This window comes from Paenibacillus sp. TAB_01 (assembly GCF_043945595.1).
Lineage (GTDB): Bacteria > Bacillota > Bacilli > Paenibacillales > NBRC-103111 > Paenibacillus_S.
In genome coordinates, this window is record NZ_JBIFNP010000001.1 from 5,625,328 (window position 1) to 5,856,013 (window position 230,686).

Consider the following 230,686-nt stretch of genomic DNA (forward strand, 5'->3'; position numbering starts at 1 on the left):
TCGTCCGCCATATAATCGTCGGAATCGATACATACGTTCAGCTCCGTATCGATCAGCTCGTACGCCGTGTTGTGGGCACCGTGCATGCCCTGATTCTCCTGGTAATGGTACCGGATCGGCACCGCTCCCTCGTCCATCCAGCTCTGAACCAGCCGGTCCGTCCCGTCCGTGGAGCCGTCATCGACGATCAGCCATACGAAGTCGCTTGAGGTCTGTCTTTTGAGACTCTCATAGCATTGCCGCAAAATATAAGCCCGATTGTACGTCGGGGTAAATACGGTTAGTGTGTACTTCATTTCCGCCCTCCGCTTGATTAAGCTTAAGCCTGCTTCTTCCTATAAAGCCCGTTGTCCAAATAATAGTCCGCCAGCCATTGGGTCATCGTGCCGGTATCATAGCCGCGGGCGCGCAGCAGCTCCGCCGTATCGCGCCGCTCGGGCGAGGCGCCGGCAATCGTGCGGGCCCAGCTTTCGGCCGATTCCTTCAGGCTGATAAAGCGCACCCGGCCCGTTACATCGGATTCCTGCGTGATCGCATCCGATACGAGGCAGTTCAAGCCGGCCGCCTGGGCTTCGACCAGTACGACGGGCAGACCCTCGAACAGAGATGGAAAGACGAACAAGTCCATCGCCTGCATCAGCTCCGGGACATCTTCGCGGACGCCCAGGAAGCGGATGCTGCCGGACAGCCCCAATCGGGCGGCCTTGCGCTCCATCTCGGGGCGCAGCTGTCCGTCTCCGGCGAGCACCAGCAGCGTATCCGGGCGCAGCTCCTGAACCGCCTTGAATACATCCAGGAGAAAATCATGGTTCTTCTGTTTATTGAACCTGCCGATATGACCGATCACCAGCCTGTCCCCGGCTCCCAATTCCTCTCTCAGCCGGCTGCGGACATCGGGATCGTATTGGAACTGCTCGACATGGACCGCGTTGTTCAGTACCGTCACCTGCTGTGAGGCAGCGAGCTGCTTGCCGAACAGCCATTGTCCCGCATGGTAGGAGCAGGCAAAATACCGGTTCGGATTGTCCTTCATTGCCATTCGCGCGTACAGGCGGAACGGAAGCTTCAAGTCGATGCCCAGATCGCTTAGATGGCTGTGGGCAATGCGGCACGGAACGCCGGCCCGCTTTGCCGCCCGCAGCACAAAGCTGCTGTTCTCGTTAATATGGGAATGAACAACCTTGTACTCGTTATGCTCGGCGAAGAAGGCATCCAGCTTCTTGAAATACAAGCGGTAATTGCCGGGGCGGATCTGCGGCATCCGGTAAATACGGCCGCCCAGACTTTGGATCTCCGCATCGTAGTGTCCTTCTTCCTCCCGGTGTACGATGAAATCAAATTGAATCCGGCTGCGGTCGATCTGCCTGTAATAATTCATCAGCATCGTTTCCAATCCGCCCCGGTTCATGATAGTAACGACCTGAAGCACCCGAATCGTATCCACAATGTTCCCCCCTATTTCACGGTCCTTCTAAGCCAATCGATCGCAAGCAGCATACAGTAAAAGCCGAGAGCCCATCGGAATCTGGCGCACCCGTAAAATAACCTCCAGATGACCGAGCAGGAGGCGCTCTCAAACTGCTTGAACGATTGCCGGATTCTGCCGTCATTCAGTATGCCCCGCAGCCTTCGAAGCTTGGTTAGCGCAGGAGCCTTGTTCCCTGCACTGATTGTGTTCAGGCCCAGTCCCAAAGTGTTCAGGCAGATGCGGTTGTTCAAAGCCTGGCGGAACTCGGGCGGCAGCCGCTTTTCTTCCACAAAGCGCTCGATGAAGCCGTACAGCTCAAACCATTTATCCTTCAGGTCCGGTTTATAGCCCGAAGTGACGGAACCCGAATTCACCCGCCAGTAGTGGTAGTAAGGCTTATTCAGGAACACGAACTTGCGGGCGTGGTATACGGCATGAATATTAAATAAGGAATCCTCATTCGTCCCGACGACATGAAGATCGATGAACTCGACCTGATGGTCGCGAATCAGCGAAGTCTTGTACAGCTTGGACCAGACGGTTCCCCATGCGTCTAAGTACTCGGGACTTGCGATTTCGTCCTGCAGGGGGCCGACCAGACGCCTTAGCAGCTTGGCCTGCACCTCCTCGTTCTCATAGCTGACCTTCTCGGGAAGAGGAAACCGTTTCTCCTTCCCGTGGGTGCCGAATTCGCGGATATACGTGCACATGACAATATCCGCCCTTTCGGCAAGGGCGGTATGGTACAGCTCCGCATACATTTCGCGCTCCGTCCAGTCGTCCGGGTCGACGAAGCCGATATAATCGGCCGTCGCCGAGCGGATGCCCCGGTTGCGGGCTGCGGATACGCCCCCGTTCGGCTGATGGATCGCGACAATCCGCTTATCCTTCGCCGCATAACGGTCGAGCAGCTCGCCCGACCCGTCGGTGGAGCCGTCATTGACTGCAATGATCTCAAGCTCCTCCAGCGTCTGCGACGTCAGGCTGTCCAGGCACCGCTCCAAATACGGCGCGACGTTATATATAGGCACGACGATACTTACTTTCGGCTTCATCCTGACCCTCCAATAAGTAATCCGAATAAATCCCGGTCAGCTCGGCGCCGACGCGCTCCAGCGAATAAAGCCCGGCCCGGCGGCTGTTCTCCCGCCCCATCGCTTGACACAGCATCGGCGAACGGTACAGGGCCAGCAGACGTTCGGCAAATAGTCCGACGTCTTGATCCTGTACCACATAGCCGTTGACCTGATCCTCAATCAGCTCGCTGTGTCCGCGATTTCCGGTAGCGACAACCGGCAGGCCGCTCGCCATCGCTTCCATGATGTTGACGGGAAGCCCTTCGCGCAGGCTGGAGGCCACCGCCATATCGCAAATCGGCAGAAGCGAGGCGATATCGGAGCGGTAACCGAGAAAATCGACCCGATGCCCGACGCCGAGGCTCGCGGCAAGCTCACGGCAGCTTTGCTGCAGCGGCCCCTCGCCCGCCAGGAGCAGCCTGGCGTGAGGCGCCTCGTCCTTGATGCGCGCAAGAGCGCGGATCAGCAGCTGCTGGTTTTTGTTGCCGTTAAATTCCGCTGCATAAAACATTAAAAAATCATCCGGCGGGTAGCCCAGATGATCGCGTCTCTCGTATTTTTCCGCTGCGCTCAGCGGTTTGAAACGTTGCGTATCTACACCGACGCCATGAACCCTCTCGACCCGTCCGGCCTTAAAGCGGCGGTCCAAGGCAAGCTTGTAATCTTCCTCATTAATCGTAATGAGGCAGTCGGTAATGCGGGACAGCAGCTTTTCTATCGGGTAATACACCATCCAGTTCAACAGGGACGCGCCCTTGCAGAAATGGAAGCCATGCGCCGTATAGATCACCTTCGTCCCCTGCTTGCGGGCTTTTCGGGCCGCCAGACGGGCCAGCACGCCGCCCATCGGGGTATGACAGTGGATGATGTCATACCGGTTCTGTGCGATGACCTTCTTGAGCTCACGGTAAGCTTGAAAATTCATCCTTCGGAAGGGAGAGCGCTGGATCGGCAGCGTGTGCCGCCAGTTCCGTATGCGCAAGCTCCAGCGAGCCGTTCGCCGCGACGTGAACCTCCCAGCCCTGCTCCTGAAACCACTGCATATAAGGCAGATGAAAAGCTTTAAAATGGACATCCATCGTCGCGCAAAGCAGCACCTTCTTCGTCATCTTCCCGCTCCTATTTAATCAGTTCCTTCTCCATCAGCTTGGAAAGGTAGCTTAGCAGGCCGTAGCGCAAATCTTCCCGCTGCAGCGCATATTCGATCGTCGTCTGAATAAAGCCCATTTTCTCCCCGACATCGTAGCGGGTGCCTTCGAAATCGTAAGCATACACGGCTTCATGGCGGTTCAGCTCCTCAATACCGTCCGTCAGCTGAATTTCCCCGCCGGCTCCCGGCTTCTGCTGCCCCAGAATTTCAAAGATCCTCGGTGTGAGAATGTAGCGTCCCAGAATCGCCAGATTGGACGGCGCTTCCTCCTTCTTGGGCTTCTCGATGAGATGATTGACGCTGTACAGCCGCTCGTTCATCCCGATGCCGTCCACAATGCCGTATCTGGACACCTCATCGTCCGAGACGTGCTGCACGCCGATCACCGACGCCTTGTAGCGCTCGAACTGCTCAATCATCTGCCGGAGGCACGGCTTCTCCGCACGGACGATATCGTCTCCAAGCAGGACGGCAAACGGCTCGTCGCCGATAAAGTTGCGCGCGCACCAAATGGCATGCCCCAGCCCTTTGGGCTCCTTTTGCCGGATATAATGAATGTCCACCATATTGGAGGACTTCTGCACTTCATTCAGCAGATCGAATTTCTGCTTCTCCAGCAGGTTCTGCTCCAGCTCGAAGGAGCTGTCGAAATGATCCTCGATCGCCCGTTTCCCTTTGCCGGTCACTATAATAATATCCTCGATGCCGGATTCGATCGCTTCCTCCACGATATACTGAATCGTCGGCTTATCGACGATCGGCAGCATCTCTTTGGGCATAGCTTTCGTTGCGGGAAGAAACCGGGTGCCGAGACCCGCCGCAGGGATAATCGCTTTTCTTACTTTCATTGTAGGTTCGCTCCTTTATTTAGCCGATTGAAATCAGTTTCTTGGACATCGGGATGACGTTGCTGTTCGCCAGATTCAACAGCTGCTCGCGCAGGCTCGCCCGATCCAGCGTCGTATAGACGGAGATGATGTTGACGATCTCCTCTACATATAAATCGGCCGTCTTGCCGATATAAATTTTCGGATATACCTGCCGCTCGTCGATTTCATTGGCCTTCAGCAGCTCCTCAAACAGCTTTTCGCCGGGACGCATGCCGGTAAATTCGATGCCGATGTCATCGACGGAATGCCCCGACAGCTTGATCAGGTTCCGGGCCAAATCGACGATTTTGACCGGGTCGCCCATATCGAGCACGAAGATCTCGCCGCCTTTGGCCAGAGCGCCCGCTTGAATAACCAGCCGGGACGCTTCCGGAATCGTCATAAAGTACCGAATCATCTCCGGATGGGTGACGGATACCGGGCCGCCCCGCTCAATCTGCTGCTTGAACCGCGGAATGACGCTGCCCCGGCTGCCCAGCACATTGCCGAACCGGACGGCGACGAACTTCGTCTCGCTGTGCCGGTTCGATATCCTGAATCACCATCTCGGCCAACCGTTTGGTCGCTCCCATAACGCTGGTCGGGTTCACGGCTTTGTCCGTCGATATCATCACGAACGTATCGACCCCGGATTTGCTGGCGGCTCTGGCCGCATTCATCGTTCCGATGACGTTATTTCTTACCGCTTCCTCCGGATTTCTTTCCATTAACGGGACATGCTTGTGTGCTGCCGCATGATACACGACCGCCGGACGGTGACGGTTCATCACCGCAATCATTTTGGCGCTGTCCTGGATATCGGCAATCTCCGTTATGAACTCGATGGAAGTATGGCCGTATGTATCCCGCAGCTCCATCTCGATGGAATAGATGCTGTTCTCTCCATGTCCGAGCAGGATCAGCTTCTGCGGATTGAATTTCGCCACCTGACGGCAAATTTCCGAACCGATCGAACCGCCCGCCCCTGTCACCAGCACGACTTTATGCGATATGTATTCCGAAATGGTGTCGATGTCGAGTTCGACCGGCTCTCTGCCCAGCAAATCCTCTACCTGCACATCGCGGAATTGATTGACCGACAGCTTGCCTGTCATCAGATCCTCCAGCTTCGGCAGTATTTTGGTCTTCACCTTCGTTTGGGCGCAGGCCTGAAAAATCGTATTCAGTTCCTTCTTACCCAGAGACGGGATCGCAATAACGATGTAGTCGATCTGATACGTCTCGACGGCCCATTCCAGCCTGTCGACGCCGCCCAGCACGGGCAGCCCGAGAATATCCAGCTTTTGCTTCTTCACATTGTCGTCGATAAACGCCACCGGAATAAGATCGGCGTCGTTGTTTTTCACCAGCTGCCTGACGACCATTGTTCCGGCCGAGCCCGCGCCGATAATCAAGGTCCGCTTTTTATGATCGGCCTTCTTGATATAAGTATCCCTTAGCAGCCTCCAGCAGAAGCGCGAGCCTCCGATCAGCAGCATATGGAGCATCCAGGTCACGGCAAGAAGCCGGAAGTAAATGTCCTGGACGATGATCTCCTGGATAACGGCGGCCGTAATAATGGAAAACGTCACGGCTTTAAAAATAAACAAAAGCTCCCCGATACTCGCATACTCCCATGCCTTCCGATACAGCTTGTAAATCATCGAAAAAATATGATGGCTCAGCAGCAGGGTGATCGAGCTGACGACCAGCGGGTACGTAATCACGTGCAGATCGGCGCTTAGTAAAAACCGGCTGAAAAAGATCGACGTCAGCACGATGCAGGAATCGGCCATCATTAATATGGATAACCTTTGGCGATAAGACAAATGAGTTCACCTCTCCATAAAGTTCTTAAGTATAAGGCCTTAAGACAAGACCCTATAATTAAACCCTTTATTTTGTTGAGGGCATCTAACCCTTCCTCACACCACACCATTGACGACTGGCATCTAAGGTTTATTTCAACCCACAGCATGGCCGAGTGCCTCCGTTGATAACGGCCAGGAGACATCACCGGAATATTCCAAATAAGAAATATTCTTTATTAAGAACATTTATTTCAAAAAAAATTTGCATTGAATATCGAAATGCTGAGAAGAGTAAAATTCGCCAGGAACATACTTCCCAGTACTTAGAGTGAAATCACAGGGGTGAAATATGGGAAAAAAGTGCGAATGATGAAGATTCATTTCTCAGATTGTTCTTTATAAAGAACATTATTTGAAAAAAAATAAGCAACTGCCTCACGCTTATAGTTTCCATTGTAGTTCTTTATAAAGAATGTGTCAATACTTTCTACCTATATTTTCTTATCCGTCGGAGTGACCGGGGTGCCTTCTATAGAGATCCGATAAAATCGTGTCCGGTGCGGGCGCTGCCGTTCCGCTTCCTCCCTCCCGGCTTTCAGGAGCTGCCCGACGAAACGTTGCGGCGCGAGACGGCCTTGAACCGTTTCAGCACTTTACCCGCCAGCTGTTCCGCAATTCCGAGCAAATACTTGAATTCATTCGTTTTATAAAATAAGGCGGCATACACGGCATTCGGAACGACGAAACAGATCAGGCATTTCAGCAAAAAGTCCGTTACCGTACCGGACGGCAATAATCGGCACAGAGTGCCTGCCGCTCCGCAGGCAACCGCTCCGACCGCTGCGTAGTACGCATAGCGGGCATAGTAATGCAGCAGAGGCCGCTGGAACACTTTCTTATACACCAGATAAGGCGTCGTCCAGAAAGGCATGGCTACAGCGCTGACGAGCGTGCCGAGAAACACGCCGACGATGCCGATCTTTTCGGACCAGGATCAGGGAAACCGCCAGATTGATGACGGCCTGCGCCAGCGGCACATAGCGGTCCTCATGAAAAATGCCGGCCGTTGTCTTCACCGTACTGATGGAATTGCGCATGCCCCGTTCATAGAAGCTGACCATCAGCACGATCAGCACGGCCTGCCCCATCAGAAACTGCTTGCCGATCCACAGCGTAATAAACGGCTCAATAAGCCAATACATCGCGATAGCGCAGAACGAATACAGCCAGAAATTAAGCAGCATAGTGACTTTATAGACGCTGTAAATTTTCTCCTTGCTCTCCTTGGCTACCAGGTTCCCCACGCTATGATACATATTGTTAAACACTTGATTTATACAATTGCGGCAAATTTCAATCAGCATGTTATAGTTCGAGTACAGGCCGACCGCCGCGATGCTGACATATGTGGAAATAATAATATTATCCGTGCCGAAAACGAGATAAGTCCCCACATTCTGCAGAATAATAGCCTTCACATTCTTGATGATATTACCCTTGGTTGCGGCGTCCAGCACCGCGGTGACCTTCTCTTTCAGGAAAGGATACCGTTTGTCGACAATCCGGGCCAGAATGATACTATTCGTTACCGTGATCACACAGTCGATAATCAGGTACAGTATATAATTTTGGGTCGCATATAAAATGGCTATTTTCAAGCACATCGACAAAATGGACGACACGGAATAGACCGCCGTAATGATGTAACCCTTCTGATTGACGTTCAGAAACGAATTTTTGTATTGAAAAAAATAAGGCGTCACCGTGTTCAGCAAAAATACGAGATAAATCAGATGAATATGCTCCACATTCGCGTCTTTGACGAAATGATCCAGAAAGGGCATGACGCTCAGCCCGAAACCCAGCACAATGAAAGCTATGATCCGATAAGCTTTTTTATACAGCTTCATCAGCATGATTATTTTTTCTTTATCGTTCTCGGCCACCGGCTTGTAGAGATTGTAAATAATGCTGGAGCCAATTCCCGCCTCGGCCAGGGACAGCATCGCCAGGATGTTGGTGAACAGCCCGTTGACCCCCAAATATTCGATGCCGAGCGTTTGGATAAACACCGTTCGCGAGAAGAAGCTGAGCAGCGTGATGATCAGCTGGTTTCCTAATCCTGCCGTGATGTTAATGATGGCGTTTTTTGTTCTCATGGCTGGTTTCCTTTAGGCAATATGTTTTATCGAATCCGTTTTGCGCTCCATCCTCCGGATGCAGCGAATGGAGAAGCCCTGCGTAAACGGCATGATATTGAACAGCATCGAATAAACGCCGATATCTTTCGTATCCCCCTGCGAGAAGTCGACCGCTCCGTTTCTGCGCGTCACTTTCATTAAATAGCCGATCGCCTTCCGGGCGCCTTCCTGACATTCCTCGGATATGCCGCGGATGCGGGAGGCATTCCATAAGAACCAGCCGAGCATTGCCGTAGCGGAAGAATCGGCTCTCGCCTCGTTCCGGGTTACTACCCAGTTCCATTGGCCGCCGCTTTGCTGGCACCGAAGGAGAGCTGCGGCAAACTTTTGTACCATCGTCTCCAGCACCGGCTTGTATTTATGCGTATCCGGCAGTTCATTCCAGGCGTCAATCAGGCCGATGGCGAACCAGCCGAGCCCTCTGCCCCAGCCGTACAGACCGAGCGGCGCTTTATTGTCCACCTTATACACATGGCACGGCAGGTAATGAGACTCCAGCATACCGTACTGTTCGAATTGTTTGATCTGTTTTACCGCCAGGCTGACGCATTCCTCCACCTGATACCGAAGACCATAGGCTACCAAGAAAGGACAGATGAAACCGATCGTATCCACATACCGGTAGCTTTTCATAAACTTCCTGTATTCCACCGTTCCATCCGTACCGATATGGGATTGGATCATTTCCCACGTTTCATCCAAAGCCGGCTTGTAACGATTCGTATCAATAAAATCGAATTGCATCAAGGCGTACGCAAGAATCCCCGCATCGACATGCTCCGGCTTCGTTCTCCAATGACCGCCGGCATCCAGCTTCCGGTCAAGATACTTCAGCACTTGTTCCCTGACCTCGGGAGAGGCTCCGTTTCTCGTACATTCCGACAGCCCGAGCAGCAGGGACGCCTCCTGCCATTGCTGGATGGCCGCCTTCGTATAGTTGCCGCGCAGCATGTCGATCACAACGAGACGGGTATTGTCCGTCACCTTCATTTGGGGCGTACGCTGAAGCCACCGGAGGCCTCTGTCCGTTATAGCTTGATTCCATACCGCCTCCTTGTCATACCGGCCTATGCGTATACGCTGCAGCCAGTCGATACCGACAGGCAGGGCATCGATCAGCAGCACCGCGGCGGCGAGCAGAATCAAACCGTAGGCAATTATCGCTAGAATCATATCAGCTGCTCCTTCAATAAGTCGTTTTATTCCACATAACCGACAGAGCTTCCCAGCTCTTCAGACATTCGCGTGCATTTCTCGGAGGAAATCTGTCCGCCAATGGTTCAGCTTCGGTCATACACAGGCGCATGCTGCATCCTCATCCTGTGCTTCTGGATATATTCATCCGTCCTGGCAATAATTCTCGCCGGATTCCCGCCGACGACACAGCCTTCGGGCACCGATTTCGTCACAACGCTTCCGGCGGCAACGATTGCATTTTTCCCTATTCGGACTCCGGGCATAATTAAGGCTCGTGCACCGATAAACACGTTGTCTTCAATCACGATTTTGGCGATCTTCGTATAGTTTAAGTAGCGTTTGGTGCTTGCGTCATGCGCTAACAAATACGCCTGCGGCGCAAAGGTGACGTTATTGCCGATTTCAATTAACCAGCAATGGGCATAGTCAATCGTGCTTCCTCCAAGTCCATGGCAGTTTTCTCCTACCTTCATGCCCCTTCGCAGGCAAGCCTCAGTCGTCAGATCTTCCAGCGATTTTCTTCCGAAACGGATTTTCAATGAGTTAACGATACGATTGAACATACCCTTATCCCCTTTTCACGGTTAAACTGTTTGCACCAGCCGGTAAAACTTCTCTATCTCCTTTTCTCCGTCCAACGGTTCTTTCCTTAAATTATCGGTAAATTTGCGTCGAGTCTGCTCCTCGTTAATCAGTCTCTCCAGATGAGCCGCCACCGACTCGGCGTTCATCCCCGCTATCAATCCGGTTTGCTCGTGCTCGATATGATTGCCCGCCGTGTCAAAATTGGTTATGACGATCGGTTTACCGAGTATCTTGGCTTCCTCTATGGAGATGGAACGGCCTTCATATCTTGAGGTTTGTATAAAAATATCCGATTCCCGGATATAGGGATACGGATTTTCTTTCAATCCGAGCAGCGTCACCTTGTCCTCTAATCCTTTTTGCTTGATTCCCTGCTCCAAGGGTTCCTTGTAGTTCCCCTCGCCAATCAGATACCACTTGACCGGGTACCCTTTATTGACCAAAATTTCGACGGCGTCCAATGTAATTTCAAGGCCTTTCACCTCGGCGAGACGGCCGACGGAAATGATCGAGACGGACGAATCGCGCTCCTCTCGCATGAAATCGGCGGGCTCCAGAGACATTTTTCTAATTACACCGGCCGAGATGATATTATGGATGCATTTCATTTTGCCGTCCAATTGCGGGAACATCGACTTTAAAATTTGAACCAGCGGATCGGAAACCGTAACGATATAATCCAATCCCCCAAAATATTTTTGCTCCATGTCCGGGTCGATCCCTAATTTGTTGTAATCGGTATGAATCCATCCGATTTTTCTTTTGGCTTTGACATTATCTACGCAAAAATAAACCGGGTTCTTCTCCTGAAAGCCTATGGCGGCATCATATTCACGGTTCAATCGGACGACAGCCCGGGAAATATATTTCCACACCTTTTGTTCGATGAGCGCGATGTTGTTCTCCGTCTTCATCATCAGCCCTAGCATAAGCCGATACCAGGCCAGGCGGAAGCTCCCCTGCCCCAGCAGCCCCCTCAGCGCCTGCTTGATCGGCATGTCGAAATATTTGTAATTGGGCGGCTCGGGCAGCAGATGCACTTGCTCCGGCAGCTTGTTCAGGAACAGCCCCTCGTGCTTGAACAGAAACAAGTCCACTTCATAGCGGTCGTAGTCGATCGTCTCCAGCAGCGAAATTAACGATTTCTCCGCGCCCCCGCAGGTTAGCCTATTCATAACGAACAGCAGCTTTGTTTTCAAACCGGATCACCTATCTTAAACAGACTGTACAGCTTGACAATTTCCGCTTCGGTGCCCAATTTCAATTGGGCCAGGTTGGAGGCAAGCTTCATCCGCAGGCCCCTGTCCCGAATCAGCTTTTCCATCCCGTCCGCTACGGCATCGGCATTCATCTCCACGATCACCCCGTCGGTACCGTCGCGAATCTGATCCTTCGCCGTGCTGAAGTTGGTCACCAGGATCGGCTTGTTCAAAATTTTGGCTTCATCGATCGCAATGGATTTCCCTTCGAACTTGGAGGGCTGGGCGTAAATATCGGCCTGCTTGATGTAAGGATAAGGGTTGGCCTTCAGGCCCAACAGCCGGAAATGCTTCTCCACTCCATATTCGCGAATCAGCCCCTCCAGCTTCTCCCGCTCCTCGCCTTCGCCAATGACGTGCCATTTGACGGGGTAGCCTCTGTCCACCAGCTTCCTGCACGCCTCAACCGCCATCTCAAAGCCTTTCTGATGATGCAGCCTGCCGATGGAAAGAATCGTTATTTGATCTTCCTGCTTATCGTAAACGTCCTGCTTTTCCTGCTCGGCCATTTGATGAATCATCGCCGGCGAGACGATGTTATAGATGACTTCCACCTTATCCTGCTGGTCCGGGAAGCGGTTCTTGAGAATAACCGCGCATTCCTCCGAAACGGTTACGATATGATCCAGCTGCCTGAAATAACCGATGTCCATAGTCGGATCCATTCCCAGCTTGTCGTAGTCGATATGAACCCAGCCTATTTTCTTCGCCGCTTCTACTTTGTCTACACAGAAATAAGTTGAAGTCTTCTCCAAAAACCCTACAGACACATCGTATTTGTGGGGAATATGCTCCAATGCCTTGGCCAAATACACCCAGTTATACTGCTCCGTTGTGATGTTGTTCTTCGAAAGCTTGTTTTTTATCGTAAACAGGAGCCGATTGTAAGCTAACGAAATTTTGCCCCGTCTTATCAGCCTGGGAATGGACTGCCAGAAGGGAAGCGCAAATAAATGGTACGATTCCGGCAGAGGAAGAAGCCTCACCTGTTTGGGGAGAAATTCCATAAATAACCCTTCATGGTTCAGTAAAAACAGATCCACGTTATACTGCTCATAATCCATATGGGACAGCAGGTTGATCAAGCTTTTCTCTCCGCCTCCGGCCGTCAGGCCGGGCATAACGAACAATACGTTTTTTTTCATAATGTACCTCAGCTTCAAAGATTCAACGTACGGCAAAGGGACGGGATCTGCGGTTACGCTCTGACTAAGGTCTTCAGAAGGTCTACGGCCTTATAGGACAGCTGCTTGATCTGCGGGATCGATTCCTGAAGCTTGCTTCTTATCGCACTCTCTTCGGCCAGCATTTCGTCGAATTTCATCTTCAACTTGCGGCTGTCCGATATTTCTTTAATGCTGAGCACGAGCTTCTCTTCTCCGAAAAGATCTTTGGCGATCCCCTTCGATTTCACGCTGTAGCCGAGCACCATGGTCGGCACATGATTCGAATAAGCGGCGATGGTGGCGTGCGTTCGGGCACCGATAAAAAATCGCATGCGCGAGATATAGCCTTTGTACTGGATGGCATTCAAATCGTTGGGCAGCAGCAGCACCCGGCCCGTGTGCCTGAACTCTTCGTAATAGGTGCGAAGCACCTCGTAATCGTCGTTGTCCGCCTGAATGACATGGGGAGTGAGCGCAATGGTCATATCCGTCGTCTTGACAATGTGCCGGATCAGCGCGCTGACCGCTTCGCGTGACGCCTGATTTCGTTTCCAGACCAGCGGGCTGAAGTTTAACCCGACCGTGTTGCCCTGCTGCCAGCCTGCAGGAAGCTCCAGCTCCTCCTTCTCCATCGTAAAAGCGGAATCGGCGCACAGCTCCACATTCCTCAAGCCTTTTTCCCGCAGCATGTCATAGGTCAAGGTCTCCCGGGCAAGAATCAAGTCGTACCCCTTCAAGTCCTCCAGCTTCGCGTCGGACATATCCTCCGGTCCGATGGAGCAGCCCCACAATACCAGCTTTTTCCCCTTCGCCTTCACTCTCCGGTTAATCTCATACCATCCCGGCTGCTCGCCATAGCAGTAGTTGTCCCCTCCGATCGACAAGCAGACATCCATTTCCCCGATCCGCTTGATGACATTGTTTTCAATCCTGCCCAAGGCGTAGGAGTCCGTTTTGAACAATTTATACTGGGCGGCCGACAGTGCCCACTCCAGGGAGAACTTCTTGATGGAACGAGGCGCTCCATCGTAAATCCCGTCGAGCTGGGTGATAATCGTATCCGTTTCGGGCTTCTGGGAAGCGAGATAAACCTGGGCCCCGTCGATTCTCTCTTTAATGAGATTCGTGGACGAACGGACAATCGCTTCGCATCCCCTGTTCAAGCTTCCCCCATGGGAAAACATCATAATTTTCATAAATCGGACCCCTCCGGTTGTTTTATTTCGATAACGGCTGTAGGATGCTGCGCAGTACAGGCCGAAGACAAATCGGCTGCGGATCAAATCCGTCACCAGCTTCTCGTATCTTCCGACCGACGCATATTGTTCCCTGTAGTAAACTTGCAGCGCCTCCCTGACTGCTGAATGGCGTACCATTTTCTTGACGTAGCGGTACCTTCTTCTGAAGCTGATCTCGCTCGACGGCATCAAATAAATGTAAATGTAAGACATAACATTGCGGATCAGCCTGAGCGATTTATAATCATCGATCTGCTTGCGGCCGACCTTCCCGGCAAACGTGTCAGGCAGCTTGGATTGATACACTTCAAGCGCCCGTTTAAAATAGTCCTTCTCCATAATATTGCGGGTTGCGCTGCCCATCGTTTCTTTATAATGGTAGCCCGAATAATCGGTATATAAGGCCGTACGCGCTCTGCTGAAAAAGTGGAGGTTAAACAGCTCATCCTCTCCCAGAGCAACCCCGTAAGGGAACTGAATCCGGTTCTCTCGAACCGTTCGATGCCTGTAAAGCTTATTCCATACGGCGTTTAAATTTTCCGATTGGAGGAAATAGAGCAGAATTTGCCGCTCAATGTACGCCCGGTCCAGCGTCTCGCCCACCGGAAAAGGATATCGCGTTTCGAACCTCCGGCCGTCCATCTCGCTCTCGAAGCCCGAGATAACCACATCGCTGTCGTGCCGTTTCGCTGCGCGGTACAAGACCTCATACATGTCCCGCTCGATATAATCATCGGCATCGACAAACCCGATATATTCGCCTGCGGCTTCGCTAAGCCCGGCATTCCGGGCAGCGCTCACGCCCTGATTGACCTGCCGGATCAGCCTGATTCTGGAATCGTTCCGCTGATACGACTCGATGCATGAAGCGCTGCCGTCCTTGGAGCCGTCATCCACGAAGATAAATTCGCATTCCTGCAAGGTCTGGCTTAGCAGCGATTCAATGCATGGCGCAAGGTATGCAGCTGCATTGTAGACCGGTACAATCACACTGACTTTGATGCCCACGTCTTTCTCACCCCTCCACCAGCCGTTCCAGCTTGCGCAGTTCATGCGCGTTGCCGAAATCTTTGCCTTCTATATTGTCCGACAATGCTTTCCTCATTTCGTGATTCCGGTACAGCATTTCGATGCCTTCGGCTATCCCTTCGGCGCTCAGCCCGCAGGTAACGCCGTCGATTCCGTCATCGACCTGGCTGGCGGATGTCGGATACCGGGTAATAAGGATCGGCTTGCCCAATATTTTCGCTTCCGTCACGGTCACTGCCTTGCCTTCGTATCTTGAAGGCTGCACATACAAGTCACAGGCTTTGATATAGGGATAAGGGTTCGTCTTTTTCCCGAGAAGCAGGAAGCTGTCCTCCAGCCGGTGCTCCGCTATCAGCGCCCTCAGCTCCGGCTCGAAGCCCCCGTAGCCTACGATGCGCCATTTGATATGCGTCAGCCCTTTATCATGCAAAATTTTCAACGCCCTGACGGCCATATCAAAGCCTTTGACATAGGAGAGTCTGCCTACGGAAACGATATTGAATGCATTCCCGTACGTGTCGGCCCCCGGCAGCTCTTCTTCAGCCATTTTCTTAATAAAAGCGGGAGAAGTAATGTTCTCGAACAGCATAATATGGCCGTTCAACGAAGGATACTTCTTAACGAACGCCCGGGTCACCTCCTCCGAGACAGAAGCGATGGAATCGAATCTGCTCCAAACGGCCAAGTCGAGCTGCGAATCGATCTCAAGCTCGCTGAAATCCGTATGGATCCAGGCTACTTTTCTGCGAGCGGACACCTTCTTGGCAATGATGTCGTGCGGCCAGGCGTAGCTGATCACCAGATCGTAGCTTTTGGGCAGACGGGGCAGGAAATAACTGCAGTATTTTAAAGCCAGCTGCATCTGTACGTAGCCCGAGCCTTCCTTGAAGCGGCGCTTTCTCGCCGTCCGCCCTGCAAGCCATTTGCATGCCACCCGAATCGCGGCCGCGGCATAGTGTCCTTCCTTTAGGCACTGGACAATCGATTTTCGGAACACCGTATAGGCAGCCAGCTGCGGCAGCACATTCACCTGAGGAGGGATGAGAGGAAAGAAGTCTCCCGTATGATGAAAGACGAACAGGTCCACGTTGTACTTATCGTAGTCCAAGCTTTCAAGCATATTGATCAGGCTTCTTTCAATGCCGCCGATTTCCATATCATAGGTTGAGATCAGAATGTTTTTTTTCATAGCCTACAGCTCCCCCGAAAACGGTACTTAATTATTGAGCGGCCGATGCAGTCTCGTAATGGATAAACTGCTTCTCCCGCTTGTTCAGAAATAACGTTCCGGGAGGCACGACTCCCTTCACGACGCTTCCCGCCGCTATGACGGCATGGTCTCCAATAACCGTATCGCGCAAAATCACGACATTCGAGCCGATCCACACATGCTTGCCGATTAGCACCTCACCCTTGAGAAGATGGTCGCTTCCGGAGCTTTTGTAATTATGATCGTGATCGTTAATGCTGACGTTCGGAGCGATCTTGGTGTATTCCCCGATCGTGATTTTGCTGACACAGTTAATATTGCAGTTGTCGTTAATAAACACCTTGTCGCCCAGATGCAGCTCCCCGGATAGATCGATGCGGAGACTGGCGTTTTTCCGTATGTAGACGAATTTCCCAATGTACACCTTGGCCCGCTTGCTGAACACCTCGATCCGGCTGTTAGCCTGGAGCAGGTAGACCGTCGCCTTTATATTTCGGAAATAAACAGCCTTGTAGAACAGCCCCCGGGCCGCGCCGATGCCATGTCCCCAATACATGATCAGCGTAAAATACAGTCCTCGGCTGCGGCATTCCATCGCCAGGGCAGCGGCAATTTTCTTCATGAGAGTTATCATTCGGTTCTCTCCTACAGCTTTTTTCTCCATAGAATACCCTTAAAATATTCGCTATAAAGAACATTGAGGCATGGAGTATTCACAGCAATCGCACGAACGTGACAATGCGATTAATTTCATAGTAATTCTTTATAACGAACATGTCAACGCTAAAATCGTACTTAAAAAAGAACATTTACCCGACAACCCTCGCAGACTGCGGCGTCTCTGCTCCGGCTGTACCTTCTTTCCCTGCCTGTGTGATGCCGGCCAGCCTTCCCTGCTCCAAAGTAATTACCTGATCCGCATTCCGAATGGTCGACGGCCTGTGGGCGATAATAATCAAGGTCATATGCCCTTTCAAGCGGTCCAGCGCTTCCTGGATCTTGGCCTCGTTCTCCATATCGAGCGCGCTTGTCGCCTCGTCCAGCACAAGAATGGACGGCTTTCGAAGTATGGCTCTTGCCAGGACAAGCCGCTGCCGTTCTCCTCCGGACAGCCGGATGCCCCTGTCGCCGATCATCGTATCCAGCCCCTGCGGCAGTCTGGCGACGAATTCCCCCGCTGCGGCGAAGTGCAACGCTTCGTAAAGCTCTTCCTCCGTGGCATGAGGCTCCATCATCAGCAGATTATCGCGAATGGTGCCGTTAAACAGTAACGGGTCCTGCGGCACATACCCGATGGACCTGCGCAGGGATAACAGATTGCGGCCTGTCAACGGTTGGCCGTCGATCATAACCTGCCCGCTCTCTGGCTGCAGGAGTCCCATCAAAATATCGACCAGCGTGCTTTTGCCCGCTCCGGACGGACCGACAATCGCGGTCATCTCCTTCGGACGGATATGCAGCTGGATACCGCGCAGCGCATAGGCGCCCGCGCTTCCTTCGTAGCGGAAGCTCAGGTTGCGGCATTCGATGCCGCTTGCAATCTGCAGCGGCTTCACGTCATGCTCCGCTGCTCCTCCGCCCGAAATTTCCGTGGCGTCGAAGCATTCCTTCTGCAGCTCCCTTAATGCCGTAAAGGCCGGAACCGCAGCGGCGATCTGCTGCAAATTGGCTTGAATGCCGATAAACCTCGGCCACAGCCTGGAAAAGATTAAGACGATCAGCAGCACCTGCTCGCCTTGCATGCGGAAGGACACGACGGAGAAGTAAATAAAGCAGCCTATAATGACCGATGCGGCCAGCTTATAGCACAGCTGCGAATTCATTCGGATACGGGTATGCTCAAGCCGCTCCCCGCCGATCCGCTCGGACCAATCCTCCAGCCAGCGGATGCGCGAGGCCTCCAGCATATTGCTTTTAATATCCTTGATTCCGTTCAGCTGATCCGTTATGCCTCCCATGTAGCTTCTCGCCAGCTCGGAGGTCTGGCTTCCCGCCGCCTTTGACTTCCGGATAAAATGACGGGAGAAAAAGGAGATGACGATGCCGCAGCACAGCACAAATAAGGTGAGCTTGGCGGACAGCCACAAGGCAATTCCCACCTGAATCAGCGTGAACACCAGTGAGGCCATAAACTGCAGAAACAGGTAGGTCGCCGTTCATCACACGGGCCAGTTCTTCCGTTAAAGCGGTGATCAGATCGGACTTTCTTTTCCGGATAAAAAACTGCCAGTTAGCCTGCAGCATAGCCCGGTACGTCTCCAGACGCATATAGTTAATGAAGCCGGTGTGGATCCGCGTGTCGCGAATCGTTAAGTTTCGCTGCAGCAGGCTCTGGCCGAAATTCAGCAGCAAGTACGCGCCCAGAAGGATGAGCAGCGCCTGCGGCACAGGCATGGCCTTCAATGCATCGAGCAAGGGGAGCCTAGAGAGAATGCCTGCATTCATATTCCATATGCCGCTAATACTGAGCAGCGGAACAATCAGGAACAGTCCCAGACCGTCAAGGAAGCTGATCAGCACCATCCCCAACAGATTGACATACAGAATTTTACCGGCGTAAGCATGCATTTGACGGGTAAAGTACAGGATATGCTTCATGGGGTCCCGCCTTCCGTCAGCGTAAGCTTTTTGGTTTTCCTCCAGGCCCACAGAAAAGGACGCAGGGGAAAATAAAGGAAATGCAGTCTTATGGGCAGCCTTAAGGTCATGGCGTCCTCCGGATAAGGATAGAGGAAATTCAGAATAAACAGCAGCTTATGCTGCAAGGACATGAGCGAGAACAAATGCCTCTTGTGATACCTAGCAACCGCCTCCGGCACCGGATCGGTATGCAGGTTCACCATCTGCCGGATATAAAATAAGGCTTCCTTCGCCAGACGTCTGCCCCGCTTCATCGCGATCAGAGCATGCATCTCGGCCTTAACCGGCGTACCCAGAAGCTCCGAGGCCAGTACGAGCGCCTGCGATGCGGTGTGAAGATGCTGATGCTGTTTAAGCAGAGGCAGCAGCTTCCTCAGATCCGGCTCCTGTCTGACAATCCGATCGATGTCCGTCAGCCAGCGCAGCCGCGACCAGCCGTGGCGCGCGCCATGGGAGATGAGGAACAAGAACAAGTCTTCCCTCCCCAGGTAAAAGACCGGATGATGGCTAATGACGCTTGATCTTCTCCGTTCCCACAGCTGCTCGAAGCTGGGCTCCTTCGCAGGCCCGGGACCTAATCTCCAATGGATTTCGATCTTGATGCCTTTGTGCGGATGGAAGAACGTCACATGGTGATGTCTCCACTTCCAGTCGTTCAGCACGGTTTGAATGTACTCATCCTTCACGTAGCCAAGCTTCGCCAGCAAAGATTCGGCTTTCTCCAGATCCTGCATCGGCACCAGCATATCCAGATCTGCGGAGGTTCGCATCGAAATGTCGCCGTATAGGTCGGAAGCAAGGATCGGACCCTTTAACACCAGCGTGCGGATACTCAGCTCAGAGAGCACCTTGCAGAGAAAATCCATCTCGGCCGACAGGCGGAGCATGCGAAGCGTATTCTTCTGATATTCCTTCTGGAGTGTTCGGATAACTAGCGGAGGAATCCAAGCAGCATGATATTTTTGAAGATTCGTGTATAAGGCGGGGAAAACTCGATGATGTGCCGCAAGCTTCAGGAACAGGCTCCAATCGATGTCGTCTGTCCGGTCTTTGTACTCAAGCCCCCCCTCTCCTGATTGTCCAGCTTTAACAGCGAGAGCAATAAAGTCAACTCGTCGGTCCACGGCAGCACATCCGGCTGCAATTCGGCATCCAATATACTCATGTTCACTGTCCTTCATTCCTGATAAATTTCGCAAATTTACCGACCACGGTAAAATCCTCCATGCCCTCATATCCCGTGATATAATAAGGACCGCTTCGCAGCCAGGCATGAGCGGCCATATGTCCTAATTCATTTCTGGCTGTGCCCAGATAAATCGTGCTTTCGATCCCGCGCCTGTTCAGCATTTTCGAGGCTGCTATCGCCCGGACAAGACATTTGCTTTCCCAGAACGTATGCCCGCTGACAACTTGGATCGCTTCATGCACCCGTGCCAGCTCGGCTTTGTTCCCCTCCGGCAAAGCATGGGAGGTTTCCTCCATCCGGGCGCCAAGCGACGGCGCAATCCTTGCGAACGGCAAAGAAATCAAACAGCGGGCCAAGCCCAAATACAGAAAAGCTTCTATGAATAAAAGGATTGTTTTCTTATTTAGTGTGAACAGCTTTCTAAGCTTATTTAGAATCGCCATGGTCTTCCCCGGATTCGATAAGCCCTTCTTGAAGGAGCATTTCAGCGAATGAAATAACGTGCTGCTCGCATTCGCTCCGGTTCACCTCATATTCCGCCGTCAAGGTATCGACAACCTCGCCAAGGAGAGCCGGCTGCGCCAATAGCCCCCATATCCTTCCGCCGATTTCACCCAGGTTATAATATTTGCCGCTCTCAATGCTCAGCATAACCTTCTCTCCACCCATATCGCTTACAATGTTCCCTTTCACTTGAACGACACGCTTGGCAAGCGACAAGCCCTCGATTTTAAGCATGAACTATTCCTCCCCATTCAAGGTATGTAATATGGCAGAAACCAATTGCGGCGCCGTGAAGCCTGAGCTGGGCCGGCGGAGCCGGAACAAACCGATGTGCCGAAGCATGTGGGCGGAGGTCTGAAAGTGCCATTCGGTCAGCCCCAGGCCCGGAAGAAAGAAGTTGCGGTACGTATGATAGTACAGGGTATGGAACCGTTCAAGCTTTTCAATCCGCTGCAGCTTGATCTCTTGCGCATCGGACTTTATCAGTTCGAAGACACCGGCCAAAGGCAGTGTCTCTTCGTAATACTGCGAGACAACGGGGACGCAGTACTTGTCGGCCCTTCCATTAACAGACCGGTAAGGCGCCGTCTCTCTGCCGAAATGGTGCAGGCTTTCCTGCCAAAGCTTTTGCTGCGGATAGGATGGAGTCACATACGGCTCAAGCTGCGGTGTAAAGGATACCGCAATCACATCGTCGCTCAGCAGCCGGTAGCCTTCATTCATGAATGCCGTCGCCAGCGTGGACTTTCCGGCGCCCGAATCGCCGATAATCGCGTAGGCCTTTCCGTTTATGGCGAGTGCGCTGCCATGGAGCGGAAAGATGCTTCTCTGCATCAATAACGCTCCCATACACGTGCCGAGCAGGAGCAGCCTGACCTCATCCGGATCCGCTTCCGCCGTGGGGAAGAAGGTAATGCGATTGCCCTCGCGTATGGCAAACAGGCCGACTCTCGGAATTTGAAACAGGACGAGCCCGTTTTGAACGACAAAGGCATTCGGCTTATCCGCCAATTGATGGTACAGGTCTGTCAAATTCTCCAATGCGACATGAACGTCTATGGCTTCGGAGGATCCGGTCCATACGGGCAGCTCGGGGAATTCCCACTCGCTGGAAATCGTTAAGCCGAAGGCTTTATACTTCAGCTTACTTGTTATATTCAACATTGTCCCACTCCAATAGTTCCATGGTTATGGTTATGCTAAAGCCCTTATCCTTACGTTCAGGTATAAGGGCTTTAACATATTAACCTCGATTTACGGCAATCTACGAGATTCCCTATGTACAAAATCAAAGTAGATTGAAATTTCTTAACTCCATGTCAATTCTGGAAATGGGGTGCCCGCTTCATAGGCATGGTCAAGATGCTGCTTGATTGCGGTTTGACCCATTGTCATTTTAACATCGAGGACTTCCAGAACAGGTTTTTGCCATTCTTTTTTCTGTACCATATTTAGTCACCTCCCTTCAGGTAAAGTTTTTTATAAACCGGTAAAGAATCAGGCTTCGCATCAGGATTCGGTACTCCGGATCCGTTGCCAGCTCCGGGCGGCCCCCGGCCTTGGCCTTGGTTAAAGCGCTGTGAATGACTTGGCCGTTCAAATACTGCATAGCTCTTGGATCAGCGCTCAGCTGCTGCAGCTCAGCGATAAATTCCTTCCAATAGGGGAGCATTCGATGGACCCAATCCGCCCCCTGAACTCCGCGGACCCGTTGATTCAGCCTGACGCTATCCGGCAGCAGATGCTCCGTTCCCCGGCGAACCAGGAGGCGGTCCACTCCGTCGCGGACATACTGCTCTTCCGGAACCGATAAGCAGAAGCGAATGACGCGGATATCGTTGGTAGGATCTCGCTGCGCCAAAGAATACCTTAAGGACAGCTTGGCGGACATAATATTCGTCGTATTCCAATGGGATACATCCCCGAAATGCCGTTGTCTATGCTTGTAAGCATCCGTTGTCGAGAACCAGCCCGACTGATCCATACCCGACTGCTTCAGCCTGCCGTACACCCCGGTTCTTCCCGCAAAATCCGGATTAATCAGCTTTGGAAACTGATAATCGCTATCGGACGAAAAGAAGCGGTTCATCAGCGGGAAGGCTACTTTGGCTATGTAAGGCAGCCTGCGCAGCCTCGCGCCTCCGACCTTTTGGCTGTATTGATTAAGCTCATGGTAGAGGGTCACCCAGCGCAGCCGCTTCAGCAGCCTTGCGTAATGATCCAGCGCGGACCCCCACGAGATGCCGAAATTGCCGCGTGCGCCGCTGAGCAAAATACCGACTCCTTCCTCACGCGCTCTCTCGAACATGCCTTTGATCCAGAAGGAGTTTTCAAAAAACTTATAAGGCATTTCCAGCGCATCCAGGAACTCTCCGATTTCCGTAAACGAGTTCTTCCCTTGGAAGTCCAGGTAATGATCTTGAATGCCTCCTACATGCCGTACCGTGGATTGAATGTAAGGTCTTTCATCCGGCAGCATATACTTGGGCGTGTAATCTTTAAAATCCGCCGGAGGGATATAGCTAAATGTAGATAACGGCTTGCCGGCTGCACTTAACGCTTCGGCAGCGAAGCTGACAACCGAACCGGAGTCCAGACCGCCGCTCAAGTGCGCGCCCACGCCGCGGAAGGTCCCGCAGCCTAGATTGCACCGATTGGCGGAACACCTCTTGAAACGCCTCCTTGTATTCCTCATCAGAACGCAATTTCAATGTTTCACCGGCCGTTACATTGCAGTACCTTTCCACCTTAACAGCCTGATCGGTGACCAAGATACAATGGGAAGGCGGCAGCTGCTCAATACCGAGAAACGGACTGAGGGAAGCATCGACCGAATCGATGACACCGCTCACAGCCAAGTATTGCGCAAGCCATTGCTCGTTCAGCTCCCGTCTGGCATACGGCAGGGTAAGCAGCGGCTCCATCACGGTGCAGAAGGCCAAGCTCTCGCGGCTGCGCATATAGTAAAGTGTGCGGCTGCCGGAGAAATCGCGGGCTCCGAAGAGCCTCCGCTTACTCTCATCCCAGATCATAAAAGCAAAATCGCCTACCAGATGCTGAAGCGAATCGCTCCCCCACTTGTCATAAGCCAGCAGGATCAGCTCACTGTCCGTCATCCCGGCTCTCCGGTCGTATTCCACCTGAAGCCCTTCAAACAATTCCCGGCGGTTGTCGATGATCGCATCGGCCGTGATCGCTAACCGCCTCACCGAATCGTAAAAGGGGAGGCGTTCCTCTCTCGATTCCGGCGTCACATACTGGGCGAGGCAGCCGAAGAATACGTTGGCTTGATGCCAAACCGCAGCCGCATCGGCCGGATACTTGCTTAACCCTGACATCAATACATATCCGTGCTCCATATTGACAGGCTCTTGATCGAAATTGTAGATTCCAGTAATGGCGCTCATGATTTCCTCCACATGCAGCAGGATAAGATGTCAGGAATAATATCGTTCTTTAAAAAGAACGTTCACTTTGCAAGTATCCTATATCCACACTAAAATGATTATTTTCATTGCCGTAAGTGTTATCTATAAAGCCCTTGAATTGTTCTTTATTAAGAACATTCTCAGAATAGCATCTTCCTGTACGACTGTCAACTACTTCCTTTGCCTTTTTCCTCCGCCCTTGCCCAATGCCTGCACGTCCCCGGCCCGCCGTTCATTTCCAGGCTAATGCAGGGTCGTGACCAGCCGCTCGGCCTGGCCGAAGGGCGTCTCTACCGTCTCATATATATTGAGCGTGTCCGAGAATTCGAACAGGATGGAGTCGAGATTAATCGTCTGCGAGCCGGATACCAGCTTGTTTTCATCCGTGAACGAAAGCGCCTTGGAGCCTATAATCCGCCCCTGATTGTCGACCAGCTCCACTTTCATCTTAGGAAAAATTTGGTCCACAACCGCATCGTCCTGCAGCTTGATATCCAGATCGAGCTTCAGCTTGTAGGAATAAGGAAGCGCCTCCTTCGGCGATCCCATATAGACCTCAACCTTCCAGCTGTTAAATTTCACATTGAACGGATAAAAGCTGAGCGTCCCGTCCTCCGGCGATTTGGACTCGACCTTCGTCTTCAGCCTGGCGATCGGGAGACTGTAGGGAGCGACGGTCGTACCGTCCAGCAGATCCATCGTCAAATTATCGCCCTTCTCGTTATTCGGCAGCACGAAAGTATAGTAGACGATATAGCTGATGTTCGGAATCAGCATGTCGACTACCTTGCTCTGCCTTTCGCCTAGATACCGGCTTCCGTCCGCACCGGTCAGCTGGGCTTGAAAAGCAGGCAGCGCGATAGGGCTGTCGCTGCGGTTCTGCAAGCGGAATTTGGCTACGGCGGCCTTGAAGCCTCCGCCTGCCCCCTCATGCATTTGCAGCGATACCAGAGATACGCCGACCTGGGAAGGAATGACCTTGTTCAGCGGATCGAACTCGATCACCTTATTCCAGGCATAGGGCTGAACAGGCGTCGAAGTCTGCAGCCGGCCGCTTTCCGCCGGAAGTGTGATCGACAGCTGACCGATGGAGAAATCGATCTTGGTCTGCTCATCCAGCGTAAAGCTTTCCGGCGTCAGCACAGTCAGGCTTTTCAGCCCGTCCTTACGGCCGGCAGGAATCGCATAATGAATATACCGCTGCTCGCCGGGCTCAAGAACGATAGGGTCCTTTTCGAGCCGCTGCGCGCTGAATACTCTTGTATCCGATTTAGCGTTGATCCGGAAATCGGGAATCTTTTTTTTCTGATCGGTCTTGTTCACGGCCAGCAGCTCCAGAATCGTAGTTATCCCCTGAGGCGTATTCTGCTCATTGAAGCTGACCGGCTTATACTCGATCGATGTGGACAGCACGGAAACGGTGAACGGCTCTCCCCACGGCTTTATCGCCTGCGGATCTGTAATAGACGCCGTTTCCCCTTTCCATTCTATGGAGGCCACAGGGACCGACAGAATCGTTTTTTCCGTTTTCGGCGACGCATACTCGTCTACGTCAACCCAGGTCAGCTCCGCTATCGAGAACGGATCCTGACGGTCCACGGCAATCATATAGCTCAGCTCCACCGTTTCCTTCGGCTGAACGGCTACCGGATTGCTTTTGCTTGAAATCAGGTTATATTCAATGCCGCCGTCGGTCTTCGCCCGAACCTCGTAATCCGGCACACGGGTGAGACGCGGTCCGTCGTTATAATAGCGGATGACTGCGGCGATTCGCGTTCCCTCGGAGACCGGTTCGTTCAGAATGCTCTTGACCGACACCTTCACCGCATTCGTTAACGCATAGTCATCGGTTGCCGACGTCGCTTCGTTTGCGGCAGCCCGGAAAAAAGTCGACGGGATGCACAGGGAGACGATAAGGATGAGAATAACCATCGTTTTCTTCCATTTGATTCGCAATTGGGTTCACTCCATTTTTATTTTTGCTCTTCCACGGCCGAAGGGTCCACCTTTTCCTTGTCCTTCAAATCATTCGGGTTCGTGACTACCTGCTCTCCTTCTTTGACGCCGGAGAGAACCTCCTGCAGCGGCTCATTGACTCTGCCGAGCTGCACCTTACGCTTCTCTACCCGATCCCCCGCAAGCACGAAGACGAAGGAATCGTCGCCTTCCTTGACGATACTGTAGGTCGGAATGGTCACCACGATCTGCTCCTGCTCATCCGTCAGCTGGATGGCGGCTTTCATGCCAGGCTTCAGCAGCATGTCCTTGTTCGCGACCTCCAGATTGAGTTCGTATGCCTTCGCGTCCGGATCAATAACTTTGGAAAGGAAGCTGACCTTCCCTTTTCCCTTCTGTGCCGGCTCCCCGGCTATGTAATAGGAAAGCTCCGTTTTGTTCGCTACATACTTGGTTTCATCGCCCGACAAGAACGCTTTGATCTTGATCGGGTCCACCTTCTGAATAACGCCGAGCTTCGCCCCGGCCTGCATCGTCATTCCGGCCTCCAGAGGCAGCTCTGTCAAAATGCCGCTGACCGGCGCCTTGACCTCCAGATAGGTCATGGACTGCTCGAACTGGAGGAGCGATATCTGCGCATCCTTCAGCTGCGTTTCAAGCTCCGATATGGAATCGTCCGGCGCGACGATCATATTTTTCTTCTGCTTCAGCTGCTCCAGATCAAACTTGGCGTTTCTCAGCTGCACCTCAGCCTGGTATACCTGCGCTTTATTCGCCAGGCCGACCTCGTAATCGTTCTTGGTTTTATTGTAGCTTTTGGTCATATCGACCAAGCTCTGCTCCAGCTTTTGAATCGAAAGATCCAAATTCCGCTTCTGATTCTCCAGATCTTTTCTTGCCCGCTCCTTTGCCTTGCCGATAGCCGCCTGGGCCGTTTCCACCGCCAAATTCGCCTTATCCCGCTGGAACTTGGCCTCCGTGGAGTTCAGTCTGACAAGCACCTCGCCCTCCTGCACCATATCGCCGCGCGCCTTCAGAATGCTCTCGATATCGCCCCCGGCCTTGGCCACCACGTCGAACTGAACCGATGATTGGACGTCCCCTGCATGCTCGACCGGATCCCCGATCTTTTGCTTGACCGCCTTGATGACCTTCACGCTTTTGACCGTCTGCTCCACGCCTGCTCCCGTCTTATTCGAGCTGATCGGAATCGCGTCGGAGCAGCCCGCTATCAGGGTAAAGCTGACGGCCAGCATACATATCAGTCTTGCCTTGCGGCGGAGGGGCTTTAATCGTTTTCTTCTCATTCGCTATAAACCTTCTCTCCTTACAGCTTTGTGGTATTATCAAAATCCAATATGACGCTTATTTACAAATAGGCTTCCACATCCTGATGGTTGATCTTATTGAGCACTACGCCCATCAGCTTCGCTTTGGCCAGTACCAGGTCTTCCTTCACCTTTTTCGCTACAATTCGTTTCAACGTGCCGTACTCGACCACCAGCAGCACGCCGTCGCATTGAGCCGCCACGATCTTGCCGTCCGTCAGCGTCAGTACCGGAGGCGTATCGATGAAGATCATGTCAAAGCTCTGCCGAAGCTGGTCCAGCAGCGTATTCATTTGCCGGGAAGCCAGCAGCTCCGTCGGGTTCGGGGGAACCGGCCCTGACATCAGAAGCGATAAATTATCGATGTAAGAAACCCTTATGGCCTCATTCATCGTACTTTGTCCTGTCAGGTACGTGGAAAGGCCTCTGTTATTCTCCCCGCCAAAGGATAAATGGATGGACGGCTTCCGTAAATCCGCATCGATCAGCAGCACCCTTTTACCGATCTGCGCATAGGCCGTTGCCAAATTGAGAGCCGTCGTCGTTTTGCCCTCCCCCCGTCTGGCTGAGGTAATCGCAATGGTCCGGGTATTCTCGCCGTTCACGGAGGATTCAATATTGAACCGTAAGGAACGGTAAGCTTCCGAAGCGGAGGAGCTTGAGCTGACCTGCATAATAATTGCGCTATTCGCGGACGGTTTTGGCATAAGCGGCTTCACCTGCCTTTCTCCGGGCTGTATTCCGTTGTTCCTTTCTCAGCTCGCCGGCCTTGATTCGGGGAACCGCCGCCAGTGTCGCGGTTCCGAATATTTGCCGGATATCCGATTCCTTCTTCAGCGTATCGTCCATCGCATCCAGCAGAAGGACGGCGCCTATGGCGACAACCAGCGAGCCGATAAAGCTGAGAACGATATACTGGTTCGATTTCTTGTTAATCGGCACCGGATTGTCCTGCACCTTGGCTCTGTTCAGGATCGTTACATTATCGACCTTCATAATCTTGGGAATTTCCGTCTGAAACACATCGGACACGGCATTCGCAATTTTGACGGCTTTATCGTAGGAGTAATGGGTAGCGACGATTGTCATTACCTGCGTCTCGTGGAGATCGGACACGTTGGTCATGGCGATAAGCTGCTCCGCGGACAAATTCAAATCGGGGTAGCGCTGTACGACCTTATCCATAATCGCCGGCGTTTTGATGATTTCTTTGTACGTGTTGATGAGCGCAATGTTGACGCCGATGGCCCCGTAGTCAATCTGTTCCTTGCCCATAAAATCTTTCTCGCCCGTTTTATTGACGATCAGCTTGGTCGAAGCGGTATAGATGGGCTGGTAGTTCAGGGAGCTGTATACAGCCGTAAGCATCGTGCACAAGACAACCACGGTGACAATAAGCCATAGCCGTTTTTTTATAAGGTACAAATACTCTTTCAGGTTAATTTCCATACTTCCCTCCATACACTGTTCTCCGGGCGGAAATCGCTCGGCTTCGATTCGCTGCCGCCTCAAAATGATACTATCTGTATCATTTGTTACTCTTACTTTATGACACTTTTTGTATCATGTCAACAGACTTTTTCGTTATTTTGTTCCATTTTGTATCAAGAAAAATGCGTCAGCGTTCGCTTATCTTTCACCTTTTTCGCATCGGAAACATAGGATACAAGAGACAATCCTTCAACTATATGGAAAGGGGTTGACGCAAGATGGCAGCTGATACGAACAGCCGGCAAGCCTACATCGTTTATTACGAGGATTGAACCGGCGGGGAACAGGTAACGATAATCAACACAACCGTACCGGACAACGTCACCAACTTGACGGCGGCCGATGTGCGCGCAACGTCCGTGACCTTATCCTGGTCGCCCAGTCCTTCTCCCGATGTGACCGGGTACGAGGCTGCTGAATGGGACCGATGCTGTCGGAACTACCTCGGGAACAACGTATCAAGTTACCGGCTTGGCGGGAGAAACCACGAATACGTTTACGGTCAAGGCGAAAAACGCGGCAGGCAACGTCTCCAGCGGTTCGGCTCTGACCGTTACAACGCCCAAGCCTTCCTATGCATTGTCCATGAATGGGACAAGCGACTATTTCTTTACCCCGACCCTCACCTTCGATACGGTCGTGATGGATTTTGCCGCGGAGCCCAAGGCCGGAGCCTACTCTTCCTACTTGGATGCTTCAAGAGGCATTGCCAATAGCGCTTTCCTGCACACCAGTTCAGGCAGCGATCTTCTTCAAGCCGCTTGGAAAACGCTGCTCGTGAACGGCACGGATCAAACCGCGGCCCTTAAGGCCGGTTCATCCGCCGTTATTCCGGCGAACCAGCGGGTTACCGTTCAACTGCAGCTTCCCTCCACCGGCAAGTCTGCCGTTTATATTTTTGCTAACCAGCTGGGACAGACGCCGATGAAAGGAACGCTATATGCCCTGACGTTTACTCTGAACGGGAAGGCGGTTGCTGCATATGACTTCACTCAACCGTCCCCGGGTACGGCGATCCCCGACCGGAGCGGAAACAATCAAACGGCCACTTTAAAAGGCGGTACATGGATCGCTTAGCAAGCAGAATGACAGCGGGAGGTGGAAAGGTATGGAAGGAAAAATCAAGAAGCTGAAAAATGAAGCGGATGAATATATGTATCCGGTCACGGTGGCTGATGCGGTCTTTACCGACCCGGAGCAGACCTTAACGGCCAAGCTTGCAGATATGGAGAAACGACTGGGGGGCTCCCCCATATCCTACGCGATTGAATTGGAGCGATGGGGTATTCGTAATGACGGAACCAATGCAGAGCAGACTACCCAAGGCATTAACAATGCGTTGGCATGGGCCAAGTCCCAAGGCTATAACCATGTGCTGCTAGGCAGCGGTACGTACAGTGTGAGGCTCGATACGAACGATGCCGCCATTCATATGCTGAGCGGCATGCACTTTGAAATGAAAAACGACTGCGTGCTGCAGCTGCAAGGAAACTCGTCGCCTAACTACCGCGTCATCGAGATTAAGCAAATCGAGCATGCCAAGGTTTCCGGCGGCCGTATTATCGGAGATAAAGCTTCGCATCAGTATGAAATGTATGTAAAATTCGTCAGAGGCGGAGTAAATGCGGACGGGACGCTGAACGACAATCCCAATTTTATCCGCAGTGAAGTGATCGACCGGTATAAGGCTCCGGGACTATTAAACAACTTCCGGCTCTGGTCGATTCCCGGCGTCAAGAATACTGTATACAGCTTTTACCAGTACAAGGATACCGTATCGAAAGAAACGTTCGTCAATTTCCGCAACAATGGCGGCTTTGCCCCTGTGACCTCGTCGGGACGCGGCTGGTTCGATACGATAGACAAGGCGAATAAAATGATTTTCACCATCGACATCTCCTCTTCCCCCTTGACCGACGCTCAAATCGCCCAAATAAATGCCAAGGTCGATAACGCTTACTATACGCACGAGAGCGGGCTCGGCATCGGGATTCTCAGCTCCAACTATATCGAAATCGACGGCATGGAAATCAGCGACTGCACCGGCGACGGCATTCTTACGGGCATCGGGGTTTATTACGACGATGCGTCCAAATATACGCAGCAAGAGATGGGGCAGCATATTTACATTCACGGCTGCGATATTCATCACTGCCGAAGGCAGGGGATGTCCCTGTGCGGTCCGAACGACGTCTATGTCTTTAACAATACGATTCATCATATCGGCTTCGCCTCAGATAACGTTACGACCGACTTCAAGAACGGGACGGCTCCCATGTTCGGGATTGACATTGAATCGATGGTCAGCGAAAGCAACATTCCCTACAAAAGCAACTATTTGAATCAAGACGGTCTCGAGACGAATTACCGCATCTACATCTACAACAACTACATCCATCACAACGCCAAAGGACATTTCGTCAATGCGGACGGAACGCACATTACGCTGCAGAACAATACGTTCGAGGGCAGTAATGTCGGCGGGATCAGCTCTTATCCTAACCAATGGTTCGTAAAATATTTGAATAACACCTTTATCCAATGCCAGCTGGTCGTTGCGGGCAACAATGTGGTCAATGGCGCCGTCGCCAACAAAGCCAATATCAACGTCAATAACGCGCAGGGCGCATTGATCGAGAACTGTCAGATTAAGGACGGATTATTTTACGGCTCCAGCATTTACGGTTATTTCGGCAGCCCCGCTTCCGTCGATGTCGCAACCGGTACTTTCACTTATACTGCGGCGCATGGGATGGGCAACGGGGCTCAGATCAGCTTCGAGCAGTGGTTCGGTAAAGTACCGACGGGCATTAGCGTCGATAAGCTTTATTACACGGTCAACGTCACGCCGAACAGCTTCCAGGTATCCGAGACAAAAGGCGGCGTTCCTGTCGTCATCACCGATGCCGGCGTTTCCGGATTCAGCATCAGCCGATACAATTATGGCCGCTGCTACATTTCCAACATTGTCGTGGAGAAGGATTGGAAGGACGGCAATACCTTTGACGACACAACAGGCTTCAGTCTTCTTACCGCAGGCGGGGTGATCAAAAACGTCATCGTCAAAAATAGCACCCTGTCGATCAAACCGCCCGCGTCGTATGTGGGGAGACCCAATACCGCGGAAGGAATTACGCTGATTGAAGGAACGGCCAATTTCGAAGGGAGCCAGATCAGCAGCTTGAAGGTGATCCGTATCAAAGGCCGGGCGATGGGCGGGGATGTGAACCTAGGCTCGAATAACGCGTATTCGAGAGTAAACGTGGACGGCGCCTTCTTCCAAGGCGTCCAGGTCAACTTCGGAGCCGCTTATCTCAGCAACGGCACCTTCCTCAACTCGACGGTCTACAAGGCGGAGAGCCCTACGCTCTCCACCATTGCCAACAGCTATTTGGAGAACAGCACCATAAGCCTTCATTGGCTCACCTATGACAAATCGATGACGATTGCCCGTTGCTTATTCAACAATGTCACGCTGGACGTCAGCTCAGCTGTTCAGATGATTGAAAACATCGATCTGAACACGCGGCTGACGGACAACCGGATGAGCGCTCCTCCCACAAACGGGAAATACGCACTAGGCCAAATCATCTATAATGCCGCTCCGGCCCCCGGGGGCTATGTGGGCTGGATCTGCACGACGCCAGGCTATGCAAGCAATCAAGTCTGGGCTGCCGGCAAAAGCTACAGCTCAGGCAGCCGGATCTCGGCCAACGGCCACGTTTATGAAGCCGTAACGAGCGGCACGTCAGGCACCGTCTCGCCTGCTTTCCCGACAGCCGCGGGAGCTTCCGTTACGGATAACAATATCACCTGGAAGGAGCTGGGACTTCAGTCCGTATTTAAGGCTTTCGGACCTATTAGCTCCTGATCCGTCACTGCAGGCCGCCATCTGACTGGCGGCCTGCTTTTTTTTATGGGAATTCAGTGATCTCTTACAGCAATAATTTGAATTTGCCGTTCTCAAATGATGGAAATTGATGTATGATTCTTTATAACGAACTGCGTCTTCATGACTAGTCAGCATGCCTCGATTTTAGTTGGAAAGGAGGTCATGGTACTTTGTTACGAGTTAAAAGGCTAGTCTTTCTTACCCTGCTGCTTAGTTCAATCATGCTGCCCACGACGGCATTTGCCTCATCAGGCAGCCACTCCTCGTCGAACAGCAGCGTCAGCCAATTGTTAAGCCAGCTGTTTTCTTTCCTCTCAAGCTACCAGTCACATCAGAACAATAAGGATCCATGGAAGAATCAACACGATTTCGAGGACTGGTACAACAAACATAAGAACGATTGCCCTCCAGTAGAATCGAAGGATATTTGGAGAGACTGGTTCTGCAAGTAACTTCATGCAAAAAGACCGGCCCAAAGACGGGCCCGCTGGAAAAATGTATTTTTGCGCGTACGGAGCCTGCTTACGATCGCTGTCGTTCCCGGATTTCTTGGGTTTCCATGCGAGCGCTTACGTTTCTGCTGAACGAATCTGCGCGCTTCGTTCCTTTTTCAGCGGCAGCCTTGGACGAGAAAATAAGTCCAAGGCTGCCGCTGTTTTTTTGAGCTCACAATCCAGCAAGTAAATAGGTGTATTCCTAGCGCTGAATAGGCTAAACGGTTTTGTTCTCCTCCTCTGAAACGAGAACTTCCCTTGCTGCTTCAATGAAGGATGACATGATTGGTGAAAGCCACTTGTCCTTATGCCATACCATATGCGTATACACGTGCAAATCCGGAACTTGCCATGGCAGCACAACGAGTTCGCCCCGTCCAACTTCGGCTTCCGCCACTATTTCAGGAAGAAAGGCAATCCCGATTCCCGAAATGGCACATTGTTTAATGGCTTCTGCACTTTGAAACTCCAAATACGTAATACTATCGATTCCCTCTTTCTCAAATGGCCGGTCAAACATGGTTCGATAAGGGCAGCCTTTTTCATTAGTCAGGAACACTTCACCGTGGAAATCTTCCAGCCGGAGTACAGTTCGTTTGGCGAGCGGATGGTCTGGAGCGGCGAAGAAACGGAAGGTTTCTTCCAGCATCGGCTCCACTGCAAGCCCTGTTGAGCGAAGGGGTTCGTCCAGTATAAAGACGACGTCCGCGGTTCCCTCAAAAAGCGCTTGCTTAAGCTGCTGATTGGAAACGGAGCGGAAGATGAGACGAACTCCCGGATGCTGCGAACGAAATCGTTGAAAGAGCGCCGGAAGCCGGTAGGCGCAAACCACCTCGTTGGCACTTATCGTTAGGGTGCCGCTTAAAACTTCATTGTCATGAACGACGCTGCGGGCTTCGTCCAATTTGTCCAGGACGCCCTGGACATAAGTTAAAAATCGTTTACCCGCCGTTGTGAGCACGAGCTGCTTGCCCAAGCGGTCAAAGAGACGAACACCAAGCTCCTCCTCCAATGCTTTTATTTGCATCGTGACATTAGAGGGGACGTAGTTCAGCACTTCCGCAGCCCGGCTGAAATTTAAAGTCGATGCAACCATGCGGAACGTATTCAGCTGACGCAATTCCATCGTACTGTCTCCCTTTCATATTCAAAATTATTGAATACTATTTTGAATTTCATTCACTTTTATTGAGAGTACCATGGACCTATACTTAGTACAAGAAATACATTCTCAATATGTGTTTCATTTTGAAGGGAGCGGTAATACCATGGATTATGAGATTTTTGATTTGGGTGACGTAACCCTGCAATCGGGAGTGACGTTACCGAACGCTTTTCTTGCTTATAAGACTTATGGAACGTTGAATGAAAAGAAAGATAATGTCATCGTCTACCCAACGGCTCTTGGCGACCAGCACGTTCAGAATGAATGGCTGATTGGAAACGGCATGGCGCTGGATCCGCAGAAATACTTCATTATCGTTCCAAATCTGCTGGGCAACGGATTATCTTCGTCTCCGAGCAACACGCCTCCCCCATTCGACCGGGCACATTTTCCGCAGGTAACCATCTATGACAACGTTAAATTACAGCATCGGCTGGTGACCGAAAAATTCGGCATTCAAAAAATCGCGCTCGCAGTCGGATGGTTCATGGGAGGCATTCAAGCGTTTCAATGGGGGGCAAGCTATCCCGACATGGTGGAACGAATTGCCCCTTTCGCCGGATTGGCCAAGACATGGCCCCACACGTTTGTGGTCATGGACGGCATGAAGGCTTCGCTCATGGCTGCAGTTGGCTTCGATTCAAGTAAGCTAGACCAGCTGACTTCTGAAAACATGCGCGCCGTTGGCCGTGTCTATGCTGGATGGGGCTTATCGCAGGCGTTTTACAGGGAGGAACTATATCGTGAGATGGGATACGACTCGTTGGCAGATTTTGTGGCCGGTGTCTGGGAAGATAGCTTTATGAAAATGGATCCGCACAATGTCCTGGCTATGTTATGGACAGGTCAATTTGCAGATATTAGCGCAGACCCCGCCTATAACGGAGATTTTGATAAGGCGCTCCAAAGCATTAAAGCGCATGCCTGCATCATGCCAGGGAGCACGGATCTTTTCTGCAATGCAGAGGATAACGAATACGAGGCTAAGCTTATGCCTAATGCCGTTGTACATCCTATCGAGTCGATCTGGGGCCATATTGCCGGTCGCGGAATCAACCGTACCGACAATCAATTTATTGACGACAGCCTGAAACGCTTATTAGCGCTTAGTACAAATGGATAGGCTATCATTCCACGGAACGAAGTACCTGATGACGGCGGCTATATTCAGTTAGCAGTTGATTAACCAATGAGCTTCCGCTGACTGATCGTATTAAGAGGCCACCAGCACTTACTGGTCGACCTCCTCTAACAAACGAACCTGCACTTTGCATCGTGTACTTCCTGTAATAAGTGAAATCAACTTTGGGCATACAGCTTGCCTGTCCATTACGATTTAAGGAATATATTTTTTGAAGCCTTTGGCCACCTGGCGGAAGCCCAGCTTTTCGAAAAAACGATGCGCCTCCGTCCGGTGCAGGCTGCTCATAATTAGGATTTCCGTGCATTGCGCTTCGCGGCAGCGCTCCTCAATATGCACGAGCAGTTCCCGGCCGACTCCGCCCGCCTGAGCCTGCGGATCGACTATCACATTCTCGATGACGGCAAAGGGCCTCCAGCCGTACATCGGATCGAGGCACAGATGCAGCAGGGCCGTACCCAGCACGCGATTCTCTCTTTCGCTTACGAAAATAAAATTGTTCGCATCCCGGCGAATCTGTTCGATTCGTTCCTCCACCACTTGAATCCGGTCGTCATCCGGCATTAACAGACGGTACAGCGCCTCCAGCGCATCTCTATCCCTTGCCTCCGCCTCGCGTATCATAAAATGCCTCCCTAAAGTTATGCTTGTGCCAAATGCCCGTGCATTCCGGCAGCTCATTCGCAGACTCCGACGCTACCCGATCCGCCAGTGCATCCCCGAAGAAAAACCGCGTGAGCCGCTCGGCTTCACCGGCCGATTCAAACCTGAAATCCGTACGAAGCCATTGATGCTCCAGACCGTAATGCTCCTGCAGCACCCGATAATAGGATTGTAAAAACTGAGGAGCCGCCGGCGTCTCCGCCCCCGTTCCAAGCGTCTCCACAATAATGACCGTGCCTCCCGGCCGAAGCACACGGCCCATTTCGTCCCAAGCCCATTCTAGCTGCCGACGCCATGCCTTGGTATTGGAGCTGGCCAGGTAGCACAGCGTCCACCCCGCCACGATCACATCCGCCGATTGGTCGGCGACGGCGAGCGCTCTGTGATCCGATACGACGGTTCGCCAATTCGTGCAGCCTAACGCTTTCAGCTTGCTCTCCGCTACGTCCAGCATAGCTCTGGAGGCATCGACAGCCACAACAGACCCCGCAAGCGGAGCCAGCATGCAGGATAATCGCCCAGTCCCCGCCCCCAGATCGAGTACATCCAAACCTTCAAAAGCTCTGATCCCCTGCAGCGCCCTGGCAAGATTCCCCTCCATATCCTCGCGTGAAATCAGAAGCTCATACGCCGACGCCTCATTGGCGTAAATCTGTTCATGATCCGGCATCCCAAATCCCCCTTAATTAAATATATACTGGCCGCGCCGCTGTCAAGCTTCCGGGCATCCTTCGGCCGTCGTATTCATCATAAGCCTTGACGCTGCGTCAAGCTCAATAGGGAAATAAGGCCGGTGAATCCGGCAAAATAAACAGCCCCCGCCGCAGCCATACCCAACGGGAGACAGTCACTTCGTTTATAGAGTATGCTTCGGACGCAGACCCATGCAGGATGAGGCAATGGCGTGCAGTCGGAAACTCAGGTACCCTGACCGACCGCCGGAGCTTTATGACCGCACTGCTGTGGGTCCGGGCGGCGGAAAGCGGCCCTAAGTCTACTCGGAGCCCCCAATTCATCGCTGGGGCTCTTGACGGTGCTGTCACAGGATCCGTGCGGCAGGTGGCGCGGCCTGGACGGTGCTTCTTGTCAGCCCGCGGGGATCAGCTGGCGGAGCTGCTCATTTATCGGCAGTCTGCCGGATGCCGCACCGACCGGGCCGAAGCGCGGGATCAGCTCCTGCGCCTTACAAGGCTCCGGCCGTTCCAGCCATCCTGCCAGATGACCGAGGATGCCGATCAGCCGCTCCGGCGCAACACCCGCTTGGCGAAGCGCCGCGAGCGTTAACGCGTTGTCGCGTTTGGATAAGCGCCGTCCGCTCGAATCAACGAGCAGCGGCAGATGGGCGAAGTCCGGCGCCCGAAGCCCCAGCGCCTCGTACAGCGCCAGCTGTCTGGGCGTGGAGTCCAGCAGATCGGCGCCGCGCAGCACGTCGGTGATCCCCATCGCGGCATCGTCCACGGTCACGGCCAGCTGGTAGCTGAACATGCCGTCAGCCCGCTTGACGACAAAGTCGCCGAGCGCGTCTCCGGCATAGGATTGCGGTCCGGCCAGCCCGTCCCGGAACGGCAGCGCGTGCGGAGGCATCCTAAACCGCAGGGCGGGCATTTTGCCCGCGGCCCGCTCCTGCCGCTCTTCTGCCGAGAGCGACCGGCAAAAGCCGGGATAGGCCGCGCCCTCAGAAACAAGACCGTGCGGGGCGGTGCCGACCGACTTCAGCTCGCTCCGGCTGCAGTAGCACGGATACAGCCGCCCCGCCTGCTCGAGCCGGCTGATCGCTTCCTCGTACAGCGCTTCCCTGCGGCTCTGCTCGTACGGGCCATAGGCGCCGCCGGCGCGCGGTCACTTCATCCCAGTCGATACCCAGCCACAGCAGGTCTTCCTGCAGCTGTTCGGCAAAGGCTTCACGGGATCGGCTTTTATCGATATCTTCTATTCGCAAAACAAACTCGCCCCCTGCTTGGCGCATCTGCAGCCATGAGGCGAGAGCGGTAAAAGCATTTCCTATATGCAGCAGCCCCGATGGGGTCGGTGCAAAACGTCCTCGGCGGGTCATACTCTCACGCTCCTTAAAGAATACAAAAAAGAGCAGCTACATTACTCTGCTCGATGCTTCTCCAGGTTTTGTACAATGAGTGCGATAATCTTCCTTCCCTCGCAAGGGAAAACAGAATGGCGGAGCCGACGGGATTCGAACCCGCGGTCTCCTGCGTGACAGGCAGGCATGTTAGGCCACTACACCACGGCTCCACAGCTGAAAAAGACTTATCTTCCGTCAATATAGACGGCTGAGACATAAATTCATGCTACCATGAACGGATGCTTGCTGACAAGTTTTACAATTCCAGAATAAGGAATAAAACATCCTACTCATTCTCCTTCGCCAACGGCAAACAACGACCCCATCCGCCAAGCTGCAGATGGGGCCGTTGAAATCAGAGTCGCTGCCAGCCTGCTGCAGGCTCAGCCCTGATCCTATTCTGTCAGTCTTTCGAATTTGGCATCGTATAAGCGAAACATCGTCTTATACCCTGATTCGTCGATCTTGATGCCGACATCCAACCGCGCGGTTATTTGCAGCGGCCCTTGGGTATAACGGAGCTTCACGTCCTTAGGCACATAGACGATCATAATCTTGTTCCAGTACGTTTCATCACCGTTATCGAACGGACACTCCGCCCCCGGCTGCGGAATCAGCAGAAACCAGTGCTTGTCGAAGGACAGCACTTCGCCCATAAACCCCTTGATTTGCACAGTCTTCCCGTTCAAATCCCAGAACTTTTCGGACGGCGTGGACTGCTTGTCGTCGTCAAAAAACTCAGACCACAGCAGCTCGTTCGACGCTCTGTGAACTGCAGCGGGAGGGACCGGCTGGCGCCGCTCCTCCTGCGCCTGCTGCACGCTCCAGCGCGGTCGGCTGCGCTCCTTCCGCTGGCGCCGCTCCTCCTGCGCCTGCTGCACGCTCCGGTGCGGACGGCTGCGCTCCTTCCGCTGGCGCCGCTCCTCCTGCGCCTGCTGCACGCTCCGGTGCGGACGGCTGCGCTCCCTCCGCTGGCGCCGCTCCTCCTGCGCCTGCTGCACGTTCCGGCGCAGACGGCTGCGCTCCTTCCGCTGGCGCTGCCCCTCCCGCGCCTGCTGCACGCTCCGGTGCGGACGGCTGCGTTCCCTCCGCTGGCGCTGCCCCTCCTGCGCCTGCTGCACCCTCCGGTGCGGACGGCTGCGCTCCTTCCGCTGGCGCCGCTCCTCCTGCGCCTGCTGCACGCTCCGGTGCGGACGGCTGCGCAGTCTCCGCTGGCGCTGCTCCTCCTGCGCCTGTAGCACGCTCCGGCTCAGACGGCTGCGCTCCCTCCGCTGGCACCGCTCCCCCTGCGCCTGCAGCTCGCTCCGGCGCGGACGGCGGCAGCCCACCCGCTGCGGCTGCCTGCTGAGCAGCCCCGGGGCCTGCCGCTGCCGCCGAGTCCACGGCCGCAGCGGTTTCGGCGGCGGCAAAAGAGGCAGCCGGGGCAGATGCGCCCGTCCTCTGCCCGCAGCCGGCCGCAAGCGCAAGCGCCGCCAGCAAGGCCGCAGCGAGGGCCGCGGCCCGCTTTCTTTTCAACCATCGCTTGATCCTTCTCATTCGCGGAGCCTCCTCCTTTAAGATCTGAACAGCTGCAGCGGGTCGACGCGGTATACCTGCATTGCCGGACCCGCGGACGCCAGAAGTCCGACGGCCAGCGCGCCTGCTACAAGCCAGACCTCATCTGCAGTAAACTGCCAGGCATTCACCTGGATGCCCGCGAAATCAAACAGCGCGTCACGTCCGGCGAAGCTGCCGAGATGTCCGGCCAACAGTCCGGCCAGGCAGCCGAGCAGCGTCAGCAGCATCCCTTCGCCGATTAGCGACAACCAGACGAAGCTTTTGCTTTTTCCGATCAGCCTAAGTAAACCTACGTCCTTTTTACGTTCATGAACCGCCGCCGTAAGGGAAAGCAGCAGGGATACGGCCGCCAGCACAATGCACAGCACGGTGACAAGCTGCACGGCCTGCGCTCCTTTATCCACCAAATTGACGACATCCGCTACCGCTTTGCTTGTATAGATAGCCTGCACTTGCTCCAGCTTGTCGAATTTATTTTTCAATGCTTGGGCGCCAAGCAGCGTTCTCGGCTTAACCAGAATGGCGGTCACATCCTTATGCTCCCCCTGCTGGCTGGCATGGACAGCCCATGCATAGTCTAAGGTCGTAAACACCGCCCGGTCATCAGGCGTATGAAGCACCGGAAGAATGCCCACTACTTTATAGGCAAAAGACTGATGGGCCTCATGCTCTGCATGGGCAGCTTCATTTTCATGCTCCGTCTCCTCCTCGGCTTCCTCCGATTCTCCCTCGTGTACAAGCCCGTGGCCGCCATGGAATGTGTCCCCGACATGAATGCCCATCGTTTTGGCAATGTGCGAGCCGACAACCGCTTCCCCTGTCTTGGCATATACCGTCCCCGCCTCAAGCCGTCGATCCCCGTACCGGACGAGAAAATATTTGGCATCGATACCGACAATCGGATAGCCGTTGTAATTGTCTCCTGTCGTCATCGCAAAGGCCGCCTCGGTCTGATCGTCCTTTTGAATCTGCGTGAAAACGTCGTACGGCACATTCCCTGTCGGCGTCCCGACATGGTAGTACGTATTGAGCGCGAGCTGAGAAGAGCTTCCCTTGGCTCCAACCGTCAGCTCAAAGGAACCGTATCCTTTCTCCGCCCCCTGCTCCACTCCCTGACTGCATAGGATCAGGAACACGAGCAGCGCAACCGTCATGGCTACCGAGAATAACGTCAGCAGCGACAACGTTTTCCTGTGCAGCATATTACGCCACAACAACCGGGGAAGACTCACCCGCTTCACCCCCTGTTCCTGCTTTAGACGCTGAAAGCGGTCCGTCATCACCGATGTCTTTTTGCAGCAGACCGTTTATTTCGCTCATCTCTGCCTTCATTGGAAACAAATCCGCCAAGTGCAAATCGTGCGTTACGGTCAGCAGGGTCCGCCCCTCTTCCTCGCACAGGGACAGCAGAAGCCGCATGACGGAACCGGCCGCTTCCCAATCGAGACTTCCCGTCGGCTCGTCGGCCAATACCAGCGGCGGGCGGTGAATGAGCGCCCGGATGATCGCTATGCGCTGCTGCTGGCCTCTGGACAGCTGTGCGGGCAGATGGTGCTGCCGATCCTGCAGTCCGACCCGCTCGAACCAGGCTTGCAGCTCGCTGTCCCTCTCCTTCCGGCTCCAGCTTCTTGGCAGGACGAGCTCAACGTTTTGCCTGGCGGTCAGCGAAGCGATAAGATGAAAATCTTGAAAAATATACCCGACCTGCTCCGCGCGAAACCGGTCTCTCTGCGCTTCCGTAAAGCTGTGCAGCGGCTGTCCGCTGACGTGAATCTCGCCGCTGTCCGCCGCAATCACGCCCCCCAGCAGATGCAGCAGCGTGCTTTTTCCGCTCCCGCTCGGGCCGATCAGCGCTATTCTCTGGCCCCGGCCGGCAGACCAGCCGGCTATGTGCAGAATAGGCAGCCGGGAGGCTCCCATACGAAACGATTTGTGCACATTACGAATTTGGATCATGTCCGCTTCCCCTCTCTCTTCACAGGCAGACTGCCCATATACAGCTGCGGCTCCTCCCTCGTAAAATAACCCCACAAAGTGGGGCTTATGCTTCGGAGTGGACTCAGGTACTTTGCGGGGACCCCGAAAACATATAGATTCTATCATGTTAACAAAAAGACAGGGGACCGCACTCCCCTGCCTCTTGTTCATGCCGCTCCTGCTTATTTCAAGCTGATCCGTTCGGACAAGGCATCCCACGGCAGTTCTTTACCCGTCAACTGCTGAAAAGCATCCAGGGACAGCCACAGGCTGCCGTTGTCCATGTTGGCTGTAAAGCTGCCCGGCGCTCCGTTCCACGTTGTTTTCGCCGTTTCTACGTTCACACCGACCTGATTGCCGTCCTTGGACAGCACTACGGATTTGGAAGCCTCGTCCCAGGCGACATCCACGCCAAGCGATGCGGACAGCAGTCTGGCCGGATACAGCGTGGCGCCTTCGCGCGTCACTTTAAACTTCGGATACACGTATTGGGCCTGCAGCTCCGCCGTCGTTCCTTCCAGGTCCACATTAGCTACCTTGGCGATGGCTCTTGCAATATCGGTATTGTCGATTTGGCCCTTCACCATATCGGCAATCGGTCCGTAGGCCCACACGCCGACATCAACGGCAGAGTGGCCGTGTCCTGTAAAGCCGACCATCATCCGCTTGGCTATCACTGCATTGTAAGCACCTTCCTGCGTATAGGAGGTACCGTCTCCCTGCATGATATAGCTTGCTTCTTCGTCCGTCAGATCATTGAAGCCTGTGTTGTCGAACACCAGCTGCTTGATCTCCTCCCCGCTTTTCGCTGCTTTCAGCTTCGCCGCAAACAGCTCGGACGATTGCCTTTCTTGATCCCAGGCATCTACATTGATTTCATAGACGCCGTCGCGGGAGAGCGACAAGCCGCCTGTTTCATGGTCAGCTGTCACAACGACCGACGTGTTGCCGTCTTTCTTCGCAAAATCCATCGCTACCTTCACCGCAGCATCGAAATCAAGCGCTTCCTGCACAAGCGCGGGGAAGTCGTTCGAATGCCCGGCATGGTCGATCCGGCCGCCTTCGATCATCATCGTAAAGCCATTCGGATTTTGCGACAGCAGCTCGATTGCCTTTTGCGACATATCGGCCAAGCTTGGCACTGTCTCATCACGGTCCAGTACATAATCGACATGGGAGCTGTTGAACAGACCGAGCGCCTTGCCGTCGTTCGTGCCTAATGATTCCAAGCCCTGCTTATCGTAAACGACCTTGTAGCCCTTCGCTTCAAAATCCGGAATAATCGTTTTATCCGTCCGCTTGCCCTTCTCTTCCTTGCTCAGGAAAAACTGCTTTCCGCCACCGAACAGCACGTCCACCGACTGGTCGTTCAAATATTGCGAAGCAATGGCAGCCTCATTGTCCCGGTTGCGGACGTGCGAAGCATAGACCGCCGGAGTCGCATGGGTAATTCTCGCTGTGGTCACAAGCCCGGTCGATTTCCCTACCTTCTCGGAAGCCTCAATAACGGAGGCGAAAGGCTTGGATACGTCTTCATTCGAGACGCTGATGCCTGCGTTGTAGGTTTTGTGGCCCGTGGCAAAAGCGGTTCCCGCCGACGCCGAATCGGTTACTTCGCCCGATACCATGACGCCGCCGTCCTCACCGCGGTCGGCATAGGTGGTTGCCTGACCTACATAGTAGGCATCCAGCTCCAAATGGTTCTTGTTCAGAAAATGTCGCGAGTAATCCCGCGCAGCGGATACTTGGGCAGGTCCCATCCCGTCACCGATCAGGACGATGACATTTTTCGATTGAGCCTGCGGAGCTGCAACAGCCGCCGCTGGAGATGAGGATGCTGACGGCGCCTCAGCCGCCGCAGCGGATAATGCCGGCAGCAGGCTGAGCGCCATGCCGGATACCAAAATTTGTTTGAACACTTTTTTCAAGACAATTCCTCCCCGGTTATTATCCAAGCCTAGGCTGTTCGTATAAGCACATCCCCAGTATAGGAAGGAAACATTAACCGAATTGGGACAAATTGTTTTCTTTTCATTAATTTTGGTTTAATTTGTAAGCGGATTGTAAAACCGGACAGCAGACTCGCAGATGTTCGATTTTTGTCATATGTCCATTTTATAATGGTGGTATGCTTTATCCGTACGGAAATCGCCCGTTTGGCGCATCTCCGATTTGCCTTGAGCTTAAGAAAGAAGGAGCTGGCCGCTGATTTTATGAAGCCCACGTTCAAACCGCAGGATTACACCGTTCTCGTCGCCGACGATGATCCCTATATTACCGAGCTGATCCGTCTTTACTTATCCGGCCAAGGCTACCAGGCTGCCTGCTGCGCCGACGGCAGTCAGGTGCTTTCCATGATACGCCGCACGCAGGCGCACCTGCTGATTCTGGATATTATGCTCCCCGGCCTGGACGGCTGGGAAGTATGCCGTATTCTGCGGGAATCAAGCGATATGCCGATCTTGATGCTGACCGCCAAAGGAGAAAGCGAAGATAAAGCCCAAGGCTTTGGGCTGGGGGCGGACGACTACATGGTGAAGCCGTTCGATCCGAACGAGCTGGTGATGCGGGTCGGCTCGCTGCTGCGCCGCTCCTATGCCTATACCATGACCCGCCGCCAGATGGCCCCTCCTTCCGCGATGCAGTTCGGGGACTTGAGTATCGATACCGCAGCTCACGCCGTTACAATCGACAACGAATATATCGAGCTTACACCGCGGGAGTACAAGCTTTTGCTGACCTTCGCTCAGCATCCGAATCAAGTGCTGGCCCGCCAGCAGCTGCTGGACCGGGTATGGGGCGAGGATTACTTTGGGGACGACCGCGTCGTGGATGTAACCGTCAAGCGGCTCCGCCGCAAGCTCGGCGAGGAATCCGAGGGCTGGAGCCTCGAAACCGCACGCGGTATCGGTTATAAATTTATGGCAGGAGGCGCCTCACGATGACCCGCTCTCTATTTCGCAAGCTGCTGATCAGCTACCTGTCCGTGCTGCTGATCGGTCTTGCGCTGCTTGCTCTTCTCATCGATGTAACGCTTCAGCATGTTCTGTTTGCTCAGAAGGAAGCAATGCTGAACCGGCAAGCGGACGAAATCATCGCAAGAATGCAGCCCGCGAACGGGGACAGCTCGCTTCAGGAAACGTTCGATACGATTGAATCCGAGTACAAGCGCACCACCAATACGAAAATGGACCTGCTTCTGCGGGAAGACGGATCAGCGCTTATGAAGAAAAATAAAGGCGCCGCCGTCAAGCGCCTGCTTCGTAAAAGCGAGCTGAAGGATCCTGCACTGCTCGAGAAAGTGTTCTCAGGAGAGCGAATCCAGGCGACAGGACCGTTCAAAAAAACGGACGATCAGGTGCTTCTGTCCGTCGGCGTGCCGATTATGGACGACAAGGGCGTGGCCGGCGCCCTGTTTCTGCATATGCCTGTCCAGGAGTTTCAGCTGAAGGAGCTCTCACGGCTCATTCTGCTCGTCGCCGTCCTTATTGCCGTCCCCGCCTCCTGCGTGCTGTACTTGATTTCCCGGAAAATATCGCTGCCGCTGATGCGGATGAATCAGGCGGCAGCCCGGATCGGTCAAGGCGACTTCTCCGAGCGGATTCCCGTTCATGGAGTCGATGAGGTGGGGCAGCTGTCCGCCACATTTAACCGGATGGCGGAACAGCTGGAATCGCTTGAGTCGATGCGCAAGGAGCTGATCGGCCATGTCTCCCATGAGCTGCGGACGCCGCTGACCTCCGTCCGCGGCTTTGTCCAGGCTATACTGGAAGGGATGGTTCCTGCCGGCCAGCAGCGCAAATATATGGAATTTATGTATCAGGAGCTGAGCCGGCTCAGCAGCCTGCTGAACACGATGCTGGACTTATCGGCGATCGAGTCGGGGCGTGTCAGCCTGCAGCTGCGCAAAATACGCTGGCCGGTTCTGGTCGACACCGTCTGCGAGGGCTTCCGCCTGCGGGCGGAAGAGAAAGGCATCGAGCTCCACGTATCCGAGCCTGACGATCAGCGGCTTACCGTCTACGGCGATTCCGAGCGGCTGAAGCAGGTGCTGTTCAACCTGCTGGACAATGCCGTCCGCCACACCCCGGCGGGCGGACAGGTGAAGGTGCAATCGCACCGGGAGGGCGATTGCGTGGTGGTGCGCGTCGCCGACACCGGCGCGGGGATCGATCCTGCCCAGCTCCCCTATATTTGGGAGCGGTTCTATACGGGAGAGGCGTCGCGTCTCTCCCGCCGGGAGCGAAGCGGCTTGGGGCTGACGATCGCCAAGCAGCTGGTCGAGCGGATGGGCGGCACGATTGAGGCGGCCTCCGAGCCCGGCCGGGGACCGTATTTGCAGTGCGTCTGCCCGAAGGCTGAAGCTGCGAGCTAAGGCTGTCGGCTCCGCAGAGATAATTCGTACGCGGACAACCTCCTGCTTTAATGCTAAGCAGCGGAGGCAAGCTCATTCTAGCCTGGATTAACATTATAAATAGTTAGCATTATTTAAGATTAGCTTCTTACAGAGGGCGCTTGCGTACTCCGCAGGACCCACGTCTGCACAAATGCAGACACACACAAAATCCGATCCTTGGCCGCAGCCTCGGATCGGATTTTCATGGTGTGTACCTATGCGTTTCATTCAACGGCAACCGAGCTACTTGGCAGCCTTCTTCTGTGCCCGCCACTGCTCCAGCGTCAGCCCGGCCGCTTTCGCCTGGGCAGCCGCCTCTTCATGGTGCGCTTTGCGCTGAGCTTTCAGCTGCTCTACCGTGATGCCCTGCTTCGCTGCTTCTTGCGCCAGCTTGGCCTCACGCTCGGCCTTTTGCTTCGCTTTCTGCTCGGCTTTGGCCTGATGCTCAGCCTTCTTCTGTGCCTTCTGCTCCAGCTTCGCCTGATGCTCGGCCTTCTTCTGTGCCTGCCACTGCTCCAGCGTCAGCCCGGCCGCTTTCGCCTGGGCAGCCGCCTCTTCATGATGCGCTTTGCGCTGCGCCTTCAACTGCTCTACCGTAATGCCCTGCTTCGCTGCTTCTTGCGCCAGCTTCGCCTCACGCTCGGCCTTTTGCTTCGCTTTCTGCTCGGCTTTGGCCTGATGCTCAGCCTTCTTCTGTGCCTTCTGCTCCAGCTTCGCCTGATGCTCGGCCTTCTTCTGTGCCTGCCACTGCTCCAGCGTCAACCCGGCCGCTTTCGCTTGGGCAGCCGCATCCTCATGCTTCGCTTTACGCTGCGCCTTCAGCTGCTCTATCGTGATGCCCTGCTTCGCTGCTTCTTGCGCCAGCTTGGCCTCGCTCTCGGCTTTGCGCTGCGCCTTCAGCTGTTCTACTGTAATCCCCTGCTCTTTTGCTTTCGCTTCAATTGCCGCTTTCTTGGCCGCCTGCTGGTTCAGCAGCTGCTGAACCGTCAAGCCCAGAGCCGCCGCTTTCTGCTCCAGCTTCGTGAGGTGCTTGTTCTGCTGCGCCCCGCTCGGAGCGGAAGTCGCATCCGCTGCAAAGGCTGCCCCGGCCGCTCCGAGAATCAACATGGCGCCTGCCGTGCCGCCGATGAACGTTTTTTTCCAATTCCATGACCGCATACAATCTGCCTCCATTTCCAGTCCATAATTTTAAGCTCACTGCATCTTGAACTTTACGCTTCGAATATGTCAGCGGTATGTCAAAGCCAGGCGCTTCGGCAGCCTGGCCTCAAACAGACCGGTTCCATGCCTATCTGCTTGGAAGGGGCCTCTGCTTTCCGGCAGGTTTCGTCAGGCGGACCCTATTTTCAGCTCACCATCAAGCGGCCCCCGCAGCGATTGCCGGAAATTTCGCCAAATTTCTCAACGCTTCCAAAGCGTGGTATCATAGATCAGGATGGATGCATGATTTTAATCTTTTTATTTATTGGAGAGAACGGAGATTTATTTCATGATGAGAACAAAGCTTCGACTGAAATGGACTGTACCCGCCATCGTCCTGCTGCTTATTGCTTATTTGGCGTTCGATTATTGGGTTCCGGGCAACTCACCCCGGTTTAGTAACCAGGTAGCTGTGCTGGAATATCACCACATCGATCCCGAAGCCTCGGATTATACAATCACGCCGGATGCCTTCAAATCGCATATCGATGCGCTTCAAACGAACGGGTATCATATCATTTCCATGAAGCAGTTCATCGATTTCATGGATGGCCGGGGCACGGTGCCTCCGGGCGCAGTGCTGCTGACGTTCGACGACGGCTACGAATCCTTTTACCAGTATGCTTATCCGATTCTGAAGGAGCGGGGATTGACCGCAACCAACTTTCTTATTGTCAGTGCGGTAGGTACCCGAACCGAGGATGGGACCGCGTTTATGAGCTGGGACCAAATCGAGCAGATGAAAGCGGACGGCTTCGGCTTTTATTCTCATACCTATAACTCGCATGATTTTGTGCCCGGTGCAGACGGCAAGTCCGTCAATTCCTTGACGAATCCCATCTTTCTGCCAAGCTTGAACCGGATGGAAACCGCGCAGGAATATGCCCAGCGGGTGAGAGCGGATCTGACGCAGGCCGAGCAGGTGCTGGCTGAAAAGCTGGGCACCCAGGATAAGCTGCTGTGTCTGCCGCATGGCCGGTACGATCAGACGACGCTTACCCAGAGCGAGCAGGCGGGGATCCAGTATATTTTCACCGGGGTAGACGGTCTGAACCTGCCGGGCAGCAAGCTGATCAACCGGATTAACGGCGGGGCCGCCAAAGTGACCGCAGACAAGCTGCTCGACAAGCTGACCGATGAAACCCGGCTGCTGGGGAAATTAAAGATCGCGTTAAAAAACTATGTGACCAGCATGCGCATGGACGAATAAGCCTTAAATCCAACATAGGTAAAGAACGAAATCCCGGTTCCTATAATAGGCCGGGATTTTGTTTGTCAGACCAGCTCTGCACGGCTATAAAGCCGGAACGTCTGACGGTGTACCTTGTCTGTGAAAGCTCCATCAGGCTTCGTAATGACATCATAAGGGAGCTGACCGCTCGTTGTATGAATCTGACAAAAGGGACGACGAGCGGGCATGCCCCTTTTCAGACAGGATGCACCGATGAACCGCTGCATGTAAGCCTCACATCATGGCCATATTGCCGCCGTTGTAACCGGTCTGAAAAGGATTGTTTTGCTGCGGCTGCTCACGGTTCGGCTGATCCTGCTGGGGTGTTCCGCCGTTGTCCATCTTGCTCGTCCCCTGAAAGACGCCGCCCTCGTCAATAATAAGCGACTGTGCCGTCGTGTTGCCGTACAGCTTCCCCGTCGCCCGGATGGTCAGCTTGCCTTTGCACAGCACATTGCCGTGCACCGTACCCGCGAGGATAACGTTTCTTGCGATGACGTTCGATTTCACCACCCCGTTCTCGCCGATCGTCACATCCCCCGCGCAATCGACATCGCCGGTAATCTGACCCTCAATCCGTATGCTGGCCTCGGATTTGATTCGTCCCTCGAACAAGGTTCCCTCCCCGATCAGCGTATCGGTAGCGTAGCTGCCGCTCTTGCTCTTCTTAAACATCATGTCGCCCTCTTTCTCGTTAAGGTAAGTATGGCTTCGGATCGCTGCTGACGCCATTTTTCAGCACTTCGTAATGCAGATGATACCCTGTGCTCCGGCCGGTCGAGCCGACAAGCCCGATGACCTGCCCTTTTTGGACATGTTCGCCCTTCTGCACGTTGATTTTATTCAGATGCATGTACCACGTTTGCAGCCCTTTGGAGTGCGTCACGATGATATTGTTGCCGTGGGAATCGTCGCTTCCGGTGGATGCTACCACTCCGTCCGCCGTCACATGCACCGGCGAATTGGCCGGAGAAGCGATATCATATCCGCTGTGAAACGACGGCCGCGACGTAAACGGATCCTGCCGCAGTCCGAACCCGGAAGTGATCGTTCTGCTGTCGACCGGCCAAATATTCGGCGTTACCTTCAGCTTCTCCTGAGCCTCCAGCGCCTTCTCCTTCGTATCCGCTATGCTGTCCTTCAGCTCGTCCACCGACTTGTCCATGTCGCTGAGCTGCGACTTGGTCTGCTCTGCGAGCGTCAGCACCTCCGCATCCGTAGCCGGCGTGCTGCTGCCTCCCATCGCTGCTGAAGCCGGCGGTGCATCGGCTGAGGATATGCTCACCTGACCGGAGCCGGTCAGACTCCTCACCTCGTCCTCCTGCTGGCGGATGGCGTCGATCTTCTGCTTCATCTCCGCCGTCTGCTGGGAGAGGCGGATCACTTCGCTTTGCAGCTGCTCGATCGTCTGGTTCTTTTCCTGAACGGTGCTGCTGAACTCGGCATCCTTGCTGACGATCCGCTTCTCCAGCTCGTTCGCCACCGTTGCATTCTTCGCATGGCTCGCATACATGACCAGGGTAACCGCCATTAAGGTCATAAGTCCCGCACCGGCAATGTAAGGAATAAGCTTGGGTACCTCAAAACGGCGGACGGCGCTGTTAGCATCGGGAATTATGACAAAAGTATAACGCTTACTGCCCATTTTAAGCTTCATGTCTGCTCCTTCGGATTGGCACAAATTAACATTATTCGATGGAATACGATAATATTCGTCGCATTCTTTCGAAAAACCTTCCAAACTTTGCTTGTTTATTGGAAAATAGTTCTAAAGTACGAAGGGATTTTGTTCCATTTGCTCGAATTTTAGTACTAAATATTTATATGGATATGTCTGGAGGGAATTTATACATGAAGTTAGCAGGAATCGATATAGGCAACGACAGCATCAAAGTCGTGCTCGACGGTATTCGCGATCCTTTAATGATTCCGAATGTCGTCGCCCACGGTTACGACCGTCACATTCTCCAGGAGGAGGACTCCCCGTTAAAAGCATTGGATGTAGTCGTACACAGCCCCCGGCTGTCCCGAAACAACCAGCGGTATTTCGTCGGACTGCTCGCTATGGAGAACGAGGACAGCGTAGAGCTGGAAGAAACCGATAACAAGGCGGTATCCGACCAATCGCTGGTCGTTGCCTTGACCGCCCTCGCCTATGCGGCTGTCGCCAGCCAGTCGCTGTCGCACACCGGCTATAACAATACCGAGGAAATTGAGTATGTGATCGGGACCGGGCTGCCTGTGCGCACGTATTCGTACTATCATCAGCTGTTCGACGGACCGGCTGGTCGGCGAGCATGAAGTGACGTTCCTGTCTACGCCGCAGCTGAAAAACCGGAAAATCAAGGTGTCGATCCGCCGGGCGATCGTCAGCATTGAAGGCGCCGCCGCCTTGTTCCATATGGCTACGCACGAAAATCTGCAGGTCAAGGATGAGGAGCTGTACCACGGCTGCATCGGCATCTGCGAGATGGGCGCGCTGACAACCGACTTTCCGGTCGTCAATAAAATGAGCATCGACAACCAGTTCAGCACCGGTGAGCAGATCGGCCTCGCCACCTATCTGGACAGCATCATCCGGGGCGTCGAGGATCAGCTCGGTTACCGCTTCCCGAGCCGTGCGAAGCTCGTGCAGCGGATCAAGCGGGGGGATTATACCATTCGCCGGATCGGTGAAGGCCAATCGAGCATGAAGCCGATCGTCGATATGTATTTCAGCCGGGCGGCCAGCAAGATCGTCGACCTGATCAAGAAGAGGTGGAAAAAGCACCCTGACATTCAATGCTTCTATGTGATCGGCGGCGGCGCCGCAGCGCTTCGTCCTTATATCCTGGAAGCCGCAGGTTCCCGATGAAGCTCCGCTTCATGGACGAGAGCGAGCTTTTGAATGTGCAGGGGTACTTGAAGCTGGCCAAAAGCAAAGTGAACCAGAACGCGTTCGTCTAGCAAAATGCATCCGCGCCGGCCTCCAGCCAACCGAGCGGCCGCCGGAACGCCAATTTCACGATATTAGACAAAAGACTGTTTTCCCGGCGGAAAACAGTCTTCGTTCATCTATATTGGATTTGACCGCCGTCGCCGCCAAATCCTGGGGATATAAACCCGTTACAGCCCGGACAGCAGGTCCTTGAAATCGCTTAGGTGCCGCAGCGGCATGTTGTCCTTCCGAAGCCGCTCGGGCAGCGACTCCCACAGCTCCAGCAGCATCGGCTGCTCTAAGCCCAAGGAATCCATCCGGTCTTTGTTCCGGCTGAACACTTCATAGGGCGTGCCTTCCAGCACGCAGGCCCCGCCTGTCCAGCACCAGCAGCCAGTCCGCCCATGCATAAGCCAAATTCATGTCATGCGTAGCCATCACCACCGTCATGCCGCCCTCATGAATGCGGTTGCAGCTCCTCGACGAGCTGCTGCTCGGACGAACGGTCGAGATAAGCGGTCGGCTCGTCGAGCATCAGCAGCTCCGGCTCCAGCACCAGCACGCCGGCCAGTGCCACCCGCTTCTTCTGCCCAAGGCTCAGGTGATGCATCGGCTTGTCCGCCAACGGCGCGAGCCGCATCGAGGCGAGAATGCGGTCGGCTCGCCTGCGAATTTCCGCTTCGCCGATCCCCGCATTCCGGAGCCCGTATGAAATATCTTCATAGGGGGTACTTAGAATCAGCTGCTGTTCCGGGTCCTGGAACACCAGCCCGATCCGCTGTCTCAGCTGCCGCAGCTCGGCATGGCGGTAGACGATCGGCTCCCCCTGCCACAGGATGCTGCCGGAAGCGGGACGATGGATGCCGACCGCATGCAGAAAGAAGGTAGACTTCCCTGAGCCGTTATGACCGCAGATGGCGACCTTTTTGCCTGCAGGAATCTGCAGCTCCAGATCCTTCAGTGCCGGAGACTCCGTCCCCGGATAGCGGTAGCTGACCCCTTCAGCTTTCAATATCGGATTCACGCTCCGTCCCCCCATCGCAACCATAATTCGATCAGTACAAGCAGCGCCCCGGTCAGCACGCACTCCCATTTGTAGCGCTGCGGCATACCGGCAGACACGTAAGGCGCCATCCGGATATCGCCGGTGAAGCCTCTGGCTATCAGTCCGCAGGACAGCTCCCTATACCGCTGCATCGTCTTGCCGAATAACCGGACGACTAGCACGGATGTATCGTGCAGCCGGCCCTGAAAACCGGATTGGCCGCCACGGGCTTTTTGCGCCGTATACATCTGCTGGGCGGTTTCCGTCAGCACGAACAGGAAACGGTACATGATCAGCATCAGCTCCAGCACCAGAGGCGGCATGCGTAATTTGCGCATCACCTGAAACAGCTCGGACATCGGCGTGGTCAGCATGACGAAGGTCAGACAGGATAAGCAGCCGATAATTCGCGTGAACAGCCCCGCCGCCCTTTCCACACCTAGTCCTGATACATATACCGTGGTGTGAGCCAGTGTAAATAAGGGGAGGTTCCCCAGCGCAGAGGCGGCGGTGGCGGCTTTCACCATCAGAGCGCCGTCTGCGGAATGAAGCTCCAATACGATGGGCGGCAGACTTGCGGCATAGAACAAACAGGGTGCCCCGATGAGCAGGCCGTAATATTTCAGCGGCACACCGGCATAGACTACCGTCCACAGCAGCATTGCTGCGCCGATTGCAAGCTGTACGGCCGGATGCGCCAAATACGAGAGCAGAAAAAGAACGGCTGCGAATCCGCATTTCCCCAATGGGGATACGGAGCGCAGCTTGTTTTGGTACGAAAACGTATCGATCAGTTTAATCATTGCGGCTTCGATTTGGACGATTTGCCTTTGAACCATCCGATAGCATAGCCGATTACGCCCGCGCCGATAGCGGCCTGCAGCGCGAACAGCATGCTTTCCGTTTCGGCCGGCGGCTCTAATAGCGGGGCAAACCAAGGCTTGTAGCTCGGATGAAGCTCGGCGATGACCTGCTCTGCGGCGTCGTCCGCTCCCCCGAAATCCCCGTTCACGAGCAGTAACGGCAGCACGGCCAGTAAAATGACACCGGCCAGCATCAGCGTGTTTTTGCTGCGGCTTGTCATGATTGCTTCGCTCCTTTCATTTTGCGCTGCAGCACCGACAGCTCTTCCGTGCTGTACGACTGCATCCAATTCCAGATCAATACCGTGAGCAGCCCTTCGCTGATAGCCAGCGGAACTTGAGTGACGGCAAAAATGCTGCCGAACTTCACGAAGGAAGCCAGAATGCCGCCCTGCTCCGCCGGGAACGCGAGCGCCAGCTGCAGCGAAGTGACGACATAGGTCGATAAGTCGGCCAGGGCCGCCGCCGTAAAGATCGCCCATTTTTGCTTGCCGGTCGAACGCATCAGCCCTTTATACACCCAGTAGCCTACAATCGGTCCGGCTATGGCCATCGAAAAGGCGTTGGCCCCCAAAGTGGTCAAACCGCCGTGAGCCAGCAGCAGCGCTTGAAACAAAAGTACAATGGAGCCTAGCACGCTCATCGGCAGAGGGCCGAACATGACGGCCCCAAGCCCCGTACCCGTCGGATGGGAGCTGCTTCCTGTTACGGACGGAATTTTCAAGGCGGACAGAACGAACGTAAACGCCCCCGCCAGACCAAGCATAATTTTCAGCTCGGGCGTCTCCTTTGTAATCTTCTTCAAAGCCCGGAGTCCGACAATAAAGAACGGGATAAACACAACCCACCAGAACACCGCCCAGCCGACAGGAAGGAACCCTTCCATAATATGCATGGCATACGCGGACTCCGGTTCATTCACAGAAAAATAAACGATAAAGCCCAAAACCAAAAGCAGTGTACTAACCCATTTCTTCGCTTTCAATTACCTAACCTCCCGTTTCTTGAAATAAGATGAAGCTTACGACCGCGAAACGTCAAAAAAACCAATCCTCATTCAAGGATTGGCTTTAAGCGTACGTATCAATAGACGACCAAGGGGAAGGATTCCCTGCCGTTATTATGTCCCGTACACCTCTCCTCTCCGCGAAGGTCTGTGGTGCGTCGAATAAGGTAGGTCTCCTGGCTCTCGGATCCATGCGCTCTTTCGTCTTCCCCGATGCTCTTGCCTATCGAGTGACATGAATGAAAGATAACTCCCCGAATACAGTGGCGGGACCGCTCGGGACTTGCACCCGATTCCCTGTTACCCCTCGCCTGCGCGAGGGCACCCCGTTCGATTGCGTATATAGTTGTCATCCTCCGTATGGGCTCGTCAGCCCCTACTTAGATGCTATTCGGTATTGTACAGCCTTATGCCCGCGATGTAAAGACTCTCAGTCCGGATCATGCGAATGCGAATGATCGTGCGGATGCGAGTGCCCTTGGCGGCCATCCTTCCCTTCCTCATCCAAATAAGTGACGGAAAGCTCTGCGTATAACACGCCTTTCTGCACCTGGATCTGCTGCTTCAGCTCCCTCAGCTTCGATAAGCTTCCGCGTACGACGATAATTTCGAGACACTGCTCATGATTCAAATGCACGTGCATGGTGGAAATCACATGGTGGTGGTATTGATGCTGCAGCTCCATCAGCGTCAGCGGCAGCTCGCTTACATGGTGGTCATAGACCATGACGATGGTACCGGCCACCAGCTGATCGGCATTCAGCTGTCTTGGCTCCAGCAGCACCCTCCGCACAAGATCCCGGATCGCCTCCGAACGGTTGGTATACCCTTGCTCGGATATATATTGATCGAACTGATTGACTAGCTCCTCCGGCATCGATACGCCGAATCGGGTTAATATGTCTTTTTCCAAACCGATCACCTCAAAATTGTACATGCTTTGCCTTATTGTAGCATATTTCGGGGACCGAATAACACAACGGGCCTTTGAAGGCATAAAAGGGTTTAAATGGGAAGGGTCTGCATAGAGAACGGCGTAACAGGCCATATTATACTTTAAAACATGGATAAAACTGGTGCCCAATGGAACCTATAGAATACATTACTTCCAAGCTTAACGGACCGTTCCGATTTGGTCGTACAGCTGCTCGAAACCGGCGGTGTCCGGTGGCAGATCGTCTATTTTCACGGGGCGGTCCATATGGAAATGCTTCAAACCCACGTGTTCAAGCCCTTATGCGGGCTGTCCCTGGAGGGGGCGGGCGAACAGGCCGTCCACAGCCTTTACAGAGATCATTCTTTTTTTACGACGCCGTACCAGATGACAACGAACCCGGATAAAGCCGTGCTGCACCTGCTTCTTGGAGAGGTCATCCTGCTGTCCGACTACAGCGAGCATATCGTGATGTTCCCGTTCGGACAGCCGGCCAAGCGTCCGGTGGATACGGCCAAAAACGAGCGGAATATCCGCGGGCCGAAGGAATCGTTCGTCGAGGATTTGGAGACGAACCTATCGTTGATCCGGCAGCGGATCAAATCCCCCCTGCTCAAGGTCGAAGCTTTTACTTTGGGCGAGCTGACACAGACCGGCGTCTTGATGCTGTATATGGAAGGAATTTGCGAAGATTCCCTTGCCGACAATATCCGCGGACGCATCTCTCAGCTGAAGCCGCAGCAGGTGCTCGGCAGCAGCTTCATAGAGGAGTGTCTCGACGACCATTTATATTCGCCGTTCCCGCAGATGATCAATACGGAACGGCCCGATGTCGCCGTCTCTTCCCTGCTGGAAGGCCGCGTGCTTATCTTGACCGAGGGGACGCCCAACCAAATTATTGCGCCGGTTAATTTCTTCTCATTCATGCAGTCGGCGGAGGATTATTACCAGCGCTCCTTCTTTTCCAGCTGGATTCGCTGGGTACGCTATTTGTTCTATTTCGTCACGTTGGTTCTTCCTTCAGCCTATGTGGCAATTACAACGTTTCATCCTGAAATGATCCCGATCAATCTGCTCATTACGATTGCGTCCAGCCGGGATATCGTGCCGTTTCCGGCTGTGCTGGAGGCGCTCATGATGGAGGTCACTTTCGAGGTGCTCAGGGAGGCGGGGCAGCGGATTCCATCCGCGCTGGGACAGACGATATCGATCGTCGGAGCCCTTGTTGTCGGGGAAGCGGCCGTGCAAGCGGGTATCGTGTCGGCGCCAATGGTCATTATCGTAGCTTTGACCGGCATCTCCTCCTTCATCATTCCACACTTTGCCTTAAGCCTGGCCGTCCGGTTCCTGCGGTTTACGCTGTTGTTTATGGCCGCAGTCTTCGGCTTGCTTGGGGTGCTGGTCGGAATGCTGATCGTCTACATTCATATGCTGTCTCTGGATTCGTTCGGCAAGCCTTATTTGTCTCCGCTCGTGCCGTTAAAGCCCAAGCTGCTCGGAGATGTGCTGGCCCGAATTCCTTGGCCCAAGCTTAGACCCGGCAATCGGACTTAGCAAGGGGCGCAATGCGGATAAGCAAGGAATCCAATGCCGAAGGTGGTCTCTAATCGATGCGGTTACGTCTCGCGAAACCAATCCTGCGCTTCCTGTGCTGTCTTATCGCTTTCATGCCTTTGGCAGGCTGCTGGTCCAAAGAGGAGTTAAACGACCGCGCTTTCGTGACGCTCATGACGGTGAACCGGACGAAGGAGGGGCTTACGGAGCTGTCGCTCGGATTTTTTCTGCCGAACCGGATGACTTCGGGACAAGGACAGACTGTAAGCAGAGAAAAGCCGTTTTCCATGGTAAACCGGACGGGCCGGGACTTGGCGGAAGCTTTTCATAGCATTCAAAAGGATCTTTCCCGCAAAGTCACATGGGGTGCCCTCAAGGTGATCATCATCGGCGAATCGTATGCCCGCAGCGGGATCCAGCCGCTGCTGGATTTTATGCTCCGCGTGACCGATATCCGGATGAACACGTTAATGTACCAAATTGAGGGAAAGGCGCTGGCCGTAGGCTCATTGACTCCGATCTTCGAGCGCTTTCCTTCGGAAATTATCCGCGAGTACTCCCATATGGACCTGCTGCCGGGCACGACGATCAAAGACCTGATGTATGCCTGCTACAATCATGGAGATGCCTTTCTACCCCAGCTGTTCTTGGCCCCTCCCCAAAAATCGGGCGATAAACAGGAGACGGGAAGGTGGCTCGGCACCAAGGGAAGCGTCCTGATGAAGGACAGCAAGCAGACAGCGGAATTCAGCCCTGCACAGACACGCGGCATCCAATGGGTGACCAACAAGGTGAAAAATATGAGCCTTACTTTCAATGCGCCGCAGAACAGCAAGCCGATCAGCATCCGAATCGCACGTTCGAAGAGCCGCATGTTTGTGGAATCCGCCAACGATCGTATCCTTGTGCACCTGCACGTTGCGACAGCGGGAGACTTGCTCTCTATCGAAACCTCATCGGACTTATCGGATGTGCAGGTCATCCGCGGGCTGGAGCAAGCGGCTGCGAACCAGATCAAAAAAGATATCCAGGACGTGCTGAAGCAAACGGTCAGCCAGCAGGCCGATCTGTTTCATGTAAGCGATCAAATCGAATGGATGTATCCGAAGCTGTGGAATCGAATGCAGGAGCATTGGAGGAGTTATTACGCCGAGCATACCGAGTTCCAGGTGGAGGTCGAAATGAAGCTGCAGCGATTCGGAGCGCTCAAGCAGTCCATCGTTGAAAAGGAGTAGAAGGCATGGTAATAACGATTGCGCTCGCCTTCGCGTGCATGTTTTTATACCAGCTTCATCTATACAAGCGGTTCAAAACGACAGGCAAGAGCAGGCGGATCATCCTTGTTCTCTACGGCTTCTCTCTGATCTACTGTATTTCCGTTTACTACAGCGCATCCTGGGTCAATCCGAATCCCGTTATTCTCGCCTTGTTCAAGCCTGTACAAGATTGGATTTTATTCAAACAATAAGGAGGGTGAGAACGTTGGGGAAGGCTACGAGCTTTCAGCTCTGGTTCGTTTTTTTCGTCTTTTGCTTCGCTACGACGATTGCTTTTTTAATAGGCGATTTAGGGCGCAGCGCCCAGTATGACGGCTGGCTGGCTATCGTGCTCGGCGCCTTGTTCGGAACAAGCCTCACCGCTTTCCTAGTCGGCTTCGCCCGCAAAAGACCGCAGGAGTATTTAGGCATTTATGGGAACCGGATTATCGGAAAATATCCGCATCTGGCGATCATGCTGTTGTTTTCGCTGTTTAACCTTCATCTCACGTCTTATATTATCCGGGAGTTTGTGGACTTTTTCTCCCAGACATATTTGCGGGATACCCCGAATTGGGCCATCAGTCTGCTGTTCACGTTCGCCCTGTTCACTCTGGTGCAGACGGGGTGTACGGGCATCTTCCGTTTTGCCCAAAGCTTCTCCCTATTTGTCGGGCTGATGTTTCTCGTAAAACCTTTGTTTTTTCTGGATACAATCGATCCCCATATGCTCAAAGCTTTTCTGACGCTTCACGACGCCAGGACGGTATGGGACAGCACTTACCGGATCATCCCCTGGTATGGGGAAATAGCGATGATTGCCTTCTTTCTGCCGGAATTGGAAAAGCCTCTGCAGTCGATTAAATGGCTGTGGGTGGCTGTCGGGTCCGGAACCTATATTCTTATCAGCGAATATGTTCTGATGCTTGGCTTTTTCGGGCCGGAGCTATCCGGCGTTCTGTCCTATCCCGCCCTGGAGCTGGCGCGGTTCATCAGTATCGGCGACTTTCTGCAAAATCTGGATCCGTTCATCGTGTCCGTCTGGATCTTATCGCTGTTTATCAAGCTGTCCATTATTTTCTATACGGGCATCCTGACTTTCTCTCAAGCCTTCGCCGTCTCCAGCCCCAAGCTGATTTCTTTACCGTTGACCGCTCTGGTGGCAGCGTACTCCTTAGCAATTGCGCACAATCCCGTGGAGCTCGCCTCCTTCTTCAACCAGTCCTGGGCCTCGTTCGCCTGGTTTATTGAATGTCTGCCCGTAGTGTACGTTATCGTCGATTACATTAAGCTGAGGCGCTCGAAGCATGCGACGGCTGCACCCGGTTCCTAAGGAACCCTGCTCCAAAGGTATGGCATGATTTGGGCGGTATCGACATACATTGGTTGCAAAAGTCCCCAAAAGGAGGATGAAGCATGCCGATGCCGCTCGATCAGTCCATATCTGTTTATGAGGAGCATTTATTCTGGATTGAAATTTTGGGCGATCATGCCCATTTCCTGTTCGATAACCTCTCGCCGTCGGAGACGCCATGGATCCGGCAGGCCGGCGAATATATCCGCGCTTTTCGTCAAGCCAGACAGGATCTGGAGCAGCTGCCTCCCGACACGCCTGTCATCTCGGAGGCCATGAAGCGTTTTAGCGCCGCGGTTTATCCTACGGCACTCGGTTATTTTCAGCTCGAAGGGACGGTGCAGAGCCGTCGCTTGCTCAATCAAATCAACGTTAATTTAACGCCTACTTATTTCAACGGTACCTTGAACGAAAATCAGGAATATTTGCGTCTGCTCGGCTACTATATCCGGGGACAAGCGGCTCCCGAGCTGCCATTGGTCGGCCTGCTCTCCTTATGGCTGGAGGACCAGCTGGGGCACGCGGTGCTGCTTCGCAACGTGCTCGATCCGGTGGAAGCGGGTTTGTCGGAAAAATCCGCGGAATACGCCCGCGCCTTTGAAGCTCACATGATCAAAAATCAGGCGATCCAGCGCTATCTCCGTTTTATTCAGCCCGGCTTTCCGGCGCAGCAGCAGTTCGCCACGGAAGTATTCGTCACAGTTGAAGGATTTTACCGGTTCGTCCAAACGGTCATTGCCCGCTACCGGCATGCCCAGGTTATCACTCGTACGACGCTGCGGTTTCTGGAGCACCATCTGCCGGAAACGTGTTACTTTCTGCGCAAGCTCGCCTACTACAAGCCGGATCTGGAGTGGGAAGGCAGCTGTCCGTTGACCAAACCGTCGTTTCCGCTAAACGAAGGGGGCCTTCTTCCCCATTCGCCGGGCTAAGCCGGCTTGTTCTGCTTCTCCGAAGCCGCCGCTCCCATGTCCTGAGAGGAAGCCGGGACGGCTTCCGCGGCGGACGGCAACAAATAAAAGGCGACGCCGCCCTCTTCGTTGCAGACCTCAATACCCGCTTGATGGTAAGCCATAATCTGCTGCACGATCGCAAGGCCGAGGCCGAACTGGCCCTTCTCTCCCGTCTGAAACTGCTCGAACAAGCGCCGCTGCAGCGAGTCTTCCACGGACGGTCCGTCATTCCATATCCGAAGAGCCTTTTGCCCGGACTCCCCCCTGCTCACGGCAGTGATGGCAATCCGGCCGCGGGCATAGCGCATCTGATTGTCGAGAATGTTTTCGATGGCTACGCCCCACTGCTTCGGCTCCCCCGTAATCTCCCAATGCTCCGGCAGCTCCACCCGCCAATCCAGCTCAGGGCGCTGATAACGGAGCCGCTCCACACAATCCTTCAGCACTTCCGTCAGCTTGAACGCCTCAAAGGGCTTGTTCCGCGTAGACAAGTAGCTCAGCTTGTTCAAGTACAGCAGGTCGCGGATTCGCTTCTCCAGCCGCTCCGACTCCTGCAGAATCGTTTCAAGGCTCGCCTGCAGCGTCTTCTTCGGAAAGACACCGTCCAGAATGGATTGGGCATAGCTGCGGATCACCATCACCGGCGTTTTCAGCTCATGCGAAATATTTTGCAGAAAATATTGCTGCGCTTTATCCTGACGGACCAGCCTCTTGCGCATCCCTTCGAAGGCGAGCCCGAGCCGCCCCATCTCATCCTTGCGGTCCAGCTTGAAGGGCTCATGCCAATCCCGCTCCGCTATACGTCCCGCCTGGCGTTCCATCTGAACGAGAGGCCGCGATAAATACCGCGCGAACCACAGGCAGGGAAGCCAGCTGAGTACGACGAGCAGCACCATCAGCAGCATCAGCCGCCAAAACATCGTCAATACAAGATCGTTGCGGTAATTCCCCCAGGCGTAAGACACCACATAACCGGATTTCCCCTCGGACAAGTCTTTGCGGATGACATAAAACATCGTCTTGTTACCGATATCCAGCGAATATTTTTGAATGGCCGCCTGCTGCTTGCCCGCCTCATCCTCAATAGCTTGAGCGAAAGGCGACGGAAGCGTTTGGGCCAGCTCGGATGTAACCGCAACGCTGCCGGCAGTCTTATCGAAAAGCATGATATGGTTGACTCCGGGGCCATCGCTGGGCAGTACTCCGGCTTTCGATACCTTCAGCATAATCTGGGGCTTCAGCACGCTGACGGCGTCTTCGCTCCCCTGCACCGGCTCCTGCACCGGGATACTCCCGTCGCCAATCCGGATCACTTTGCCGAACGGGACGGCCGGCATGGCCGGTGCGGTGAAGATGCCTTGCGCGGGAGCGGTCACTCGCGAAGCCTGAATCGTCTCCAGGGCGGTCACCGAATTTTGCGAATCCAGAATAATATCGTAAATTTGCTCGGTAAAAAATCCTTTTAGCGTCCAGGGGAGCAGCACCGCCAGCATCATAAAGATACATAGCGTAATCACGGCAAACACTCCCCACACCTTCAGCGCAATCGGCCAATGCTTGATCATGTCAGTTCACCAGCCTGTAGCCATAGCCATAGACCGTTTCCAGTCTCAGCTCCGGCATTTTTTTACGCAGCCTTCTTACGAGATCGTCCACCACCCGGTCCGTCCCGAAGTAATCGTCGCCCCATACCCGGCGCAGCACCTGCTCGCGCTCCAGCAGCTGCCCCGAATGCGCCGCAAAATAAGCCAGCAGATCGAATTCCTTGCTCGTCAGATCAACCGGCTGATCCTGGCCGTCTCTCACCCTTCTGCCCTGCTCTTCAATCGTATAGGGCGATACGTGGATCGCCGCCCTGCCCGGTCCTTTGGCGTCTTCGCTGCCGCGCCCGTAAACCCGCTCCAGCAGCTTGCGCGTCCGGATCACGAGCTCCCTCGGCAGAAAGGGCTTCGCCAAATAATCGTCGCTGCCGAGCTCCAGCCCTACGATCCGGTCAATATCGGCATCTCTCGCCGAGATGAAAATAACGGGCAGATCCGCGTTCTCCGATTTGATCTCCCGGATCAGCTGATAACCGTCGACACCCGGCAGCATAATATCGAGAATCCACAGGTGAGGCGGCGACTTCACCGCTTCGCGCGCCTGCGCCCCGTCCGTAAACGAGGTGAGGTGCCAGCCCTCCTGCGCCAAGTAAGTGCTCAGCACCTGATTGAGGTTCATTTCATCTTCCACCAAATAAATCGAATACATGTTTCTCCTCTTTTCCTCAGAGAATAACCAAAATCACCTGACAGGAAGCATAGAAGGGCAAAGCTCCATTCTACGGAAAAAAGGACGCGACATTTCGTCACGTCCGCCCCCTCGGCGATAATGCTGCTTTCCTTTATTCGCCTGTTTCCTCTGCTTTTGTGCTGGAAAGCTCGGAAATTTTTTTCATTTCCTCCGTCTGCCCTTTGTACTGCTCAAGCAGCTGCGGCAGCAGCGTCTTCACTTGATCCGCGTCGTCCGCTTCCAGCGCATTCGCCAAATCGTTTTGCAGCTTCAGCTGCGCCTGGAACGTCTCCATATCTTTCTTTATTATATCATCCGCCGCGGCGCTGGTTTTAGGTAAAATAATCCGCTTCATCGGCTTGCCTTCTTCGATTTGCACAGCTTCGCCGGCGCTAATCGTCTCCGCTTTCAGCGCAGGTACGGCATCTGCTGCCGTCACTTTGTTGATAAACAAGACCGACTCGCTTTTATCGGACGGCTGATCCTCGCCTCCAACGGCCGATGCCTTCTTCAGCGTTAACGTTTGAGGAAGGCTCTGCTGCACCTGCTTGCGCTCGTTCATCGCCTCTGTCCATTCCGCTTCGCTTTCCGGCGCGTAGGTTTTCACCAGCATCTTCAAATACTGCTGCTCATGTGCAGGACTGCTCAGTAAGCCCATAGCAGGGGCAATCCGGACAACATTCAGCTTTGTTGCTGTCAAGGCCGGTGCCGTAACCGCGGACGCGGTACTCGGTTCCGTGCCGCCCGTCTGCCCGTCCGGCGTTTGAGCGAAGGCCGAGCCTCCGGAGCCCAGGGCCAGAGTTAACATCAGTGCCGCCATCGTCGTTTTTTTCCAAGTATTCTTCATACGTATCGCACTCCTTCGATTGTTTGATAGCTAAGGGGCTTATCCCCTGCATCTATAAGCTAACAAAACAATTCGGGAGCAATATCACAACATTGTGGGAAATTATGGGCCGGGGCAGACAAACCTCTGCTCAGAAGCCCTATGAGCGGGTAAGCGGGGTCATGCCTGCTGCGAGGAGACTTCCTTCTTGAAGAGGGGAAGCATGACCAGCACCCCAACGATAAACAGGACGGCGGCCGCTTCGTACATCGCCACAATATGGAACAGGCTTTTCAGCCAGCCGGCGATACTCATCGTTATAACCATCGCTCCCATAAACAGCGGATTTAAGATGCCGTTCACACGGCCGACGTAGGATTCCTCCGTCGTCTGAAGAATCATGGTGTTGATCCCGATCTGGATGGCCGGAAGCACAAGTCCACCGAGGAACTGGGCGGCCAGCGTCAGCCACAGCGACGTAGACAAGCCCGTAATGATCATGCTCAAGGCGCTGACGACCATACCGACAGCCAGCAGCGACTGCGGAGCGAACTTCTTGGAGATTCCCATCGTCAGCCCGCCCCCTACAATCATGGCAACGCCGTTAGCCGTCATCAGCCATTGGATGTTTTCTTTCGGGAGTCCGAGCCGTTCGGTCACCAGAAAGACCCCGAGCGGCTGTATTAAGCCAAGCGCAAAGCCCGCCGCCAGAAAACAACCGCCCAGCGTAGTGAGCGATTTGCTGGACCATACATAGCGAAAGCCGGCTGCCATCTCCTCGCGCAGCGTGGTCGGCTTCTTCTCTTCCTCCGCAGCCCGGTCCGGCGGCAGAAACATCAGTACGCACGCCGACAGCAAAAAGGCGACGCCCATGATGCCGATTGCAACCTGAATTCCGTAATGCTGGTAAACGAAGGTGCCCAGAATCGGTCCCAGCACCATAAACAGCGCAAACATCGTCTGGTAGATCGACATGCCTGCCTGCATCAGCTCGCCCGGCACATGAATTTTGAACAGACGCATGCCCGACGGCTGGGAGAATTGCGACAAAATCGCCGATACCAGCGTGGCGAAGAACACCGCCTTCCAGGTTGCGAACATAAGCGCAAACATAACGGCAAAGACCGAAACCGCGCTCAGCACGTCGCACCAGACCATGGTCCGCTTCGGCCGCCACCGGTCGGCAAACGTGCCGCCGATAAATGAAAAAATAAAAATCGGCGCAAATTCCGCGACGGAAATCATCGATACCGCAAACGGATCTCCGCCCGTTTGATCCATCACAAATAAGAGCACGGCAAAATTTCGCACCCAAATGCCGATCTGCAGAAACAATCCCGACAGCAGGATGGATTGAACGAAACGGTTGCGGAATAAACCGCCCATTCCGTTAGAAGCTGAAGTCATAAGTTATAACCAACCTTTCTCTTGTAAAACTTAAAGCGTTTACTATATAAATGCTTGAGCTTGTTGAGGAACCCCTAATTTATGCGGTACTTCGGTGAGGTATCCTCCTCCAGCCGCTGTGGAAATCCATGAACTAGATAGAATTAACGGTATGTTCACGGATTTCAAAGGAGGACGTAGACTCTTCCGGAGAAAACCACATCTGCGCTTGTGTTCATTTTCACTTCGTCCGGGTTACTCGATAGTCTGAAGCGTTCACTATATAAACGCTCGTATCTTTAATAATGTTGCCCATTCCGGGATTTTACAAAAGAAACATTGGTTATAAATAAAGATTCTTGCCTGACCGGGTAAGCTTCAGCAAGAGTCTTCTTCGCTAATTATGTATTTGAAGCCGAAAAAGGTCCGTCCGGCCGCTGTATGCGGAACGGTCTTGATCGGTGCGGCCAGGCGGCCCGTACCCAAGGCAAAAAGGCGGCATTTTGCCTGCCGCCCTTCATGGATGCCGCTTCGGATCGGCCGTCTTTTAAACATGGGCACGACCCAAAGCACTGAACCTGGTTATATATTTGCAGCTGCTCCGCAGAACCAGCTATCTGCTGTCCAGATGGATAATTTTATTTAATTTCTCAGCTCTACAGCAGCTCAGCTCCATCAGGCTTGTCCCTCTTAAACGCGCCCGTCCGGTTTGACCGTACCGCTTGCATTGCCGTACTGCTCGAGCGACTTCCAGGCATCCGCCTCGTCGTCGAACGTGCGGGAGCCGCTCTGCCCGCCTTCTCCTGCACCGTATGACGTCACAGCTTGCTCCTCCGTCAAGGGAGCATCTATCGCTTCCGAAGCGTGCTCGACGCAGCACTTAGCTGCCGGGAGCGCCTGAAGCCGCTCGAACGGTATGGACTCGCCGCACACTTCGCATAGGCCGTAGCTTCCGTCCGCCAGCCGGCCCAAAGCCGCTTCCACCTCCGCAAGCTGCTGGCTCATCAGGTCATCAATCGCGAGATCCCGCTCGCGCTCAAAGGTCTCGGTTCCCAAATCGCCGGGATGATTATCGTAGGAGGAAAGCTCGCCGGTTGAGCCGGTTTCCGATTCCGCGAGTTCCGCTCCAGGAGCCCTGCTTTCAAAGTGGCTGTTCAGCTCTCGCTGTTCTTCGTGCAGCTTATCGGACAATTCTTGAAGCTGATCTTCGGTTAGCTGTGCCATCGTTTATTCTCTCCTTTCAAGCTATGAAGCGAAAGATAGGTTTGTTTACCCCTCGCTGCCGCCGATGACACAAATCTTAAAGCAAATAAGAGAAGTTCCATTTTCAATAACTAGCGCGCATCTTTGCATGAATTTTAGCAGGAATTGGAATATACTAGTACAATCCGAAGCGGAGTTCGTCCTACAAGCTTTAAAACAGGAGGGTAACTAAAATGGACTTGATCAAAAAAATAACAGACAGCGATTTCCTGGGCGGCGCCCCTGAATTTTTAAATAAGGTATCTCGTTATGGCTCGAGAGGCGTCGTAATTGATGAAACATTTAACACTGCCATGATGTACATGTCTAAATTGGATCTCTACAAGCTGCCTGGCGGAGGGGTAGAAAAGGGAGAACGGGCCTGTGACGCCTTTTTACGTGAAATCAAGGAAGAGACCGGCTATGGTGCGGAAATTATTTATGAGCTGGGATATATTGAGGAGCACAAAAAAAGGAATAATTTTCTGCAATACTCCTACTGTTACACCGCCAAAGCACATAATAGCCCCGGGAATACTATGTTTAGCGAAAGCGAAATGAAGCTTGGCATGCAGGTTAAATGGATGACACTGGACCAAGCATTGGAAATAATGCGTTATTCAGCTTTGCATTGTGATGATTATTCAACTAAATTTATGATTTCACGAGACCAAGCTATACTTGAACAAGCGGTTCAGCTCTTTTCTGAAAATAAACCGGCGATGCGCTTCGCTCCTTAACCGGCAAGATAGCATGTATTGGCCTTCGACAAAATAAAATAACCAGCCGCCGGTTCCTATCCGGCAGCTGGTTATTTAAACTTTTTCTTGAATAATTAAGAACTAACAGGAAGATGGACAGGCACGCCCGCCGAAGCCGAACGGAGCGCCGCAACGGCGACTGCCTGCGTTTTTACTGCGTCCTCGTAGGAAGATTTAATCCCGGACGTATCGCCGGTCCGTAACCGCCGTCAGAAAAGCCTCGTGCTCGCGAACATACGGGTTCGCCGTATTTTTATACTCCATGACAGTCGACGGCGCCAAGTCCCTTAAGCATTCATTCGTCAGCTCCAAGGTTCCCCCGTCGGTATAAATATGTAATCCGATCTTGCCTTGACTATGCGGCGGGAGAATGCACGTGTTAGAGATCGTGGCCACCGCCCCGCTCGCCAGCTTGAATGTAACCGTTCCTACGTCCGGAATGCCGACGCCTTCATGGTCTTCATGCATTACCCGGTTGGCATAGGCTGCGTAAACCTCCTCTACTTCGCCCATCGTGTACCTCAGCAGGTCGACGATATGAGAGGTCTGCTCGATAAACTGCCCGCCGGAGCCGTCCTGCTTGCGCCACCAGGAAACAAGCGGCATGCCTCCCATCCAATAGCCCAGACCCATGCCGATTTTCCGCTGCTTCAGCAGCTCCAGCGCCCTTTGCGTCGAGTCCATGTAGCGGAAATGGTAGCCGACTGAGGTGATCAACCGTTTGGCCTGGATCTCCTTCAGCAGCTTCACCGGCTGTTCCATATCGAGCCCAATGGGCTTTTCCACGAGAAAAGGAATATTGCGCGCGATCAGCGCCTCCTCGATTTCCCCATGCGCCATAGGCGGCACGCAGATATATACGGCATCCAAAGCCTCCGCATCCAGCATTGTGGCAGCGCTGTCATATCCCTTCGCCCCATTCCATTCGGCTGCGGCGCGCTCGGCCTTATCCAGGCTCGTCGCACAAAAAGCGCGAACCTGGACTCCTTCCATCTTGGCCAGCAAATTGCAATGAAATTTGGTGAATCCCCCTGTACCGACAAAACCGACCTTCAATGTCATAGCAGCCCGCTCTCCCCTGCGATTCATTTAATTGGTTTCGACATATAAGCGTGCGTCCGCCGTCCAGACTTCACCCGAACCAAGCAGCCTGAAGCCGGTCTTCTCCCCCGGCAAATCGACATTCGGCGCATTGTTCGCCCAAGTCTGCGGCTCCGGACAAATAAACCCGCTCTGTCCGTCATCGTTCCAAATCGTCCAATGGCCGTACTGAGGGTCTACCTCATACACCAGACGAATGCCTTGACGCGTATCCTCCAGAACGGTGCCGTAAAATTCACGGCCCCGATACTCCATCGGCCTGCCGGTAAAATGTTTCGCATACCGCGCTCCCGTCGGCCGGATGCCCTCATGGCGCAGCGCTTCATCCTCCGCGCTCAGCGGATGCAGCGTACCGTCCGCTACGAAGGCCGGAGTAAGCCCCCATGCTTCGCCTACAGCTACGGTCAAGCGGTAATCCTCTTCCCTGCCTTCGGCATGAAACGGCACGCGAAGCGCCGTATGGAAGCCTACGCCAAGCGGCATCGGCTCCTGGCTGCGGTTCGTGATCCGAACCTGCTGCTGCAGCCCGTCCCCGGACAGCGTGTAGGTAAGCTCGTAGGTGAATTCATGGGGGAAATAAGAGTACATTTCGCCTTCCCTGCCCATATCCATCACCAGCACAGCCTGTGCCGCCCCGTTCTCCAAAACACCGGAGGACTCGACGCGCCAAGGTCTTTTGTGCAGAATGCCGTGCATAAAATCTTTGCCGTCCGAGCTGTTCAAAGGCAGCGTGTAGGTACGGTACGGAGTTGTAAACTTCCCGTCAATGATCCGGTTCGGCGGAAATAAAGGCGGGATGCCGTAGCGTTGGGCAGAAGCCCGCAATACCTCTTCGCTTGGAGCCGTGCGCAGGAAGCTCAAGCTCTCGCCGGGACGGCTCAGTTCGGCCACATGGCTGCCGACGCCGGGTACAATCACGGCGCGGTAACCGCCCGAAAGCAGCTCCAGCGCAGGCTCGTCAAGAAAGGTTATGGCATTTACTGACGAAGAATGGTTAGACATGACGATGACGACCCTCCAATTCAGGATATAATGCTTCCATTATTATCCGATAAAACAGGCGAAGAAGCAAAAGCCTATCGCAAGAAAATGGGGACGCCGATGGAAAATGGCCTGCCGGCGAGGTGCGATGCGGTAAAGACATCTGGACCGGCGGCCTGATCCGTCAGGCCGATGGGGTGGTGAGCAGAGCCCGCCGCTTCCGTCTGGCTGCCGGTCGATGAAACGCGCGCACAGGCGGGCGCCGCAGGAGGGAGCACACCGAAATCGAAGCGGCAAAAAGCAAGAAGGATGCCGGTGAAACAAACCGGCATCCAATTATGATAAAGCTATGTTGGCTTAAAGCTGAAGGAACGTGCTCCTTCACAGCATGCAATAAGCGGATCTGCACCAGGCATTCCCTTCCAACCGCATCAAGGAAGCAAACAGGAGCACGGGCTTTTTGCTCTTACAGCCAAGTTGTTTTCTCGGCGTAATTCGTTCTCGCCGCAGCTTGCGCAGGAGCCGCATCATCGGGATAACCGATGAACAGCGTCCCTACCACCTGCTTGCCCTCCGGCGAGCCGATAAAACGGTGCATCCGCTCGTCATGAACGAGACCGATGCCTCGCGTCCTCCATACGAAGCCGAGTCCCAGCTCCTCCGCGGCCAGCCACATGGAGTGGATGGCGCAAGCTGTCGCGTACTCGTTGTCCTTTGACGAAGCCGCATCCCCGGCAATCAGATCCGAGGTGACTACGATGACAAGCGGCGTCGCCGTCAGCACCTTCAGCGATTCCTGCACGAGGTTGGGCTTGGTCGGAAACCGCTCCTCCAAATATTCCCGTGCCAGCGTCTCGTAACGCTGCTTCGCTTCGCCGCGGATCACATAAAAATGCCACGGCTCGCGGAGCCGGTCATTGGGGGCCAAGGTCGCTGCGGCCAGCAGCGCCTCGATTTTATGCGTCTCCACCTCGACAGGCTTGACGCTGCGAACCGCCCTGCGGCGCTTTAAAGCATCCAATATGGAAAAAGATGTAGTAGTCATCGTTCAGACTCCTTTCAATTGTAACGACGTCTCTCCGCGCTTCCGCCGCCATTCCGAGCAAAACCGGACCCAACGCTCCGCCAGGGCCGGTGCCGAAGCGAAGTGAAGATGGGTATAGCCGGCGACGAGCGTTCCGTCAGGACCGAGATATCCTTCCGGCTTCGTTCCTCTCATACCTTTGGTGATGTAAGCCGGAACGATAGCCGCTCCCTCGTCCGGGTGGAAGGTCGAATAATGAAATTCATGGCCTTTGGCCTGGTCGCCTGCGCCCAGCAGGAAGCTGCCCTCAGCCCCGGTCACCTCGCGGTAGCCGAGCGCAGCCAGCTTCTTCTGCATGCGGACGACGCCCGGAATGAGACCGAGCATCGGATAGGACTGCCCGTCCGTATCCTCAATCGCCTCGGTCAAATACATAAAGCCGCCGCATTCCGCCAAAGTCGGCAGCCCCTGCTCGATGGCTTCGCGAATCGACTGCTTGACAGCCGTATCCGCGGCAAGCGTCGCGGCGAATTCCTCCGGGAACCCACCGCCGATGTACAAGCCGTCTACGCCTTCCGGCAGTCTCTCGCCCGCCAGCGGGGAAAAGAACACGCAGTCGGCTCCGTAGGCTTCCAAAAGCTCGAAGTTTTCCTGGTAGTAGAAATTGAACGCCGCATCCTTCGCGACGGCAATCTTCACCCGATCCTGCGGCGCAACGGGACGCCGGTCGAAAATCGAACCTTTCGGCGGTACCGCAGCACCGCCGAGTTCGTGCCCTTGTGCCGCTGTTACAGCGGCGGCTCCTGCGGGTTCAGCGGATGCAGCAGAGCTTGCTGCAGCTGCTGAAGCGGATTGAAGCGCCTGGCGCCCGGTATCTCCATCGGCCAACGCAGAGGATACCGCAGCACCGCTGGCGGCATGATCCGCCGCTGCGGCCGCTCCGTCAGCCGCGCCGCCTGACGCTTCCGCCCTGCAGGCTGCCAGCGTCCAGATCCGCTCCAGATCGACCGTCGCGGCAATCCGTTCCGCCAGCCGGTCGAAAAACGGCTGCAGCTCGCCCCGCTCCACGGAAGGCACGAGCCCCAAGTGCCGCTCCGGCACCGCAAGGTCGTCCTCGCGCTTCAGGTAGCCGAGAACAGGAATGCCGCATTCCTGCTCGATAGCTTGGCGCACCAGCTTGTAGTGGCCGTCGCTGCCTACCCGGTTCGCGATCACGCCGACGATGTTCACCCGGGGCTCCAGGCACTGGAACCCCTTGACAATCGCTGCGGCGCTGCGCGCCATGCTCTGGCAGTTCACCACCAGCAGCACCGGAGCTCCCAGCAGCATGCTGATTTCGGCGGTGCTGCCCTCGTTGGTGAGCGGGTTTTTACCGTCGTAGAAGCCCATGACGCCTTCGATGACGGAGATGTCCGCCCCGCGGCTGGCGCGGGCATAAATGTCGCGGACGGTCGCATGGGACAGCATGTAGCTGTCCAGGTTGCGGGACACGCGTCCGGTGACCGCGGTATGATAAGCCGGATCGATATAATCCGGCCCGCACTTGAAGCCCTGCACCTCGTGCCCGAGCCGCCTCAAGGCGGCCATCAGGCCGATGGTGAGCGTGGTCTTGCCGACGCCGCTGCCGGTGCCGGCGACGACGATGGCCCGGGCCCCGGCTGCGCTGGCGTTAACGTCCATGGGCGTTAACCTCCGCGGCCCCGGCCGCCGCTTCCCCCGCGCCGCCCGCTTCGGAGGCGGCGGCGTGCGGGATAACGGCAACGGAAATCGTGACGTTGCCGGATTTTTTCTTCACCAGCGCGAGCTCGGCAGCGCCGCTGTACAGCTTGGCGGCCGGCTCGCTGACGCCGTAAGCGCCGGTGAATTTGAACACGGTGTCCGACGGCGCTTCGACGCCCACCGTGTTCAGCTGCTCGGGCGTGTAGGTAACGAACGCCCAGCCGTGCTTCTCGACGACGGCCAGCAGCCCGGCCTCGTCCTTTTTCAAATCAATAGTGCAGACCGCCTTGACGCTGCGCATCGAGAACTGCAGCTCATCGAGCGTCTCGGCAATGACGGCCTCGATCTCCTCCGCGGACGTCCCGCGGTTGCAGCCGATGCCGAGCGCCAGCACCTTCGGCCGGTACAACACACCGTTCGCCAGCAGACGCGCTTCCTCGTCCGCTCCCAGGTTGCGGTGCGTCACGACCAGCGCCGCCTGCGGCGCCGGCTCTGCCGCCAAAGCATCCGCGGCAGACGTATACGTGACAATGTTCGGCGGCAGCGGCGTCTCGTGCAGCCACCAGCCGGGCTCCCCCGACTCTTGCACGACAGCGATCCGCTCCTCGTTCACGACGGACGCGCTGACCGGCGTCAGCTTCTCCGCCGATTCCCACGTCCAGCCGAAGCGGCGGCCGAACAGATCGACGGCGATCGTCTTCTGCACGTCCGATGCCGTCGTGATAACCGGCTTCGCGCCAAGCGCGGCAGCCACCTCCCGTGTCAGCTCGTTCGCGCCGCCCAGATGTCCGGACAAGACGCTGATGACATGCTCGCCCTTATCGTCGATGACGACGATGCCGGGGTCTTTTTTCTTATCCTCCAGTAAAGGAGCGATCATGCGAATGACCGCGCCGAGCGAAATAATAATAATAAGTCCTTTGTAGGCGGGAAACAACGCCGGGAACAGCAGGCGCACGCTGCCGTCAAACAGCTGAATGCCCCTGGCTTCCTCATCGCCCCGCTCAAACTTCGACATATAATACAAATCCGAGTGGGAAAAGGAGCTTTGCAGCCGGCGTGCCAGCTCCACGCCATGCTTGGTGATGGCGACGATCGCGTAGTCGCCTGTGATGTTTACCCCAGGCACTTCGCCTTCCTGCAGTGCAATTCTTGGGCTCTCGCTCATGCTACGACTTCACCCCTCTGCGGAAACGGTGGGTGAACTCCTTATCGTACAGCTTCGAGCGGTATTCCTCGTTCTCGTGAATGCGCGGGTCCAGCGCCCATCCGGCCAGAATCATCGCGTGGGAACGGATGCCGTTAGCCCGCATATCCTGCTCCAGATTGGCGATCGTCGTGCGCACGATCAGCTGATCCGGCCAAGTGGCGCGCTGTACTACGGCAACCGGTGTGTCTTCGCTCCAGCCGGCGTCCGTCAGCTCTTGCACCACCTTCTTCGTTAAGGTAGCGCTCAGGAACAAAGCGATCGTACAGTGATGCGCCGCCAAATCCTTCAGCTTCTCCAGCTCGGGGACCGGCGTCCGGCCTTCGGCCCGCGTCAGAATGACCGTCTGCGTCAGCTCGGGGATCGTTAATTCGGCCCCGACCGCCGCAGCGGAGGCGAACACGGAGCTGACGCCGGGAATGATCTCGACGCCGATGCCTTCTTTTTTCAGCAGAGCGATCTGCTCCATCGTCGCCCCGAACATCGCCGGATCGCCGGTATGTACCCGCACCACCAGCTTCCCCTGCTTCACCCGCTCAACCATGAGCGCGACCATTTCTTCGAGCGCCATGCCGGCGCTTTTCATAATTTCCGCTTCCGGCTTCGCCTTGGCGATCAGCTCGTCGTTCACGAGCGAGTCGGTATACATCACGACATCCGCTTCCTGCAGCAGACGGAGACCTTTGACGGTAATCAGGTCGGGGTCGCCGGGCCCTGCACCGATTATGTAAATTTTATCCATTATTTTCTCACCACCATCAATGTTAAGTATTCAAGCTCACGCCCCTGCAGCTCGCGGATATCCCGCCAAATCATTTCTTCGGCCGAGGTTACCTTCGTCAGCACCGACGCTTTGTCCACCAGCCCCAAATCGCCTAAAACATGCAGCATCAGGTCGATCACCTTCGCCACCTTGATAAAAACGACGCAGTCGTGCGATTCGATCGCCTGCCGCATCGTGTCGTAATCATCCGTCGCAGGCACAATCGCAATCTGCTCGTCGCCGTCCGCAAGCGGGATCCCTAAGCGGGATGCCGACGCATTTACCGAAGAAATGCCTGGAATCGAAACCTGATGCACCTCCGGGTGGTGCTCCTTCATCAGCCGCATCAAATGAATATACGTGCTGTAAATCATCGGATCACCCTCGGTGACGAAGGCTACGTCTTTGCCCTGCTCCAAGTGCTCCCATACCGACTGCACCGTCTTGTTCCACTGCAGCTCCAGCGCTTCGCGGTCTCGGGTCATCGGGAAGGTCAGGCCCAGCATCACCTTCTCCTCCGTATTCACGTACAGCTCGGTGATCGCGAGCGCGTAGCTCTTAGCCCCCATCTTCTTGCGCGGATAGGCAATAACCGGCGATTCCTTCAGAAGGCGAAACGCCTTCACCGTAATCAGCTCCGGATCGCCCGGCCCGACGCCCAATCCATACAGCGTGCCTAACTTGCCTGTTCCCTGCTCACTCACCTTGGTTCCACCTCTCCTATCCGGGGTTACTCGTTCTTCGTGCCTTGTCCAGGCTCCGCAGCCGCCGTCTTATGCTTAGCGGTAATAATATAAATCGGGTTCAGCCCCTCGAATCTCGTCAAGTCCAGAATCGGCTTGCTCCGCGAAATTTGCGTCAGCGTAATGCTCGTCTCCATACCTTCCTCCGCGAACGCCTTGTTCGCTTCGTACAGGTTCTCAATCGTCGCCGCATTGAGCACGATCCGCCCACCGGGACGCAGCCGCGTGCAGCATACGTGCAGCAGCTCCTTCATTTCCCCGCCGCTGCCGCCGATAAAGACCGCATCGGGGTCAGGGAACTGCTCCAGCCCTTGCGGCGCCCGCCCCTGAACAGCTGTCAGATCGGTGCGGAACCGGTGCATATTCTCAATACAATTGTGCAGGTCGCCCTCGTTCTTCTCGATCGCGTACACTTCGCCGTACCTTGCGATACGCGCCGCTTCAATGGCAACGGAGCCGGTGCATGTGCCGATATCCCACACGATGCTGTCCTCCTGAAGCCCCAGCTGCCCCAGGCTGAGCACCCGGATCTCCTTCTTCGTAATCAGCCCTTTGTCCGGCTTGCGCTGCGCGAAGGCTTCGTCTTCGATGCCGAGCGCCCATGCCCTGCGCGTCCCGGCGGGAGCTGTCAGGACGACGACATTTAACGGGGAAAAAGCCCCCTCGTCCAGCTCGCTCAGCCGTTCCAGCTCATACCAGCCGGTGCGCTCTTCCGCACCGTCCAGATTTTCGGCGACAAACGCCCGGTACTCGGTCATGCCGAAGGAAAGCAAATACCGCGCGATCGCTCCCGGATGGTTGCGTTCGTCGGTCAACAGCGCCACCTTGCGCTTGCCGTCGATCCGCTGGGCCAAGCCCTTCAGGCTGCGTCCGTGTACGCTTGTGACATAGGCATCCTGCCAGCTTTCGCCCATACGCGCAAAGGCCAGCTGCACCGAGCTCATGCTCGGATATATATCCACGTCCAGCTTGGACGCCAAATAACCGCCGATGCCGTAGAACAACGGGTCGCCTGAGGCGAGGATAACGATGCTCCGCCCCTGCTCCCGCTCGGTCCGCAATCCGCTCACCAGCTCGGCCAAGCCGCCTTTAATGACACGCTTCTCCCCCCGGTATTCCGGGAAAAAAGCCAGCTGCCGTTCTCCCCCGGCCAGGATATCGCTCTGCGCGATCCATTCGAGATACATGGGCAGCAGACCGGCTGCGCCGTTGTCCCCGATGCCGATGACCTTTGGTTTGTTATGCTGTTGTTGTAAGCCCGTTGTATGATTCAACGCTCTTTTCTCCTCCCCGCAAACCCACACACCTAGCGTTACCTGTCCCAGCGCGCCGCATGGCCGAGCAGGCTGCCTTTCATCGAGATAATGACCGTCTCTATATCGATCCCGCCTTTGACTTCCTTCAATCCCTGCTCGCAGCAGTAACCGCATAGCAGCTCGAAAAAGCCGCCGTAGCCCCATTCCAGCATCCAATCGCCGACAAGCGCCGCCGTATTGGCCCCCAGCACGGCCTCCGTCTGCTCCTCCGTCGCTCCCGCTTCCCGCGCCACCTGGGCCAGGAAGTTGAAATCGACGGGGGCGCTTTTCGAATGCACCATCATCACCCCTTGGGCAACCTTAGAGAATTTGCCCATCATCCCGACCAGCGTTACCTTAGCGATCCCCTGGTTCTTACACTGCTGCAGCGCAAAGCCGATGAAGTCGCCCATCTCGACAAAAGCTTCCTCCGGCAAATCCGGGTACATGTCGATCCCGTATTTCTCCGTCCGTCCGCCGGTGGATAGGACGATATGCTTGCAGCCGCATTTGACCGCGACACGAATCGCCTGGGCTACGCTCGCTTTATAGGCTGCCGTCGAGAACGGCACGACAATGCCCCGCGTCCCGAGAATGGAAATCCCGCCGAGAATGCCAAGCCGTCCGTTCAGCGTCTTCTTGGCTATCTCTTCGCCGTCCGGCACGCTGACGACCACCTTCACTCCCCGGTGCTCCAGCTCAAACTGGTTCAGCACGGACGCGACCGCCTCGCGCAGCATTTTCCGGGGAACCGGATTGATAGCCGCTTCCCCTACAGGAACAGGCAAGCCCGGCTTCGTGACCCGACCGACGCCAATGCCGCCGTCGAGCTCGAACCCGGACTCCTCTCTCCACGTGACCGCGGAAATAATCCTCGCGCCATGCGTCGCGTCCGGATCGTCTCCGCCGTCTTTAATAATTTCCGCCTCCGCCCGCTCCGCCGTAAATTCACAACGGACAATCTCGAACGTCACGTCCTGCCCAATCGGCAGACGAATCGTCGACTCGGTCTGCTTCTCCTGCAATATCAAAGCGGTCAAGGCTGCTTTCGCGGCTGCTGTGGCGCAGGAGCCGGTCGTATAGCCGTGCCGCAGCGGCTTCGTCTCTTTCGTATCGCTGCCGTTGTTCGCTGCCATAACGCCTGTTACCCTAACCGTTCCGCCATCAGTGAAATCGCGTTGACCGACGCCACCGCTACCGGGCTGCCGCCCTTACGGCCGATATTCGTAATGAAAGGAATGTCCAGCTTCGCCAGTTCCTCTTTCGACTCGGCTGCGGATACGAAGCCTACCGGCACGCCGATCACCAGGCCCGGCTTCGCTTCTCCCGCCTTCACCAGGCGGATCAGCTCCAGCAGAGCGGTCGGCGCATTGCCGATCGCGTAGATGCCTCCGTCGGCTTCGCGGATCGCTTTGCGGATCGAGATGATCGCGCGCGTCGTATTCAGGCGCTTCGCTTCCGCCATCACGTCCGGATCGGAGATGTACACGTGCACGTCGCTGCCGAATTTGGCGAGACGCGGCTTGCTGATGCCGACCTGTACCATCTGTACGTCGGCTACGATTTTTTTGCCTGCGCGGATGGCCTCGATCCCTGAGCGGATCGCGTCGGGATGGAACACGAGGCTGCGCCCCAAGTCAAAATCCGCGGAAGCGTGAATGACCCGCTGTACCACCGGATACTGCTCTGCTGTGAAAGGGTGCTCGCCCAGCTCCTCCGTAATCATGCGGAAGCTTTCTTCCTCAATTTCTTGCGGCTGTACCGTCAACGGTTTAAACTCCGTACCGAAATCCATATCGATCTACGCCTCCTGCAGCAACTCGTTTAGTTTAGTGAGCACATCGTCAAAATGGCCAAAGGACGTGCCGTAATCTACCGCCGGACGCCCGATAACAATCGTCTCAATGCCCATTTCCAGTGCGGATTCAAGCTTTTCGTCCACGGCTCCGACTTTGCCGCTTTCCTTGGTGATCATCAGCGTCACCTGATAGTGTGCGTACAACGCCTTATTTAGTTCCTTGCTGAAAGGCCCCTGCATCGCGATAATATTTTTCTGCTCTACGCCTAGCTCCGCGCATTTCTCCATATTATCCAGGCGCGGAAGCATCCGGGCGACCAAGGTCGTGCCGGGAAGCCCCAGCAGCCGCTTGGCAAAAATATGGAGCGTTTTGCTGCCGGTCGTCAGCATGACGACGCCGCCCTTGGCCGCCGCCAGCTCTGCGGCCTGCTCGTAATCGTCCGCGAACGTGATGAGCGGATGGTTCTCAATGCTGATCCGGTCCCGTTCATACCGGATATAAGGCACCTCTGAGGCCTGGGCCGCCGCAATGGCATTCTTCGAAGCTTCCTCGGCAAAAGGATGCGTCGCATCCACCAAAGCGCGGATTCCCTTCTCGCGGATTAAAGCGCTCAGCGCCTCGGCCGTCAGCCTGCCCTTCATAACGGGCAGCCCGGCTTCTTCCATGAACCGGGCGGCGCTGTCGGTCACGACAGTAGTCAGCAGCGGGTAACCCGCCTGCTGTATTTGCAGCGCGAGCTCCCGGGCGTCGCTCGTTCCAGCCATCACCAGTATCATTTTGTTTGCCCCTCTCTAGCTTAAGATGGTGCGCCAGCTGCTGCTTTATCGTTGGCGTCAAGCGGTCTTTCCGCTTGAGCCTGCTTATGCTCGCTGGATGCAGCCCTGAGCGTGAGGATGCTCAGGGTTGCTTTTTCTCATGTGCGTGATCATGCTGCACTTGTCCGCTCACGCCTACCAGATTGCGGTCGCCCTCATGCTCGTGATCATGATCGTGATCGTGGTCATGTCCATGCGCATGCTCGTGATGGTGCTTATGGTCGTGGTCATGTCCGTGCGTATGCTCGTGATGGTGCTCATGGTCGTGGTCATGTCCGTGCACATGCTCGTGATGGTGCTCATGGTCGTGGTCATGTCCGTGCACATGCTCGTGATGATGCTCATGATCGTGGTCATGTCCGTGCACATGCTCGTGATGATGCTCATGATCGTGGTCATGACTGTGTTCGTGATCATGGTCATGTCCGTGATGATGGTGGTCGTCGTCATGATGATGGTGGTGATCAATATGCTCCATTGCCGCAATCCGGTATTGGCACATGTCGCAGTTCATGCGAACCTCACCTTCAAGCGCCTCAACCGCCCGCTCCTGCAAAATGGTCTTCAGCTTCGGATGAAAGCCGAAATAATCGGCCAGCGCAAATTCATGTTCCGGATATGTTTCGCGGTACTGCTCCAGCATCTGCTCCATCCGTTTGATCAGCACGCCGGTGAACAGAAAGTAAGGAAGGATAATGACTTTGCGGGCGCCAAGCATCAAACAGCGCGCGACGCCTTCTTCCATTAGCGGAGCGGTGACCCCGATAAAAGCCGTCTCGACCCATTTCACCTTGAGCTTCTCCCAGAATAAGCGGGAAATTTTGAACAAATCGCTGTTCGCATCCGCGTCGCTGCTGCCGCGTCCGACAACCAGCACCGCCGTGTGCTCCAAGTCCGTGTGCTCGCCCAGCGTCAGCTCGGCTAAAGCTCCCGCGGATTCGAGCCGGGAGCTCAAAATATCCAGCACCTGCTGGTGGACCCCGATCGGGCGCCCGTAAGTAAATTTCACATCAGGGTAACGAAGCTTCGCTTCATCAATGGCTGCCGGAATATGAATTTTGGCATGACCCGCAGCAAATAAAGTAATTGGCACAACGGCTACGTGCGTGGCCCCTTGACGAACGCAATTCGCGATCCCTTGTGCTATGGACGGCGCTTCAAACTCCAAAAAACATGTCTCCACCAAAGGACCTTCAAGTCCTTCCGCAACGGAGCGGACAAATGCCCTGATCTCCTCGTTCCCCTCGGCATCCTTGCTTCCATGGCCAACAAATAAAACCGCCTTCATCTATGTACCTCCCATGTTTAGTCTTGCCTTCGTCCGTTCTCTCCGCTTAATCTCCGCAAACGGCATTTTCTATTGTAAAAACAGGGAGCTCTTGATGTTGGTACCCCTCAATTTGCTTGACCCGTTTAAAAAATTTATGGAATCGCTCATTCGGATGCCCTTCTGCGACATAGCGCTGCACAATCCGCTCGATCGTATTGACGATCGCTTCCGGCTCGATCCCCTCCGCTACCGGCTGCGCCGGATGGGCATTGCGTCCCACCGTCTTGCCTCCAAGAAACAGATCGAACTTGCCTTTGCGGTACACGATGCCGATATCTTCATTCACTGCGCCGTAGCAAGCCATACCGCAGCCGTTCAAGCCGATGCGCAGCTCCTTCGGCACGCGCAAGCCGCCCAGGCGCTCCTGAATCTCCTCCGCGTAAGGGATCGCGTCGCCTTTCTCGGCGTTGCAGAAGTCGCACGCCTTCAGCTGCGCCACATCGCCGATCGGCGCAAGCAGGAAGCCTTCCGCCCGAAGTCTGGACGTGACGGCCTCGGGATTGTCGGTCGGGATGCGCACAATCATCTGATGATGAGGCGTGTATTCCATCGTGCCCTTTTCACCGACCACATCGGCCAGGGTCAGCATCTGCTTCGCCGTAAACTTCTTCTCGACGACGCCCGGACTGACCGCTAGCTCAAAAATCGACTGCTGGCGGAACAAGCCCGCGCCCGCAAGACCTTGCGCCGGGGGAGTCTCTACGCCCTTGGCCCTGTCGGCCAGCTGCAGCGCCTCCAGCGCCAGCATCAGAGACGCGGCCGGGCTGGCGGGGCTGCGCTCCTGAACCGCCACCGCTGCGCTGCTCTCTGCCACCGCTGTCAGCACGCCCACGCTCACACTACGTGCTGCTCCGTCCGCCGCAGGCCCTGCCGGGCCACGCTCGGAACTCGCTGCCAGCACTCCGCCCACGCTCACACTACGTGCTGCTCCGTCCGCCGCAGGCCCTGCCGGGCCACGCTCGGAACTCGCTGCCAGCACTCCGCCTACGCTCGCACTACGCGCTGCTCCGTCCGCTGCAGGCCCTGCCGGGCCATGCTCGGCACTCGCTGCCGGCACTCCGCCCACGCTCGCACTACGCGCTGCTCCGTCCGCTGCAGGCCCTGCCGGGCCATGCTCGGCACTCGCTGCCGGCACTCCGCCTACGCTCGCACCACGCGCTGCTCCGTCCGCCGCACTGCCCGACGGCCCTCGCTCCGCTCCCGTGGGCAGTACTCCGCCGCCGGGCGCCTGCGCTCCGCTTCCTGCCGCCGCGTTTCCGCCTGCGAGCCGGCTGTCTCCTGCTTCACGCATCTCCGCCTCCGACCATTCATCGTCGTCCGGCTCCTCCCAGGCCCAGTCCTCGTCGCCCTGATCCTGCAGCAGGCCGTCCGTTTGCCTCAATGCCCACGGCTCGGCAGCCTCCTGAAGCCGCTGATGCGGACGAAGCGGCTGTACGTCCGCTCCGAGCGTGTACTTGCGCTGGTAACCGCGCGGCGTAATCATCAGGCCGTCGTATACGGTCGTCGACGAATTACCGATAATGACGGTCGTCAGCATGCCGATGTCATGATCCAGCATATCCCGCAGATTCGTCAGCACCACATGCTGACGGTCGCGATAGGCGCTTTTGACAATACCGACCGGCGTGTCTGGCGAGCGGTATTTCAGCAGAATGCGCTGGGTTTCCACGATTTGCCGCGTGCGTCTCCCGCTGCGCGGGTTATACAGCGCAATAACGAAATCCGCCATGCCGGCAGCCTCCACCCGTTTGGCGATCAGCTCCCAAGGGGTCAAATGATCGCTCAGGCTGATCGTGCACGCATCATGCATGACAGGAGCCCCAAGCAGGGAAGCCGAGGAATTGATCGCCGAAATTCCGGGGATAATCTCCACCTCAACGCCATGCTGGCGGCTCCAGCCTTTTTCCATCAGCACTTCATAGACCAGTCCGGCCATGCCGTAGACTCCGGCGTCGCCGCTCGAAATAACCGCTACCTTCTTCCCGGCTTCCGCCTGACGGACGGCTTCCTGCGCTCTGCTGACTTCCTCCGTCATTCCCGTACGCACGACGGACTGGTCCGACAGCAGTCCCCGGATCAGATCCACGTAGGTATTGTAGCCGATGATGACTTCGCTTTCCTGAATCGCTTCGCGCGCCCGCTTGGTAATATGCTCAAAGCTGCCGGGTCCGAAGCCGATAATTAACAATTTGCCTGCCATCACGCCGGGCCTCCCCATCTACATTGTATTGTCCTCATATTAAGGACTATGATAAAAGTCGAAGTCTAGTCCATTCGAAGCACAACTAAAAAAAGCATTCCCAACACATGCGCAATGTGTTAGAAATGCTTCTGTAATCATTATCCGTCTCCGGCGGCCGCTCGCAGTACAACCGTACCGTCCGCCCCTTTGATAAGCCGATCTCTAACACCTCCCTAAATCCTCGTAGGTCAACAGTGTTCTGAAGCTAGGCAGGTCTCCTGACTTGGAGCATTCTTACCGATGCCTTCCCGGGCTTTAGATCTGAAGCCCAGTGGCGTTTACATCTCGGAAAGACTGCCGATAATCGTATCGGCGCTCCTTACAGTGGCGGGTCCGCGCCGGATTTGCACCGGCTTCCCTTTTAAACCGAACGGGATTGCATCCCGCTCAGCACCTATTTCAATGATATGCAGTTGTTTAAACTTCATCATATCACTGGGAGTCAAGATTTGTCCAGACAAGGGGGTATCCGCAGGGGCAATTAAGGAGTTTGCGAACACCGGGCATCCCGTTTTTTTATGTCCAGGCTGAAGAAGGCTCCTGCAACATTCCATAATTCTTTCTGAGTTTCTGGCGTCGTCGGTAAAAAGGCTCCCGGATTCGGCACAGCAGACGCTGCTTCAAACGATTCCAGCGGGATCCGAAGCTGCTCCAAAATGACTTTGATATCAATTGTCTTGGTTTGCCCCTGCATACTTATTGACCACACTCCATCCAATTCACTTTACATCGCGTGTGCTTGTATAACTTCAGTATACCGGAAGCTGTCAAAAAATAATGTCACTTGCTGGAGGCCTCCGCTTCAGGATCCTCAGTATTTTTGTCGAAACGGAAACTATAAATAAATCTTTATGAAGATAGTCATGTTCCGCTAAGACCGCAGTCATAGTCCGTTATTCATCCGCTGCATCCGTCCTCACCCTCGGGCCCGGCATAAGCCGATTTTCGAATAGCAGCCACGAAAAAAAAGCCGCCCGCACCTTATGGCGCAGCAGCTTGGTTGACTTTATATATGTACCAATAGAATAGGTTAGGCGGTCGGCGGTGTGAAGACACGCTGCGCGAATTCCGCATCCAGCATGTAGAAAGCGTTGCTGTCCCTGTCAATGCGCTTCAGCTTCTGAATGATGCTGTCAAACATCGCTTCTTCTTCCACCTGCTCATCGATAAACCATTTGAGAAACTGCATCGTAGCATGCTCACGCTCGTTCAGCGCCAGATCGGATAAATGATAAATCCGCTTCGTAACGATTTGCTCATGCTCATAGCCATGCTCATACACCTGGAGCACAGAATGATAATCGTTGTTCGGGTTGTCCATCCCGGCAATGGTCGCACGCCGTCCGCGGTCATTCAAATATTTATACATTTTCATCGCATGGAACCGTTCTTCTTCGGCTTGAACGATAAAGAAATTGGCAAAACCATCCAAACTTTCACCGGAGCAATAGGCAGCCATCGCCAAGTATACCTGCGAGGAATAAAACTCAAAGTTCATCTGTTCGTTCAATGCCTGGAACAGCTCATCTGACATCAAGTGGGTATCCACCTTCCTATGGGTCTATTGTAGTTATTTCGCTCTCATTCCCGAAATATACAATAAAACCAATACTATTGCAACGAACAGCGCAGGAGAGAGGATCCATAAAAAAGTCATCAAGAATCGCTCCTTTCCGCGGGAAGCTACCCGATTCTGCTTTTCAGTTCTTTATAGAGCTTTTTCGCCGAAGGGGCGCAAATCAGCTGCTCCGACTTGCCGAACAATACCATGCAGCCTTTCGAACAGGCCTTACAGCTGCCGAGACAATCGCGTTTCTTGTGCTTGATATCCGGAAACTTGCTCTTCATGGCTTTGTAAACGGATTTGGAGCCTTGCTTCAGGTTTTTACAGCAGTACTTAATTTTCATATGGCTCAGCACTCCCTGTCGTCGTCGCTCGGTAAGAACCTATCTCAAATGATAATGGTTCTCATTATCATTGTCAATACAGGAATAAGCATCCGACAAGCCCCAAAGCCGCAAAAAATAAAGCTGCTGTTTCCTTTTTTTCCTTTTTAGATGACTAGCTGGCCGTTTCCTTGACCAAATCATGGGCATGCGGCCTGGCGTCCGAGCACGTTATGCCGTTATGGAGCGCATCCATAAACCGCCTGTACATGTAGTCCCCTACGATCTGCGTCAATCCCTCCTGCAGCTTGATCCGCGGCCGCCATCCGAATTGCTCCTCCGCCTTCTTGTTCGATACGCAGAGGTGAACGAAATCCTCCGGACGCGCAGGCATAAATTTCGGAACCGCTTTTTGATCGAGCATTTCATTCAGCATGTCGACGAGATCGACGATCCGGATCGATTTCCCGCTACCTATATTATAGGTTTCTCCTCCATCCAAGCTTAAGGCTTGAATATTGGCGGCTGCCACGTCCGTCACGTAGACGAAGTCCCTGGTCTGCAGCCCCTTGCCGTACAAAACCGGACGTTCGCCGTTCACATAGGCATCCACCGTATCGTAAATTACCTCGCCCGAGCCTCCAGGCTTCTGCCGCAAACCATACACATTCGTATACCTCAACAAGGAATAACGGAGACCGTACAGCGCCCCGTATTGTTTGATATATTCTTCCGCCGACAGCTTCGCTCTTCCGCTGGCCGTCAGCGGAGTGCAGCGGAACGTTTCGTCCACGGGCAGCAGCTCCGTTGCGCCGTATACATCGGCGGAGGAACCGTATACAAACTTGCGGACGGGAAATTCCCGGCACATGTCCAATAAATGGATCAAACCGCGCAAATTAGGGTTCAGTCCCTTATACAGCAGCGACTCGTCTACATCGGTCTGCTCCGCCAAATGGATGCAGTAATCCGGCGCTTCCTCTTCGAATATATCGCGAAGCTCCCTGCTCTCCAGATCCGTTTTGTATATTTTGCATCGCGGATTTGTTAAAGCTTCCCCCTCCGAATCCAAACGGTCGACAATCACAACCTCCAGACCTACCTTTAAAGCGTATTCCGCCGTGTGCGAGCCTATAAAACCGGCGCCGCCGGTAAGCAGCACTTTCATGTTTCTTCCTCCCTGCGGGTTATGGAAGAGATCGGCCCTTCCATTTATTTTTGATACATAACGTATCTCTGAATTGATATAAAAAAGCACTATTCGCACCAATCCAAATAGCGCCGCGGCAGTACGCTTCTTGTCAAAACGCTTATGATGCCGTGACTGCCATGCCGGCTCGGCTTCCTTACGTGGGGGGAAGCTGCTTGCTGCTGTCCGGGCCCTCCATCACATAATCCACGCTTACGGAAAAATACTGGGCGAGCTTTTTCAATGTATCGTATGTAGGCTGTCTGCGATCGTTTTCATAATGGGACAATGCTGCGCGGGTCACACCGATAATCCTGGCCAGTTCTCCTTGCGTTAATTGCCTCTCTCCCCTCAACTGGGAAATACGTTTTCCTAGTTTCATGACGCCGTATCTTTCCTTTCCCGCAAGTTTCTATCTCATACCGATGGCACGCCGTAAATTGGGGCGGGTTCTATGAAGCTGTCAAAGGCTCTTAAACCTGATTATACATGTTTTCCACTTTCGATACAATTCGTATCTAACAGTTTGTCAAATTAATTATTCTGAATGTTTACAGTCCGGCTTCCAAAAAAAATCCCACAGCATAAAGGCTGCGGAATTTTCCTCTTGCGTATGTGTAGCTCGCAAGCTTGCCTATGTATGTATTATTTCTTGGAGTCCCCGTCATCTGGCGACTGAGGATCTTTATAGGAAGAAGGCGGGGATTGAAGAGTAAACGTTTTCTCATCAAGGTTCAACTGTTTCATAATGCGATAAATGTCCATGGAAATGACCTTCCGGTTCGAGTAGCTGCTACTCATTTCGTAACTCTCTCCCTTTGTCTCATTGTTATTTCCGTTGCTTCCACCGGCTGTTTATAGTATCACTCTATGATACATTTTGTATCCTGTCAAACAGTAAAAACGTCAACAAAACGGGAATTTTGTATATCCATGTCGAAATTCATCTAAAAAATACTTTAGTATTTGCGGTTTTGTGAGATACTTCACATTTTTTAGTAAAAGGGCTCTTCATTAGATTTGAAATGATTGTCTGGGGAGCGAGCGGTTCCTGTAAGCGCGGGAATGAAAGGATATGTAGCTTGCAATAGCTCTTGAAATACTTGTGGCCGCCGTCTCCAGCATAGCGTTTACCGCGGCGTACATCCGGATCTGTTCCTGCTCGTCCAGACTGTACTCCATTCGATATTCGTAGGGAGAGAGCTCATTTAGGCGCTTGATGCCGCCTCCCATGATAGAGAAGGAGGTTCCTTCCAGCATAATCCGACAGCCGTAGATCAGTTTGCCTTCATCCGGAAGGAGCAGAGGGGTTGTAAAAAGGATAGTGTCGTTCCGAATATCCGTTATGGTGACAAGGGCGTACTTGTCCGTCGGAACAGGCTTGCGGTCCGCATGAAGAACGGACAATCTGCATTCGATGGAGGCCAGCCGCATCCGCAGCTGCGATTGCCTGACCGTGTTTAACAATTCATTCATCTCGCATCTTCCCAATCCTCGTTTTTTTAGGTAAAATAAACTCATGATACATTATGTAATACATTTCACACTTTTGAGCTTTACCTCAAAACATACGAATTCCCTTAAAAATCAACGTTTTTCGGCAATAAAACCTAAATAAGTCAGATTCATAGCATAAACATACGATACATTATGTATCAATGTCAAGGGCATGATGTACCTATTTATGGTCCTTTTTCATCATCAAAGATTGCATAATTGGAGGTTAATAAGATATGAAGTACGGGGAAAGGATAGCGGCGCTTCGTGAAAAACATTCCCTGACGCAGGAGGGGCTTTCGACCAAGCTGGGGATTACCCGGGCCTCACTATCGCATTACGAGAATAACCGGAGAGAGCCGGACTATGAAACGATAGTCAGTATCGCCAATTTGTTTAACGTGTCCATCGACTACCTGATCGGCAGAACCGAGTGACCCGCACGGCGAGCTGGACGAGGATGTCCGCGAATTTGTGGATGCTTTGGAGCTTTCCGACGAGCATATTCTGGAAAAGTTTTCTCTTACCGTTGACGGGATGAGGCTGACCCCGGAAGAAGCCAAGCGCTTTATTAATTTTGTAAGAGCGGAGCGTTCAAATAATAAATAACTACCGGTTTATCTTGCCGCGCCGCGCTGCACGTTACTCGATATTAGGGTAAACCGTCGACTGCCAGCCCGTCGTCCAAGCGATGATCCGGGCTGTTTGGTTTTCATAACTCCCATGAATCATTGCGGTAATTGTCCCGATGAACAGCAAAAAGCACTCTCCAGTTTCCGTCCTGCGCGGCGAATACTACAGCGAGTGCATCAGCTTTATATATCGTATCGGTTTCAAACGGCATGTCCTTTCTAAAAAACGTATTCCTCCAGTCCGCATCAGAATGCAAATCAGGATAAGCCGGCGCCCATAATCAGACCTCATGGCCTGCAAATGAACGTCATCTCTAGCCCGCCATCTTCTTCTGAGAAGACACTTCCGCAGCTCTCTACTGCTTCGTCTGCGCCATCATCTCACAGACATGCTTGCAGGAGCAAAGCGCCTTCTGAACGGAACACCAGGATCTCTTGGCATAATAAATAGGAAGCTCCTGTTCCTTAGCCTGCTGTTTTATCACTTTGGTCAGGTTATGGTTAATGTAATCCGTAAGCACGAGTACAGCATCGACCTTCTCGGGAATTCCTTTCCGTACCATCTGGCACTTGCGGCCCGACATATGCATTACCTCGTCAAAACCGATATGAGCAAGCTGCTCCGGCATGTTTCCCAAATGATCCGCTCCAACCACTAATATAGACGCCATCTGCAGTCCTCCCTTTGGATATATTGATAATTATTCTCATTCACTTGATATCCTAATGATAATGGTTCTCATTATCATTGTCAACCTGCCCGTATATGAAAAAAGAGAGGGCGCATTTTCAAGACGTTCTCTCTCCGGCCGTCCGGTAGATCATATTATTCCGATGGTTTAACTATGTTTTGATTATAGTATCAAGTTTCTGAAGTGACCGTCAACGGTCTTTTTACAGATTTACGCCTGTTTTCTACCGGATTCCAAGCCGGTTCCTTCCCATCCTCCGGGCTCGTTGACACCCTAATGCCATTCGTATAAAATGAGCACGAATCGCCGGACCATTCTCTCTGTAAAGGAGCAACTGCCATGAATTCTGTTATTGAACTGCTGCAAAGCCACCGTTCTATCCGCAAATTCAAGCCTGTTCCGCTGACCAGCGAACAAACCGAAGCGATCATCGTCTCCGCTCAGATGGCATCTACTTCCAGCAATGTGCAGGCGTTCAGCATTGTGGGCGTAACCGATCCGCAAACCAAGCACACGCTGGCCGGACTGGCCGGAAATCAGGCTTATGTCGAGCAGTGCGGCCTGTTCCTGGTGTTTTGTGCGGATTTGCACCGCATTCAAGCTGCAGTCGAAATGCAGCAGCAGCCCTTTCATCAAAATACCGAAAGCCTGCTCGTCGCCACGATCGATGCGGCTCTCGCAGCCCAGAACGCGGCAATCGCTGCCGAATCGATGGAACTCGGCATCTGCTACATCGGAGGCATCCGCAACAACCCGGAGGAGGTAAGCCAAGCGCTGAACCTTCCGCAGCTCGTCTACCCCGTGTTCGGCATGTGCGTCGGCGTTCCCGATCAGGAGCCGTCGCTGCGCCCGCGCTTTGCACAGCAGGCCGTCTACCACGAGAACGCATACGACAGCAGCAAAACCCGCTCGTCCATTGACGCCTACGACGAAGTAACCAGCGAATACTACAAGCAGCGGAGCCAAGGGAAGATCAATACGACCTGGTCGCAGGGTATCGCGGACAAATACCGCCAGCCGGTCCGGGCGCATATCCGCCCCTTCCTCGAAGCGCGGGGATTCCGTCTGGAATAAACCGCGGCGCTGCCGTCTGACCGAAGCGCCGGTTCGCCGCTTGGCCGACGATGCTTAGCTTCAAATTCCGGCACTGCGCAAAGTGCTGTCATTCTGTCCGCCCCCACGGCGGCGCATCCCTGGCATGGACCAAGCCCAAGCCGCCGCGGAATGGCGGAGTGCAGGAGTGAAGCGGCGCCGGTTTTATGTGACGGCGGAATGGTTCAGCCAGCACTTCTTTTCGCAACCCAAAACCCGCCTGCGCATAGTGGCATAGGCGGGTTCTTTTTCACGCGGCTTTAGGACAAAAATACGATGGTCTGCTCCGACCATTCGGTTTGCTTGTAAGCGTCGCCGATGCCGATTTCCGCAGCTAGCCGCTTGGATACCCGCTTCAGCTTGAGCTTGGCATCAAACGGGCCTGTAAACGGCGAAGGCGTGATCCGGATCGCTTTATCGCTCACCCAATGCGGGATGATCCGATGCTCAGGGTTCCCCGTGATGAGCTCCGAGTTTTTGAAGCCCTTGCGGTACCATGGATGCTCCTCTTCCTTGCCGACTCCAGGCCGATTGAGGCATACGTACAAGGAGATGTCGTCGCAAAGCTGCAGCAGCTGAAAATGACTGCGCAGCGCCTGCTCATCCAAGGAATTGCGTTCGCTCTTGATTCTGGCCTGACGCTCCAGCTCGTGCTGGTAAAACTGCTTGCATTCCGGCAGCTCGCTTGTTTGGAAAATGGAAAAGGAAGCATAGTGCAGACTGCACAGCAGCGCCGCATATGGATTGCCAAGCTCCACCTCATCAATGCCCTGCTTGTATAAGGTCAGCTTGGGCAGCAGCGGATAATCCATAAACGAGAACGGAGCATGATCCCGGTCATTCCATACAGGCGTATCGTCCAGGCGAATCCAGCTCCGGTCATGCTCGTATACCCCTGTAAGCACATCCTGGACGTAGTTGGTATCGACAAAGCAGTTCTCGGTAAAATGCGAAGCCGCATCACCCGACAAACGGGCATGGTCATGCTGGCCAACCATGACAAACTGATCCTCCGTTTCACGAACAATCATCCGAATCCCTCCTTTTCCCCCTCTTTACCCTTATTGTACAGCGCGATAATCAAAAGGCAATAAACCAAGGATAATTATGGTAAAATATTCAAAATAAAGCCATGGTCAGGAGGCTTCCGACTCATGAAAAAGCCGATGATCCTCTTGTTCATTGCGTTATTGTGCCTGTTGAACGGCTGCACCGCTTCCTATCGGGTCGCGGATCTCCTCAGCCGTCGATTCACCTCAGGGGAATGAGGCATTGCAGGAACTCCTCCGTCAGGCCAAGACGAAATTAGGCGTGTCCAGAGGCTTCGAACGCTTCGATGCCGGAGAGTCCAGTTACATTTATATCGCCGGCGGCATGCAAAGCAGCAGCGGATACAGCGTACAGCTCAAGTCCTTACGGGAACAACGGGACGCTGTCCTCCTACGGGTGCGGGTAAATCCGCCGCCGCCTCGGGCCAATACGCAGCCTGCTCAGAACAACCCGGGCATGCTGCTGCAAATGAACAAGACCTCCAAGCAGGTACGTGTGCAATGGACGCCGTAATCCGGCGCAGGAGGCGGGACGCTCAGCGGGTTGCTCGGCGGGTTGCTCGGCGGGTTGCTTTATCAACAAGCTCGGGCTGCCTCAAGGCAGCCCGAGCTTGTTGAACCATTATTCATACCTCGATTTTGAGCGCGCTTCAGCACAATATTCCTTCAGCAGCGGATCAGGAGGAAAGCTCCTTCACCTTCGACTTCATTGAAGCGACAACCGTTCGCTTGCAGTGGACGGCCAGCAGCAGCACCTCCCACTGCTGACTGCGGGTCTGCTCTCGAAAACGGGGCTCTTCCTTAAGAAGAGTCTTTACGGCCGACCAGGCAACCGGAGCCAGCCGCTCGCAGGGAACCGCAAGCCACGGCGCCGGGCGCTTCGCCTCACGCCACCGGCGCAGCCACGACCGGATATCGGCCTTGGGTCCGCTGTCGTCGATCAGGCATGGCGCGGAAAGCTTTTTCGTATGCTCACGAAGATATTGATAGCGGTCATTGCCGAGCAGGATGGTATAAGTGCCGTCTTTGCGGTTTTTGCGCACCACCAGCAGGTGCATACAGTCCCACACCAGCCTGCGAAGCTTACGGAGCTGCGCCGTCATTCGGGTAGCTGCATCCGGCTTCAGCTTGTTTAGAGGTATATACTGGACGGTAAATCGCATATACATCCCTCCTCCTGTTGAAGCCCGTCGAAATGAAGCCTTATGCCGTGCGGGGAACTGCTCCCCTGGGTCTTTCGCCTCATCCCTTCGAACGGACTTCTAGGATATATATGTCTGAATTGCATTGTCCTAGTCTCATCAGGTCTTCTTGCTCTATCTACGAGTCAAAATGATATCTGCGCATCGCCAGCCGCCCAAGCAGCGTAACCAAGCCGTACAGCACGATCGACAGCAGCGCCAGGATCACGATGCTCGTCATAACCATATGCATTTGGAATACTTGGCCTCCGTAAATAATCAGGAAGCCCAGCCCCGCTTTGGAGGACAAAAACTCGCCCATAATAACGCCTACCAAAGTCAAGCCCACATTCACCTTCAACGTCGCGATTATATTCGGAATGCTGGCCGGCAGCAGCACCATGCGAAGCATCTGCCAGCGTGTCGCGCCGAACGATTCCATCAGCTTCTGCTTCGTTTTGCCGATTTCTTTAAAGCCGGACTCGATCATCATAATGGTCACGATCAGGGAAATGGCTATCGCCATACCGTAAATCGAGTAGCGGTCGCCGAGCCAAATATAGAAGATCGGCCCCAGAGCTACCTTGGGCAGCGCATTCAGCACAACCATATAAGGATCGAGCACCTTGGAGACGAAGCCGGACCACCAGAAGGCGACCGCAACCAGCGTCCCGAGCAGCATCGAAACGACAATGCCGATGATCGTTTCCTGCGCCGTAACCCAAGTATGGTGCATCAGCTGGCCTTGACTCATCAGTTCCTTGAACGAGGCGGCGATCTGGGAAGGCTTGCTGGTCAGCATCGAGTCGACCCATTTCAAGTCTGCCGCCAGCTCCCACAACCCGAGCAGCGCGAGCAGGATGAGCAGCTGCATGCCGCGGATCGTATAGCGGTGACGCTTCTGCCTGCGCAGATAGGCCTTATAGGCTTCCGTCGGGCCGGAGGCCTGCCCTTCTGGAACGGCTCCCTGCGGAGCGGAGACGGTCACCGTACGCCGCTCGGCGTTCAAGCCCGCCGGATTTTGTTGTCGTGTTGATTCATGTACCTGTACGGACGACATGCCCCTGCAGCTCCTTCCAAATGGTATTAAAGTACGTATGATACCGGCCTGCTTCGCGCTTCTGCCAAGGCGTCAAATCCGGGCCTTCCTCAAATTCGATCCGGTGCACCGCCGAGATGGTGCTCGGCCGCTTCGACATGACCAGCACGCGGTCCGCCATACAGATCGCTTCCGAGATGTCATGCGTGACGAGGATGGCTGTTTTGCCTTGATCCTTTATAATTGAGGCGATCTCGTCCGCCAGAGCCAGCCGCGTCTGGTAATCGAGCGCCGAGAAAGGCTCATCAAGCAGCAAAATGTCGGGCTCGGTCACGAGCGTCCGGATCAGCGCCACTCGCTGGCGCATGCCGCCGGACAGCTGGGCCGGGCTGTGGTGGGCGAAGCCGCCCAGCCCATAGCGCTCCAGCAGCTCCAGCGCCTTGCGCTCGGCGGCCCGTTTATCCATGCGGCGGATTTCGGCGCCGACCATCAGGTTGCTCAGTACATTCCGCCACTCGAGCAGGTGGTCGTGCTGGAGCATATAACCGACCTTGCGGGAAGTTCCGGCGACCTCCTGCCCGTCGATGCGCATCTTGCCGCCCGTCGGCTTGATCATGCCGGAGATCAGCGACAGCAGCGTGCTTTTGCCGCAGCCGCTCGGCCCCACAATGCTTATAAATTCGCCTGCTTCGATGCGGATGTCGATGTCTCTCAGCGCTTCCGTCTCCTGCTTCATCGTAAAGTACCGAAGCGATACTTGATCCAGTTCAATCTGCGCCATACTTATTTCACCGCTTTCTTCGCAAAGGTCATGTCAACGACATCCTCCATTTTCACTTTCTGCTCTTCCTTCAAGACCCCGTTCTCAATCAGCACATGCTGCAGCGTATCGAATTGTACAGCCGTCAGCTCCGGATTGGCATTCCACGTCCCCTGCTTTTTGTACCGGTCGACGGACTGAATAATGATGTCCTTGGGCGTCCCTTCAAAGTAAGGAGCCAGCGCCGCTGCGATCTCGTCCTTCGAGGCCGTATCAAGCCATTTGGTCGCTTTGACCAAAGCGTCGGAAAACTTTTGCACCGTTTCGGCGTTGTTCTTCAAATAATCCTCCGTCGCCACATACGACGTTTCCGGGAACTGGCCGAAGCCGTCTCCCATCGAGGCTACGTAATAGGCTTTGCCTTCCTTCTCCAATGTAGATGCAATCGGCTCGAACACCTGGATGAAGTCCCCTTTGCCGCTTGTAAAAGCGCCCGCCATTGCAGTGGAAGCGATATTCGTGACGATATCGGCATTAGCTACTTTTTCCTGAAGCAGCTTGGAGTTCAACACCATCTGCGGCGCGCTGCCGGGTCTCCAGCCGATGACGCTTTTTCCGGCAAGATCGCTCCATTTGAACGTATCCATTTTATTTCTCGACAGCAGGAAGGAACCGTCCTTGAACGTCAGCTGATGGAAGATCTTAAGCTTCTTATCGCCCTTTTGGTTGAAAATGTAGATGGCCGTCTCCGGTCCGACCAGCGAGATATCCGCCACCCCGGCCAGCAGCGCCGCAGCGCCTTTATCCGAGCCCTGCGCCGTGTTCATATCGATGTTGATGCCCGCTTCCTTGAAGAACCCCTTCTCCATCGCGATATAATGCGGAGCGTAAAAGATCGAGCGGATGACCTCGGAGAACCGCACGGTTTTCAATTCCGGAGGCTTCTCCGCCGGTTTCGTCTCCGCGGCGGGCGCTGCGGGAGCAGATGCCGGAGCGGCCTCCTTTCCACAGCCGACCACTGCGCCAAGCAGCATCAGAGCGCTTAATAACAATCCTGCACGTTTGTTCTTCTTCATCGTTTGGTCCCCTCCCATTGTTTATGAAACGATTATTATGTATGAACGGCGCGCGTACGGCCTGCAACCAAGTATTGTTCAGCCATACTCTTGCCATATTCAACCATCTGCGGATTGCCTACGCTTTGCAGCGGGACGGCCGTAATCCGTTCCCTCAGCAGGAAGAGCTCCACGCCGGGCAGCATCCATTCCAGCGCATAAGCGAGCGGAAGCCCGTTCTCCAATATTTCTAGCGAGTGCGAATTGCCGACGATAAAGTTGAGTCCGGCACGCTTCGCATACTGCACCAGCTCGCTGTACTCCCGGACGCGGCTGATGCTCACAATAATCGTATCCGTCTCCGGATACATCGCCAGCGCCTGCTGCAAATGCGGCACCGTAAAGCCCGAGTGAGGGAAGAAATGCAGGACGTGCCGGACCGGAGAATCCAACTCCCCGCTTAAAACGTGAACGGGGTTCATCAGATTGGCTTCCTGCAGCTCCGTTTCTCCGCGAATGCGGCGCTCCGCCTCAAGCACCTGCTCATCCAGACCTCGTCCCATCCAACGGTCAATTCTCTGAACTATATCGCGAACCGTGCGGACTTCCTCCAGCGCAACCCCCTGGTGCAGCACATTGCCTTGAATGCCTCCGAAGCAGATGTCCGTCTTCAGCTTGCGGTGTCCGTGCAGGAACGTCACTCCCGGATGCAAGCCGTGAAAAGCCTCGTGCAGCTCAATCAGCGCCAGATCGTACAGCGGCAGGTAGTGGGCGAACGGAACCCCGCCGGAGCTTGCCGCATCAGCGACAGGATGGTGAACCACGATCAAGTCCAGATTCATGCCCGAAGCGAGCTCAATTACGGATTCGGTCAGCGTCATCCCTACGCCAATGCGCCGCACAGGCTTCTGCTTATCTCCGAAAATAAGTCCCGGGATTTCGATCACGCTTTTGCCCGGAATATTGGACGTCTTCGTCACGACATACGGATTCGTGCCTGCCGTCACTTCGTTCCAATCCATCACCACCCTTCCGCCCGTGATGGCGTTCAAAGCCGATAAAACGGAATCTACGTTATACTGCGGATGTGTAATGATCATGCTCAGCTGCCCCTTCCATCGTCTGTTAGCCTTTTTGGGAATAAAAAAACCGCCATCATGAGCATACGTCAGCCTAAAATAGAATAAACAGGCTGTACTATGTCACAATAAGCGGTCGTAAGGCTCTCCTCTTCCTTGTGGGGTAGAACGGAGTTCCTCATTACCTGCTATGTTGAAGTGGATCTCATAAGAATATTGGAATAACGTCGAATCTACAGGGAGAAAGGACTCAAAGCCATTCCATTCAAATGAGATTAACATAACATGCAACTAACACTTTTAAAGTAATAACAAAATTAAATGTAACTTACTTGTTAGTTAATATAACATATGAGACAGACATTGGCAAGGGCCCTGGACAAAATTTCTATCTCGCTTCCTTGTCCGCTTCCTCCAAAGGATGCTCCAGCACGATAATCGTAGCCGAATATTCGGCAACCGGATCGTAATCCTTGAGCACGGTCAGCACCTGCAGACCGAGCGTTTCCTCCAGCTTGCGCTTCAGCATTTTTTTATTCGCTTCCATGACGGCGACGTCGACCGAGGCCGTAAGCGCCCGGTGCGTTTCATCCAATATTTTCAATGCCGGGATCCGCTTGTGGGTAGCGAAAATAAACACTTTGTCCCCCGAGATTTCAAGCCGCTGCGACCGGATGCCGATGCCAAAAATCTCCTGATTGATCGAATTATAAATTTTGATAATTTCCTGCTTCAACGAGCCTATCGACATCTTGGCCTTCATTGAAATCCCCCGCTTCGCCCGAAATATAGAAGGTTCCGTTTCTCCCTCTATCTTAACACAAATGTGAGGAATGCTGACAAAATTATCGAAACTTTCGTTGAGCTTAGTCCAAGCCTTTACTACCGTTTCTGACACGGAGCGCCAGTCCCAGTTTTCGATGCGGAGCACGCATTTTCAATGCTAAGCTAAGGACTATTACTGTACCAGCAGCCTTTGAACCGGTCTGAACACCGCTTCAGTCAGCTGGGTCAGGTTCGGAAAGGCCAGATGAAGCGCCAGAATAACGCCCAGGATCAGTCCTGATATTAAAAAGCCCGAGAACACGGCAAGCTCCTTCCATCTTCTCTGGCGAACCAATGCCGGCGTCTCTATAAAAATAATGAGCAGCGCCGCTGCAATAATGAGGATCAACAAAGACTCCAGCTCCTTTTTCCATCGCTTGTCTCATACAGACCCGGCGTTTCCCTGCCGTACTGCCTGTACGACAAAGCAGGCCCGACACAAGCTGCTTGAAGCTTGATCCTGCCTTCACGATCTGCCTCGCGGGAAAGCCGATTTCGATTGTGCAGCCGCTTCAAGTATCGGTTAGGTGCTGTCCAAACCGGAGCATCTGCTCTAAGAAGGCGGCTGCAAGGGAAGCTTTCTGTATGTTCTGTTTATGAATTCCCAGTATTGGATAAATTATGCGTCACCAGCACGGCCGCGCCAATGAATAAAAGGACAGCCGCTCCCCAAGCCGTATATTGAACGGGCACATCCCCCCGATTGGCGGCGCCAATCGCTATCAGCGCCCATACGGCAACAAGTACATACGCCGGATCGCGGAAACGGACGCCGGCCGCTGCAGTCACCAAAAACGTGAACACGAGGAGCAGCATCGTCCAGGCCGTCTCGGATAATCCGAACGTATGCCATTTTACTGCGTATAAAGCAACGGCAATGTTGACAATGGCAGCTACCGCAACCCATCCCAAATAGATGCTGAACGGCAGCTGTATCCACCAGCGAATCAAAGGATCCGGCGAGCGGCCCCGCCTGCGGGTATGCAGGTAGACGAGCAGAAGCGACAGAAGCAAGCCGAGCATGGCGTAGACAGAGGATACGATATAGATGTACTACCACAGTAAAATCCAGCTGATGTTAAAAAAACAGGAGACCAGAAACCAGGGCCCCATCCCCCGGACGAATTCTTGGTCTCTGACCCGCGGTATGAACTGAACGACGACAAAGCCGATCAGGAGCGGGTGGATCAGCCCCCAGATCGAAAAGGCACACGGCGCCGGCGTGATACCGACCGGAAACATCGCCGAAATTTCTCCGACTGTCTTCCCATTGATCGGATGGATCACTGCCAAGGCGTTGACGAGCAGAACGGCGGCTAAACCGAAGACATAAAACCAGCGCAGCAGTATGCTGTGCATGAAAATCCCTCCTCCTGGTATAAAACGTTCCGGAACTCACCGATCCAAGCTTCACTCCCTGTTAGGGTATAACTATATTCGTCAAGAGCGATCCGTTAGAAGCGGATGCAATACCCCCGAATCCCGTAAGCTGAAACGAGAACGTTCTTGCGTTTGTTTCCCGGGCTCCCTATGCGCACTTTATACGACAAAGTTCTACATTTTTTCCATTGATCTTTTGTTACTTCCTTTATACAATTTAATCACAGAAAGCTGCTTGGAATTAAAATGCAGCTTATTTTACAGCTTGGCACCTCGCCTGTGAGATTTAGCGTTCATTCCAGCCGATTGACGACTTTCATCCCCTTAGGAGATTCGTATTGTGAGACACCACTTGACTCGCCCCCAGCTTCTTGCATTCCTGATACTGGTTCTGATGCTCCCCGTCGTCTTGCTCGGCTGCGGCAGTGAAGCCCGGCACGTCCAGGAAAAAACGGTCCGGGTCGGTTTTATGCCGGGTCCTTACAGCGACCTATTCAAACGAGGTATCCAGCCGATTCTGGAGAAGCAGGGCTATCATGTGCTGACGGTTGAGTTTACCCACTCGACGGAGCCCAACGAAGCGCTTATTCAAGGAGCTATAGACGCCAATGTATTTCAGCATAAAGATTACCTCACTTCCTACAACGAACAAAATCAGACGGAGCTGAGCGAGCTGTGTACCGTACCGACAGCGCCACTTGGCATCTATTCCGGAAAACATACAAGTATCGGCGCCTTGTCCGATGGAGCAAGCATCGCCATTCCGAACGATCCGGCCAATCTGGGCCGTGCTCTTGTTCTGCTGCAGCAAGCGGGCATCCTGACGCTTGACGAAAAGATCGATCCGCTTACCGCCACGGAAAAAGATATTGCCGCCAATCCGAAACAGGTTCGCCTTCTCGCAATGAATGCGGCTCAGCTGCCTTCCGCCCTGTCTGACAAGGACTTCGCCGTCATTCCCGGCACCCAGGCTCTGGCAGCCGGGATGCGCTTATCCCAATCGGTGCTCCTGGAGCGGCCGCCCCGAGCGTATCAGCTAATCGCTGCGGTTAAGACTGCGGATGCCGGCAAGCCATTTGCCACAGATCTCGCTTCCGCTTACCGCTCCGAGACGTTCAGAAAGTTCATCGAAACCGATGAGCTGGCCAAAGGCTTCTCTCTGCCGGATGAAGAAAGCTACGCCGGTTTGAATCCAAGCGGAGGCTGACAACGCCTCGGCCTTCCCGTTCGTCAACCAAAAAAACCTTCCCGCAACTATACCAAATGGTACTGCGGGAAGGTTTTTCCGTTTAAGTCACGACGATGATTTGGCGGGCGAACGCTCCTTTGCGCACGACGCATCGGTCGGCGATCCGAAAGCCGGCCTGTTCGAGATGCGGATCGACAGCCTCCGTCGTCACGATCACGGCACGCGATGCGAGTCTGCGCGCGGACGCCAGCATAGCGAGCTGCTCCTGCGGCGGCAGCTTGGAGCACAGATTATACGGCATATCCAGGATTGCCGTATCGTAGCTGCCCTCCAGCTCGCGAATATCTCCGATGGCAACTACATCGGGGAAGCCGAAATGAGCGAGATTCGCTCTCGCTCCGCGAACCGCTAGGGGATTGATATCGAAGCCGACGATATCCACGCCCATGGAGAGCGCCTCAACCAGCACCGTGCCGATGCCGCAGCACGGGTCAATGGCGCGGACGCCGGCCGGCTCCGGCACGGCGATGTTGGCGACCGCCCGCGCGACGCGTGTGCTTAGCGCGGTGGAGTAATGCTGCGGCTTCTTCTGGTGCCGCAGCCAGACCGGCTCGGGGATGCTGCACGCCCCGAGCACCCACCTGCCGTTCGCGCGCGCGGCGCCGAACAGCAGGCCCGGCCGGCGCATCTCGGCTGTGCCGCGGATGTGCCGGCCGAGCTCGCGCTCGATGGCTCGCGCCCCGTCATAGTCGACCTGGCCGTCCGTGTCGACGTATACCACCTTGAAGGTCGTGCCTTCCTTCAAGGTCAGCGATGCAGCCTGCCGTGCCAGCTCCGGCAGGCTCGCTCCCTCCAGCAGCACATCCAGCCGCTGCTTAATAAAAGGACTGCGCGACGGCTCAATCCGCCGCGCGCTTTCTATGCAGCGGCTCTGCGGCTCGAAGCCGAACAGCATCCGCAGCTCCAGCTGCGCGAGCGGCAGCTCGTCCTCATGGCATGTATAGGTATAAATATATGTAGAAGCTTCATAACCGGAATCAGGGTACAAGCTCATTCTTCGTTCTCCCGTTCTTTGTACATTTGTTCTGTTATGTTTTGTACTGCTGCACTTGGTAAATTGTGGCCCTCGGTACTGCTGCTTTTATTGCTGCTGTTATCGGTACCTTTGTTATTAACTTAACTCTGCTGCTCTGGATACTTCTGTTCTCGGTACTACCTCGCGCGGTGCACACCATCCATGCCACAAACCGCACGGAACAAAGCTTCTCACACCCTGCCCGGCTTTGTCAAACCGCTTTATCAAACAACTCCGTCAAGCTTCGGCGGGTGCGGCCCAGTTCGCCTGCATTCCCAGTGCGCATAGCCGCAAGGGTCGATTGACCGCCCTGCAGAACCTACAGATATGCTCTTCCGGCTGAGTCATAGCAGTCGCACGTTTTAGCATCGTATAACGGTCTGCTGCCAGTCAAAAAAAAATTGGCGGCAAGCTGGACGCCCGCCGCCTGGAACAGACGACGAACCGTCCGTCCCGCTCATACCTATTAAACCCGAAACTTGGCCAGCAGCAGCCGCAGCTCCTCCGCCATCGTACTGAGCATTGCTGCGGCGGACACCATCTCCTCCATGCTGGCATACTGTTCCTCCGTATGCGCAGAAACTTCTTGTGTACTCGAAGCGGCCCTGCCTGCGATATACCGGATGGAGCCGATCGACTCCACCGCCGCCTGCGATTGGCGGGCAATGCTTGTCGAGCGCCCATGCACCTGCTCCACCGCAGCAGCCACATCATCCGCAGCCTCGCGGATGCGTTCGAAGGCGTCTCCGGCCTCGCGGACGACGGCCATACCGATGCCGACCTCCCGGGAGCCGTCCTCCGTTGATTGCGCAACCTCCGCCGTCTCCGCGCGGATTCCGCCGATCAGATCGGCCGCCTGCTCTGCCGCCGCTGCCGTCTGCAGCGACAGTCTGCGCACCTCTTCCGCAACGACGGCGAAGCCTTTGCCCGCCGTTCCTGCCCTTGCCGCTTCAATCGAAGCGTTCAGCGCAAGCATATTCGTCTGCCGCGCGATTCCCGCGATGACGTCTACAAGCTGAACAACCTCTGCGGAGCAGGTCCCGAGACGCGCCACGGCAAGAGCCAGCTCATTTACCGTCCGCTCGATCGCGCTCATCTGCTTCATCGCCCCGCGTACCGCTTCCTGCCCTGCTTCCGCACTCCGCAGCGTACTGAGCGAACGCTGGCTTGCCGCCCGGGCTACCTGAGCAATATCTTCTACCGCGGCGGATACCTCTTCGATCAAGGCTGCCCCCGCCTGCACTTGCTGCGCCTGCTCCTCCGCACCGGCCGAAATCTCCTGCACTTGAACCGTCACCTGTTCCAAAGAAACGCTCAGCTGCGCCGTATTCGCGCTCAGTCCTTCCGCAGCGGCCGCCACCTGCTCCGTACTGTGTCCCAGCTGCGCCGCCATTGCACGCAAATTATGCTTCATTCCGTTGAAGGCCGATCCCAGCTCTCCGAGCTCGTCACGATTGCGCAGCCCGATGTCCGCGACGGTCAGATCGCAGGCGGCGATCCGCTCCGCGGCTTGAACCATCATCCGTATGGGCCTGACGACTGCTCTCGACAGCAATGCCCCGATAGCTAGAGCAATCAGCAGCGATGCGGCGCTGACGACAGCAAGCGTCCGGATCGTCGCTGCCACGAGCCCGTTGTTGGCCATCGTCTTGGAAGTCATGATGTCCTGCTCCTGCGCTTCGATAGCCGAAGCCGTCTGCCTCAGCTTGTCGCTTAGCGGCGCGGCCCAGAGCAGCGCCTCCGATTTCGCCAAGCTTTCTTCATCGCGATGGATGTAATCCGCGACCTTGGTCACCAACCGCGCAAACGTCTCATTCGATTCCCGCATTGCCTGGGCTCCATTCTGCTCCTCCTCCGTCTGCGCCAGCTGCAGCATGCGGTCAATCGAGGCCGTCAATTCCGCATTGACGGACTTCAGCAGCTGCTCCTTTTCCGGGCTCGGCTCAACGATATAATTGAACAACAGCCCGTTCTGCCGCTCCGTTCCGGCCCGGATTTCCTTGGCCAGCTGAACCGCCGCAACGTTTTCCTGCAGCAGGGAAGCATTGGAGCCGTCCACCTGCTTCAAATAGATATAGGACAAGCCGCTCGCAGCCGCTGCCAGCAAAGAAATCAGCGCGAAGGCCCCTATCATTTTACGGCGCAATGAAAAATTCAAGCTTGTATCCTCCTTGTGTGAATCCGCTTCCAATCATTTGAGAAAAAGAAGCTGCCAATGGATTGAAGCCATCGGCAGCCTGGGTTTACATTATTTTTTCGCCAAATATTTACGAATATCGAACGCAACCGCCGCTACAATAATCAAGCCTTTGATGATCAGCTGCCAGTACGGGCTGACGCCGATAAAGGTCAATCCATAGTTGATGACGCCGAAAATCAATACGCCGACAAGCACACCAGGTACGGTACCGATCCCTCCGGCTGTCGAAACGCCGCCGACCACGCAGGCCGCGATAGCATCAAGCTCGTACATGTTGCCGTAGTTGTTCGTCGCGCCGCCGGTTCTCGCCGCTTCCAGCACGCCGCCCAGGCCGTACAAAGCGCCGGCAAACGCGTAAATTTTCAACAGGTTCCGTCTTACGTTAATCCCCGAAACCGTAGCCGCCTGAATGTTGCCTCCGATGGCGTACATGTTTTTGCCAAGCCGGGTTTTGTTAAAGACGACCCAGACAATCAAGGCGACGATAATGGCTATAATGACGATATAAGGTATCGAGTAACTGCCCCCCGATCCGATAAACCCGGTGCCGAGCTTCGTGAAATCCGGTCTCAAGCCGGCAATCGGCTGCGATTCGTTCGGCTTCATATCGAAGTAAATCGAATTGGCGCCGTATACGATAACCATCGTACCGAGCGTCGCGATAAACGGCGGAACGCTGAGCCGCGAAACGATCCAGCCGTTCAGCAGACCGACAACCAGCCCCGCCAAAATCCCGATAACGATAGGCGCCCACAGCGGCAGGTTCGGCAAATCCGGGAAGAAGCGCCGCGGATAGTCCATAATTTGCAGCATCGATGCGGATAAAACGGCCGTTAAGCCTACGACGCGTCCTGCGGACAAGTCCGTTCCGCCTGTAATCAGGATGAAAGCCATGCCCAGCGCGATAATCGCCCGCGTCGAGTTTTGCAGTAAAATATCTCTAAGAATATCTATCGATAAAAACCGCGGATCGGAAATCGCAATCCCGATAACCAGAACAATAAGCACGATGTAGATGGCGTTCTGGGTCAAAAAGCTGCTCATTTTTTTGGTGTTCATTGTGTAAAAAGCCTCCCTCGCAAGCTCGTTGCTTCATTGCTTAAAGCGTCTCTTATAAACTGAATGATGGTTAAATCATATATTTGGTAGCCAGCCGCATGATCTCTTCCTCTGTCGCATCCTTGCCTTCGACAATGCCGGAAACTCTGCCCTCGCACATCACCATAATGCGGTCGGACATACCCAACAGCTCAGGCATTTCCGACGAGATCATAATGATGCTCTTGCCCTGCTTGGCCAAATCGGCGATGATCGAGTAAATTTCGAACTTGGCGCCGACGTCGATCCCGCGCGTCGGTTCGTCGAGCAGCAAAATATCGGGCTCGGTCAGCAGCCACCGGGCGAGCAGCACCTTCTGCTGGTTCCCCCCGGACAGGTTCTTGATCTGCTCCTTTACCGTCGGAGTTTTAACCCTCAGCTGCTCGACGCTCCGTTTCGCCTCTTCCTTGATCTTGCCCTCATCCAGCAGGAGAAACGAATTCGTATACCGGTCCAGGTTGGCAATAGCCGCATTCTCCTGGATCGACAGTACAGGGAAAATTCCCGTGACACGCCGTTCCTCGGTCAGCAGCGCCAGCTTATGCTTCTTCGCTTCCTGCGGCGATTTGAAGCGCACCGGCTTGCCGTTCAGCGTAATGGCGCCTTCCGAAATCGCCCGCAGCCCGAACAGCGCTTCGATTAATTCCGTCCGCTGTGCTCCGACGAGACCTCCAAGCCCGAGCACTTCACCCCTTCGCAGCTCGAAGGAAACGTTCTGGAACGACTTGGCGATTGGAGAAGTTAAATTTTCGACCTTCATCAAAACGCTTCCCGGCACATTCGTCCGCTCCGGGAACCGCTGGCTCAAATCCCGGCCGACCATACGGGTGATGATCAGATCCGTGGTCAGCTCGGATGCGGGCCAGGTACCGATCAGCCGGCCGTCGCGCATAATCGTCACATCGTCGGAAATGCGGAGAATTTCCTCCATTTTGTGCGAGATGTAAATGATTGCGACGCCTTGTTTTTTTAGCCGCTCGATAATTTTGAACAGCGCCTCGACTTCGTTGCCTGTCAGCGAGGAGGTCGGCTCATCCATGATGATGACCTTCGAATTGAACGATACCGCCTTCGCAATTTCAAGCGATTGCAGCTTGGACACGGACATGCTGCCTGCCAGCGCGGCCGGATCGATATCCATCTCCAGATCCTTGAACAGCTTCTCGGTATCTCTGTACATTTTCCCGTGATCCACTAATTGAAACGGTCCGAAGCCTTTGACGGGAAAACGCCCCAGCCATATGTTCTCCATCACATTGCGCTGCGGAATCGGGTGCAGCTCCTGGTGAATCATCGATACCCCTTGGTCGAGCGCCTGCTTGGAGTTATTCATTTCCACTTTGCTGCCGTTAAGAAGGATTTCGCCGCCATCGGGCTTATATATTCCGAAAAGACACTTCATCAGCGTCGATTTTCCAGCGCCATTCTCTCCCATCAGAGCATGAACCGTACCCGGACGCACTTTGAGCGTAACGTTATCAAGCGCCTTCACACCGGGAAACTCCTTGGAGATACTATTCATTTCAAGTAAGTATTGAGTTTGAGTCATGGTAACGCCCCCTGCGTATGTTGATGTATACGCCTCTTTCCCATTCGGAAAATATTGCGATGCCTTGCTTTTTTCTTGAATTCATTCACATTCATTCTTAGATCCATTCATTCGCGAATATCTTGATTCCCTCGTTCGGAATTACCTTAGATCTTTAAGCTTTAACGATGTTGATGGTTTACACGGTTTAGATCGTTCTTTGGTATTGTTGGTATTGATATGGTTTTGTTGGTCTGTTGTTTTTAAAGGTTTTGACGGTTTCAAAGGCAGGGCGGAAGAGAGGGAGGGAACAACCACCTCCCCCTCTTCGCCATCCTTCTACTTTTTCCCCGGGATAAAGTCAGGTGTGAGTCCGGAGCGAAGCGAGCGGATCATTCCGGAGAAGCGTCAGCGTTCGCCTTTGTCCCCGGATTTCTACCGTTTCAGCCGATCCTTTAGGAAATCCGGGGACAATAGCGATCGGAGGAACGATCCGCTCGCGCAGCTCACCAACTCAATGCCTGCTCTTTTTCCTCTTACTTCGCATCGTTCAAATTATCTTTGGTGATTTTTTTGTAAGGAACCCATACATATTTGCCGTCTGTGATGTCATAACCAATGTTGTCTTTGGAAGGCGTTTGTCCTTGAGCCAATACGTTAGCCAGGTTAAAGGTCGCTTTCCCTTGGTTTTTCGCATCGTTCAGTACGGTACCGAGCATTGTGCCTTCTTCCATCGCTTTCACAGCCGGTGCCGTTGCGTCAACGCCTACTACCGGCATATATTTGTTGTCTTTGAAATAGCCTTTGGCTTTCAAAGCTTCGATTGCGCCCAGCGCCATGTCGTCGTTGTTCGCGAAGACCGCTTCGATTTTGTCGCCATGGGAAGCCAGGAACGCCGCCATTTTCTCTTGACCTTTAACACGGTCCCACATCGCTGTATCTTCAGCCAGCTTCTCTACTTTGATGCCGGCGTCTTCCACCGCTTTGATAGAGAACTTGGTGCGCAGCTCCGCGTCCTGGTGACCCGGCTCGCCTTTCAGCATGACGTACTGCAGCGTGCCGTCTTTGTTTTTATCCGCTTCCGGATGGGATTTGAAGTAATCCACGATCAGCTGGCCTTCCATCGTACCGGATTGCTCCGCTTTTGCGCCGACATAGTATACTTTATCCCATTTCTTCATGTCCGCTTCCATCGGCTCGCGGTTAAAGAAAACAACTGGCGTGTTAGCCGCCTTCGCTTTGTCGATAATGACGCCGGCTCCCGTACGGTCGACCGGGTTGATCGCAAGCGCATTCACTTTCTTCGTAATGAACAAGTCTACTTTATCGTTTTGCGTAGGCTGAGAGTTTTGAGAGTCTACAATATCCGTCTGCGCTTTGCCTTCGGCATTCGCGGAAATCGCGTTGCGTACGCCTGTCATGAATGTATCGTCAAATTTGTAGATCGCTACGCCGATCGTAGGCTTTTTCGCTGCGCTTCCCGCATCGGTTTTAGTCCCGCCGCTTGGTGCCGCAGAATTGCCGCCTGCGCCGCAGCCCGCTGCTACGGTAGTAATCAACGCCGCTGTCAAAAGAGTAAAAACAACCTTTTTCATATAATGACCTCCGTTTAATTCTTTATTTCATTCGCTTGCCACAAACCAATTATGCTCTATCCTTTGTTAAAAACCCATGCAAAATACTCATGTTTTCTATAAAAATTCTACTGTGTTTTTCTGAAGATCGTCATATAACCCCCCCACAAAGTGGGGCTTTTGCTTCGAAGCGGATTCAGGTACTTTGCGGAGACCCCGAAAACATATAGATTCTATCATGCGAAAAAAGCCCTCCGGAAACGTCTCCCGAAGAGCTGATTTATGGGATATTCTGTTATTTTACAAAAGGAAACAGCAGCTTCTGATTGTCTGACCAGAACATATTCTCCTGATCGATGACCTTCGTGCCCGTATCGACGAACTTCGGAATTTTCTTGCCCTGAATCGCCTCGACGGCATATTTGACGCCCAAATACCCCATGCTGAATGGGTTCTGGATAATGGTCGCCTGAATAACGCCCTCCTGGAGAAATTCAATATCCTCCGGCGTATTGTCGAAGGTGACGACTTGAACCTTGCCCGACAGCCCCATGCTCTCCACCTCATCGGCTACACCGATGGAAGCGATAGCATGCAGCGCGACAATGCCGTCCACATGCTTATCGTTCAGCAAATTCCGGGTTTGCTCGCGGCACAGCTTCAGGTCGGAGTAGCAGTATTCCTTGCTGACCACCTGCACCTGAGGATAACGGGCCAGCTCGTCCAGCAGCCCCTGCTCCCGTTCATCCGCATTTTTGGCGCCTTCCCCGAAATTCATCAGAGCAATGCGGCTCGTCACGCTGACCAGCTCGACGAGCTTACTGCCGGCCTTTCTTCCGGCCTCGTAATTATTAATGCCGATAAAACCGAGCACCTTGGGCGAATCGACCTCGGAATCGATCGTAATGACGGGAATCCGCTGCGAGACGGCCCGCTCGGTAATATCCTTCAACCCTGTATAATCGTTGGCCGCCAGCACCAGAGCATCCGTACCGCCGGCAATCGCCTCCTTGACGAGCCCGATCTGGCCCTGGATGTCCTTCTCATCCTCCGGAACCGGACACATTCAGGTTGACGTTAAATTCTTTGGCCGCCGCTTCGGCCCCCATACGCACCGTTCTCCAATAGTCTCCCTGCTTCATCTTCACGATGAGCGAAACGTTTTTTTTCGGCGCAGGCGCCCCCCCGCTCATCTCGGCAACCGGCGAGCACGCGGCAAGACAGCAGAGGCAGACCAGCAGCGCGGCGGCCCATAAGCTGCGGCTTCGCCTGCTGCCTGCGGATGCGGATATCCATTTTATTATCACAGCGGCTCCACCTCGGCTTCCTCCTTCAGGACCGGTATCCATACCTTCACCGAAGTCCCTTCCTCCAGCTGGCTTTCGATTTGCAGGCCATAAGCGTCTCCGAAGGTCAGACGGATGCGCTCATGAACATTTTTGACACCTACCCCAGAGCCTTCATCCGACTTGGCCTCTCCCGATAAAATGTCGTCCAGCTTATCCGGAGGAATGCCCAGACCGTTATCCTTCACTTCGAGCAGCACCTTTCCGTCGGCAATCCCCGCCGAAATCTCGATCCGCCCCTCATCGGCCATCATCTCGATGCCGTGGTAGATGGCATTTTCGACCAAAGGCTGCAGGATCAGCTTTAACGTTTGGCAGGAGAGCACTTCCTCCTCCGCGGAAATGGCGTATTCAAACTTGTTTTTATAGCGGATGTTCTGGATGATCAAATAGTTGCGGACATGCTCCAGCTCCTCCCGAACGGTAATGATCCGCTTGCCGCGGCTCAAGCTGATCCGGAAAAACTTCGACAAGGAAGTAATCATGGTGATCACATCCTCGCTCTTGCCGCTGCCGGCCATCCGTACGACGGAATTGAGCGTATTGTACAAAAAGTGCGGATTGATCTGCGCCTGGAGCACCTCCAGCTCGCTCTCCCGCTTCGCCTCCTGCTCCAAAATAATCTGATCCCGCAGCTCGCGGATGTTCGCGACCATCAGATTGAACCGCCGGGACAGCCGGCCGACCTCATCCTCGCCCCGGACGGGAATATGAATGTCGAAATCCCCCTGCTCCACCTTGCGCATCGACTTGTCCAGCCGCTTGATCGGCTGCGATATTTTGGCGGACATAAAGCCTGCGATCAGCAGCACCAATACCAGCACTGCAAGCAGCAGCCAGGAGATGAACCCTCCAATCTCTTTCTTGGTCGTCACAATCTCATCCATATAGGAGACGCCGATAATTTTCCAGCCGATATTGTTGACGGTTTTAATAGTAATCAGCCGCTTCATGCCGTCCGTTTCATCGACATAGCTGCCGAACGTATACTTGAGCGCCTTCTCGACATTCTCGTACTTCAATCCGGCATAAATGAGCTGCTGCTGAGGATGGTATATGATATTGCCCGCCGACTCGTCCAAAATATAGACGTAGCCTTTTTGCCCGAGATTGACTTTGCGGAACAGCTCGTCAAGCGTCTTGAAATTAATGTCGACCATCAGTACGGCATCGGCCGGTTTGCCGCCGCGGTTCAAGGTGATGCCCTTGCTCATCGACACGACCCATTTGTACTGCCCCTTGTACAGGTTCTGGATATGAGGGAGGGAGAAGGACAGATGGTTCGGGCTCTCGATTGCGGAGCGGAACCAGCTTTGATCGGTCAGCTTCGTGTTCTTCCGCAGCTCCGCCTGCGGCAGACCGGTAATCAGCTCGCCGCCGCTTGTAAACAGGGCCATGGAAACGAGATCCTCGCGCGAATTCAGAATCGTTTCGAGCTGCTCCATCAGCCTTTCGTTCGGAATCGTCCCGCTCTCCTGAATCTTGCGGTCGACAAGGCCGAACACCTCGTCCATGCCTTTCAAATACGTGTCGAGGTTGTAGCTGACCTGTTCGACAATTTGCTCGTTGCTCAGAAAAGTATTCTGCTCCGCCGTCTGCGAAAATTTATTGTACAAAATGACGCTGACAATCAGCATGACCGAGATCGTGATGAGCGTGAAAGAAATCGTAATAATAAACTGGATGCTCTTCACTTTCCATGTGTCGATGATGCCGTAAAACCACCGCCTCAGCGATTTGATCATGTATCCGCCCCCATCTACGCTTCGGCCGAGCTGCTGCGGTATTCCTTCGGCGACATGCCGACATGCTTTTTGAAGGAAAAGCTGAAGTAATTCGGCTCCGCATAGCCAACCTTCTCGGCGATTTCAAACGCTTTCAGATCCGTCGTCCGCAGCAGCTCCTTCGCCGCTTCCATCCGGATCTGCATCAGATAGGCGCCGAACGTCATTTTCGTCTCTTTCTTGAAAATACCGCTGAAATACCCTGTGCTGATATGCAGATGAGCGCACACCTTGTTGATGGAGATGTCGCTTTCGTGATAATGCTCCTGCGTGTAATCCTTGGCCTTGTCGACAAGGGTCCGGTACGAATACTGCCGCTCGCTGGAGATGCTGTTCATCAGGCGTGTACACAGCCCTCCAATCCAGTTCTTCGCCTCCTGCAGGTTCGTAAATTTAAGAAGCTCTGCAAAAGGATTGAAATTCGTTCCGAGAATCGGGTCCAAATCCGTGCTCGAATCCTTCGCAGCCCGAAGAATCGCCGTCACAATCTCAAGCAAATATACCTGATAATCCTGGAAGCTGACCGGAATGTCGGCAATGCCCTGGAACAAGTCGTCGACAATCTCCTTGATCTCCTGCGGTGTGCCTACTTTCATGCAGCGGATCAGCGCGCGCTCCTTCATTTCATCGAAGCGGAGCTTCTCGACCGGACGCTGCTCCACATCCTCGATGCAGATGACCCGGTTGTTGCCGAGAATAAGCCGGTAATCAAGTGCCAATACGGCATCCTTGTAGGAATAGCTGATATCGGTAATCCGGTTAGTGATGACGCCGACGCCGATCGAAATCGTCAGCTTCAAATATTTTTCCACGCTTTGGCGTATTTCCTCCAGAACGGCAAGCGTTTTTTTACGAACCGTTTCGCGATCCTTCTCCTCTGCGACGGTCAGCAGCACCAGCTGATCGTTGTGTAAAAAGACGATGCCGTGACGGTGCTTTTCGACTATTTCCTCGGAAATATTCAGAACGGCGAACAGCTTAAGCTCGTTATCCTTGGAGTATTTTAGCGATTGGAGGGCCTTGGCCTGCCGTTGCTCTTCCGATTCGTCATCCTGCTCGTCAGGATTATCCATGCTTAGTACGGAAACGACAAAGCCCTGGCCCTGCAGGTTTACGTTGTAATTCAGCGCTTTCTCCTCCACCTCCGCCAGCGACTGCTTGCGGTTGATCAGTGAAGCGAGAAACACCTCGCGCAGCACCGGCAGACTTTGCCGGTAATGCTCCTGGAGCGTCTGCACATTCTCCCTGCGGGCTACCTCTTCGTCGATCAGCAGCCGGATCTTCTCGAGCGCAGCCATCAGCTCCTGTGCGGAAAAAGGCTTCAGCACATATTCGTCGATATGCAGCTTAACGGCTTTTTGCGCATATTCGAACTCGTCGAACCCGGTTAAAATAATAATTTTGGTCGTCGGGAACTTCTCGCGTATCCATTCCGACAGCTGCATCCCGTCCATAAAGGGCATCTTAATATCTGTGACTACCACATCGGGAACAACCCGCTCGATCAGCTCCATCGCTTCCTTGCCGTTCTCCGCCTTATCCGCCATCTCGAAGCCGCAGGCGGTCCAGTCGATTTCTTGGATAATGCTTTCTCTTACATCTTCCTCGTCTTCCACCAATATGAGCTTGTACACGTGCAGTGTCCCTCCTGGCCTGCCGGCGCGAATCATAGTGATATTAATTTAGCAGAATGGCAATCGGGATGTAAACCGTTCCATCCGGTGTATTGTTTGCGTTCGGCCGCTTTCCCATGCAGCGGCAAAAGCTCTGCCGCCTTCGCCTCGCGGCGTGAAGGGATTTTCGACAAACCGGTTCTCAGCCCGAACAAAGCTGATATAATAGCCATAATAATCAACGACAAGCGCCATGGAACGATCGGCCCTTGGGTTCGATTCAATAGGAGGGGAGCACACCATGAGCACAAAGCTTCTACAGGCACTAGACACCGCATTAGCGAACTGGAACGCCATGTCGAAATCGGATGAAGAGGAAGCCGAATCGACAGCGGACGCTTTTCAGGCGTCCTTTTACCGGTTTATCGATGAGCTGCGCGTATGGGTGAACGAGCTGGAGGAACGGCCCGAATCGTTGGAAGCCCTGCTAGAGCTGCCGGTGATCGAAGAGATTGTCGACCGGCTTCCCGGTTCGCTGTACTTGAATTTCGAGACGGAAGCGGAGCTGATTCTCGACAACCAGCTGCGGACGGAGGACGACAAATACGATTGAATTTTCACAAAAAAGACGTTCGGCTCGGTTTCGGGCCCAACGTCTCTGCAGCATCAGCTATCCCCCTGTGCAAGGCTGAATGCCGGGAGTGAAACGGCACTCTCCCTCAAGCCGGATCGCTGCACAAGGGGAGGCACTTTTCCGCGGGAAAGCGGGAGAGACAGCCACTGTTTAATGTCCCTTATCATTGGGGGCAAAGCCATTGCCTACGTTAAATGTGTTTTCCCGCCACACTCACCCGTTCCAAAGGAATATCTTGCGAGGAGGCCGCTGAAATAACCCTGCAAAGTGGGGCTTAAGCTTCGAGGCGAACTCAGGTACTTTGCGGGGACCCCGAAAATTTATAATTAGGTTGAAAAAGTCATCACTGCGAGTCCGGAACATTCTTCGGATCGCTGTTGTCCCTGTATTTCTTTGATTATATACCGCTTATAGCGGTTAAAATCCAGGGACAAAGGCGAACGCTTTCGCTTCTACAGTACGATTCCGTACTCTACGCTTGTTTTTTCAGCGGCCTCTCTTGCGAGCCGGTTTATTTTTTCTTCTGCTTCAGCTTCTCCGCCTGCTTCATGGCGGCGTCCACCGCCTTCTGTCCCTTCTCGATGTCCTTGAACATCTTCTGGATATCCTTGTTCTCCAGCATGAACTTGAACGCTTCCTTCCATTTCATTAAGCCTCATCCCTTCCGGTTTCCTCCGTATAGCATATGGACGAAACGGCCGCCAGGCTTTCAGCAGCAGCCCGAAAGGGCGAAGCTTGGTCCTCATTGTCAGCATTGACAAACAAATCGCCGCTTCTCCTCTTGATATTCGAGGAAAAGCGGCGATCGTGCGGACAGGGCCGCTGTTTACAGCTTCACCGTCACCTTGCGTTCCTTGAGCTTGGCCCAGGTTCCCACCGGCTTGACGGTATATTTCACGCCCGGCGTCAATTTACCGCCGTTTTGCAGCTCAAACGTACCCGTCGCTCCTTTGCGGGAAAGCACCTTGTACTGCGCGGTCAGCGAGGTCCCGTCCGGGGCGGTAAGCTGAATGCTCCGCGAAGCGAACAGCTCGTCCTGCGGATCCTTATCCAGCGTGACCTCCAGCGTAGAATCGTTCACCGCCTTAACGGATTTGATGCGCAGCGGCTTGATTTTGGCGGCCGTGAACGTCGGGGCTTGAATCGCCGCCCAATCCGACGTCACCGTATAGTTGACGCCGCGCTTCAGCTCCTGCCCTTCGGGCAGCCGGTATTTCGGCGCTTGTCTGCCGTCCGTTGCCTGCGTGTAAGGAACGTAGACGGCCCGGATCGGCTGTCCCTTCTCGGGAGTGATCGTGACATAGTCGTCCCGCAGCGAGGAAATAATTTGATAAGGCTTGCCCTGATAGCGGTTCTGCTCATCCAGCGTAAAAGCCAGCTCGCCCTGCCGTTCGATGTCGGCCTGAACGATATTCGCATAGTCCGTCACGCCATCCTCCAGACTCGATTCCAGCTCGATCGTATCGGCCGAAACCTGCCTCGCGGAACGAAGCGGAAGCTTGTTCCCGTTCCCCGTGAACGACACAGGGCTTCCGTTTTTATAGCTCAGCGTATAGCTTGTACCCGCCGTCTGAACGGTGGTCGGGACGATGTAGGTCGCCGCCGCGCCCGTCTTAAGCTGCGGAATATTGCGGATAGCCAGCCCGCCGTTGAAAACAAAATTCGCTTTCGCGCGGTCCAGCTGCACATCCTCTGACGGCAGCGGCGAGGAAAAAGTCACCTGAAGCGTAATCGGGTTCAGCGCTTCGACCCGCGTAACGGCCGCGCCGCTCTGCGGCTCCGAGTTCGCCTGGACGGCGGCAGGCTCCAGCTGGCTTGTTAACATCATCAAACAAAGAACTCCAATCAGACTCCATACAGATAAACGGACTGCTTTCATTTCTTCTAAAATCTCCTTTTTCGTATGCTTCTGTCTGTATCAGACAGATCAGGCTCTGCCTTAATAATTTTTCGTTTGGAGCTGGTCCAAACTCTTGAATTCATACCCCTTGGCCTTGGCGCCGGCAATAATTTTGCCCAGCGCGTCGGCGTTATCCTTGGACACCGAATGCAGCAGAATGACGGCTCCCGGATGGAGCTGGCTCATGACACTGTCATACGCATATCCGGCTCCGCGCTGCGCCTTCGTGTCCCAGTCCCGGTAGGCCACGGACCAGAAAACGCTGGTGTAGCCCAGCTGTCTGCTCTCCGCCAGGATCCGCTCGTTGAAGATGCCTCTTGGTGGGCGCAGGTAGCGCATCTCCTTCTGGCTCGTCAGCGCGCTGACCTCCGTCTTGACCTTATCCAGCTCCTCCTTCAGGCGGGCGTTGGAGATTTGGCTCATATCCGGGTGGCTCCAGGAATGGTTGCCGACCAAATGACCCTCGTTGACCATTCTTTTCACCAGCTCAGGCTGGTCACTTCACATAGTGACCGGTAATAAAAAAGATGGCCGGAACGTTCGCTTCCTTCAAAACGTCAAGAATTTGGGGCGTATACCCGTTTTCATAACCGTTATCGAAGGTGAGGTACAGCTCTTTCTTCGTTACATCGCCGAGAAAAATCGCCTCGTTCTTTTGAAGCATGGCTTTGAAGCCTTCCTCGTCGATATTGGCAAGCTTCTCGTTCTTGCTCTTCCTGAACCCGAAATGATAAGGGTCCTGTGCACCGGAGGCCTGCGACGGAACAGGCATCCACACAGCCAACAAGACCAGCGCAGCCAGCAAAGCAGCCGCTCGCTTCATGTAAGTTCCCTCCAAGTCTCAAGATGTCAGATCAGGGATAATATGCCCCAATCGCCAAACGTTATGTTCGCTCTGTCATTTTTTTAACATGATAGAATTATAACTTTTCGGGGGGCCCCGCAAAGTACCTGAGTCCGCTTCGAAGCCTAAGCCCCACTTTGTGGGGTTATTTTAAAAGCAAAATAAATCGCCCCAATCGCAAAAATGGATTACTTCCCGGACCCGGGTCTGTTGTATACTGAATGTTAATTCTAAGAAAAAAATTTTCTTCATTCGTGAGACCTAGACCGACCTGATGAGGAGCAGATACCTATGAACCGATCCCTGCCTACCGGAGGCCTGGCCCAGTTAAGATCCGCTTATCCCGGCTTATCGCCCAAATTTCAGGGGATTGCCGATCATATTCTTCAAAACCCGCAGGATGTCGTCCATTTATCGATCAGCGAGCTGGCCGAGGTGACGCACTGTGCGGAAGCGACAATTTTCCGGCTGTGCCGCCAGCTTGGCTATAAAGGCTACCAGGATTTGAAAATCGCGCTGGCAAGCGATATCGTCAAACAGCCGATGCAGAACATTCACGAGGAAGTGCAGCCGGGAGACGAAATGATAACGGTTGCCCAAAAGGTGTTCAACGCCAACATGCTCGGTATCACCGATACGCTGCAGGTGCTGGAAGAACGGTCGCTGTCGGAGGCTGTTAAACTGCTGGACGAGGCGAAAAGAGTGCTGTTCTACGCCGTCGGAGGGTCCGCCCCGATCGCCGACGACGCTTATCACAAATTTATTCGCGCCGGGCTGAACTGTATCTCGCAAACGGATACACACCTGCAGGTCATGACTGCCGCGCTGCTGGACAGCGAGTGCGTCGTTGTCGGCATCTCTCATTCCGGCAGCAACAAAGATATTTTGGAAGCGTTCCATATCGCCAAAGCAGCCGGCGCAAAGACGATTGCCGTGACGAGCTACAATAAGTCCCCTCTCGCCCAGCTGGCCAACGTCAAGCTGTACACTTCGACGCGGGAAACCTCCTTCCGTACCGAGGCCATTTCAGCCCGCATCGCCCAGCTGTGCATCATGGATGCGCTGTATGTCGGCTTGTCGCTGCTGCGGCAGCAGCAAACACTCGACAACCTGCAAAAAATCCGCGAGGTCATTTCCGAGAAGCGGATATAGGGTTTCTCAACCGTCAAAGACGGCCGATGGTGCAATCGGCCGTCTTCTTTTTGCTTCAATAAAAATATTTTTCACCATTACTTCTTGTTAAGAAAAAAATTTTCTTTTATAATTTGATAGCAACCGGAACATATCGCCATCTATTCATGCACAGGCCATGCATTTTGCTTTAGACCCGGAAGCTGCCCGCAACGACGCTTTGCCCCGGTTCGCTGCAGCACCGGTGCGGAGCATACGCTTATGCGCGTGGAATATTTTTGGGGATGACTCTGCAACCTAACGGAATAGCAAGCCCCAAGGTGTGACTGCGTGCAGCTTGAAGGCGATTTATACATCGGAGAGTGAACATCATGTTGATACTTATCGTTGTAGCCGCTATTGCGGCTTTGTTATTGCTCATTACATGGGTAAAGCTGAATCCGTTCGTCGCGCTCATTATTACAGCGATCGGTACCGGATTGGCCGCAGGCATGCCGCTCGCCAAGATCATAACGGCCGTCAAAGACGGAATGGGCGGCACCCTCGGCTTCCTGGCCATCGTGCTCGGGCTCGGTACGATGCTCGGTAAAATGATGGCCGATTCCGGCGGGGCCGAGCGAATCGCCCATACGCTGATCAACGCCTTCGGCGAAAAGAAGGTCCATTGGGCGATGATGCTCGTCGGCTTTATCGTCGGGATCCCCGTGTTTTTTCAGGTCGGCTTCGTCCTGATGATCCCGCTTATTTTCACCATCGGCCGGGCGACCGGCTTGTCGCTCGTTCAGATCGGCATTCCGCTGATCGCCGGCTTGTCGGTCGTGCACGGGCTCGTTCCTCCGCATCCGGCCGCTATGGCGGCGGTAGGCATTTTCAAAGCGGATGTCGGCAAAACGATTATGTACTCCCTCATCGTCGGCTTTCCTACTGCGATCATTGCCGGCCCGTTGTTCGGAAAGATGATGGGACGTAGAATTTTCAAAGGCGTTCCTCAGGAGCTGGGCGACCAGCTGCTTAATAAAGACGACAACAGAGAGCTGCCCGGCTTTGGCATTACGATGCTGACGATTCTTCTGCCCGTGATTCTGATGATGGCCGCCTCGGTCTCTATGGTCAATCTGGCTCCGGGGGGGCTGCGACCGCCATGGAATTTATCGGCGATCCGGTCATGTCTCTGCTCATTTCCGCCCTATTCTCGTTCTACAGCCTAGGGTATCTCCGCGGGATGAACCGCGAAAAAATATTGAAGCTGACCAACGACTGCCTGGCTCCGACCGCATCCATTCTGCTGGTGATCGGCGCCGGGGGCGCATTTAACAAAGTGCTGCTCGAATCGGGCATCGGCAAGGCTATCGCCGATTGGGCGGCGACCTCGTCGATTTCGCCCATCGTGCTCGGCTGGCTGATCGCCGCGCTGATCCGTGTCGCCACCGGCTCGGCCACCGTCTCCATGATGACGGCTGCGGGGATTGTTGCGCCTATCGCCGCTTCCATGCCGGGCGTTTCGCCCGAGCTGATGGCTCTATCCACGGGAGCAGGCTCTCTGATCCTGTCGCATTTGAACGATTCCGGCTTCTGGATGTTCAAGGAATATTTCAATATGTCCATCAAGGAAACGCTGCTGACATGGACGATGATGGAAACGATTATTTCCGTCGTCGCCCTGCTGCTTATACTGCTGTTGAACATGGTAATAGCTTAGACACGCTGATTTTATTCGAAGACAAGGAGCTGAACCAGTATGCAAATAGGTATGATCGGGCTCGGTAAAATGGGCTATAATCTGGTAGAAAATATATTGGAGCACCGCCATTCCGTGATCGCGTACGACGTCAATCCGGAGCCTGCCGCCGCGTTGGCGAAGCAGGGGGCTGTTCCGGCGGCTACTATCGAGGAGCTGGTGCAAAAGCTGGACGCTCCGCGCACCGTCTGGATCATGGTACCGGCAGGCGCTATTGTCGATTCGGTCATCAACACGCTGATTCCGCTGCTCGACCGCGGCGATCTGATCATCGAGGGCGGCAACTCCCACTACAAGGAGTCGATTGCCCGTTCCGAGAAGCTGGAAGCCTCCGGCATCTATTTCCTGGATGTCGGCACCTCCGGAGGAACGGAGGGCGCCCGCGAAGGCGGCTGCTTTATGATCGGCGGGAACAAGGAAGTTTTCGCGCGCGTGGAGCCTTTGTTCAAGGCGATCGCCGTCGATAAAGGCTACTTGTACGCCGGGGAAGCCGGAAGCGGCCATTTTCTGAAAATGGTGCACAACGGCATTGAATACGGCATGATGCAGTCCATCGCCGAAGGATTCGAGGTGCTGAGCAAAAGCCATTATCAATTCAACTATGAAGACGTCGCCCGGGTATGGGCTAACGGTTCGGTTATCCGGAGCTGGCTCATGGATTTGACCGAGCGCGCCTTCTCCAAAGACCCGAGTCTGGATTCCATTCAAGGTGTGATGCAATCGTCCGGCGAGGGACGCTGGACGGTCGAGACCGCTTTGGACCTGCAGGCTTCGGCGCCGGTTATCGCCATGTCCTTGTTCATGCGCTACCGTTCCCTGGATTCGGATACGTTCCACGGCAAAGTCGTCGCTGCGCTTCGCAACGAGTTCGGCGGTCACGCAGTGCTGTCGACGAAATAATAAAGCTGCAATTTTCCAACAAGCACGAGTTCCTGGCCGTACCATCCGTGCTGCCAGTGCTGCGTGTGCATGGGTCAGTCGGACTCTCCGCATTATCGGAGCTGTTTGCGGTCGGTCGAACCCCTGCGCATTACGAGGCCGTTTGAAAAAGTCATCGCTGCGAGTACGGAGATATGCTTACGATCGCTGTTGTCCCTGGATTTCTTGGATTATCTTCCGCTTGCAGCGGTTGAAATCCAGAGACAAAGGCAAACGCTTGCGCTTCTACAGCACGATTCCGTACGCTCCGCTGTTTTTTCAGCGGTCTCGCGCATTACCAGAGCCGTTTTCTGTACATTGTTACAGAGAACGGTTCTTTTTTGGCAAAAGTCCTGTTAATGGTTGAATCGGCGGAGCCTTTGCTTTATAATCATTGATAATGATTATCATTATCTCGAACTATCAGCCCTTTTAATTATTCGCCCGGCTAGTTATTTATTTACTTAAAGGAGTGGCGTCTTTGGAAAGACTATACACGAACGATCTGGATATTGCTTATGGAGAGCGTTCCATCGTCAATAAATTGAATATAAGCATTCCATCCGGTAAAATTACGGCGCTGGTCGGAGCGAACGGCTCCGGCAAATCTACGATTCTGAAGGCAATGGCCCGCATTATGAAGCCAAAAAGCGGCAGCGTCTTCCTCGATGGCAAATCGATTCACCAGCAGTCCACCAAGGAAGTTGCAAAGCAGCTGGCTATTCTTCCGCAGAATCCTACGGCCCCCGAAGGCCTGACGGTATCCGAGCTGGTCGCCTACGGCAGATTCCCTCACCAGAAGGGCTTCGGCTCTCTGAGCAAAGAGGACAAGGAGATTGTGTCCTGGTTCATGGAAGTGACCGGCGTCATCGAATTTCATGACCGCCCCGTCGATCAGCTGTCCGGCGGCCAGCGCCAGCGGGCCTGGATCGCCATGGCGCTCGCTCAAGGTACGGACATCCTGTTCCTCGATGAGCCGACGACGTTCCTCGATATGGCGCACCAGCTGGAAGTGCTGAAGCTGCTCCAGAAGCTGAACGGGGAGCAGAAGCGCACGATCGTTATGGTCGTTCACGATCTGAATCACGCCACGCGCTACGCCCATCATATGGTAGCCATCAAGAAAGGGCAGGTCATTCAAAGCGGCTCGCCGGAAGAGGTCATGACGATGGAGGTGCTTGCCGAGGTATTCGGCATTGAAGCCGATATTATTCCCGATCCGCGGACTGGCGTTCCGTTGTGTCTGCCTTACGAGTTGAAGTCTTCCTCCGAACCAAGCCGGGCTTCTCATGGTACGCCCGCTCCCGAGGCTGATGCTTCCGTCTCCAAGCAGCCTATCGCCGCATCGCGTTAATCCATAGAGAAAAACCCGGCCTGCGGGAGGCCACTGAAAAAGGCATCACTCCGAGTAAGAAACATTCTTCCGATCGCTGTTGTCCCTGGATTTCTTGGATTATATCCCGCTTGTAGCGGTTGAAATCCAAGGACAAAGGGAACGCATTCGCTTCTGCAGAACGATTCCGTACTCTCCGCTAGTTTTTCAGTGGCCTCGCCTGCGGCCGGGTCATTCCATTCAGCCATTCCTAATACGACCGCAAGACCCGGTCATCTTACCGTCAAGAGGCCGGGTCTTTTCATTCACTCTTTTTTCCATTTCTTGATAAAAAATTCCGCAATGTTCGATACCAAGATGGTAATGGATAAGACGCCAAGCGCATAAGGCACTACCAAAGGCACGACCCTCAAGTCGGAAATATGGATCCATCGCAAAAACAACGGATACATCAGCAAAAGCGCAATAAAGACAATCAGCTTGACCATTTCATTTCTCCTATGCTGCACGGCCGGCAAGCCGCGTTCCGTTCATTCTTGTCCGTTCTTCCCCATAGTATCACGCCTCTCGCCGGAGCCTCAAGCTTTATACTTTGCGTTTCTTAACGGAGCAGTATGAGAACAAACCAATTTTCCAGCGCCGCAGGCAGTCCCTGAGCGTCTATTGCCGGTGCTGTAAGCCGGCAGTCACCGGTTCTGCGGACTTCCTCTCGTTTTTCCGAAGCAAGATCCTCTTTTCTCCGCATACAATGAAGCATAAACCTTACCCGATCGCGGAGGAGCAGCCATGAAATATTTAGTGTTCAATCCTACCGTAAACAGCGTCTTCCCCTGCCCTTCCTTTCTGGAAAGGCTGCCTGGACCCAAGGAAATCATCCATGTGGATGCGGAGGTGCTTGCTTCCCTTAGCACGCTGAACGCTGCGGATTACACCGTTATCGCCGCCTCCCCTTATTGGATTCAGACGGTGCTTGCTTTTCAGCCTGCCGCCATTTTTTATTGGATGGAGAAATGCCCCGACGGGGAAGACACAACGTTATGGAATCAGTATGCCGGGCTGTTCGCCGCCCATTCCCGGCTGGTCTTTACGGATTCGGAGCAAATGTATTTGGAGCAGTGCCTGCTGCGGGATGCTGTGTTCTGGGTAGATTCATTCCCGGCGGCCGGTCCGGAAGAAATGAAGCTGCGCCTTGAAAATGAACAGCTGCTCGAACGCATGCTTGCCGCTCAGGAGCAGGAAGAGACGCTGGAGCCGTGGACGATCAGGCAGTGGGAGTCCCGCGAGCGGTATTACACCGATTTAAGCTCAAAGCTCGGGCCTCATGAGACTGCCAGCTACCTTGCGGCGAGCTACCGGTATTTTCTTAAGAGCCCCGAAGCGTTGGAAGCCCTGACAGTATCCTTCGAGCAGATGCTGTTAAAGGCACCATCATGCCTGTCTCCACTCGCATGTGCGGTTTTTCTCTGCGCTGGAGCTCCAGCACGGTCGATTGGATAAAGCGGTCCGCCTGTTTGACATTACCGCTTTCACGGAGGAAGAGCGCCGTACTGCGGCAAAGCTTTACGCCTGGCTGCACAGCGGACGAACCGATTGGGTTCGCGCAGAGCTCTACCGCGTGAACGAGGATATCCGGTCGGCGATCCATGTGCTGGAGCCGTTGTCCGATCCCGAAGCGCGCGCGGGGCTCCTTCCCTTATACAGCCGCGCCCATCGCTTTCGTGAAGCGCTTGCCCTGCTGGATGCGGGCACGGCTCCGCCCGACGGCATGTCCGCCGAGGTGCTGCGGGGAACGCTGCATTTGATCCATAACCGGCGGCGGGAGGCGATACAAGTCTTGCTGCGGGCGTCGATTCCCGATTGGAGCGTATTAACTCATTTGAACGGCATGATCGCTTTGGAGCAGGCTGCCCAGGCGATCGCCGCGGGCGAGGAGAGGATGGCATGAAGGCAGGGCCCGTGCGCAAAACAAGCGGCAACAAGCTGACCGCGATCATGCAGGTCCACAACGAAGCGGACCGCTATCTGGAACAGGTGCTGCGGGAGCTGAGCGAGTTTGTCGACGACATCGTCATAGTGGACGATGCCAGCACGGACGGCACCGCGAAGCTGTGCCGCTCTTTTGCCAAGGTAAAAACGCTGGTGACGCTGGAGGAGTCCCGTTTCCATGAGGAATGGGAACTGAGGCAGTTTTTATGGAATTTGGCCGGCTTGACCGGTCCAGGACTGGATTCTATCCGTCGATGCGGACGAATTGTACGAAGCCAAGGCAAAGGCGCATATGCGGGAGCTGATCGATCAGGACCGCTACGATTGGGTTGGCTTCCGCTTCTACGATTTCTGGGGAGGCACGACCCATTACCGTGAGGATGAGCACTGGTGCATTCACAAACGGCATACCCGGTCGCTTGTCCGGTATATGCCAGATTTTTATGCATTCTATCCCAAAATGGCGCACCATGTCCCGAGGCTGCCGCTGTCTTATGCGGTGCTCCCCGGCTTTCTCGCCGAGCTTAGAGTAAAACATTACGGCTGGGCCGTGCCAAAGGAGCAGCTACGCGCCAAGTACCGCAGGTATATGGAGATGGACCCTGAAGGGGTATGGGGCAGCCTGTCCCAATACCGTTCGATTCTGGATGAACACCCCCATCTCGTCGAATGGAAAGAGGAGCTGACATGACGGAAATTGGAATTTTGACCCACAGCTTCGTGGACGCCTATAACGGCCGCACCCATAAAATGTACGGCGGCGGCCTGGAGCGGTACCTCTACGATTTGGCCGTCACCATCATGGAGATGGGGCACAAGCCGACGATCCACCAATTGTCCTTTTGCGGCAGCTTTCGCACGGAGGTCGAAGGCATTGAAGTGATCGGCTATCCCTGCTCCCCTGCGGGAGAGACCGTCGATACGTTTAACTTCATGACCTCCCAGGCTCAGGGCCGTCTCATCTACGCCAGCTTCATCTGGCAGCCCATTGACTATAGGCCCGGAAGCATCGGGATATGCCATGGGATTAATTGGGATTATCCCCCTACCCCATTTGAAGCCAAAAAGGATATCGCCGCCACCATTCAAAGGGCGCTGCAGCGGCTGTCCCGCGTCATTTCAGTCGACTCGCATTTCTTAAGCTTCTGCCGCTCCGTCTGCTCCTTTACAGACCCGGAGCAAATCGTGCTGCTGCCTAACGCCGTCGACACCGATCGGTTCGCTCCGGTGCACTTCTGGCATAAGCCATCGACCGAAGCCGTGCATGTCCTGTATCCCCGCCGAATCAGCATCGAGCGCGGGATCGTGCCGATGATGCTGATTGCCGACCGGCTGCTCGATACGTATCCTCAGGTGAAGGTGCATTTTGCCGGAGAGGGGGTTGACGACAGCCTGATCACGAAGGTGTTCAAGCTCTGGCTTCAGGATCATCCCCACCTGGACCGGATCGACCATCAGGCGTATTCGTTCGGGCAAATGCCGCAGGCTTACCGTCAGGCGAATATCGCGGTCATTCCGACTCTGTTCTCGGAGGGAACCTCCTATTCCTGTCTGGAGGCGTTAAGCTGCGGGCTGGCCGTAGTTTCGAGCAACGTGGGCGGATTGAACGATCTGATTATCGACGGTTATAACGGAATTCTCGTGCCGCCTGCCGAGGACCGTCTCTATCAAGCTATAGCCGGCCTGGTGGAGAACGGCGGAACCCGGCATTATTTGGGCGCCAATGCCCGTGCCACGGCCCGCGCCTTCGACCGGCGCATCTGGAAAAATAAATGGCGGCGCATCTTGAGCGATTACTTGGGAGCCGCAGCAACAGCAACCGAATGAGAAATGAGGGAATAGCGTATGGATAGGGATCAGCCGCCCAAAGAGAAGTCCATCAGCAAGCAGCAGGAAGAAGCGCAAAAGCACGTATGGGACCGGCTCTGGTCTGCGCCGATTTCCTATGCGTGGGACAGCCTGAGCGATACCGTCTACCGCGCCCTGCTGGATATAGCCGGACCAGTCGCAGGCAAACAGGTGCTCGAAGCCGGATCCGGTACAGGCAAAATATCGCTGCGCTTAAGCATGGACGGTGCCTTCGTCACACTGGTCGATTATTCCCCGCAGGCGCTGGAGCAGTCCCGGCTCGCCTTCCGCCAGAAAAACCGGGACGGGCAAGCCGAGTGGGTGCAGGCGGATATCCGCGAGGTACCCCTGCCCGGAGGCGGCTATGATCTGTGCTGGAGCGCCGGCGTGCTGGAGCATTTCAGCCTGGAGGAGCAGGTCCGGATTTTGCAGGAAATGCGCAGGCTCACTAAACCGGGCGGGCAGGTCGCCGTCCTCGTGCCCTACTCCCGCTGCCTTCCCTACCGGCTGGGCAAAAGCTATGCCGAGTCGGCGGGAACATGGCGGTACGGTACGGAAATCCCGATCGATTCGCTGAGGGAGGCTTTTCGGCAGGCCGAGATCGAGGTTGAGCTGGAGACGGATATCGGATTTGTGCAGAGCCTCGACTTCCTTGATTTTATCCCCGGAGCCGAAGTCGTCAAGCAATGGGCTGCGTCATGGTACAAGACGCTGGAAGAGAAAGAGCGAAGGGAAGCCTTCCCCGGGTATCTGCTGCTGACGGCAGGGACAGTAAACCCTTCGGATTAATCAGCTATACTTGGCCAGATAGAGCCGGATCATCCGCTCAGCCGCCGTTCGCGCCCTCTCGCCCCAGCTTTCTCTGCGGGCGATGCTTTGGCGCGCTTCGATTTGCTCCGGCGTGCGGTCGGCGACCAGCGCTTCATCCAGATGTCTCAAAAACTGCGCCGGCGACCGGCCGATCCGTACTCCCGCCTCCTCAAAGGCGGCCACCTCCGGCAGCTCCGTGCTAATTACGGGCAATCCCGCCGCCAAATATTCATACAGCTTCACCGGATTGGCGGCTTCCGTGACTTTGCGTACCTGAAATGGCAGGATGGCGGCATCGAACTGCCTGGCGAAGGCGGGAAGCGATTCATAATCCTGATTTCCCAGCCAGAGCACGTTAGGCAGACGGCCCAGCAGCTCTGGTCCCCGGCACGAAATCTCCCCGGCAAAAACAAACCGGTACTGCGGCCTCTCCTTGGCCAAATACAGGATCAGTCCGTAATCGATCCACGACGCCACCGCCCCCCAAAAGCCGATCACCGGCGCCGTATTCCGGCATAGGGCCTGCGCCTGCTCCTCATAGGGAAGCAGCGGGAGTGCCGTGTCTGCCGCCCGGGCAAAATGCTCGGCGTCTGCGGCATTGCGGAGCAGCAGCACCTCGGGATGCTTCGGCTTCGCTGAATCGTAAATGATTTGGGAGGAGCACAGCACCAGATCCGCCGCCGCGATTTTCCGGGGCTCCCAGACGGCAAAAGGCGCGAATTCCTCCTCGCAAATGTCCGCCAGATCGCTGACGACCATGCGGATATCGTAGTTTTTCAGCTCCTCCACGTAAGGCCCGTGCGTAAGCCACATGACGTAGGGCTGATCCTTTTTCAATGCGTCCGTATCCTGACAGACCGCAAAATGATCGTTAAGCACAACGAACGGGTTCGACGGATCCCGGGTTACATTGCAGTAAATGACATTCATGCCGAGCAGGCTCAACTGGTACAGCAGCTGCTGGGGCCGCTGCCGGTGCACCTGATAGTCAAAGCACGGCAGGTACAGGATCGGCGGCATGACAAGCCGGTTGGATTGGGTCATTGCTATCCCCTCCAAGGGTTCAAAATAACAGTGAAGCGCGGGCAAGCAGCAGCAGCGGCCATGGGCCGCAAGAAGCGCTCACCGGATCGCTAAGGCCGATCCGGCTGAGCGGGTTGTCGTCAGCCGGTACGCTGGCAGCGGGATGGGAACCGGGGGCCGGCGGCTGGGCGCTGGCAGCAGGCTGGGGACCGGGGGCCGACAGCCGGGCGCTGGCAGCAGGCTGGGGACCGGGGGCCGACAGCCGGGCGCTGGCAGCAGGCTGGGGACCGGGGGCCGACAGCCGGGCGCTGGCAGCAGGCTGGGGACCGGGGGCCGGCTGCTGGGCGCTGGCAGTAGGGCGAGTACCGGGGGCCGGCTGCTGGGTGCTGGCAGCAGGGCGAGTACCGGGGGCCGGCGGCTGGGCGCTGGCAGCAGGCTGGGGACCGGGGGGCGGCGGCCAGGCACGGGCAGCTGGACCGCGACCGGCTTGGGACAGCTGGCTGCCTTCCGGCGTGAGGCGCTGCGCTTCCAGCCAGTAGGCATAAGCCAGCCCGGCACGGGCAGCCGGGTTCTGCGGATGGCGCTGCAGCAGCTCGTGCAGCCGGCGGGGCCCCTCCGGGCCCGCTGCGCCGCCTCGCGCCATGGCGGCGAAGAGCAGCGCCTCGGCCGCGTCGGAGGCTGCCGAAGCAGAGCCTTCCGCAGCCGGAGCGACGGTGCCGATGAACAAGCGGCACCATCGCTCGCGGATGGAAGCGGGGGCGGCGGCCAGCCCGCACCAGAACGGCTGGGGCAGCCGGGTCCAACGGAACCCGGCTGCCCCGCCTGCGCCCTCGCTGCAAGCAGCAGCGTAAAGGCGCAGCAGGGCTTCCCACGCGCCCAGCTGAATCAGCCGCCGCAGCGCGTAGCCGAGCGCGTCCCCGCTGACGCGAGGGCGATCCGCGTCCGCAGCCTGCGGCGCCATAAGCCGCTGCAGCTCTGCAAGCGGTGTGTCCGCCCGCTCCCGCCCCAGCGGAGCCAGCGCCTGGACGGCTGCAGGGGCGTCCAGGCGCGCCCAGGCGGCCGCCCACAAATACGACCGGGCCGCTTCGACGCCCGGCCCTTGCTCTTCGCGCAGGGCGAGCCAGATGCGCTCCGCCGCCTCGCGCCGGCCCGCCTGCCAATGCAGCAGCGCGTGCGGCAGGCGCACATCGAGCCGCAGGCCGGCAAGCTGCGGCAGGGCCAGCAGCGACGAGGCCGTCTCCGGCGCCCTGGCGCTTAGCACTGCGGTAAGCAGCAGCGATGCATGCTCCGGCGTCAGACTGCCCGGCTCCAGCTGCGCGAGCCATACCGGCAGCCGCTCCGCCCGGCCTGACAGCAGGCTCAGTGTTACCACCTCCGGCCATGCCGGACGATAGCCCGGGTTAATCGCCACCGTCTCGAAATAATGATCGAGTGCGGTCTCGAAACGAAGCAGCCGTTCGCACAGCTGCCCGGCTGCAGCGTGCGTCCGATAAGTGCCGCTGCCGGAAAGGGAAGTGTATTTAAACGAACGATCCCCCATGCGAATCGCCTGCCGCAGAGCTGCGTAGGCTTCATCATAAGCGCCAGCCCTCTGCAGCATCGATGCTTTCAGCTCGAGCAAACCGGGAAAATCGGGAAATCGCGCAAGACCGTCCCTGATCACCCGCTCCATCGTTTCGAGCTGCCCTGTCTGGAACAGCGCATAGGCGGTTTTAAGATACATGTCGGACGCAAAGCCCGGTTCTGGACCTACATGCAGCTCCTCAAGCAATGGCAGCAGCCGTTCCGCCGCAGCCGCATAGCGTTCCGCTTGAAAATACTCCGTCCCCTCCGCATAACGAAGCAGCCAATCTCCCGGCTGCTGCTGCAGCGCCCGCTCGATCAGGGCGAGATTCCGGGCATTTTTGTGCTTGCGCTCGATCTCTTCAGGCAAATAGCCGTAATGGCGAATGCGCAAGCCGGCAAAAGAAACCGGACGTTCCGACAACGCCATCATGCTCTGGACCGCTTCCTCATGAATAGTGCCGCGAAAGCGAATCCGCGGGTCGTTGCGAAAAAGCCGGCACACCGCATCCGTCACGTATTCCTGAAGTCCTCCCTCGCCGATCCGGCTTTCAAGCTGAAGAAAGTAGCCGTACACCCCTTCTTCCCGAAGCAGCCGGCTTACTTCCTCCGCCTCCCAGTTCACGGCTTCCTCATCGGCATCAAGCACCAGAATCCATGAGCATGACGCATACTCCAGCGACGCATTCCGCGCCTTGGAAAAATCTTCCTCCCACGGCACATGAATGATCTTCGCCCCATGTCTTCGGGCCAGCTCTACGGTGCCGTCCTGCGATCCGGTATCCGCCACGATTATTTCCGATACGATCTCCTTAACCGAAGACAGACAGCGGTCCAGGTGCAGCTCCTCATCCTTCACGATCATACAAAGGGAAATATCCAGTGGAGCCATCTTTCTCCTTACTCCTTTACTTGCATCCGCGATAAAGGCAGGCTTTGTCGCGCTTTCCGGTAAAAAGGATAGCTTGGAGATCTGGCTGAAGCTCCTGCTTCCAGCTTCGCCTCCGCCAGCGCCAGCAGCGCCCTGCTTTTGCGGTACGCTTCACGGCTTGGCTCCGCTGCGGAGGGAACGCCGCCTTTCGAAGCTTCCGCGCCGGAGGACGCCAGCCACTGTCCCAGCAGCCTCAGCGCCTTCTGCTTCGCTCCGTTCAGATAAGCTGCCGTAACGGCAAAGTCCGCCTCGTCCAGCTCCGCCTCTCCCGCATCATCCGGCTCAGCGCGTATCCACCGCAGCCAAGCCGCAAGCTTCATGCACTCCGCTGCTTGAATGCTATCCCGCCCCGCACGAAGCAGCGTCTGTTCGGCCAAGGCCGCCTTGCCCGACCATGCGGTGCACCTGATCTCGGTATCCGCAAGAAAACGCTGGGCCTCCTCCCCCGGCTCCTCCTGTTTTTCCTCTCGCAGCCGAGCCAATAAAGACAGGGCCGCCTCATAGCATCGCTCTCCAACCAGCAGGCGAAGCACTTTCATTCGGACAGCCGGGGATTTCATATCGAATTTTTTCGTCATAAAATCAGCAATTTCATGCGCGCCGCCCCCGGCGGCAAACAAACGAAAGATGCGCTGCAGCGGCATGGTTAAAGGCGCATGGTGCCTTACGGCTTCCGCATACCAATGGATCGCGGCCCCGTCGTCATCCGTTATTTCAAACAGCTGCCCTAATGCAAGACAGGACAAGTAAGTGCCCATTCCCGATTCCGTGTGATAGTGCTCCGGCGGAGCCCCCATTCGGATGGCTTGAATGAGCGCCATCAGCGCCTCGGGTTTGTGCCCGGCCGCGAGATGGATCACTCCCGATAAATCGGACCAGATCCGTATACTCCGGACATTCCTCCAGACCCTGACTGCACATGGCGGCAGCCTCTTCATACCGCTTTAATAATAATAAGCACCGAGCCCCGTATTTAAAGAGCAGGTGTCTATAGCTGGTCTCAGGAGCGCATAAGTCCAACGCCCTGCGAATGTGCGCAGTCGCGTCCTCAAACCGGTTCATCCGCATATATTCTACAGCCATATTGTAATGAGGAAAAGGATTGTTCGGCTCCTGCTCCAGCTGCTCTCTCAACAGCCCGGCATTGCGCTCGATCTTATTCTTCCGGGCTACCTCCTCGCCGCTGTAGCCGTAATGATGAATGCAAATCGAGGTAATATGAAAGCTTGCATCCGGCTTGGCGCTCACAATAGATTCGGCGATTTGCTCATGAATTTTACCTTTGAACCGGTACTCCGGCCGATTGCGGAACATCCGCAAAATCGGATTGATCGTAGCTGTCGGGGAATCCCGATGGTCTCCGTTATGATTGTGAATTTGAAGAAACAGCCCATCCAGCTCCAGATGCTCCGCGTAAGCCCTCAGCTCCTGCGCATGACTCTGCTCAAGCTCTTCATCGGCGTCAAGGAACAAAATCCATGTCCCCTTCGCCTGCAGCAAACCCACGTTTCGCGCGAAAGCAAAGTCCCCGTTCCATTCCACCCGGCATACCTTCGCTCCAAACCGGCTGGCTATCTCCCTCGTTCCGTCCGTCGAGCCCGTATCGACAACGATTATTTCATCTACGGCACCCTGAACGCTGCTCAGGCAGCGCGGGAGCTGTTTTTCTTCATTCTTTACGATCATGCACAGCGATATCGTGGGCTTCGACATTGACATTTCCCCTCCGCTTCCCTGACCATTCCGTATGCCAGCCTGTGCGGTTCAGCCAGCGGATGCTCCCTCGGATGCGCTCTATATCTTCTTTAAAAGGGGCCTCCTCCGCTCCATCCCCCAGCACTTCGCTCAGGCATTGCTCCGCAAGATGAAGATAGCAAAGAGCCGCCCCCGTCGTGGAGGGCTCATACGGCCGGTTCTCGTGAACTACATTTTCGAACAATTCCGCAGCCTGAAGGTAATGTCCCTTATCGAATAACAATTCGGCCAAATAATGAAGCCCCTCGTCATCGAGCTGTTGCTTCGCCACCAGGTCGATCAGCCGGTCTGCCGCTCTCATGGTATAGCCCTCCAGATACATGGATTTGGCAAGCACAAGCTCGCTGGAGGGATCCCCCTGGGCTATACTGTATGCCAACTGCAGCCGTCCGAGCCCGACAGCTCTCCGGATAAGAGAATGAACCGCATCGCCTATGCCCGGATACGGATCGGGAAGCTCAGAAGATATGCCGGTCTCCGAAGACTGCGCGCGGGACACCAGCTTGGCATTGACCATTGTATAGATGTGAAGGGCAGGCTCACGCAGCCTGGATAGCAGACTATTTTGCAGGCTTCCGTACAACAGCCATTGGCAAATGGCAGCCAGCTGCAGCACGCCGTTTGGCCCGCCTTCCGCATCATTCGCCTCAACATAGCCGATCAGCCTCCGCTCGGCCTCCTGCACTTTCCCGGTCTGAATCAAAGCCGTACTGTAAGCATGGAGCAGCACAGGTTCGGTAAGCAGCGTCTCCGGCAGGCATGCCAATATTTGCTCGAAGGCGCCTATCGCTTCCAAAGCATCCGCCGCCGCAGCGTAAGCTTCCGGCGATTGGGGAGCCGTTTGTTCGAATACAAAAGCGGCAATCTGCTCTGCAGATACGTCCAGTTCATTGAAAACTTCAACGATCCCCTGCAGCGCGGGTCTAAACAGCACATGCCGTTTAAGCGCCTCATGAAAGAAGCGGGCGGCCTCTTCGCGTTGCCCCAGCTTTTTCGCCAATGCCCCCATTCGGTAAAATGGCTTGCAGCTGTTCGTCCCGAGCTCCGTCACGTACTTGTCGCCAGGAGAATCCGCCGCTTTCCGGTACGCTTCATACGCCCGTTCCCATTGCCCTTGCCGTTCCAGCGCTTCCCCCATAATAAAATGCAGATCCGCATAATCGGGGTAGTGCTCCAGCTCCTGCGCCAGCAGCAGCTCGGCTTGCTTGAGCTCTCCCAGCTCCAGGACGATGCGGCTCAAATCCTTTACCAGTGTGGCACGGTAAGAAACAGCCGGCACGGTAAGGCCCAGGGCACGGGCCATCAGCTCCTTCGCTTCCTGCAGCTTGCCCGACTGACAGTACGTAATTCCCAGATTGTATAAGTAGAACGGATTTTCCGGCTGCTCCTCCAATGCCTTCACAAGCAGCGCTTCATTGCGTCCGACCTTTCCTTTGGCCTGCAGCACGCCCTGCAAATAACCGTAATGCTTTACGGTAACTGTGCTGTCCCGTATTGCAGCCGCTCCATGACGCTGAAGGATGGAAGGACCGATCTGTTCATGAATCCTTCCTTCAAACCGGAACCCGGGATCGGCGCGGAACAATCGAATGGAACGGTGAAGAAGACGGTCCTCCACCCCCGCTCCGAGCACATTTTCAATCAGCAGTGTATACGCCTGCACTTCTTCCCCGGCTTGGTCTATAAGCCTTCTCAGCTCCGAAACTCCTGCGGTCAGCTGTTCATCAGCATCCAGGTAACAGACCCAATCCGTCGTCGTATGACGAAGCGCCTCATTTCTCGGTTTGGAGAAGTCTTCTTCCCAGGGCGAATAAAATACTTTGGCCCCATAGGATTTGGCTATGCTTACCGACGCATCGCTGGAGCCGGTGTCCACTGCAATAATTTCATCCGCATCCTTGACGCTCTCCAAACAATAGCTCAGCCAATCCGATTCATCTTTCATAATGATGTGAATGCTCAGTGTGCCGCTCATTATTTCTTCCTCCTACAACTTGAGCAAAAAGAGCACATGGAAGCCCATGCGCTCTTTTGGGTTATTATAGTATATTAGGCTAACTTGACTTAGGTTCCCTGTGCATTGAAGATCACGTCGATAGTCGAGGTTTCTCCCGTATTCGTGGAACGGTAGGCCAAGCGGGTATATTTCAGAAACCGGTTAGGAACCAAAACGTCGACTGAACCGGCGGCAATCGGATTATCCCCTACGGTATCTACAAAATAGTTGGCGCCATCCGCGCTGATTTGAATCTGCGTATCAACTTCACTCGCCCCGCTGTTATATACAAAGAAGGAGTAGGTTCCCAGCACGCTTGTCGTGACCGGCGGCAGCGGAGTTAAAACATCGGTGGTTGCGATACCGAGCGTCGCTTCTTCCACAAAGCTTTTCTGGGAAATGGAGGTAACGCTGCTCAGCGTACCGGCGGTAATCGTCGCGCCAAGCACGTTCGTGATCGTTCCGTCCAGAATGTTCGTGATTGTTCCGGCGGACGTCAGCGTACCCGCCGTGATCGTCGCGCCAAGCACATTCGTGATCGTTCCATCCAGGATGTTTGTGATTGTACCAGCGGACGTCAGCGTACCGGCTGTAATCGTCGCTCCAAGCACATTCGTGATCGTTCCGTCCAGGATGTTTGTGATCGTTCCGGCGGACGTCAGCGTACCGGCTGTAATCGTCGCGCCAAGCACATTCGTGATCGTTCCGTCCAGGATGTTTGTGATTGTACCAGCGGACGTCAGCGTACCGGCTGTAATCGTCGCGCCAAGCACATTCGTGATCGTTCCATCCAGGATGTTCGTGATCGTTCCGGCGGACGTCAGCGTACCGGCCGTAATCGTCGCGCCAAGCACGTTCGTGATCGTTCCATCCAGAATATTCGTGATCGTTCCGGCGGACGTCAGCGTACCCGCCGTGATCGTCGCTCCAAGCACATTCGTGATCGTTCCATCCAGGATGTTCGTGATCGTTCCGGCGGACGTCAGCGTACCAGCAGTAATCGTCGCTCCAAGCACATTCGTGATCGTTCCGTCCAGGATGTTTGTGATTGTACCGGCAGACGTCAGCGTACCGGCCGTAATCGTCGCGCCAAGCACATTCGTGATCGTTCCGTCCAGGATGTTCGTCACTGTCCCGGCGGACGTCAGCGTACCCGCGGTGATTGTCGCTCCCAGCACGTTCGTGATCGTTCCGTCCAGGATGTTTGTGATCGTTCCGGCGGACGTCAGCGTACCGGCCGTAATCGTCGCGCCAAGCACATTCGTGATCGTTCCGTCCAGGATGTTCGTCACTGTCCCGGCGGACGTCAGCGTACCGGCGGTGATTGTCGCTCCCAGCACGTTCGTGATCGTTCCGTCCAGAATATTCGTGATCGTTCCGGCGGACGTCAGCGTACCCGCGGTGATTGTCGCTCCCAGCACGTTCGTGATCGTTCCGTCCAGGATGTTTGTGATCGTTCCGGCGGACGTCAGCGTACCGGCCGTAATTGTCGCGCCAAGCACATTCGTGATCGTTCCGTCCAGGATGTTCGTCACTGTCCCGGCGGACGTCAGCGTACCGGCCGTAATCGTCGCGCCAAGCACATTCGTGATCGTTCCGTCCAGGATGTTCGTCACTGTCCCGGCGGACGTCAGCGTACCCGCGGTGATTGTCGCTCCCAGCACGTTCGTGATCGTTCCGTCCAGGATGTTTGTGATCGTTCCGGCGGACGTCAGCGTACCGGCGGTGATTGTCGCTCCCAGCACGTTCGTGATCGTTCCGTCCAGAATATTCGTGATCGTTCCGGCGGACGTCAGCGTACCGGCCGTGATCGTCGCTCCCAGCACGTTCGTGATCGTTCCGTTCAGGATGTTCGTGATCGTCCCCGCGGACGTCAGCGTACCGGTCGTGATTGTCGCTCCCAGCACGTTCGTGATCGTTCCGTCGATAATAACGGTCGTTAAGTTGCCTGCAGCATCCGTTGCAATAACCTGCTCAGTTCCGGTTGCGTCTCTGCCGTAAATGAGTGTTCGCAGGTTATTCGGATCCATCTGAAACGCAGCATAATTGGGCACCCTCCATCACTCCCTTACTTCTTATTATTTGCTCCCTGTCGTCTGACTTTGAAAATATACATCCAAAACCGTACCGTTCTTTTTGCCCTCCGTTTGGGCTGATATACGCGTCCATTTGAGAAAAAAATTCGGGACGAACACTTTCATTGCTTTTGCCTTCACCACTTCCATTTGGTCCAATACGAAATCGAATCCATTGGGACTGATCTCTATCCGTACGAGAGCGGGATGATCTCCCCGGTTAATCACGGCATAGGACGTCATCGTCTTGACGGCAGTATTTTGGGGGGGCGTGGAGGACATCTCATGAGTTACGTCCCAGTTCAAAAATTTTTCCTCATTAAATACCGTATTGATCTCCGGTGCCGGCGCGACTTCTAAACGTCCGGCTTCATCTGTTCGCACCGCTCGGAGGTGAGTTCCGTCTGTGCCGAACATTTCCGCTTTGACATGATCCCGATCACGAACTAAATTGCGAATATCCAGCTGCTTGGCAGTCACTTGAATAGGCTGCTTGATTTTACAGACTGCAGGCTTGGAGCCGCATCGGCATTTCTTGGGCTTATGGGACTTCCGGCATTTTTTGGGGGGCTCTAGAACCTTAACTGGTTTACAATTAGTAAATATCGTGATGTATCCTTTGGACGGTATCTTCATTTTATTTTTACAGCACAGCTTCACTTTGCAATTTGCATTGTTTTGCTTAACAGGCATGGTCTCACCTCCTCCATACAGATGCGAGAATCAGCTATGGCTCAGACGACATGATCAGCCGCTTCAGAGTTGCATAACTACTATTAGTGTATGGAACCTCAACCTAAGTCGTTTGGGATTTTACAAAAAATAGGTTATTCTGAAATCTACTTTTTTTTCTTGTATACCAGTAACAGAAGGACGCCGGCATTATACTTTGGCCATGGCCGATAGCCTTGCGGTCGCCGCACCGGGCAGCCCGCACCCGCCGCCAAACTTGAAACAGCAGCATGCGGGACTTAGAAACGTCACTCTGATACCTCTTCGGGAAGGATCCGAGTTACTCGAAATTCCGCTATAAAGCTATGTATCCTACTAAGAAATGGATAGACCCAATTCGGGCTCTCGCCCACGATTTCGAACTGCTTAAGACAACGGCCAAACAAGCCCGCTCCGTGATCCACAGAGTGGGCTGACGAGATCATACGCTTGTTTTGTTCAAGGCTCTAAGACCCGGAATCCATCTCTCGCAGGATTTGCCTAAGCCTTTGTCCCCCTTCCGAGCGCATCCAATAAAGCAAGCGTACTTGCCGCTCGTACTGCCTTTTCCATTTCTCCCCCGGATGTGAGGAGTAAGCAGAGTGAAACAGGAAGAACAGCCCGATTCGGGAGACGGCGACAGGGAGCATAGCTTGCTCCTCCGGAGTCAGCTGGCCATACCCCATGAGAAAACAGCGGTCAAACTCCGCAGCATGATGCGGAAGCAGTAAATAGATGACCCACAGCGAGTAGGCAACGTCAAACAGCCGCGGCCCCGCCTGAACAAAGTCGAAGTCCATCACGCAGGAAACTTCATCCCCTGAATAGCATTGATTCCAAAAGTGCCAGTCTCCGTGAATCACCGTCGCAGGAAGATCAGCCTGGGCACGGTCCCACTGCTCCAAAATGGAATCCCCCAGCAGCTTCGCCTCCGACAGCTGAAGCTTCGGTATATCCGGCATTTGCTTCAAACGCCGGTAGGCAGCGGTAAAGTAATCGTCGTTTTGGCAGAAAGACCATGCAGGCTGCGGCCCCGGTTTGTAATGCTCCAGCGCTTGATGAAATCTGCGCAGCGTTCCCGCACACGATGAGACTTGGCCCAAGCGGCATTTAAACCCTCCGCCTTTGACGAACGGGGTTACCTGTATCTTCTTCCCGTCCTCGCGAATGAAGCAGTTGCCCTCCTCATCTGTCAGAGGTACCGGAACCTGGATTCCTTCTGCCTGAATATGGAGCAGCAGAGACTGGAGATAATTCAGATGCTCTTCGCTGCAGGAGTCATTCAAATAGCGGACGACATATCGCCCTTCGGTAGTCTTAATTTTAACATTCACGTTGTACGAGCCGTTAAGTTTGCCGCTCGATCCGATCCATTCCCCCAGACCGAAGCGGCGGCAGATGCGCTCCAGCTCCGGGTCATGCTTCTCCGTCAGAGGATTCATGGACGCCCCTCCTTCTCCGAAGGCTCCATTTCTCATAACACTCGGGCGCCATGGTCTGCACTTGGTCCAGGAATAGCTCCAGCAGCCCCAGCCTCTTCAGTCCGCGCAGCAGCACTATCGGCTTCCTGTACCGCTTAGTATAGGCATGGACCAGATCAATGACGGCAAGCGTCCCGTCTTCACGCACATATAAATGAAACAATGCCGCATCGCGCCGGGTAAATCCCAGCCTCTTCATTTCTGTGTAAATTCGCAGAATCTGTTCCGTCTGCCTTGAGGTGATCGTCCCCGCATCCTTCAAGACCGAATATAGCGTGGGGCCCTTCATATACTCAATGACAATATACCCCGGACCCTCTTCATAAAACGCAGGGGTCATCCAAGAACCCTGACACCGTCGATAAGCCTCGGCCTCCTGCACGGCATCCTCTTCTTTTTGGTACACCTTCATACACTTTCCATCCGGAAGAAGGTACGCGATTCCCTGCTTTCCTCTTCCAATCGGAACCGCATCCTTTGGCAATCGGCAGCTATCCAAACTGATCACCCCATTTCTCACGACCTTCTTCACTATATTCAGTCTATTTGCGGAACTCTATAGGACAATGATGGAATTGTAAGAATCTGAAAATACACAGGTGTACCTATCAGCCAATATCGCCATGACATATACATAAATTATTAGTCCATGTCACAACAAGAAGGATGTGAATTCATTGCAAAAGTCGAAGCGGGCCTCATCTCCCGTCAAAAAGAAAGCACCTATGAAGAAGACGAGAGCCTCCGCTTCCTCCATGCTTGTCCCATCGGTACCATCTTCAGCTCTGCTGCGCTCGCTTCCGGACTATCCGCCGCTTATCCGGGAATCTGAATCCCCGCGTATTCTGATGGTTTTAGATCAGTTTAATATTGGAGGAACCGAAACCTACACCCTTTCTCTGATCCGTGAACTGCTCCGTCAAGGTGTCTCAGTCTCAGTAGCGGGAAAGCCCGGGAAATTTCGCGATGCTTTCCATGGACTAGGCTGTCCTTTATATGAATTGGATTTTGTAACAGATAGTCATCATCCGAACATTCAAAAAGCTGATGAGCTCACGCAGCTGCTGAAATCCATTCTTGTAACAGAGCGAATCCATATCGTTCATGCACATCAGTATCCTTCGGGAAAAATTGCCGTCAAGGCCGCAGCGCAAGCCGGCGTCCCCATCCTGTTTACAATCCATGGCTCTTATTATGACGCTTCCTTCTTCCAGGAGCTGGACTCCACCTCCACGCTGGTCAGCGTCAGTCCGGCCGTAGAACGCATGCTTCTTCGATACGGCCTGTCATCCTCGTTGATTCCTAACGGAATTGATCTGGAGGAGTTCCACGAGTTGGACCCGGCCTACCGTGAGCATGAACGAAACCGGATAGGAATCCCGGCAGGAGCGACAGTATTGATGTATGCAGGACGCCTTTCGTGGGAAAAAGGCGACCTTTGCGGCGAGCTCATTCGAGCGGTTTCGGCCCTCCGCTCCGCAGGCCTTCCCCAGCTGCATCTGCTTATTGCCGGAGCGGGGAACAAGCTGAAGGATCTTCTCGAATTGGCCCAATTTCAGCAGCAGCTTGCAGGGCATCCATTTATTCATTTTGCGGGGGAGACCGTTTCTTTGGCGAAGTACTATGCGGTCTGCGACGCGGTGATTGGAACTGGCAGAGTCGGACTTGAGGCAATGGCCTGCGGCAAGCCGCTCATCGCCCTTGGCAGTCGAGGTCTGATCGGAACCGTGCAATCCAGCCGTCTGCCTGAAGTATGGGACACCTGGTTTGGGGATCATGCCGCCCATAGGCCTTATTCGCAGGAATTTTTGAAGAATCAAATTAAGAAAGTACTGACCCTGGACAACAGAAAGACCAAGGAATTGACCGAAAGCGGCAGAGAGATCGTCGAAAGGCGCTTTAACATTAGGCACACCGCAAAGAGGCTGCTGGAGCTGTACAAAAGCCGCATGTCTATCGCAGCGGCAGCCAAAGAAACACGGACTTTCTTTCACTGATCTGAATGGAGGGAACGGAAGATGAATCCGTATGTAATTACGCCTTGGGATACCTTGGAAAGCAGCGTAACCGGGGGAGCCGTTCTGGAACAGTATGTTCCTCCCGAACTGGAGGCCTTGGCTTGGCAGGTGGCGGAGCTGTACGACATGCAGGTGTACAATATGACCCTCATTACCTCCAAGCCGGATAAGGGCGGCGCAATCTGGAGAATTGATACCAACCATCGTGCCCCGGAGTCTTAAGGTGCTCCACCGAAGCCCGCAGCGGAGCCTGTTCAGCATTGGAGCCCAGGAGCATATGGTTAGCCAAGGGGCTAAGGTTCCTGCGCTTGTCCCTACGCGCGCTGACAGCACCTATGTCGAAGCAGGCGGCAAGCTGTGGATCGTGACGGACTGGATCGAACCGCTGCAGCCCGTATCCAAGGTCGACTTGGAGGGAGCAGCCGCTCTCTGCTATGGGCTGGGGGAGTTTCACAAGCTTTCTAAGGGATATGTGCCTCCACAGGGGGCGCAAAATTCTTCGAGGCTAACCACATGGCCTAAGTATTACGATAAGATCATTACCAAAATCGGCTGGTTCCGGGACATCGCTTCCATCTACCGCGAATTCCCGGCCAGCGAGCATTTGTTGAATGTAGTTGAAGAATTCGAGCGCCAGGCACGGGAAACGAATAAGCTGCTGCTTGCATCCGAATACGCTAAGATGGTCAGCAAAGGCGGACCTCATTGGGGACTGGTGCACCAGGACTACGGCTGGTCCGAACGGCCAGATGGGGCCCGGCGGTATTTGGGTGATTGACTTGGACGGCGTCTCTTATGACCTGCCGATCCGGGATCTGCGCAAGCTGATCACAAGTACGATGGATGATATGGGCACTTGGGATCCCGTATGGATTCGCGGTATGATCGAAGCTTATCATCAAGCGAATCCGATCGACAGAGAGACGTTCGAGCTCCTGTGGATTGATATGGCCTTCCCCAATGAGTTCTATAAGCATGTGAAGGAAATCGTTTTTTCGCCGCAGATTTTTCTCCAAACTGAACTAGAGGCTATTCTTACACGTGTCATGACCGTAGAGAGCAGTAAATGGCAGGCGCTCCAGGAGCTTGAGGCAGATAAAACCAAATACGAATCCGGCAATTACGTATTCGAAAGCGGTCCGGCTTTCCAATACGAATTCGAACCGGTGCCTGCAAGGGATTTGCCGGGCAGCATGGTCCTGTGCTTCCGGAAGCCGAAGAAGCTCCGGTTCCGGTTACCCCTGCTTATCAAGAGGCTGTGCTTATCGCATTCCCGGGACCTGCCGATCAAGCCATGCCGGAGGGCCTGTGGACGCCCCTTGCCGCCGCGTCCGGCGATACGGTACCGGCCGCGCCGCTGCTCGTAGGCCCCGCACCGGCTAAATCACCTCCGGCATCCCGCCAGCGCAGGAAAGGCAAGCATCGGCGCAAACGGCTGCCAATCGTTCCAAAAGCTGTGAAAGCCCGCAAAAAGAAAAAAATCGTCCGCAAAAAAACAGCCAAACTGGTACCGAAAAAGCGGATTACAGCAGCCGTTAAACCATTGAAGAAGAAGCCGACCAATCGGAAAACCCTTACCCGCAAAAGAAAAGTTGCTGCTAAGAAAAGGCAGCCGGCCCGGCAGCAAAAAGCGCTTACCGCCGGCTCGTCCAAGCGAGGCCGGCGCCCGAAAATTGCCTAGTAACAGGAGGAGAGGATCCGCGTGAACATTTTAATGATTTGCACCGAAAAGCTCCCTGTCCCCAACATTCGAGGCGGCGCCATTCAAACCTATATCGGCGGTGTCGTAGGGACGCTGGGCCGGCATCACCGCATTACCCTGCTCGGACGCGACGATCTTGAATTGCCGAATGATGAAATGCGGGATAACGTCCGCTATGTGCGAGTTCCGTCCGATGGCCTGTTCGATGTGTATGCGAAGGGAGTTACCGAGTTTTTGGCGGCAAGCCCGGAGAACTTTGATCTTATTCATATTTTTAACCGTCCGCGGCTTGTTCTGCCTGTCCGCCAGCTGGCGCCTTATGCAAGAATAGTTCTCAGTATGCATAACGATATGTTTAACCCTGCTAAAATCTCTGAGGAGGAAGGCCGTGCCGTCATCGGCCAAACGGAACGCATCATTACAATCAGCGGTTATATCGGCAACGAAATCTGCCGCTACTTCCCGGAAGCCGCATCCAAAGTAACGCCTATCTACTCGGGAGTGGACTTGTCGCGGTTCGCGCCATGGACAGAGTCGGAGACCGCTCTCCGTACGCGTGAGCAGCTGAGATCCGCGCATCAGCTCGACGGAAAGAAAGTGATTCTGTTCGTCGGCCGTCTCTCCCGCAACAAAGGCCCTCACGTGCTGGTTAAAGCCATGAACCACCTTCAGCATTCCGATGCGGTGCTCGTTATCGTCGGCGGCGCATGGTACAGCGATAACACAATAAGCGATTATGTAGCTTATGTTCGCGCCATGGCCGAACGCTCCACGCTGCCTGTAGTCACAACGGGTTACGTACAGGCGCATGAAGTGCATCAGTGGTTTTGCGCAGCCGATGTCTTCGTCTGTACTTCCCTCTGGGAGGAACCGCTGGCAAGGGTCGATTATGAAGCGATGGCTGCAGGACTCCCATTTTTGACCACGGCCCGGGGCGGAAACCCTGAGATCGTCATCAACGAAAACGGAATGATTATCGGTAATCCGGAGGATCCTTTGGAATATGCGGAAAAGTTGAATTACCTGCTCTCCCATCTGGATTATGGGCGGCAAATGGGGATTCGCGGCAGACGCCTGGCCGAGCAGCGCTTTACCTGGGACCGGGTAGCATCGGAAATTTTGGCGGTCTGGGGGTAAGGTCGTTTCCTCCCATCGAAATAAAGCAGCAATAAAAAAAACCGGTACAGAGAAGGCGGGAAGCCCCGCCTTTTCCTCCGGGTGAACTGGCCAATCTCTGATCCGAAGGTGTTCGGATGCGGGATGCCGCTTAATTCCAATCCGTCTCATCAATCGCCTGTCTGCGTCTCGTCACTCTGCTATTTCGCCGCTTTATGGCTTCATCCCTTTATACAGCTGAAGAATGTACAGCATCTCCTGCTCGAGACCGGTTCTAAGATCTACCCGGGGGCTGTATCCAAGCAGCCGGCCTGCTTTGGAAATATCCGCCCATGTGTTTTTCGGCTCGCCGTATGTGCTCTGTGCCAAGACCATCTCGGCCTTTTGGCGAAAGCACTCCTCCAATATCGCAATGCATTCCAGCACGGAAGCCCTCTGTTTTCCTCCGATATTGATGGTTTCGCCTATGACATGCTCGGCCCGGGAGGCTGCGGCCACCGCCTCGACACAATCCTGGACGTACGTGAAATCCCGCGTTTGCGTTCCGTCCCCGTTCAGCGTAATCGGTTTGCCCTGCTGCATTTGCACAATAAACCGGTGAAAGGCCATATCCGTCCGCTGCCTTGGACCATAGACCGTAAAAAACCTTAAAATAACAATGGGAAGCCCATCATTGCGGTGATACACCCTGCACAGCTGCTCCCCTGTCAGCTTGCTTACACCGTAAGGGGAGAGCGGTTCCGGCTCAGCATCCTCGCTGACCTTCCCTGTTTTCTCACCGTATACGGAGGAAGTGGACGCATAGATAAATCTCTTGATGGGATAGATCTTGCATCCTTCCAGCAGCCGCTGTGTCGCTTGTATATTGTGCTGTACATAAAAAGCAAAGTCAGGCCCCCAGCTCGTTCGGACTCCGGGCATGCCGGCCAAATGGTACACGATATCGACTCCGGGAAGCAGTTCTTCCCAGGAAACCTGAAGCAGATCGGCTTCCTTGAATTGAAACCGGGGGTGAAGGAGCAGCCCCTCGATATTCCTTCTGCGAATCCATGCAGGCGTGGCACCATCAATGAAGCCGTCCAGCCCGATGACCTCATTCGTCTCCTCCTGCAGCAGCTTCTCGCATAAATGAGAGCCGATGAATCCGGCTGCACCAGTCACTAAAATTTTCATTGCATCCGACTCCTTTTCAATGCCATGCTTACTGCCGTCCAATCCCCAGGTATTCGAACCCCCAGGATTTGAGCAGCTCCCTATCCAGCGCGTTTCGTCCGTCATATAGGACAGCTTGATTCATCAGGCCTTTGAGTGCTAACCAGTCTGCCTGCCTGTATTCGTCCCATTCCGTGCATAAAATGGCCGCATCGGCACGCTCCAGCGTCTCTTCCAACACCTGGTACTGTCTCAGAGTCCGCGGATGGCCATCCATCAAATCTCCGGGCAAAACCGCCACAGGATCATGAACCCGAACTTGGGCCCCTTGCTCCAGCAGACGAGCAATGACAGCCAAGGACGGCGCCTCGCGCAAATCGTCGGTACCGGGCTTAAAAGCGATCCCAAGAACCGCTATCGTCTTGTTATGGAGCGAACCCAGCATACTCTCCAGCCGTGAGATGGCATAAGCTTGCTGTGACTTATTCACTTCCACGACCTGATTCAATAGAGTCAGCTCCGTCCCCTGTTCTTTGCCCATGTACAACAGAGCATTGACATCCTTCGGGAAGCAGGAGCCGCCATAGCCAATCCCTGCGCGCAAAAAGGCTTTGCCGATTCTCAGGTCCAGCCCGATCCCTTCACTGACCTCCGTAACAGGTACGCCAATCTCGTCACAAAACCGGGCCAGCTCGTTAATAAACGATATTTTGGTTGCCAGATAGGCATTAGAAGCATACTTGATCAGCTCGGCGGACATGGGCTTAGTCCACAGCACAGGACAATTCATACGGCCGTAAAGGCTGCGAACCCGCAAGCCTGCCTCCTCCGTATCGCTCCCGATGATAATCCGGTCCGGATGAAGCGCATCCTGCAATGCGCTGCCCTCTCTTAAAAACTCCGGATTGGAAACGACATCGAAAGGTACCGGCTCCGGCTGCGATTCCCGAATCCACTGTACCACCTTCTGCTGTGTTCCCAAGGGAACCGTGCTTTTGATAACAATAAGCTTATATCCCTTCATCGTTCGGCCGATGCATTCAGTCGCCTGGCGGACATACTGTAAATCCGCGCTTCCATCAGAACGAGGCGGGGTTCCTACACATAGGAAAATGGTTTCATGCTCAGGGACGGCTATCTCGGGGTCGGTAAAAAAGCGGATATTCCCCTCGGTTAAGTGTTTTTTTAACAAGAACTCCAGACCGGCTTCATGGAACGGGACTTTCCCGTTCCGCAGCGCTCCGATTTTATCCGCATTCGTATCGACACCGGATACATGCCATCCCAGCTCTGCAAACACCAGCGCGGTAGTTGTACCTACATACCCCATACCCATTACTAATATGCTCATCATCAGCTTCCTCCGTTTTGTAGAGACGCATACTTCCGGTTGACAATGGTATGACTTAAGCTGGCATCATTCAGACAAGTTCCATCAAGAACAACGCTCCGTGCAATCGTACAGCCTTGCAGCCGGACTCCGGGACCGATGGATGCATAGGGGCCGATTGTGCTATTCGTAATCTCACTTCCGGGATCAATGATTACCGGAGGTATGATGATGTTGCCTTTCTCCGATGGATAGAGCGGAAGCTGTTCGGCCCGGTTCAGCTTATCGAGCATCCACTCATTCGCTTCCAGCCATCTGGGCAGCGTTCCGACATCGGAATGATTCTGTTCCGTCGTGAGATAGCCAACGGATTTCCCCTGATCGATCAGCCATTGAATCGCATCTGTAATTTCGTATTCTCCGCGTTTGGAGGGCTGAATAGACCGTATCGCATCAAAAATAGAGGCGTTGAATGCGTAGGCGCCCAATACGGCCCAATTTGATTTGGGAACGGCCGGTTTTTCCTCCAGTCCTACGATCCGGTTATTTTCGAGTTCGGCTATCCCGTAATCCACCGGTCTTGTAACATAACCCAGCATAATGCATGCATCATTGATCTCATTCGTTACAGGCAAAGCCAGCTCATCCAAGGATTGCTCCAGCAGATTGTCTCCCAGCAGCAGCACGAACGGCTGCTCCTTAATAAACGGCTCCGCTTGTTTTACGGCATGGGATATACCGAGCGACTCGTGCTGGTAAATATAAGAGATATCGACACCCCAAGGCGTTCCGTCTCCCACTATAAGTTCAAACAGCTCACGGTGCTCCGGCTTGATTACGATACCGATTTCTGTGATGCCGAGGACCGTCAGCTTTTCAATGTTATATTGAATCAGGGGCTTATTGGCTACCGGCAGAAGTACCTTGGGAACGAGATCGGAAAACGGCTGAAGCCGGGTACCTCGGCCTGCACCAAGAATTAAACCCTTCATAAGGTACACTCCCTTATTGTGAATTTAATATTAAGATATGTGTTTATCCGTGACCCAGTAAGGGCGTGTGTTAGCACGTAGGTAAATTGTACTCATGTACACCGATCGTTTGAAAATCAGCCGTATTGTCAGCTATCGCGTTTATAAAAAATCCGCTGCTTGCTGCTTTCCATTTGCCCAAACACTGCCGGAGGAGATTCATATACTACATTGAAACTGACAAGTTTCAAAAACAATTGAGAGGAATGAACAGCGCATGGCTTCTTATGAAAGCTTGAAATCTGCATTAAGCGGCTTGGATGTAGAGGAAATCGAGGTGGCCTACGCCAACGGCGAAAAATCTGTTTTTAACTACGGCGATGAAGATGCCGAAGCTTTGGACAACTGGCTGAAAGGGATCGATTTAAGCGAAGTGGAAGAAATTGAAGTAGAATTGAACGGCGGCGCCAAGGTTGAACTGCAATGGGACGAAGAAGAAGGAACTGCTTATATCGTTTCAGAGGATGAAGAGGACGAGGAAGACGAAGAAGACGAGGACGAAGAAGTAGATGGCGGGGATGAGGACGGCGATGAAGAAGAGGACGAGGATGAGGACGAGAACTAATTCTCGCTGACAGCTTCGATCAGTAAATCATAGATTTCCAGCTAAGCCACTAGTATGATTCAATATATCATAGGAAACCATTCCTCCAATATAAGGTGTTCATTGTACGAAGTCCTTTAGCGGATTATACAGCCTGCATGTTCATAGTCAAAGCTTTCGAAGCAGACTTCAACCGAAGTCTGTTTCGTATTATCCGGCAAGGCTTTATGATCCTATATCACCCTTCCTTGCCAATGAAATGAATTCGAGCTGCGGACAACGGTCGAGTCCTGTTTGAGCGGCATCAAGACAAAAAAACAACGCGAGAAGGGGTTCGTCCCTTTTCGCGTTGTTTGGTATGCGGCGGCTTGTTCCCGGCAAATTCTTGTCTCCTCAAACTGCCGCCATTGCTCATTTACTTCGTTTGAACGATCCTTAGCAGCATCGCTACCGCTTCGGCTCGCGTCGTCAGATCCATCGGAGCGAACAGCCGCTCCCCCCGGCCCTGCACGAGTCCCCGCTGGTACGCGGCGGCGATGTAGCCCCCGGCCCAAGCCGGGACGGCCGGCGCATCGGAGAACAGAGCGTTCACCGCATCGGGAGATGCCGGCGGCAGTCCGGCGGTTTTCGCCGCCATGGTGATCATCTCCGCACGGGTTACCGGAGCATTCGGCCTGAAGGTACCGTCCTCATAGCCGTCCACAACCCCGCCGGCGGCAGCCGAGCTGACCGCCGACACCGCCCAGGCGGGAATGGAAGCCGCATCCGCAAATTTCAGCTCCGCTGCCGTACCCTGCGAGCCCTCCGCCTGCGGATAGGCTTGATGGAGCATTACAACGAATTGAGCCCGCGTGACCGGCTCATCAGGCCGGAAGGTACCGTCCTCGAAGCCGCTCACGATACCGCAGCCGGAAGCGCGCGTGACCTCCAATTCCGCCCAGTGCCCCGCCATGTCGCCAAAAGGCTTCGAGGCCGCAGCGGATTGCGTGCACCTTCCGCCGCTTGACCCCGCCGGCGGCTCAGGCGCCTGCGGTTCCTCAGGCTGCTGAGGCGGAACCGGCTCTTCTATCGGAGGCTGAGCCGGAGTCGTTTCTGCCGGCGGCGTACCGGCTGTCCCGCGTCCCGAGCGGGACTTCGATGCGCGATGAACCGCCACGCTGTAAGTCTGCTGCGTTAGGCCGTCAGGAGCGGTCACCGTCAGCTCCACAGCGTTATCCCCCACCTGCAGAGCAATTGGCTCCGAAGCCTGACCGCTCTCCAGCTCCGCTCCGTTCATGCGGATCCGGGCTCCGGGATCGTAAACCGAAGCCGTCACCGTTGTGCCGGTCCACTCCATTGCCGACCATGACGCTGTAAGCCGTTAGGCCGCTGTCAAACGCAGGGAGCAGAGCTCCTCCCGACAATTCAAGGCTTGTAAGCGTCACATTCGGACGGGCCTTACGATGCACCTCAATGATATATGACTGCCGGCTGACCCGATCCTGCGCGGTCACGGTCACGGCAAGCCGATTGGTGCCAACCTCCAGCGGGAGCAGCCGTGAAGGCTCGCCGCTTGTTAACGCTTGACCGTTAACGCTTAGCGTAGCATTCCGGTCATAGACCGAGGCGGTCACGGTCGTGCCGGCGGTTAAATAGTCTACTGTCGTCTCGTAGTGGACAATACCGCTCTCAAATGCGGGCTCCAGGCTGCCCTCGGACAGCTGCAGTCCGCTCAGCATCACATTGGAGCTCGGCTCCCGGTTTATATCTACCCGGTAAGTTCCTACAGTGACGCCATCTTGTGCGGTGACCGTCACCGTTACAGGATTGCTTCCGACGTCCAGTTCAACCGGCAGGCTTCCCTCATTTCCCGCAAAAAGCTTGCCGTTCATCTGCAGCGCCGCTACCTCGCTGGCGGCCCTGGCATGCACCGTTACGGCATAGACGGCATGGGTGACGGACGCCGTATAGTCCGTCGTTCCCGGGTCGAACCGGGGGATCAGCACCGCCGTGTCGACGGTAAGCTCGCTTAAAGCTGCCTCATCGGAAGGCATCCGGGTCACCGTTACTGTGTACGGCTGGACCGTCGTGCCATCCTGTGCCGTCACCTGAATGGTAAACGTCTGCGTCCCGACCTCCAGGGCAGCCGGATTCGCCGCCGGCCTGCCGTTCTGCAATATTTCCACAGAAGCGTTCGAATCCGCAGCAACTGCCGCAATTGACGTGCTCGATACCCCATAAGGTACCTGTGCGGTATATTGATAGGTCGTCCCGGTCACCGTCTCATGTAAAATAATACCGCTCAGCTCCAACGTGCGGAGCTCTGCGTTATCTGACACAACAGTGAAGACGCGTTCGGCGGAAACCGCGCTTTCATTGCCTGCCGCATCGGCCGCTTGCGCCTGAACCGTATGTGGCCTGTACCGCAAGCTCCGCAGAAGGCGTATAGGTCCAGCCGCCGTTATCGGCTGCGTGAACTCTTCCCGCCGCAGCTCCGTCCACATAAACATTGACGGTTACGCTCGCTTCCGCCGATCCGGTGATGGCAGGCTTGGGCCGGTTGATAACGGCACCTTCCGCCGGCTGATGCACGGCAGGTACCGGCGGCGCTATCGTATCTACCGTAAAAGACGTTCCCTCGGATAGCGGACCGGCGTTTCCGGCCGCATCGACCGCTTGAGCCTTGAACGTGTGCGGCCCTTCACTCCATGCCGCCTCCGGCGTATACTTCCAAATACCGCCGTCATCGGACAGCGCCGTATCGGCCTCTGTTCCGTCTAGCGTGATCCGGATGGAGGCGCCTGCTTCCGAGCGCCCCTGAATAGCCGGCCTTCCCGTATTGAGTATAGTTCCGGACGCCGGGAACGTCACTTCAGGAACGCCCGGAGCTTGCGTATCGACCGTTATATGAATCGTATCCGACTCCACGCTTGTATTCCCCGCAGCGTCCTTAGCTGCGGCGCGGATCGTATGCGCTCCGTCCGCTAACGGATCGGCCGGCGTAAAGCTCCAGCCGCCTCCGCTGCCGGCTGCCATGACAGTCCCCGCTTCCGTTCCGTCTATGATAACCGTCACTTCCGCACTTGTTTCCGCGGTGCCGGAAATAATCGGGTTATTGCCGCTCGTTGCTGTCCCCTCTGCAGGAGACAGAATAACAGGCGACGGCGGCGCTTGCGTATCCACCTTCCAGGAGACGGTTAGCGAAGCCGGACTGGCATTCCCTGCTGCATCGGCAGCCATGGCGCTCGCGCTGTGTGGTCCATCGCTCAACGGTGCCGCAGGAGTGTATGTCCAGCCTCCATCGGCATCGGCGGTAAGGCCATCGATAGGGAGCGTATCCAGCAGCAAAGTAACAGCCGCATAAGGCTCAGCTTCCCCTGAAATTACCGGTCTGGCCTCGGCCAACACTGCATTGAGCTGCGGCGCCATAATCACCGGCGCGCCCGGGGCTATCGTGTCGACCGTAAAGGACACCTCTGCCGTCTCCCCGCTGGCATTGCCGGCCGCGTCTGCAGCCACCGCCTTCACCTTGTGCTCCGCATCGGTCAGCGCAGCCGGGAACGTATATGTCCACTGCCCGCCGCTGTCGGCCGTGATCGCCGGAAGCGCTTCTCCGTCCACATATAACGTTACCGCAGCATTGCGTTCCGCCGTGCCTGCCAGGGTCGGCTTATTATTGCCCGTCACAGTCCCTGCGGCAGGCGTGATCACAACCGGGAAGTCCGGTGCCGTCCGGTCGATTCTCACTGCCGCCTCGGAAGCCTCGCCTGCGTTGCCTGCACCGTCTACGGTTCTGGCGTGAATCACCGTTTCCCCTTCCGCGGTAATCGTCAGCACCCCGGTATAATCCGTCCAATCCAGCGTAGTCGCGCCGGATAAGCTGTATTCCGTCCGTGAGATTCCGGAGCCCCCGGTATCCGCCCCATGCGTCAAGGTCACCGTCACGCTGTCGGCGGCCGTCCAGGCTTCGGTTTCAGGGGCAACGACCGGCGCAGACGGCGCTGTCCGGTCGATCCTGACGACCTCCGTCTGAGCCTGACTCTTATTGCCCGCCTGATCGACCGTTCTAGCGCTCACGGTCGTTTCTCCCTGCGCAGAGACGGCCAATGGGGCCGTATAAACCGTCCAGTCCGCCGTTGTCGCTCCGGACAGGCTGTATTCTTCCCTCAGCACACCTGAACCGCCGCTATCGGTTCCCGGTGTCACCGTCACCGGCACCTGAGCCGCCGAAACCCATCCGGCGGGTCCCAGGCGTGACGGCTGGAGCCGTCGGCGCTGTTTTATCGATCGATACTTGAGCGGAGGCATTCGTACTCAAATTGCCGGCTTGGTCAATGGTTCTAGCCGTGATTGTCGTTCCCCCTTCCGCCGTAATCGTCACAGCCCCCGTATACGTTGTCCAGCCCAGGGTCGTCGCGCCCGACAAGCTGTATTCCGTCCGGTTCACTCCCGAGCCTCCCGCATCCGTGCCTGCCGTCAGGCTCAGAGTCACATTAGTTGAAGACCAGGAAGCCGACGCTCCGTTCACTGTCGGGGCGGCAGGCACCGTCCGGTCGATTTTGACCGCCGCTGTAGCCGTATTGCTGACATTCCCGGCATTATCGACGGTTCTGGCGGTAACCGTCGTTTGTCCTTCCGCCGTGACCGCCACGGCCCCAGTGTACGTTGTCCAGCCAAGGGTTGCTGCGCCCGACAGGCTGTACTCTACGCGATTAACCCCAGAGTCTCCCGTGTCCGCACCCGGGGCTATCGTTACGGCGACGCTTGCCGCCGAAGTCCACCCTGCCGCCGAAGGGGTCAAGACCGGCACATCCGGCCTGCTTTTATCAATACGCTGGATTGCCGTACCGAGGTTACTTATATTGCCCGTATTGTCCACTGTCCGGGCTGCTACCGTTGTCGCACCTTCCGCGGTGATCGTCACAGCCCCCGTGTACGTTGTCCAGCCCAGGGTCGTTGCCCCCGACAAGCTGTACTCTACATGATGGACACCCGAGACGGCATCCGCCCCTGCCGTTATCGTCACATTGACGTTCGTCGAACTCCAGCTTCCTCCCGCCGGATTGATAACAGGTGCTGCCGGGACGGTGCGGTCGATCTTCACCGTTGCGGCGGCCGTCGTACTGATATTGCCTGCCTGATCGATCACTCTCGCGCTTACTATTGTCTGCCCCTCCACCGTAACTTCAACCGGCCCCGTATAAGCAGTCCAGCCCAAATTGACCGCTCCGCTGAGGCTATACTCCGTCCGGTTCACTCCCGAGCCCGAGTCAGTCCCGCCGGCGACCGTGACCTGGACGCTTGATGACGCAGTCCAATCGGTCGTCGCCGGTGTTACCGAAGGAGCGGTCGGCAGCGTTTTATCTATTCTTACAGCAGCCGATCCGCTTGAACCGATATTGCCTGCATTATCTATCGTTCTGGCCTCGACCGTCGTCTGCCCCTCCGCGCTTATCGTTATGGGGCTTGTATAGGCCGTCCAATTGGAGGTTGTCGCCCCGGATAGCTTATACTCGGTCCGGTTGACACTGGAGCCCCCGGTATCCGTTCCGGGTACAATCGACACCGAAACATCCGTTTTGCTCCAAGACGCTGACGCAGGTGTAACGGCCGGCGCAGCAGGCTTTGTTTTGTCAATCGAAATGACCGCCGTGCTCTCCGTACTGACATTCCCCACATTATCGACGGTTCTGGCATGGACTGTCGTTTGCCCTTCCAAGCTGACCGTCACCGTTCCCGTATACGCGGTCCAGCCCACTGTCGTAGCCCCGGACAAGCTGAATTCCGTCCGTTTGACCCCTGAGCCTCCTGGTCCGTCCCTCCAGTCAGCGTGAACGTTACATCGGCAGCAGACCAAGAAGCGGCCGACGGATTAATCGCCGGCGCCGTCGGGAGCGTCCGGTCGATTTTGACAACAGCCGCAGCTGTCGTACTCATATTCCCTGAACGGTTCACCGTTCTTGCACTGACCGTTGTCTGACCCGAATTGGTGACGGTTATCGTCTCACCGTTCGTATAGGCCGTCCAGTCCTGCGTCGTCGCTCCGGATAAGCTGTACTCGGTCCGATCGACACCCGAATCCGCATCCGTTCCGGGGGTGATCGTCAGGTTGACATCGGAGCCGGTCCATGCGCCATCGGAACCGTTAATGACCGGCGCGGTGGGTACGGTAAAATCAAAGGCAAGCTTATAGACTGTGCTGTTATTGTCATAGGTTAAATCATTGTATCCTCCCATCACATAAACGTTGCCGCCAACCTGCACCATACTGGCATTCGTCAGATGCTTGGGATTTGCGCTGTCCTTTGCCCATGTATTCGTGTCGGGATCATACAAATAAAAGTTGTAATTGCCCATTAACAATACTTTGCCGTTAGGCAGGGTCACTTGGGCATGCCGAAAATAAATATCCTCCCACTGATAAGGGAGCGTGGCTGCTTTTGTCCAGGTGTTGGCTGCCGGATCATAAATATAGGAATCGAAAGAGTAAACATATCCGGACAGCCCCCCGGTAAGAAGCACTCTGCCATCCAGCAGCGTACTCTGGGCCGCCCCGTAAATTCCTATTGGCAGAGGCGCCGCCTCATCCCAGCGATTCGCAGACGGGTCATAAATATACGTATTGTCATAAAGCGTGCTGTTGTTGGCGGAATAAATTTGGTCCGCGCCTCCTGTAATCATCACTCTGCCGTCATTGAGCGTACTCTGGGCATTGCCCAGCATTACCTTGGGCAGATTCGCCGCGTTCGTCCAACCGTTTGTGAACGGACTGTAAATCCGGGTAAGGCTGTTATAAACATACCCGACCCTATCAACGAAGGTATTCCCTCCGGTGACCAGTACTCTGCCGTCCTTCAGCATCGACTGCCTATGATAGGCCAGCTGCAAGGCCGGAGCATAAGAAGCCCAGGTTTGGTCCGCCGTATTAAAAATATAGGAATGCTGAGAATAACCGTTCGAGCTATACTGCCCCCCGGTCACCAGAATGTTATTCCCCGCCAGCATGGAGCTGGCCGCAGGCCCCGGGATATTCTCAGGCAAATTAGCCGATGCCGGCAGCGGCTCTACGATCACAGCTGCACGTACCATAGGTTCCGGTCCGATCAACACGCATATGACTAACACCGCAAGCAGGAACAGTCCGCGCACAATGGTTTTCAAGCTGAGGCTCCTCCTTTACTATCGATTCCCTCATACGGGTTACAGGTTACTTATTGACAGTAGCAAAAGGATTTTCCAATGGATATTAACTTTGGTTAACTTTATAATGAAAGTATTAGATTTTGTCGGAATGCGGAGGCGCAATGATACAACGATCCGAACCTATAGTCCTACGTACGAAAACGACGATTCCTTCACTTAAGCCGAATTGGCTCGAACGAGCCCGATTAATACACCTTCTGCATCAAGGTTCCGCAGGTAAGCTGACCTTTCTAAGCGCTCCTGCCGGCTTCGGCAAAACCACGCTGCTGACTCAATGGGTTCATCAGAGAGAGCGCGCGGCGGCCTGGTACGCTCTGGATACCAAGGATAACGATCCGATGCGCTTTTGGCGTTATGTCAGCTATACCTTGGCCGAAGCCGCTTCTCCTAACTTGGCAGCGCGAATTCTTCATTTGACCGAATCCTTGCCTCATCTGTCCCTGCCTACTTTCCTTGACGCGCTCATCAATGAACTGTCGGCGGAGCTAGAGCCTCTTGTGCTCATACTGGACGATTATCAGATGATTACCGCGGAATCGATTCATGAGCATATCGCCTATTTCATCGAATATATGCCCGCAGCCGTACATGTTATCCTGGCGAGCCGTTCGGATCTGCCTTTCTCTGCCGCCAAGTGGCTGTTGCTGGAGGAATATATGGAAATTCCGGCGCAGCAACTGCAATTTACGCAAGAGGAGACGAAAAGCTACTACCGTGAGGCCGTCAAGCTTCCGCTTCGGCCGGAGCAGGCGGAAACCTTGTTTCGGCGCACCGAGGGCTGGGCAGCCGGACTTCAGCTCGTTTCACTCTCGCTGCGCTCGCATGCCGATATGGATTCGTTTATTGAGCAGTTTGCGGGCAATCATCGCAATGTTGCGGAATATTTGTTTCACGAGGTGCTGTCCTGGCTCCCTGAGCCGATCGCCGACTTCCTTCTCATCACCTCGCTGCTGGAGCGTATGGATGCCGAGCTGTGCGATGCTTTAAGAGGAAAAGAGGACAGCCGTGCCATGCTCGAAACGCTGCAAAACTGGAACCTGTTCCTCGTCCCGCTGGACGATCATCAGACATGGTTCCGGTATCACCATTTATTCGCTCAATTTCTACGGAGCAGGCTGGAGCGCAAGCCGCCTGCTGCTTTGCAGGAGCTGCACCGCCGAATCAGCGAATGCTTCGAGCATCGCGGCTTCCTGGACGAAGCCATCGAGCACGCCATTGCTGCGCGGGATTATATGCAAATAGACAAGCTGCTTGCGCGGAATCTCCCGTCCGCCCTCCAGCAAGGGGAGTTTCGCTCTCTGCTCCGCTGGTTCGACAGCGTGCCGGACGATAGCGGCCGGACGGCCGAAATGATGCTGCTGCACTGCTTCCTCATGCTCGTGACGGGAAATCCGGTCCGTGCCGAGTCGCATATGCGGCTGATTGAAGAACGGCTGGACGCGATGGAGCCTTCGGAGCGGCGCAAGCAGCTTCAGAGCGGCATCCTGTTCGTCAAGTCCAACCTCGTATTTTACAGCGGGGATTACGAAGGCTGGTACCGTTTTTCGGCGGGGATTGAAGAGCGGTTATTGCCGGAAAGCCCTTTGTTCTACGGCTTTAATTACAATCGGCAGGAGCCTTTCGTCCGCCGGACCGAATTCGGGCTGAAGGGTATGCTGTCCAGCGATACGGAAACGATCGGACAGCAATTCGTCCGCGTGCTGGAGTCGAAGGGCTGGAGTCATACGCTGATTAACCTTTATATGAATCAAGCGCTGGGGGAGGGATATTACGAATGGAACCGGCTGGAGGAGAGCCGTTCGCTGATCGGCAAAGTGGATCAAGCGGCGGGCAGCGGCCAACCCCCCGGGCTGCTGGTACCGAACCGTTTGATGCAGGCGCGGCTGTACCTGGCCGAAGGCGGCCTGCAGCTGGCTCTGGATACCGTGGAGCAGACGATAGCCTCTTTGGTACAGCAACAGCTGACAGAGACGCATTGGCTGTGTTATGTAAGGTGCTTTCAGCTTCGATTGTATCTTGGGACAGGCCAGCTGGCCCAAGCCAAAAAGCTGGCTCCTGCCCTTCAGGATATTACATCGAAGGACAAGCCTACCTTTCACCAGCAGTATGCCTATGTGACGCTGGCGCGGCTGCTTGGAGCCCAGCGCAAGGAAGCGGAGGCGCTCCGGCTGCTGGAGCTGTTGAAGCCGCAGGCGGCGCGCGAACGCTCGCTGATCAGCCTGGTCGAAATTTCGCTGCTTCAGGCGCTGCTGGAAGCACAGCGGGGACAGCGTTCCGCCGCCTTCGCTTATTTGCATGAAGCGCTGCTGGCGGGAGAAGCCAACGGCTATGTCCGTAGCTTTCTGGATGAGGGGGAAGAAGCCGGGGACCTGATTCGAAAATTCAGGGAGCACCGGCTTCACAAGAGCCCGGAGGCGTCTAGCAGCGCCTCTGCGGCTGCAGATCCGGCTGCGAATGCGGATACGGACCAGCCCCAGGGACGATGGTTTCAGACGCGTACTTGGACAGGCTCCTGGCGCATTTCCCCACAATCGCAGCGCCGCCTGCCGCAGCCGTCTCTCTCGTCGAGCCGTTAACCCGCTCCGAGGAAGCGCTGGTGCGGCTGCTCGTCCGGGGGGCGTCCAACAAAGAAATAGCCCAGGAGCTGTCGCTGTCTCTGGGAACCGTTAAGGTCTACCTGTCCCGGATTTATGCCAAGCTTGGCGTCACTTCCAGAACGCAGGCACTGATTGCCGTTCAAGAACTCGGCCTGCTGGAGCTGTAGAAAGAGCCTCAGTCCCGGCATACTGCATTGTATGTACAGGTTTATACAGGTTTATACAGGTTTATACGGGTTCATACGGCTGTACAAGCCAAAAGCCGCTTTGGGCTTGTACAGCCCCTGCTTCGGACGGATATTCATGAAAAGACGCTTCCATACCCACGCACATCGCGGGTATGGAAGCGTCTTTTCATCTTTTTGGAGCAAGATCCGTCGCTGTTACCTTTTCAGGGGGACCTTATGTTTCTCTACAGCTCATTGCCGTACTTGGAGACGTCGGAAAGGTTCGGCACGGGAGTGACGCTTTCCTATCGGCACCCGTGTGCCCGGACCGTGAGATGAACCTATCGGAAATACATCCACAATCGCATCGGGATCCAAAGCATGAATCAGATCGGTTAGCGATACCACCTCGAGCCTGGAGATGACCAGCTGCAGCCGGTGCAGCATCAAGCCTCCGCTGATCGTATAGCCTGTTAACTGCGTCGCATCCCTGCCCGCCGCCTGTCGAATCGCCTCCGCTACCGGACCCGGCCTCGCCGTATGAATCCGCATGATCCGCTCGTAGCCTGTGCCATGCAGCAGCAGCCAATGAGGCGCCGAGAGGAGGACAGCCGCCACCAAAGCCCCGCAGCCTATGGCGGACTGCCACTTCCTTACATAACCGGATAGCGGACGAGCCGGGAGTACCTGCCAAGAAGAGGCAGCCGGCACGGGCACCTTTGAAGCTGAAGCCATCCTCCAACCGAGCGCTCCTGGAGCCATCCATTCACGATACCGCCGAAGCTTTTCAGAACCATGCCGCATATCGATTCCTCCCCATGATAGTTAATGATCTTGAGAAGCCGCTTTTTCCGTCATGTTCTTTGCCTGCCGCTTATTTCCGAATAGCCTGAGCGCGCGATGAAGCCCGTTATAGATAAGCTTGGTTTCTTTCGTTAGCAAAGGCCCGATGACAGCCAATATAAGCACATACAATGCCGCAAAAGGCTGAATGATCGGCAGCAGGCCACCCGCTTTGGCCAAGTTCGCCATAATAATGGAGAATTCCCCGCGTGCTACGATCGTCAAGCCGATATTGACCGAAGCCTTCGCCGACAAACCGGCGCTCCGGCCTGCCCACATGCCTGCCGCAAAGTTGCCGATCAAGGTAAGTGCCACGGCCGCCAGCGACAGCCAGACAGCCCCGCCCAGCGAAAACGGATCAATCGTGAGGCCGAAGCTGAAGAAAAAGATCGCTCCGAAGAAATCGCGAAACGGTAAAATCAAATGCTCGATCCTCTTCATATGCTCCGTCTCGGCAAGCACCAGACCGACGAGCAGCGCACCGATCGCCTCGGCTACGTGAATCGTCTCCGAGAACCCGGCTATGATAAAAAGCCCCGCGAAAATAATGAGCATAAACAGCTCGTTGGAACGAATATTTAAAATCCGGTTCAACAAGGGCACAGCCTTCCGGCCGATGATCAGCACGAAGAGCATAAAGCCCAGAGCGATAAGAGCGGAGAGCGCAATGCCCCCGACCGACGTCGAGCGGCTGAGCACAAGCCCGGAGAAGACCGAGATATAAATCGCGAGGAATACGTCCTCGAACATTATGATGCCCAGAATCATTTCCGTCTCCGGATTGGCCGTCCGCTTCAGATCCACCAGCACCTTGGCCACGATCGCACTGGAGGAAATCGTCGTAATGCCGGCAACCACGAGCAGCTCCAGCAGCGGGAGTCCCGCCGACCGCAATCGATCGGCCGGACTTGACAAGCCGGCCGACCGAGAACTCCAGTCCCAGGTAGAAGAGCAGAAACAAGACGCCGATGCGGCCCAGAAACTCGATCAGCGGTCCGCTAGAAATAAACCGCAGATCGAAGTGCCACCATTCAAAGGAGTGCGGTGCCTACCGCCATCCCGACCAAGATATAGAATGGAATGACCGAGCACCTCAGCAGCTTGGCGGACAGCAGGCCGGAAAGCGCGATAAGCGCAATCGCAACGCCAATTTCAAACACCATATAGTTCATAGGCTCATTCACATCCATTCATTAAGATGGTTTTGAAATATTTCTGCTGCCTCCTCTCGCCCGCCACGATAAGAGTGCAATCCGACGTAATAACGACCTCCGGCCCCGGATTAATCCGCTTGACCCCCGAATGCTTCTCTACAACCGCAATGATTGTAGCGCCGGAGGCTTGCCGGACGTTCAGCTCCCCGATCGTCCGGCCTACGGCCTTGTAGTCCGCCTCCACCCGGTACCATTCGATGACGAGCTCGTCGAGCGCCATTTCAATCGTCTCCAAAGCTTTCGGCTTATAGGTCATTCCCCCGATGATTTCTGCTACCAGACGCGCCTCTTCATCATCCAGCGTGATCATCGAAAGGCTGTCCTCGGCATCGTAATGGTCATAGTGGTAGCATTCTCTGCGGCCGTCATCATGGACGACCATCACAACTTTATCCCCGCTCCGGGTCAGCAGCTGATATTTTTTGCCGATACCGAGGAGATCGCTTTCTTTAATATTCATAGGCTTGGATCCTCCTGTTCCTCTTTCTCAGCAAGCTTGGCGCACCATGCTGCGCGCCTGTTCCTTGTTCTATGTCCTCACGGACTGGACTGGGTAGGGCAAGCCCGTTTCGGGCATAAGCAAACAAGCCCTCTGTCTCCCCATTTTTTTCAAAATGAAGCCAGGGTGCGCTAAATGCGCCATGCCGCTTTTGGACAAGCGGAACAAGCTGTGCTGTTTTTTTCAAAATAATGCAGCCCAAAGAAGCCACGCAACGCCATTGCAAAAAAACAATAATCCATGCTGGATACGATCCTTAATTTAACGGCAATTCAAATAAAACCGCTCGATCAACGGTTGAAAAAACGATGTGAGGTTGGAATACAGTGCGGGACAAGGTTATACGTACAGCGAAGTAAATTTGATAGGGGTGAGAAGCATTCGCGTCAACAGACGGGCAATTCGGGGATAAAACGAGAGGTGAGTTTCCGGCAGCATTCGGGGGGCTGCCTTCAGCAGAGAGCGCATAGCAAGCGAAAGTGCAGTTAGAAACGCGGCGAAGCGCATTCCTTCAGAAACGGAGGATTGCTTGCGAACCGTAGCTTGATTCGTGAAATATTCCATGCCTTGCGAAACGGAAGTCCGGGCGGACTCGCTCGCGCCTCCCTCCGGGATGGGGGTCGGTGTTGCAAACAGCATGAACACTGCAATTAAAATCAAAGAAAACCAGTGTTTTGACGAGTTATCACGAGATAACATGCTCATTCACCCCATTTTTCTTCAAATTTAATTGAATTAAACCATAAAATGGTCTAATTCAGCAATATTTGAACAGTTATTGGGCAAAATCGAATTTGCATCCCGGATGATTCACCAGCTTGAATATTTGACGCGAACCTCCCTCAGGCCCCTTGGGAACCAGGTCGTCCAAGGGTATACAAGCCAGTCAAAGTTAAAAAGCTGCCGGTTTCATCCGGCAGCTCGGGCTGTCTCGAACCTCTCTGAAGTGAAAAATGAGCACAGACGCAGGGAGGCCACTGAAAAAGTCATTGCTACGAGTACGGAATATTCTTCCGATCGCTGTTGTCCCTGGATTTCTCTGATTATATTCCGCTTGTAGCGGTTGAAATCCAGGGACAAAGGCGAACGCTTTCGCTTCTACAGAACACTTCCGTACCCTCCGTAAGTTTTTCAGTGACCTCGACTCCGGAGGGTATCTTCTGGGGGAGGATGCCCCACCGGAGTCCCCCACCATCTCCTCAACGCTGATGCTTGGTTCGCACACGGTTGTAAACCGCTAACACCGGAACCAGCAGGACCGCGGCGGCGACAAGGGACGCCCGTATAGAAAAACGTTGGCCGATCCATCCGACGCAGGGTTCGCCGGCTGTCTGTCCGAGGGCATCCGATTGGCTCATCATGGAGAGCACCGTTGCACGCGAACGGCCGTCCACGTTCAGGTTGAGCCAGGTATCGTATACCGGGCTCGTCAGCGTGCGTACGATTTCAAACAGAAGGACGGCGGCAAGCGCCCAAGCAAAGCTCTGGGATAGAGCTAACGCCAGGATAGCCGCAATCCGCAGCACGGTCAGCAGGATCATGCCGCGCAAGACGATCCGCTCGTTGTTTAGATCGATCCGCCGCTCCGCCGCCCGCATGACCAGCAAACTCGCCAAAGTTGAGACGACGGCGATAAGACCGATCCAAAAGGGCGGACTTTGCGGAAAACCGATATCTGTAATGAGATGCGCCTGCCATAAGCGGTCGTATCCTTCCGAGGCTGCGCCGCTAAACAGCGTGACGAGCAAGACCATTAAAAGCACCGGCTGCCGCCGGATAACCCGGGTGCCCGATACCCACGTCGCTTTTAAATTCGCCCAGTGCGAAACCGCTTCATCTTGTTGCTGTACACTGACAAATTGGGTTTCCTTCATATAAATCAGCAGAAAGATGCCAAGCAGCAGGTAGAGCATCCCTCCTCCTATATAAGGAAGGTTCGGTTCAAGAAACGACAGCCACACACTTACTGCTATGCCGATCAAAGTGCCCAGCAGCCCCGCGCGCTTGGCTTTTAGAAAAATACGGCCCGTGTTTTCCTCGCCGGCCTCATCAACCACCCAGGCCGCATCCGCACCGCTTATAAAGGTGTGGCCAACGCCGAAAATCACCTGGGACAGTAACAGCCAGAGAAACGCCGATAGGATCGGAACCGCCTGCGCCAGCCAGATCACACTGCCTTCCAGCAAAAAGCCGAAGCCCAACACGAATGTGCCAATGAGAACCGACAGCCTGCGGCTGTACGTGTCGGCTATCACTCCCGCGATGCCTTCAAATAAAAGTACGGTTACTTCCAGAACCGTTCCTACTAGCATCAGTTGAACTGGGTTCAGTCCTACCGCGATAACCTGATAAACAGCATAGGTTGTAAACATCGTTGTATTGGCCAACGATGTCCAGAAGCCCATGACGGTATAAACCTGCGATGCATGAAATTTCATCATATCCGGGCCCGCCTCTCCGATTACGGCAGATGGAGTAGGTCGCATGCTTCCCGGTTACCTCCGTTCCACAAGCACGCATATCCTCTACCGGTGATGTGATCTTTTTTGAAACCTGATGACTTTCGCTGCACTTATGCTTTTTCCCATAACTGACACCTCCGCAAAATCGTTAGTTCTATCCTATCTTCTTCTCTTATTAAACAGTAGAGCAAAAATCGGTAAAATCGTTTATTACTCATTTAAGCTCTTATCCATCATTAACCGGCATAAGAAAAAAGAGGGTGTCCCATAAGTCATTAAATGACTGAGGGACGCCCTCTCATTTTGTACAACAAAAAGAAACCTACCTTTGGTAAAATGGAAGTACCACCCACCATTCACATAAAGGAGAGGTTTCTTTTGTACATTCAATATACCATGGATCAACTTTGCCTGCCAATGGATTTAGAAGAGGACATTCCAGCAAACCACCTCGTTCGCGTTGTAAACACTGCCGTCAATCGTCTCGACGCCGCTATCTTCGACGCCGCTTACCCCGGAGGCGGACGAGATAGCTATCACCCCAAGATGTTAACCAAAGTCATCATTTATGCCTACACACAACGCATCTACTCCTCTCGCCAGATTGCCAAGGCTGTCCGTGAAAACATCATGTTTATGTGGATCGCAGGCAGGCAGCGCCCGGACTTTCGTACCATCAACCGCTTTCGTTCGGAACGAATGAAAACTGTACTGGAGACTGTGTTTACGGCCGTTCTTCAATTCCTCGCAGAGGAGAACTATGTGCAGTTGGAGCATTACTTTGTGGACGGCACGAAGATCGAAGCCAATGCCAACCGCTATACGTTTGTTTGGGGAAAGGCTGTCGTGAAGCACAAGGCCAAGCTCCAGGAGAAAGTCCAGACCTTGTTCGCCGCCATTGAAGAAGCTGAGAGGCAAGAAGAAGGAGCACATGAGGGCAGGGATCTTCACGAGCTGGGAGAGTCATCTGCCATCACAAGTGAAAAGCTGGCACATGCCGTCAAGCAGTTGGAAGAGCGCCTGCAGGAGAAGCCTAAAGATAAACCGCTAAAGAAGGCGGTGCGTGCGCTCCGCAAGGACTTGCTTCCGCGGCTCCAAAAGTATGAGACACATGAGATCATCTTAGGAAATCGAAACAGCTACAGCAAAACGGACCATGACGCCACATTTATGCGAATGAAAGAAGACCACATGCGAAATGGCCAGCTCAAGCCGGGTTACAACGTACAGATTGGCACTGAAAATCAATTCATTCTCGGCTACAGCGTTCACCAGCGGCCGACCGATACGCGCTGCCTCATCCCTCATCTGGAGAAAATAAAATCACAGTTCGGCAAGCTGCCACACACCGTCATCGCTGATGCGGGCTATGGCGGTGAGGAGAATTATGACTATTTGGAGCAGAACAAAGTCGAAGCCATTGTAAAGTACAGCACGTACCATCGCGAAAAAAGCAAGGCATGGCAAAAGGACATCAGTAAGATCGACAACTGGACCTACAACAGCGAGCAAGACACGTGGACATGCGCAGCCGGACAACCGCTCCATTTTCGTAGGGTAAGTAAGGAAAAAAAAGAAAGTGGGTATGAAATCGAACACAGGCATTACCGAAGCACCAGCTGTGAGGAATGCCCGCTGAAACCACAGTGTACGAAGGCCCAAGGTAACCGTGAGATCAAAGTCAGCATGAAGTATTTGCGGCTAAAGGGCCAAGCAAGGCAAAAGCTCCGCAGTGAAGAGGGTTATGCCCTGGCAGTGAGGCGCATGATCGAGCCGGAGCCTGTGTTTGGTGATATGAAAAACAACCGAGGATTTAGAAGATTTCTGCTTCGTGGCTTACCAAAAGTAAGTCTGGAGGTCGGGTGGCTTTCCCTTGCCCACAATCTACTTAAGAAAGCTGCAATAGATACCAAAAACCAAGGAGCTAAGCGAGAACAGATCGCATAGCTCCTTGGTTTTTTCGAATGTCATCTTATTTTGTTCCAGAGGGTGTCTCCAAATTTACTTTTGGGACAGCCCCTTCTTCAAAATTTGGATGTGATGCGCATCCTATTAATTAATATACTTGCGTGATCGTATAATTCGCCGGGTCACTTCAGGATCGGGGGCTGCTCGCCGTTTTGCACGCGTGCTGCGTCATATGTCGGATCTACCGTCACCCATGTGCCGCTGTCTTTTAAATAAACCTGATTCCATGCGTGATAGGTTTCAGGGGCGCTGGCCTCATAGCCCATAACCAAGCGCGTCGGAATGTTTAAGCTTCGGGCCATAGCTGCCAAGGTGGCGGCGTAATCGTAGCAGATACCGGCAGATGCATCGTAAACGGCATCCAGGTTTGGAATATAGTCATTGCTGACGCTTTGTGCTTTACCATCATCATACTTGATCGTTTGAGTAATGTAAGTGTAAATTGCGGTCACTTTTTCCATGTCCGTCATGCTTTCATTCGTCAGCTTCGCTGCCTCGCCAACAGCTTTCGTGCCGCCGTTCCAGTCGATGAGCGAGATGGATTGCAGATACACGGCATTTTCATCCGCTAGCCGCAGCTCTACATTTTCTTTCGTAACCACTTTATATTTGTTATCCGCTATCAGCTCAGCGACCATAACCGTATAGGTGCCGTTGCCTAATTGCAGCGGGTAATGCGCCCCATTGATAAAACGGTAGTCATAATGGGCATCGTCTTTCGAGATGCGGACTATAGTTTGGACTCCATCGCTTTGCGGACCGTTAACCGTAATGATTCCTTTATCCAGAACACTTTTATCCAGCGAAAACGCTGCGGATGCAGAGGCTCCTAAATTTTGAATTGGCGACAAAAACAAAAGAACCGCAAATAAGGACATTGCGAGCACTTTTTTAAACATAAAAAAGCTCCCCTTTCGGTAACTGGCTGCCATCTTAGTCACTGCTGACTAAGGAAGGCCCTATAGCTTTGCGTCTTCAGCTTTCACTGAATTTGCCTTTATCGGTTGAAAGCACCGAAATTATATTTTTTTATAGACGTATTATAGCATATGCCCTTTTAATTGAATAGATTTTATTACTTTTCTACTAGTTTACCCTTAATGACGAGACGGTGTGTAGGATTTTGCATAGGATGGCATGTGATCAGCGTAATTTCCTTGTCCCTGCCGTTTCCCTTCAGAACCCATACTTCTTCCGGCAGCACATACAGCTTCTCCTGAACCTGATACCAATACTGCTGCGTCCCCGTGTCTACCTCGATCCGATCTCCTATTTCGACTTCATCCAGCCTATTGAAGTTTTTTCCGTAGGTCAAATTTCGATGACCGGCAATGGCATAATTTCCAACGGCCCCTGCTTTGCCCGTGTTGGCGATGCTGGCAACAGACAGCTTCAGATTGTCCACAGTAGCATCCGTCAAGATAGGCAGCTTCAGCCGAATCTTATCGATGATTAAAACACCTTCGACATGACCCGGCAGCGCGGATTGCTGCGTCTGGCCCTGCGTCTGGCCCTGCGTTGGCTCCTGCGGCGGCTCTGTCTCGGCTCTCAACAGCTGCGGGCCCAATTCAACCGCTCCCGCGTTTGTCGAGAGGGGAACGGCTGCAGCCGGCGAAAGATTGGCTGCAGCCATCTCAGGCGCCGTATCGATCTGCTTCAGATTCTCCGTCCACTGCTTCATTATTTTCTGCTGCCGGTAGCTCTCATAACGGTCGTTAAGCGTAGGATAAAGAAGTACGAGAATCCCGAGGAATATACATAGCATCGGCACAATTTTTTTTATCATCCGGCCCTCCTCCCGCAAACCAAGCGGCTGCTTATTGTGGAAAAAAAATCTGCCGGCCGCCGGCCGACAGACTTGTGAAAATAAGATCAAACAGCTATGCCTTCTTCGTAAATTTCCGATGTAAGGCCAATCCCAAAAGGATCAAGAAAAGACCGGACAGCTCTACAACAGTATGGCTTGCTTCTCCTGTCTTCGGAAGCATTTCTCCTGCATTCCCCTTATTTGGCGAGCTGCCGCTGCCAAGGGGTACCTTTCGAACATCCACGTTAATCAATAGATCCGACTCATTGCCATCCTCATCCTTGATCACCACGGTAATTTGATCCGTTCCGACAAAGCCCGGATTAGGCGTATAGGTCCAATGCCCGTCAGGATCGATCGTAGCCGTCCCGTTCTCCGGCTGCTTGTTAATGACGGATAATCCTCCAAGAGGCACATTTATGCTGCCGTCAATCGGAATATCCTGCTCCGTCGTCTTCTCATCCGCTGCCGGCACCTGTGTTGGTACTGGCTCTGGTGCTGATGCTGGCGTTGGTGACGGCTCTGGTGCTGGTGTCGGTGTTGGCGCCGGTGTCGGTGTCGGTGTTGGTGTTGGCGTCGGTACTGGTGTCGGTGTCGGCGTTGGTGTTGGCGTCGATCCCGACCCCGACCCAGATCCAGATTTTTGCTTATTAACTACTGTCAACTGAATGCCGGCGGCCGACGCAATCGTAACCGGATATTCCTTTGTATCCAGCAGATAGCCAGCCGGCGCTGCCGTTTCTTTTACTACATAATCTCCCACAGGCAGCGAATCAAAAACGACCGTTCCACTCGCATCCGTCGTTTTCGTCCCGAGCAGGATTAAGTCCGTTCCCGCTTTTTGATACAGCTCAAAGGTTGCCCCGCTGAGCAGCTGGTCGGTTTGGGCTGCATTGACCTTTTTCACGGTCAATGTTCCTGTGATCGGAGCCGGCGGGGGCGGCGTAACGACCTTCGCGTTTACCACGGTTAACTGGTAACCGGCCGCCGATTGAATCGTTACCGGATGCTCCAACGCATCCAGCATGTAGCCGGCTGGCGCTGCCGTTTCCTTAACCGCATAATCCCCTGTGGGCAGGGCGTCGAAGACGGCCGTTCCGCTCGCATCCGTCGTTTTCATACTGAGCAGCGTCAGATCGGAGCCTGTCTTCTTGTACAGCTCAAAAGTCGCTCCGCTGAGCAGTACGCTGCTGTCCGCGCTATCCGTCTTCGTAACGGTTAGCGCGCCGACGACCGGGGCCGGCGGTGTCGGTATTTTGTCATTCGAAATCGTTAGCTGATAGCCGGATGCCGATTGAATCGTTACCGGATGCTCCAACGCATCCAGCATGTAGCCGGCTGGCGCTGCCGTTTCCTTCACCACATAATCCCCTGCAGGCAGGGCATTGAAGACGGCTGTCCCGGTCGCATCCGTCGTTTTCGTACTAAGCAGCGTCAGATCGGAGCCTGTCTTCTTGTACAGCTCAAAAGTCGCTCCGCTGAGCAGTACGCTGCTGTCCGCGCTATCCGTCTTCGTAACGGTTAGCGCGCCGACGACCGGGGCCGGCGGTGCCGGTATTTTGTCATTCGAAATCGTTAGCTGATAGCCGGATGCCGATTGAATCGTTACCGGATGCTCCAACGCATCCAGCATGTAGCCGGCTGGCGCTGCCGTTTCCTTCACCACATAATCCCCTACAGGCAGGGCGTCGAAGACGGCCGTTCCGCTTGCATCCGTTGTTTTCATGCTGATCAGCGTCAGATCGGAGCCTGTCTTCTTGTACAGCTCAAAGGTCGCTCCGCTGAGCAGCACGCTGCTGTCCGCGCTGTCCGTTTTCGTAACGGCTAGCGCGCCGACTACTGGAGCCGGCGGTGCCGGTATGACGATTTTGTCATTTGAAATCGTTAGCTGGACGCCGTCCGCCGTTTGAATGTTTACAGGATATTCCCTGGAGTCAAGCACATAGCCGGAAGGAGCCGTCGTCTCCTTGACGATGTAGTCCCCCGCAAGCAGCTTCTTGAAAATAACCACTCCGCTTGCATCGGTAGTCAGCGTGCTGATCAGAAACTTGTCCGAGCCGGATTTGCGGTAAAGCTCGAACACAGCTCCGCCAAGCAGCATCTGGCTGTCCGCGCTGTCCACTTTCTTGACAGTCAGCGATCCCCTGACGCCGCTAATCGTACCTGATCCGCTAGTAACGCCAACTACAATACTTTTCGTATTATCCTTGGTGACCGTAATAGTATTATTGCCGCTAAATTCGACTTTGTTGGAGATCGTATCCTGGTCTCTAGCCACAATTAAAGACTGATACTCAAGAATAGCTGCGGTCGAAAGCTGCTTCAGGAAGCTGAGGACGAAGCTCTGCTTTCCATCATCATCCGTATTAATCTGCAGCGTATAGTCTGTACCCTTGATCAGCTCCGCCCCTTTGGCTACTGTTCCGTTAGCAACTACAACGGTCGTATACAGCTTGAACGTATTGGGCAGCAGCAATTGATTGTCGGATGGCGTATCGGTTATTTGGGCATCGGCTAACGTGGACTGCCCTCGGTTGATAAGAACTGTCCATTCCAGCTTGTCGCCGTTCTGTTTGCCGTTCTTGCTTACATATTCCCCGCCATTAGGAATGCTCACCGTGGCGGTTAAATTTTTGGATACAGGTACAGCTCCGTCGAATACGGCGGCCGTATTGCTTACGCTACTGTCAATGAGTCTTCCATCAAGACTTGTTTTGAAAATAATGTGATAGGGAGAGGCAATCGGCTTCAAAAAGGTAACGGTCAGCTTATTGTCATTGTCAACCGTATAACTGTAATAAGTGCTGTCGACGACCGTTCCTTGCGAAGGATTGCCATTGGCCGCAATGACCATATTGTACACAGCAAGAGAATTATCGACCAGCTTCTGACCGGCCTGCAGCGTATCTTCAACGAGGGCCCCGGCAAGCGGCTTGCCGTTATAATTCACGCCAACCGTCCAAGTAAGCTGCTTCTTTGAAGCGTCATAGCTTCCGTTTTTAAATCCGTTGTTCTTCGCCTCGCTGCGGGGATCAAATGTCGCGGATACACTCTTCGTTTGCGCAGCCGAGGCATCGTCTATCCAATCCAAAGCAGCGTTGTTAACGAAACTCGTCGCGTTATTGATGAGCCAGTCCATGTTAAAATCCGTTTTGTAGCTGATCGTGACAGGACCGTTCAATACTTTGTTAAACGTAATGGTAAAACCTTGATCCCCCGGCACCGTGCTGTCGATCACGTAATCCGATGGGCTCATCGGACTGCTTCCTTCCTTTACGGCTATCGTCCCGGGTTGGAGGCGAAGGCCTTGGTTAGGAAACGTATCCGTTACGACCACATTGCTCATCAAATGCTTGTCCTGGTTTACCGAAATGCTCCAGGCTACTGTCTTGGCGGCATAATCCACCGTTCCGACGCTTTTGGTAATGACCACTTGGTTTATATTTTGGGTAACCGTCTTGCTGCTTCCGCTTCCGGAGGTTACCTTATTGGTAATCGTTGTACCGTTCGTCACGCGCGAGACGGCTTTCGTCTGGTACTTGATTTTATAAGGAGCTATAACATCCTGATGAAATTGAAGCTTAAAGCCGGTTTGGCCGGAGGCCGTCTCCGGAGTCACCGTGTAATCAGCTGCGGGCAGCTCCGCTCCAAGCGTTTCCGTCCCGCTCGAATTGATCGTTACCTCGTAGACATGGATGGAATTGGCAACCAGCTCCTGTGAATCGTTGAACAAATCCGTTACGTAAGCCTCGGCCTGAGCAATCGTTTTTTCGTTATAGTTGTACTTGATTTCCCAATCTACCGTTTGCGTGGAGGAATCATACTTGGCTGCCGATTTATCCAGAGCCGTTCCGCGCTGTACGTTAACCGTCGCCGATGCATTCACAGACGACCGGTTGGTGCCCTCAAACGAAGCCTTGTTAACGAAAGAGGTCTTGTTCATATCCGTGATCGGGGTCGTGAATTGAATCCGGTAAGCCGTACGTATAGGACTTTCCGTAAAATTCAGCTTCAGGACACCGCCTGCCGTGCTCACCGTATAATGGGTGCTGTCGACCGGCGCTCCCTTGACTACGGTACCGTCCAGATTTACATCCAGATCATAGACCGCAACGGTAACGGGAACGTCCAATCCCGCTGGAATCGGATCGGTAACGACGGCATTCTGAACGGCCGCCAGCTCTTTGTTCACATCTACAGTCCAATCGATACTCTTCGCGTTATAACCGTTCGGCGTACCGTTTTTGCCTATGGTCGACGCCACATTCGGCTTAAAGTGAAGCGTAAAGATTTGATCGCCGGAACGAACGGGAATTTTGATCACCTGCGTCGTGCTGCCTTGAATGACTTGAGTGTCAAAAAGCGTTTGAAAGGTCAGCGTTCCCCGAACATCCGATAAATTCTCGATCGTCTCCAGCGTCATGACAACCTCATGCGTATCCTTGTAAACAGTGAATTTTCCGATAGCTCCCCCGTTGGATAGAAGCGGCTGCTCGGGAATGTCATTGTAAAACTTGAACTCCTCGGGCAGCTTGAACGTATACGTATCCCCGTTCTTGTATCCATGTCCGTTCGGCAGAGACCATGTATAATCCAACTGCACCTTGGAACCCTGCTCGTAAACATTCTCTGTGACAACATGGCCTGACTTGTCGTAGACCGCCATAGACACGCTGTCAATGATACTGCTGGAAATCGCAGCTGCATAGGCCTGCGGACTGCATCCAAATGCATTCAGCAGCTGCAGCAGCATCATAAGAACGACAAGCAGTGTGCTTGTCTTTTGCTTCAGCATTGCCTGCTTAACACCTCCGTTCTCCTCTCGTCAGGATCAAAGCGGCCTGTTCGGTCGCCCGGCTCCTGCCATTTCATCGACTAAGCTCCGAATTTGTATTATTGCATACAAGGCTCGCATCCGTTCCTTTTAACGAGCCTCTTCGCTTCAATCACCCCTCTCAATAAAAAACTCCGGATTGTAAATAAATGGATTACAGACGTGAAGAACGCCATGTCCTCAGAGGAGATACGGTTGTTGTTCAGCATGATTGCGGCCAAGCTAATTTGCAATGAGACAGGGGTGGCAGAGCTGCGCATGAGAAACCTCTTAGCATCGCTAAGAGGTTAGGGCTCTGCATCCATAATTGAACTGTGGACAATTAAAAAATATATTACCATGAGGTGGAAATTACATATTCCACCTATTGACATGTAATGTCGCGATTAGACATTTCCGGCTCGATTTCGATGAAAATATACAACTTTTTTACTATTTTATTATACTGTCTTTCCCCCTTTTGTTACAATTACGTCCCGTATTTATAAAGAAAAATTGATAAACTATCGTACACTTTCTATTACTTTATTACTATAAAAGGCTGCGAGGCGGGAGGCTGCTAAATAAAACCTGGCCGCCAATCGCCAGGTTTTACTGTCTAGAAACTTCTAAATTTGTGTGATATCCGGTCAGATATCTTCCTCCAGCCCGCTGTTGAAATCCGCGATTGGGATGAGAATTAGATGACCGGGCACGGCCGGCCTGCGGCTCGTGTAGATTTACGCGGGCGTTCCCGCTTCAAGCCGCTGCCGTTTCCGTTCCATTCGCAGCGAGACCAGCAGCAGCGCTGTGCTGGCTACAAAAGCCGCGGCGATCAGCACGAACGGCAGGCGCGGGTCGACCGAATAAGCCCAGCCTCCGATCAGCCCTGCAGGGGAAATGCAGGCCAGAATGAGGACGGATACAATCGAGAACAGGTGCGCGCGCTGCTCGCCCTCGATCGCGTTCTGCACCGCCGCCTCCATATACGGATAAACGAGAATGCTTCCGGCAGCCGCAAGCATCGTGCTCAGCACGATATGAAATACATTGCCGGGCACAGCAAAAATAATCAGCGTGTTTGCCGCCAGGCAGGCCAGCAGGCCTGTCAACATAAACGCCCCCGATCGGTTCGGATTCAGCCGGGGAATCACGAAGACCATCAGCAGCAGGGTGGCTGCCGAGGTGACCGCCGGGAACCAGGCGATGAACGACTCGCCAAACGATAAGTAGCGGATTAAATAAATCGACAAGTACGTCGAGCTCATGGTCAGCTGGAATTGATACAAAATATAGACGCCCAGCATCCACAGCAGCGGTTGATTGGAAACAATCTGCCGAACCGCGCTCCAGGAATCCTTCATTAAGAGCGACCATTGGAGCGCCTTCTTCTCCTGACGGATCCGCAGGCCTATTTCCGTTTCATGTGTGGCAAAATGACGTCCGATAAACATAAGCGTCATGCTGATAAAAGCCATGCCGTACATGATCCTCACCGCAGGCACAAGCGTATAATGACTGACGAGCAGCCCGCCGAGCGGAGCGAACAGGCCGCTGACTACGCTGATAAACTGCAGCACCGTGAACACCGTCGCCCTTTCCTTCGGCTGGGTATCCTCTACGAGAAGACATATCCAGGCGGTATGGGGAACCTTCTGGAAGCTGTTGATGACGGCGGCCGCGACGAAAAACCAGACATTATCCGCGACAAGCCACAGTAGAGTGGCCAGGCTCCAGCTGAACAAATCGTACAGCAGCAGCGCTTTTCTCCGGCCCAGCCGGTCCGTCAAATGTCCGCTGATCAGCGACGTGCCGATTTGCAGCACGAGCCCGAGCGAGGTAATCAAACCGATCTGGCGTTCCGTGACGCCAAGCTCCAGCATGTAAACGGTTGCATATGTAACGAACAAGCTGTACGGCAAAATAAACATAGGTTCATAGATGAGACAGCCTCTTGCATTTCCTTTTAATCTCAGCATGCTCGTTCCCCTCCAATTCAGAAGCTGCCGTCGTATAGGCACGACTCTATGATAGCTCCATTGGAGATAAAAGGAAATAGTGCTGAAGAAATAAGGCAGACTGTTCTCCAAACGAATGGGCCGATTCAAGCAAAAGAGCGCCTCCGCCCCTTACTTCAGCAGCTTGGGCTGACGCAGCGCAGAAGACGCTCCCTGCTTCAATGGTTTACAGCCCGGCTACAATGTACAGATTGTAGCCGATCGCGTACAGCCGCTGGCACGCCTTGTAGTACGGATGGCTGTACCGCTCCAGCGCCTCGGGCCGTCCTCGGCGTTCCGGTTCCGCCCAGATGGTCACCGTGCCGTCCGGCTTGAAGGACAGGATCTGCTCTCCGGGCAGATCGAGCAGCTTCGACGCCATCGCGACAGTGCCGCCGACACTGCCGTACGAGACGCCGTGGCGGTCGAACACTTCACCGTCTCCGGCCGGCATGCCGCGCACCAGCTCGTGATAGCCGTCGCCGTTCAGATCGACGGGAATCGTGCGGTACACCTGGAAGGGCAGCTTATACGGCTGCCCCGTCTCGGCATCGTAGATGAACTCATCCATGTTCTGATGGAAGCGGCCGTCCGGGCCGCAGGTCTTGGCACCGATCCGGATCGCCATCGTCACATGGCTCCGGTCGTCCTGCAGGCGGGCGGCCCAGCCGATATCCATGTGGCCCTGATCCACATCGCCCCATTTGCGGCGGCCCTGTTCGTCAAACATCACCACACGCGGCGTAGCGGCGGGATCGGACTCGCGCACGGTAAACAGCGACCAGCGGTCATGCTTCCGGTTCAATATCGGCTGGACGACATCGGAATGCCCCGCGTAAACGTCCCTGTCGGCGCAGAACAGCTCTTGGCCCGTATCCAGCTCGATGCACCGTTCGCCCCACATCAGCTCATCGACCCCGTCGCCGTTCAGATCGATCACCGGCGTCACGTGGCTGCCCCGGGCCCCCGGGTCTTCCTTGCGGATGATATGCTCCCAGCGGGACGTCATATCCGGCTTCCAGCCCTGCAGGTACATGCTCCAGTAGGTGCCCTGCGCCGTCACCAGCACCGGCTCGCCGTTCGCATAGCCGCCGACGATGAAGTTGCGGAACGTGCAGCTGAGCGGCTGCTCCTTGCCGCCGTCATGCGGCCAAGGCCATTGGCCGGTCGTCTCTCCCGTTCTCGCATCGAGCCGCTCCAGCCGGTAGAACGGGACGGCAAACGGATGCTGTTCGTTCAGGTTGTTCACGAACCACAGCTCGTCGACCCCGTCACCGTCCAGGTCGAACGGATAGACCGGGCAGAACCAGATGCCCGGCACGACCGTCTTGCCTAGCTCCCGCTTCCACAGCACTTCACCGTCTTCGGTAAACAGCATCATTTTCAGCGTATCCGTCGGATAGAAAAACATGTTGACCGAGGGGTCCACATCAAAATCAGCAGCATAGACGGCGAGGAAAGCCTTGCGCTCATCACCCAATGCAACGGGAATCGCCCGCAGCTGCCCGAGGTTTTGTCCGACGGAAAATTCCAGCACCTTCTCCAGCTTGATTTGCTTTGTTGAACTTGTCATTGTTCTTATCCTCCTTAAAAGTGAACTGAGCCTTATTTCAAAACGGTTTTGCCTTCCGTGTTATACCAGTTCGTCCAGAACGCTATAGCCTTATCTCCCCCTGAAGATTTAAACCGATTGACATATTCATCCCATGTTTTGTCCACATCGGCGTTCCCCAGAATGGCCTTGGTTGTGTATTCACTCGTAATCTTGGCCAGATTGAAGCCGGAAAGCTCCGGATAATACGGCAGTGCGGCACGCAGCAGATCGGGCTTGCCGATCTTGGCCGCCAGCTCAAGATTGTCCACGGCCTCCTTCGGATAAACTAGTCCGATGTATTTCTTCACGTCATCCGTCAATTGCCCGGTTCCGCACCAGCGAGAACGACCAGTGGATCGGCGCCAGCTGCTGCTGCGTCAGTTCAATCTGTCCGTTCGTTTCCTTGTAGTTAAAATCCGGTACCCCCAGGAAAGAATATTTCATTCCTTCCGGCGAGACGGCCCAATCGAGAAATTTCATCAGCTGATCGATATTTTTCGTCGTCTTCGGAATCGCCACATAGTGCCGGTTCAAGCTGGGATAGGAAAAGCTCGCCGGCTGGCCGTCCGGCTGCAGCGGCAGCGGCACCGCAATGTACTGGCTCATGACCTCCTTCGGAATCTCCAAGCCGGAAGGATAATGCCAGAAGCCGGAGATGACGCCGTATTTCAGCGACTTGAATTTCTGCTGGAAAATCGGCGACGTCACGGTCGGAAATTCGGGATCGAGTATTTTCTCGTTCACCAGCTTGTTCATAAACTTCAGAAATTCTTTGTATTCCGGCGTAATTTCCGGCGGGGTCACTTTGCCGTCCCGCAAGGAGTAGGCTTCCGCATTAAAAGCCGCCTTGAACACCCGAGCGCCGTTGTCTACGCTGTTCGTCGTCAGCAGGCCGAACGTATCGTTCTTGCCGTTGCCGTCCGGATCGTTCAAGGTAAAGGCTTTCATTACTTGATAAAAGTCGTCGATTGTTTTCGGAACGGGCAGCTGCAGCTTATCCAGCCACTGCTTATTGACGTAGACGACCTGGCTTAGGCCATCCGGGCGGCTGTAAGGGAATGCGAACACTTTCCCTTTCTCGGTCACAGGAAGCCAGGAATCCGCGGGCATCACCTTTTTGATATTCGGATATTTGGCCGTATCGTTAATGTAGGGCGTCAAATCCGTCAACAAGTCGTCTTTGGCGTACTTCATAATCAAATCACGGTCGCTGACGGCAAAAGCGTCCGGATAGCTGCCCGAGGCCATCAGTACATTCAGCTTGTCGACATACCCGGCGGTCCCAGGAGAATCGAGCACGACCTCGACGCCTGTCTTCTCTTTCAGAAAGCGGATGTACTCGTTATCCGTCAAAGACATCCCCTTCGGATCGACATTATAGTCAAACATGACTTTGAATTTGTAGGCCTCCGTCTTCGCCCCGTTCGCCTGGCCGGCTCCCTGGCCCGTTCCCGCCTCACCCGCTTTCGTCCCGCTGCAGCCCGCCGTCACCAGGCAGGCTGACAGAACCAGAAGCGCCGGGGGTACCGCCCATGAGCCCCTTTTCTTTTGCATACGACTTCCTCCTCCGTTAGCTTAGGATGCATCCGCCCGCTTCCGGCGAATGTAACCCCATTGTTTCTTGGTGCGGAAAAAATCGCAATGGACATTCCTTCGGGTTGTGTAGAAATCTTTGAAACCGGCGTGTTCATTTCCCGCCTGGAGTTTTTATACATTGCGTTTGGCCATCGCTTTGCTGCGGTATTCGCTTGGCGTGAACAAATGGAGCTTTTTGAAATTGCGAATGAACGAGTGCACGGTTTCGTAACCGCACATCTCGGAAATATGCTTGATGGCAAGGCTCGGGTCCTCCAGCAGCTGCTGGGCTTTCTTGATGCGAAGCTGGTTTAAATATTCCACAAAGCCGCATCCGAACTCGTGCTTCATTAAAGTACTGATATACGAAGCATTGACGCCTAACGAATCGGAAATCGTCGTCAGCGAAATCGACTTGTCATAGTTCGCGTGTATATAGTCGACGATCAGCTGCAGCGTCTTGTTGTTGGATCCTTTGCGCGAAGCGAGGCAGGCGGATATTTTCCCGGCCACCTGCAGCACGTAATCCGTTTTGTCCTGAAGAAACTCGTAGCCGTACATTTTCATAAATAAATCTTCCTGAACGATTTCGGACATGTCCAGCCTTTGCGCAAGCGCCGTCTTGACCATGCCATATAAAACGTTGGAGAAGAATGCATTCAACCGGTCCAGCGAAAACCGTTCTTCATTGACAAGCCGATCGACGCCTTCCCTTAAATGCGCCTCGAACGACTCGGTCTGCCCTTCCCTAAGCAGCTGGCACCATTTGCCGATATCGGCGGAGGCTGCTCCGCCCGCGGAATCGTCCGTCCTTCGTGCGGCAATGTCCCCGTAGTGAATGATGCTGTGCTTGCCGTAAATGGTCTTGAAGCCCACGGCCTGAAGCGCCTCATAATAACCGCAGTGGACCTGATTCATGCCTTCATGGATGCGGCTGATGCCTGCACAGATGGTCAGGCTGCAGCTGTCGTAAATCTCCTTTTGCAAATACCGGACCGTGCCTTCCAGCTCCTTCATCGTGGCCTCCCCTTCCATGCCTTCGGGCTCGGCAACGAGAATCGCGATTTTTTCCAGCTCCGCCTTGACCGCATAGCAGGGATACGATGTCATAAACGTCCATTTGATCGCGTTATAGACGGTTTTATCCATAAAATAGCGTTCTTCCTGCTTCATGCTGAGCAAATAATTATAGAAATCGTCAATCTGAAAGAGGATCACCCTAAACCGCCCGGAAGGAAAACGAAGCCCCATCTCCGACATCTTATCCCGGATATCCGGCTCCTTCAGCTTGCCGCTCATGACATTCAGAACGAATTGATGCTTCATATCCTCAAGGTTTCTATTAAATGAAAGCTCCAGCCGCTCCATAGGCTGCACATACAGCCTCCGCATAGAGCTGTAGATCAAATACGTTAATCCCATCAGTACGCAGGTCAGCACAACGAGCAGATTTCTGCGCTGCTTCCAGGAGGCGGACAGTTCGATCTGCGGAGTGTACGAAAGAATATTCCACTCGCCGTCGGTTTGCCCAGAAGCCGTCACATAGTACTTCTCCCAGCGGAACGGCTGGCCGGCAGCCAAGCTCGCCGAAGGAAGATGCTCCAGCGACAATATGCTGCCGTTCGCGTCTTTGCCTTCACGGGTGGCCAGCACCCGTCCGTCCTTGCCGCTCAGAACCATACCGAAGCTGTCAGGTGTCGCATCGAACAGCTTGCGTTCGTCAATGTTGATGGCTGCGAGGCCTCTGTCCCCAAGCGGACCGACGAACGTAATAATATCCTTTTTGTGGAAATAGCCTGCCTTTTCTTCTCTCTTGCCGACCCAATGGCCGTTCTTCTCGTTAAATTCGGTGAAAAGCTCCTTCTCGGGGAATTGGTCCAGCGTCGTAAATTCATGATTGGACGCAAGCACGGTGCGGTTGACTTTACTGTAGATATAGACGGAGACGATCATCGGATTGCTGTTAATGATTTTGAGGGAATTGTCCTGCACCTCGCCAAGCATGTACATATTGGAGATCAGAGGTTTCGGCTGGGACAGCCATTCTCCAAGCACCTTATCCAGCGTGAGCTGATAATAGATCGATTGGACTTGCTTCTCCAGCATAAAGGAAAGGGATACTACATTCTCGTGCGTGCTTTGGAACGATTCCGCAAACCGTTCCGAAGTATCGCGATGCATTTTCAAAAGGTTGACGGCATACGAGAGCACCGCCATAAACAGAACGACCATCGCCAGCAGCATCAGCTTTTGTCTTGGCAGCTTCAGGCCATTCAGGCTCATTCGCTTCCCCCTTAATTGTACGTATTCTGTATAAAGTAAACGCTCTCATGGCATGATTATAACATTTTACACATGCCGGATAAGGTATATTTCTTTGAGTCAAAAATTTATCCAAGCCGAAGCTAGAATTATGTACACTATCCCGCATTTTATCCATTTCCCTGCCGAAGATGCGGCTCTATACTGAAGCCAACATCCGATAGGGAGGAGAGTTACGCATGAAAGCTTTGACAGAAACGCAAAGCCCCGCGCTGAAACGGACCCGGAGCAAGCCCCTGGCGTCCCTATGGCACAGTGCAGGCAAGCACAAATATTTGTACGCGCTCCTGCTTCCAGGCTTGCTGTGGTATTTTATTTTCCGGTACTTGCCGATGTACGGGGTACTGATCGCTTTCAAGGATTACAACTTTTCCAAGGGCATCTGGGGCAGCCCCTGGGTCGGACTCAAGCATTTCGAGTTCTTGTTCAGCAACCAGGATTTCTATTCCATCGTACGCAATACGCTGGTCATTAATTTGTACGAGCTGCTGTTTGCGTTTCCGGTGCCCGTCATTCTGGCGCTGCTGCTGAATGAAATGAAGAGCGTGCTGTTTAAGCGAACGATTCAAACGGTCGTTTATTTCCCCCATTTCCTCTCCTGGGTCGTCTTCGGAGGCATCATTATTCAGCTGCTGTCTCCGAATGAAGGCCTGGTCAACAATGTACTGCGTTCTTTCGGAATGGAGCCCGTATTCTTCCTGAGCAAGTCGGAATATTTCCGTCCGGTCGTCGTCCTTTCCTCTATTCTGAAGGAATCCGGCTGGGGGGCGATCATCTATTTGGCGGCGCTCAGCTCCCTCGATACGGAGCAGTACGAAGCGGCCACCATCGACGGTGCGAGCCGGTGGCAGAAGCTGGTCTACATCACGCTGCCGGGGATACGTAACACGATTCTCATTATGCTGATTCTTAAGATCGGCTACCTGCTGGACGTCGGCTTCGAGCAGATCTATATCCTGTATAACCCGTCGGTCTATGACGTCGGCGATGTGCTGAGCACCTATATTTACCGGGTCGGCCTGCAGAGCGCCCAATTCAGCATTACGGCGGCCATCGGCCTGTTCCAGTCGGTCATCGGCTTCATTCTCATCTGGAGCACGAACCGGCTCGCCAAAAAATACAGCGAGGTTTCGCTCTGGTAAGACGATGCTGTCAATGAATGAAAGCTATCTGATGATTTCCCATTTAACTCATGAAAGGAGCCGCCGCTATGAGACTCAAGCTTTCGGCAGCCGTCTGGATCGGCGCCGTACTCATCGTATTCGCGATTCTGACCTTTCTTCCGTTCTATTACGTTATGCTGGCCTCGGTCAGCGACTCCAATTTAATCCGGGAAGGGGAGCTGATGCTGGTACCGAAAGGCTTTAACCTCAAAGCCTACGCGTTAATTTTCGATAACGCCCAGTTTCTGCATTCTTTTCTTGTGACCGTAACGCGGACAGTGCTGGGACTCGCCGTGAATCTGCTGCTGCAGCTGACCGTCGCCTATGCGTTGTCCAAACGGTATTTGCCCGGACGCAAAGCGTTCATGATCTACATCATCATTACGATGATGTTCAACGGCGGGATTGTGCCTACCTTCCTCATTGTCAAAGCGACCGGGCTGATCGATACGATCTGGGCCCTGATTATCCCTACCGCCATCAGCACATGGAACGTTATTCTGCTGCGCACGTTCTTCGAGAACGTTCCGGACAGTCTGGAGGAATCGGCCAAAATCGACGGTGCGAACGATATTTCCATCTTTGCGAAAATATATTTGCCCCTGTCGCTTCCGGCCATAATGACCATCGGGCTGTTCATTGCCGTGTTTCATTGGAACGCCTTTATGGATGCGGTCATTTATACGAATTCCGCCGACCTGAAGGTGCTGCAGCTGTTCCTGCGGGATATGGTCATTCAGATGGAAATGGCGGCGCTGATGGGCGATCTGTCGGCCATGAGCGAGGTTTCCTCGCTTTCGATCCGTACCGCTTCCATTTTCCTGGCCTCGCTGCCGATTATCGCGGTATATCCGTTTATTCAGCGGTTCTTTATCAAAGGCGTCATGGTTGGCGCGGTTAAAGGATGATTATGTAAAATTTTTACAAATTTAAATTGAATTGAATGTATTACACCACTTTATTGGAGGAGGCTTAAGGCCATGGCTCAACCATCCATCGAGCTGAAAAAAGTTCTGGAGCTGTCCCTCGGCTCCGAAATCGGCATGCTTCGGGCGTTTCCCGTGCGAATCGGGGAAGGACGCAAAGCGATCGCCGCCGTCTACAGCCGCGATTTCGATATCGATCCGTATTACGAAATGTTCTTTTTTCCGACGGATACGCTGAAGCTGACCGTGTTTACCCAGGAAGGCGAAATCTTATGGACACGGGATTTCGGACCGACGGTCATTCCCGGCATCTGGTTTTGCCCGGTATATCCGTTTGATCTGGACGGGGACGGCGTGGACGAAATCTGGTATGTGAACAACCTGAACCCGGTCCACCAGCTCAGCCTGCAGAACAGCTGCCTGGAGCGGCTGGACGGCCGCACAGGTCAATCACTGGGGCAATACCCCTGGGTGTATCAGGACACGCAGCAGACGCTCTCCACCCAATTCCGCAATTTTATCGCCGGCGGACAGGTGCGCGGGGAGCCGGTGCTCGTGACCGCCCAAGGCACCTATGGCAACATGTACTTGCAGGGCTGGAACCGCGATATGAGCTTACGCTGGGAATTCCGGGTCGGCAAGGACGATCCCGGGGCGCGAGGAAGCCACTTATGTCCGGTAGTTGACATCAACCAGGATGGCGTGGACGAAATTTTCTGGGGAGAGCGCTGCGTGGAGCTGGACACGGGGCGGGAGCTGTTCTGCGCCGACCGCGACACCTACCGCGGCCACTCGGACATCATTCAACCGATGCGCGATCCGGCTTCGGGAGCGTGGAGCTTCTACGCGATCCGCGAGGGCGACCCGGCCGCTTCGCCGCGCGTGCTGCTCTACGATGCGGCAGGTGCGCGCCGCTGGGGCGAGGTCGGCCATGGCCACATGGACATGGGCTGGACGGCCCGCCTGAAGGACGACGGCGGCCATGTCGCCATGGCGATCCGCATCGGCGCCAAAACCTGCGGTCCGGATGGCCGCTTCCATCAGGACCGCGACGAGTTCACGTTCGACGCCGTGAACGGAGAGCCGTACACGCTGCCGTTCAGCGTGTACCGGACGATCCCCGTCGACCTGAACGGCGACGGGTTTCACGAGCTGGTCCGCGGCGTCCCCGGAGGGGACGGCGAGGTGCTCGACCGGCACGGCCGTTCCTTCGGCCGTGTCGAGGGCACCGTCGCGATGGCGTCGCGGTTCATGGAGCTGCCGGGCGAGCAGCTGCTCTGCTTTTACCCCGACGGCACGATCCGCGTCTGGGCGGACGCGAACGCCGCGGACAGCGGGCAGGCGCTCGCGCGCTACCGCGATCCGTTCTACGAGAACAGCCAGCGGCTGACCGGCGTCGGCTACAATTTGTGCTTGATGTGCGGGCTGTAGGAAGCCTTGAGCCCTGAAAGCAGCAAGCCTTCCTTACTATTCTAATTAAGTCAATAGTAAACTGGCTTAAACTAAAAACCCGCGGCAGTCCGGACCGAAAATAAGGTCTGGGGCTGCCGCGGGTTTATTTAATCAACGAAACTCTGTCAGCTCATTCGACTGCCGTTCCCGATCATTTAACATGGGGACAGACTGCTACTATGCCTAAATACGTTTATGGCACCAGCACCTTTTCAAGCTCGCCGCACCATTTAGTCCAGCCATACTTGGCGCCTTCGAGTCCTTGAGCATTCAAGAATCCGGTCTGCTCAAGATGAAGGTTAACCTTGCCGTCCCCTAACTCCTGCAGCGTCCAGGTGACTGTGTGCTTCTCCCCTCCACTGGCCCAAGTATAGGACAAACGGTTCGGCGCCTCCACGATGAGCACCTCCCCGTCAATGACCCCATTCCACCACTCGGTCGGCTGAGTACGAAACTGAAAACGATGCCCTACGACAGGTTTAAAATCATTCTCCATCGCCTGCCCATTGTGGATGTTGACCACCCACTTGGCAAGCTTGCTTGAATCGGTTAAAGCGGACCAAACCCTCTCGATCGATGCCTTATATTGAAAATCCAGGGATAATGCTAAGCTCATTCTTCTTCCTCCTCTAATAGCTGGTTTAAACGCTGCATGTTCGTACTCCAAAACTTGCTGTAGAAAGCTACCCAATCTTGAATTTCACTAAGGGGATAGGCGTTTAGCCTAAACCGCGTTTCTCTGCCAACTTTTCGGTCAAGCACCAGTCCGGCCTCTTTCAAGATGGTCAAATGCTTGGATACCGCTGTACGGCCCATTTGAAATTGTGCCGTTAGTTCATGAAGCGGTATCTCCTCTGCCTCCGCTAACAGACGGATCAGCCGCCGCCTGGTTGGATCTGCAATCGCATCGAACACATCCCGTAACGGATTGTTCCCGGTCACAACAGCCCCTCCATAAATAGTATTCTCTGTCGTAAAAATTTACGGGCGGTGCGGAGGGACAGCCGTTCATTGCACCACCTCCTTAAAGCTTGCGGTTCTTCGGACGCAGCATCCACGAGGCGATATTTAGTGCAGCATAGAAAAGCGGAAGCATAATATGAAACCCGTAATCACCATAGTCGTTAGCAAACGCGTGAGATAAGGCCGCACCCGTCATTAAAAAGAAAATTCCAGCGTGTACCCATTCTTTCAGCCGTGGAAAACCCGGTACGACGAGAGCGACGGCTCCGAGCACCTTCCACAACCCGAGAATGGTCAAAATGTATAACGGGTAACCAAGCTTCGTGACTAACTCGACGTTTCCCCCATACTGCATCAGCTGCCCGGTCCCGCTTAACATCACAGCTGCTGCAAGCATCAAGGTGACTGTCCAAAAAGCCGCTGTTTTTCCTTGGAACCGGATTTCCGCTCTACCGGTTGTTTCCGCACCGATAATCCTGCTCATTTGTGTCCTCCTCGCCATAGTTTCAAAGTGAAACGGATTCAGGCTATAAGCTTTCCAAATAACTAAGCAATTATTAGACACCATTTGGTGTCGGTTTAATTATATGACACTGTTTGGTGTCGTGTCAACCCTGCTTTTGAATTCCACCTGCCCACTGTCAGTCGGCGATGTGCGCTAATTATAGATTGCATCTCATTTCGCTTCTTCATTAATCGGTTATGAAAGCCATTTCGCATCCTTGCCTGGAATAGTGTACAATGAGGGGAAGAACTATTACATTTCAGGAGATGTCCACGCTATGTCTAATGACGAAATATTGTTAACTCCGGAAGGTCTGCTCAACCTGGAGCAGGAGCTTGAGGAGCTTAAAACCGTAAAACGCAAAGAACTGGCCGCCCGGATTAAAACGGCGATCAGCTACGGCGATTTGAAGGAAAACAGCGAGTACCATTCCGCCAAAGAAGAACAGGGCTTTATGGAAGGCCGGATCATCACCATCGAGCGAATGCTGAAAAAGGTGAAGGTGGTACAGCATATCGATACCTCCGTTGTTCAAGTAGGCTGCAACGTGATCCTATACGATGTCGAATTCGCCGAAAAAATCGAATACAAGATTGTAGGCCCTTCCGAAGCCAACGTCAACGAAAATAAAATTTCGTATGAAAGCCCGTTAGGAGCGGCGCTGATGGGCAAAGCCATCGGCGATAAGATCAAAGTAAACGCCCCGATGGGCGAGATTACTTACGAGCTGTTGGAAATTAAAGCCCAGTAGGGAAGCTTCCCGACTCAGGGCCCTTCCGCAAAGCATCCCTTGTGAAAGAAGCGGCTCGTTCTGCCGCTTCTGAAGCGCAAAAAAGAAACCATCGCTTCCCCGTTCTTGGCCGGGAAGCCGATGGTTTCTTTTTTTGAATGTACAGGATGCTGCCGTTCCTGCTTTTGAGATTAAACCGAAGCTTTAATCTGCTTGCTTCGCAGCTGGCCGCAGGCCGCATCGATATCCGTTCCGTGCTCCAGCCGCACGCTGCAGCTTACCTGCTGCTTCTTCAGCGTGTCATAGAACGCCCGTACCGACGTCTGCTCGCTCCGCTGATATTGACTATGCTCATCCACCGGATTATACGGAATCAGATTCACATTGACCAATGGACGGCGATCGGCGATCAGCTCCGCCAGCTCCAGCGCATGCTCCTTCCGGTCGTTCACATCCTTGAGCAGGATGTATTCCAGCGTCACCCGCTGGTTCGTCTTGGCGAGGAAGTAATCGATCGCCTCCATCAGAGGCGCAATCGGAATCGCCCGGTTGATCTTCATGATCCGGGTGCGCAGCTCGTCATTCGGGGCATGCAGCGAAATCGCAAGATTGACCCGCAGGTTCAAATCGGCGAATTCTTTAATTTTGCCGGCCAAACCGCTCGTCGATACCGTAATATGTCTCGCGCCGATAGCGAGTCCTTTATGGTCGGTCACCACCTTCAGGAAATCGATCAGGTTGATGAAGTTATCGAACGGCTCCCCGATCCCCATCACGACAATATGGCTGACCCGCTCTCCGTTCCCCGCGCCGGTCCAGGTAAAGCTGCACCTTCATGATCTGCTCTACGATTTCCCCGCTCGACAAATCCCGGCTCTTCGCCAGCAGACCGCTTGCGCAAAAGCTGCAGCCGATGTTACAGCCTACCTGCGTCGTCACGCAAACCGACAAGCCGAATTTATGCCGCATCAGAACGGTTTCGATCAGATTGCCGTCGCTCAGCCTGAACAGAAATTTAACCGTACCGTCCGCCGATTCCTGCTTCGTATGCTCGCTCATCGACTCCATATAGAAATGGTCTTCAAGCAGCCGTACACAGTCGGCATGCACCTCCGTCATTTCAGCGAAGGCCTCGGCCCGCTTGCGGTACAGTCCGTCCCATACCTGCGAAGCGCGGGACTTTTTATATCCATGCTCCGCCAACCATGCCGCCAGCTGGTCGAAGGTGAGCCCATATATAGATTGCTTATTCATGCGTTATCCTCTTTTCAAAAAGCTTTCTGCTAACAGCTTCGCCGATTAAGCGAAGCCTGAACCCCTACGGGTACAATTGTTACTATTGTCCCAAAATTTTGACATGAGCGCAAGAGGCCGGGGAGGGACGGCTAATGCCTGCCTCCTGCGATAATGCACAGGCTCCCGCGCAGCCCGCGGAGTATCTGTGTATTCGGGCAAACGAGGCGGCGGGCGCCCTCTAACAAAAACGTCCCTGCGCTTAAAGAGCAGGGACATTGGCTGAAATCAAGCCGGTCAGACAGCCTTGCGGGCGGCCGGCTCGGCATCCTTTTGCTTGGATAAGAACATATTCAATACGATCGCGGTCAAGGAGCCCGATACGATACCGCTTTGCAGCAGCATCTTCGCGAAATCCGGCAGCTGGTCGAACATCGCCGGCAGCGTAGCCGAACCCAGTCCGACGGCAATACTGCATGCCGCAATCAGCAGGTTGCTGTCCTTGCGCAGATCGACCTCGGACAATATCGAGATGCCGGAGGCGGCAACCGAGCCGAACATCACGATCATCGCTCCGCCCAGTACGGCGTTCGGGATGACGGTCGTCAGAGCGGCCAGCTTGGGCAGCAGGCCCAGAACGACCATAATGCCCCCCGCGGCGAAAATAACGTCGCGCGTTTTGACGCGGGTCAGCGAAATGAGCCCGACATTTTGCGAGAAAGCCGTGTAAGGGAACGCATTGAAAATACCGCCCAGCATTATCGCCAAGCCCTCGGAGCGCAAGCCGCTGACGATCTGCTTCGGCTCAACCTTCTGCTCCGTCGCTTTGCCTACCGCAAAGTATACCCCGGTGGATTCCACCATACTGACGATATTGACGATAATCATCGTGATGACCGCCGTAATGCTGATCTGCGGAACGCCGAAATAAAACGGCTGCGCAATACTGAACCACGATGCTTCCGCGACCGAGGAGAAATGCACGATTCCCAGCGCATATCCGGCAGCCGTTCCGGCCACCAGCCCGACCAGCACGGAAATCGAACGCAGAAATCCGGTCGCAAAGCGGTTCGTCAGCAAAATAACGACGAGCGTGCCCAGCGCCAGAAGCAGATTGTGCAGCTGGCCAAAATCCGGCGCGCCCTGTCCCCCGGCCGCATTGTTCATCGCGACGGGAATCAGGGAAAGACCGATGATCGTCACAACCGAGCCGGTGACAATCGTCGGGAAAAACCTCAGCATTTTGCCGTACAGAGGGGCCGCCAGCACAACGAACAGCCCGGATAATATAATGGCCCCGTAAGCGGTCGCCAAATTCGAAGCGGAGGCGATTGCAATGATCGGCCCGACCGCGGTGAAGGTACAGCCCAGAATGACCGGCAGACGGCTGCCGAAATATTTGGTGCCCATGACCTGCAAAATCGTGGCGAGTCCGCAGGTGAACAGGTCAGCGGCGATGAGATACGCCATCTGTGTTCCGTTCAGCTTAAGCGCGCCGCCGACAATGAGGGGCACGACCACGGCGCCGGCGTACATAGCCAGCACGTGCTGAAAGCCCAAAGTGATGACCTTTTGTTTGCTTAGCATTATACTTTCTCCTTCACAAGGGACAGTGCGCTCTCGTCCTCGATAAAATGAACTTCTCCGGGAGCCATCGAGGCGATTCTCGCCAGGGAATGAACGCGGACGTCCTTTTGCTCCAGAAGGCTGCGGCCTTCCTGGAAGCTTTTTTCGATAACGCAGCCGACGCCGACAAGCTCCGCTCCCGATTGCTTCACAATATCGACCAATCCGACCAATGCTGCGCCCGTTGCAAGGAAATCGTCCACGATCAGAACCTTGTCCTGCGGACCCAGATAGTTGCGGGAAATGCTCACCTGGTACGTCTCCTGGCGCGTAAACGAATGCACCGGCGCGGTATACACCTGCTCGGCCAGCGTCACGGCTTTCTTCTTCTTCGCGTAAATGAACGGCACGTTCAGCGCAATTCCCGTCGCCATCGCAAACTGAATGCCGCTGGCCTCAATCGTCAGCACCTTCGTAACCGTCTCGCCTGCAAAAATCCGTGCGAACTCCTTGCCGATCTCCAGCGCAAGCTGCGTATCCACCTGATGATTCAAAAACGAGTCGACCTTCAGCACCGTATCGGACAGAATTAATCCTTCCTGCCGTATACGCTCTTCCAATAATTTCATTGTCCCTTTACCGCTCCTTCTCCAAATAAAAAAAGGACAGACTTCCCTGAGCCGTTTCTCTCAAGTGAAGCCTGTCCCTCCGGGCTTTGAACCCTTATGGCGTAACAAGTGTACATCCGCCGAACCTTCGGACTCCCGCCTAAAGACGCCGAAGCCGGTTCAGGATGCGCGCTCACTCATAGTCGGACAATTGCGTTGGTTATCCGGTAGAAACTTATGGGCCATATCCCCAAAATTATACGAGTCGTTTGAAGTTATACATGTATAGTACACACTCTTCCCAACGGTTTCAAGTGGAATTTTTTATTTTTCGACAAGGTTCGATTCGCGCCGTCCGCTTAAAGGATACGGGGGCACCCTATCCTCATCCTTCATTGGGCTTTGGCTTTAGACGAACCATGACCGACCTTTGGCGAAAAGGGGCTCTTTTCGTCGAAGCCGCAGCCGCTAAGGGCCGATTCTGCTGCAAAAAGCGACAAAAAAGTCAGCTTGAACCGGTCTTGGCTCAAGCGGACTCGAATAGCGGTTAAATCCTTATCGCGGTGCGCGATTATCTGAAATCAGGCGGGATCCGGCGCGCGGTTCCCGTCAAAATCGCCGCTTCAATAGTGGCATGACGTACCTTCGCAACGACCTGCTCATTGAAAATACTCGGAATAATATACTGGTCGTTCAGCTCGCTCTCCGAAACGACGGATGCGATCGCGCGGGCTGCAGCCAGCTTCATCGGTTCGTTGATGTGGCGGGCGCGGCAGTCCAGCGCTCCCCGGAAAACACCGGGGAATACGAGCACGTTGTTGATCTGGTTCGGATAGTCGCTTCGGCCTGTCGCAAACACGCGCACATGCGGAAGCGCTTCTTCCGGATCGATCTCCGGCTTCGGATTCGCCATCGCAAACACAATGCGGTTCGGCGCCATTTTCTGCACGTCCTCCGCATTCAATAAACCGCCTCGGGATACGCCGATGAAGACGTCGGCTCCCTCGATCACATCCTTCAGCGTACCCGGCTGATCCTCAACCTGCGGCTGCTCGGCAAGCCACTGCCACATCGGGTACGGGTACTGGCCGCCGCGGACGATCGCACCGTCCCGGTCAACGGGAACGAGCCGCTTGACGCCGGCTGCCAGCAGCATTTTGCAGATCGATACACCGGCTGCGCCAATGCCGTTAACGACGACGCGTACATGCTCCATCCGTTTGCCGACAACCTTCAGCGCGTTCAGCAGACCTGCAATGACGACGATGGCCGTCCCGTGCTGGTCGTCATGGAATACCGGCATATCCAGCTCTTCGGCAAGACGCGTTTCGATCTCGAAGCAGCGAGGAGAACTGATGTCCTCTAGGTTGATGCCGCCGAAGATCGGGCTGATCGCCTTGATCGTCCGGATAATCTCTTCCGTATCCTTCGTATCCAGGCAGATCGGGAACGCATCTACGCCGCCCAGCTGCTTGAACAGCATCGCTTTCCCTTCCATAACCGGTGCCGCCGCATGCGGACCGATATCGCCCAAGCCGAGTACGGCGGTGCCGTCGGTTACGACTGCGACCGTATTTCTTTTAATCGTAAGCGAGTAAGCTTTCTGCGGATTCTCATGAATAGACGTGCACACGCGCGCAACGCCCGGCGTGTAGACCCGAGACAGGTCGTCCCGGTTCTTGATCGGCAGATTCGGCTGAACCGAGATTTTACCGCCCAAATGCACGAGGAACGTGCTGTCGGAAACGTTGATGATTTCGATACCGTCAAGCTGTTTCAGCGCTGCTACGACATCTTCCTCCGTTTTGTCGGCTACGTGTACCGTGATGTCGCGGATGGACGTTTCTTGTCCGGGACGAATGACGTCAATGGAGGTGATGTCCCCGCCGGCTTTGCTGATCGCAGAAGCGACATCGCCAAAATTGACTTTGGCATGCGTTAATTCAAGACGCAAAATAATACTGTTATAGGCCATACCGGTGACCTCCTCTTATGAATTGAATTAGATGCCGATAACAAAGGAAGAGCTCATATCCCGCAAGGTTTTGATCACACTCATGGCTACAATATAACCGGTTTTCGGATTGCGTGCGGAGGGAGTGTTCTGAATTTGAAGCTTTATTTGTCCGAACTTTCCTCTGGCTTCAATCTCGTGCGTATTATGCGAAATCGTCGGGTCGACGTACACTTTTACCTTCGTTTGGTCAAAGCCGACGCCGGCCATGCTCAAGGCCGCCGAAACATTCACGCTCTCCGGGAACAGCCGCGCCGAATCGCGGGCAACGCCTTCGAATGCACAGTACGGCTCACGCAGCTCGGCCAGATTCACCTGCTGCTCGATCAACGTGCCGTACCAAGCCTTGGGCGGCTTGCGCGTCGTCAGGGTTACCTCCTCCATCGGACCGAGGCTGCCTGCGGCGATCCGGTCCAAGCCTCCGATAGCGGCGGAAGGAACGATGATCTTGCGCCCGGCGGCTTCCGCTTTCTCCAAGAGCCGTTTCTGCAGCGCTTCCTCAGCGAACGCGCCTACACTGACCAGGATCAGGTCGGCTCCATGCTCCAGTGATTTTTCGCCGTAAGCCTGAACGGCCTGATGACCTGCACACTCCACGATCATATCCAACTTGCGCCCGAAAAATTCATCCTCCCGATCCGTCATAAGCTCCCGAACCGCTCCGGCCGTCTCGAATTTGGCAAGATCCCTTACCAGCACCGCCGACAGCCGGGACTTTCCCGCCTCGCCATTCAGCAGCGCCTGGGCTACATCCTCTCCGATCGTCCCATATCCTATGATCCCTATATTCAGCATAAAGTCCTCCTAGCACCTTTCATTTATCTTTTCGATATAATAGCTGGAACTCCTTCTATAATACCAAAAAAGTTGCATTTGGTATACCATAAACCAAATATTTGTGCTATAATAGACTCAAACCTAAGGGGAGGGATGCTTGTGCCATCTATTACTTTTCATACATCAGGCAAGGTCATCGAAGTAGATAAGGACGCGAATCTTCTCCGGACGTCCATCCGACACGAGGGTCCAGTTCCCTTTAAGTGCGGCGGCGGTCTATGCGGAACCTGTCGCGTTCGGATCGTAGATGGACAGGAGAATCTCAGTAAAGTTATGAAGAAAGAAGTCGAACGGCTCGGCAACGAGAAGATTGAGCAGGGCTTCCGTCTAGCCTGTCAAACCTTTGTTACCGGAGACGTTACCGTTTCGTGGGGCGAAGAAGACGTCGAACGGCTGAACAAAATCGCACAAAGAAGAATTAACGCGGCGCAATAATTTATAGAATCTGCAGCTATTTCAAACCAGGCGCATGCCTTCATCCCATGATGAAGGGGTGCGCTTTTTCGTTAGGGCCTGCCGGCACTTCCGTATAATCGGTGTATTCAAAAAAAGCGCAAGCTCCCTGCGGGTGCCTGCGCCTTCTTTTGATAAGGACTACTGAACCATAACGACCTTGCTGTCATCGTCCTGATTCAATTCATAAATTTCTTTCTCGATTTCCTCAACCGTTTCGAATTTAGGGAATACCTTCAACGGAATGCTGTTGTCCGGGAACACCTCGGAAACCCCTTGAATGACAATGCGCGTGACCGGATTTTTAATTTTGCAGATGGAGAAGGTCGTTTTTTTCTTGCCGAAGAAGTAATATTCATATTCTTTAACCGTTTCCAGATCCGGGTTTTCCGTTACCGTTTTGTAACGCTCAGTTGTGGATACCAAAATATATTCGCTCATTGTCATTACCTCCAGCTCATTGAATGTATTTGAGATTGAATTTAAAAATTTGACTTCAATTTAGGGTCTGCAGCTTCCCGGGCCTCATTCGAATCGAACGATAAGCTCCACTTCAACGGCGGCTCCGCCGGGTAAAGCAGCGACCCCGATAGCCGACCGGGCATGGATGCCTTTCTCGCCGAAAACCTCAACCAGCAGATCGGATGCCCCGTTCAATACGAAGGGAAGCTCCTCGAACGCGGGATCTGCCTGGATAAACCCCTCCATCTTCACTATGGAAACGATCCGGTCCAGATCGCCGAGCACGGTCTTCAGCGTGCCTAGATGGTTAATAATGCACTGTCGAGCTGCCTGGTAGCCTTCCTCCCTGGTTAGATCCTGACCGACCTTCCCTCGATACTGAAGCACGCCCCCCAGCTTAGGTGTCACACCGCTCAAATACATCATCGGCGGCACGATCGTATACGGGGCATAATTGCCGCTCGGCTTCGGCAGAGCTTCCAACACAATGTTCAGTTCCTTCAGCTTCGCTTCGGCTTGTCCGTGTCGTGTCAACAAAGGGATCTCCTCCAAGCTTTATTCCTGACAGAGCTCGATGTCTTCTGTGATATATAGCTGGCAGGCCAGGCGGTAGCCGTCATTCAGCTTCTCGCCCAACATTTTATTTTCCTTCCAATTCGGCTCCGGCAGCCCTTCGGCACCGGAAACGACCTTCACCATACATTTGGTACACTTACCCATGCCGCAGCCATACTTGAGATGAGGAAATTTTTTGATTCCGGCTAAAACGACCAAGTTGCTGTTGCTGCCGACCTCTTGTTCATAGACTTGACCGTTCTGTTGTAATTTCACGTTAGGCATCCAAAACACCTCCATCTGCGGCACTCGTCTTACCGATCTTGCCGTTATTCTTTCTCTAAGGCTTCCATATACGCTTTTTTGGAATTTTCCAAGTGAATTTTGGTTAAACTCTCCACAAGGTCCGCTTCCCCGTTGCATACGGCTACCGCCAATGCCCGGTGCTCTTCCATCGCTTTGCGCTGACGGCCCGGAAGCTCGTAGCCCAGCTGGACAAATGCCCGGATATAATCGGATAACCCGTCGAGCATCTGGGTCAGCCTTGGACTTTGCGCAGCCCTGAAAATAATATCATTGATATGAAAATGTACATTTTTGTAAGCTTCATCCACATCCGGCTTGGCAAGCGCTTCGTCGATCTCTTGAATAACTTTTTTCAAATCTTTGCGGTGCTCATCCGTCGCTCTTTGCGCGGCCATCTTCATCGCCAAGCTTTCCAGCGAGCCTAGAATGGTGAAGATTTCGATGATCTCCTCCGGGGAAAGCTTGGAGACAACGACGCCTTTGCGCGGCAAAGTTTTGACGAAGCCTTGAGACTCCAGCCGGAACAGCGCTTCCCGGATCGGGGTGCGGCTGACATTTAACAAATCCGCCAGCTCCCGCTCGATAATCCGTTCTCCTGACTTATATACGCCTGAAACGATAGCTTGCTTTATATATTGATAAACTTTATCGCGAATGGGACTAAGCTCTTCATCTTTCCATATGACGGGTGTCTCTGGCATCTGGTATACCTCCGAATGACGTTTTCCTTAGTTTAAACCATAGGATGTCATGTTTACAACATTCAATTCGAAGGGCATCTCTATGCTCTAAGCTGATAAATCAATGAAGAAAGAAAGCTCCATAAACCAAAGCGCTGGCTACCACAATCCCCGGATGAATCTTGAACTTCTCAAGCGCGATCAAACTGATGGCCGTCAGCGCGGCTGTCTGCCAAATCCCCGCCGACTCATAGGCACTGGCGAAAAACTGTAAGGCCAGGATGCCCAGCAGCACCGCCACAATCGGTCTGACGACCTGGGTCATGGCCGATACCTGCGGCGAATTTTTGAATAGATGCAAAAACTTGTAAAGAATGACCATCGCAATGGCGGTCGGAGCAATGGTGGCGATGAGCGCTACCAGCGCTCCGGGGATACCGGCCACCTGATACCCGATGTAGCCTGCGAGCTTAGTCGCAATCGGACTCGGCAGGGCGTTGCCCAGTGCCAGCACATCCCCGAACTGCTCCAGCGTCATCCAGCCGAAATGATCGACGACTTCTGCCTGAAGCAGCGGGATAATCGGCGGGCCGCCGCCGTAGCCCAGTATATTCGGGACGAAAAAAGCCCAAAACAGATATAGTAGCGTCATGCTGAGAATCCCCTATCCGGCGAATCGGCCTGCTGCTTTTTCCGTTTCTTGAACAAGTAGGTCGATTCGATAAATGCATAGGCAAGTGCAAAACCGATCAGCAGCCCTGGATTCAGGTCCAGAAAGTCCGATCACGACCACGGCGATGATCGTCCAAGCGATCGTCCTGCTTTTAACCCAGCTTTTCCACGATTTCAGGAAAAACTCGTAAGCCATCACCGCCATCATCACCCCGATGACCGGCTGTACCCCGTGGGTCATTCCGCCAACAATGCCGGAATCCTTCAATTTATAGATGAGTCCGAGCAGCACGATCATAGCAATCAGCACCGGGATAACCATAGCCACGATCGCGATCGTTGCGCCAAGAGCTCCCTTCACTTTGTAACCGATGTACCCGGCCATTTTGGTTGCGATGGGTCCTGGCAGTGCATTCCCCATCGCGAGCACATCGGTGAATTCCTCGTCGTTCATCCACTTGTACTTCTGCACAGCTTCCGCGTGCACCAGAGGAATCATCGATGGCCCTCCGCCGTAGCCGAGAACGCCAATCCGGAAAAAACCGAGGAACAGATTCCAGTATTCCATCTTCCTTCTCCACCTAACTATGGTTGACTGCAGAAAGCAGGCTGCGTAGGCCTTGCTTCCATTACTTCTTGATGTCCGCCTGCGTCATAACCTCGTAGTCGGGTCCGAGATGCGCTTGCAGCGCCTTCAAGGCCGCTGTGCCTACCGCCGTATCCTGCTCCCCGTTGCCTCCGCTGACGCCTACGCCGCCGACTACCTCGCCGTTGACGACGATCGGAAATCCGCCGACGAAGATCGCGAATTTGCCCGGCAGCATCGCATGAATCCCGAATGCTTCGCCTGTCGTCGAAGCCGGGCCGCCAGGCTGGTTGAACAGGTGAGTGGAGCGCTTGTGTCCGCTTGCCGTAAATGCTTTGGCAATCGCAATTTCCGGACCCGTGATGCGGCCGCCGTTCATCCGCTCAAGAGCGATGACATAGCCTCCGTCGTCCACGATGCAGATCGATTCAAGGGCTTTCACTTCCTCCGCGGCAGCCCGGGCCGCTTCGAGCATGATCTTTGCTTCCTCAAGTTCCAATTTCAAAGCCGATTTCATAGCTTCCTGCCTCCATTTCAAAGCCTGGTTGACTCAACGTATCGTATATTACACGCCGTGATAGACGCTTTTGATTTGCGTATAAAATTCGAGCGCGCCCCGTCCGGACTCGCGGTACGTCGCCGTACTCGACATCTTGACGCCGCCGAAAGGCACGTTAGGCGCATTGCCTGTCGTAGGACGGTTGACCTTCACCACACCGGATTGAATGCCTCCGATGAAGCTTTGAATCCGCTTGGCATCCGATGTACAGATCGATGCCGACAAGCCGAATTCCACATCGTTGGCAATCTGCATAGCCTGCTCGAAGGACGTTACCCGAATAACCGAAATGACCGGTCCAAAAATTTCTTCCTGGGCAATTCTCATATCCGGCTGCACCTTCGTAAAAATGGCCGGTCTGACGAAATACCCGTTAGCGTACTCGCCGTCGTTCAAATGCTCTCCGCCGTAGACGAGCTCAGCGCCTTCAGCTTTGCCGATCTCCACATATTCCAGCACGTTCTTCAGCTGGCTGGCATTGGCCAAAGGACCGACCTCCACGCCCTTCTGAAGCCCGCTGCCTACGGTCAGCTTCTCTGTTTTGGCAATGAGGGCCTCCACGAACGCGTCGTGCACGGAATCCATGACGAGCACGCGGCTCGTGCCGGTACAAGCCTGGCCGGTCAGCTCGAAGCCGCCTTTAATGGCGAGCTCGGCTGCCTGCTCTACATCCGCGTCTTCCATGACGAGCAGCGGGTTCTTGCCGCCAAGCTCCAGCTGGACGCGGGTGCTCAAGCGGACGGAGCGGTTGATCGATTCGCCGGCGCCAGTCGAGCCTGTGAACGTGACGGCCTTGACGGCAGGATGCGTAACGAGCGGCTTCGCCGTCTTGGATGCCGAGCCGGTGACGAAGTTGATCACACCTGCAGGCAGGCCTGCGTTGTGCAGCGCTTCTACCAGGCGAAGGGCGATCAGCGGCGTATCGGACGCCGGCTTGAAGACGACGGTATTGCCGGTAACGAGCGCCGGCGCGATTTTGCGGACCGGGATCGAGATCGGGAAGTTCCAAGGCGTAATGACCGTAACGACGCCGAGCGGTTCTTTACGGGTGTATACGAAAGTTGTCGGATCATCGGACGGCAGCGTCTCTCCGGCGATATTCATGCCTTCGGAGGCGTAATAGCGCAGCGTCTGTGCCGAGCGCTTCACTTCCATCCGGCTGCTGGCCAGCGTCTTGCCCTCCTCGCGGGTCAATTCCTGGGCGTATTGCTCAAGTCCCGCTTCCAGCAGGTCCGCCGCTTTGTACAGGATCTCCGCCCGTTTGCTCGGCGCGGTTGTTTTCCACGTCTCAAAAGCGCGTTCAGCCGCTTCAATCGCCTGGATCACATCGTCCTCGGTCGAGGCCTGGAACCGTCCGACCACCTCGTCGGCCTGCGCCGGGTTCGTGCTGTCGAAGGTCGCGCCGCTGGCGGATTCCACCCACTCGCCGTTCACTAAGTTTTTATAAGTTTGTACTGCCGTTTCGATTGCCATGGGAATCCCCTTTCTTGGGCGGGATGGGCGCTTATTCAACATCGAGTAAAAAACGCTGCCTAAAGCGGGTGCTGCGGGAAATCGGCCGCTGCGGCAAAGGAATGTGTCTCCGATCGCTGTTGAAATCGTGAATCATTTCATTGCATCTATCACCGGTAGATTCACGATTTCAAAGGCGAACACTTCGTTTCTCCGACACATCCCTTTCCCTTCGCTAAGCTTTTGAGAGCTAAAGCCTGGCTTAACCCTCAATTCAAAACTCCAAAACCAAAGGCAGTGCCATTCCTCCAGCCACTCTCTGTTGAATAAGCGAATCTACTATATTAAACGAATACCCGAGAAGCGGTTATTCATTCTCGGGTATGGATAAGTCTTATCTTAAAGTGCGGTATTATTTGCCCAGAAACTCGCGGGAGATGCCGGCCAGATACATTCTGCGCATTTTCGTAGCTTCTTCTACGATCTCGATGCAGCGTTGTTGCTCTTCAGGCGTTCTAGCGTATTCCAGAACGATTTGGTAGCCGCGCTCGCCATGAATCTCGTCGGATACGATATGCAGGTCGAAGAATTCCACTTCCTCGTCGGTGAAGCCGTATTTCTCACGAAGCGTAGGAGTTTGTCTGCGATAGATCGCAGGCACCTGGGATTCCAAGCCTACAACCAAAGCTGCGGTAGCGTACAGGAAGTTTTCTTTGAACGCCATCCGATAGCACCAGGATTGCAAGCCGATCGTTTCAGGAAGCAGCTCATCCATAGCTTCGATCCGTTCGCGAGTCGTTCCGCAGGATTCGCCGAAGCGGATCAGCAGATCGGTGTGACGGTCGCCGCCGAGCTCTTCTTCCCACATGTTTTGCAGCAGGAAGTCTCTTGCGTCCTCATGCGGACAGTTGGCATATACATAAGCTAAGTATTCGGCGAACGGGCCTACATAAGCATAATGCTGTTCAACCCATCTTGCGAAATGCTCTTTCTTCAGTTCGCCGTTGGCCCACATTGTTGTGAAAGGCGCTTTGGCAACGGCATTCCCTTCAATGGCTTGCTCCAGTGCACGGCGGAATTCCTCTTTGTTCATCAAACGGGATTGGGTTAATGTCATTACAAAACACTCCTCTCAAAATGTAAAAAATGTAGGATAAGTAAGAAAAACTGCTTACAAGCTTAGGGGAAGATGCGTCGGCGGTTCGTCTCATTGTCCGAACCTATAATCTTTCTTTATTTGGTTTATGGTATATTGTATACCAAAAACCTTATGGCCTTATTATTACTCACCTGGGCTCATCTGTCAACCTACTTTTTTCAGAATAAGCAAGAGGAGCATCGACAGCAGTAAGTAAGCCGCCGTAAACGGCGCATTCCAGTTGGAAATACGATACGAGCTTTGGCCTGTCAGCGCAGACATCATGCCGGCCGTAGCGTTGTAAGGCCCCATCAAAAAGGCGGTTGCCGCTCCGGTAAGCATCGCAATAGCGGTCAGCTGCACGGAGATGCCCAGCGCCTGCGGATTCAGCGACTCCGCGGCTAACGCCAGCCCAACGGCGGGATGCAGTCCGGCAAAGGCCAGGCCGAACGGGATCAGCGGGATCAGCATCAAAAACAAATCGGCGCCGACAAGGTCACTTCACATCGATAATCCATGCGTTAATCACATGTCCCGCACCCGATGCCTGGATCGCCGAGATCATAAAGCCTGCGCTCAGAAACACAAAAAACTGCTCTTTCATCTTCAGCAGATGGGCCGGGAGCATAGCGCGTCCCTTTTCCACAAACCGCTTGCCTTTACCGATCAGTAAGGACCACAGGAAAGCGTATGGAACGACGGCCGTCGTCACCAGCAGCAAAAAGCTGAACCGGGTATAGTTCTCCAGCACGGAAATCAGAATAGTAAATACGAGTATGGCGACTAGAATATGAACCGGGTGGAAGGACCGGGCAGGAACGGTATGTCGCTCCCCCTCCTCCACTGCGCTCTCCCGCGCCGCGGCCGTCTCGTCCAGCAGGGCCGAGTCGAGATGCTTGAGCCGGCGGTTCGCGATCCATTGGCCCATCACGCAGTCAAGGACGAGCCCGAGCAGGCTGAAAGGAATCATGATCGGCAGAATCGAGCTCCACCGCGCGCCGGTCATTTCGATAATGACGCCGACGATCGGAGCGACCGGCGTCCAGACGATCGGCATGCTGTAGCCGTGCGTAATCGCCCGGCTGATAAACCGCTCTTTTTGCTGTATCGGATACAAGTCCAGCGAAGGACGTATCGTATGATACATCATCGGCAGCGCAGCCACATTCATAAAAGAGCTCAAAATGTAGGACAAGCCTGAAGTCACCGTATAAAGAAGGCCGGACCGCTTGATCGGACCAGCTGGATCATGCGCTGAATGCGCTGGGCATAGTTGCCGAGCTCGATAGGCAGCGCAATCAGGGGAATCAAGGCGAACAGGCTGAGAATATTCAACATATTGCCGAATCCGGTAATATACCGGGTCCAGGAAGCTCCGCTTGAAACCAGGAGCAGGAGGCCGATAACCAGAAAGACAGCCCCTAGCCCTTGGACGAAGCGGGGAACGGAAGCAAATACAGTGAGTACGATCAAGAGACTCAATATGGAAATGATCCATCCGACCAGAGGGCCGGGGTCGAAGGCGGACCACAAATAAGCAGCTACGGCGACGATGAACAAGAGCGGCTTCATAGTTAAATCACTTCTTTGACAGCCTTCGCCAAACGCTCGAGGGCGGTTTCTACAATTTCCTTTCCAATCTCGGCGCTTGCTTTGGTCGCGTCGCCGATGCATCCGTTACGCGTCATTTCTTCATAATAATAGAAGCCTTGCAGCGGATTGCCCGGGCGCAGCTTTTTCCAACGTCCCTCCTGATAGTCCGCCGCTTCCAAACGATCCTCACGCACGATATGAGGAGCCAGATACAGCGCTTCGGACACCTCGCGGTCACAGCTGTGGCCGTACAGCTTCGATTCGATACGGCGGTCCATCACGTCCTTGGCCGATGCCGTCGTTTTGGCATAATAGATGCGCACATCGAGCTCCCGGGTAAGAATATCTACGGCGACCCCAAGGGTAGACTGGTTGCCCCCGTGCGAATTGAGAATCAGGAACTGCTCGATGCCATGCTGCTTGAGCGACTTCATCATATCGCGCAGAATCGCAATCAGCGTAGTCGGATCCAACGAAATGGTCCCCGGAAAATGAAGATGGTGCGGCGATACACCCATGTTAATAGTAGGCGTCATTACGGCTTCGGGATAGAGCTTCTCCGTCAGACGTTTTCCCATTTCTTCGGCCAGGACCGCGTCGCAGCTTTCAACCATGTGTGGTCCGTGCTGCTCGTGGGCGCCAAGAGGGATAATGGCAATTTTTACTGTCGGAAGCGCTTCTTTCACTTCAGGCCAAGTCATCTGCGTTAAGATATAAGCATTTGGTGTAGTCATCCATTCACACTTCCTCTCTCTATATGGTATATTGTATACCTATGAAAAAAATGACGATAATTTGTTACCTTTTCCGATTAACTAAGCGGCCATTATCGATTACAATATAAATAGGAAGAAAGCAGGTGAAAACCAACATGATGCATCACAGCCACTATCTCGATAAAAAATCGGTGGTATACTTATCAGACGCATTAACCAAACATTACTACAAGCATCCGGAGTACACGGAAATTGTCATCGTCTGCATTGGGACGAACCGCTACTCGGGTGATAGCCTGGGGCCGATGGTCGGCAGCCGGCTGCTCGAACGTCTTGAAGGGCATCATCGCGTACATATTTTCGGTACTTTGGATAAGCCCGTTCACGCCTTGAATTTGCAGAAGACGCTGTCTCATATCGCCCAGAAGCACAGCCGCGCTTATGTGATTGCCGTGGACGCATGCCTCGGTCAATACTTCAAGATCGGTACGCTTCAAGTGGTGGAGGAACCTCTGCAGCCGGGAGTCAGTCTTGACAAGCAGCTGCCTCCCATCGGTCATGTGCATATCAAAGGCATTGTTAACAACTTCAGCCCGCTTAACCATAAGGTACTGGAACATACCAGTCTGACATTCGTCCAGGACATGTCCGCCGTTGTCAGCCGAATCTTGGTGAAGGTGAGCCAAGATATCGTTCCCGGGCTTGTTCAAAAGCAAGCTTCGATGGATCAGGCATCGGACTCTCTGTCCTCCAGCAGCTAAGCTACCAGATCAGCAGAGCGGTGATCGTTGCAACCGCGAGTCCGATGGCAACAGGCAGGAAGTTTTTCCGCGCCAGGTCAATTACGGATACCCCAGCAAAGCCGGCTACCGCAACCAGAGACGACCAGGCAATCAGCGTTCCCCCGCCGGACCATACAGAACCCATTTGACCGATAGCGGCCAATGTCGCAGGATCCATACCAACCGTAGGAGCCAATGCGCCGGATAGCGAGCCTGTCAGCGGCAGTCCGGAGAAGCCGGAGCCTTCAAGCCCCGCGATAATACCGATGATCAGAATCCCGAAGGCGGTAAAGAAGCCGTTGGAAGGAATGGCGTACTGCACGGACATTACCAGGTCATACAGGAATGCCGGAGCTTGTACATTCTCGCCAAGGGACAGGACGCTTTTGGAGAAATCGGCGTTTCCTAAGAAGAAAAAGCCTGCAATCGGAATGACCGGGCCCATTGCTTTGAAAGCAAAGACGAAGCCTTCGGTCAAATGATCGCTGATCTTGTCCAATGCGGCAACCTTCGAGAACACGGTACAGGAAAGAATGAGCAGGATTACGGCAACCCCGCCGATAAACGCCGCACCGTCTCCCCCTTCGAATCCCCCCATCGCCGCAGCACCGCCGAATTTACTTGCGGCCATAACAATCATCACAGCCAGCATCGACAACGGCACCAGAATGGAGAAAATCTTCGACCATTTGAGAACATTCGGCGGCAGTGTCTCTACGGCAGCCGCAGCTTCAGCGAAATCCGGAGTTACCAGCGTAGGCACGCTATTCGCGCTCTCTTCCGCCTGGGTTACAACCGGTGCGTCCGCCTTGCGGATGGCTTTGCGGTGCATCAGGTAAGCCCCCATAATGGAAACGACACCTGTAATCAGGGACAGCACCATCGCCTTATCGGCTACAGCACTTGTGGCTATCCCAGCCCCTTTGGCGCTCAGCATAGGCGCGATCTGCATGACGTAGTCGGAGGACAACGCCATCCCTTGACCGGCAAGCGCAACGGCCATCGCTGCAGCCATCGGAGGCAGGCCGACCCGAATCGCTGCCGGGAACAGAAGCGCACCGATCAGCGGCACGGCTGGCGTTGGCCAGAAGAACAGGGAGATGACATAAGTGACAATCGCAAGCACGAAGAAAGCAACGTGTCCATTGACAATCAGCTTCTGAATCGGCCGAATCATCCGGCGATCCGCTCCAATATCACGCAGCGATGCCAGCAAGGCCACCATGAACGTGATGATCAGAAAAATGGTGAAAAGTTCTTTTGCTGCGGTGAGGTTGGCATTGTACACAGCTTTAAAGCCGCTGATGATATCGCCTTTGTAAACCCAGCCGACCAAGAAGGTGCCTGCCAGCGTCGGAATGACAACGCCGCGCCGGAATAACATGACGACAATGACGGCAACTGTAACTAAAGCATACACCACATGTGATAAAGTAATCATCAGCATCCCCTGCCCCATCGAATTTATGTCCTTCGGAAAGATTGTAGCACATCTTTCGGGGTAAAAACAGACTTTATTGGCTCATTGTATACAATTTTTTCGTGATTAACAGTCCTTTTAACCTAATTCTTCCCTTTTTCCACTACTTTTGTGTTACATTTCATGACATTACATAAAAGCAGTGGCTACTCGGGAGCATCCTGAACGACATTGAAATGAATGACACGCCAATATTTCCAGGGGATTACAGTTGTTGCCAATAAGGTTTAAAGGAATATTTTCCCTTTAACGGCACCGGTTTTCATCACCTCTCACTATGTGATTTCTCCTGCTGCATGAAAACGATCACTTTCATTTCATTGAAAGCGATTACATATATCGTACCATATTTCATTAAAAAGTGGTAGAGTTATTGCATTTTGTATACAATAAATTGCATGGTAAGTATAGTCAGGACCGCAAATCTGGAAATCCGAGCGACAGCGGCCTTCTTTTTTCACAGCCTTTACCAATTCTTCATATGACGTTAATACAATATGGGAGATTCGACCTATCCAAGTTTCCTATAATGAGTAGGAAACCTGGACAGAAGGAGTGAAAAAGTTGAAGAAGGTTAACCGAACTAGGATTTCCGGCATCCTGACCGGCGCCATGCTGGTCTCCAATGTGTTTTTCACGCTACCGGCATTAGGAGCGGCGGCAGTTGCACCGGGAACACCTTACACGGCCAATGGCACATATGACGTGCAGGTTCCCCACGTATTCATTCAGCAGGTTTACGGAAATGCCGCCGATTCCAAGGCCTCGGCATCTCACAGCTTTATCGAGCTGTACAATCCGACCGACAACGACGTGAATCTGAACGGCTGGTCGCTGCAGTATTCACAGTGCATCGCCGAAACCGTCAACTGCTCGGCAGGCTCGTCCGCCTGGGTAAAGCTGAACTTGAACAACACCATCAAGGCGCATTCATCCTATTTGGTGGTCGGCAGCCCGACCGGCTCGACAGCGGCCGCCAAGCTAACCGTCAATCCGGCAGATGCCGACCAGTCCTGGGACAATCAGGTGTTGTCGAGCAAAGGAATGAAGGTTGCTTTGATGAGCAACCAGACGCTTCTGCAGGACACGAATCCGTTTGCAGCTTCGCCGAAGCCCGCGGGTTATGTGGACATGCTAAGCGCCGGCAGCAATGACGTGCCTTCGAGCATCGATGGTGCGGAAGGCGTGATCCCGGCCGCAGGCTTTTCCAAGAAAAAATCGCTGCGCCGTATAGATTTGACCGATACGGACAATAACAATACCGATTTTGAACAGATTGACTATAGCTCAGGCTCTACTCCGAAGGCTCCTCATTACGGGAAAGACGGCGAATGGGGCGTCACCTATCCCCCGATCGGTTTGAATACCGCAAGAATAGCAGACGGTTATGAGAACACCCCTTACTCCGCATCCGTTTCCTCCCTTGTCTATGGCGGCAAAAAGCCTTATACCTATCAAGCGAACGCTCTTCCGTCATGGCTGACCCTGGATGCGAACACCGGGCTGCTGTCGGGCACGCCGTCTGGGGCCGGGGACTACAGTGTATCCTTGTCCGTCTATGACAGTGTGTATAGCTATGTCACCCGTCCCTTACATATTCAGGTTCGTACAGAGCCGGCACCGAATGCATTCGACTTAAGCAAAATAGGCTCCTATACGGTCGGTACCGTCAGCAAGGACGGGGGTGTCGCTGAAATCGTTAAATACAACAAAGATAACGGCAAATTTTATCTCGTCAACGGATTCACCAAAAAACTGGATATCGTCAAGCTGTCTCTGGATGCGGAAGGCATGACGGCGGAAAAATCCGTCGATGTCCAGGCGTTGAGTGAGACGGACGGGTTCGTGTACGGAGATTTGACAAGTGTCGACGTTAATACATCCACCCGAACGATCGCGATTGCGGTTCAGGAGCTGGATCCGGCCAAGAACGGGAAAATTATCGTGCTGGATTATGACGGTAACCTGCTGAAATCGTATGAGGCCGGCGTGCAGCCGGATATGATCAAATCGACGCAGGACGGCCGCTACATTCTCACAGCCAATGAGGCGGAAAAGCGCGACGCTTCCGTGGATCCGGAAGGCGGCGTGACGGTGGTCGATACCTTGACGGGCATCGCGACGAATGTCAAGTTTGACAACCCGGACATCATCGCGGACGATGTACATATTCGCGGTACGTCCAGCGACAGCGCCCCTCAGATCACAACGCAGGGCACCAAAGCCGATGCCGTGTTTGATTTTGAACCGGAGTATATTGCCCTATCGGCTGACCAAACCAAGGCTTATGTGACGCTTCAGGAGAACAACGCCATCGCCACCCTAGATATTGCAGGCAAAGCGTTCACCTCTGTAAAAGGCCTCGGCTTCAAGGATCTGAACGATCCGAACAATGCGCTGGACCTGATCAATGACGGTATGATCAAGCTGGAGAACGCCCCGTTCAAGGGGATGTATATGCCGGATGGCATTGCCAGCTATACGGTGAACGGCAAAACCTACGTTTTCACTGCCAACGAAGGCGACGTGACGGACTGGACAGGCAGAAAGAACGGCAGCACGATCGGTGCGGAAGCCTCCAAGCTGCAAACAGGAACCGATGCGGAAATATTCGTCCAGGCGCATCCGGAGTATAAAAATGTCGAGGCAGCAAGCGACATGGACCATGACAGCATCTATTTGTTCGGCGGACGCTCGTTCTCCGTATGGGACGCCGATACGATGGTCAAGGTATACGACAGCGGAAACGATTTTGAGAACATTACGGCCTATCGCCTCCCGGCGAATTTCAACGCAAGCAATGACGATGTCGCCAAAGATAAACGCAGCCCGAAAAAAGGCCCGGAGCCGGAGGATATTAAAGTCGCCAAGGTCGGGAGCAGAACGCTTGCCTTTATCGGCCTCGAACGGGTAGGCGGTATCATGACTTACGATGTAACCGATCCGACCAAGCCGGTGTTTGCCAACTATCTTAACACCCGCGATTTCTCAGTGACCGATTTCCAGACCGATACCGGCCCGGAGGGCATTGAATTTATCCCTGCGGCCCAGAGCCCGACAGGCCTGCCGCTCCTGCTCGTAGCCAATGAAGTCGGCGGACGGGTAGCCGTGCTGCAGTTCAACGTGCAAAAGCTCGCCTTAAGCTCTGCGGCGCTGACGCTGAGAGTTGGCGACGCGCCGACAGCCTTGACGGCGGACATTACGCCTCAGCCGGCTTCGGGCCAAGTGAGCTGGCAATCGTCCAATCCGGCCGTAGCCGCAGTGGATGCCGACGGTAAAGTAACGCCGGTGGCGGCAGGTACCGCTATCATCACAGCTGTGTCGCCGGATGGCTACGCCGCCGCGGAAAGCACAATTACCGTCGTGAACCGCAGCCGGAGCCATAGCGGCGGAAGCAGCAGCGGCGGTAACAATGGCGGTGGCGGCTCCGCCCCATCCTCTGATACGCCGATCAGCGTCCAGCCCGGAGCCGATCAGCCTACCGTCTCGGTGGAGTTGACTGCACAGACGACCGATACAGGCGCAGCCAAAGCCGAGCTGACAGCCGGACAGGTGTCGGAGCTGTTGAAGGCAGCCGAAGAATCCGCCGGAGGGGATGCCCCTTCGATCGAGATTACAATCAACGCAGAGGCAGACGCGAAGCAGCTGCTGCTGTCGATCCCTGCAGACGCCTTCGCACAGGTAAGCGGCAGCGACGCAGCAGCCTTGAAGCTGAATACGCAGCTCGGCGTCATGACGCTGGATAAGACGGCGATTGCCGCCATCTCTAACGCTTCTTCGGCCGGCGGCGAAATTTCCATCAGCCTCACCAAGGCGGATGGAAGCTCTATCCGCCAAAGCCTCGAACCCGGACAGAGCGATGCCTTCGAGCAAATCGTTAATGACCATCCGGTAATGAATTTTGAAATTACGGCAGGAGATCATCGCGTATCCAGCTTCAATGGAGGCACCGTTCATCTTGCAGTTCCTTATACGGCGGCAGCCGGGGAAGATGCGCATGCCATCGTGAGCTACTACATTGCAGACAATGGCACGATGACGGTTATTCCTAACAGCACTTATAACGCCAATAGCCATATGCTCGATTTCAGCGTGAAGCATTTCTCCACTTACGCCGTAGGCTACCATCAAGTCAAGTTCGCCGATACGGACGCAAGCTTCGCCAAGCAGCAAATTGCTTATTTGGCAGCCAGAGACATTATCAACGGCGTTACTCCGGATACGTTCTCTCCGGAAGCCTCCATTACGCGCGCAGACTTCACTCTGATCCTGTCCCGGATCGCCGGCGCCGATCTGAGCGGGGCCGCAGCTCCAGCGTTTAAGGACGTACCGTCCGACCGTTATTACGCCAAGTCGGTTCAGTGGGCCGTGCAGGCGGGTATTACGGACGGCATCTCGTCCGATGCCTTCGCTCCGGACGCGCAAGTGACCCGGGAGCAAATGGCCGCGATGATCGTCCGCTTGGCGCAATCCATGCATTATACCTTGCCGGTCACCGTACCAGCGGCGGATTTCGCCGATCAGGCTTCCATACCGGCCTATGCGCTGGACGCAGCCAAAGCCGTGCAGCAGGCGGGCATCGTTTCCGGCAAGTCCTACAGCGACAAACAGGGCAGCTTCTTCGCTCCGAAGGATGCGGCTTCCCGCCAGGAAGCGGCCAAGATGCTGGCGATTCTCATGCAGGAAATGTTCAAGTAAGTCGGTTGCACAGCCAGCCAAGGCCATAAAATAAAAAACTGCGGGTACGCGCTTATGCGTCCCGCAGTTTTGTTTTATGTTCAGAGCATTAATCAAAATCTTTGCCGACCCATTCATCCTCCGGCAGCGGCAGCGCTTCTCCGGAGAAACGCTCCTCGCGGAACGGTTCAGCCTCATTATGGAAGCCATTGCGCTCCCAGAAGCCCGGGCGGTCTTCTTTCATAAACTCGAAGCCGCGAATCCATTTGGCGCTCTTCCAGAAATACAGATGCGGCACGACCAAGCGCAGAGGCCAGCCGTGCTTCGGTGTCAGCGGCTTTCCGTCGTAACTGTGGGCAAGCAGAATCTGATCGCCCAGCAGGTCCTTAAGCGGCACATTGGTTTCATAATCCTGGTCCGCGTGGAGCATAACATGCTTGGCTTCAGGCTTCACCTTCAGCAGCTTGAGCACGTCGCGGAACAGTACGCCTTCCCATGCCGTATCCGGCTTGAACCAGCGGGTCACGCAGTGAATATCGCAGGTGATTCGGGTCTGCGGCAGGGAGAGCAGCTCCTCGTATGTAAACACGCGCTCTTCCTCGACCTCTCCAAACGCGCGAAGCGGCCCAGGCGGACATATCGTACTGCGGCACTTCCCCTTCATGCAGAATCGGAAAGCGCTCGGTCCATACTTGGCCGGGCGGCAGCCTATGGTCCAGCTTGGGATCGGTAATGACCGACGGCAGCTTCATATTTTTAATTCGTTCAGCTTTATTATGCATGGATCGATCCTCCTTGGCTTTTCGTATCGGCAGGATACACAAGGCCCATCTGCCGTCTCGCTTCCGTCATGATTTCCATAGCGGCCATCGAATGGGCGAAGGAGTTGGTAGCCGACTCTCTTGCGCCGCTGTTCAGGATGCGAATGAATTCCTCCACCTCATAGTACATGGCAGCCCCGTTCTGAGGCCGGGTGATCTCCTCCACATACCCGTCGCGGTAGCGGATTTCGACCTTGTCGGGCGAGCTGATTTTGTCGATAACCAGGGGCCCCCACTCTCCCTGAATTTCCGATGGAAGCTCGGAATGAGTAATTTTGGAATACATAATGACGCCGTCCATCTCATCATACTTGACGATCAGGCTTCCCTCTCCATCTACGCCGGAGCTGAGTAAAACACCCTCCGCCTTCACCTCATTCGGGCTGCCGAACAGGACGGCCATCGGATAAATGCAGTACACGCCCAAATCCATCAATGCCCCATTGGAATAAACGGGATTAAACGCATTGAGCACTGTCCCTTCCTTAAAAGCGTCATAACGCGAGGAATATTGGCAGTAGCTTGCGAAATAACGGCGGATCGGGCCGATTTTGTACAAATGCTCGCGAATGGCCTGAAAATTAGGCAGCAGCGTCGATTTCAACGCTTCCATCAGCAGAACGTTATTGCTGCGGGCCGCGGCGATCATCGCCTGAAGCTCCGCTGTATTGGAAGCGATAGGCTTCTCGCACAGCACATGCTTACCGTGGTTCATTAATAGAATCGCCTGTTCGGCATGGTATGAGTTCGGGCTCGCGATATATACGGCATCGAATGTATCGCTTTGAGCCATGGCTTGTACATCCGTATACGTATGCGGGATATCGAATTTGGAGGCGAATGCCCTCGCCTTCTCTTCAGTACGGGAATAGACCGCGGTCAGCGCAAATTGCGGATGAAGCCTGGCCGCTTGGATCAAAGCCTCCGTAATCCAGTTCGTACCTATAACGGCAAATCGTATCATGTTGGACTTCCTTTCTTTGCTGCGGGACAAGCAAGCTATTCTTCCTCTCTATTGTAGTACAAATAATGCCGCCCCGCTTCTTTTTTCATCAAATTCCGACTTCAGCATCATCGGCTTCCAAGCATTTGTCCCTAGTCTTGTTCATCGGCATACCACGGATTCAAATGAATCAGCACTTCATCTACATCGGGATGGCGGCTCATAATGAGCTGTTTAATTTTCCGCGAAATGTCATGCCCCTGCTGAATCGTCAGCTCCCCGGGAACCCCAAGCCTTGCATCCACCAAAATGTAATGGCCGTGCTCTCTTGCGCGCAGCCGGTCGATCCGCTTCACTTCCGCAATCGATTGAATAAGCTGGGCATACTCATCCAGCTTCTCCTGCGCAATGTTTTTTTCCATCAGCACGTCGAAAGCTTCCTGTCCCATATGCACAGCCAACCTCAATACGAGAATGGAGACGATAATTCCGGCCAGCGGATCGCCATAGGACAAATAATGAATGCCGTAGGCTTCCCCGAACAAAGCCAGACCGATCCCTGCTACCGCCGCAATCGATGCGTAGACATCCGCCAAATGATCGTACGCCGTGGCCAGCAGGCCTTTGCTGTTCATGCTCTTGCCGATCCGCAGCGTATAAATGTACAAGATCAGCTTCCACACAAAGGAGATGAACGCGGCGGCCAGCGCGAAATAGCTTGCCTGGACCGGCTCTTCAAAGAAAGCCGCTACCGCTTCATAAGCAATGTACAGTGCGGCAATGATCATAATGACGGCCACGACGGCCGAAGCCAGCACTTCCGCCTTGCCGTGACCATAAGGATGGTCATCATCGGCCGGACGCTGGGAGATGCGCATCGAAGTCAGCGAAGCGAAGGTGGCGATCACATCCCCTGCGTTATGCACGCCGTCAGCCAGCAGTACTTGGCTTTTGAATAGCAGACCGACGATAATTTTGATCGTAGTCAATAGAACGTTGCTGATTAAGCTGATCCATATCGCCAAGATGGAAGCGCGATTCCCTTTGTTCATCATTTGTGACCCCCGCCAGAAGTTTTTCCCCAAGGAAACAAAAACCCTCGACCGGTTCGGGTCAAGGGTTGGGCATTTTTAATTTAGTTGGTATCCAGTTGGTTATATTCATGTCAATCACCATACCTATAAAGAGCATCAACTTAATATAGCACGTATGCGGGGGGTTGTAAAATCGGCCCTTTCAAAGCATGATTTACATATCGGGCCTGCGGTTCTATAATGGGGACGGATGCGGGCTTCGCGTTCCGGAACAAGCGGCAGACGTGCATTTAAGCAAAGCCCTTGCCGGAGGCGTTCGTCGCCGCGTGATATGACGCTACTGTCGTGAACGGCGCTGTTACCTAAATTTTTGCACCAATCCCAAGAGGAGGTTATGTAGTGGTTTATGCCATTGTATTATTCGTTATTGCCGGTCTGGCCGAAATCGGCGGGGGATACTTGATCTGGCTTTGGCTTCGGGAATCCAAACCGTGGGGCCTCGGTCTGGCCGGCGGCATTATCCTCGTATTGTACGGCATCGTTCCTACACTTCAGAGCTTCCCCTCCTTCGGCAGAGTATACGCTGCATATGGCGGGGTGTTCGTGTTGTTGTCCGTTCTCTGGGGCTGGTGGGTCGATAAAAAAGCCCCGGACCTGTACGATTGGGTCGGGGCTGCCGTTTGTCTGCTTGGGGTCGCCATCATGCTATGGGCGCCGCGTTCATAAGCTTCTCGGACGGGCGGCTCCCTTATGACCTTATAACGGTCCGGGAGGCCCGAGGATCCAAACCTTAGTTATACCTTTTTGCCCAGCCATGAACTGCCGGTTTCCTGTGCAGAGCAACTTACAAAAACTGCCGCTGCAGCCGCTCATCCATCGGCTCGTTGTCCGAGAACAGCTGCGGAGCGGAACCGCAGCATCTCGCTTAGTACCGCCTCCAGCTTCACGGTATCGCACACCCGGACCACGGCGTCACCGAGCCTCCCCTTGAACATCGCCCCTCTTCGCTCCAGCACTTCCTCCACCTTCCAGAAATGCTCCGACCAGGATAGGCCGCAGTGTCTGCGCGAAGGGACCGGTATTTCCGTACCGTCCGGAAGAACAGTAACCAGCTGCTCGCGGCTGTCGGTCATTCTTCCCGGGATGTCGAGCCATTCCTCGACGCCATGCATAAACGTGTTGCGGCGCAGATCCACGCCTACCAGCAGAATCGTTGCTCTGCGGTCAAGCAGCTTACCCCAGACCGAGCCTCTCGCGCAAGGCGTATCGAACTGTTCGTCTCCTGCGGTAAAAGCCGAGGCATCCTCGCCCAGCGCAGCTACCGAATGAGTTGGGTGCCAGGAGCGGATCACCCCCGGCCTTTTGCGGAACAGCTCGGTAAGAACCCCGACACAAGTAGCCGAATCCTCCACATAGAATCGCGGATTTCGCGCGTTGATGTAGGACCAGGTATGCGCAGGCAGCACCAGCAGCCCCTCCTTCATCACCTCGGATAAAGCATCCAGAACCGTATCCGCTCCGCCTTCGACCTCACCCAAGCTTTTCATCGACGAGTGGACAAGCAGCGTACCCTGCCTGTCGATCCCCAGCTGCTCCAGCTCCTCTATTAGCGTAGATTTCGTATGCATCCTAGCCCCTCCGTTAGCGTAGATTTCTTGTGCATTATAGACCTTAAATCAGCATAGGACTCTTGTGTATCCTAGCCCATTCATCGGCCTAGATTTCTTGCGCATCCTAATTCCTCTGCAACCAGATGATAATGTGATTCTAAAGCCTGGCGGGCATAGCCGCAACCACCTTTCTTAACATAAGCCGGATTGTCCTTGGTCCTGTGCAAAAGTATGAACAGCGGCAAGCCGCCAGCTATCACAGCTAAGGGCGAGAAATTCGAGGAGGGAAGACGATGCGCGCAGCTATCGGCTCCACTGTTAATACCAATCTATTGATGGAGACCGCCGCGGAAACATTCCGCTCCGTGTGTTGTTGATTTCGGTGCCGATCATTCGTGATCCAATCGATGGAAGTATGGACAGAAGGCAACCTGCCGCTCTAGCCGCCCTGCGGCATCCGGAGCTGTTCGAACCGGCGCCACGGCGGTTGTGCGCGGGGGAGCTGACAGCAAACAGCCTGGGTCCCTGTTTTTCGTCAGGGACCCAGGCTGTTGCTTTTGTTGGCATGGAGGCAGGCGCACAAATCACATCACTTGCCGGTGACCAAGCTTTTTCGTATATCGGTTCGCATAAGCGGAGGCACAATAAGAGTCGGGCTTCACTCTCGCAGCATACATTCCCATCGCTTCCACTCGAGCGATCATTTCCTGCACATACAGAGACGTTTTGTTCCGGTAGGGCTCGGTGCCTGCATCAATATCAATGAAGGTTTCCAGCACGGCCCCTTGATAAACATAGGGCAGCAGCAGCTCCTCCATTTGGTGCACCTCTGCTGTGGAGAAGTAGCAGGCGATCTCCTGGGACAGGGAGGTCTCCATCGACAGCTTCTCCCTTAACGAGGTCAGCTCTCTTGGGACAATGACCTGCCGATAGCAAGCCCACGCTCCTTTACCCAGCCTCCGGATAATGACGCCGGTAATAAACTTCGTACAATCGCGGTGTACCTGACTATCGGTTCCGATGGCAAATTGGTAATGTGCCTTGGGATCTTGAGCGATAAACCGCAGAATACGATGAAACACCTCATCAAACGACAGCTTGCTTTCGGTCATGTTCTGAAATCTCAAATCAGGACACACGGGCACTGCTTCCATTCGTTTCATAGGGTCACCTGTACAAAGTACATTCATCCTTTCATTCTATTTTAGATACTATAGTTTATTCCGCAGTTCGCCATTATGACCACTTTTCAGGCTGATGGGCTTGTAATGTCCGCCCGGATAACCATAAAATCGGTCAAAAAAATCACCGGCGCTCCCGCACACGGTGACTTGAAGACTTCGCGAACCTGTAACTTCAGATCCTGCTGCACTGTTGTTTACTCTAGGTTCTCTGCTTCTTTGTCACTCCTGCAGTTCGTTTTCCCCTGGCTCACTACTTCTTTACTGCTACTTCAGCTCCTTCTCACTCTGGCTCACTGCTTCTTCGACACTCCTGCAACTCCTTCTTACTCTGGCTCACTACTTCTTCGACACCTGCAGTTTCTTCTTACTCTGGCTCACCCTGCCGTTCCTGCAGTTCTTGCTCCGCCTGCTGCAGCTGCCGCTCCAGCTCGGCTCTTTGCCGGAGATGCCGTCTTTTGATAAACAACGACATCAGCCCCATCACGGCAAGCCCTCCGATAAAACCGCCGAAATGAGCATACAAATCAATATGCGGCACGATGATCGACTGAAGAAAACCGATCACAAGAATCGTAATAACCGTTTGCTTCGTTTGCTGATCGATCAGGTCACTTGCGGAAAATGGCCAGAAACAAATACGCGGCGTACACGCCGTAGATCGCGCCGGAAGCCCCGGCAGAAATAAAGTAATCGCTGTGGAACCAGGCGCTTGCCAAATTTCCGGCAATCCCGCACAGCAGATAGAGCAGCGCATACCTCCAGACACCCAGCATCCGTTCAAGGGGCGGAGCAAACACGTACAATGTAAAGCTGTTGAAGAACAAGTGAGCAAAACCGATATGAACGAACATCGCTGTAATATAACGCCACCATTCGGGAACCATCCCCGGGAGATCGAATAAAGCGCCGAAGCGCAGCAGCGTTCGGGAATCCTCTGAAGACCCGGTCCATTCCATCAGCCCCAGCACAACAAGATGAATGCAGATCAATACCGTCGTAACAGGATACAATCTAACGTACTGCTTTAAGCTTTCCGTTCGCAGAAACATGTTTTTGCTTCCCCACTCTTTTCCACGTATTTGTCTAGCGTAAGCTTCAGCCTTATGTACATAGTATTCCCTGCCGGACGGAAATGCAAAATTAACACAGATGGGAAGGGCCGCTGAAAAAACGCTCGCTGCTGCGCGTACAGACTTCTGGACTTTGGCTGGCTCTCTCCCTACACTACGGAAAAAAGACTACCGGCTAAGGAGGCCAGGCAGTCTTCATTCAATCAGCTTCGCATGTACAACGAATCGTCCTTCATTCGGATCCAGCCTGCCGTCACACGTCGATAGAGTCACGATCTTATCTTCCGCCGTTAAGCTCACATCGCTCGGATAGAGCGAGAGGCTTTGAATTTGATTCAGGAACGCTCCATACGTCTCGTTATCGGAAAAATCCGTTTGAATGTAATCAAACGCTGTCGTTGTAAAATAAATAGAAAAAACTTCCATTTTATATGTCTTATACAAGGTATCGTACTGGATAAAGCGGTGGCTCTGAAAAAAATCGGGATCGGCAAATTTGTTCAGCTGACCGAATTGGGTGCCGTCCTTCATTTGATGTCCATACAAAATCGTATGCCGTGAAGGGACGGTAAAACCGTTGCGAAAATCCATAAAAAGATTACCGGCCTTTGATGCCTCACGCTTATAATTGTGGTGCAGATAATACTCGTTATCGCTAGTTTGAACAATCGGATAGTCGATGGGCGTATCCTCAATTTTTAGCCAGCCCACCATATCGGGGTTTTGATCGAGCAGACTTAGAAAAGACGGCTGCACGCGCGGTTCCGCACCGAATGGTGACACCGCCGTCGCTACAGAGGTACGGTGCAGCTGCTGGGCTTCCGCCAATACATTCCGGTTTGCGGAATAACCTGCTTCAGTCCAAACGATGGCTGCCAACGAAACAATCCAGACAGCCAGACTTGGCAGCAGAATTCCTTTGAGAGCCAGAGGCGAGAGGCGTATTCTAAACAGACGGCCGTCTTTGTTCTCCATAACACGCCTCCCCTAAATTCCGACCGGTACGATATACAAGCCTGTTCGTTCATCTTCTTTGATCAGGACATCGACTCCGTAAATCCTTTTGATCAGCTCCACCGTAATGATCTCCTGGGCCGACCCCTGCATCAGCAGCTCGCCGTTCTTCATCACCATAATATTGTCGCTGTACCGGATCGCTTGATTAATATCGTGCAGTACCATCACGATCGTCAATCCGTACTGCTCGTTCAAATTGCGTATCAGCTCCAGCAGCTCAATCTGGTAAAAAATATCCAAATAAGTTGTCGGCTCATCCAAAAACAGCAAGGACGTTTTCTGCGCCAGCGCCATAGCTATCCATACGCGCTGCCGTTCACCGCCCGATAATTGATCAATGGTTAATTTTCTTTTGTCCAGCAAATTCGTGCACGTCAGCGCCCATTCTACCGCCTGCTCATCCTCCTCCTGATTGGGAGAAAATAAGCTTTTATGCGGCAGACGTCCGAAAGCCGTCAGCTTCTCGACCGTTAGATCCGACGGGGCATCGTTATGCTGATGTACGACTGCCAGTTTTTTGGCCAGCTCCTTCGGCTTATACGCCGGGATCGCCTTCCCATCCAAAATAATCTGCCCCGCCCGTGGTGCGAAATTTTGGGACATCACTCCAAGCAGCGTCGATTTCCCGCAGCCATTAGGCCCGATTATCGTTGTAATTTTGCCATGCGGAATTTCGCCTTGAACCGATTTGAGTTGATCGACTTTTTTGTCATAGGAGAAAGATATATTGTTAATTTCCATACATGCGATCACTCTTCCGAATTAAAAATATAAGGAACGGGCCGCCGATCACGGTCATGATGATGGAGGCCGGAATCTCTGTCGGGGCCAGCACCGTGCGACCTAAAGTATCTGCAGATAAAATAAGCAGCGCCCCGGCTAATGCCGAGAAGGGGATCAATATTTTATGATCCGAACCGACCAATAACCGGGCGATATGCGGGACCAGCAGCCCTACGAAAGCAATCAGCCCTCCAATCGCCGTCGCTATCGCCGATAAAAGCACGGCAACGATGGAAATGATCAGCCGGGCCCGTGCGACATGAAGCCCAAGATTTTGCGCCGATTTGTCCTGAAGGGAAAGCAGGTTGCACCAGGAGCTGAGAAACAAAGAAAGAATAAGTCCGATGGTGCCGTATGTGACGATAACTTCAACGTCCGTCCAGGTTTTCATCGTAAAAATCGAGGTAGTCGCCTGATTGACTTGGGTAACCGCATAGCTTCCTCTATAGTTAAAGGACTGCCCCAGGCCGGTAAAGGTAGCATTGACCGCGATCCCGACAAGAATAATCCGGATGGGGCTGAGTCCCGCCTTCCAGGATAAAGCATAGACGAGAAAACACGCCAGCGCGCCGCCAAGGAAAGCAAATACCGGCAGCCAAAAAAATAATTTCGGAAACAGCGTAACGAAAAGAATCGAGATGAAGCCTGCTCCGGAGGAGATCCCTATAACACCGGAATCTGCAAGCGAGCTGTGCATAACAGCCTGGAGCAGGACCCCGGCCACGGCTAATGCCGCACCTACGAACAAGGATACGATAATCCGGGGCAGGCGCAGATCTTTAATAATTTGTACGCTTTTATTCGTTCCCGTAAACAAGCCTTGAATCAAGTCCAGACTGCCGACCTTGATACTCCCCGTTGTTGCGGACACGATTGTAACGACAATGAGCAGGACGATAACGACGGCCATGCTCAGCACTTTTTTGTTCATACCTTAAACGCCCTCTACGAATGATTTTAAGAATTAGGGTACAGCATATTCATCAGTGCATCCAAAGCCTGAACGACCTCCAGATTGCCTGTCGTGCCGAACAATTCTTCTTCCAGATCATATACCCGCTTATTCGTTACCGCACTAAAATGTTTCCAAATGTCGTTTTTTTGGAATTCCTGGTCAAACATTTTGATTACTTCATCCGGCATGCCGTGGGCAGCCCGTAAGATCACATCCGGATTGGATTGCTGCAAATACTCCGTATTAGAGGCCAAGTATTCGACCGACTCGCCTTGAACGACATTGACGCCTCCGGCCAGCCGGACCAAATCGCCGATATACGAATGCTCCGTCGCTACGAGGTAGCTTCCGGGTACGCCAAGCAGAATAAGTACCGTGGGCGACTTTTTGCCTTCCGTCCTTTTTTTAATATCCGCCAGCTTTTCCTTGTATTTGTCTACGATGGCCTGCGCCTGCTTTTCCCTGCCGTACTTGCTGCCCAAGCTCATGATGGACTCATTCATTTTCTCCATGCTAGTTAAATCCAGGAAGCTGGCGGAAACTCCGGCATTTTTGAATACCGGCGCCAAATCGTACTCCAGCGTCGTAACCGACAAGACCTCGCTCGGATCGAGAGACTTAACAATTTCCATGCTCGGACTCATCGGATTACCTACCTCCGTTACACCTGCATACCGCTTTGGCAGCTGCTTGTAACTTTTCGGCACTCCGACCAAATCGAGGTCCAAAGCATCCATCATTTGCGTTACGGCCACCGTTGTCGAAACAATCCGTTGTTGACTTGCTGTCTCCTGTGCCGGCTCCTGTTCGGAAGCCTGTGTCTGCTGCGCTGAACAACCCGTTACCATAAACAGCAAGCAAGCAAGTATGACTGCAGCTATCCTTTTATTCATCTTCTGGGTCCAACTCCTTTCCCTCTGTAAAAATCACGGAGGACGCCGGCTTACCCGGCATCCCCGTAAATGAATGGTTTATAGTAGTTATTGAACGTAGTTCAGCATAGCCAGAATCAGCGTTACGGCCTCGGCGCGGGTTGCGCTCTCATTCGGAGCAAACAGATTGTTTTCTCTGCCGTTAATCATACCCAACTCGTGAGCTGCTGCTACTTGAGCTTTGGCCCAATCCGGTATGTCGCTTGCATCCGCAAAAGGCAGCTCCGCCGCCTCATCCAGAGGAAGCTTCAACGCGCGGACGATCATAACCGCAATCTCGGCACGTGTAATTTTGCGTTCCGCACGGAACGTGCTGTCCTCATAGCTGCTGATAATGCCTTCTTCCACGGCTTGGGCGAGCGTCGGCTTCACCCAATCAGGAATCCGGTCTTTATCTGCGAAGGAAAGCTCATCGCCGCTGTTCTGCAGCTTCAACGCACGACCGATCATAGCCGTAAACTCGGCACGGCTCACTTCGCCGTCCGGACGGAAGGTTCCGTCCTCATAGCCGTTCACGATACCAAGAGCAATCGCCCGCTCAATGGAGGCTTTAGCCCAGTGATCTTGAATATCCTGCAGACCGTTGCTTGACGGCTCCTGTGGCGTCGTTGGTTCTTCCGTCCCAGGCTCAGTCTCTACCGGTGTTTCCTCTGCCGGGTCTGCTCCCAAGCTGTCTACATCGAAGACGATATCAAAATCGATTTCTTCTTCGGTTCCGTCCTCAGCCACCCACTTGAGATGAGCTGGCAGAGTAGCGGACAAGTCCTTCACTTCGAACTTGACGATGCGGCTGTTTTCTTCTTCATTCGTGCTTACAACATCGGCATCGATCAGTTCGTTATTGCTTTTCACCTTAAATTCGGTAATCTCTTTGTTGTGCAGCAATGTTAACGAGATGAATTTTTCTTTATCTTTGATCGTTAACGTCGCCGGGTGGAGAATATAATCATTGACCTTCGATTCCAGATTGTTTCTCGATTGCAGAACCTTGAAGGCAATATCGTAATCTCCGTTTTTCAAAGTCGCTTCCTTTGATCCGCCGCCTAAAGCTGCAGCTGCGCTGTCGCTAAGTTTTTTGACGCTCGACTTGTCGAAAGAAATATGAACGTCATAATCATGGAAGTAGTTGAACTCCGGCCAGCTGATTTTAACCCAGCCCTTTATGCGGGATGACAAATCCGGAACCTCAAACTGCACCGTTCTTGTGTTTTTCGCTTCATCGGAGCTGATGACCGTCGTATCGGTCAGCGTGCCGTTCTGCTCCACCTGGAAGTCCGTGATTTCCTTGCTTTGCTTTAACGTGAAGGAAACATACTGCTTGCCGCCCTCTACCGTCAAGACACCTGGAGTAATCACATAATCCTGCATGACGGAGGTTTCATCCGTATCATACTTGATGATTCTGTAGTTGATGCTGTATTTGCCGTCAGCAAGGGATGAGGAATTACCTCCAGTTCCACCGCCGCCATTGCCGCCGCCCGTATTTCCGCCTGTACTGCCACCATTATTCCCGCCGTTTCCAGGATTTGATGGATCTTCAGCCGTAATATTGTTAAAGGTAAGCTGATAAGCACGCTCTGCGGTTTCATTGCCTTGCTGAACTGCAAAGCTCGCAATGTAAGTGCCGCTTAATTGCTCCAATTCGAACTGTACATCGGTCGTTCCCGCATCGGAAGCAAGCACTCGCACCAAACCGGAAGCTTTAGCAACTGCTTTTGGTAAAAATTCCTTTGTCTCGCCATTTGCTTTAATCCATAGCAACTTGGTTAACGACGCACCGCTTTTTACTTTAAACGTCACCAGGCTCTTGCCGTTCTCTATTTTCACTTTGCCGGCTGAGTCAAGATAATTACTGATCGGATCCCCTGATGGGTCAACAGACGTTGCTTGGAAACCAAATGTGTAGTTTCCATCGGTCAAAGGCGTCGTTGGATTGGTAGGAGTCGATCCCCCTACGGATTCGATTGTGCTTCCGTCGAACTTAAACTGCACGTAATACTTGTTGTCATAAGGGAACGGCAGTACGCCATCCGGAATTTTCACATGCGTATAAGCATTTATCTTGCTTGTAAAATCAGCAATTTCGAATTTCACGACACGTTGGTTGACACCGTCTACCGATGTATCTGGACTGACAACTTCTGCATCGACATACACGCCATTTTGCTGTGTCTGGAAAAATTTGACCCAATCACTGTTTGTCAGTGTTAAGCTGATATATTTTTTACCGTCCACTACATCCAACTTGGCTGGCTTCAATGTATATCCATCCATAACGGATGTCTCTTCCGTACCATCCTTCAATGCGGTAAATCCGATTGTGTACTCGCCATCCGCCAAATTATTCGGATCCGTCGGATTCGTTCCCGTCGCGATGACCGAAGCATGGAAAATAATCAATGCCGTTTGCAAGGCCGTTACCGCGTTATCTACGGCTGTTTGCTCCGCACCGCTATTATTTGCAACAGCTTTCGCTGCGTCAATAGCCGTTTGCAATGCACCTTTGGCTCCAGCAGGATACTGACCTGCGGCGCTGCCTTCTACAGCAGCATCATGCTCCGTTTGAGCTTGTGCAATCGCGTTAGTTAGAGCTGCTTTATTACTCATAGCAAACTCATCAAACTTTAATCGGATCGCATAATCCTTTTCGTATGGAGCTCCATTATACGTAGTGGATACATGGACTTGAGCATTCAAGAGCGCCGTTAAATCCTGAACAGGGAATGTCAATACTCTTGTGTTGTTTACTGTATCCGTGCTGACAACCGTCGTTTCAGTCAGTACCCCATTTTGTTCCACTTTAAAGCTAGGAACCGTGGCGCTATTTTTTAACGTAGCCATAACTTGATACGATCCCTGCTGGGCAATCAACTTGCCCGGTTTCAGGAAGTAGCTGTCCATGGAAGAAGGCTCATCCTTCTCCGCATTCATGATGGTGAAGTTCAAATCATATGCTGCTCCGTTAACGCTAAATGTAAAAGTCCCCAAAGCCACTTGTAGGCTTACGGCTGCTTGATTTACAGCAGCCTGCGTTGAAACCGTATCATTTGCTACAGCTTTTGCTGCGTCAATCGCCGTTTGCAAGGCCGCTTTCGATCCAGCAGGATATTGACCGTTTGCCGTACCTTCTACTGCATTGCTATAAGCAGTCTGCGCGCTGCTGATTGCTGCATTCAATGCCGTAATATTCACAGCATCCACAAGCGAATCGAATTTCAAACGGATCGTGTAATCATGTTCATAAGGGTTTCCTTGATTCATCGTAGAAATATGAACCGTAGCATTTAAAATGCTGTTTAAATCATTGACTTCAAATTCAACGACTCTTGTATTTGCTGTCGTATCTGTACTGAGTACTGCTGTCTCTGTCAAAACACCGTTTTGTTCCACTTTCAAGCTGGGAACTATCGTACTGTCTTTTAGGGTAAAAGATACTTTCTTAACCCCATTGTTCAGCTTTAATGTGTAGGGCTTTAGGAAATAGTTACCCATCGTAGAAACGGCATCCGAAGTATCCTTTAATGTCGTAAAATTAATTCGATACTGGCCGGTGAGCCCCGCCTTAAATGCATGAAGGGCAGAGGATACATCGGCGGATTGGGCATCCAGCTTGCTTTGGAACTGGGATGTCGGAGCAGCTTTTGTTCCGCCTACACCGTTCAACGCCGCTTGGGCTTCATCGATATGCGATTTTAGAACCGCTTTGGAGCCAACTGCAAATTGCCCCTCCTGTGTGCCTTCAACTGCGCCGTTATAAGCCGCATTAGCCTTATCGACCAACGTTTGCAGTTCTGTTTTATTCCCTGGCGGTAAAATGTCGATTGTTGCCGAGACATCGTCCAACGCCAACTTGTTACCTTGTCCGTTCGTAATGTTGATATTCGTCATAGAAATCGTCGTAGAGGTGCTGGACGCAGGATTCACCTTAGGTGTGAAGACGACCTGGCTCAACACCTGCGCAGCATTAGTAAGAAGATATGGGTTGGCAGGCGAGGTCGCCTGATACAGCAGCTTCGTTTGACCCGGTGCAAGCTCGGTAACAATAGGATCGTTAAAATAACTTGCATCCGTGTTCACAACTTGCGAAACTTCAAGAACGCTCGAATCATAATTAATAATGGCTTCATGCGCATAAACCTGCTGATATACAGTATCGGTGACATCGCTAACTACCAAGTTGACACCGTATGGAGCACCATAAACCGCTTGCGTCGTACCTGTCGAATAATTAAAGCCGGTTACCGGCGTGCTTGCAGCGAATGCAGCCTGAAAAGGTACGATAAGCGTCAACAGCATAAAAAACATAACCACTGCCGACACGGACTTCTTGAATTGCCTGTTCAATGCTTTTCTCTCCTTTGCCATTCTTTAATCTTGATGATGTTTGACCGAGATGAACACTGTGGACAACATGAATAGGGAGGAGATAATTAGTGCTCCAATCCACCATAAGGTAGTGTTGCTGTCTCCCGTTTTAGGGTTAGGCACCTGTGCAATCTGGCTGTTTTTCGCATCTGCCGAAGACGATTGTACTGCGGACGCGGATGCTTTTGCTTCTACAGCCTTGGCAGCCGACTGAGTGCTAGCTGTGCTTTTAGATGGGGCGCTGGCAGCTGCCTCAGAGGCACCATTGCTCGTGCTTGGGCTTGCTGCTGCAGTGCTTGCCGTTGTTCCTTGTTCCTTGACAGCCGTCTGGCTAGTGCCGGCCGCTTCGGTATTTTTGATGCTCTTCTCATCAAATGAGAACCGGATCGTATAGTCATGATCGTAATCAACTTCAGGGACGGTAACATGGATTTTTGACAGCAGGGGCTCAGATAAGCCTGTCGCTTTGAATTGTACCAGTCTCTTATCCGCTTCCTTGTCGCTGCTAATCAAGGTCGTATCTATGTACTCATCCTTGTTGGCTGTGTTCGGCACTTTAAACTGTGTCACCCACTGGCTATGATTAAGACGCATTTGCACTGTCAACTCGCCATTTTTGACAATGACCTTCGCCGGTTTCTCCCAGTAATCGTTCGCCATAGATACCGAATCGTTTTCGGCTTTAAGCACGGTGTAATTAATCGAATAGCTCCCATCCTGAAGCTGCTCCGCCGCCTGTACGCCAGGGACCGCCCACAACCACAGCACGCACAGGAGCATAGCTGCAACCGTTGAACCAATTAGCTTGTTTTTCACCTTATATTCCTTCCTTCTCCGCTCTCTATTTACATAGCCGAAGACAATGATAATCATTCTCATTATGTTCGCAAAAAAAAGATACCTGTCAGGTTCTTTCTTAACCTTATACCGCTCTATCACCCCATCCTCCTCCTTTCTTCATTTCTTAAAAAGCGCAATCTCGCCCTGATATTATCCCAACAAGCTAAAATATGTCAATAGATTTCGGACAGTTTGATCTATAAGAATTTTTTTCGATTCCAGCCATTGACAATGAGAATGATTTTCAATATCGTAAAGTATACATTATTACCACTAAGAATCATTCTCATTCGTATTTTTTCGGTGGTTGTGATAAGCAGGAGGTTTGGAGGTTTTTATGAAAAAGTATGCAGTCATCGGTCTTACCGTCCTTTTATTAGCTGCAGCCGGCTGCGGTCAGACGGTAACCAGCAATCAGCCTGCCTCTCAAGGCGCTGAAACTCAAGCAAATCAAGCGGGAGCCATCACCATCCGGGATTTCGCCGATCGAACGATTACCTTCCCTTCTCCCCCTAAGAAAATCGTTGCCCTGGCGAATGGTGAAATGGATATTGTGTATGCGCTTGGCGGCGAGCTTGTCGGTCGTCCAACTGCAACCGGACCCGTTGCCATACAAAGTGCTGAGAAGCTGCCGCAGGTCGGATCGACACACGGGATCGATTTGGAGAAAGTGGCCTTGCTGGGTCCCGATGTCGTACTTGGCAATCAGCCGATGAATATGAAAGATATTACTTCGGTGGAGGGCATCGGGTCCAAGATGGTGCTGACCAGCGCTAATTCTATCGAGGATGTCAAAAAACAAATCAGCTTGTTCGGACAGCTCATGCAGAAGGAAACGAAGGCACAAGAGCTGAATCAAGCCATAGATGCGAAACTGAAGGATATTCAATCCGCTGCCTCCGGCGCCAAGCCGAGAGTACTCATGGTTTACGGAGCCCCAGGCACCTATATGGCGGCTTTGAACAACTCTTTAAGCGGAGATATTCTCGTTGCGTCAGGCGGGGAAAACATTGCAGCGGATTATCCAAAATTAGAAAACTATCCGCAGTACGCTCAACTGAACACGGAAAATATTATGAAGTCGAATCCTCAGCTTATCGTGCTTATGAGTCATGGCAATTCGGATAAAGTGAAAGAAGGATTTTTGAAGGAAATGCAGCAGAACGCAGCCTGGAGCAGTCTTGATGCCGTGAAAAACAATCATGTGGAAGTTCTCCCCAACGATTTGTTTGGAACGAATCCGGGAAGCCGGGTCGCAGAAGCGCTTGATTTGATGACTAAGCTGCTGCAGTCGGTGAAATAAACAATGAATGTACAACAACGCAGCCGGAGAAGAAAGGCCGCCTTCATCTTAACGCCGATTCTCCTGCTATTCATCGTATTCTATGGCTTGTCTTACGGATCCGTGCCTATATCGTTTCAGCAAATATGGGCCGTATTCACCTCTGCCGACAGTCAGCCCGTCAATGAAAAAATTATTATGAACCTGCGCCTTCCCCGCGTGCTGATCGGTTTATTGGTCGGTGCTTGCCTTGCGGCAGCAGGCGCCCTCTTGCAGGGCGTTATGAAGAATCCTTTGGCCGATCCGGGAATCATCGGCGTCTCAGCCGGCGGAGGACTTGCGGCGATTACCGCCATGATTTTATTTCCGCAATTAAGCTACTTGCTTCCTATGCTGGCTTTTTTAGGCGCTTTTATTACGGCACTTGTAATTTATCTGCTGGCTTGGGATAAAGGAGCTTCTCCGCTGAAAATCATTTTGGCGGGGGTAGCGATTAATGCTTTGTTAGGCGCTGTAACGAACGGAATTATGGTCATTTACAGCGATCGCGTGCAGGCCGTTCTCCCATGGCTGGCCGGCGGACTCAGCGGGCGCAGCTGGTACCATCTAGGTTTTATGGCGCCTTATGCGCTCATCGGCCTTGCATTGACCGTGTTTGCAGTAAAGCCTGCCAATCTGCTGCTGCTGGGAGACGATTCCGCCAAGCTGCTTGGTCAAAAGGTGGAGCTTCAGCGCTTTCTGCTCATTGTTCTGTCAGCACTTTTAGCCGGAACGGCTGTCAGCGTTGCTGGCTTGATCGGCTTTGTCGGCCTGGTCGTACCTCATGCCTTTCGGCTGCTGATCGGCGACGATTACCGTTTCCTGCTTCCCTTGTCCATTCTGGGCGGAGCAGCCCTCGTCGTCCTGGCGGATACAATCGCCCGGACCTGGTTTGATCCCATTGAGCTTCCAGTCGGCATTTTGTTAGCCGCTTTGGGCGCACCGTTCTTTTTATACCTGCTGAAGAAACGGAGGCTGATGTAAATGAGAGCCATCGAAACAAAGCAGATCAGCCTGGATGTAGGCATGTTTCAGCTGAAGGATGTGAATATCAGCATTCCGGCAGGCAAAATAACGGCCATCGTCGGACCGAATGGCTCCGGTAAATCGACACTGCTCAAGGTTCTCACCCGTTTAGTGCGCCCCGATCACGGTGAGGTTTACATACTGGATCGGCTTTCCCGAAGCTTCACCAGCCTGGAGTTCGCCCGAACCGTATCCATGCTGACCCAGTCCAAAAGCGCGCTTCCCGATTTGACCGTACGCGAGCTGATTACGTTCGGGCGCTCCCCTCATAAGCGAATGTTTGTTCGCATGAATGAAGAGGATGAGGAAGCTGTTGAGTGGGCCATGCAAGCGACAGGAACGAAGCGTCTCGAGCATCGGATGTTTCATACTTTATCGGGAGGTGAGCAGCAAAAAGCACGAATCGCAATGGCTTTAGCACAGAAAACCGGCATTATTCTGCTCGATGAGCCCACTACTTTTCTCGATATCGCTCATCAGCTCGACGTGATGGAAATGCTGCAGAAGATTAATCTCGAGTACCGCATGACCATTGTTATGGTTCTCCATGATCTTCAGCAGGCGGCCCATTACTGCCATTATCTGCTGGCCATGAAGAATGGAAAGCTTGTCACATCGGGGGAGCCAAGGCATGTGATCCATGCCGATTTTTTAAAGCAAGTGTATCAAATTAATGCAAGAGTAAGCTTTGAGGATGAATATCCTATCATTATTCCCATGAAAACTTTACCATATTAAAGGAGGAATTCCACATGGTTATCGTAACCAACACTTCGCAAATAACAAAGGGCAGTGCCCACAAACTGATTGAACGTTTCGATAAAGTAGGAAAAGTCGAATATATGGAAGGATTTTTGGGGTTGGAGGTCATGCTGACTGAGAACACTCCAGAATATGACGAGGTAACAGTAAGCACGAAATGGAGTAAGAAGGAAGATTTTCATGCTTGGACTCGCAGCGATGCGTTCAAAGAGTCCCATGCACACCGTCAAATACCGGACTACATCTTATCTAATAAAATTTCTTTCTATGACGTGAAAATTGTTCGCCAGCCTATCGCTGCAAACTCCTGAGCTTATTAAACGAATTGTCCCCATCTTCGAGAGTACCCAGTTGTGCTCTCAGAGATGGGGCTTTTGCTTTGGATTAAAAGATTTTCTGAGCGCTACGGTCTTCCTTCAGTATTTCTACTGCTTCGCGAAACCGTTGGGCATGCACAATTTCACGCTCCCGCAGAAACTTGAGGCTATCGTTAATATCCGGATCATCACTGAGATCGATAATATATTGATAGGTAGCTCTCGCCTTCTCTTCCGCTGCAATATCTTCATATAGATCGGCGATTGGATCTCCTTTACTTGCAATATAGGAGGCTTGAAAAGGAACGCCGGCGGCATTCGAATAAAACAGCGATATCCCGTGGTTTACATAATGATCCTCAAGACCGGCCGCACGAATTTGCTCCGGAGTTGCGTCCTTGGTCAGCTTGTACACCATAGCGGCGATCATCTCCAAGTGAGCGAACTCCTCGGTAGCAATATCGGTCAACAGTCCAATGACTTTGTCCGGAATCGAGTAGCGCTGATTCATATAGCGCAAAGCGGCTGCCAATTCACCGTCTGCCCCGCCATACTGTTCAATCAAATATTTGGCCAGCCTCGGATTGCATTCGCTTACCTTGACGGGATACATCAGTTTTTTTTCATATACCCACATTTAGAGAGCCTCCTCTTCTTTTGGTTAAATCCCTACATTTCTTGCTGTACTATAGCTGCCATGGCCATGGACCCTCGTCCCAGCCAGGAGTGTTCTGTTCCGGAAGCGGCGTGTTGCGGCACAAGGCTCCGAATTGCGTTTCCACGGCGCTTTTTATTTCTTGTCGTTTCTCAGCGGTTTCCTGATATTGTTGAAGTGCTTCAGCATCATCCGGATGCGTGTCCAGATAAAGCGTAAGCTCCGCCAATACAAAATCAACGGCTTGAAGATCTTCCAACAGCTTCATTTTCTTTGCAGACATTTGAGCCATTACGCTTCCTCCTTCCCATTGCGGTCGAACACAGGCTTCGGCGTTTCATAAGGTCCGAACAACGCAGGCCACAAGGTTCCTTTTGCCAAAGCTTCCTTTGGTTCAAACTGCTCCAGACCCGGCGGCTGAAAACCAAGGTACAGGTGCGGCGGAGTCTCGTAGCTTTTTTCCTTCAGCGGGGGACAAGGATCATTCTTGCCGGCAACCGGCTTGTACTTTTTTCGGAAAGTTGTGCTTTTGGTCGTCATTGCATGTACCTCCTTCAAACGGGTTACAGATATTTAAACGATTCGCCTGAGGATGAACCATCCGTTACGCCAAGGAAGGAAACCAAGCCTTTGCTAGAGATAAGAGATAGCGCAAACTATAAAAAATCCGGATAGCTCTACGCAACGCCTGCGCACTAACCGAAGGGATAACTATAGCAAGTTAACCGAGGGTATATCTATAGTGAGAAATAAGAGGAACCTCATCCGCTCTAATTATTGCTGAAATCTTGATCGAAACTTTTGGTCTGTAAACGACAAAAAAGACCGCGAATATTCACGGTCTTTCATTTCAAGCTGTTATCGGGACGACACGATTTGAACATGCGACCCCCTGGTCCCAAACCAGGTGCTCTACCAAGCTGAGCTACGTCCCGAAGTAATATGGTGCCGGTAGAGGGACTTGAACCCCCACGGTTTCCCTCACGATTTTGAGTCGCGCGCGTCTGCCAATTCCGCCATACCGGCTTGCTTGATGCTTTCGATATCCCAAACTAACTGGAATATGATTAAAGAATGGCGTTCCCTGAGAGATTCGAACTCCCGGCCTTTTGATTCGTAGTCAAACGCTCTATCCAGCTGAGCTAAGGGAACATGTAGATGGAGGCACCACCCAGATTCGAACTGGGGGTAAAGCTTTTGCAGAGCTCTGCCTTACCACTTGGCTATGGCGCCAAATTATAAAATGGAGCGGAAGACGGGAATCGAACCCGCGACCCTCGCCTTGGCAAGGCGATGCTCTACCGCTGAGCCACTTCCGCAAATTGGTGCGGTCGAGAGGACTCGAACCTCCACGGCTGTTACACCACTAGAACCTGAATCTAGCGCGTCTGCCAATTCCGCCACGACCGCAAAACCAATGAGCCATGTAGGACTCGAACCTACGACACCCTGATTAAAAGTCAGGTGCTCTACCAACTGAGCTAATGGCTCTTACAAAATGGTGGAGGCTGATGGATTCGAACCACCGAACTCGATGAGAGCAGATTTACAGTCTGCCGTGTTTAGCCACTTCACTAAGCCTCCGGATAATACTGGTGCCGTCGAGAGGACTTGAACCCCCAACCTACTGATTACAAGTCAGTTGCTCTACCAATTGAGCTACAACGGCATATTAAGTTATCAAAACAATCATGGTGGCTCGGGACGGAATCGAACCGCCGACACGAGGATTTTCAGTCCTCTGCTCTACCGACTGAGCTACCGAGCCTTACATATTCAATTCAATAATGGCGGAGCCGACGGGATTCGAACCCGCGGTCTCCTGCGTGACAGGCAGGCATGTTAGGCCTCTACACCACGGCTCCACAGCATTATGGTGGAGGCTGACGGGATCGAACCGCCGACCCTCTGCTTGTAAGGCAGATGCTCTCCCAGCTGAGCTAAGCCTCCATGGGATTATAGGTTGAATCATTGTGCTATTAATAATTCATGGTGACCCGTAGGGGATTCGAACCCCTGTTACCTCCGTGAAAGGGAGGTGTCTTAACCCCTTGACCAACGGGCCATGATATGGCTCCCCGAACAGGACTCGAACCTGTGACAACTCGATTAACAGTCGAGTGCTCTACCAACTGAGCTATCAGGGAAAATTGCTTGGCGACGTCCTACTCTCCCGGAACCCTTCGGTTCAAGTACCATCGGCGCTGGAGGGCTTAACGGTCGTGTTCGAGATGGGAACGCGTGGTTCCCCTCCGCCATCATCACCAAACGATGTGTCATGTTTCTGCCAGGAAACATGAATACTTTAATTCAAGGCGACTTGCACCTTGAAAACTAGATACGAAACAAGCATACATCCTTCTTCTTTGCTTTCTCTTGGATAAGCCCTCGACCGATTAGTATTCGTCAGCTCCATACCTTACGGCACTTCCACCCCGAACCTATCTACCTCGTCGTCTTCAAGGGGTCTTACTTTACTGGGAAATCTCATCTTGAGGGGGGCTTCACGCTTAGATGCTTTCAGCGCTTATCCCGTCCGTACGTAGCTATCCAGCCGTGCTCCTGGCGGAACAACTGGTACACCAGCGGTACGTCCATCCCGGTCCTCTCGTACTAAGGACAGCTCCTCTCAAATTTCCTGCGCCCACGACAGATAGGGACCGAACTGTCTCACGACGTTCTGAACCCAGCTCGCGTACCGCTTTAATGGGCGAACAGCCCAACCCTTGGGACCTACTTCAGCCCCAGGATGCGATGAGCCGACATCGAGGTGCCAAACCTCCCCGTCGATGTGGACTCTTGGGGGAGATAAGCCTGTTATCCCCAGGGTAGCTTTTATCCGTTGAGCGATGGCCCTTCCATGCGGTACCACCGGATCACTAAGCCCGACTTTCGTCCCTGCTCGACCTGTTTGTCTCGCAGTCAAGCTCCCTTATGCCTTTGCACTCTTCGAATGATTTCCAACCATTCTGAGGGAACCTTGGGGCGCCTCCGTTACTTTTTAGGAGGCGACCGCCCCAGTCAAACTGCCCACCTGACACTGTCCCCATACCGGCTTACGGTACCAGGTTAGAACTCCGATACGATCAGGGTGGTATCCCAACGTCGCCTCCACCCAAGCTGGCGCTCAGGCTTCTCAGGCTCCCACCTATCCTGTACAGATCGTACCAAAGTCCAATATCAAGCTGCAGTAAAGCTCCATGGGGTCTTTCCGTCTTGTCGCGGGTAACCTGCATCTTCACAGGTATTAAAATTTCACCGGATCTCTCGTTGAGACAGCGCCCAAGTCGTTACGCCATTCGTGCGGGTCAGAATTTACCTGACAAGGAATTTCGCTACCTTAGGACCGTTATAGTTACGGCCGCCGTTTACTGGGGCTTCGGTTCATAGCTTCGGGGTAAACCCCTAACCACTCCCCTTAACCTTCCAGCACCGGGCAGGCGTCAGCCCGTATACTTCGCCTTGCGGCTTCGCACAGACCTGTGTTTTTGCTAAACAGTCGCTTGGGCCTTTTCACTGCGGCCCCCTCGGGCTATTCACCCTACCGAGGCACCCCTTCTCCCGAAGTTACGGGGTCATTTTGCCGAGTTCCTTAACGAGAGTTCTTCCGCGCGCCTTAGCATGCTCTGCTCGCCTACCTGTGTCGGTTTGCGGTACGGGCACCTTCTCCCTGGCTAGAGGCTTTTCTTGGCAGCCTGAACTCATGACCTTCGCTACTGTAATTTTCGCTCCCCATCACAGACCAGCCTTAAGGATGTGCGGATTTGCCTGCACACCAGCCTCTCTGCTTGGACGGACATCCATCAGTCCGCGTCACTATCCTTCTGCGTCACCCCATTGCTCATAACGGTTCACGGTGGTACAGGAATTTCAACCTGTTGTCCTTCGACTACGCCTTTCGGCCTCGCCTTAGGTCCCGACTTACCCTGAGCGGACGAGCCTTCCTCAGGAACCCTTAGGCTTTCGGCGGATCAGATTCTCACTGATCTTTTCGTTACTCATACCGGCATTCTCACTTGTATGCTGTCCAGCGCTCCTTACGGTACACCTTCTACCTACATACAACGCTCCCCTACCCAAGTGCAAATCTTGTTTGCACGAGCCATAGCTTCGGTGGTGTGTTTAGCCCCGTTACATTTTCGGCGCAGAGTCACTCGACCAGTGAGCTATTACGCACTCTTTCAATGGTGGCTGCTTCTAAGCCAACATCCTGGTTGTCTTTGCAACTCCACATCCTTTCCCACTTAACACACACTTGGGGACCTTAGCTGATGATCTGGGCTGTTTCCCTCTTGACAATGGATCTTAGCACTCACTGTCTGACTCCCGGGATAAAGTATGTGGCATTCAGAGTTTGACTGGACTTGGTAACCCTTGGCGGGCCCCGCACCCAATCAGTGCTTTACCTCCACTACTCATCTCCCGAGGCTAGCCCTAAAGCTATTTCGGGGAGAACCAGCTATCTCCGAGTTCGATTGGAATTTCTCCGCTACCCCCACCTCATCCCCGAATTTTTCAACATTCGTGGGTTCGGGCCTCCAGTGCGTGTTACCGCACCTTCACCCTGGGCAGGGGTAGATCACACGGTTTCGGGTCTACGTCCACGTACTGCGATTTTTCGTAAGAAAATATCGATACGCCCTATTCAGACTCGCTTTCGCTGCGGCTCCGGCTCTTCACCTTAACCTTGCACGGGAACGTAACTCGCCGGTTCATTCTACAAAAGGCACGCCATCACCCATGAACGGGCTCTGACTTCTTGTAAGCACACGGTTTCAGGTTCTATTTCACTCCGCTCCCGCGGTTCTTTTCACCTTTCCCTCACGGTACTGCTTCACTATCGGTCGCTAGGGAGTATTTAGCCTTGGCAGATGGTCCTGCCTGCTTCCCACGAGGTTTCACGTGTCTCGCGGTACTCGGGATCCGTCTAGGATTTTCGCAAAATTTCGATTACAGGGCTGTTACCTTCTGTGGCCGGCCTTTCCAGACCGCTTCATCTACTCTGCTAAACCCACATTGACGTCCCACAACCCCAGAGGGCAAGCCCTCTGGTTTGGGCTGTTCCGCTTTCGCTCGCCGCTACTGACGGAATCACTCTTGTTTTCTTCTCCTGAGGGTACTTAGATGTTTCAGTTCCCCTCGTATGCCTCCGGCTACCCTATGTATTCAGATAGCGGTAACTGAGTATTACCTCAGCTGGGTTCCCCCATTCGGACATCCCCGGATCAACGCCTGCTTACGGCTCCCCGAGGCGATTTCGTCGTTCGCCACGTCCTTCGTCGGCTCCTAGCGCCTAGGCATCCTCCGTGTGCTCTTATTAGCTTAACCCGTGTTCGATGAATCGAACGGCAGCTAAAGATTAAACATGAAGATCGATAAGATCAACATCTTTAAAGGATGATTCTATGCTTTGTTTCGTTATCTAGTTTTCAAGGAACAAGCTGTCCTGCAACGGGTAAACGAAGTTTCCATCGTTTCAGTTGTCAGTAGGTTTGAGAGTCTATTGCACCTCTCAAAACTGAGCAACGAGTGAGTGAATTTATGTCCGATGACCTACCGTCATCATGGACTCCATAGAAAGGAGGTGATCCAGCCGCACCTTCCGATACGGCTACCTTGTTACGACTTCACCCCAATCATCTACCCCACCTTCGGCGGCTGGCTCCCTTGCGGGTTACCCCACCGACTTCGGGTGTTGTAAACTCTCGTGGTGTGACGGGCGGTGTGTACAAGACCCGGGAACGTATTCACCGCGGCATGCTGATCCGCGATTACTAGCAATTCCGACTTCATGCAGGCGAGTTGCAGCCTGCAATCCGAACTGAGACCGGCTTCTAAAGATTCGCTCCAGATCGCTCCTTCGCTTCCCGTTGTACCGGCCATTGTAGTACGTGTGTAGCCCAGGTCATAAGGGGCATGATGATTTGACGTCATCCCCACCTTCCTCCGGTTTGTCACCGGCAGTCACTCTAGAGTGCCCAACTCAATGCTGGCAACTAAAGTCAAGGGTTGCGCTCGTTGCGGGACTTAACCCAACATCTCACGACACGAGCTGACGACAACCATGCACCACCTGTCTCCTCTGTCCCGAAGGAAAGGTACATCTCTGTACCGGTCAGAGGGATGTCAAGACCTGGTAAGGTTCTTCGCGTTGCTTCGAATTAAACCACATACTCCACTGCTTGTGCGGGGCCCCGTCAATTCCTTTGAGTTTCACTCTTGCGAGCGTACTCCCCAGGCGGAGTGCTTACTGTGTTTACTTCGGCACCAAGGGTATCGAAACCCCTAACACCTAGCACTCATCGTTTACGGCGTGGACTACCAGGGTATCTAATCCTGTTTGCTCCCCACGCTTTCGCGCCTCAGCGTCAGTTACGGTCCAGAAAGTCGCCTTCGCCACTGGTGTTCCTCCACATCTCTACGCATTTCACCGCTACACGTGGAATTCCACTTTCCTCTCCCGCACTCAAGTCATCCAGTTTTCAGTGCGATCCGGGGTTGAGCCCCGGGCTTAAACACCAAACTTAAATAACCGCCTGCGCGCGCTTTACGCCCAATAATTCCGGACAACGCTTGCCCCCTACGTATTACCGCGGCTGCTGGCACGTAGTTAGCCGGGGCTTTCTTCTCAGGTACCGTCACCTCAGGAGCAGTTACTCTCCCAAGCGTTCTTCCCTGGCAACAGAGCTTTACGATCCGAAAACCTTCATCACTCACGCGGCGTTGCTCCGTCAGACTTGCGTCCATTGCGGAAGATTCCCTACTGCTGCCTCCCGTAGGAGTCTGGGCCGTGTCTCAGTCCCAGTGTGGCCGATCACCCTCTCAGGTCGGCTACGCATCGTCGCCTTGGTGAGCCGTTACCTCACCAACCAGCTAATGCGCCGCAGGCCCATCCGTAAGCCACAGATTGCTCCGTGTTTCATGATCCCCTCATGCGAGAGAACCAGCTATCCGGTCTTAGCTATCGTTTCCGATAGTTATCCCGGTCTTACAGGCAGGTTGCCTACGTGTTACTCACCCGTCCGCCGCTAACTTCACCCGAAGGTGAAATCCGCTCGACTTGCATGTATTAGGCACGCCGCCAGCGTTCGTCCTGAGCCAGGATCAAACTCTCCATTAAAGTTGTAGAACTTGTAACAGAGCTTGTCTTAAGCTCAAAATTTCTTGCTAGCGAGAATTTGCATTCTCTTTATTTCACTCACTCGTTGTTCAGTTTTCAAAGGGCAATGCTTCTTATTTAAAGGAAGCTTTATATCAGCGATTGTTTCTTTTCAAAACAACCGTTGACTAATTTACCATATTAACAACCAGCATGCAAGTCTTTTTTTATATAACACTTACTTTTAGCTAGTTGCTTACTTTCCTGAGAACGAAATCTAATTTAACACATTCCCTGATTCATTGCAACTGTTTTTTATCCACCGTTTTTTCATCAATTTCTAAAATCCAGCGAGATATCCACAGCTTATTATTCCCTAGTTACTTACTTATGAAGTAACCGGAGTTATAATTTAGCACAGCAGCTGCTCCGTTGCAAGCCTTATTTTTTACTCTTCAACGGGAGGGCAGATCATGCTTGGAGCCTTGATTCTGC

Annotated in this window: 197 protein-coding genes, 15 tRNA genes, 3 rRNA genes, 15 pseudogenes and 4 riboswitches (1 of these 234 cut by a window edge); of the genes and pseudogenes, 51 read left to right on the forward strand and 179 right to left on the reverse strand. The window is 53.9% G+C overall.

What is annotated here, in order from left to right:
* From ACHHV8_RS27385 to ACHHV8_RS27515, 27 genes and pseudogenes are all read right to left on the reverse strand, one after another.
* A protein-coding gene (locus tag ACHHV8_RS27385) for a glycosyltransferase family 2 protein (RefSeq protein ID WP_395162515.1) crosses the window boundary here: on the reverse strand, positions 1–296 show its start. It extends 610 nt beyond the left edge of the window; 296 of the gene's 906 nt are visible here — the first part of the coding sequence; its start codon is at positions 294–296; its stop codon lies off the left edge, out of view.
* Positions 297–319: 23 nt separating this feature from the next.
* Positions 320–1,444 (reverse strand): glycosyltransferase family 1 protein, encoded by a 1,125-nt coding sequence (locus tag ACHHV8_RS27390; protein WP_395162516.1) that lies wholly within the window; start codon positions 1,442–1,444, stop codon positions 320–322.
* Between the two features lie 11 nt (positions 1,445–1,455).
* Entirely contained in the window at positions 1,456–2,523 is a 1,068-nt protein-coding gene (locus tag ACHHV8_RS27395) for a glycosyltransferase (protein WP_395162517.1), read from the reverse strand.
* Positions 2,486–3,653, reverse strand: a pseudogene (locus ACHHV8_RS27400) (glycosyltransferase family 4 protein). The gene ACHHV8_RS27395 and the pseudogene ACHHV8_RS27400 overlap by 38 nt, the downstream one beginning before the upstream one ends.
* A 10-nt stretch (positions 3,654–3,663) precedes the next feature.
* Positions 3,664–4,542: a UTP--glucose-1-phosphate uridylyltransferase GalU gene (galU, locus tag ACHHV8_RS27405; protein WP_395162518.1), complete on the reverse strand. Its 879-nt coding sequence runs from the start codon at positions 4,540–4,542 to the stop codon at positions 3,664–3,666.
* A 19-nt stretch (positions 4,543–4,561) separates the two neighbouring features.
* A pseudogene (locus ACHHV8_RS27410) lies at positions 4,562–6,392 on the reverse strand (polysaccharide biosynthesis protein).
* 577 nt (positions 6,393–6,969) lie between these two features.
* Positions 6,970–8,533: pseudogene (locus ACHHV8_RS27415) on the reverse strand (lipopolysaccharide biosynthesis protein).
* 12 nt (positions 8,534–8,545) lie between these two features.
* Entirely contained in the window at positions 8,546–9,748 is a 1,203-nt protein-coding gene (locus ACHHV8_RS27420) for a glycoside hydrolase family 88 protein (protein ID WP_395162519.1), read from the reverse strand.
* A gap of 107 nt (positions 9,749–9,855) precedes the next feature.
* On the reverse strand, positions 9,856–10,335 hold the full coding sequence (locus ACHHV8_RS27425; RefSeq protein ID WP_395162520.1) for an acyltransferase: 480 nt from the start codon (positions 10,333–10,335) through the stop codon (positions 9,856–9,858).
* Between the two features lie 21 nt (positions 10,336–10,356).
* Positions 10,357–11,556 (reverse strand): glycosyltransferase, encoded by a 1,200-nt coding sequence (locus ACHHV8_RS27430; protein WP_395162521.1) that lies wholly within the window; start codon positions 11,554–11,556, stop codon positions 10,357–10,359.
* Positions 11,553–12,761, reverse strand: a complete 1,209-nt coding sequence (locus ACHHV8_RS27435; protein WP_395162522.1) for a glycosyltransferase — start codon at positions 12,759–12,761, stop codon at positions 11,553–11,555. The genes ACHHV8_RS27430 and ACHHV8_RS27435 overlap by 4 nt, the downstream gene beginning before the upstream one ends.
* A gap of 53 nt (positions 12,762–12,814) precedes the next feature.
* On the reverse strand, positions 12,815–13,978 hold the full coding sequence (locus tag ACHHV8_RS27440; RefSeq protein WP_395163644.1) for a polysaccharide pyruvyl transferase family protein: 1,164 nt from the start codon (positions 13,976–13,978) through the stop codon (positions 12,815–12,817).
* A gap of 645 nt (positions 13,979–14,623) precedes the next feature.
* A pseudogene (locus ACHHV8_RS27445) lies at positions 14,624–15,073 on the reverse strand (glycosyltransferase family 2 protein); the annotation flags it as partial.
* Positions 15,036–16,238: a glycosyltransferase gene (locus ACHHV8_RS27450; protein WP_395162523.1), complete on the reverse strand. Its 1,203-nt coding sequence runs from the start codon at positions 16,236–16,238 to the stop codon at positions 15,036–15,038. The gene ACHHV8_RS27450 and the pseudogene ACHHV8_RS27445, both read right to left, overlap by 38 nt.
* Positions 16,239–16,269: 31 nt before the next feature.
* The gene (locus ACHHV8_RS27455) at positions 16,270–16,893 is read right to left on the reverse strand and encodes an acyltransferase (protein WP_395162524.1); all 624 of its coding nucleotides are present in this window, start codon (positions 16,891–16,893) and stop codon (positions 16,270–16,272) included.
* 175 nt (positions 16,894–17,068) lie between these two features.
* Entirely contained in the window at positions 17,069–18,217 is a 1,149-nt protein-coding gene (locus ACHHV8_RS36775; RefSeq protein WP_405045395.1) for an ABC transporter ATP-binding protein, read from the reverse strand.
* Positions 18,174–18,857: a hypothetical protein gene (locus tag ACHHV8_RS27465; RefSeq protein WP_395162525.1), complete on the reverse strand. Its 684-nt coding sequence runs from the start codon at positions 18,855–18,857 to the stop codon at positions 18,174–18,176. The genes ACHHV8_RS36775 and ACHHV8_RS27465 overlap by 44 nt, the downstream gene beginning before the upstream one ends.
* Positions 18,854–20,064: pseudogene (locus ACHHV8_RS27470) on the reverse strand (nucleotidyltransferase domain-containing protein). Before ACHHV8_RS27470 ends, ACHHV8_RS27465 begins: the two are co-directional and overlap by 4 nt.
* Positions 20,065–20,066: 2 nt before the next feature.
* Complete coding sequence (locus ACHHV8_RS27475) at positions 20,067–20,531, reverse strand: lasso peptide biosynthesis B2 protein (RefSeq protein ID WP_395162526.1); 465 nt, start codon at positions 20,529–20,531, stop codon at positions 20,067–20,069.
* Positions 20,515–20,826, reverse strand: a complete 312-nt coding sequence (locus ACHHV8_RS27480) for a lasso peptide biosynthesis PqqD family chaperone (RefSeq protein ID WP_395162527.1) — start codon at positions 20,824–20,826, stop codon at positions 20,515–20,517. The genes ACHHV8_RS27475 and ACHHV8_RS27480 overlap by 17 nt, the downstream gene beginning before the upstream one ends.
* A 3-nt stretch (positions 20,827–20,829) precedes the next feature.
* A complete protein-coding gene (locus ACHHV8_RS27485) occupies positions 20,830–21,756 on the reverse strand; it encodes a phosphoenolpyruvate carboxykinase (ATP) (protein ID WP_395162528.1) in 927 nt (308 codons plus the stop codon).
* A gap of 144 nt (positions 21,757–21,900) precedes the next feature.
* Entirely contained in the window at positions 21,901–22,041 is a 141-nt protein-coding gene (locus tag ACHHV8_RS27490; protein WP_395162529.1) for a paeninodin family lasso peptide, read from the reverse strand.
* Positions 22,042–22,057: 16 nt separating this feature from the next.
* Positions 22,058–23,999 (reverse strand): annotated as a pseudogene (locus ACHHV8_RS27495) (lasso peptide isopeptide bond-forming cyclase).
* 264 nt (positions 24,000–24,263) lie between these two features.
* Positions 24,264–25,976: a hypothetical protein gene (locus ACHHV8_RS27500; RefSeq protein WP_395162530.1), complete on the reverse strand. Its 1,713-nt coding sequence runs from the start codon at positions 25,974–25,976 to the stop codon at positions 24,264–24,266.
* Positions 25,977–25,993: 17 nt separating this feature from the next.
* Positions 25,994–27,283 carry an efflux RND transporter periplasmic adaptor subunit gene (locus ACHHV8_RS27505; RefSeq protein WP_395162531.1) on the reverse strand — a complete coding sequence of 430 codons (1,290 nt, stop codon included), beginning with the start codon at positions 27,281–27,283 and terminating at the stop codon, positions 25,994–25,996.
* Between the two features lie 62 nt (positions 27,284–27,345).
* The gene (locus ACHHV8_RS27510) at positions 27,346–28,011 is read right to left on the reverse strand and encodes a CpsD/CapB family tyrosine-protein kinase (RefSeq protein ID WP_395162532.1); all 666 of its coding nucleotides are present in this window, start codon (positions 28,009–28,011) and stop codon (positions 27,346–27,348) included.
* Positions 27,989–28,753 (reverse strand): YveK family protein, encoded by a 765-nt coding sequence (locus ACHHV8_RS27515; RefSeq protein ID WP_395162533.1) that lies wholly within the window; start codon positions 28,751–28,753, stop codon positions 27,989–27,991. Before ACHHV8_RS27515 ends, ACHHV8_RS27510 begins: the two co-directional genes overlap by 23 nt.
* A gap of 513 nt (positions 28,754–29,266) precedes the next feature.
* Between ACHHV8_RS27515 and ACHHV8_RS27520 the strand changes: the two genes are divergently transcribed.
* From ACHHV8_RS27520 to ACHHV8_RS27530, 3 genes are all read left to right on the forward strand, one after another.
* Positions 29,267–29,872, forward strand: coding sequence for a hypothetical protein (locus ACHHV8_RS27520; protein ID WP_395162534.1), 606 nt, complete (start codon positions 29,267–29,269; stop codon positions 29,870–29,872).
* Positions 29,873–29,903: 31 nt separating this feature from the next.
* Complete coding sequence (locus ACHHV8_RS27525) at positions 29,904–32,666, forward strand: right-handed parallel beta-helix repeat-containing protein (RefSeq protein WP_395162535.1); 2,763 nt, start codon at positions 29,904–29,906, stop codon at positions 32,664–32,666.
* A 191-nt stretch (positions 32,667–32,857) separates the two neighbouring features.
* Entirely contained in the window at positions 32,858–33,139 is a 282-nt protein-coding gene (locus tag ACHHV8_RS27530) for a hypothetical protein (protein ID WP_395162536.1), read from the forward strand.
* A 259-nt stretch (positions 33,140–33,398) separates the two neighbouring features.
* On the opposite strand, the gene ACHHV8_RS27535 is transcribed toward ACHHV8_RS27530, so the two are convergent.
* Positions 33,399–34,307, reverse strand: a complete 909-nt coding sequence (locus ACHHV8_RS27535) for a LysR family transcriptional regulator (RefSeq protein ID WP_395162537.1) — start codon at positions 34,305–34,307, stop codon at positions 33,399–33,401.
* Between the two features lie 142 nt (positions 34,308–34,449).
* Here ACHHV8_RS27535 and ACHHV8_RS27540 point away from each other — a divergent pair, with 142 nt between their 5' ends.
* Positions 34,450–35,469 carry an alpha/beta fold hydrolase gene (locus ACHHV8_RS27540; RefSeq protein WP_395162538.1) on the forward strand — a complete coding sequence of 340 codons (1,020 nt, stop codon included), beginning with the start codon at positions 34,450–34,452 and terminating at the stop codon, positions 35,467–35,469.
* Positions 35,470–35,682: 213 nt separating this feature from the next.
* Here ACHHV8_RS27540 and ACHHV8_RS27545 read toward each other — a convergent pair whose 3' ends face one another.
* The 8 genes and pseudogenes from ACHHV8_RS27545 to ACHHV8_RS27580 form a co-directional block, all read right to left on the reverse strand.
* Positions 35,683–36,111 (reverse strand): GNAT family N-acetyltransferase, encoded by a 429-nt coding sequence (locus ACHHV8_RS27545; protein WP_395162539.1) that lies wholly within the window; start codon positions 36,109–36,111, stop codon positions 35,683–35,685.
* On the reverse strand, positions 36,083–36,820 hold the full coding sequence (locus tag ACHHV8_RS27550) for a class I SAM-dependent methyltransferase (RefSeq protein ID WP_395162540.1): 738 nt from the start codon (positions 36,818–36,820) through the stop codon (positions 36,083–36,085). Before ACHHV8_RS27550 ends, ACHHV8_RS27545 begins: the two co-directional genes overlap by 29 nt.
* Before the next feature lie 416 nt (positions 36,821–37,236).
* A pseudogene (gene gluQRS / locus ACHHV8_RS27555) lies at positions 37,237–38,203 on the reverse strand (tRNA glutamyl-Q(34) synthetase GluQRS).
* Between the two features lie 117 nt (positions 38,204–38,320).
* Positions 38,321–38,397 (reverse strand) — tRNA-Asp (locus ACHHV8_RS27560).
* Positions 38,398–38,622: 225 nt separating this feature from the next.
* Positions 38,623–39,687, reverse strand: a complete 1,065-nt coding sequence (locus ACHHV8_RS27565; RefSeq protein WP_395162541.1) for a hypothetical protein — start codon at positions 39,685–39,687, stop codon at positions 38,623–38,625.
* A 93-nt stretch (positions 39,688–39,780) separates the two neighbouring features.
* A complete protein-coding gene (locus ACHHV8_RS27570; protein ID WP_395162542.1) occupies positions 39,781–41,016 on the reverse strand; it encodes an ABC transporter permease in 1,236 nt (411 codons plus the stop codon).
* Positions 40,988–41,740, reverse strand: coding sequence for an ABC transporter ATP-binding protein (locus tag ACHHV8_RS27575; protein ID WP_395162543.1), 753 nt, complete (start codon positions 41,738–41,740; stop codon positions 40,988–40,990). The genes ACHHV8_RS27570 and ACHHV8_RS27575 overlap by 29 nt, the downstream gene beginning before the upstream one ends.
* Positions 41,741–41,943: 203 nt before the next feature.
* Positions 41,944–43,695: an alkaline phosphatase gene (locus tag ACHHV8_RS27580; RefSeq protein WP_395163645.1), complete on the reverse strand. Its 1,752-nt coding sequence runs from the start codon at positions 43,693–43,695 to the stop codon at positions 41,944–41,946.
* Positions 43,696–43,974: 279 nt separating this feature from the next.
* On the opposite strand from ACHHV8_RS27580, the gene ACHHV8_RS27585 reads away from it, so the two are divergent.
* Both ACHHV8_RS27585 and ACHHV8_RS27590 read left to right on the forward strand, forming a co-directional pair.
* Positions 43,975–44,706 carry a response regulator transcription factor gene (locus ACHHV8_RS27585; RefSeq protein WP_395162544.1) on the forward strand — a complete coding sequence of 244 codons (732 nt, stop codon included), beginning with the start codon at positions 43,975–43,977 and terminating at the stop codon, positions 44,704–44,706.
* Positions 44,703–46,136: a sensor histidine kinase gene (locus ACHHV8_RS27590; protein WP_395162545.1), complete on the forward strand. Its 1,434-nt coding sequence runs from the start codon at positions 44,703–44,705 to the stop codon at positions 46,134–46,136. The genes ACHHV8_RS27585 and ACHHV8_RS27590 overlap by 4 nt, the downstream gene beginning before the upstream one ends.
* A gap of 264 nt (positions 46,137–46,400) precedes the next feature.
* Here the strand turns inward: ACHHV8_RS27590 and ACHHV8_RS27595 are convergent, their stop codons facing one another.
* Positions 46,401–47,315 (reverse strand): coiled-coil domain-containing protein, encoded by a 915-nt coding sequence (locus ACHHV8_RS27595; protein ID WP_395162546.1) that lies wholly within the window; start codon positions 47,313–47,315, stop codon positions 46,401–46,403.
* A gap of 331 nt (positions 47,316–47,646) precedes the next feature.
* Here ACHHV8_RS27595 and ACHHV8_RS27600 point away from each other — a divergent pair, with 331 nt between their 5' ends.
* Positions 47,647–48,567 (forward strand): polysaccharide deacetylase family protein, encoded by a 921-nt coding sequence (locus tag ACHHV8_RS27600; protein WP_395162547.1) that lies wholly within the window; start codon positions 47,647–47,649, stop codon positions 48,565–48,567.
* Positions 48,568–48,822: 255 nt separating this feature from the next.
* Here the strand turns inward: ACHHV8_RS27600 and ACHHV8_RS27605 are convergent, their stop codons facing one another.
* Complete coding sequence (locus ACHHV8_RS27605) at positions 48,823–49,266, reverse strand: bactofilin family protein (RefSeq protein ID WP_395162548.1); 444 nt, start codon at positions 49,264–49,266, stop codon at positions 48,823–48,825.
* 16 nt (positions 49,267–49,282) lie between these two features.
* Positions 49,283–50,245, reverse strand: coding sequence for a peptidoglycan DD-metalloendopeptidase family protein (locus ACHHV8_RS27610; RefSeq protein ID WP_395162549.1), 963 nt, complete (start codon positions 50,243–50,245; stop codon positions 49,283–49,285).
* A gap of 194 nt (positions 50,246–50,439) precedes the next feature.
* Between ACHHV8_RS27610 and ACHHV8_RS27615 the strand changes: the two genes are divergently transcribed.
* Entirely contained in the window at positions 50,440–50,889 is a 450-nt protein-coding gene (locus tag ACHHV8_RS27615; RefSeq protein WP_395162550.1) for a ParM/StbA family protein, read from the forward strand.
* Position 50,890: 1 nt separating this feature from the next.
* A complete protein-coding gene (locus ACHHV8_RS27620; RefSeq protein ID WP_395162551.1) occupies positions 50,891–51,442 on the forward strand; it encodes a hypothetical protein in 552 nt (183 codons plus the stop codon).
* Positions 51,443–51,693: 251 nt separating this feature from the next.
* Here the strand turns inward: ACHHV8_RS27620 and ACHHV8_RS27625 are convergent, their stop codons facing one another.
* The 6 genes from ACHHV8_RS27625 to nikR form a co-directional block, all read right to left on the reverse strand.
* A complete protein-coding gene (locus ACHHV8_RS27625) occupies positions 51,694–51,870 on the reverse strand; it encodes a hypothetical protein (protein ID WP_395162552.1) in 177 nt (58 codons plus the stop codon).
* Between the two features lie 92 nt (positions 51,871–51,962).
* The gene (locus ACHHV8_RS27630; protein ID WP_395162553.1) at positions 51,963–52,529 is read right to left on the reverse strand and encodes an energy-coupling factor ABC transporter ATP-binding protein; all 567 of its coding nucleotides are present in this window, start codon (positions 52,527–52,529) and stop codon (positions 51,963–51,965) included.
* Complete coding sequence (cbiQ, locus tag ACHHV8_RS27635) at positions 52,526–53,389, reverse strand: cobalt ECF transporter T component CbiQ (RefSeq protein WP_395162554.1); 864 nt, start codon at positions 53,387–53,389, stop codon at positions 52,526–52,528. The genes ACHHV8_RS27630 and cbiQ overlap by 4 nt, the downstream gene beginning before the upstream one ends.
* A complete protein-coding gene (locus tag ACHHV8_RS27640; protein WP_395162555.1) occupies positions 53,350–53,634 on the reverse strand; it encodes an energy-coupling factor ABC transporter substrate-binding protein in 285 nt (94 codons plus the stop codon). The genes cbiQ and ACHHV8_RS27640 overlap by 40 nt, the downstream gene beginning before the upstream one ends.
* A complete protein-coding gene (locus ACHHV8_RS27645; RefSeq protein ID WP_395162556.1) occupies positions 53,631–54,398 on the reverse strand; it encodes an energy-coupling factor ABC transporter permease in 768 nt (255 codons plus the stop codon). The genes ACHHV8_RS27640 and ACHHV8_RS27645 overlap by 4 nt, the downstream gene beginning before the upstream one ends.
* A gap of 170 nt (positions 54,399–54,568) precedes the next feature.
* Positions 54,569–54,763, reverse strand: a riboswitch (cobalamin riboswitch).
* Positions 54,764–54,849: 86 nt separating this feature from the next.
* On the reverse strand, positions 54,850–55,356 hold the full coding sequence (gene nikR / locus ACHHV8_RS27650) for a nickel-responsive transcriptional regulator NikR (RefSeq protein WP_395162557.1): 507 nt from the start codon (positions 55,354–55,356) through the stop codon (positions 54,850–54,852).
* Positions 55,357–55,542: 186 nt separating this feature from the next.
* Here nikR and ACHHV8_RS27655 point away from each other — a divergent pair.
* The 5 genes and pseudogenes from ACHHV8_RS27655 to ACHHV8_RS27675 form a co-directional block, all read left to right on the forward strand.
* Positions 55,543–56,907 (forward strand): annotated as a pseudogene (locus ACHHV8_RS27655) (spore germination protein); the annotation flags it as partial.
* Positions 56,908–56,963: 56 nt separating this feature from the next.
* A complete protein-coding gene (locus ACHHV8_RS27660) occupies positions 56,964–58,142 on the forward strand; it encodes a Ger(x)C family spore germination protein (protein ID WP_395162558.1) in 1,179 nt (392 codons plus the stop codon).
* Positions 58,143–58,147: 5 nt separating this feature from the next.
* Entirely contained in the window at positions 58,148–58,375 is a 228-nt protein-coding gene (locus tag ACHHV8_RS27665; protein WP_395162559.1) for a hypothetical protein, read from the forward strand.
* A gap of 14 nt (positions 58,376–58,389) precedes the next feature.
* Positions 58,390–59,496 carry a GerAB/ArcD/ProY family transporter gene (locus ACHHV8_RS27670; protein WP_395162560.1) on the forward strand — a complete coding sequence of 369 codons (1,107 nt, stop codon included), beginning with the start codon at positions 58,390–58,392 and terminating at the stop codon, positions 59,494–59,496.
* An 83-nt stretch (positions 59,497–59,579) separates the two neighbouring features.
* A complete protein-coding gene (locus tag ACHHV8_RS27675) occupies positions 59,580–60,449 on the forward strand; it encodes a DUF2935 domain-containing protein (RefSeq protein WP_395162561.1) in 870 nt (289 codons plus the stop codon).
* Here ACHHV8_RS27675 and ACHHV8_RS27680 read toward each other — a convergent pair.
* From ACHHV8_RS27680 to ACHHV8_RS27700, 5 genes are all read right to left on the reverse strand, one after another.
* On the reverse strand, positions 60,446–62,035 hold the full coding sequence (locus tag ACHHV8_RS27680; protein WP_395162562.1) for a HAMP domain-containing sensor histidine kinase: 1,590 nt from the start codon (positions 62,033–62,035) through the stop codon (positions 60,446–60,448). The genes ACHHV8_RS27675 and ACHHV8_RS27680 overlap by 4 nt on opposite strands.
* Position 62,036: 1 nt before the next feature.
* A complete protein-coding gene (locus tag ACHHV8_RS27685; RefSeq protein WP_395162563.1) occupies positions 62,037–62,720 on the reverse strand; it encodes a response regulator transcription factor in 684 nt (227 codons plus the stop codon).
* A 133-nt stretch (positions 62,721–62,853) separates the two neighbouring features.
* Complete coding sequence (locus ACHHV8_RS27690; protein WP_395162564.1) at positions 62,854–63,588, reverse strand: hypothetical protein; 735 nt, start codon at positions 63,586–63,588, stop codon at positions 62,854–62,856.
* 159 nt (positions 63,589–63,747) lie between these two features.
* Positions 63,748–64,974 carry an MFS transporter gene (locus ACHHV8_RS27695; protein WP_395162565.1) on the reverse strand — a complete coding sequence of 409 codons (1,227 nt, stop codon included), beginning with the start codon at positions 64,972–64,974 and terminating at the stop codon, positions 63,748–63,750.
* Positions 64,975–65,643: 669 nt separating this feature from the next.
* Positions 65,644–66,177 (reverse strand): TraR/DksA C4-type zinc finger protein, encoded by a 534-nt coding sequence (locus ACHHV8_RS27700; RefSeq protein WP_395162566.1) that lies wholly within the window; start codon positions 66,175–66,177, stop codon positions 65,644–65,646.
* A 212-nt stretch (positions 66,178–66,389) separates the two neighbouring features.
* On the opposite strand from ACHHV8_RS27700, the gene ACHHV8_RS27705 reads away from it, so the two are divergent.
* On the forward strand, positions 66,390–66,935 hold the full coding sequence (locus tag ACHHV8_RS27705) for an NUDIX hydrolase (protein ID WP_395162567.1): 546 nt from the start codon (positions 66,390–66,392) through the stop codon (positions 66,933–66,935).
* A 195-nt stretch (positions 66,936–67,130) separates the two neighbouring features.
* On the opposite strand, the gene ACHHV8_RS27710 is transcribed toward ACHHV8_RS27705, so the two are convergent.
* The 20 genes from ACHHV8_RS27710 to ACHHV8_RS27805 all read right to left on the reverse strand — a co-directional run bounded on the left by ACHHV8_RS27710 (position 67,131) and on the right by ACHHV8_RS27805 (position 86,527).
* Complete coding sequence (locus tag ACHHV8_RS27710; protein ID WP_395162568.1) at positions 67,131–68,018, reverse strand: Gfo/Idh/MocA family protein; 888 nt, start codon at positions 68,016–68,018, stop codon at positions 67,131–67,133.
* Positions 68,019–68,045: 27 nt separating this feature from the next.
* A complete protein-coding gene (locus ACHHV8_RS27715) occupies positions 68,046–69,059 on the reverse strand; it encodes an aldose 1-epimerase (protein WP_395162569.1) in 1,014 nt (337 codons plus the stop codon).
* Positions 69,060–69,504: 445 nt separating this feature from the next.
* Complete coding sequence (locus ACHHV8_RS27720) at positions 69,505–70,083, reverse strand: nitroreductase family protein (protein WP_395162570.1); 579 nt, start codon at positions 70,081–70,083, stop codon at positions 69,505–69,507.
* Positions 70,084–70,086: 3 nt separating this feature from the next.
* Positions 70,087–71,742, reverse strand: coding sequence for a cobyrinic acid a,c-diamide synthase CobB (locus tag ACHHV8_RS27725; RefSeq protein WP_395162571.1), 1,656 nt, complete (start codon positions 71,740–71,742; stop codon positions 70,087–70,089).
* Positions 71,732–72,949, reverse strand: a complete 1,218-nt coding sequence (locus ACHHV8_RS27730; protein WP_395162572.1) for a cobalt-precorrin 5A hydrolase — start codon at positions 72,947–72,949, stop codon at positions 71,732–71,734. The genes ACHHV8_RS27725 and ACHHV8_RS27730 overlap by 11 nt, the downstream gene beginning before the upstream one ends.
* Position 72,950: 1 nt before the next feature.
* The gene (gene cobM / locus ACHHV8_RS27735; RefSeq protein WP_395162573.1) at positions 72,951–73,730 is read right to left on the reverse strand and encodes a precorrin-4 C(11)-methyltransferase; all 780 of its coding nucleotides are present in this window, start codon (positions 73,728–73,730) and stop codon (positions 72,951–72,953) included.
* Positions 73,730–74,455 carry a precorrin-2 C(20)-methyltransferase gene (gene cobI / locus ACHHV8_RS27740; RefSeq protein ID WP_395162574.1) on the reverse strand — a complete coding sequence of 242 codons (726 nt, stop codon included), beginning with the start codon at positions 74,453–74,455 and terminating at the stop codon, positions 73,730–73,732. Before cobI ends, cobM begins: the two co-directional genes overlap by 1 nt.
* A gap of 26 nt (positions 74,456–74,481) precedes the next feature.
* Positions 74,482–75,768 carry a precorrin-6y C5,15-methyltransferase (decarboxylating) subunit CbiE gene (cbiE, locus tag ACHHV8_RS27745; protein WP_395162575.1) on the reverse strand — a complete coding sequence of 429 codons (1,287 nt, stop codon included), beginning with the start codon at positions 75,766–75,768 and terminating at the stop codon, positions 74,482–74,484.
* Between the two features lie 38 nt (positions 75,769–75,806).
* Positions 75,807–76,925, reverse strand: a complete 1,119-nt coding sequence (locus ACHHV8_RS27750; RefSeq protein ID WP_395162576.1) for a cobalt-precorrin-5B (C(1))-methyltransferase — start codon at positions 76,923–76,925, stop codon at positions 75,807–75,809.
* An 8-nt stretch (positions 76,926–76,933) separates the two neighbouring features.
* Positions 76,934–77,584: a precorrin-8X methylmutase gene (locus tag ACHHV8_RS27755; protein WP_395162577.1), complete on the reverse strand. Its 651-nt coding sequence runs from the start codon at positions 77,582–77,584 to the stop codon at positions 76,934–76,936.
* A 6-nt stretch (positions 77,585–77,590) separates the two neighbouring features.
* Entirely contained in the window at positions 77,591–78,364 is a 774-nt protein-coding gene (cobK, locus tag ACHHV8_RS27760) for a precorrin-6A reductase (RefSeq protein WP_395162578.1), read from the reverse strand.
* Positions 78,365–78,485: 121 nt separating this feature from the next.
* On the reverse strand, positions 78,486–79,691 hold the full coding sequence (locus ACHHV8_RS27765) for a sirohydrochlorin chelatase (RefSeq protein WP_395162579.1): 1,206 nt from the start codon (positions 79,689–79,691) through the stop codon (positions 78,486–78,488).
* Positions 79,692–79,737: 46 nt separating this feature from the next.
* Complete coding sequence (gene cobJ, locus ACHHV8_RS27770) at positions 79,738–81,933, reverse strand: precorrin-3B C(17)-methyltransferase (RefSeq protein WP_395162580.1); 2,196 nt, start codon at positions 81,931–81,933, stop codon at positions 79,738–79,740.
* A 233-nt stretch (positions 81,934–82,166) separates the two neighbouring features.
* Positions 82,167–82,388, reverse strand: a riboswitch (cobalamin riboswitch).
* Between the two features lie 68 nt (positions 82,389–82,456).
* The gene (locus ACHHV8_RS27775) at positions 82,457–82,669 is read right to left on the reverse strand and encodes a hypothetical protein (RefSeq protein ID WP_395162581.1); all 213 of its coding nucleotides are present in this window, start codon (positions 82,667–82,669) and stop codon (positions 82,457–82,459) included.
* A gap of 336 nt (positions 82,670–83,005) precedes the next feature.
* Positions 83,006–83,509 carry a ferritin gene (locus ACHHV8_RS27780; protein WP_395163646.1) on the reverse strand — a complete coding sequence of 168 codons (504 nt, stop codon included), beginning with the start codon at positions 83,507–83,509 and terminating at the stop codon, positions 83,006–83,008.
* Between the two features lie 149 nt (positions 83,510–83,658).
* Entirely contained in the window at positions 83,659–83,883 is a 225-nt protein-coding gene (locus ACHHV8_RS27785; protein WP_395162582.1) for a DUF1450 domain-containing protein, read from the reverse strand.
* Between the two features lie 154 nt (positions 83,884–84,037).
* Complete coding sequence (locus ACHHV8_RS27790) at positions 84,038–85,030, reverse strand: NAD-dependent epimerase/dehydratase family protein (RefSeq protein ID WP_395162583.1); 993 nt, start codon at positions 85,028–85,030, stop codon at positions 84,038–84,040.
* Positions 85,031–85,208: 178 nt separating this feature from the next.
* Positions 85,209–85,433: a helix-turn-helix domain-containing protein gene (locus ACHHV8_RS27795; protein WP_395162584.1), complete on the reverse strand. Its 225-nt coding sequence runs from the start codon at positions 85,431–85,433 to the stop codon at positions 85,209–85,211.
* Positions 85,434–85,696: 263 nt separating this feature from the next.
* Entirely contained in the window at positions 85,697–85,852 is a 156-nt protein-coding gene (locus ACHHV8_RS27800) for a hypothetical protein (RefSeq protein WP_395162585.1), read from the reverse strand.
* Positions 85,853–86,065: 213 nt separating this feature from the next.
* Positions 86,066–86,527 carry a hypothetical protein gene (locus tag ACHHV8_RS27805; protein WP_395162586.1) on the reverse strand — a complete coding sequence of 154 codons (462 nt, stop codon included), beginning with the start codon at positions 86,525–86,527 and terminating at the stop codon, positions 86,066–86,068.
* A gap of 257 nt (positions 86,528–86,784) precedes the next feature.
* Here ACHHV8_RS27805 and ACHHV8_RS27810 point away from each other — a divergent pair.
* Positions 86,785–87,157: pseudogene (locus tag ACHHV8_RS27810) on the forward strand (helix-turn-helix domain-containing protein).
* Between the two features lie 379 nt (positions 87,158–87,536).
* Here the strand turns inward: ACHHV8_RS27810 and ACHHV8_RS27815 are convergent.
* On the reverse strand, positions 87,537–87,851 hold the full coding sequence (locus ACHHV8_RS27815; protein ID WP_395162587.1) for a DUF2325 domain-containing protein: 315 nt from the start codon (positions 87,849–87,851) through the stop codon (positions 87,537–87,539).
* Positions 87,852–88,211: 360 nt separating this feature from the next.
* On the opposite strand from ACHHV8_RS27815, the gene nfsA reads away from it, so the two are divergent.
* Positions 88,212–88,946 carry an oxygen-insensitive NADPH nitroreductase gene (gene nfsA / locus ACHHV8_RS27820; RefSeq protein WP_395162588.1) on the forward strand — a complete coding sequence of 245 codons (735 nt, stop codon included), beginning with the start codon at positions 88,212–88,214 and terminating at the stop codon, positions 88,944–88,946.
* A 278-nt stretch (positions 88,947–89,224) separates the two neighbouring features.
* Here the strand turns inward: nfsA and ACHHV8_RS27825 are convergent, their stop codons facing one another.
* A complete protein-coding gene (locus ACHHV8_RS27825) occupies positions 89,225–89,995 on the reverse strand; it encodes a DUF3891 family protein (RefSeq protein ID WP_395162589.1) in 771 nt (256 codons plus the stop codon).
* A 241-nt stretch (positions 89,996–90,236) separates the two neighbouring features.
* On the opposite strand from ACHHV8_RS27825, the gene ACHHV8_RS27830 reads away from it, so the two are divergent.
* Positions 90,237–90,527 carry a protease complex subunit PrcB family protein gene (locus ACHHV8_RS27830; RefSeq protein WP_395162590.1) on the forward strand — a complete coding sequence of 97 codons (291 nt, stop codon included), beginning with the start codon at positions 90,237–90,239 and terminating at the stop codon, positions 90,525–90,527.
* A gap of 163 nt (positions 90,528–90,690) precedes the next feature.
* Here the strand turns inward: ACHHV8_RS27830 and ACHHV8_RS27835 are convergent, their stop codons facing one another.
* From ACHHV8_RS27835 to ACHHV8_RS27875, 9 genes are all read right to left on the reverse strand, one after another.
* Positions 90,691–91,176: a hypothetical protein gene (locus ACHHV8_RS27835; protein WP_395162591.1), complete on the reverse strand. Its 486-nt coding sequence runs from the start codon at positions 91,174–91,176 to the stop codon at positions 90,691–90,693.
* Positions 91,177–91,333: 157 nt separating this feature from the next.
* Complete coding sequence (locus ACHHV8_RS27840) at positions 91,334–92,254, reverse strand: ABC transporter permease (protein WP_395162592.1); 921 nt, start codon at positions 92,252–92,254, stop codon at positions 91,334–91,336.
* Positions 92,232–93,014, reverse strand: coding sequence for an ABC transporter ATP-binding protein (locus ACHHV8_RS27845; RefSeq protein WP_395162593.1), 783 nt, complete (start codon positions 93,012–93,014; stop codon positions 92,232–92,234). The genes ACHHV8_RS27840 and ACHHV8_RS27845 overlap by 23 nt, the downstream gene beginning before the upstream one ends.
* 2 nt (positions 93,015–93,016) lie before the next feature.
* Positions 93,017–94,069 carry an ABC transporter substrate-binding protein gene (locus tag ACHHV8_RS27850; protein ID WP_395162594.1) on the reverse strand — a complete coding sequence of 351 codons (1,053 nt, stop codon included), beginning with the start codon at positions 94,067–94,069 and terminating at the stop codon, positions 93,017–93,019.
* 35 nt (positions 94,070–94,104) lie between these two features.
* Positions 94,105–95,148 (reverse strand): Nif3-like dinuclear metal center hexameric protein, encoded by a 1,044-nt coding sequence (locus ACHHV8_RS27855; protein WP_395162595.1) that lies wholly within the window; start codon positions 95,146–95,148, stop codon positions 94,105–94,107.
* Between the two features lie 367 nt (positions 95,149–95,515).
* The gene (locus ACHHV8_RS27860) at positions 95,516–95,890 is read right to left on the reverse strand and encodes a Na-translocating system protein MpsC family protein (protein WP_395162596.1); all 375 of its coding nucleotides are present in this window, start codon (positions 95,888–95,890) and stop codon (positions 95,516–95,518) included.
* Between the two features lie 195 nt (positions 95,891–96,085).
* Positions 96,086–96,304 carry a hypothetical protein gene (locus ACHHV8_RS27865; protein WP_395162597.1) on the reverse strand — a complete coding sequence of 73 codons (219 nt, stop codon included), beginning with the start codon at positions 96,302–96,304 and terminating at the stop codon, positions 96,086–96,088.
* A 242-nt stretch (positions 96,305–96,546) separates the two neighbouring features.
* Positions 96,547–96,975 carry a hypothetical protein gene (locus ACHHV8_RS27870; RefSeq protein ID WP_395162598.1) on the reverse strand — a complete coding sequence of 143 codons (429 nt, stop codon included), beginning with the start codon at positions 96,973–96,975 and terminating at the stop codon, positions 96,547–96,549.
* A gap of 30 nt (positions 96,976–97,005) precedes the next feature.
* Positions 97,006–97,311: a hypothetical protein gene (locus ACHHV8_RS27875; RefSeq protein ID WP_395162599.1), complete on the reverse strand. Its 306-nt coding sequence runs from the start codon at positions 97,309–97,311 to the stop codon at positions 97,006–97,008.
* 361 nt (positions 97,312–97,672) lie between these two features.
* Between ACHHV8_RS27875 and ACHHV8_RS27880 the strand changes: the two genes are divergently transcribed.
* Entirely contained in the window at positions 97,673–98,539 is an 867-nt protein-coding gene (locus tag ACHHV8_RS27880; RefSeq protein ID WP_395162600.1) for a MetQ/NlpA family ABC transporter substrate-binding protein, read from the forward strand.
* 82 nt (positions 98,540–98,621) lie between these two features.
* On the opposite strand, the gene ACHHV8_RS27885 is transcribed toward ACHHV8_RS27880, so the two are convergent.
* From ACHHV8_RS27885 to ACHHV8_RS27925, 9 genes are all read right to left on the reverse strand, one after another.
* A complete protein-coding gene (locus ACHHV8_RS27885; protein WP_395162601.1) occupies positions 98,622–99,575 on the reverse strand; it encodes a TRM11 family SAM-dependent methyltransferase in 954 nt (317 codons plus the stop codon).
* Between the two features lie 487 nt (positions 99,576–100,062).
* Positions 100,063–101,754 carry a methyl-accepting chemotaxis protein gene (locus ACHHV8_RS27890; RefSeq protein WP_395162602.1) on the reverse strand — a complete coding sequence of 564 codons (1,692 nt, stop codon included), beginning with the start codon at positions 101,752–101,754 and terminating at the stop codon, positions 100,063–100,065.
* A 90-nt stretch (positions 101,755–101,844) separates the two neighbouring features.
* Positions 101,845–102,855 (reverse strand): galactose/methyl galactoside ABC transporter permease MglC, encoded by a 1,011-nt coding sequence (gene mglC / locus ACHHV8_RS27895; protein WP_395162603.1) that lies wholly within the window; start codon positions 102,853–102,855, stop codon positions 101,845–101,847.
* A 70-nt stretch (positions 102,856–102,925) separates the two neighbouring features.
* Positions 102,926–104,443 (reverse strand): sugar ABC transporter ATP-binding protein, encoded by a 1,518-nt coding sequence (locus tag ACHHV8_RS27900; protein ID WP_395162604.1) that lies wholly within the window; start codon positions 104,441–104,443, stop codon positions 102,926–102,928.
* Positions 104,444–104,958: 515 nt separating this feature from the next.
* Positions 104,959–106,017 carry a galactose ABC transporter substrate-binding protein gene (locus tag ACHHV8_RS27905; protein WP_395162605.1) on the reverse strand — a complete coding sequence of 353 codons (1,059 nt, stop codon included), beginning with the start codon at positions 106,015–106,017 and terminating at the stop codon, positions 104,959–104,961.
* A 274-nt stretch (positions 106,018–106,291) separates the two neighbouring features.
* Complete coding sequence (locus ACHHV8_RS27910) at positions 106,292–107,062, reverse strand: substrate-binding domain-containing protein (protein ID WP_395162606.1); 771 nt, start codon at positions 107,060–107,062, stop codon at positions 106,292–106,294.
* Positions 107,040–107,303 (reverse strand): hypothetical protein, encoded by a 264-nt coding sequence (locus tag ACHHV8_RS27915; protein ID WP_395162607.1) that lies wholly within the window; start codon positions 107,301–107,303, stop codon positions 107,040–107,042. Before ACHHV8_RS27915 ends, ACHHV8_RS27910 begins: the two co-directional genes overlap by 23 nt.
* Positions 107,300–109,087, reverse strand: a complete 1,788-nt coding sequence (locus ACHHV8_RS27920; protein ID WP_395162608.1) for a cache domain-containing sensor histidine kinase — start codon at positions 109,085–109,087, stop codon at positions 107,300–107,302. The genes ACHHV8_RS27915 and ACHHV8_RS27920 overlap by 4 nt, the downstream gene beginning before the upstream one ends.
* 14 nt (positions 109,088–109,101) lie before the next feature.
* Positions 109,102–110,760 carry a response regulator gene (locus ACHHV8_RS27925; protein WP_395162609.1) on the reverse strand — a complete coding sequence of 553 codons (1,659 nt, stop codon included), beginning with the start codon at positions 110,758–110,760 and terminating at the stop codon, positions 109,102–109,104.
* Between the two features lie 280 nt (positions 110,761–111,040).
* On the opposite strand from ACHHV8_RS27925, the gene ACHHV8_RS27930 reads away from it, so the two are divergent.
* Positions 111,041–111,352 carry a hypothetical protein gene (locus tag ACHHV8_RS27930; RefSeq protein ID WP_395162610.1) on the forward strand — a complete coding sequence of 104 codons (312 nt, stop codon included), beginning with the start codon at positions 111,041–111,043 and terminating at the stop codon, positions 111,350–111,352.
* Between the two features lie 532 nt (positions 111,353–111,884).
* Here the strand turns inward: ACHHV8_RS27930 and ACHHV8_RS27935 are convergent.
* The 3 genes and pseudogenes from ACHHV8_RS27935 to pdaA all read right to left on the reverse strand — a co-directional run bounded on the left by ACHHV8_RS27935 (position 111,885) and on the right by pdaA (position 114,096).
* Complete coding sequence (locus ACHHV8_RS27935; protein ID WP_395162611.1) at positions 111,885–112,022, reverse strand: hypothetical protein; 138 nt, start codon at positions 112,020–112,022, stop codon at positions 111,885–111,887.
* Positions 112,023–112,199: 177 nt separating this feature from the next.
* Complete coding sequence (locus ACHHV8_RS27940) at positions 112,200–113,201, reverse strand: hypothetical protein (RefSeq protein ID WP_395162612.1); 1,002 nt, start codon at positions 113,199–113,201, stop codon at positions 112,200–112,202.
* Positions 113,202–113,312: 111 nt separating this feature from the next.
* A pseudogene (gene pdaA / locus ACHHV8_RS27945) lies at positions 113,313–114,096 on the reverse strand (delta-lactam-biosynthetic de-N-acetylase).
* A 306-nt stretch (positions 114,097–114,402) separates the two neighbouring features.
* On the opposite strand from pdaA, the gene ACHHV8_RS27950 reads away from it, so the two are divergent.
* The 4 genes and pseudogenes from ACHHV8_RS27950 to ACHHV8_RS27965 all read left to right on the forward strand — a co-directional run bounded on the left by ACHHV8_RS27950 (position 114,403) and on the right by ACHHV8_RS27965 (position 119,258).
* Positions 114,403–115,269, forward strand: a complete 867-nt coding sequence (locus ACHHV8_RS27950) for a MurR/RpiR family transcriptional regulator (RefSeq protein ID WP_395163647.1) — start codon at positions 114,403–114,405, stop codon at positions 115,267–115,269.
* 350 nt (positions 115,270–115,619) lie between these two features.
* Positions 115,620–116,947 (forward strand): annotated as a pseudogene (locus ACHHV8_RS27955) (GntP family permease).
* A 39-nt stretch (positions 116,948–116,986) separates the two neighbouring features.
* On the forward strand, positions 116,987–117,886 hold the full coding sequence (gene gnd / locus ACHHV8_RS27960; RefSeq protein WP_395162613.1) for a phosphogluconate dehydrogenase (NAD(+)-dependent, decarboxylating): 900 nt from the start codon (positions 116,987–116,989) through the stop codon (positions 117,884–117,886).
* A 499-nt stretch (positions 117,887–118,385) separates the two neighbouring features.
* Positions 118,386–119,258 (forward strand): ABC transporter ATP-binding protein, encoded by an 873-nt coding sequence (locus ACHHV8_RS27965; protein ID WP_395162614.1) that lies wholly within the window; start codon positions 118,386–118,388, stop codon positions 119,256–119,258.
* Positions 119,259–119,542: 284 nt separating this feature from the next.
* On the opposite strand, the gene ACHHV8_RS27970 is transcribed toward ACHHV8_RS27965, so the two are convergent.
* Positions 119,543–119,725, reverse strand: coding sequence for a hypothetical protein (locus tag ACHHV8_RS27970; RefSeq protein WP_395162615.1), 183 nt, complete (start codon positions 119,723–119,725; stop codon positions 119,543–119,545).
* Positions 119,726–120,023: 298 nt separating this feature from the next.
* Between ACHHV8_RS27970 and ACHHV8_RS27975 the strand changes: the two genes are divergently transcribed.
* The 6 genes from ACHHV8_RS27975 to ACHHV8_RS28000 are packed head-to-tail and all read left to right on the forward strand — an operon-like array spanning position 120,024 to position 123,860.
* On the forward strand, positions 120,024–120,734 hold the full coding sequence (locus tag ACHHV8_RS27975) for a hypothetical protein (RefSeq protein ID WP_395162616.1): 711 nt from the start codon (positions 120,024–120,026) through the stop codon (positions 120,732–120,734).
* A complete protein-coding gene (locus ACHHV8_RS27980) occupies positions 120,727–121,182 on the forward strand; it encodes a hypothetical protein (protein ID WP_395162617.1) in 456 nt (151 codons plus the stop codon). The genes ACHHV8_RS27975 and ACHHV8_RS27980 overlap by 8 nt, the downstream gene beginning before the upstream one ends.
* Positions 121,179–121,601 carry a glycosyltransferase gene (locus tag ACHHV8_RS27985; RefSeq protein ID WP_395162618.1) on the forward strand — a complete coding sequence of 141 codons (423 nt, stop codon included), beginning with the start codon at positions 121,179–121,181 and terminating at the stop codon, positions 121,599–121,601. The genes ACHHV8_RS27980 and ACHHV8_RS27985 overlap by 4 nt, the downstream gene beginning before the upstream one ends.
* Positions 121,489–121,914, forward strand: a complete 426-nt coding sequence (locus ACHHV8_RS27990; protein WP_395162619.1) for a hypothetical protein — start codon at positions 121,489–121,491, stop codon at positions 121,912–121,914. The genes ACHHV8_RS27985 and ACHHV8_RS27990 overlap by 113 nt, the downstream gene beginning before the upstream one ends.
* Positions 121,911–123,050 carry a glycosyltransferase family 4 protein gene (locus ACHHV8_RS27995; RefSeq protein ID WP_395162620.1) on the forward strand — a complete coding sequence of 380 codons (1,140 nt, stop codon included), beginning with the start codon at positions 121,911–121,913 and terminating at the stop codon, positions 123,048–123,050. Before ACHHV8_RS27990 ends, ACHHV8_RS27995 begins: the two co-directional genes overlap by 4 nt.
* An 18-nt stretch (positions 123,051–123,068) precedes the next feature.
* Positions 123,069–123,860 carry a class I SAM-dependent methyltransferase gene (locus ACHHV8_RS28000; RefSeq protein ID WP_395162621.1) on the forward strand — a complete coding sequence of 264 codons (792 nt, stop codon included), beginning with the start codon at positions 123,069–123,071 and terminating at the stop codon, positions 123,858–123,860.
* On the opposite strand, the gene ACHHV8_RS28005 is transcribed toward ACHHV8_RS28000, so the two are convergent.
* From ACHHV8_RS28005 to ACHHV8_RS28045, 9 genes are all read right to left on the reverse strand, one after another.
* Complete coding sequence (locus tag ACHHV8_RS28005) at positions 123,861–124,925, reverse strand: glycosyltransferase (protein ID WP_395162622.1); 1,065 nt, start codon at positions 124,923–124,925, stop codon at positions 123,861–123,863. It abuts the gene before it with no gap.
* A 19-nt stretch (positions 124,926–124,944) separates the two neighbouring features.
* Complete coding sequence (locus ACHHV8_RS28010; protein ID WP_395162623.1) at positions 124,945–127,359, reverse strand: glycosyltransferase; 2,415 nt, start codon at positions 127,357–127,359, stop codon at positions 124,945–124,947.
* A gap of 8 nt (positions 127,360–127,367) precedes the next feature.
* Complete coding sequence (locus ACHHV8_RS28015; protein ID WP_395162624.1) at positions 127,368–128,156, reverse strand: hypothetical protein; 789 nt, start codon at positions 128,154–128,156, stop codon at positions 127,368–127,370.
* Complete coding sequence (locus ACHHV8_RS28020) at positions 128,113–129,111, reverse strand: glycosyltransferase (protein ID WP_395162625.1); 999 nt, start codon at positions 129,109–129,111, stop codon at positions 128,113–128,115. Before ACHHV8_RS28020 ends, ACHHV8_RS28015 begins: the two co-directional genes overlap by 44 nt.
* Positions 129,068–131,128, reverse strand: coding sequence for a glycosyltransferase (locus ACHHV8_RS28025; RefSeq protein WP_395162626.1), 2,061 nt, complete (start codon positions 131,126–131,128; stop codon positions 129,068–129,070). Before ACHHV8_RS28025 ends, ACHHV8_RS28020 begins: the two co-directional genes overlap by 44 nt.
* A gap of 89 nt (positions 131,129–131,217) precedes the next feature.
* Positions 131,218–133,203, reverse strand: coding sequence for a beta strand repeat-containing protein (locus ACHHV8_RS28030; protein WP_395162627.1), 1,986 nt, complete (start codon positions 133,201–133,203; stop codon positions 131,218–131,220).
* A 24-nt stretch (positions 133,204–133,227) separates the two neighbouring features.
* Positions 133,228–133,704, reverse strand: a complete 477-nt coding sequence (locus ACHHV8_RS28035; RefSeq protein WP_395162628.1) for a DUF6385 domain-containing protein — start codon at positions 133,702–133,704, stop codon at positions 133,228–133,230.
* Positions 133,705–134,402: 698 nt separating this feature from the next.
* Positions 134,403–135,377: a phosphotransferase gene (locus ACHHV8_RS28040; protein WP_395162629.1), complete on the reverse strand. Its 975-nt coding sequence runs from the start codon at positions 135,375–135,377 to the stop codon at positions 134,403–134,405.
* Positions 135,352–135,828, reverse strand: a complete 477-nt coding sequence (locus ACHHV8_RS28045; protein ID WP_395162630.1) for a protein kinase family protein — start codon at positions 135,826–135,828, stop codon at positions 135,352–135,354. The genes ACHHV8_RS28040 and ACHHV8_RS28045 overlap by 26 nt, the downstream gene beginning before the upstream one ends.
* 436 nt (positions 135,829–136,264) lie before the next feature.
* Between ACHHV8_RS28045 and ACHHV8_RS28050 the strand changes: the two genes are divergently transcribed.
* From ACHHV8_RS28050 to ACHHV8_RS28070, 5 genes are all read left to right on the forward strand, one after another.
* Positions 136,265–137,413 (forward strand): glycosyltransferase family 4 protein, encoded by a 1,149-nt coding sequence (locus ACHHV8_RS28050; RefSeq protein ID WP_395163648.1) that lies wholly within the window; start codon positions 136,265–136,267, stop codon positions 137,411–137,413.
* 21 nt (positions 137,414–137,434) lie between these two features.
* Complete coding sequence (locus tag ACHHV8_RS28055) at positions 137,435–137,656, forward strand: hypothetical protein (RefSeq protein ID WP_395162631.1); 222 nt, start codon at positions 137,435–137,437, stop codon at positions 137,654–137,656.
* 1 nt (position 137,657) lies between these two features.
* Positions 137,658–138,212, forward strand: a complete 555-nt coding sequence (locus ACHHV8_RS28060; protein WP_395162632.1) for a protein kinase family protein — start codon at positions 137,658–137,660, stop codon at positions 138,210–138,212.
* Positions 138,205–138,801 (forward strand): hypothetical protein, encoded by a 597-nt coding sequence (locus ACHHV8_RS28065; RefSeq protein WP_395162633.1) that lies wholly within the window; start codon positions 138,205–138,207, stop codon positions 138,799–138,801. Before ACHHV8_RS28060 ends, ACHHV8_RS28065 begins: the two co-directional genes overlap by 8 nt.
* Positions 138,802–139,136: 335 nt before the next feature.
* Positions 139,137–140,273 (forward strand): glycosyltransferase family 4 protein, encoded by a 1,137-nt coding sequence (locus ACHHV8_RS28070; protein WP_395162634.1) that lies wholly within the window; start codon positions 139,137–139,139, stop codon positions 140,271–140,273.
* 192 nt (positions 140,274–140,465) lie between these two features.
* Here ACHHV8_RS28070 and ACHHV8_RS28075 read toward each other — a convergent pair whose 3' ends face one another.
* The 3 genes from ACHHV8_RS28075 to ACHHV8_RS28085 are packed head-to-tail and all read right to left on the reverse strand — an operon-like array spanning position 140,466 to position 143,726.
* On the reverse strand, positions 140,466–141,425 hold the full coding sequence (locus tag ACHHV8_RS28075) for an NAD-dependent epimerase/dehydratase family protein (RefSeq protein ID WP_395162635.1): 960 nt from the start codon (positions 141,423–141,425) through the stop codon (positions 140,466–140,468).
* A 28-nt stretch (positions 141,426–141,453) separates the two neighbouring features.
* Positions 141,454–142,758 carry a UDP-glucose dehydrogenase family protein gene (locus ACHHV8_RS28080; RefSeq protein WP_395162636.1) on the reverse strand — a complete coding sequence of 435 codons (1,305 nt, stop codon included), beginning with the start codon at positions 142,756–142,758 and terminating at the stop codon, positions 141,454–141,456.
* A complete protein-coding gene (locus tag ACHHV8_RS28085; protein ID WP_395162637.1) occupies positions 142,758–143,726 on the reverse strand; it encodes a sugar phosphate nucleotidyltransferase in 969 nt (322 codons plus the stop codon). The genes ACHHV8_RS28080 and ACHHV8_RS28085 overlap by 1 nt, the downstream gene beginning before the upstream one ends.
* Before the next feature lie 256 nt (positions 143,727–143,982).
* Here ACHHV8_RS28085 and ACHHV8_RS28090 point away from each other — a divergent pair, with 256 nt between their 5' ends.
* Entirely contained in the window at positions 143,983–144,330 is a 348-nt protein-coding gene (locus ACHHV8_RS28090) for a hypothetical protein (protein WP_395162638.1), read from the forward strand.
* A gap of 394 nt (positions 144,331–144,724) precedes the next feature.
* On the opposite strand, the gene ACHHV8_RS28095 is transcribed toward ACHHV8_RS28090, so the two are convergent.
* From ACHHV8_RS28095 to ACHHV8_RS28115, 5 genes are read right to left on the reverse strand one after another with little or no spacing between them, the layout of a single operon-like run.
* Positions 144,725–145,585, reverse strand: a complete 861-nt coding sequence (locus ACHHV8_RS28095) for an S-layer homology domain-containing protein (protein ID WP_395162639.1) — start codon at positions 145,583–145,585, stop codon at positions 144,725–144,727.
* Positions 145,521–146,717 (reverse strand): cadherin-like beta sandwich domain-containing protein, encoded by a 1,197-nt coding sequence (locus ACHHV8_RS28100; RefSeq protein WP_395162640.1) that lies wholly within the window; start codon positions 146,715–146,717, stop codon positions 145,521–145,523. Before ACHHV8_RS28100 ends, ACHHV8_RS28095 begins: the two co-directional genes overlap by 65 nt.
* Positions 146,662–148,494, reverse strand: coding sequence for an Ig-like domain-containing protein (locus ACHHV8_RS28105; RefSeq protein WP_395162641.1), 1,833 nt, complete (start codon positions 148,492–148,494; stop codon positions 146,662–146,664). Before ACHHV8_RS28105 ends, ACHHV8_RS28100 begins: the two co-directional genes overlap by 56 nt.
* Complete coding sequence (locus ACHHV8_RS28110) at positions 148,475–150,046, reverse strand: OmpL47-type beta-barrel domain-containing protein (RefSeq protein WP_395162642.1); 1,572 nt, start codon at positions 150,044–150,046, stop codon at positions 148,475–148,477. Before ACHHV8_RS28110 ends, ACHHV8_RS28105 begins: the two co-directional genes overlap by 20 nt.
* A complete protein-coding gene (locus tag ACHHV8_RS28115) occupies positions 150,016–151,449 on the reverse strand; it encodes an OmpL47-type beta-barrel domain-containing protein (RefSeq protein WP_395162643.1) in 1,434 nt (477 codons plus the stop codon). Before ACHHV8_RS28115 ends, ACHHV8_RS28110 begins: the two co-directional genes overlap by 31 nt.
* A gap of 143 nt (positions 151,450–151,592) precedes the next feature.
* On the opposite strand from ACHHV8_RS28115, the gene ACHHV8_RS28120 reads away from it, so the two are divergent.
* Together ACHHV8_RS28120 and ACHHV8_RS28125 are read left to right on the forward strand one after the other, a co-directional pair.
* Positions 151,593–154,067 carry a winged helix-turn-helix domain-containing protein gene (locus ACHHV8_RS28120; RefSeq protein WP_395162644.1) on the forward strand — a complete coding sequence of 825 codons (2,475 nt, stop codon included), beginning with the start codon at positions 151,593–151,595 and terminating at the stop codon, positions 154,065–154,067.
* A 20-nt stretch (positions 154,068–154,087) separates the two neighbouring features.
* Positions 154,088–154,255 (forward strand): response regulator transcription factor, encoded by a 168-nt coding sequence (locus tag ACHHV8_RS28125; RefSeq protein ID WP_395162645.1) that lies wholly within the window; start codon positions 154,088–154,090, stop codon positions 154,253–154,255.
* A gap of 252 nt (positions 154,256–154,507) precedes the next feature.
* Here ACHHV8_RS28125 and ACHHV8_RS28130 read toward each other — a convergent pair whose 3' ends face one another.
* The 5 genes and pseudogenes from ACHHV8_RS28130 to ACHHV8_RS28150 form a co-directional block, all read right to left on the reverse strand.
* Positions 154,508–154,990: a hypothetical protein gene (locus tag ACHHV8_RS28130; RefSeq protein WP_395162646.1), complete on the reverse strand. Its 483-nt coding sequence runs from the start codon at positions 154,988–154,990 to the stop codon at positions 154,508–154,510.
* Between the two features lie 90 nt (positions 154,991–155,080).
* A pseudogene (locus tag ACHHV8_RS28135) lies at positions 155,081–156,270 on the reverse strand (cation:proton antiporter).
* Between the two features lie 4 nt (positions 156,271–156,274).
* Positions 156,275–156,772: a cation:proton antiporter regulatory subunit gene (locus ACHHV8_RS28140; protein WP_395162647.1), complete on the reverse strand. Its 498-nt coding sequence runs from the start codon at positions 156,770–156,772 to the stop codon at positions 156,275–156,277.
* A gap of 378 nt (positions 156,773–157,150) precedes the next feature.
* Positions 157,151–157,516, reverse strand: coding sequence for a hypothetical protein (locus tag ACHHV8_RS28145; RefSeq protein ID WP_395162648.1), 366 nt, complete (start codon positions 157,514–157,516; stop codon positions 157,151–157,153).
* A gap of 494 nt (positions 157,517–158,010) precedes the next feature.
* On the reverse strand, positions 158,011–159,252 hold the full coding sequence (locus ACHHV8_RS28150) for an MFS transporter (protein WP_395162649.1): 1,242 nt from the start codon (positions 159,250–159,252) through the stop codon (positions 158,011–158,013).
* A gap of 399 nt (positions 159,253–159,651) precedes the next feature.
* Here ACHHV8_RS28150 and ACHHV8_RS28155 point away from each other — a divergent pair, with 399 nt between their 5' ends.
* On the forward strand, positions 159,652–161,220 hold the full coding sequence (locus ACHHV8_RS28155; protein ID WP_395162650.1) for an IS1182 family transposase: 1,569 nt from the start codon (positions 159,652–159,654) through the stop codon (positions 161,218–161,220).
* Between the two features lie 143 nt (positions 161,221–161,363).
* Here ACHHV8_RS28155 and ACHHV8_RS28160 read toward each other — a convergent pair whose 3' ends face one another.
* The 8 genes from ACHHV8_RS28160 to ACHHV8_RS28195 form a co-directional block, all read right to left on the reverse strand.
* On the reverse strand, positions 161,364–162,140 hold the full coding sequence (locus ACHHV8_RS28160; protein ID WP_395162651.1) for a transglutaminase-like domain-containing protein: 777 nt from the start codon (positions 162,138–162,140) through the stop codon (positions 161,364–161,366).
* Positions 162,141–162,154: 14 nt separating this feature from the next.
* Positions 162,155–162,247, reverse strand: a riboswitch (cyclic di-GMP riboswitch).
* A 69-nt stretch (positions 162,248–162,316) separates the two neighbouring features.
* On the reverse strand, positions 162,317–163,027 hold the full coding sequence (locus ACHHV8_RS28165) for a class D sortase (RefSeq protein ID WP_395162652.1): 711 nt from the start codon (positions 163,025–163,027) through the stop codon (positions 162,317–162,319).
* A 94-nt stretch (positions 163,028–163,121) separates the two neighbouring features.
* The gene (locus ACHHV8_RS28170; protein ID WP_395162653.1) at positions 163,122–167,843 is read right to left on the reverse strand and encodes a SpaA isopeptide-forming pilin-related protein; all 4,722 of its coding nucleotides are present in this window, start codon (positions 167,841–167,843) and stop codon (positions 163,122–163,124) included.
* 758 nt (positions 167,844–168,601) lie between these two features.
* Entirely contained in the window at positions 168,602–169,840 is a 1,239-nt protein-coding gene (locus tag ACHHV8_RS28175) for an MFS transporter (protein ID WP_395162654.1), read from the reverse strand.
* A 205-nt stretch (positions 169,841–170,045) separates the two neighbouring features.
* A complete protein-coding gene (locus tag ACHHV8_RS28180) occupies positions 170,046–171,431 on the reverse strand; it encodes a hypothetical protein (RefSeq protein WP_395162655.1) in 1,386 nt (461 codons plus the stop codon).
* Between the two features lie 32 nt (positions 171,432–171,463).
* Positions 171,464–171,772 carry a hypothetical protein gene (locus ACHHV8_RS28185; RefSeq protein ID WP_395163707.1) on the reverse strand — a complete coding sequence of 103 codons (309 nt, stop codon included), beginning with the start codon at positions 171,770–171,772 and terminating at the stop codon, positions 171,464–171,466.
* Entirely contained in the window at positions 171,762–173,006 is a 1,245-nt protein-coding gene (locus tag ACHHV8_RS28190; RefSeq protein ID WP_395162656.1) for an extracellular solute-binding protein, read from the reverse strand. Before ACHHV8_RS28190 ends, ACHHV8_RS28185 begins: the two co-directional genes overlap by 11 nt.
* Before the next feature lie 153 nt (positions 173,007–173,159).
* Positions 173,160–175,310 (reverse strand): helix-turn-helix domain-containing protein, encoded by a 2,151-nt coding sequence (locus ACHHV8_RS28195; RefSeq protein WP_395162657.1) that lies wholly within the window; start codon positions 175,308–175,310, stop codon positions 173,160–173,162.
* 218 nt (positions 175,311–175,528) lie between these two features.
* Between ACHHV8_RS28195 and ACHHV8_RS28200 the strand changes: the two genes are divergently transcribed.
* The 3 genes from ACHHV8_RS28200 to ACHHV8_RS28210 all read left to right on the forward strand — a co-directional run bounded on the left by ACHHV8_RS28200 (position 175,529) and on the right by ACHHV8_RS28210 (position 178,869).
* Positions 175,529–176,491 (forward strand): ABC transporter permease, encoded by a 963-nt coding sequence (locus ACHHV8_RS28200; RefSeq protein ID WP_395162658.1) that lies wholly within the window; start codon positions 175,529–175,531, stop codon positions 176,489–176,491.
* A 68-nt stretch (positions 176,492–176,559) separates the two neighbouring features.
* Positions 176,560–177,420, forward strand: coding sequence for a carbohydrate ABC transporter permease (locus ACHHV8_RS28205; RefSeq protein WP_395162659.1), 861 nt, complete (start codon positions 176,560–176,562; stop codon positions 177,418–177,420).
* Positions 177,421–177,492: 72 nt separating this feature from the next.
* Positions 177,493–178,869 carry a hypothetical protein gene (locus ACHHV8_RS28210; protein WP_395162660.1) on the forward strand — a complete coding sequence of 459 codons (1,377 nt, stop codon included), beginning with the start codon at positions 177,493–177,495 and terminating at the stop codon, positions 178,867–178,869.
* A gap of 214 nt (positions 178,870–179,083) precedes the next feature.
* On the opposite strand, the gene ACHHV8_RS28215 is transcribed toward ACHHV8_RS28210, so the two are convergent.
* From ACHHV8_RS28215 to ACHHV8_RS28225, 3 genes are all read right to left on the reverse strand, one after another.
* Positions 179,084–179,506 carry an SRPBCC family protein gene (locus tag ACHHV8_RS28215; RefSeq protein ID WP_395162661.1) on the reverse strand — a complete coding sequence of 141 codons (423 nt, stop codon included), beginning with the start codon at positions 179,504–179,506 and terminating at the stop codon, positions 179,084–179,086.
* Positions 179,503–179,832, reverse strand: a complete 330-nt coding sequence (locus ACHHV8_RS28220; RefSeq protein WP_395162662.1) for an ArsR/SmtB family transcription factor — start codon at positions 179,830–179,832, stop codon at positions 179,503–179,505. The genes ACHHV8_RS28215 and ACHHV8_RS28220 overlap by 4 nt, the downstream gene beginning before the upstream one ends.
* Positions 179,833–179,914: 82 nt before the next feature.
* Positions 179,915–180,337: a DoxX family protein gene (locus tag ACHHV8_RS28225; RefSeq protein WP_395162663.1), complete on the reverse strand. Its 423-nt coding sequence runs from the start codon at positions 180,335–180,337 to the stop codon at positions 179,915–179,917.
* Positions 180,338–180,635: 298 nt separating this feature from the next.
* Between ACHHV8_RS28225 and greA the strand changes: the two genes are divergently transcribed.
* Positions 180,636–181,109 (forward strand): transcription elongation factor GreA, encoded by a 474-nt coding sequence (gene greA / locus ACHHV8_RS28230; protein ID WP_395162664.1) that lies wholly within the window; start codon positions 180,636–180,638, stop codon positions 181,107–181,109.
* A gap of 170 nt (positions 181,110–181,279) precedes the next feature.
* On the opposite strand, the pseudogene rlmN reads toward greA, so the two are convergent.
* The 5 genes and pseudogenes from rlmN to nadX form a co-directional block, all read right to left on the reverse strand.
* Positions 181,280–182,342, reverse strand: a pseudogene (gene rlmN / locus ACHHV8_RS28235) (dual-specificity RNA methyltransferase RlmN).
* A gap of 276 nt (positions 182,343–182,618) precedes the next feature.
* Complete coding sequence (locus ACHHV8_RS28240) at positions 182,619–183,908, reverse strand: nucleobase:cation symporter-2 family protein (protein WP_395162665.1); 1,290 nt, start codon at positions 183,906–183,908, stop codon at positions 182,619–182,621.
* Positions 183,908–184,516: a xanthine phosphoribosyltransferase gene (locus ACHHV8_RS28245; protein ID WP_395162666.1), complete on the reverse strand. Its 609-nt coding sequence runs from the start codon at positions 184,514–184,516 to the stop codon at positions 183,908–183,910. The genes ACHHV8_RS28240 and ACHHV8_RS28245 overlap by 1 nt, the downstream gene beginning before the upstream one ends.
* A 159-nt stretch (positions 184,517–184,675) precedes the next feature.
* Positions 184,676–184,779, reverse strand: a riboswitch (purine riboswitch).
* A 287-nt stretch (positions 184,780–185,066) separates the two neighbouring features.
* Positions 185,067–186,470 (reverse strand): NAD-dependent malic enzyme, encoded by a 1,404-nt coding sequence (locus ACHHV8_RS28250; protein WP_395162667.1) that lies wholly within the window; start codon positions 186,468–186,470, stop codon positions 185,067–185,069.
* Positions 186,471–186,497: 27 nt separating this feature from the next.
* Positions 186,498–187,304 (reverse strand): aspartate dehydrogenase, encoded by an 807-nt coding sequence (gene nadX / locus ACHHV8_RS28255; protein ID WP_395162668.1) that lies wholly within the window; start codon positions 187,302–187,304, stop codon positions 186,498–186,500.
* Positions 187,305–187,439: 135 nt separating this feature from the next.
* On the opposite strand from nadX, the gene ACHHV8_RS28260 reads away from it, so the two are divergent.
* Entirely contained in the window at positions 187,440–187,781 is a 342-nt protein-coding gene (locus tag ACHHV8_RS28260) for a 2Fe-2S iron-sulfur cluster-binding protein (RefSeq protein WP_395162669.1), read from the forward strand.
* A gap of 159 nt (positions 187,782–187,940) precedes the next feature.
* Here the strand turns inward: ACHHV8_RS28260 and ACHHV8_RS28265 are convergent, their stop codons facing one another.
* The 13 genes from ACHHV8_RS28265 to ACHHV8_RS28325 form a co-directional block, all read right to left on the reverse strand.
* Positions 187,941–188,240 carry a hypothetical protein gene (locus ACHHV8_RS28265; protein ID WP_395162670.1) on the reverse strand — a complete coding sequence of 100 codons (300 nt, stop codon included), beginning with the start codon at positions 188,238–188,240 and terminating at the stop codon, positions 187,941–187,943.
* A gap of 84 nt (positions 188,241–188,324) precedes the next feature.
* Entirely contained in the window at positions 188,325–188,795 is a 471-nt protein-coding gene (locus ACHHV8_RS28270) for a RidA family protein (protein WP_395162671.1), read from the reverse strand.
* Positions 188,796–188,816: 21 nt separating this feature from the next.
* Positions 188,817–189,101 carry a 2Fe-2S iron-sulfur cluster-binding protein gene (locus ACHHV8_RS28275; protein WP_395162672.1) on the reverse strand — a complete coding sequence of 95 codons (285 nt, stop codon included), beginning with the start codon at positions 189,099–189,101 and terminating at the stop codon, positions 188,817–188,819.
* A gap of 44 nt (positions 189,102–189,145) precedes the next feature.
* The gene (locus tag ACHHV8_RS28280) at positions 189,146–189,823 is read right to left on the reverse strand and encodes a GntR family transcriptional regulator (protein WP_395162673.1); all 678 of its coding nucleotides are present in this window, start codon (positions 189,821–189,823) and stop codon (positions 189,146–189,148) included.
* A 100-nt stretch (positions 189,824–189,923) separates the two neighbouring features.
* Positions 189,924–190,454 carry a chromate transporter gene (locus tag ACHHV8_RS28285; RefSeq protein ID WP_395162674.1) on the reverse strand — a complete coding sequence of 177 codons (531 nt, stop codon included), beginning with the start codon at positions 190,452–190,454 and terminating at the stop codon, positions 189,924–189,926.
* Positions 190,455–190,466: 12 nt separating this feature from the next.
* Positions 190,467–191,042: a chromate transporter gene (locus ACHHV8_RS28290; RefSeq protein WP_395162675.1), complete on the reverse strand. Its 576-nt coding sequence runs from the start codon at positions 191,040–191,042 to the stop codon at positions 190,467–190,469.
* Positions 191,043–191,103: 61 nt separating this feature from the next.
* A complete protein-coding gene (locus ACHHV8_RS28295) occupies positions 191,104–191,577 on the reverse strand; it encodes a GlcG/HbpS family heme-binding protein (protein ID WP_395162676.1) in 474 nt (157 codons plus the stop codon).
* A 48-nt stretch (positions 191,578–191,625) separates the two neighbouring features.
* A complete protein-coding gene (locus tag ACHHV8_RS28300; RefSeq protein ID WP_395162677.1) occupies positions 191,626–193,092 on the reverse strand; it encodes an aldehyde dehydrogenase family protein in 1,467 nt (488 codons plus the stop codon).
* A gap of 391 nt (positions 193,093–193,483) precedes the next feature.
* The gene (locus ACHHV8_RS28305; RefSeq protein WP_395162678.1) at positions 193,484–194,188 is read right to left on the reverse strand and encodes an iron-containing redox enzyme family protein; all 705 of its coding nucleotides are present in this window, start codon (positions 194,186–194,188) and stop codon (positions 193,484–193,486) included.
* Positions 194,189–194,374: 186 nt separating this feature from the next.
* Positions 194,375–194,683 carry a hypothetical protein gene (locus ACHHV8_RS28310; RefSeq protein ID WP_395162679.1) on the reverse strand — a complete coding sequence of 103 codons (309 nt, stop codon included), beginning with the start codon at positions 194,681–194,683 and terminating at the stop codon, positions 194,375–194,377.
* Between the two features lie 22 nt (positions 194,684–194,705).
* A complete protein-coding gene (locus tag ACHHV8_RS28315) occupies positions 194,706–195,404 on the reverse strand; it encodes a hypothetical protein (protein ID WP_395162680.1) in 699 nt (232 codons plus the stop codon).
* Positions 195,405–195,412: 8 nt separating this feature from the next.
* On the reverse strand, positions 195,413–195,781 hold the full coding sequence (locus ACHHV8_RS28320) for a hypothetical protein (RefSeq protein WP_395162681.1): 369 nt from the start codon (positions 195,779–195,781) through the stop codon (positions 195,413–195,415).
* A 2-nt stretch (positions 195,782–195,783) separates the two neighbouring features.
* Complete coding sequence (locus tag ACHHV8_RS28325; protein ID WP_395162682.1) at positions 195,784–196,536, reverse strand: creatininase family protein; 753 nt, start codon at positions 196,534–196,536, stop codon at positions 195,784–195,786.
* Positions 196,537–196,661: 125 nt separating this feature from the next.
* On the opposite strand from ACHHV8_RS28325, the gene yyaC reads away from it, so the two are divergent.
* Positions 196,662–197,279 (forward strand): spore protease YyaC, encoded by a 618-nt coding sequence (yyaC, locus tag ACHHV8_RS28330; protein WP_395162683.1) that lies wholly within the window; start codon positions 196,662–196,664, stop codon positions 197,277–197,279.
* 1 nt (position 197,280) lies between these two features.
* On the opposite strand, the gene ACHHV8_RS28335 is transcribed toward yyaC, so the two are convergent.
* Positions 197,281–198,747 carry a hypothetical protein gene (locus ACHHV8_RS28335; protein WP_395163649.1) on the reverse strand — a complete coding sequence of 489 codons (1,467 nt, stop codon included), beginning with the start codon at positions 198,745–198,747 and terminating at the stop codon, positions 197,281–197,283.
* A 597-nt stretch (positions 198,748–199,344) separates the two neighbouring features.
* Between ACHHV8_RS28335 and ACHHV8_RS28340 the strand changes: the two genes are divergently transcribed.
* Positions 199,345–203,478, forward strand: a complete 4,134-nt coding sequence (locus ACHHV8_RS28340; protein ID WP_395162684.1) for a choice-of-anchor I family protein — start codon at positions 199,345–199,347, stop codon at positions 203,476–203,478.
* Positions 203,479–203,566: 88 nt separating this feature from the next.
* Here ACHHV8_RS28340 and ACHHV8_RS28345 read toward each other — a convergent pair.
* From ACHHV8_RS28345 to ACHHV8_RS28355, 3 genes and pseudogenes are all read right to left on the reverse strand, one after another.
* A pseudogene (locus tag ACHHV8_RS28345) lies at positions 203,567–204,239 on the reverse strand (sulfite oxidase-like oxidoreductase).
* Positions 204,232–205,242, reverse strand: a complete 1,011-nt coding sequence (locus tag ACHHV8_RS28350) for a Gfo/Idh/MocA family protein (RefSeq protein ID WP_395162685.1) — start codon at positions 205,240–205,242, stop codon at positions 204,232–204,234. Before ACHHV8_RS28350 ends, ACHHV8_RS28345 begins: the two are co-directional and overlap by 8 nt.
* Positions 205,243–205,373: 131 nt before the next feature.
* Positions 205,374–206,273, reverse strand: a complete 900-nt coding sequence (locus tag ACHHV8_RS28355) for a cation diffusion facilitator family transporter (protein WP_395163650.1) — start codon at positions 206,271–206,273, stop codon at positions 205,374–205,376.
* Between the two features lie 381 nt (positions 206,274–206,654).
* On the opposite strand from ACHHV8_RS28355, the gene ACHHV8_RS28360 reads away from it, so the two are divergent.
* Entirely contained in the window at positions 206,655–206,981 is a 327-nt protein-coding gene (locus ACHHV8_RS28360) for a YnfA family protein (protein WP_395162686.1), read from the forward strand.
* A gap of 118 nt (positions 206,982–207,099) precedes the next feature.
* On the opposite strand, the pseudogene ACHHV8_RS28365 reads toward ACHHV8_RS28360, so the two are convergent.
* The 10 genes and pseudogenes from ACHHV8_RS28365 to isdC all read right to left on the reverse strand — a co-directional run bounded on the left by ACHHV8_RS28365 (position 207,100) and on the right by isdC (position 219,110).
* Positions 207,100–207,883, reverse strand: a pseudogene (locus ACHHV8_RS28365) (AAC(3) family N-acetyltransferase).
* A gap of 566 nt (positions 207,884–208,449) precedes the next feature.
* Positions 208,450–208,977, reverse strand: a complete 528-nt coding sequence (locus ACHHV8_RS28370; RefSeq protein WP_395162687.1) for a ribonuclease H-like YkuK family protein — start codon at positions 208,975–208,977, stop codon at positions 208,450–208,452.
* Between the two features lie 436 nt (positions 208,978–209,413).
* Complete coding sequence (locus tag ACHHV8_RS28375; protein WP_395162688.1) at positions 209,414–209,614, reverse strand: hypothetical protein; 201 nt, start codon at positions 209,612–209,614, stop codon at positions 209,414–209,416.
* Positions 209,615–209,657: 43 nt separating this feature from the next.
* A complete protein-coding gene (locus ACHHV8_RS28380) occupies positions 209,658–210,098 on the reverse strand; it encodes a rhomboid family intramembrane serine protease (RefSeq protein WP_395162689.1) in 441 nt (146 codons plus the stop codon).
* Between the two features lie 216 nt (positions 210,099–210,314).
* Entirely contained in the window at positions 210,315–211,094 is a 780-nt protein-coding gene (gene srtB, locus ACHHV8_RS28385) for a class B sortase (RefSeq protein WP_395162690.1), read from the reverse strand.
* A gap of 12 nt (positions 211,095–211,106) precedes the next feature.
* On the reverse strand, positions 211,107–211,877 hold the full coding sequence (locus tag ACHHV8_RS28390; protein WP_395162691.1) for an ABC transporter ATP-binding protein: 771 nt from the start codon (positions 211,875–211,877) through the stop codon (positions 211,107–211,109).
* Positions 211,867–212,850, reverse strand: coding sequence for a FecCD family ABC transporter permease (locus ACHHV8_RS28395; protein WP_395162692.1), 984 nt, complete (start codon positions 212,848–212,850; stop codon positions 211,867–211,869). Before ACHHV8_RS28395 ends, ACHHV8_RS28390 begins: the two co-directional genes overlap by 11 nt.
* A 26-nt stretch (positions 212,851–212,876) precedes the next feature.
* Positions 212,877–213,767 carry a heme ABC transporter substrate-binding protein IsdE gene (gene isdE, locus ACHHV8_RS28400; protein ID WP_395162693.1) on the reverse strand — a complete coding sequence of 297 codons (891 nt, stop codon included), beginning with the start codon at positions 213,765–213,767 and terminating at the stop codon, positions 212,877–212,879.
* An 87-nt stretch (positions 213,768–213,854) separates the two neighbouring features.
* Positions 213,855–218,150 (reverse strand): NEAT domain-containing protein, encoded by a 4,296-nt coding sequence (locus ACHHV8_RS28405; RefSeq protein ID WP_395162694.1) that lies wholly within the window; start codon positions 218,148–218,150, stop codon positions 213,855–213,857.
* A gap of 24 nt (positions 218,151–218,174) precedes the next feature.
* On the reverse strand, positions 218,175–219,110 hold the full coding sequence (gene isdC / locus ACHHV8_RS28410) for a heme uptake protein IsdC (protein ID WP_395162695.1): 936 nt from the start codon (positions 219,108–219,110) through the stop codon (positions 218,175–218,177).
* Positions 219,111–219,348: 238 nt separating this feature from the next.
* Between isdC and ACHHV8_RS28415 the strand changes: the two genes are divergently transcribed.
* The 4 genes from ACHHV8_RS28415 to isdG are packed head-to-tail and all read left to right on the forward strand — an operon-like array spanning position 219,349 to position 222,431.
* Positions 219,349–220,314 carry an ABC transporter substrate-binding protein gene (locus ACHHV8_RS28415; protein WP_395162696.1) on the forward strand — a complete coding sequence of 322 codons (966 nt, stop codon included), beginning with the start codon at positions 219,349–219,351 and terminating at the stop codon, positions 220,312–220,314.
* Positions 220,315–220,317: 3 nt separating this feature from the next.
* On the forward strand, positions 220,318–221,316 hold the full coding sequence (locus ACHHV8_RS28420; RefSeq protein WP_395162697.1) for a FecCD family ABC transporter permease: 999 nt from the start codon (positions 220,318–220,320) through the stop codon (positions 221,314–221,316).
* Positions 221,317–222,096: an ABC transporter ATP-binding protein gene (locus tag ACHHV8_RS28425; RefSeq protein ID WP_395162698.1), complete on the forward strand. Its 780-nt coding sequence runs from the start codon at positions 221,317–221,319 to the stop codon at positions 222,094–222,096.
* 14 nt (positions 222,097–222,110) lie between these two features.
* Entirely contained in the window at positions 222,111–222,431 is a 321-nt protein-coding gene (isdG, locus tag ACHHV8_RS28430; RefSeq protein WP_395162699.1) for a heme oxygenase, read from the forward strand.
* Between the two features lie 73 nt (positions 222,432–222,504).
* Here the strand turns inward: isdG and ACHHV8_RS28435 are convergent, their stop codons facing one another.
* The 20 genes from ACHHV8_RS28435 to ACHHV8_RS28530 all read right to left on the reverse strand — a co-directional run bounded on the left by ACHHV8_RS28435 (position 222,505) and on the right by ACHHV8_RS28530 (position 230,212).
* Positions 222,505–223,074: a manganese catalase family protein gene (locus ACHHV8_RS28435; protein ID WP_395162700.1), complete on the reverse strand. Its 570-nt coding sequence runs from the start codon at positions 223,072–223,074 to the stop codon at positions 222,505–222,507.
* Between the two features lie 49 nt (positions 223,075–223,123).
* Positions 223,124–223,384, reverse strand: coding sequence for a spore coat protein CotJB (locus tag ACHHV8_RS28440; protein WP_395162701.1), 261 nt, complete (start codon positions 223,382–223,384; stop codon positions 223,124–223,126).
* Positions 223,384–223,632, reverse strand: coding sequence for a spore coat associated protein CotJA (locus ACHHV8_RS28445; protein ID WP_395162702.1), 249 nt, complete (start codon positions 223,630–223,632; stop codon positions 223,384–223,386). Before ACHHV8_RS28445 ends, ACHHV8_RS28440 begins: the two co-directional genes overlap by 1 nt.
* A 321-nt stretch (positions 223,633–223,953) precedes the next feature.
* Positions 223,954–224,027, reverse strand: a tRNA-Pro gene (locus ACHHV8_RS28450).
* A gap of 8 nt (positions 224,028–224,035) precedes the next feature.
* Positions 224,036–224,118 (reverse strand) — tRNA-Leu (locus ACHHV8_RS28455).
* 49 nt (positions 224,119–224,167) lie between these two features.
* A tRNA-Arg gene (locus ACHHV8_RS28460) sits at positions 224,168–224,244 on the reverse strand.
* 7 nt (positions 224,245–224,251) lie between these two features.
* Positions 224,252–224,325, reverse strand: a tRNA-Cys gene (locus ACHHV8_RS28465).
* Positions 224,326–224,336: 11 nt separating this feature from the next.
* A tRNA-Gly gene (locus ACHHV8_RS28470) sits at positions 224,337–224,411 on the reverse strand.
* A gap of 4 nt (positions 224,412–224,415) precedes the next feature.
* Positions 224,416–224,502, reverse strand: a tRNA-Leu gene (locus ACHHV8_RS28475).
* Positions 224,503–224,510: 8 nt separating this feature from the next.
* Positions 224,511–224,583, reverse strand: a tRNA-Lys gene (locus tag ACHHV8_RS28480).
* Between the two features lie 8 nt (positions 224,584–224,591).
* Positions 224,592–224,676, reverse strand: a tRNA-Tyr gene (locus ACHHV8_RS28485).
* A gap of 9 nt (positions 224,677–224,685) precedes the next feature.
* Positions 224,686–224,761 (reverse strand) — tRNA-Thr (locus ACHHV8_RS28490).
* Between the two features lie 23 nt (positions 224,762–224,784).
* A tRNA-Phe gene (locus tag ACHHV8_RS28495) sits at positions 224,785–224,860 on the reverse strand.
* Positions 224,861–224,880: 20 nt separating this feature from the next.
* A tRNA-Asp gene (locus ACHHV8_RS28500) sits at positions 224,881–224,957 on the reverse strand.
* Between the two features lie 9 nt (positions 224,958–224,966).
* Positions 224,967–225,042 (reverse strand) — tRNA-Val (locus ACHHV8_RS28505).
* A gap of 40 nt (positions 225,043–225,082) precedes the next feature.
* A tRNA-Glu gene (locus ACHHV8_RS28510) sits at positions 225,083–225,157 on the reverse strand.
* A gap of 6 nt (positions 225,158–225,163) precedes the next feature.
* Positions 225,164–225,239 (reverse strand) — tRNA-Asn (locus ACHHV8_RS28515).
* A 5-nt stretch (positions 225,240–225,244) separates the two neighbouring features.
* Positions 225,245–225,361: ribosomal RNA gene (gene rrf, locus ACHHV8_RS28520) — 5S ribosomal RNA — on the reverse strand.
* Positions 225,362–225,468: 107 nt separating this feature from the next.
* Positions 225,469–228,420 (reverse strand): 23S ribosomal RNA (locus ACHHV8_RS28525).
* 249 nt (positions 228,421–228,669) lie between these two features.
* Positions 228,670–230,212 (reverse strand): 16S ribosomal RNA (locus tag ACHHV8_RS28530).
* Together the 16S, 23S and 5S rRNA genes with 14 tRNA genes alongside form the textbook arrangement of a ribosomal RNA operon.
* Positions 230,213–230,686: the final 474 nt, after the last annotated feature.

Excerpts from the sequence above, each read along its gene's own strand:
- ACHHV8_RS27725 (WP_395162571.1), bottom strand. The coding sequence starts at position 71,742 with ATGGACGTTAACGCCAGCGCAGCCGGGGCCCGGGCCATCGTCGTCGCC.
- ACHHV8_RS28435 (WP_395162700.1), bottom strand. The coding sequence starts at position 223,074 with ATGTGGGTATATGAAAAAAAACTGATGTATCCCGTCAAGGTAAGCGAA.
- ACHHV8_RS28285 (WP_395162674.1), bottom strand. The coding sequence starts at position 190,454 with ATGACGCTACTATATCTGTTTTGGGCTTTTTTCGTCCCGAATATACTG.
- ACHHV8_RS27765 (WP_395162579.1), bottom strand. The coding sequence starts at position 79,691 with ATGAAGGCGGTTTTATTTGTTGGCCATGGAAGCAAGGATGCCGAGGGG.
- ACHHV8_RS28045 (WP_395162630.1), bottom strand. The coding sequence starts at position 135,828 with ATGAAGGTGTACCAAAAAGAAGAGGATGCCGTGCAGGAGGCCGAGGCT.
- ACHHV8_RS28355 (WP_395163650.1), bottom strand. The coding sequence starts at position 206,273 with ATGAACAAAGGGAATCGCGCTTCCATCTTGGCGATATGGATCAGCTTA.
- ACHHV8_RS28015 (WP_395162624.1), bottom strand. The coding sequence starts at position 128,156 with ATGGGCACTTACTTGTCCTGTCTTGCATTAGGGCAGCTGTTTGAAATA.
- ACHHV8_RS28280 (WP_395162673.1), bottom strand. The coding sequence starts at position 189,823 with ATGCCAGAGACACCCGTCATATGGAAAGATGAAGAGCTTAGTCCCATT.
- ACHHV8_RS28260 (WP_395162669.1), top strand. The coding sequence starts at position 187,440 with ATGCTTGTGCCATCTATTACTTTTCATACATCAGGCAAGGTCATCGAA.
- ACHHV8_RS28055 (WP_395162631.1), top strand. The coding sequence starts at position 137,435 with ATGAATCCGTATGTAATTACGCCTTGGGATACCTTGGAAAGCAGCGTA.
- ACHHV8_RS27720 (WP_395162570.1), bottom strand. The coding sequence starts at position 70,083 with ATGACTACTACATCTTTTTCCATATTGGATGCTTTAAAGCGCCGCAGG.
- ACHHV8_RS28210 (WP_395162660.1), top strand. The coding sequence starts at position 177,493 with ATGGCTCAACCATCCATCGAGCTGAAAAAAGTTCTGGAGCTGTCCCTC.
- ACHHV8_RS28290 (WP_395162675.1), bottom strand. The coding sequence starts at position 191,042 with ATGGAATACTGGAATCTGTTCCTCGGTTTTTTCCGGATTGGCGTTCTC.
- ACHHV8_RS27935 (WP_395162611.1), bottom strand. The coding sequence starts at position 112,022 with ATGAAATGGAAGGAAGCGTTCAAGTTCATGCTGGAGAACAAGGATATC.
- ACHHV8_RS27855 (WP_395162595.1), bottom strand. The coding sequence starts at position 95,148 with ATGATCATTACACATCCGCAGTATAACGTAGATTCCGTTTTATCGGCT.
- ACHHV8_RS27505 (WP_395162531.1), bottom strand. The coding sequence starts at position 27,283 with ATGAGAAGAAAACGATTAAAGCCCCTCCGCCGCAAGGCAAGACTGATA.
- galU (WP_395162518.1), bottom strand. The coding sequence starts at position 4,542 with ATGAAAGTAAGAAAAGCGATTATCCCTGCGGCGGGTCTCGGCACCCGG.
- ACHHV8_RS27595 (WP_395162546.1), bottom strand. The coding sequence starts at position 47,315 with ATGCGGTCATGGAATTGGAAAAAAACGTTCATCGGCGGCACGGCAGGC.
- ACHHV8_RS27815 (WP_395162587.1), bottom strand. The coding sequence starts at position 87,851 with ATGGCGTCTATATTAGTGGTTGGAGCGGATCATTTGGGAAACATGCCG.
- ACHHV8_RS27685 (WP_395162563.1), bottom strand. The coding sequence starts at position 62,720 with ATGTATTCGATTTATTTGGTGGAAGATGAAATGAACCTCAATCAGGTG.
- ACHHV8_RS28000 (WP_395162621.1), top strand. The coding sequence starts at position 123,069 with ATGGATAGGGATCAGCCGCCCAAAGAGAAGTCCATCAGCAAGCAGCAG.
- ACHHV8_RS28250 (WP_395162667.1), bottom strand. The coding sequence starts at position 186,470 with ATGGCCTATAACAGTATTATTTTGCGTCTTGAATTAACGCATGCCAAA.
- ACHHV8_RS27535 (WP_395162537.1), bottom strand. The coding sequence starts at position 34,307 with ATGGAATTGCGTCAGCTGAATACGTTCCGCATGGTTGCATCGACTTTA.
- ACHHV8_RS27730 (WP_395162572.1), bottom strand. The coding sequence starts at position 72,949 with ATGAGCGAGAGCCCAAGAATTGCACTGCAGGAAGGCGAAGTGCCTGGG.
- ACHHV8_RS27790 (WP_395162583.1), bottom strand. The coding sequence starts at position 85,030 with ATGAAAGTGCTGCTTACCGGCGGCGCCGGTTTTATAGGCTCGCACACG.
- ACHHV8_RS28215 (WP_395162661.1), bottom strand. The coding sequence starts at position 179,506 with ATGAGCTTAGCATTATCCCTGGATTTTCAATATAAGGCATCGATCGAG.
- ACHHV8_RS27710 (WP_395162568.1), bottom strand. The coding sequence starts at position 68,018 with ATGACATTGAAGGTCGGTTTTGTCGGTACAGGGGGATTCACCAAATTT.
- ACHHV8_RS27600 (WP_395162547.1), top strand. The coding sequence starts at position 47,647 with ATGATGAGAACAAAGCTTCGACTGAAATGGACTGTACCCGCCATCGTC.
- ACHHV8_RS27920 (WP_395162608.1), bottom strand. The coding sequence starts at position 109,087 with ATGATCAAATCGCTGAGGCGGTGGTTTTACGGCATCATCGACACATGG.
- ACHHV8_RS27850 (WP_395162594.1), bottom strand. The coding sequence starts at position 94,069 with ATGAAGAAGAACAAACGTGCAGGATTGTTATTAAGCGCTCTGATGCTG.
- ACHHV8_RS27875 (WP_395162599.1), bottom strand. The coding sequence starts at position 97,311 with ATGCACAGCATACTGCTGCGCTGGTTTTATGTCTTCGGTTTAGCCGCC.
- ACHHV8_RS28380 (WP_395162689.1), bottom strand. The coding sequence starts at position 210,098 with ATGTTTCTGCGAACGGAAAGCTTAAAGCAGTACGTTAGATTGTATCCT.
- ACHHV8_RS28440 (WP_395162701.1), bottom strand. The coding sequence starts at position 223,384 with ATGGCTCAAATGTCTGCAAAGAAAATGAAGCTGTTGGAAGATCTTCAA.
- ACHHV8_RS27640 (WP_395162555.1), bottom strand. The coding sequence starts at position 53,634 with ATGACAAGCCGCAGCAAAAACACGCTGATGCTGGCCGGTGTCATTTTA.
- ACHHV8_RS28370 (WP_395162687.1), bottom strand. The coding sequence starts at position 208,977 with ATGACCGAAAGCAAGCTGTCGTTTGATGAGGTGTTTCATCGTATTCTG.
- ACHHV8_RS28180 (WP_395162655.1), bottom strand. The coding sequence starts at position 171,431 with ATGACAAGTTCAACAAAGCAAATCAAGCTGGAGAAGGTGCTGGAATTT.
- nfsA (WP_395162588.1), top strand. The coding sequence starts at position 88,212 with ATGAATTCTGTTATTGAACTGCTGCAAAGCCACCGTTCTATCCGCAAA.
- ACHHV8_RS28325 (WP_395162682.1), bottom strand. The coding sequence starts at position 196,536 with ATGACTACACCAAATGCTTATATCTTAACGCAGATGACTTGGCCTGAA.
- ACHHV8_RS27585 (WP_395162544.1), top strand. The coding sequence starts at position 43,975 with ATGAAGCCCACGTTCAAACCGCAGGATTACACCGTTCTCGTCGCCGAC.
- ACHHV8_RS27610 (WP_395162549.1), bottom strand. The coding sequence starts at position 50,245 with ATGAAGCTTAAAATGGGCAGTAAGCGTTATACTTTTGTCATAATTCCC.
- ACHHV8_RS28010 (WP_395162623.1), bottom strand. The coding sequence starts at position 127,359 with ATGGCTCCACTGGATATTTCCCTTTGTATGATCGTGAAGGATGAGGAG.
- ACHHV8_RS27575 (WP_395162543.1), bottom strand. The coding sequence starts at position 41,740 with ATGATCCAAATTCGTAATGTGCACAAATCGTTTCGTATGGGAGCCTCC.
- ACHHV8_RS28225 (WP_395162663.1), bottom strand. The coding sequence starts at position 180,337 with ATGAGCAGGATTATCGGTGCGGAAACAACCGGTAGAGCGGAAATCCGG.
- ACHHV8_RS28165 (WP_395162652.1), bottom strand. The coding sequence starts at position 163,027 with ATGATAAAAAAAATTGTGCCGATGCTATGTATATTCCTCGGGATTCTC.
- ACHHV8_RS27860 (WP_395162596.1), bottom strand. The coding sequence starts at position 95,890 with ATGAAGGCCAAGATGTCGATAGGCTCGTTGAAGCAGGAAATTATCAAA.
- greA (WP_395162664.1), top strand. The coding sequence starts at position 180,636 with ATGTCTAATGACGAAATATTGTTAACTCCGGAAGGTCTGCTCAACCTG.
- ACHHV8_RS28425 (WP_395162698.1), top strand. The coding sequence starts at position 221,317 with ATGAGAGCCATCGAAACAAAGCAGATCAGCCTGGATGTAGGCATGTTT.
- ACHHV8_RS28200 (WP_395162658.1), top strand. The coding sequence starts at position 175,529 with ATGAAAGCTTTGACAGAAACGCAAAGCCCCGCGCTGAAACGGACCCGG.
- ACHHV8_RS27985 (WP_395162618.1), top strand. The coding sequence starts at position 121,179 with ATGAAGGCAGGGCCCGTGCGCAAAACAAGCGGCAACAAGCTGACCGCG.
- ACHHV8_RS28090 (WP_395162638.1), top strand. The coding sequence starts at position 143,983 with ATGGCTTCTTATGAAAGCTTGAAATCTGCATTAAGCGGCTTGGATGTA.
- ACHHV8_RS28175 (WP_395162654.1), bottom strand. The coding sequence starts at position 169,840 with ATGCTGAGATTAAAAGGAAATGCAAGAGGCTGTCTCATCTATGAACCT.
- mglC (WP_395162603.1), bottom strand. The coding sequence starts at position 102,855 with ATGAACACCAAAAAAATGAGCAGCTTTTTGACCCAGAACGCCATCTAC.
- ACHHV8_RS27480 (WP_395162527.1), bottom strand. The coding sequence starts at position 20,826 with ATGCTTAAAATCGAGGGCTTGTCGCTTGCCAAGCGTGTCGTTCAAGTG.
- ACHHV8_RS27475 (WP_395162526.1), bottom strand. The coding sequence starts at position 20,531 with ATGGCGATTCTAAATAAGCTTAGAAAGCTGTTCACACTAAATAAGAAA.
- ACHHV8_RS27450 (WP_395162523.1), bottom strand. The coding sequence starts at position 16,238 with ATGAAAAAAAACATTCTGATCTCAACCTATGATATGGAAATCGGCGGC.
- ACHHV8_RS27615 (WP_395162550.1), top strand. The coding sequence starts at position 50,440 with ATGAAGTTAGCAGGAATCGATATAGGCAACGACAGCATCAAAGTCGTG.
- nadX (WP_395162668.1), bottom strand. The coding sequence starts at position 187,304 with ATGCTGAATATAGGGATCATAGGATATGGGACGATCGGAGAGGATGTA.
- isdE (WP_395162693.1), bottom strand. The coding sequence starts at position 213,767 with ATGAATAAAAGGATAGCTGCAGTCATACTTGCTTGCTTGCTGTTTATG.
- ACHHV8_RS27995 (WP_395162620.1), top strand. The coding sequence starts at position 121,911 with ATGACGGAAATTGGAATTTTGACCCACAGCTTCGTGGACGCCTATAAC.
- ACHHV8_RS27800 (WP_395162585.1), bottom strand. The coding sequence starts at position 85,852 with ATGAGTAGCAGCTACTCGAACCGGAAGGTCATTTCCATGGACATTTAT.
- ACHHV8_RS27550 (WP_395162540.1), bottom strand. The coding sequence starts at position 36,820 with ATGCCGGATCATGAACAGATTTACGCCAATGAGGCGTCGGCGTATGAG.
- ACHHV8_RS27665 (WP_395162559.1), top strand. The coding sequence starts at position 58,148 with ATGGTAATAACGATTGCGCTCGCCTTCGCGTGCATGTTTTTATACCAG.
- ACHHV8_RS27680 (WP_395162562.1), bottom strand. The coding sequence starts at position 62,035 with ATGATCAAGCATTGGCCGATTGCGCTGAAGGTGTGGGGAGTGTTTGCC.
- ACHHV8_RS28195 (WP_395162657.1), bottom strand. The coding sequence starts at position 175,310 with ATGAGCCTGAATGGCCTGAAGCTGCCAAGACAAAAGCTGATGCTGCTG.
- ACHHV8_RS28150 (WP_395162649.1), bottom strand. The coding sequence starts at position 159,252 with ATGATGAAATTTCATGCATCGCAGGTTTATACCGTCATGGGCTTCTGG.
- ACHHV8_RS27425 (WP_395162520.1), bottom strand. The coding sequence starts at position 10,335 with ATGTTCAATCGTATCGTTAACTCATTGAAAATCCGTTTCGGAAGAAAA.
- ACHHV8_RS28240 (WP_395162665.1), bottom strand. The coding sequence starts at position 183,908 with ATGCTAAGCAAACAAAAGGTCATCACTTTGGGCTTTCAGCACGTGCTG.
- ACHHV8_RS28390 (WP_395162691.1), bottom strand. The coding sequence starts at position 211,877 with ATGGAAATTAACAATATATCTTTCTCCTATGACAAAAAAGTCGATCAA.
- ACHHV8_RS27780 (WP_395163646.1), bottom strand. The coding sequence starts at position 83,509 with ATGTCAGATGAGCTGTTCCAGGCATTGAACGAACAGATGAACTTTGAG.
- ACHHV8_RS27440 (WP_395163644.1), bottom strand. The coding sequence starts at position 13,978 with ATGAAAATTATGATGTTTTCCCATGGGGGAAGCTTGAACAGGGGATGC.
- ACHHV8_RS27705 (WP_395162567.1), top strand. The coding sequence starts at position 66,390 with ATGGACTTGATCAAAAAAATAACAGACAGCGATTTCCTGGGCGGCGCC.
- ACHHV8_RS27755 (WP_395162577.1), bottom strand. The coding sequence starts at position 77,584 with ATGGATTTCGGTACGGAGTTTAAACCGTTGACGGTACAGCCGCAAGAA.
- ACHHV8_RS28085 (WP_395162637.1), bottom strand. The coding sequence starts at position 143,726 with ATGAAGGGTTTAATTCTTGGTGCAGGCCGAGGTACCCGGCTTCAGCCG.
- ACHHV8_RS27845 (WP_395162593.1), bottom strand. The coding sequence starts at position 93,014 with ATGGCGCAGATTGAACTGGATCAAGTATCGCTTCGGTACTTTACGATG.
- srtB (WP_395162690.1), bottom strand. The coding sequence starts at position 211,094 with ATGGAGAACAAAGACGGCCGTCTGTTTAGAATACGCCTCTCGCCTCTG.
- ACHHV8_RS27930 (WP_395162610.1), top strand. The coding sequence starts at position 111,041 with ATGAGCACAAAGCTTCTACAGGCACTAGACACCGCATTAGCGAACTGG.
- ACHHV8_RS28080 (WP_395162636.1), bottom strand. The coding sequence starts at position 142,758 with ATGATGAGCATATTAGTAATGGGTATGGGGTATGTAGGTACAACTACC.
- ACHHV8_RS28205 (WP_395162659.1), top strand. The coding sequence starts at position 176,560 with ATGAGACTCAAGCTTTCGGCAGCCGTCTGGATCGGCGCCGTACTCATC.
- ACHHV8_RS28415 (WP_395162696.1), top strand. The coding sequence starts at position 219,349 with ATGAAAAAGTATGCAGTCATCGGTCTTACCGTCCTTTTATTAGCTGCA.
- ACHHV8_RS28140 (WP_395162647.1), bottom strand. The coding sequence starts at position 156,772 with ATGAATATTAAAGAAAGCGATCTCCTCGGTATCGGCAAAAAATATCAG.
- ACHHV8_RS36775 (WP_405045395.1), bottom strand. The coding sequence starts at position 18,217 with ATGGGAGGCATAACGGATCAGCTGAACGGAATCAAGGATATTAAAAGC.
- ACHHV8_RS28075 (WP_395162635.1), bottom strand. The coding sequence starts at position 141,425 with ATGAAAATTTTAGTGACTGGTGCAGCCGGATTCATCGGCTCTCATTTA.
- nikR (WP_395162557.1), bottom strand. The coding sequence starts at position 55,356 with ATGTACAATTTTGAGGTGATCGGTTTGGAAAAAGACATATTAACCCGA.
- ACHHV8_RS27870 (WP_395162598.1), bottom strand. The coding sequence starts at position 96,975 with ATGCTCGGCTTGCTTCTGTCGCTTCTGCTCGTCTACCTGCATACCCGC.
- ACHHV8_RS27455 (WP_395162524.1), bottom strand. The coding sequence starts at position 16,893 with ATGATAACTCTCATGAAGAAAATTGCCGCTGCCCTGGCGATGGAATGC.
- ACHHV8_RS28275 (WP_395162672.1), bottom strand. The coding sequence starts at position 189,101 with ATGCCTAACGTGAAATTACAACAGAACGGTCAAGTCTATGAACAAGAG.
- ACHHV8_RS28320 (WP_395162681.1), bottom strand. The coding sequence starts at position 195,781 with ATGAAGCCGCTCTTGTTCATCGTCGCCGTAGCTGCTTATTTGTGGTCC.
- ACHHV8_RS28040 (WP_395162629.1), bottom strand. The coding sequence starts at position 135,377 with ATGAATCCTCTGACGGAGAAGCATGACCCGGAGCTGGAGCGCATCTGC.
- ACHHV8_RS28050 (WP_395163648.1), top strand. The coding sequence starts at position 136,265 with ATGGTTTTAGATCAGTTTAATATTGGAGGAACCGAAACCTACACCCTT.
- ACHHV8_RS28025 (WP_395162626.1), bottom strand. The coding sequence starts at position 131,128 with ATGAGCGGCACACTGAGCATTCACATCATTATGAAAGATGAATCGGAT.
- ACHHV8_RS27785 (WP_395162582.1), bottom strand. The coding sequence starts at position 83,883 with ATGAAAATTAAGTACTGCTGTAAAAACCTGAAGCAAGGCTCCAAATCC.
- ACHHV8_RS28350 (WP_395162685.1), bottom strand. The coding sequence starts at position 205,242 with ATGATACGATTTGCCGTTATAGGTACGAACTGGATTACGGAGGCTTTG.
- ACHHV8_RS28145 (WP_395162648.1), bottom strand. The coding sequence starts at position 157,516 with ATGAGCATGTTATCTCGTGATAACTCGTCAAAACACTGGTTTTCTTTG.
- ACHHV8_RS27465 (WP_395162525.1), bottom strand. The coding sequence starts at position 18,857 with ATGAAGCATATCCTGTACTTTACCCGTCAAATGCATGCTTACGCCGGT.
- ACHHV8_RS27805 (WP_395162586.1), bottom strand. The coding sequence starts at position 86,527 with ATGAATGAATTGTTAAACACGGTCAGGCAATCGCAGCTGCGGATGCGG.
- ACHHV8_RS27675 (WP_395162561.1), top strand. The coding sequence starts at position 59,580 with ATGCCGATGCCGCTCGATCAGTCCATATCTGTTTATGAGGAGCATTTA.
- ACHHV8_RS27795 (WP_395162584.1), bottom strand. The coding sequence starts at position 85,433 with ATGAAACTAGGAAAACGTATTTCCCAGTTGAGGGGAGAGAGGCAATTA.
- ACHHV8_RS27775 (WP_395162581.1), bottom strand. The coding sequence starts at position 82,669 with ATGCAGGGGCAAACCAAGACAATTGATATCAAAGTCATTTTGGAGCAG.
- ACHHV8_RS27590 (WP_395162545.1), top strand. The coding sequence starts at position 44,703 with ATGACCCGCTCTCTATTTCGCAAGCTGCTGATCAGCTACCTGTCCGTG.
- ACHHV8_RS28335 (WP_395163649.1), bottom strand. The coding sequence starts at position 198,747 with ATGCTGATGATTACTTTATCACATGTGGTGTATGCTTTAGTTACAGTT.
- ACHHV8_RS28265 (WP_395162670.1), bottom strand. The coding sequence starts at position 188,240 with ATGAGCGAATATATTTTGGTATCCACAACTGAGCGTTACAAAACGGTA.
- ACHHV8_RS27905 (WP_395162605.1), bottom strand. The coding sequence starts at position 106,017 with ATGAAAAAGGTTGTTTTTACTCTTTTGACAGCGGCGTTGATTACTACC.
- ACHHV8_RS28020 (WP_395162625.1), bottom strand. The coding sequence starts at position 129,111 with ATGTCGAAGCCCACGATATCGCTGTGCATGATCGTAAAGAATGAAGAA.
- ACHHV8_RS27660 (WP_395162558.1), top strand. The coding sequence starts at position 56,964 with ATGCGGTTACGTCTCGCGAAACCAATCCTGCGCTTCCTGTGCTGTCTT.
- gnd (WP_395162613.1), top strand. The coding sequence starts at position 116,987 with ATGCAAATAGGTATGATCGGGCTCGGTAAAATGGGCTATAATCTGGTA.
- ACHHV8_RS28170 (WP_395162653.1), bottom strand. The coding sequence starts at position 167,843 with ATGCTGAAGCAAAAGACAAGCACACTGCTTGTCGTTCTTATGATGCTG.
- ACHHV8_RS27900 (WP_395162604.1), bottom strand. The coding sequence starts at position 104,443 with ATGACTCAAACTCAATACTTACTTGAAATGAATAGTATCTCCAAGGAG.
- ACHHV8_RS27695 (WP_395162565.1), bottom strand. The coding sequence starts at position 64,974 with ATGACTTCAGCTTCTAACGGAATGGGCGGTTTATTCCGCAACCGTTTC.
- ACHHV8_RS27420 (WP_395162519.1), bottom strand. The coding sequence starts at position 9,748 with ATGATTCTAGCGATAATTGCCTACGGTTTGATTCTGCTCGCCGCCGCG.
- ACHHV8_RS27545 (WP_395162539.1), bottom strand. The coding sequence starts at position 36,111 with ATGATACGCGAGGCGGAGGCAAGGGATAGAGATGCGCTGGAGGCGCTG.
- ACHHV8_RS27700 (WP_395162566.1), bottom strand. The coding sequence starts at position 66,177 with ATGGCACAGCTAACCGAAGATCAGCTTCAAGAATTGTCCGATAAGCTG.
- ACHHV8_RS27395 (WP_395162517.1), bottom strand. The coding sequence starts at position 2,523 with ATGAAGCCGAAAGTAAGTATCGTCGTGCCTATATATAACGTCGCGCCG.
- ACHHV8_RS28305 (WP_395162678.1), bottom strand. The coding sequence starts at position 194,188 with ATGACATTAACCCAATCCCGTTTGATGAACAAAGAGGAATTCCGCCGT.
- cobK (WP_395162578.1), bottom strand. The coding sequence starts at position 78,364 with ATGATACTGGTGATGGCTGGAACGAGCGACGCCCGGGAGCTCGCGCTG.
- ACHHV8_RS28120 (WP_395162644.1), top strand. The coding sequence starts at position 151,593 with ATGATACAACGATCCGAACCTATAGTCCTACGTACGAAAACGACGATT.
- ACHHV8_RS27715 (WP_395162569.1), bottom strand. The coding sequence starts at position 69,059 with ATGTCTAACCATTCTTCGTCAGTAAATGCCATAACCTTTCTTGACGAG.
- isdG (WP_395162699.1), top strand. The coding sequence starts at position 222,111 with ATGGTTATCGTAACCAACACTTCGCAAATAACAAAGGGCAGTGCCCAC.
- ACHHV8_RS28295 (WP_395162676.1), bottom strand. The coding sequence starts at position 191,577 with ATGAAATCGGCTTTGAAATTGGAACTTGAGGAAGCAAAGATCATGCTC.
- ACHHV8_RS27515 (WP_395162533.1), bottom strand. The coding sequence starts at position 28,753 with ATGGAAATTAACCTGAAAGAGTATTTGTACCTTATAAAAAAACGGCTA.
- cobM (WP_395162573.1), bottom strand. The coding sequence starts at position 73,730 with ATGGATAAAATTTACATAATCGGTGCAGGGCCCGGCGACCCCGACCTG.
- ACHHV8_RS27510 (WP_395162532.1), bottom strand. The coding sequence starts at position 28,011 with ATGCCAAAACCGTCCGCGAATAGCGCAATTATTATGCAGGTCAGCTCA.
- ACHHV8_RS27690 (WP_395162564.1), bottom strand. The coding sequence starts at position 63,588 with ATGAAGAATACTTGGAAAAAAACGACGATGGCGGCACTGATGTTAACT.
- ACHHV8_RS27825 (WP_395162589.1), bottom strand. The coding sequence starts at position 89,995 with ATGATTGTTCGTGAAACGGAGGATCAGTTTGTCATGGTTGGCCAGCAT.
- ACHHV8_RS27885 (WP_395162601.1), bottom strand. The coding sequence starts at position 99,575 with ATGAGCTTGTACCCTGATTCCGGTTATGAAGCTTCTACATATATTTAT.
- ACHHV8_RS27490 (WP_395162529.1), bottom strand. The coding sequence starts at position 22,041 with ATGGTACAGAAAAAAGAATGGCAAAAACCTGTTCTGGAAGTCCTCGAT.
- ACHHV8_RS28130 (WP_395162646.1), bottom strand. The coding sequence starts at position 154,990 with ATGGCTTCAGCTTCAAAGGTGCCCGTGCCGGCTGCCTCTTCTTGGCAG.
- ACHHV8_RS27540 (WP_395162538.1), top strand. The coding sequence starts at position 34,450 with ATGGATTATGAGATTTTTGATTTGGGTGACGTAACCCTGCAATCGGGA.
- ACHHV8_RS28245 (WP_395162666.1), bottom strand. The coding sequence starts at position 184,516 with ATGAAATTATTGGAAGAGCGTATACGGCAGGAAGGATTAATTCTGTCC.
- ACHHV8_RS28300 (WP_395162677.1), bottom strand. The coding sequence starts at position 193,092 with ATGGCAATCGAAACGGCAGTACAAACTTATAAAAACTTAGTGAACGGC.
- ACHHV8_RS27750 (WP_395162576.1), bottom strand. The coding sequence starts at position 76,925 with ATGGCAGCGAACAACGGCAGCGATACGAAAGAGACGAAGCCGCTGCGG.
- cbiQ (WP_395162554.1), bottom strand. The coding sequence starts at position 53,389 with ATGGTTCAAAGGCAAATCGTCCAAATCGAAGCCGCAATGATTAAACTG.
- cobJ (WP_395162580.1), bottom strand. The coding sequence starts at position 81,933 with ATGGCAGGCAAATTGTTAATTATCGGCTTCGGACCCGGCAGCTTTGAG.
- ACHHV8_RS27485 (WP_395162528.1), bottom strand. The coding sequence starts at position 21,756 with ATGTTGAATATAACAAGTAAGCTGAAGTATAAAGCCTTCGGCTTAACG.
- ACHHV8_RS27525 (WP_395162535.1), top strand. The coding sequence starts at position 29,904 with ATGGAAGGAAAAATCAAGAAGCTGAAAAATGAAGCGGATGAATATATG.
- ACHHV8_RS28395 (WP_395162692.1), bottom strand. The coding sequence starts at position 212,850 with ATGAACAAAAAAGTGCTGAGCATGGCCGTCGTTATCGTCCTGCTCATT.
- ACHHV8_RS28005 (WP_395162622.1), bottom strand. The coding sequence starts at position 124,925 with ATGACCCAATCCAACCGGCTTGTCATGCCGCCGATCCTGTACCTGCCG.
- ACHHV8_RS28420 (WP_395162697.1), top strand. The coding sequence starts at position 220,318 with ATGAATGTACAACAACGCAGCCGGAGAAGAAAGGCCGCCTTCATCTTA.
- ACHHV8_RS27835 (WP_395162591.1), bottom strand. The coding sequence starts at position 91,176 with ATGCGATTTACCGTCCAGTATATACCTCTAAACAAGCTGAAGCCGGAT.
- ACHHV8_RS27435 (WP_395162522.1), bottom strand. The coding sequence starts at position 12,761 with ATGAAAAAAAACGTATTGTTCGTTATGCCCGGCCTGACGGCCGGAGGC.
- ACHHV8_RS27940 (WP_395162612.1), bottom strand. The coding sequence starts at position 113,201 with ATGATGTTAACAAGCCAGCTGGAGCCTGCCGCCGTCCAGGCGAACTCG.
- ACHHV8_RS27840 (WP_395162592.1), bottom strand. The coding sequence starts at position 92,254 with ATGTCGTCCGTACAGGTACATGAATCAACACGACAACAAAATCCGGCG.
- ACHHV8_RS28190 (WP_395162656.1), bottom strand. The coding sequence starts at position 173,006 with ATGCAAAAGAAAAGGGGCTCATGGGCGGTACCCCCGGCGCTTCTGGTT.
- ACHHV8_RS28160 (WP_395162651.1), bottom strand. The coding sequence starts at position 162,140 with ATGTTTAAAAAAGTGCTCGCAATGTCCTTATTTGCGGTTCTTTTGTTT.
- ACHHV8_RS27605 (WP_395162548.1), bottom strand. The coding sequence starts at position 49,266 with ATGATGTTTAAGAAGAGCAAGAGCGGCAGCTACGCTACCGATACGCTG.
- ACHHV8_RS28095 (WP_395162639.1), bottom strand. The coding sequence starts at position 145,585 with ATGAACGGAGCGGAGCTGGAGAGCGGTCAGGCTTCGGAGCCAATTGCT.
- ACHHV8_RS27970 (WP_395162615.1), bottom strand. The coding sequence starts at position 119,725 with ATGGTCAAGCTGATTGTCTTTATTGCGCTTTTGCTGATGTATCCGTTG.
- ACHHV8_RS27975 (WP_395162616.1), top strand. The coding sequence starts at position 120,024 with ATGAAATATTTAGTGTTCAATCCTACCGTAAACAGCGTCTTCCCCTGC.
- ACHHV8_RS28445 (WP_395162702.1), bottom strand. The coding sequence starts at position 223,632 with ATGACGACCAAAAGCACAACTTTCCGAAAAAAGTACAAGCCGGTTGCC.
- ACHHV8_RS27910 (WP_395162606.1), bottom strand. The coding sequence starts at position 107,062 with ATGTGTCCGGTTCCGGAGGATGAGAAGGACATCCAGGGCCAGATCGGG.